Annotated in this window: 209 protein-coding genes, 3 tRNA genes, 1 other RNA gene, 8 pseudogenes and 1 riboswitch (2 of these 222 cut by a window edge); of the genes and pseudogenes, 134 read left to right on the top strand and 87 right to left on the bottom strand. The window is 64.9% G+C overall.

Features of this window, described 5'->3' with window-relative positions:
• The 6 genes and pseudogenes from cyoE to ABKF58_RS02705 all read right to left on the bottom strand — a co-directional run.
• Positions 1-25, bottom strand: partial view of a heme o synthase gene (gene cyoE / locus ABKF58_RS02730; protein ID WP_482583294.1) — the beginning only. It extends 902 nt beyond the left edge of the window; the window shows 25 of its 927 coding nt (coding positions 1-25); the start codon lies at positions 23-25; the stop codon falls past the left edge of the window.
• Between the two features lie 11 nt (positions 26-36).
• Positions 37-360 carry a cytochrome o ubiquinol oxidase subunit IV gene (gene cyoD, locus ABKF58_RS02725; protein ID WP_008955581.1) on the bottom strand — a complete coding sequence of 108 codons (324 nt, stop codon included), beginning with the start codon at positions 358-360 and terminating at the stop codon, positions 37-39.
• Complete coding sequence (gene cyoC / locus ABKF58_RS02720) at positions 360-974, bottom strand: cytochrome o ubiquinol oxidase subunit III (protein WP_482583293.1); 615 nt, start codon at positions 972-974, stop codon at positions 360-362. The genes cyoD and cyoC overlap by 1 nt, the downstream gene beginning before the upstream one ends.
• 6 nt (positions 975-980) lie before the next feature.
• Positions 981-3,026 carry a cytochrome o ubiquinol oxidase subunit I gene (gene cyoB, locus ABKF58_RS02715; RefSeq protein ID WP_482583292.1) on the bottom strand — a complete coding sequence of 682 codons (2,046 nt, stop codon included), beginning with the start codon at positions 3,024-3,026 and terminating at the stop codon, positions 981-983.
• Positions 3,027-3,034: 8 nt separating this feature from the next.
• Positions 3,035-3,967, bottom strand: a complete 933-nt coding sequence (gene cyoA / locus ABKF58_RS02710; protein ID WP_014085856.1) for a ubiquinol oxidase subunit II — start codon at positions 3,965-3,967, stop codon at positions 3,035-3,037.
• A gap of 918 nt (positions 3,968-4,885) precedes the next feature.
• A pseudogene (locus tag ABKF58_RS02705) lies at positions 4,886-5,751 on the bottom strand (YicC/YloC family endoribonuclease).
• A 99-nt stretch (positions 5,752-5,850) separates the two neighbouring features.
• Between ABKF58_RS02705 and ABKF58_RS02700 the strand changes: the two are divergent.
• From ABKF58_RS02700 to rph, 3 genes are all read left to right on the top strand, one after another.
• Positions 5,851-6,819 (top strand): serine/threonine protein kinase, encoded by a 969-nt coding sequence (locus ABKF58_RS02700; protein WP_008953496.1) that lies wholly within the window; start codon positions 5,851-5,853, stop codon positions 6,817-6,819.
• Positions 6,820-6,829: 10 nt separating this feature from the next.
• On the top strand, positions 6,830-7,699 hold the full coding sequence (locus ABKF58_RS02695; RefSeq protein ID WP_482583291.1) for a PP2C family protein-serine/threonine phosphatase: 870 nt from the start codon (positions 6,830-6,832) through the stop codon (positions 7,697-7,699).
• 201 nt (positions 7,700-7,900) lie between these two features.
• A complete protein-coding gene (gene rph, locus ABKF58_RS02690) occupies positions 7,901-8,617 on the top strand; it encodes a ribonuclease PH (RefSeq protein WP_008953494.1) in 717 nt (238 codons plus the stop codon).
• A 48-nt stretch (positions 8,618-8,665) separates the two neighbouring features.
• Here the strand turns inward: rph and ABKF58_RS02685 are convergent, their stop codons facing one another.
• The 6 genes from ABKF58_RS02685 to ABKF58_RS02660 form a co-directional block, all read right to left on the bottom strand.
• Positions 8,666-9,469: a trypsin-like serine peptidase gene (locus ABKF58_RS02685; RefSeq protein WP_482583290.1), complete on the bottom strand. Its 804-nt coding sequence runs from the start codon at positions 9,467-9,469 to the stop codon at positions 8,666-8,668.
• 74 nt (positions 9,470-9,543) lie between these two features.
• Positions 9,544-9,876, bottom strand: coding sequence for an acid-shock protein (locus ABKF58_RS02680; RefSeq protein ID WP_482583289.1), 333 nt, complete (start codon positions 9,874-9,876; stop codon positions 9,544-9,546).
• An 81-nt stretch (positions 9,877-9,957) separates the two neighbouring features.
• Positions 9,958-11,295, bottom strand: a complete 1,338-nt coding sequence (gene rstB, locus ABKF58_RS02675) for a two-component system sensor histidine kinase RstB (RefSeq protein ID WP_482583288.1) — start codon at positions 11,293-11,295, stop codon at positions 9,958-9,960.
• A 3-nt stretch (positions 11,296-11,298) separates the two neighbouring features.
• Positions 11,299-12,006 carry a two-component system response regulator RstA gene (rstA, locus tag ABKF58_RS02670; RefSeq protein WP_008953490.1) on the bottom strand — a complete coding sequence of 236 codons (708 nt, stop codon included), beginning with the start codon at positions 12,004-12,006 and terminating at the stop codon, positions 11,299-11,301.
• 240 nt (positions 12,007-12,246) lie between these two features.
• Positions 12,247-13,737 carry an aldehyde dehydrogenase gene (locus tag ABKF58_RS02665; protein WP_482583287.1) on the bottom strand — a complete coding sequence of 497 codons (1,491 nt, stop codon included), beginning with the start codon at positions 13,735-13,737 and terminating at the stop codon, positions 12,247-12,249.
• 40 nt (positions 13,738-13,777) lie between these two features.
• Complete coding sequence (locus ABKF58_RS02660; protein WP_008953488.1) at positions 13,778-14,326, bottom strand: cupin domain-containing protein; 549 nt, start codon at positions 14,324-14,326, stop codon at positions 13,778-13,780.
• 579 nt (positions 14,327-14,905) lie between these two features.
• Here ABKF58_RS02660 and ABKF58_RS02655 point away from each other — a divergent pair.
• The 16 genes from ABKF58_RS02655 to ABKF58_RS02580 all read left to right on the top strand — a co-directional run bounded on the left by ABKF58_RS02655 (position 14,906) and on the right by ABKF58_RS02580 (position 31,589).
• Positions 14,906-15,652, top strand: a complete 747-nt coding sequence (locus ABKF58_RS02655) for a gamma-glutamyl-gamma-aminobutyrate hydrolase family protein (RefSeq protein WP_482584322.1) — start codon at positions 14,906-14,908, stop codon at positions 15,650-15,652.
• 47 nt (positions 15,653-15,699) lie between these two features.
• On the top strand, positions 15,700-17,028 hold the full coding sequence (locus ABKF58_RS02650; protein WP_014085881.1) for a glutamine synthetase family protein: 1,329 nt from the start codon (positions 15,700-15,702) through the stop codon (positions 17,026-17,028).
• 19 nt (positions 17,029-17,047) lie between these two features.
• Entirely contained in the window at positions 17,048-18,466 is a 1,419-nt protein-coding gene (locus ABKF58_RS02645) for an aspartate aminotransferase family protein (RefSeq protein WP_482583286.1), read from the top strand.
• 81 nt (positions 18,467-18,547) lie between these two features.
• Positions 18,548-19,648: a polyamine ABC transporter substrate-binding protein gene (locus ABKF58_RS02640; protein WP_294864325.1), complete on the top strand. Its 1,101-nt coding sequence runs from the start codon at positions 18,548-18,550 to the stop codon at positions 19,646-19,648.
• A gap of 66 nt (positions 19,649-19,714) precedes the next feature.
• Positions 19,715-20,845 (top strand): ABC transporter ATP-binding protein, encoded by a 1,131-nt coding sequence (locus ABKF58_RS02635; protein WP_014085884.1) that lies wholly within the window; start codon positions 19,715-19,717, stop codon positions 20,843-20,845.
• Positions 20,842-21,813: an ABC transporter permease subunit gene (locus tag ABKF58_RS02630; protein ID WP_008953481.1), complete on the top strand. Its 972-nt coding sequence runs from the start codon at positions 20,842-20,844 to the stop codon at positions 21,811-21,813. Before ABKF58_RS02635 ends, ABKF58_RS02630 begins: the two co-directional genes overlap by 4 nt.
• A gap of 10 nt (positions 21,814-21,823) precedes the next feature.
• Positions 21,824-22,654 carry an ABC transporter permease subunit gene (locus ABKF58_RS02625; RefSeq protein WP_014085886.1) on the top strand — a complete coding sequence of 277 codons (831 nt, stop codon included), beginning with the start codon at positions 21,824-21,826 and terminating at the stop codon, positions 22,652-22,654.
• Between the two features lie 70 nt (positions 22,655-22,724).
• Positions 22,725-24,023 carry an NAD(P)/FAD-dependent oxidoreductase gene (locus ABKF58_RS02620; RefSeq protein ID WP_482583285.1) on the top strand — a complete coding sequence of 433 codons (1,299 nt, stop codon included), beginning with the start codon at positions 22,725-22,727 and terminating at the stop codon, positions 24,021-24,023.
• A 396-nt stretch (positions 24,024-24,419) separates the two neighbouring features.
• Positions 24,420-24,617 (top strand): hypothetical protein, encoded by a 198-nt coding sequence (locus ABKF58_RS02615; RefSeq protein ID WP_008953478.1) that lies wholly within the window; start codon positions 24,420-24,422, stop codon positions 24,615-24,617.
• A gap of 65 nt (positions 24,618-24,682) precedes the next feature.
• Entirely contained in the window at positions 24,683-26,146 is a 1,464-nt protein-coding gene (locus tag ABKF58_RS02610) for a hypothetical protein (protein ID WP_482583284.1), read from the top strand.
• 11 nt (positions 26,147-26,157) lie between these two features.
• Positions 26,158-27,129 (top strand): hypothetical protein, encoded by a 972-nt coding sequence (locus ABKF58_RS02605; protein ID WP_482583283.1) that lies wholly within the window; start codon positions 26,158-26,160, stop codon positions 27,127-27,129.
• Between the two features lie 100 nt (positions 27,130-27,229).
• Positions 27,230-27,697: a peroxiredoxin gene (locus tag ABKF58_RS02600; RefSeq protein ID WP_482583282.1), complete on the top strand. Its 468-nt coding sequence runs from the start codon at positions 27,230-27,232 to the stop codon at positions 27,695-27,697.
• 328 nt (positions 27,698-28,025) lie between these two features.
• Positions 28,026-29,063 carry a tRNA dihydrouridine(20/20a) synthase DusA gene (gene dusA / locus ABKF58_RS02595; protein ID WP_482583281.1) on the top strand — a complete coding sequence of 346 codons (1,038 nt, stop codon included), beginning with the start codon at positions 28,026-28,028 and terminating at the stop codon, positions 29,061-29,063.
• Positions 29,064-29,312: 249 nt separating this feature from the next.
• Positions 29,313-29,906 carry an RdgB/HAM1 family non-canonical purine NTP pyrophosphatase gene (gene rdgB, locus ABKF58_RS02590; protein ID WP_482583280.1) on the top strand — a complete coding sequence of 198 codons (594 nt, stop codon included), beginning with the start codon at positions 29,313-29,315 and terminating at the stop codon, positions 29,904-29,906.
• A 112-nt stretch (positions 29,907-30,018) separates the two neighbouring features.
• Positions 30,019-31,203 (top strand): radical SAM family heme chaperone HemW, encoded by a 1,185-nt coding sequence (gene hemW / locus ABKF58_RS02585; protein ID WP_482583279.1) that lies wholly within the window; start codon positions 30,019-30,021, stop codon positions 31,201-31,203.
• A gap of 2 nt (positions 31,204-31,205) precedes the next feature.
• Complete coding sequence (locus tag ABKF58_RS02580) at positions 31,206-31,589, top strand: RidA family protein (protein WP_008953463.1); 384 nt, start codon at positions 31,206-31,208, stop codon at positions 31,587-31,589.
• 120 nt (positions 31,590-31,709) lie between these two features.
• Here the strand turns inward: ABKF58_RS02580 and sstT are convergent, their stop codons facing one another.
• Complete coding sequence (gene sstT, locus ABKF58_RS02575) at positions 31,710-32,960, bottom strand: serine/threonine transporter SstT (protein ID WP_482583278.1); 1,251 nt, start codon at positions 32,958-32,960, stop codon at positions 31,710-31,712.
• 337 nt (positions 32,961-33,297) lie between these two features.
• Here sstT and ABKF58_RS02570 point away from each other — a divergent pair, with 337 nt between their 5' ends.
• The 3 genes from ABKF58_RS02570 to recG all read left to right on the top strand — a co-directional run bounded on the left by ABKF58_RS02570 (position 33,298) and on the right by recG (position 36,789).
• The gene (locus ABKF58_RS02570; RefSeq protein WP_482583277.1) at positions 33,298-34,143 is read left to right on the top strand and encodes a PhzF family phenazine biosynthesis protein; all 846 of its coding nucleotides are present in this window, start codon (positions 33,298-33,300) and stop codon (positions 34,141-34,143) included.
• Positions 34,144-34,225: 82 nt separating this feature from the next.
• Positions 34,226-34,660, top strand: a complete 435-nt coding sequence (locus tag ABKF58_RS02565) for a DUF2147 domain-containing protein (protein WP_482583276.1) — start codon at positions 34,226-34,228, stop codon at positions 34,658-34,660.
• 80 nt (positions 34,661-34,740) lie between these two features.
• On the top strand, positions 34,741-36,789 hold the full coding sequence (gene recG / locus ABKF58_RS02560) for an ATP-dependent DNA helicase RecG (RefSeq protein ID WP_482583275.1): 2,049 nt from the start codon (positions 34,741-34,743) through the stop codon (positions 36,787-36,789).
• A gap of 46 nt (positions 36,790-36,835) precedes the next feature.
• Here recG and ABKF58_RS02555 read toward each other — a convergent pair whose 3' ends face one another.
• From ABKF58_RS02555 to ABKF58_RS02530, 6 genes are all read right to left on the bottom strand, one after another.
• Positions 36,836-38,296 (bottom strand): inorganic phosphate transporter, encoded by a 1,461-nt coding sequence (locus tag ABKF58_RS02555; protein ID WP_482583274.1) that lies wholly within the window; start codon positions 38,294-38,296, stop codon positions 36,836-36,838.
• Between the two features lie 216 nt (positions 38,297-38,512).
• A complete protein-coding gene (pstB, locus tag ABKF58_RS02550) occupies positions 38,513-39,277 on the bottom strand; it encodes a phosphate ABC transporter ATP-binding protein PstB (protein ID WP_008953457.1) in 765 nt (254 codons plus the stop codon).
• Between the two features lie 12 nt (positions 39,278-39,289).
• The gene (gene pstA, locus ABKF58_RS02545) at positions 39,290-40,138 is read right to left on the bottom strand and encodes a phosphate ABC transporter permease PstA (RefSeq protein ID WP_050773221.1); all 849 of its coding nucleotides are present in this window, start codon (positions 40,136-40,138) and stop codon (positions 39,290-39,292) included.
• Positions 40,139-40,215: 77 nt separating this feature from the next.
• A complete protein-coding gene (gene pstC, locus ABKF58_RS02540) occupies positions 40,216-41,178 on the bottom strand; it encodes a phosphate ABC transporter permease subunit PstC (protein WP_008953455.1) in 963 nt (320 codons plus the stop codon).
• Between the two features lie 120 nt (positions 41,179-41,298).
• Positions 41,299-41,958, bottom strand: coding sequence for a phosphate ABC transporter substrate-binding protein PstS (gene pstS / locus ABKF58_RS02535; protein ID WP_482583273.1), 660 nt, complete (start codon positions 41,956-41,958; stop codon positions 41,299-41,301).
• A 7-nt stretch (positions 41,959-41,965) separates the two neighbouring features.
• A complete protein-coding gene (locus tag ABKF58_RS02530; RefSeq protein ID WP_482583272.1) occupies positions 41,966-42,340 on the bottom strand; it encodes a substrate-binding domain-containing protein in 375 nt (124 codons plus the stop codon).
• A gap of 189 nt (positions 42,341-42,529) precedes the next feature.
• Between ABKF58_RS02530 and tpiA the strand changes: the two genes are divergently transcribed.
• The 18 genes and pseudogenes from tpiA to ABKF58_RS02440 all read left to right on the top strand — a co-directional run bounded on the left by tpiA (position 42,530) and on the right by ABKF58_RS02440 (position 58,553).
• Entirely contained in the window at positions 42,530-43,243 is a 714-nt protein-coding gene (tpiA, locus tag ABKF58_RS02525) for a triose-phosphate isomerase (protein WP_482584321.1), read from the top strand.
• 1 nt (position 43,244) lies between these two features.
• Entirely contained in the window at positions 43,245-43,589 is a 345-nt protein-coding gene (gene secG / locus ABKF58_RS02520) for a preprotein translocase subunit SecG (RefSeq protein ID WP_081455941.1), read from the top strand.
• Between the two features lie 14 nt (positions 43,590-43,603).
• Positions 43,604-43,688 (top strand) — tRNA-Leu (locus tag ABKF58_RS02515).
• A gap of 90 nt (positions 43,689-43,778) precedes the next feature.
• Positions 43,779-44,135, top strand: coding sequence for an NADH-quinone oxidoreductase subunit A (locus ABKF58_RS02510; RefSeq protein ID WP_008953452.1), 357 nt, complete (start codon positions 43,779-43,781; stop codon positions 44,133-44,135).
• The gene (locus tag ABKF58_RS02505) at positions 44,126-44,602 is read left to right on the top strand and encodes a NuoB/complex I 20 kDa subunit family protein (protein ID WP_008953451.1); all 477 of its coding nucleotides are present in this window, start codon (positions 44,126-44,128) and stop codon (positions 44,600-44,602) included. Before ABKF58_RS02510 ends, ABKF58_RS02505 begins: the two co-directional genes overlap by 10 nt.
• Before the next feature lie 11 nt (positions 44,603-44,613).
• Positions 44,614-45,207, top strand: coding sequence for an NADH-quinone oxidoreductase subunit C (locus ABKF58_RS02500; RefSeq protein ID WP_008953450.1), 594 nt, complete (start codon positions 44,614-44,616; stop codon positions 45,205-45,207).
• Positions 45,200-46,453: an NADH-quinone oxidoreductase subunit D gene (locus ABKF58_RS02495; protein WP_008953449.1), complete on the top strand. Its 1,254-nt coding sequence runs from the start codon at positions 45,200-45,202 to the stop codon at positions 46,451-46,453. The genes ABKF58_RS02500 and ABKF58_RS02495 overlap by 8 nt, the downstream gene beginning before the upstream one ends.
• On the top strand, positions 46,453-46,953 hold the full coding sequence (gene nuoE, locus ABKF58_RS02490) for an NADH-quinone oxidoreductase subunit NuoE (RefSeq protein WP_482583271.1): 501 nt from the start codon (positions 46,453-46,455) through the stop codon (positions 46,951-46,953). Before ABKF58_RS02495 ends, nuoE begins: the two co-directional genes overlap by 1 nt.
• Positions 46,953-48,248: an NADH-quinone oxidoreductase subunit NuoF gene (gene nuoF / locus ABKF58_RS02485; protein ID WP_014085964.1), complete on the top strand. Its 1,296-nt coding sequence runs from the start codon at positions 46,953-46,955 to the stop codon at positions 48,246-48,248. The genes nuoE and nuoF overlap by 1 nt, the downstream gene beginning before the upstream one ends.
• Before the next feature lie 3 nt (positions 48,249-48,251).
• Positions 48,252-50,608: pseudogene (nuoG, locus tag ABKF58_RS02480) on the top strand (NADH-quinone oxidoreductase subunit NuoG).
• A complete protein-coding gene (gene nuoH / locus ABKF58_RS02475; RefSeq protein ID WP_482583270.1) occupies positions 50,609-51,658 on the top strand; it encodes an NADH-quinone oxidoreductase subunit NuoH in 1,050 nt (349 codons plus the stop codon). It abuts the pseudogene before it with no gap.
• A gap of 28 nt (positions 51,659-51,686) precedes the next feature.
• The gene (gene nuoI / locus ABKF58_RS02470) at positions 51,687-52,166 is read left to right on the top strand and encodes an NADH-quinone oxidoreductase subunit NuoI (RefSeq protein WP_198019650.1); all 480 of its coding nucleotides are present in this window, start codon (positions 51,687-51,689) and stop codon (positions 52,164-52,166) included.
• A gap of 9 nt (positions 52,167-52,175) precedes the next feature.
• Positions 52,176-52,820 carry an NADH-quinone oxidoreductase subunit J gene (locus ABKF58_RS02465; RefSeq protein WP_008953443.1) on the top strand — a complete coding sequence of 215 codons (645 nt, stop codon included), beginning with the start codon at positions 52,176-52,178 and terminating at the stop codon, positions 52,818-52,820.
• Positions 52,821-52,846: 26 nt separating this feature from the next.
• Positions 52,847-53,152 (top strand): NADH-quinone oxidoreductase subunit NuoK, encoded by a 306-nt coding sequence (gene nuoK / locus ABKF58_RS02460; RefSeq protein WP_008953442.1) that lies wholly within the window; start codon positions 52,847-52,849, stop codon positions 53,150-53,152.
• A 34-nt stretch (positions 53,153-53,186) separates the two neighbouring features.
• Positions 53,187-55,238: an NADH-quinone oxidoreductase subunit L gene (gene nuoL / locus ABKF58_RS02455; RefSeq protein WP_014085966.1), complete on the top strand. Its 2,052-nt coding sequence runs from the start codon at positions 53,187-53,189 to the stop codon at positions 55,236-55,238.
• A gap of 42 nt (positions 55,239-55,280) precedes the next feature.
• Positions 55,281-56,774, top strand: a complete 1,494-nt coding sequence (locus ABKF58_RS02450) for an NADH-quinone oxidoreductase subunit M (RefSeq protein ID WP_014085967.1) — start codon at positions 55,281-55,283, stop codon at positions 56,772-56,774.
• An 18-nt stretch (positions 56,775-56,792) separates the two neighbouring features.
• Positions 56,793-58,247 (top strand): NADH-quinone oxidoreductase subunit NuoN, encoded by a 1,455-nt coding sequence (gene nuoN, locus ABKF58_RS02445; RefSeq protein ID WP_008953439.1) that lies wholly within the window; start codon positions 56,793-56,795, stop codon positions 58,245-58,247.
• Positions 58,248-58,256: 9 nt separating this feature from the next.
• Positions 58,257-58,553, top strand: coding sequence for a DUF2818 family protein (locus tag ABKF58_RS02440; protein ID WP_294864407.1), 297 nt, complete (start codon positions 58,257-58,259; stop codon positions 58,551-58,553).
• Positions 58,554-58,930: 377 nt separating this feature from the next.
• Here ABKF58_RS02440 and ABKF58_RS02435 read toward each other — a convergent pair whose 3' ends face one another.
• Together ABKF58_RS02435 and ABKF58_RS02430 are read right to left on the bottom strand one after the other, a co-directional pair.
• Positions 58,931-59,797: a lipid A biosynthesis lauroyl acyltransferase gene (locus ABKF58_RS02435; RefSeq protein ID WP_014085970.1), complete on the bottom strand. Its 867-nt coding sequence runs from the start codon at positions 59,795-59,797 to the stop codon at positions 58,931-58,933.
• A gap of 9 nt (positions 59,798-59,806) precedes the next feature.
• The gene (locus ABKF58_RS02430; protein ID WP_008953436.1) at positions 59,807-60,694 is read right to left on the bottom strand and encodes a lysophospholipid acyltransferase family protein; all 888 of its coding nucleotides are present in this window, start codon (positions 60,692-60,694) and stop codon (positions 59,807-59,809) included.
• 79 nt (positions 60,695-60,773) lie between these two features.
• Here ABKF58_RS02430 and metK point away from each other — a divergent pair, with 79 nt between their 5' ends.
• The 4 genes from metK to ABKF58_RS02410 all read left to right on the top strand — a co-directional run bounded on the left by metK (position 60,774) and on the right by ABKF58_RS02410 (position 65,313).
• A complete protein-coding gene (gene metK, locus ABKF58_RS02425; protein ID WP_014085971.1) occupies positions 60,774-61,943 on the top strand; it encodes a methionine adenosyltransferase in 1,170 nt (389 codons plus the stop codon).
• Positions 61,944-62,120: 177 nt separating this feature from the next.
• Positions 62,121-62,191, top strand: a riboswitch (S-adenosyl-L-homocysteine riboswitch).
• A 64-nt stretch (positions 62,192-62,255) separates the two neighbouring features.
• Complete coding sequence (gene ahcY, locus ABKF58_RS02420; protein ID WP_014085972.1) at positions 62,256-63,668, top strand: adenosylhomocysteinase; 1,413 nt, start codon at positions 62,256-62,258, stop codon at positions 63,666-63,668.
• Between the two features lie 240 nt (positions 63,669-63,908).
• On the top strand, positions 63,909-64,745 hold the full coding sequence (gene metF / locus ABKF58_RS02415) for a methylenetetrahydrofolate reductase [NAD(P)H] (RefSeq protein WP_008953433.1): 837 nt from the start codon (positions 63,909-63,911) through the stop codon (positions 64,743-64,745).
• Between the two features lie 142 nt (positions 64,746-64,887).
• Positions 64,888-65,313, top strand: a complete 426-nt coding sequence (locus ABKF58_RS02410; protein ID WP_482583269.1) for a TIGR00645 family protein — start codon at positions 64,888-64,890, stop codon at positions 65,311-65,313.
• A gap of 155 nt (positions 65,314-65,468) precedes the next feature.
• Here ABKF58_RS02410 and ABKF58_RS02405 read toward each other — a convergent pair whose 3' ends face one another.
• Positions 65,469-65,948, bottom strand: a complete 480-nt coding sequence (locus ABKF58_RS02405) for an Lrp/AsnC family transcriptional regulator (RefSeq protein ID WP_008953431.1) — start codon at positions 65,946-65,948, stop codon at positions 65,469-65,471.
• Between the two features lie 171 nt (positions 65,949-66,119).
• On the opposite strand from ABKF58_RS02405, the gene ABKF58_RS02400 reads away from it, so the two are divergent.
• The 8 genes from ABKF58_RS02400 (at position 66,120) to ABKF58_RS02365 (ending at position 71,595) form a co-directional block, all read left to right on the top strand.
• Positions 66,120-66,905 carry a phenylalanine 4-monooxygenase gene (locus tag ABKF58_RS02400; protein WP_482583268.1) on the top strand — a complete coding sequence of 262 codons (786 nt, stop codon included), beginning with the start codon at positions 66,120-66,122 and terminating at the stop codon, positions 66,903-66,905.
• Between the two features lie 77 nt (positions 66,906-66,982).
• Positions 66,983-68,065, top strand: a complete 1,083-nt coding sequence (gene hppD / locus ABKF58_RS02395; protein ID WP_008953429.1) for a 4-hydroxyphenylpyruvate dioxygenase — start codon at positions 66,983-66,985, stop codon at positions 68,063-68,065.
• A 237-nt stretch (positions 68,066-68,302) separates the two neighbouring features.
• Positions 68,303-69,433 carry a homogentisate 1,2-dioxygenase gene (locus tag ABKF58_RS02390; protein WP_482583267.1) on the top strand — a complete coding sequence of 377 codons (1,131 nt, stop codon included), beginning with the start codon at positions 68,303-68,305 and terminating at the stop codon, positions 69,431-69,433.
• 62 nt (positions 69,434-69,495) lie between these two features.
• Positions 69,496-69,571: non-coding RNA, sX9 sRNA (locus ABKF58_RS02385), on the top strand.
• Between the two features lie 46 nt (positions 69,572-69,617).
• Positions 69,618-70,601 (top strand): fumarylacetoacetate hydrolase family protein, encoded by a 984-nt coding sequence (locus ABKF58_RS02380; RefSeq protein WP_482583266.1) that lies wholly within the window; start codon positions 69,618-69,620, stop codon positions 70,599-70,601.
• Positions 70,594-71,244 (top strand): maleylacetoacetate isomerase, encoded by a 651-nt coding sequence (gene maiA / locus ABKF58_RS02375; protein ID WP_482583265.1) that lies wholly within the window; start codon positions 70,594-70,596, stop codon positions 71,242-71,244. The genes ABKF58_RS02380 and maiA overlap by 8 nt, the downstream gene beginning before the upstream one ends.
• Positions 71,245-71,397: 153 nt before the next feature.
• A tRNA-Phe gene (locus ABKF58_RS02370) sits at positions 71,398-71,473 on the top strand.
• A 46-nt stretch (positions 71,474-71,519) separates the two neighbouring features.
• Positions 71,520-71,595 (top strand) — tRNA-Phe (locus tag ABKF58_RS02365).
• Positions 71,596-71,651: 56 nt separating this feature from the next.
• Here ABKF58_RS02365 and ABKF58_RS02360 read toward each other — a convergent pair.
• Entirely contained in the window at positions 71,652-72,431 is a 780-nt protein-coding gene (locus tag ABKF58_RS02360; RefSeq protein WP_482583264.1) for an AraC family transcriptional regulator, read from the bottom strand.
• A 132-nt stretch (positions 72,432-72,563) separates the two neighbouring features.
• Here ABKF58_RS02360 and ABKF58_RS02355 point away from each other — a divergent pair, with 132 nt between their 5' ends.
• On the top strand, positions 72,564-73,463 hold the full coding sequence (locus ABKF58_RS02355; RefSeq protein ID WP_482583263.1) for a DMT family transporter: 900 nt from the start codon (positions 72,564-72,566) through the stop codon (positions 73,461-73,463).
• Positions 73,464-73,554: 91 nt separating this feature from the next.
• Here the strand turns inward: ABKF58_RS02355 and ABKF58_RS02350 are convergent, their stop codons facing one another.
• Together ABKF58_RS02350 and ABKF58_RS02345 are read right to left on the bottom strand one after the other, a co-directional pair.
• On the bottom strand, positions 73,555-74,898 hold the full coding sequence (locus tag ABKF58_RS02350) for a dicarboxylate/amino acid:cation symporter (protein ID WP_482583262.1): 1,344 nt from the start codon (positions 74,896-74,898) through the stop codon (positions 73,555-73,557).
• Between the two features lie 361 nt (positions 74,899-75,259).
• Entirely contained in the window at positions 75,260-76,486 is a 1,227-nt protein-coding gene (locus ABKF58_RS02345; RefSeq protein ID WP_482583261.1) for a THUMP domain-containing class I SAM-dependent RNA methyltransferase, read from the bottom strand.
• A gap of 174 nt (positions 76,487-76,660) precedes the next feature.
• On the opposite strand from ABKF58_RS02345, the gene ABKF58_RS02340 reads away from it, so the two are divergent.
• On the top strand, positions 76,661-77,698 hold the full coding sequence (locus tag ABKF58_RS02340) for a hypothetical protein (RefSeq protein WP_482583260.1): 1,038 nt from the start codon (positions 76,661-76,663) through the stop codon (positions 77,696-77,698).
• A gap of 3 nt (positions 77,699-77,701) precedes the next feature.
• On the opposite strand, the gene ABKF58_RS02335 is transcribed toward ABKF58_RS02340, so the two are convergent.
• Positions 77,702-77,833, bottom strand: coding sequence for a hypothetical protein (locus tag ABKF58_RS02335; RefSeq protein ID WP_255345168.1), 132 nt, complete (start codon positions 77,831-77,833; stop codon positions 77,702-77,704).
• On the opposite strand from ABKF58_RS02335, the gene mutY reads away from it, so the two are divergent.
• The 10 genes and pseudogenes from mutY (at position 77,832) to ABKF58_RS02285 (ending at position 87,150) form a co-directional block, all read left to right on the top strand.
• On the top strand, positions 77,832-78,872 hold the full coding sequence (mutY, locus tag ABKF58_RS02330) for an A/G-specific adenine glycosylase (protein ID WP_482583259.1): 1,041 nt from the start codon (positions 77,832-77,834) through the stop codon (positions 78,870-78,872). The genes ABKF58_RS02335 and mutY overlap by 2 nt on opposite strands.
• A gap of 62 nt (positions 78,873-78,934) precedes the next feature.
• Positions 78,935-81,136, top strand: coding sequence for a RelA/SpoT family protein (locus ABKF58_RS02325; protein WP_482583258.1), 2,202 nt, complete (start codon positions 78,935-78,937; stop codon positions 81,134-81,136).
• Positions 81,137-81,486: 350 nt separating this feature from the next.
• On the top strand, positions 81,487-81,915 hold the full coding sequence (rplM, locus tag ABKF58_RS02320; RefSeq protein WP_008953419.1) for a 50S ribosomal protein L13: 429 nt from the start codon (positions 81,487-81,489) through the stop codon (positions 81,913-81,915).
• Positions 81,916-81,929: 14 nt separating this feature from the next.
• Complete coding sequence (rpsI, locus tag ABKF58_RS02315) at positions 81,930-82,322, top strand: 30S ribosomal protein S9 (protein WP_014085984.1); 393 nt, start codon at positions 81,930-81,932, stop codon at positions 82,320-82,322.
• A 124-nt stretch (positions 82,323-82,446) separates the two neighbouring features.
• Positions 82,447-83,490: an N-acetyl-gamma-glutamyl-phosphate reductase gene (gene argC / locus ABKF58_RS02310; protein ID WP_014085985.1), complete on the top strand. Its 1,044-nt coding sequence runs from the start codon at positions 82,447-82,449 to the stop codon at positions 83,488-83,490.
• Positions 83,491-83,669: 179 nt separating this feature from the next.
• On the top strand, positions 83,670-84,020 hold the full coding sequence (gene erpA / locus ABKF58_RS02305) for an iron-sulfur cluster insertion protein ErpA (RefSeq protein ID WP_008953416.1): 351 nt from the start codon (positions 83,670-83,672) through the stop codon (positions 84,018-84,020).
• Positions 84,021-84,077: 57 nt separating this feature from the next.
• A pseudogene (locus tag ABKF58_RS02300) lies at positions 84,078-84,940 on the top strand (CheR family methyltransferase).
• A gap of 82 nt (positions 84,941-85,022) precedes the next feature.
• Positions 85,023-86,282, top strand: a complete 1,260-nt coding sequence (locus tag ABKF58_RS02295; RefSeq protein WP_482583257.1) for a D-amino acid dehydrogenase — start codon at positions 85,023-85,025, stop codon at positions 86,280-86,282.
• Positions 86,283-86,356: 74 nt separating this feature from the next.
• Positions 86,357-86,743, top strand: coding sequence for a group II truncated hemoglobin (locus ABKF58_RS02290; protein ID WP_014085987.1), 387 nt, complete (start codon positions 86,357-86,359; stop codon positions 86,741-86,743).
• A gap of 98 nt (positions 86,744-86,841) precedes the next feature.
• Entirely contained in the window at positions 86,842-87,150 is a 309-nt protein-coding gene (locus ABKF58_RS02285) for a hypothetical protein (RefSeq protein ID WP_014085988.1), read from the top strand.
• Positions 87,151-87,219: 69 nt separating this feature from the next.
• Here ABKF58_RS02285 and folB read toward each other — a convergent pair whose 3' ends face one another.
• The gene (gene folB / locus ABKF58_RS02280; protein ID WP_008953411.1) at positions 87,220-87,579 is read right to left on the bottom strand and encodes a dihydroneopterin aldolase; all 360 of its coding nucleotides are present in this window, start codon (positions 87,577-87,579) and stop codon (positions 87,220-87,222) included.
• A 71-nt stretch (positions 87,580-87,650) separates the two neighbouring features.
• Here folB and plsY point away from each other — a divergent pair, with 71 nt between their 5' ends.
• Positions 87,651-88,295: a glycerol-3-phosphate 1-O-acyltransferase PlsY gene (gene plsY / locus ABKF58_RS02275; RefSeq protein ID WP_014085989.1), complete on the top strand. Its 645-nt coding sequence runs from the start codon at positions 87,651-87,653 to the stop codon at positions 88,293-88,295.
• Between the two features lie 74 nt (positions 88,296-88,369).
• Here the strand turns inward: plsY and ABKF58_RS02270 are convergent, their stop codons facing one another.
• Complete coding sequence (locus ABKF58_RS02270) at positions 88,370-89,329, bottom strand: histone deacetylase family protein (RefSeq protein WP_008953409.1); 960 nt, start codon at positions 89,327-89,329, stop codon at positions 88,370-88,372.
• 74 nt (positions 89,330-89,403) lie between these two features.
• On the opposite strand from ABKF58_RS02270, the pseudogene ABKF58_RS02265 reads away from it, so the two are divergent.
• From ABKF58_RS02265 to ABKF58_RS02250, 4 genes and pseudogenes are all read left to right on the top strand, one after another.
• Positions 89,404-90,317 (top strand): annotated as a pseudogene (locus ABKF58_RS02265) (AAA family ATPase).
• On the top strand, positions 90,277-91,251 hold the full coding sequence (locus tag ABKF58_RS02260) for a DUF58 domain-containing protein (RefSeq protein ID WP_482583256.1): 975 nt from the start codon (positions 90,277-90,279) through the stop codon (positions 91,249-91,251). The pseudogene ABKF58_RS02265 and the gene ABKF58_RS02260 overlap by 41 nt, the downstream one beginning before the upstream one ends.
• On the top strand, positions 91,248-92,054 hold the full coding sequence (locus ABKF58_RS02255; protein WP_482583255.1) for a TgpA N-terminal domain-containing protein: 807 nt from the start codon (positions 91,248-91,250) through the stop codon (positions 92,052-92,054). Before ABKF58_RS02260 ends, ABKF58_RS02255 begins: the two co-directional genes overlap by 4 nt.
• A gap of 5 nt (positions 92,055-92,059) precedes the next feature.
• Positions 92,060-93,196 carry a DUF4129 domain-containing transglutaminase family protein gene (locus ABKF58_RS02250; RefSeq protein WP_482583254.1) on the top strand — a complete coding sequence of 379 codons (1,137 nt, stop codon included), beginning with the start codon at positions 92,060-92,062 and terminating at the stop codon, positions 93,194-93,196.
• 57 nt (positions 93,197-93,253) lie between these two features.
• Here ABKF58_RS02250 and rpoS read toward each other — a convergent pair whose 3' ends face one another.
• From rpoS to nadA, 5 genes are all read right to left on the bottom strand, one after another.
• A complete protein-coding gene (rpoS, locus tag ABKF58_RS02245) occupies positions 93,254-94,204 on the bottom strand; it encodes an RNA polymerase sigma factor RpoS (RefSeq protein WP_008953405.1) in 951 nt (316 codons plus the stop codon).
• 41 nt (positions 94,205-94,245) lie between these two features.
• The gene (locus tag ABKF58_RS02240) at positions 94,246-95,331 is read right to left on the bottom strand and encodes a peptidoglycan DD-metalloendopeptidase family protein (protein WP_482583253.1); all 1,086 of its coding nucleotides are present in this window, start codon (positions 95,329-95,331) and stop codon (positions 94,246-94,248) included.
• A gap of 74 nt (positions 95,332-95,405) precedes the next feature.
• On the bottom strand, positions 95,406-96,074 hold the full coding sequence (locus tag ABKF58_RS02235; protein ID WP_008953403.1) for a protein-L-isoaspartate(D-aspartate) O-methyltransferase: 669 nt from the start codon (positions 96,072-96,074) through the stop codon (positions 95,406-95,408).
• Complete coding sequence (surE, locus tag ABKF58_RS02230; RefSeq protein WP_482583252.1) at positions 96,059-96,802, bottom strand: 5'/3'-nucleotidase SurE; 744 nt, start codon at positions 96,800-96,802, stop codon at positions 96,059-96,061. The genes ABKF58_RS02235 and surE overlap by 16 nt, the downstream gene beginning before the upstream one ends.
• Before the next feature lie 113 nt (positions 96,803-96,915).
• Positions 96,916-97,833 (bottom strand): quinolinate synthase NadA, encoded by a 918-nt coding sequence (nadA, locus tag ABKF58_RS02225; RefSeq protein WP_008953401.1) that lies wholly within the window; start codon positions 97,831-97,833, stop codon positions 96,916-96,918.
• A 607-nt stretch (positions 97,834-98,440) separates the two neighbouring features.
• Between nadA and ABKF58_RS02220 the strand changes: the two genes are divergently transcribed.
• The 7 genes from ABKF58_RS02220 (at position 98,441) to xerD (ending at position 104,566) form a co-directional block, all read left to right on the top strand.
• Positions 98,441-101,122 (top strand): bifunctional acetate--CoA ligase family protein/GNAT family N-acetyltransferase, encoded by a 2,682-nt coding sequence (locus ABKF58_RS02220; RefSeq protein WP_482583251.1) that lies wholly within the window; start codon positions 98,441-98,443, stop codon positions 101,120-101,122.
• A 105-nt stretch (positions 101,123-101,227) separates the two neighbouring features.
• On the top strand, positions 101,228-101,476 hold the full coding sequence (rpsP, locus tag ABKF58_RS02215; protein ID WP_008953399.1) for a 30S ribosomal protein S16: 249 nt from the start codon (positions 101,228-101,230) through the stop codon (positions 101,474-101,476).
• A 35-nt stretch (positions 101,477-101,511) separates the two neighbouring features.
• Complete coding sequence (gene rimM / locus ABKF58_RS02210) at positions 101,512-102,018, top strand: ribosome maturation factor RimM (RefSeq protein WP_008953398.1); 507 nt, start codon at positions 101,512-101,514, stop codon at positions 102,016-102,018.
• Complete coding sequence (gene trmD / locus ABKF58_RS02205) at positions 102,018-102,788, top strand: tRNA (guanosine(37)-N1)-methyltransferase TrmD (RefSeq protein WP_008953397.1); 771 nt, start codon at positions 102,018-102,020, stop codon at positions 102,786-102,788. The genes rimM and trmD overlap by 1 nt, the downstream gene beginning before the upstream one ends.
• Position 102,789: 1 nt before the next feature.
• Positions 102,790-103,158, top strand: a complete 369-nt coding sequence (gene rplS, locus ABKF58_RS02200) for a 50S ribosomal protein L19 (RefSeq protein WP_008953396.1) — start codon at positions 102,790-102,792, stop codon at positions 103,156-103,158.
• 66 nt (positions 103,159-103,224) lie between these two features.
• Positions 103,225-103,692: a methylated-DNA--[protein]-cysteine S-methyltransferase gene (locus tag ABKF58_RS02195; RefSeq protein ID WP_482583250.1), complete on the top strand. Its 468-nt coding sequence runs from the start codon at positions 103,225-103,227 to the stop codon at positions 103,690-103,692.
• Positions 103,676-104,566: a site-specific tyrosine recombinase XerD gene (gene xerD, locus ABKF58_RS02190; protein WP_482583249.1), complete on the top strand. Its 891-nt coding sequence runs from the start codon at positions 103,676-103,678 to the stop codon at positions 104,564-104,566. The genes ABKF58_RS02195 and xerD overlap by 17 nt, the downstream gene beginning before the upstream one ends.
• A 56-nt stretch (positions 104,567-104,622) precedes the next feature.
• Here the strand turns inward: xerD and clpA are convergent.
• Positions 104,623-106,903, bottom strand: a pseudogene (gene clpA, locus ABKF58_RS02185) (ATP-dependent Clp protease ATP-binding subunit ClpA).
• Positions 106,903-107,211, bottom strand: a complete 309-nt coding sequence (gene clpS / locus ABKF58_RS02180; protein WP_008953392.1) for an ATP-dependent Clp protease adapter ClpS — start codon at positions 107,209-107,211, stop codon at positions 106,903-106,905. Before clpS ends, clpA begins: the two are co-directional and overlap by 1 nt.
• Positions 107,212-107,441: 230 nt before the next feature.
• On the opposite strand from clpS, the gene ABKF58_RS02175 reads away from it, so the two are divergent.
• Positions 107,442-107,645: a cold-shock protein gene (locus tag ABKF58_RS02175; RefSeq protein ID WP_008953391.1), complete on the top strand. Its 204-nt coding sequence runs from the start codon at positions 107,442-107,444 to the stop codon at positions 107,643-107,645.
• Between the two features lie 222 nt (positions 107,646-107,867).
• On the opposite strand, the gene icd is transcribed toward ABKF58_RS02175, so the two are convergent.
• Together icd and ABKF58_RS02165 are read right to left on the bottom strand one after the other, a co-directional pair.
• Positions 107,868-109,112 carry an NADP-dependent isocitrate dehydrogenase gene (icd, locus tag ABKF58_RS02170; protein WP_482583248.1) on the bottom strand — a complete coding sequence of 415 codons (1,245 nt, stop codon included), beginning with the start codon at positions 109,110-109,112 and terminating at the stop codon, positions 107,868-107,870.
• Between the two features lie 286 nt (positions 109,113-109,398).
• Positions 109,399-111,636, bottom strand: coding sequence for an NADP-dependent isocitrate dehydrogenase (locus ABKF58_RS02165; RefSeq protein ID WP_482583247.1), 2,238 nt, complete (start codon positions 111,634-111,636; stop codon positions 109,399-109,401).
• 522 nt (positions 111,637-112,158) lie between these two features.
• Between ABKF58_RS02165 and ABKF58_RS02160 the strand changes: the two genes are divergently transcribed.
• Both ABKF58_RS02160 and aceK read left to right on the top strand, forming a co-directional pair.
• Positions 112,159-112,836 (top strand): pseudouridine synthase, encoded by a 678-nt coding sequence (locus ABKF58_RS02160; protein WP_482583246.1) that lies wholly within the window; start codon positions 112,159-112,161, stop codon positions 112,834-112,836.
• A gap of 85 nt (positions 112,837-112,921) precedes the next feature.
• Positions 112,922-114,724 carry a bifunctional isocitrate dehydrogenase kinase/phosphatase gene (gene aceK, locus ABKF58_RS02155; RefSeq protein WP_482583245.1) on the top strand — a complete coding sequence of 601 codons (1,803 nt, stop codon included), beginning with the start codon at positions 112,922-112,924 and terminating at the stop codon, positions 114,722-114,724.
• A gap of 72 nt (positions 114,725-114,796) precedes the next feature.
• Here aceK and ABKF58_RS02150 read toward each other — a convergent pair whose 3' ends face one another.
• Positions 114,797-115,231 carry a hypothetical protein gene (locus ABKF58_RS02150; RefSeq protein WP_008953386.1) on the bottom strand — a complete coding sequence of 145 codons (435 nt, stop codon included), beginning with the start codon at positions 115,229-115,231 and terminating at the stop codon, positions 114,797-114,799.
• A gap of 68 nt (positions 115,232-115,299) precedes the next feature.
• Positions 115,300-117,846, bottom strand: coding sequence for a DNA mismatch repair protein MutS (gene mutS, locus ABKF58_RS02145; protein WP_482583244.1), 2,547 nt, complete (start codon positions 117,844-117,846; stop codon positions 115,300-115,302).
• A gap of 212 nt (positions 117,847-118,058) precedes the next feature.
• On the opposite strand from mutS, the gene ABKF58_RS02140 reads away from it, so the two are divergent.
• The 6 genes from ABKF58_RS02140 (at position 118,059) to ABKF58_RS02115 (ending at position 124,549) form a co-directional block, all read left to right on the top strand.
• On the top strand, positions 118,059-118,628 hold the full coding sequence (locus tag ABKF58_RS02140; RefSeq protein ID WP_482583243.1) for a GbsR/MarR family transcriptional regulator: 570 nt from the start codon (positions 118,059-118,061) through the stop codon (positions 118,626-118,628).
• 3 nt (positions 118,629-118,631) lie between these two features.
• Positions 118,632-119,978 (top strand): cytochrome ubiquinol oxidase subunit I, encoded by a 1,347-nt coding sequence (locus tag ABKF58_RS02135; RefSeq protein WP_482583242.1) that lies wholly within the window; start codon positions 118,632-118,634, stop codon positions 119,976-119,978.
• Positions 119,975-120,985, top strand: a complete 1,011-nt coding sequence (locus ABKF58_RS02130; protein WP_482583241.1) for a cytochrome d ubiquinol oxidase subunit II — start codon at positions 119,975-119,977, stop codon at positions 120,983-120,985. The genes ABKF58_RS02135 and ABKF58_RS02130 overlap by 4 nt, the downstream gene beginning before the upstream one ends.
• A 375-nt stretch (positions 120,986-121,360) precedes the next feature.
• On the top strand, positions 121,361-122,641 hold the full coding sequence (gene aptA, locus ABKF58_RS02125) for an omega-aminotransferase AptA (RefSeq protein WP_482583240.1): 1,281 nt from the start codon (positions 121,361-121,363) through the stop codon (positions 122,639-122,641).
• Position 122,642: 1 nt separating this feature from the next.
• Entirely contained in the window at positions 122,643-122,936 is a 294-nt protein-coding gene (locus ABKF58_RS02120; protein WP_482583239.1) for a cupin domain-containing protein, read from the top strand.
• 119 nt (positions 122,937-123,055) lie between these two features.
• A complete protein-coding gene (locus tag ABKF58_RS02115; RefSeq protein WP_482583238.1) occupies positions 123,056-124,549 on the top strand; it encodes a CoA-acylating methylmalonate-semialdehyde dehydrogenase in 1,494 nt (497 codons plus the stop codon).
• Between the two features lie 77 nt (positions 124,550-124,626).
• Here the strand turns inward: ABKF58_RS02115 and ABKF58_RS02110 are convergent, their stop codons facing one another.
• On the bottom strand, positions 124,627-125,847 hold the full coding sequence (locus ABKF58_RS02110; RefSeq protein ID WP_482583237.1) for an alpha-hydroxy acid oxidase: 1,221 nt from the start codon (positions 125,845-125,847) through the stop codon (positions 124,627-124,629).
• Positions 125,848-126,031: 184 nt separating this feature from the next.
• Between ABKF58_RS02110 and ABKF58_RS02105 the strand changes: the two genes are divergently transcribed.
• Positions 126,032-126,931 (top strand): LysR family transcriptional regulator, encoded by a 900-nt coding sequence (locus ABKF58_RS02105; RefSeq protein WP_482583236.1) that lies wholly within the window; start codon positions 126,032-126,034, stop codon positions 126,929-126,931.
• Between the two features lie 41 nt (positions 126,932-126,972).
• Here ABKF58_RS02105 and ABKF58_RS02100 read toward each other — a convergent pair whose 3' ends face one another.
• The 6 genes from ABKF58_RS02100 to ABKF58_RS02075 form a co-directional block, all read right to left on the bottom strand.
• Positions 126,973-128,316: a sigma-54-dependent transcriptional regulator gene (locus ABKF58_RS02100; protein WP_482583235.1), complete on the bottom strand. Its 1,344-nt coding sequence runs from the start codon at positions 128,314-128,316 to the stop codon at positions 126,973-126,975.
• Complete coding sequence (locus tag ABKF58_RS02095; RefSeq protein WP_482583234.1) at positions 128,313-130,187, bottom strand: sensor histidine kinase; 1,875 nt, start codon at positions 130,185-130,187, stop codon at positions 128,313-128,315. The genes ABKF58_RS02100 and ABKF58_RS02095 overlap by 4 nt, the downstream gene beginning before the upstream one ends.
• A gap of 19 nt (positions 130,188-130,206) precedes the next feature.
• Positions 130,207-131,004, bottom strand: a complete 798-nt coding sequence (locus ABKF58_RS02090; protein ID WP_482583233.1) for an ABC transporter ATP-binding protein — start codon at positions 131,002-131,004, stop codon at positions 130,207-130,209.
• A gap of 11 nt (positions 131,005-131,015) precedes the next feature.
• Positions 131,016-131,783 carry an ABC transporter permease gene (locus ABKF58_RS02085; RefSeq protein WP_482583232.1) on the bottom strand — a complete coding sequence of 256 codons (768 nt, stop codon included), beginning with the start codon at positions 131,781-131,783 and terminating at the stop codon, positions 131,016-131,018.
• Between the two features lie 8 nt (positions 131,784-131,791).
• On the bottom strand, positions 131,792-132,760 hold the full coding sequence (locus tag ABKF58_RS02080) for an ABC transporter substrate-binding protein (RefSeq protein WP_294864449.1): 969 nt from the start codon (positions 132,758-132,760) through the stop codon (positions 131,792-131,794).
• A gap of 977 nt (positions 132,761-133,737) precedes the next feature.
• Entirely contained in the window at positions 133,738-134,526 is a 789-nt protein-coding gene (locus ABKF58_RS02075) for an inositol monophosphatase family protein (protein WP_294864450.1), read from the bottom strand.
• A gap of 141 nt (positions 134,527-134,667) precedes the next feature.
• Here ABKF58_RS02075 and ABKF58_RS02070 point away from each other — a divergent pair, with 141 nt between their 5' ends.
• On the top strand, positions 134,668-135,432 hold the full coding sequence (locus ABKF58_RS02070) for an RNA methyltransferase (RefSeq protein ID WP_482583231.1): 765 nt from the start codon (positions 134,668-134,670) through the stop codon (positions 135,430-135,432).
• Positions 135,410-136,360 carry a DUF1853 family protein gene (locus ABKF58_RS02065; protein WP_482583230.1) on the top strand — a complete coding sequence of 317 codons (951 nt, stop codon included), beginning with the start codon at positions 135,410-135,412 and terminating at the stop codon, positions 136,358-136,360. The genes ABKF58_RS02070 and ABKF58_RS02065 overlap by 23 nt, the downstream gene beginning before the upstream one ends.
• A gap of 211 nt (positions 136,361-136,571) precedes the next feature.
• On the opposite strand, the gene fnr is transcribed toward ABKF58_RS02065, so the two are convergent.
• Positions 136,572-137,327 carry a fumarate/nitrate reduction transcriptional regulator Fnr gene (gene fnr, locus ABKF58_RS02060; protein ID WP_008953367.1) on the bottom strand — a complete coding sequence of 252 codons (756 nt, stop codon included), beginning with the start codon at positions 137,325-137,327 and terminating at the stop codon, positions 136,572-136,574.
• A gap of 133 nt (positions 137,328-137,460) precedes the next feature.
• On the opposite strand from fnr, the gene hemN reads away from it, so the two are divergent.
• Complete coding sequence (hemN, locus tag ABKF58_RS02055; RefSeq protein WP_482583229.1) at positions 137,461-138,870, top strand: oxygen-independent coproporphyrinogen III oxidase; 1,410 nt, start codon at positions 137,461-137,463, stop codon at positions 138,868-138,870.
• Between the two features lie 87 nt (positions 138,871-138,957).
• On the opposite strand, the gene ABKF58_RS02050 is transcribed toward hemN, so the two are convergent.
• The 3 genes from ABKF58_RS02050 to hmpA form a co-directional block, all read right to left on the bottom strand.
• Complete coding sequence (locus ABKF58_RS02050; protein WP_482583228.1) at positions 138,958-139,941, bottom strand: patatin-like phospholipase family protein; 984 nt, start codon at positions 139,939-139,941, stop codon at positions 138,958-138,960.
• A gap of 386 nt (positions 139,942-140,327) precedes the next feature.
• Entirely contained in the window at positions 140,328-140,789 is a 462-nt protein-coding gene (locus tag ABKF58_RS02045; protein ID WP_008953364.1) for an RrF2 family transcriptional regulator, read from the bottom strand.
• Between the two features lie 57 nt (positions 140,790-140,846).
• A complete protein-coding gene (gene hmpA, locus ABKF58_RS02040; protein ID WP_482583227.1) occupies positions 140,847-142,064 on the bottom strand; it encodes an NO-inducible flavohemoprotein in 1,218 nt (405 codons plus the stop codon).
• A 164-nt stretch (positions 142,065-142,228) separates the two neighbouring features.
• Between hmpA and ABKF58_RS02035 the strand changes: the two genes are divergently transcribed.
• Positions 142,229-142,441 carry a hypothetical protein gene (locus tag ABKF58_RS02035; RefSeq protein WP_008953362.1) on the top strand — a complete coding sequence of 71 codons (213 nt, stop codon included), beginning with the start codon at positions 142,229-142,231 and terminating at the stop codon, positions 142,439-142,441.
• Between the two features lie 37 nt (positions 142,442-142,478).
• Here the strand turns inward: ABKF58_RS02035 and queF are convergent, their stop codons facing one another.
• Complete coding sequence (queF, locus tag ABKF58_RS02030) at positions 142,479-143,318, bottom strand: NADPH-dependent 7-cyano-7-deazaguanine reductase QueF (protein ID WP_482583226.1); 840 nt, start codon at positions 143,316-143,318, stop codon at positions 142,479-142,481.
• A gap of 55 nt (positions 143,319-143,373) precedes the next feature.
• Positions 143,374-144,906, bottom strand: coding sequence for a murein biosynthesis integral membrane protein MurJ (murJ, locus tag ABKF58_RS02025; protein ID WP_482583225.1), 1,533 nt, complete (start codon positions 144,904-144,906; stop codon positions 143,374-143,376).
• Between the two features lie 128 nt (positions 144,907-145,034).
• Here murJ and rpsT point away from each other — a divergent pair, with 128 nt between their 5' ends.
• Positions 145,035-145,301: a 30S ribosomal protein S20 gene (gene rpsT, locus ABKF58_RS02020; RefSeq protein WP_008953359.1), complete on the top strand. Its 267-nt coding sequence runs from the start codon at positions 145,035-145,037 to the stop codon at positions 145,299-145,301.
• 113 nt (positions 145,302-145,414) lie between these two features.
• A complete protein-coding gene (locus ABKF58_RS02015) occupies positions 145,415-146,494 on the top strand; it encodes a phospholipase A (RefSeq protein WP_482583224.1) in 1,080 nt (359 codons plus the stop codon).
• Positions 146,495-146,503: 9 nt separating this feature from the next.
• On the opposite strand, the gene ABKF58_RS02010 is transcribed toward ABKF58_RS02015, so the two are convergent.
• Genes ABKF58_RS02010 through fabI form a run of 3 tightly spaced genes read right to left on the bottom strand, consistent with a single transcriptional unit; the run spans position 146,504 to position 149,381 of the window.
• Positions 146,504-147,658 (bottom strand): acetate/propionate family kinase, encoded by a 1,155-nt coding sequence (locus tag ABKF58_RS02010; RefSeq protein ID WP_482583223.1) that lies wholly within the window; start codon positions 147,656-147,658, stop codon positions 146,504-146,506.
• Positions 147,655-148,590: a phosphate acetyltransferase gene (locus tag ABKF58_RS02005; protein ID WP_482583222.1), complete on the bottom strand. Its 936-nt coding sequence runs from the start codon at positions 148,588-148,590 to the stop codon at positions 147,655-147,657. The genes ABKF58_RS02010 and ABKF58_RS02005 overlap by 4 nt, the downstream gene beginning before the upstream one ends.
• Before the next feature lie 14 nt (positions 148,591-148,604).
• Entirely contained in the window at positions 148,605-149,381 is a 777-nt protein-coding gene (fabI, locus tag ABKF58_RS02000; protein WP_482583221.1) for an enoyl-ACP reductase FabI, read from the bottom strand.
• Between the two features lie 242 nt (positions 149,382-149,623).
• Between fabI and ABKF58_RS01995 the strand changes: the two genes are divergently transcribed.
• The 3 genes from ABKF58_RS01995 to aspS all read left to right on the top strand — a co-directional run bounded on the left by ABKF58_RS01995 (position 149,624) and on the right by aspS (position 152,541).
• Positions 149,624-149,869, top strand: coding sequence for an FmdB family zinc ribbon protein (locus tag ABKF58_RS01995; protein WP_008953354.1), 246 nt, complete (start codon positions 149,624-149,626; stop codon positions 149,867-149,869).
• Positions 149,869-150,492, top strand: coding sequence for a DUF502 domain-containing protein (locus ABKF58_RS01990; protein ID WP_008953353.1), 624 nt, complete (start codon positions 149,869-149,871; stop codon positions 150,490-150,492). The genes ABKF58_RS01995 and ABKF58_RS01990 overlap by 1 nt, the downstream gene beginning before the upstream one ends.
• 246 nt (positions 150,493-150,738) lie before the next feature.
• A complete protein-coding gene (gene aspS, locus ABKF58_RS01985) occupies positions 150,739-152,541 on the top strand; it encodes an aspartate--tRNA ligase (protein ID WP_008953352.1) in 1,803 nt (600 codons plus the stop codon).
• 97 nt (positions 152,542-152,638) lie between these two features.
• Here the strand turns inward: aspS and ABKF58_RS01980 are convergent, their stop codons facing one another.
• The gene (locus tag ABKF58_RS01980) at positions 152,639-153,853 is read right to left on the bottom strand and encodes a cytochrome P450 (protein WP_482583220.1); all 1,215 of its coding nucleotides are present in this window, start codon (positions 153,851-153,853) and stop codon (positions 152,639-152,641) included.
• Positions 153,854-154,450: 597 nt separating this feature from the next.
• Here ABKF58_RS01980 and ABKF58_RS01975 point away from each other — a divergent pair.
• Entirely contained in the window at positions 154,451-155,068 is a 618-nt protein-coding gene (locus tag ABKF58_RS01975; RefSeq protein WP_014086044.1) for a peroxiredoxin, read from the top strand.
• 95 nt (positions 155,069-155,163) lie between these two features.
• Here ABKF58_RS01975 and ABKF58_RS01970 read toward each other — a convergent pair whose 3' ends face one another.
• Both ABKF58_RS01970 and ABKF58_RS01965 read right to left on the bottom strand, forming a co-directional pair.
• Positions 155,164-155,823: a DJ-1/PfpI family protein gene (locus ABKF58_RS01970; protein WP_482583219.1), complete on the bottom strand. Its 660-nt coding sequence runs from the start codon at positions 155,821-155,823 to the stop codon at positions 155,164-155,166.
• A gap of 197 nt (positions 155,824-156,020) precedes the next feature.
• Positions 156,021-156,608: an arylesterase gene (locus ABKF58_RS01965; protein ID WP_482583218.1), complete on the bottom strand. Its 588-nt coding sequence runs from the start codon at positions 156,606-156,608 to the stop codon at positions 156,021-156,023.
• Here ABKF58_RS01965 and ABKF58_RS01960 point away from each other — a divergent pair.
• From ABKF58_RS01960 to ABKF58_RS01945, 4 genes are all read left to right on the top strand, one after another.
• Positions 156,607-157,302, top strand: coding sequence for an ABC transporter ATP-binding protein (locus ABKF58_RS01960; RefSeq protein WP_014086047.1), 696 nt, complete (start codon positions 156,607-156,609; stop codon positions 157,300-157,302). The two genes, ABKF58_RS01965 and ABKF58_RS01960, sit on opposite strands and share 2 nt — an antisense overlap.
• Entirely contained in the window at positions 157,299-159,785 is a 2,487-nt protein-coding gene (locus ABKF58_RS01955) for an ABC transporter permease (protein ID WP_482583217.1), read from the top strand. The genes ABKF58_RS01960 and ABKF58_RS01955 overlap by 4 nt, the downstream gene beginning before the upstream one ends.
• Positions 159,786-159,873: 88 nt before the next feature.
• On the top strand, positions 159,874-160,401 hold the full coding sequence (locus tag ABKF58_RS01950) for a DUF2946 family protein (protein WP_482583216.1): 528 nt from the start codon (positions 159,874-159,876) through the stop codon (positions 160,399-160,401).
• 190 nt (positions 160,402-160,591) lie between these two features.
• On the top strand, positions 160,592-161,098 hold the full coding sequence (locus ABKF58_RS01945) for a DUF1993 domain-containing protein (protein WP_482583215.1): 507 nt from the start codon (positions 160,592-160,594) through the stop codon (positions 161,096-161,098).
• 153 nt (positions 161,099-161,251) lie between these two features.
• Here ABKF58_RS01945 and ABKF58_RS01940 read toward each other — a convergent pair whose 3' ends face one another.
• The 5 genes from ABKF58_RS01940 to ABKF58_RS01920 all read right to left on the bottom strand — a co-directional run bounded on the left by ABKF58_RS01940 (position 161,252) and on the right by ABKF58_RS01920 (position 165,992).
• Positions 161,252-161,575: a YdbL family probable chaperone protein gene (locus ABKF58_RS01940; protein WP_008953343.1), complete on the bottom strand. Its 324-nt coding sequence runs from the start codon at positions 161,573-161,575 to the stop codon at positions 161,252-161,254.
• 9 nt (positions 161,576-161,584) lie between these two features.
• A complete protein-coding gene (locus ABKF58_RS01935) occupies positions 161,585-161,764 on the bottom strand; it encodes a YnbE family lipoprotein (protein ID WP_008953342.1) in 180 nt (59 codons plus the stop codon).
• 21 nt (positions 161,765-161,785) lie between these two features.
• Positions 161,786-164,416 (bottom strand): intermembrane phospholipid transport YdbH family protein, encoded by a 2,631-nt coding sequence (locus ABKF58_RS01930; protein WP_482583214.1) that lies wholly within the window; start codon positions 164,414-164,416, stop codon positions 161,786-161,788.
• Between the two features lie 161 nt (positions 164,417-164,577).
• Positions 164,578-165,075 (bottom strand): hypothetical protein, encoded by a 498-nt coding sequence (locus tag ABKF58_RS01925; protein ID WP_482583213.1) that lies wholly within the window; start codon positions 165,073-165,075, stop codon positions 164,578-164,580.
• Positions 165,076-165,239: 164 nt separating this feature from the next.
• Entirely contained in the window at positions 165,240-165,992 is a 753-nt protein-coding gene (locus tag ABKF58_RS01920; protein WP_482583212.1) for a 2-keto-4-pentenoate hydratase, read from the bottom strand.
• 193 nt (positions 165,993-166,185) lie between these two features.
• Between ABKF58_RS01920 and mltG the strand changes: the two genes are divergently transcribed.
• From mltG to ABKF58_RS01890, 6 genes are all read left to right on the top strand, one after another.
• Positions 166,186-167,181, top strand: a complete 996-nt coding sequence (gene mltG / locus ABKF58_RS01915; RefSeq protein ID WP_482583211.1) for an endolytic transglycosylase MltG — start codon at positions 166,186-166,188, stop codon at positions 167,179-167,181.
• Positions 167,181-167,807, top strand: a complete 627-nt coding sequence (tmk, locus tag ABKF58_RS01910; protein WP_482583210.1) for a dTMP kinase — start codon at positions 167,181-167,183, stop codon at positions 167,805-167,807. Before mltG ends, tmk begins: the two co-directional genes overlap by 1 nt.
• Positions 167,807-168,814 (top strand): DNA polymerase III subunit delta', encoded by a 1,008-nt coding sequence (locus tag ABKF58_RS01905; RefSeq protein ID WP_482583209.1) that lies wholly within the window; start codon positions 167,807-167,809, stop codon positions 168,812-168,814. Before tmk ends, ABKF58_RS01905 begins: the two co-directional genes overlap by 1 nt.
• A gap of 25 nt (positions 168,815-168,839) precedes the next feature.
• A complete protein-coding gene (locus tag ABKF58_RS01900; RefSeq protein ID WP_008953335.1) occupies positions 168,840-169,220 on the top strand; it encodes a PilZ domain-containing protein in 381 nt (126 codons plus the stop codon).
• 159 nt (positions 169,221-169,379) lie between these two features.
• Positions 169,380-170,153, top strand: a complete 774-nt coding sequence (locus ABKF58_RS01895) for a TatD family hydrolase (protein ID WP_482583208.1) — start codon at positions 169,380-169,382, stop codon at positions 170,151-170,153.
• Positions 170,154-170,329: 176 nt separating this feature from the next.
• Positions 170,330-171,106, top strand: a complete 777-nt coding sequence (locus ABKF58_RS01890; RefSeq protein WP_008953333.1) for an MBL fold metallo-hydrolase — start codon at positions 170,330-170,332, stop codon at positions 171,104-171,106.
• A gap of 58 nt (positions 171,107-171,164) precedes the next feature.
• On the opposite strand, the gene ABKF58_RS01885 is transcribed toward ABKF58_RS01890, so the two are convergent.
• The 3 genes from ABKF58_RS01885 to ppsR all read right to left on the bottom strand — a co-directional run bounded on the left by ABKF58_RS01885 (position 171,165) and on the right by ppsR (position 173,857).
• A complete protein-coding gene (locus ABKF58_RS01885; protein ID WP_482583207.1) occupies positions 171,165-171,470 on the bottom strand; it encodes a chorismate mutase in 306 nt (101 codons plus the stop codon).
• 119 nt (positions 171,471-171,589) lie between these two features.
• Entirely contained in the window at positions 171,590-172,612 is a 1,023-nt protein-coding gene (trpS, locus tag ABKF58_RS01880) for a tryptophan--tRNA ligase (protein ID WP_482583206.1), read from the bottom strand.
• A gap of 423 nt (positions 172,613-173,035) precedes the next feature.
• A complete protein-coding gene (ppsR, locus tag ABKF58_RS01875) occupies positions 173,036-173,857 on the bottom strand; it encodes a posphoenolpyruvate synthetase regulatory kinase/phosphorylase PpsR (RefSeq protein ID WP_482583205.1) in 822 nt (273 codons plus the stop codon).
• Positions 173,858-174,180: 323 nt separating this feature from the next.
• Here ppsR and ppsA point away from each other — a divergent pair, with 323 nt between their 5' ends.
• Both ppsA and ABKF58_RS01865 read left to right on the top strand, forming a co-directional pair.
• Complete coding sequence (ppsA, locus tag ABKF58_RS01870; protein ID WP_014086061.1) at positions 174,181-176,568, top strand: phosphoenolpyruvate synthase; 2,388 nt, start codon at positions 174,181-174,183, stop codon at positions 176,566-176,568.
• Between the two features lie 197 nt (positions 176,569-176,765).
• Positions 176,766-176,975: a dodecin gene (locus ABKF58_RS01865; RefSeq protein ID WP_008953327.1), complete on the top strand. Its 210-nt coding sequence runs from the start codon at positions 176,766-176,768 to the stop codon at positions 176,973-176,975.
• Between the two features lie 24 nt (positions 176,976-176,999).
• Here the strand turns inward: ABKF58_RS01865 and ABKF58_RS01860 are convergent, their stop codons facing one another.
• The gene (locus ABKF58_RS01860) at positions 177,000-177,917 is read right to left on the bottom strand and encodes a LysR family transcriptional regulator (RefSeq protein WP_482583204.1); all 918 of its coding nucleotides are present in this window, start codon (positions 177,915-177,917) and stop codon (positions 177,000-177,002) included.
• A gap of 351 nt (positions 177,918-178,268) precedes the next feature.
• On the opposite strand from ABKF58_RS01860, the gene ABKF58_RS01855 reads away from it, so the two are divergent.
• Together ABKF58_RS01855 and ABKF58_RS01850 are read left to right on the top strand one after the other, a co-directional pair.
• Positions 178,269-179,159, top strand: coding sequence for a DMT family transporter (locus tag ABKF58_RS01855; protein ID WP_482583203.1), 891 nt, complete (start codon positions 178,269-178,271; stop codon positions 179,157-179,159).
• A gap of 63 nt (positions 179,160-179,222) precedes the next feature.
• Positions 179,223-180,002, top strand: a complete 780-nt coding sequence (locus ABKF58_RS01850; protein ID WP_482583202.1) for a carbonic anhydrase — start codon at positions 179,223-179,225, stop codon at positions 180,000-180,002.
• Positions 180,003-180,050: 48 nt separating this feature from the next.
• Here ABKF58_RS01850 and ABKF58_RS01845 read toward each other — a convergent pair whose 3' ends face one another.
• Entirely contained in the window at positions 180,051-180,974 is a 924-nt protein-coding gene (locus tag ABKF58_RS01845) for a LysR family transcriptional regulator (RefSeq protein ID WP_482583201.1), read from the bottom strand.
• Between the two features lie 172 nt (positions 180,975-181,146).
• On the opposite strand from ABKF58_RS01845, the gene lysA reads away from it, so the two are divergent.
• The gene (gene lysA / locus ABKF58_RS01840; RefSeq protein ID WP_482583200.1) at positions 181,147-182,388 is read left to right on the top strand and encodes a diaminopimelate decarboxylase; all 1,242 of its coding nucleotides are present in this window, start codon (positions 181,147-181,149) and stop codon (positions 182,386-182,388) included.
• A 269-nt stretch (positions 182,389-182,657) separates the two neighbouring features.
• Here the strand turns inward: lysA and mfd are convergent, their stop codons facing one another.
• Complete coding sequence (mfd, locus tag ABKF58_RS01835; RefSeq protein WP_482583199.1) at positions 182,658-186,047, bottom strand: transcription-repair coupling factor; 3,390 nt, start codon at positions 186,045-186,047, stop codon at positions 182,658-182,660.
• An 898-nt stretch (positions 186,048-186,945) separates the two neighbouring features.
• Here mfd and ABKF58_RS01830 point away from each other — a divergent pair.
• From ABKF58_RS01830 to rplI, 12 genes and pseudogenes are all read left to right on the top strand, one after another.
• Positions 186,946-188,478, top strand: a complete 1,533-nt coding sequence (locus tag ABKF58_RS01830; protein WP_482583198.1) for a sensor domain-containing protein — start codon at positions 186,946-186,948, stop codon at positions 188,476-188,478.
• Positions 188,376-188,804, top strand: a pseudogene (locus ABKF58_RS01825) (EAL domain-containing protein); the annotation flags it as partial. The gene ABKF58_RS01830 and the pseudogene ABKF58_RS01825, both read left to right, overlap by 103 nt.
• A gap of 67 nt (positions 188,805-188,871) precedes the next feature.
• Positions 188,872-189,444 (top strand): EAL domain-containing protein, encoded by a 573-nt coding sequence (locus ABKF58_RS01820; protein ID WP_482583197.1) that lies wholly within the window; start codon positions 188,872-188,874, stop codon positions 189,442-189,444.
• 54 nt (positions 189,445-189,498) lie between these two features.
• Positions 189,499-190,254, top strand: coding sequence for a 23S rRNA (guanosine(2251)-2'-O)-methyltransferase RlmB (rlmB, locus tag ABKF58_RS01815; RefSeq protein WP_008953319.1), 756 nt, complete (start codon positions 189,499-189,501; stop codon positions 190,252-190,254).
• 166 nt (positions 190,255-190,420) lie between these two features.
• Positions 190,421-191,920 (top strand): multicopper oxidase family protein, encoded by a 1,500-nt coding sequence (locus tag ABKF58_RS01810; RefSeq protein WP_482583196.1) that lies wholly within the window; start codon positions 190,421-190,423, stop codon positions 191,918-191,920.
• A gap of 96 nt (positions 191,921-192,016) precedes the next feature.
• Positions 192,017-192,325 (top strand): metal-sensitive transcriptional regulator, encoded by a 309-nt coding sequence (locus tag ABKF58_RS01805; protein ID WP_008953317.1) that lies wholly within the window; start codon positions 192,017-192,019, stop codon positions 192,323-192,325.
• Between the two features lie 191 nt (positions 192,326-192,516).
• Entirely contained in the window at positions 192,517-192,828 is a 312-nt protein-coding gene (locus tag ABKF58_RS01800; RefSeq protein WP_482583195.1) for a hypothetical protein, read from the top strand.
• A gap of 13 nt (positions 192,829-192,841) precedes the next feature.
• Positions 192,842-193,051, top strand: a complete 210-nt coding sequence (locus tag ABKF58_RS01795; protein ID WP_008953315.1) for a heavy-metal-associated domain-containing protein — start codon at positions 192,842-192,844, stop codon at positions 193,049-193,051.
• Positions 193,052-193,348: 297 nt separating this feature from the next.
• Positions 193,349-193,726 (top strand): 30S ribosomal protein S6, encoded by a 378-nt coding sequence (gene rpsF / locus ABKF58_RS01790; protein ID WP_008953314.1) that lies wholly within the window; start codon positions 193,349-193,351, stop codon positions 193,724-193,726.
• A 13-nt stretch (positions 193,727-193,739) separates the two neighbouring features.
• Positions 193,740-194,039 (top strand): primosomal replication protein N, encoded by a 300-nt coding sequence (gene priB / locus ABKF58_RS01785; protein WP_008953313.1) that lies wholly within the window; start codon positions 193,740-193,742, stop codon positions 194,037-194,039.
• Positions 194,040-194,044: 5 nt separating this feature from the next.
• Positions 194,045-194,272, top strand: coding sequence for a 30S ribosomal protein S18 (rpsR, locus tag ABKF58_RS01780; protein WP_008953312.1), 228 nt, complete (start codon positions 194,045-194,047; stop codon positions 194,270-194,272).
• Between the two features lie 21 nt (positions 194,273-194,293).
• Positions 194,294-194,743 carry a 50S ribosomal protein L9 gene (gene rplI / locus ABKF58_RS01775; RefSeq protein ID WP_008953311.1) on the top strand — a complete coding sequence of 150 codons (450 nt, stop codon included), beginning with the start codon at positions 194,294-194,296 and terminating at the stop codon, positions 194,741-194,743.
• Positions 194,744-194,821: 78 nt separating this feature from the next.
• Here rplI and ABKF58_RS01770 read toward each other — a convergent pair whose 3' ends face one another.
• Complete coding sequence (locus ABKF58_RS01770) at positions 194,822-195,157, bottom strand: DUF2322 family protein (protein ID WP_294866398.1); 336 nt, start codon at positions 195,155-195,157, stop codon at positions 194,822-194,824.
• 596 nt (positions 195,158-195,753) lie between these two features.
• Positions 195,754-196,305 carry a hydrolase gene (locus ABKF58_RS01765; RefSeq protein WP_008953309.1) on the bottom strand — a complete coding sequence of 184 codons (552 nt, stop codon included), beginning with the start codon at positions 196,303-196,305 and terminating at the stop codon, positions 195,754-195,756.
• A 186-nt stretch (positions 196,306-196,491) separates the two neighbouring features.
• On the opposite strand from ABKF58_RS01765, the gene ABKF58_RS01760 reads away from it, so the two are divergent.
• Both ABKF58_RS01760 and ABKF58_RS01755 read left to right on the top strand, forming a co-directional pair.
• Positions 196,492-199,326: an FAD-binding and (Fe-S)-binding domain-containing protein gene (locus tag ABKF58_RS01760; protein ID WP_482583194.1), complete on the top strand. Its 2,835-nt coding sequence runs from the start codon at positions 196,492-196,494 to the stop codon at positions 199,324-199,326.
• Positions 199,327-199,496: 170 nt separating this feature from the next.
• Positions 199,497-200,009, top strand: a complete 513-nt coding sequence (locus ABKF58_RS01755; protein WP_482583193.1) for a GNAT family N-acetyltransferase — start codon at positions 199,497-199,499, stop codon at positions 200,007-200,009.
• 117 nt (positions 200,010-200,126) lie between these two features.
• On the opposite strand, the gene ABKF58_RS01750 is transcribed toward ABKF58_RS01755, so the two are convergent.
• The 11 genes and pseudogenes from ABKF58_RS01750 to purM all read right to left on the bottom strand — a co-directional run bounded on the left by ABKF58_RS01750 (position 200,127) and on the right by purM (position 210,323).
• The gene (locus ABKF58_RS01750) at positions 200,127-200,309 is read right to left on the bottom strand and encodes a hypothetical protein (RefSeq protein WP_008953306.1); all 183 of its coding nucleotides are present in this window, start codon (positions 200,307-200,309) and stop codon (positions 200,127-200,129) included.
• Positions 200,310-200,488: 179 nt separating this feature from the next.
• Positions 200,489-201,733, bottom strand: coding sequence for a uracil-xanthine permease family protein (locus ABKF58_RS01745; RefSeq protein ID WP_294866389.1), 1,245 nt, complete (start codon positions 201,731-201,733; stop codon positions 200,489-200,491).
• A 48-nt stretch (positions 201,734-201,781) separates the two neighbouring features.
• Complete coding sequence (locus ABKF58_RS01740; protein ID WP_482583192.1) at positions 201,782-202,420, bottom strand: hypothetical protein; 639 nt, start codon at positions 202,418-202,420, stop codon at positions 201,782-201,784.
• Positions 202,421-202,498: 78 nt separating this feature from the next.
• Positions 202,499-203,131, bottom strand: a complete 633-nt coding sequence (upp, locus tag ABKF58_RS01735) for a uracil phosphoribosyltransferase (RefSeq protein WP_008953303.1) — start codon at positions 203,129-203,131, stop codon at positions 202,499-202,501.
• A 136-nt stretch (positions 203,132-203,267) separates the two neighbouring features.
• Complete coding sequence (locus ABKF58_RS01730; protein ID WP_482583191.1) at positions 203,268-204,095, bottom strand: EAL domain-containing protein; 828 nt, start codon at positions 204,093-204,095, stop codon at positions 203,268-203,270.
• A gap of 123 nt (positions 204,096-204,218) precedes the next feature.
• The gene (grxD, locus tag ABKF58_RS01725) at positions 204,219-204,539 is read right to left on the bottom strand and encodes a Grx4 family monothiol glutaredoxin (protein WP_008953301.1); all 321 of its coding nucleotides are present in this window, start codon (positions 204,537-204,539) and stop codon (positions 204,219-204,221) included.
• Positions 204,540-204,632: 93 nt separating this feature from the next.
• Positions 204,633-206,015: a chloride channel protein gene (locus ABKF58_RS01720; RefSeq protein ID WP_482583190.1), complete on the bottom strand. Its 1,383-nt coding sequence runs from the start codon at positions 206,013-206,015 to the stop codon at positions 204,633-204,635.
• 85 nt (positions 206,016-206,100) lie between these two features.
• Positions 206,101-207,354 (bottom strand): RsmB/NOP family class I SAM-dependent RNA methyltransferase, encoded by a 1,254-nt coding sequence (locus ABKF58_RS01715; RefSeq protein WP_369751184.1) that lies wholly within the window; start codon positions 207,352-207,354, stop codon positions 206,101-206,103.
• A 13-nt stretch (positions 207,355-207,367) separates the two neighbouring features.
• Positions 207,368-208,498 carry a DUF3108 domain-containing protein gene (locus tag ABKF58_RS01710; RefSeq protein WP_482583189.1) on the bottom strand — a complete coding sequence of 377 codons (1,131 nt, stop codon included), beginning with the start codon at positions 208,496-208,498 and terminating at the stop codon, positions 207,368-207,370.
• A 50-nt stretch (positions 208,499-208,548) separates the two neighbouring features.
• Positions 208,549-209,184, bottom strand: coding sequence for a phosphoribosylglycinamide formyltransferase (purN, locus tag ABKF58_RS01705; RefSeq protein WP_482583188.1), 636 nt, complete (start codon positions 209,182-209,184; stop codon positions 208,549-208,551).
• A 100-nt stretch (positions 209,185-209,284) separates the two neighbouring features.
• Positions 209,285-210,323: pseudogene (gene purM / locus ABKF58_RS01700) on the bottom strand (phosphoribosylformylglycinamidine cyclo-ligase).
• A 562-nt stretch (positions 210,324-210,885) separates the two neighbouring features.
• On the opposite strand from purM, the gene hda reads away from it, so the two are divergent.
• The 3 genes from hda (at position 210,886) to ABKF58_RS01685 (ending at position 213,316) form a co-directional block, all read left to right on the top strand.
• Positions 210,886-211,560, top strand: coding sequence for a DnaA regulatory inactivator Hda (gene hda, locus ABKF58_RS01695; RefSeq protein WP_041702815.1), 675 nt, complete (start codon positions 210,886-210,888; stop codon positions 211,558-211,560).
• Complete coding sequence (locus ABKF58_RS01690; protein ID WP_482583187.1) at positions 211,557-212,225, top strand: histidinol-phosphatase; 669 nt, start codon at positions 211,557-211,559, stop codon at positions 212,223-212,225. Before hda ends, ABKF58_RS01690 begins: the two co-directional genes overlap by 4 nt.
• A gap of 221 nt (positions 212,226-212,446) precedes the next feature.
• Positions 212,447-213,316, top strand: coding sequence for an ATP-binding protein (locus ABKF58_RS01685; RefSeq protein WP_482583186.1), 870 nt, complete (start codon positions 212,447-212,449; stop codon positions 213,314-213,316).
• A 407-nt stretch (positions 213,317-213,723) separates the two neighbouring features.
• On the opposite strand, the gene ABKF58_RS01680 is transcribed toward ABKF58_RS01685, so the two are convergent.
• Positions 213,724-214,434, bottom strand: coding sequence for a hypothetical protein (locus ABKF58_RS01680; protein ID WP_482583185.1), 711 nt, complete (start codon positions 214,432-214,434; stop codon positions 213,724-213,726).
• 796 nt (positions 214,435-215,230) lie between these two features.
• Positions 215,231-215,866, bottom strand: coding sequence for a dihydrofolate reductase family protein (locus ABKF58_RS01675; RefSeq protein WP_482583184.1), 636 nt, complete (start codon positions 215,864-215,866; stop codon positions 215,231-215,233).
• A gap of 191 nt (positions 215,867-216,057) precedes the next feature.
• Here ABKF58_RS01675 and ABKF58_RS01670 point away from each other — a divergent pair, with 191 nt between their 5' ends.
• Positions 216,058-216,999, top strand: a complete 942-nt coding sequence (locus ABKF58_RS01670) for a Nudix family hydrolase (RefSeq protein WP_482583183.1) — start codon at positions 216,058-216,060, stop codon at positions 216,997-216,999.
• Positions 216,996-217,421, top strand: a complete 426-nt coding sequence (locus tag ABKF58_RS01665) for a hypothetical protein (protein WP_482583182.1) — start codon at positions 216,996-216,998, stop codon at positions 217,419-217,421. Before ABKF58_RS01670 ends, ABKF58_RS01665 begins: the two co-directional genes overlap by 4 nt.
• Positions 217,422-217,688: 267 nt before the next feature.
• Here ABKF58_RS01665 and ubiA read toward each other — a convergent pair whose 3' ends face one another.
• Both ubiA and ABKF58_RS01655 read right to left on the bottom strand, forming a co-directional pair.
• Positions 217,689-218,558 (bottom strand): 4-hydroxybenzoate octaprenyltransferase, encoded by an 870-nt coding sequence (gene ubiA, locus ABKF58_RS01660; protein WP_482583181.1) that lies wholly within the window; start codon positions 218,556-218,558, stop codon positions 217,689-217,691.
• Complete coding sequence (locus tag ABKF58_RS01655; RefSeq protein ID WP_482583180.1) at positions 218,555-219,070, bottom strand: chorismate--pyruvate lyase family protein; 516 nt, start codon at positions 219,068-219,070, stop codon at positions 218,555-218,557. The genes ubiA and ABKF58_RS01655 overlap by 4 nt, the downstream gene beginning before the upstream one ends.
• Positions 219,071-219,433: 363 nt before the next feature.
• On the opposite strand from ABKF58_RS01655, the pseudogene ABKF58_RS01650 reads away from it, so the two are divergent.
• The 3 genes and pseudogenes from ABKF58_RS01650 to ABKF58_RS01640 all read left to right on the top strand — a co-directional run.
• A pseudogene (locus tag ABKF58_RS01650) lies at positions 219,434-219,685 on the top strand (CidA/LrgA family protein); the annotation flags it as partial.
• A gap of 100 nt (positions 219,686-219,785) precedes the next feature.
• On the top strand, positions 219,786-220,502 hold the full coding sequence (locus ABKF58_RS01645) for an LrgB family protein (RefSeq protein ID WP_482583179.1): 717 nt from the start codon (positions 219,786-219,788) through the stop codon (positions 220,500-220,502).
• Positions 220,503-220,606: 104 nt separating this feature from the next.
• A complete protein-coding gene (locus ABKF58_RS01640; RefSeq protein ID WP_008953283.1) occupies positions 220,607-221,071 on the top strand; it encodes a SixA phosphatase family protein in 465 nt (154 codons plus the stop codon).
• A 74-nt stretch (positions 221,072-221,145) separates the two neighbouring features.
• Here ABKF58_RS01640 and metE read toward each other — a convergent pair whose 3' ends face one another.
• On the bottom strand, positions 221,146-223,428 hold the full coding sequence (metE, locus tag ABKF58_RS01635; protein WP_482583178.1) for a 5-methyltetrahydropteroyltriglutamate--homocysteine S-methyltransferase: 2,283 nt from the start codon (positions 223,426-223,428) through the stop codon (positions 221,146-221,148).
• A 269-nt stretch (positions 223,429-223,697) separates the two neighbouring features.
• Between metE and ABKF58_RS01630 the strand changes: the two genes are divergently transcribed.
• Positions 223,698-224,203 carry the 5' portion of a LysR family transcriptional regulator gene (locus tag ABKF58_RS01630; RefSeq protein ID WP_482583177.1) on the top strand. Its footprint extends 418 nt past the window's final position, so only the first 506 of its 924 coding nucleotides appear in the window; it begins with the start codon at positions 223,698-223,700; its stop codon lies off the right edge, out of view.

The following is a 224,203-nucleotide window of genomic DNA, read 5'->3' as shown; positions in this document are numbered from 1 at the left end:
CCTGCAGGTAGCGCTTGAGTTTCACGTCAGGCTCTCTCAGGGCATCATCAGCGCGTCGGCGCTGAAGATGATCCAGACCGACAGCCCCACCAGCAGCACGATCACCAGCGCGGTGAACAGGAAGGCGAGGGTGTTGACGCGGCCTTCGGTGGTGAAATCAAGGTGCAGGAAGTACTTCAGATGCACCAGGATTTGCACCACGGCGAAGCCGGCGATGGTCAGCAGCGTATCGTGCGGGTTCAGGTTGCCGTTCATCACCAGCCAGAACGGGATCACGGTCAGGATGACCGACAGCACGAAGCCCGTCAGGTAGGATTTGACGCTGCCGTGGCTGGCCGCGTGATCGTGAGCTTGGCTCATCAGATGGCCCCTTTCAGATAGACGACGGTAAAGACGCAGATCCACACGATGTCGAGGAAGTGCCAGAACATGCTCAGGCAGTTCAGGCGGGTCATAGCGCGGCCGGTCAGGCCGGTCTTGATCACTTCCAGCATCATCACCGCCATCCAGATCAGGCCGGCGGTGACGTGCAGGCCGTGCATCCCAACCAGGGCGAAGAAGCCGGACAGGAAGGCGCTCTTGTCCGGGCCGTGGCCCTCGGCGATCAGCGCGCCGAATTCGTGCAGTTCCATGCCGATGAACACGGCGCCGAACAGGAAGGTGACGGCCAGCCAGCCCAAGAGGCCGGCCTTGCTGCCCTTGTGGCCGCTGATCATGGCAAAGCCGTAGGTGATACTGGAGAACAGCAGGGCGAAGGTTTCCACGAGCACGTACTTGAGCTCGAAGATATCCTTGCCGGCGACGCCGCCGTTGACGTTGCCGAACAGCACCGCGTAGGCAGCGAAGGCGCTGGCAAACAGGATGCAGTCGGTCATCAGGTAGAGCCAGAAGCCCAGCTGGGTGCTGACGCCGCTGTCGTGATGCTCATGGTCGTGAGCGTGCGTATCGTGTAGTGCGGTTGCGTGCGAAGTCATGGCTGTTTACACCTGCTCCAGAGTTTTTGCCGGGTGCGGACGGGCCGTGCCTTGGTCGCGTTCGTCGTAGCGGTCGAAGTCGATACCCATCTTCTCGAAGCGTTCGCGTTCGATCGCTTCGATCTCGTCCGGCTGGACGTAGTAGTCGATATCGTTGTCGTAGGCACGTGCCAGCATGCTGCCGATGATGCCGATCAGACCCACGATGGCGAGCCACCAGATGTGCCAGATCAGGGCGAAACCGCACACCAGGGTGAAGCCCCCGATGTAGACGCCGGCCGCGGTGTTCTTCGGCATGTGGATCGGTGCGTACTGCTGCGGTACCTGGTAGGCCACGCCTTTTTCCTTCATGTCGGTGAAGGCGTCGATGTCATGCACCTGCGGCAGCTTGGCGAAGTTGTAGAACGGCGGCGGCGAGGAGGTGGACCACTCCAGGGTGTGGGCATTCCACGGGTCGCCGGTCACGTCAGCCAGCTGCTTGCGGTTGCGCAGGCTGACGACGATCTGCAGCAGCTGGCAGCCGATGCCCAGCGCGATCAGGACCGCGCCGATGCAGGCGGCGTACAGCCACGGGGTCCACAGCGGGTTGTCGGTGTGGTTGAGGCGACGGGTCATGCCCATGAAGCCCAGGATGTAGAGCGGCACGAAGGCGAAGTAGAAGCCGGTCTGCCAGAACCAGAACGCCGCTTTGCCCAGGCGCTCGTCCAGCTTGAAGCCGAAGGCTTTCGGGAACCAGAACACGAAGCCGGCCAGGTAGCCGAATACCGCGCCACCGATGATGGTGTTGTGGAAGTGGGCGATCAGGAACAGGCTGTTGTGCAGCACGAAGTCGGCGCCCGGCACCGCCATCAGTACGCCGGTCATGCCGCCGATGGAGAAGGTGACCATGAAGCCCAGGGTCCACAGTACCGGCGAGGTGAAGCGCAGGCGGCCGCGGTAGATGGTGAACAGCCAGTTGAACAGCTTCACGCCGGTCGGCACCGAAATCACCATGGTGGCGATGCCGAAGAAGGCGTTGACGTTGGCGCCGGAGCCCATGGTGAAGAAGTGGTGCAGCCAGACCATGAAGCCCAGCACCGAGATCACGCCGGAGGCGATGATCATCGAGGTGTGGCCGAACAGGCGCTTGCCGGCAAAGGTGGAGACCACTTCCGAGAAGATGCCGAAGGCCGGCAGAACCAGGATGTATACCTCCGGATGACCCCAGGCCCAGAACAGGTTGAGGTACATCATCGGGTTGCCGCCGGCTTCACTGGTGAAGAAGTGGAAGTCTAGGTAGCGGTCCAGCGTCAGCATGGCGAGCGCGCCGGTCAGGATCGGGAACGAGGTCACGATCAGCACGTTGGCCCAGGTGCAGGTCCAGGTGAAGATCGGCATCTGCATCAGCTTCATGCCCGGGGTGCGCATCTTGAGGATGGTCACCAGGAAGTTGATCGCTGTCAGTGTCGTTCCGATCCCGGATATCTGCAGGGCCCAGATGTAGTAATCCACCCCCACGCCCGGGCTGTAGGCCAGCTCGGACAGCGGCGGGTAGGCCACCCAGCCGGTACGGGCGAATTCACCCACCCCGAGCGAGAGGTTCACCAGTGCCGCAGCCGCCACCAGCAGCCAGAAGCTCAGCGAGTTCAGGAACGGGAAGGCGACGTCGCGGGCGCCGATCTGCAGCGGTACCACGATGTTCATCAGGCCGGTCATGAACGGCATGGCCATGAAGATGATCATGATCACGCCGTGGGCGGTGAAGATCTGGTCGTAGTGTTCGGGCGGAAAGATGCCGAGGTGGCCGTTGGTGGCCATGGCGAGCTGGGTCCGCATCATGGCGGCGTCGGCAAAGCCGCGCAGCAACATCACCAGCGCGACGATGATGTACATCACGCCGATTTTCTTGTGGTCGACCGAAGTCAGCCATTCTTTCCAGAGGTAGCCCCACTTGCCGAACTTGGTGATGGCGGCAATGACCGCGAGCCCCATCAGGCCGGCGCCCGAGAGCGCTCCCATAATGATGGGCTCGTGGAACGGTATGGCGTCCAGCGTCAGTTTACCTAACAACATTTCTGTATTTACTCCTTAACGACCGGCGTCTTGCACAGGCTCTTGGTGAGCGCGGCAAGCTGGATGGGGCTGAGTCCGGCTTCCATGGCGGTCTGATGGCCGGCCATGTACTTGTTCAGTACGCCGTAGAACAGGCCCGGGGTGACGGACGAGAAATGCTGCACCGGGTTGTTTTCACTCGGGTTCAGCAGTTGTGCGTAGCTGGTGGGGTCCAGCGGCTTGCCGCTGCGGACCTGCTTCACCCAGGCGTCGAATTCGGCCGGGGAGGCGGTGGCGATGGCCTTGAACTTCATGCCCGAGAAACCGGCGCCACTGTAGTTGGCGGACATGCCGTCGTAGCTGCCCGGTTCGTTGGCGATCAGGTGCAGCTTGGTCTGCATGCCGGCCATGGAGTAGATCTGGCCGCCCAGCTGGGGGATGAAGAAGGAGTTCATCGCGGCATCGGAGGTGATCTTGAAGTTCACCGGGGTGTTGGCCGGGAAGGCCAACTGGTTGACGCTGGCAATGTTCAGTTCGGGGTAGATGAACAGCCATTTCCAGTCGAGCGACACGACCTGGATGGTGATCGGCTTCTTGTCCGAGTCGAGCGGGCGGTACGGGTCGAGCTTGTGGGTGCTGTTCCAGGTGATGACGGCGAGGAAGGAGACGATGATGATCGGGATGATCCAGACCACGGCCTCGATCTTGCCGGAGTGAGACCATTTCGGGTCGTAGGTGGCGCTCTTGTTGCTGGCGCGATACTTCCAGGCGAAACCGAGCGTCATCAAAATCACCGGGACGACCACCAGTAGCATCAGCACGGTGGCTGTGATGATCAGCGATTTCTCGTCTGCGGCGATCTGGCCTTTCGGGTCAAGAATACCTCCCTGACAGCCGGAGAGCAGGGCGGCGGCGGCCAGCGGAAGCCCTCGTAAAATGCGTGGGTGTTTACTGTTTATCATCCTACGACCTTAGTGAATTGAAAGTGGCTTGTAGTCATTCCCTTCCAGGCCCACGTGACAGCATGCGCTGTCTTGTCGATCTGGCCGGGTAGAAAACGCGCACTCCGCCCAAGGCGGAATGACTTGGCCAAACGCCGCAGTCCCGGTCAAAACAGCACGCCGCGACGTAGCCGGCAACGGCTATTCCAACTTCGCGATGGCCCCGGTGATCACTTGATAAGAACGATTTGGCGATCGTTCAGATAGATGGCGTGACAGCAGAAATTCACTGTTCGACTTGCACGGGCTCGAGCCTGGAAGCGGGTGGAAAGACCTCTTGCGAGGTGGGTAGCCGCGCTCCTGGCGAGCCGTTGGCGACACGGCGATGCTTGTCGATTACTTCGCTTTAGATAAGGAAAAGCGAATGGAATGGGGTGGTCATTCCATCCTTAGGATCTGAACTGGACGGGTCGTATTGAAAGCCATTTTTGATGCTTGTTCAATAGCGCAGGCGCGGCGCTGGAGGCCGGAATAGCCCGGTTCGGATGGTGATGATGCGCGTCCCGTTTTGATGCGTTGCCGCAAGCGCCAGATATATTAGGGTTCTATGAATTTCGCATGTGTCCGAAACGAGGTGTGGCCTTGTTACAAACTGTTACAAAATTCTGATGAAATAATCGCCAACGGGGCTAGACAGGGAGAGACCCTGGGAATGACTCGCCGTCGCAATAACTGCTGTCCAGTGCAGATGGGCGGGAGAGGAGGCGGGCTCTGTCGTCTTCAGAGCCGTTCACAGGCAGGATGTTCCACTCTATCGGGCCGGGCGCCCTTGATTTGGATCAATAGTTGCTGGAAATGGCAGTGGCGTGGCCACGCCAGCATGAAAAAAGCCCCGACGGGCGGGGCTTTCCGAGACGTTGGCCGAAGCGGCGCGATGGCTTATTCGATGTTTTGAATTTGTTCGCGCATCTGCTCGATCAGCACCTTGAGTTCGACCGAGGCCTGGGTGGTTTCGGTCGATACCGATTTGGAGCCGAGGGTGTTGGCTTCGCGGTTGAGTTCCTGCATCAGGAAGTCGAGCCGCTTGCCGGCTTGGCCCCCGGCCTTGAGAATGCGGCGGACTTCGCTCAGGTGGGTGCTCAGGCGCGACAGTTCCTCGTCGACATCGATCTTCTGGGCGAACAGGGCGAATTCCTGCTTGAGGCGGTCTTCATCAACGCTCTCCAGTGCATCGCGCAGGCGGTTGGACAGCTTCTCCATGTAAGCGGCCAGAATCTGCGGCAGCTTGGGCTTGAGGCTGGCGACGATGGTCTCGATCGAGGCGACACGCTCCAGCAGTACCGCCTTGAGCTTCTCACCCTCGCGTTCGCGCGAGGCGTTGAAGTCGGCCAGTGCCTTGGTCAGGCTTTCCAGGCACAGCTGTTGCAGCACTTCGGGCTTGAGTTCGTTCGATTTCATCACGCCGGGCCAGCGCATCAGTTCACCCAGCGACAGGGTGTCGGCTTCCGGTGCGTTCTCTTTGATGGTGCGGGAGACCGCCAGCAATTGCTGCAGCAGCTCGTGGTTGACTTCCAGCGTGGGGGTGGCGTTTTCCAACTGGTTGAAGCCGACGCGGCATTCGAGTTTGCCGCGGGTGACCTTGGCGCCGATCATTTCACGCAGGGGGCTTCGATGACGCGCAGCTCTTCCGGCAGGCGCATCTGGACGTCCAGGTAGCGGTGGTTGACGGCGCGCAGTTCCAGATTGAGCATGCCACCGGGAAATTCCCTGCTAATGGCGGCGAAGCCTGTCATACTTAAAATCATGCTGAACTCCCGGTTAAACTGGACAAATATCAAGACCGGGCCCGAATTGCTTTGCTAAGCTCAATCCATGGCCCCGGACACTATAGCAACAGCCATCCTATGACTCAATCCAGGCAAGAAACCGCATTGCCGGCCGGCTACCGGCTGGCCGATTACACCATCGTCCGCCTGCTTTCCGTGGGCGGATTCAGCGTGGTCTATCTGGCTCTGGATGACGACGACCAGAAATTCGCCATCAAGGAATACCTGCCCGGCCACTTGGCGTGCCGCGGTGACAATGGCCAGGTGACGGTGCAGCACGAGCTTGACCAGGAGGCGTTCAACCTGGGGTTGAAGTGCTTCTTCGAGGAAGGGCGCATCCTGGCCGGGATCAACCACCCGAACGTGGTGCGGGTCGCCAATTTCTTCCGCGCCAACCAGACGGTCTACCTGGTGATGGAGTACGCCGATGGCCGTCCCTTGACCCGCGAGCTGGAGATTGCCGGCGGGCGGCTCGACGAGCGCCGTATCCGACGCTGGTTCGCCGCGCTCTTGTCCGGCCTGCGCGAGGTCCATCTGCACCGTCTGCTGCATCTGGACATCAAGCCAGCCAACATCTATCTGCGGCGCGGCGGCGGTCCGCTATTGCTGGACTTCGGCGCCGCGCGCCAGACGCTGAACCAGCGCAGCAGGGAGTTCGCCTCGATGTACACGCCGGGCTACGCCGCGCCGGAACAGTACAAGAGCGATATGGCGCAGGGACCATGGACCGATATCTATGCCCTGGGTGCCTGCCTCTACTCCTGCATGGGGGGCGGCACGCCGCAAGGGGCGAAGGAGCGGGCGGTGAAGGACTTGCTAGAACCGGCGTCCCGGCGCTTTGTGCGTCTTTATTCGCGCGAGTTGTGCGAGCTGGTCGATCGCTGTCTGGACATGGAGCCCGAGCGGCGGCCGGCGACCCTGATGGAGGTGCAAAAGCGACTGATGGACCCCCATTACAGTGAGCCTGTCGCCCTCCCCGAGTCGCAGGCGGTGACGCACAAGCTGGCCGGCTGGCTTCGCAGCCTGACGGGCAGTCGTTCTTCCTGAAAGTGTGTGCATGAAATTGTCGATCTTCCAGGACAGCCGCGTCGGCGGCCGTTCCTACAATCAAGACCGTGTGGTGATCGCCCACTCGCTGGAGTCGGTGTTGCTGGTGGTGGCCGACGGTATGGGCGGACACTTGCAGGGCGAGGTGGCGGCCCAGATCGCCATCGATCTGATGAGCGAGTTGTTCTACCAGCAGGCCACTCCGTCGCTGAGCCATCCCAACCGCTTTCTGGTCAACGCCATCAGTTCGGCCCATCAGGCGATTCTCGATTACGCCACCGAGCATCACCTGCCGGAGGTGCCCAGCACCACGGTGGTGGCGGCGGTGATCCAGCAGGACATGCTGTACTGGTGCCACGTCGGCGACTCCCGGCTGTACCTGCTGGACAACAGCGGCCTGCGCTTGCGCTCACGCGATCATTCGCAGGTGCAGCGGCTGATCGACCAGGGGCTGTTGACCGAGGAGGGCGCGCGCACCCACCCCGACCGCAACAAGATCTACAACTGTCTGGGGGCCTCTTCCGACCCGGACATCGACATCGGCGAGCGCCAACTGCTGTTCCCGGGGGCCTCGGTGCTGCTCTGTTCCGACGGTCTGTGGTCGCAGATCCAGGACGCCGAGTTGACCAAGGTGTTTGTCGGCCGTGCGGTGAGCCGAGGTGCTGCCGGCGCTGATGAACGTGGCCGAGCGGCGCGGCGGCCGGCACGGCGACAATCTGTCGGCGGTGGCGGTGACGCTGCTGGACGAGGCACTCGATGTCAGCCAGCGCAGCGATGTACTGGATACCCACCTGGCGCTGAGCCGGCGCCGCTCGTCGACGCCGGCACGGGTACAGGAAGAGGAGATGCATCGCGAAATCCTGGCCAGCCGGCCGGATAAACCCGTGTGAGAACCAGTTCCCGATCTTGCTGCGCATCCCTGATCGGGGCTCATGTGCTGCTCGAAATCCTCATGGACTCCAGTCCATTCCTGTTTCTGTGCTGCTCTTCACCCCGCTGAGGGCTGCTCGCGACAGATCGTGAACAGGTTCTGAGGGGGAGCGGGGTATAATCGCGTTTTTGATTTCGACGGACTGCGACCATGCGACCTTCTTCCCGCCCCAACGATGCCCTGCGCCGGGTGACTTTGACCCGCGGCTACACCAAGCATGCCGAAGGCTCGGTGCTGGTCGAGTTCGGCGATACCAAGGTGATCTGCACCGCCAGCGTCGACGAGAGCGTGCCGGGCTTCCTCAAGGGCAAGGGCCAGGGCTGGGTGACCGCGGAGTACGGCATGCTGCCGCGCTCCACCGGCAGCCGCATGCGGCGCGAGGCGGCCAGCGGCAAGCAGTCCGGGCGTACCCAGGAGATTCAGCGCCTGATCGGCCGCAGCCTGCGTGCGGTGGTCGACCTGGGCAAGCTGGGCGAGCGCCAGATCCAGATCGACTGCGACGTGATCCAGGCCGACGGCGGCACGCGTACCGCCAGCATCACCGGCGCCTTCGTCGCGCTGCACGACGCCATCAGCGGCCTGATCGCGCAGGGCAAGCTGCAGGAAAGCCCGATCCGCGATTTCGTGGCGGCGGTGTCGGTCGGCGTGTTCGAGGGGCGTCCGGTGCTGGACCTCGACTACCTCGAGGATTCCGCCTGCGAGACCGACATGAACGTGGTGATGACCGGCAGCGGTCATTTTGTCGAGGTGCAGGGCACCGCCGAGGGGGTGCCGTTCAGCCGCGCCGAACTGGACGCCATGCTGCGCCTGGCCGAGCAGGGCGTGGGCGAGCTGATCGCGATACAGAAGGCGGCCCTGGCCGGCTAGAGCCGAGACAGCGATGGACAGCAAAAACCGCCCGCGAGGCGGTTTTTGCTATTTGGGCTTAGCGAGGAAGCGGCGCAGGGCCGGCTGGAAGCTGGGGGCCGACAGCGCCATGTTGTCGGCACGGTAGCGCCAGCGCGCGTCCGGCGCCGAGCTCTGGATGGCGACAAGCCGTGGCTGGCCGGCAACCTCGAGCAGTAGCGGCGAGCCGCTGTCACCGGGCAACGTATCGCAACGGTGGGCGAGGCGGCCGTCGGCCTCGAGCCGGGTGGCGCGGCAGTGGCGGTGCAGCATCAGCTGGTCGGGGGCATCTTCCGGGTAACCGGCCTGGCTGACGCGCCAGCTGGCCTGGGTCAGCGCCTGGCGCAGGGCGGCGCGGTCACCGTCGAACGGCGTGACGGTGTGTTCTGCCGCGAGCAGGGGCGCGGCGAGCCGGACGAAGGCGAAGTCGTAGCGTGCCACGGCGGGCGGGACGATCAGGTCGCCTCCTTGGCGGATCAGCCCGCGCAACAGGCGCCGGTCGAGCCAGACGCGGCGGGCGGCGGTGTGGCGGGCGCTGTTCCGGCCGTCCAGCGCCAGGGTGAAGCGTCGCGCCGGATCGAGCCGGCCGTGGGGACCGACGAAGCAGTGCCCGGCGGTGAGCGCCACGTCGGGGGCGACCAGCGTGGCGGTGCACAGGTTGCCCGAGGCGGTTTCGATCTGGCCGATGGCTTGCCAGGGGCCGTGGTCCGGGTGCACGCGTACCCGGTCGTCGTGGCCGAAGAACAGGGTGCGCCGTTCCGCGCTCAGGGGGCCGGCGCCGGCGGCGGGAATCAGGCTGGCGAGCAGCAGGGCGGTCAGCAGTCGGGTAGACATGGCGATCCAATGCGAAACGGGGCGCCGTGGCGCCCCGTTGTGCTGGGTTGGAACAGGCCGCGGCCTGTTCCGGCTTAGTTAGCCGCAGCCGGCTTTTTCACCATCACTTTGTGATGCTTGTGGTGCTTGACGATCTTGTGATGCTTTTTCAGCGCCTGGGCTTTTTGTGCCGGGGCGGAAGCGGCCTTTTTCTCAACCATCGGCTTTTTCACGGCCTTCTTGGCGCGCGACTTGTGAATCTTCTTCACGGCCGGTTTGGCGGCCGGTTTCATCGCGGCCTTGGCGGCCGGAGCGGAGGCTTCGGCTTTCACCGCCGGCGAGGCCGGGGTGACCGGGGTGGCGGCGAAGCTGCCGATCGAGGTCAGGCCGAAGGCGGCGGAGAGGGCGAGCAGGGTCAGCTTTTTCATGGTGATACTCCTTGTGGAACCGTGAGGGTTCGAGTCTGTCGTGGTCTCGGTTGGCTGTGGGGGCCTTCCATGAGTTGTATCCTAGGCGCGCCCGTTTCCGGCGTCTGTGAGTGGAATGTTTCCCTGTGTAACGCTATGTACGCCCGCCGCGCCGGGCCAGCGTAGCACGAAGCGGGCGCCGCCCAGCGGGCTGTCTTCGATGCCGAGCGTGCCTTGATGCGCGCGCGCGATGCCCTGCACGATGGAGAGCCCGAGGCCGTGCCCGCCGCTGTCGCGGCCGCGGCTCTGGTCGAGGCGCACGAACGGCTCCAGCACGCGCTCGCGCTCCTCCGCCGGGATGCCAGGGCCGTCGTCGTCGACGCGCAGGCAGTAGCCGTTGCCGTCCTGTTCCAGCAGCACGCGCACCGTGTGCTGGGCGTAGCGGCGTGCGTTGCTGAGCAGGTTGTCGAGGGCGCGCGACAGCAGGTAGCGGTCACCCTCCAGCTCGATCTCGCCGCGGCTGTCGTCGCGCCAGTCGATGCCGCTGGCCAAGGGCGCCTGTTCGGCCAACCTTTCAGCCACCCATTCCCGGGCGTCGAAGCGGCTCAGCGTCAGCGGTACTTGCGGACGGTCGAGACGGGCGTGCAGCAGCAGTTCCTGCAGCAGCGAGTCGATGGCGGCGAGGTCGCGTTCGATGGCCTGGCGCGGCGGACTGTCCGGGTCGCCCTCCAGCAGCGCCAGGCGGTAGCGTAGCCGCGCCAGCGGCGTGCGCAGTTCGTGCGCGACGGCGTCGATCAGCGCCTTGCGCCCGGCCAGCAGCGCGCCGATGCTGTCGGCCATGCGGTTGAACGCCTCGCCCACGCGGCGTACCCCGGAGCCCGGCGGCAACTGCACCCGCGCGCTGAGGTCGCCTTCGGCCAGGCGCACGGCGGTCTGCTCCAGCTGCATCAGCTGGTTCCAGTGCGGGCGCAGCCACAGCAGCACCGGGATGCCGAGCGACAGGCCGACCAGCAGCAGCAGCACGTAATCCACCCACTTGAGCTGGTGCAGGAAGAACAGGTAGCGCAGCGGGCCCGCCACCAGCAGGAAGTTGCTGTTGGGGATGCGCTGCAGGAACAGGAAGTTGTCTTCCAGCATCACGATCTCGCCGCGTGCCAGCGCGGCGCGGGCGTCGTCGTCCAGGGTGTAGGCGGCGTCGCCCTCGATGCGCAGCGGGAAGGTCAGGCCGTGGTCGAACTCTTCCAGCGTTTCGCTCCACATCTCCGGCGGCACGCCCTTGAGTTCGCTCTGGATCATCGACAGCGAGGCGCCCAGGAGGTCGGACAGGTAGCGCTCGCCGACCTTGTCCACCGCCTGCTTGTAGACCACGCCCACCAGCAGCACGCCGCCGAGAAAGCACGCCATCAGCATCAGATAGAACTGCACGAACAGGCGGCGCATGGTTCAGTTCCAGCCGGCCGGGGCGAACAGATAGCCCTTGTTGCGCACGGTCTTGATGCGGAAGGGCTCGGCGGGGTTGTCGCCGAGCTTCTTGCGCAGCCGCGAGATGGCGACGTCGATGCTGCGGTCCAGCCCGTCATATTCCATGCCGCGCATCTCCTTGAACAGGACCTCGCGGTCCAGGATTTCGCCGGCGTGGCTGGCCAGCAGCCACAACAGGTCGAAGTCGGCGGTGGAGAGGGGGACGTGCTCGCTGGCCAGCGTCACTTCGCGGCTGATCGGGTCGATGCTGAGCTGGCCGAACTGCTTGCGCGTCATGGCGGCCGGCGTTTCGGCGGCGGCGGCCGGGCGGTGCTGGCGCAACTGGGCGCGCAGGCGCGCCGCCAGCACCGCCGGCGGCGTGGTTTTCAGGATGTAGTCGTTGGCGCCCAGCTCCAGGCCGAGGATTTGCTGCATGTCGCTGTCGAGCGAGGTCAGCATCACGATCGGGCCGGCGAAGGTGGGGCGCAGTTCGCGGCACAGCGTCAGGCCGTCCTTGCCGGGCAGCATGATGTCGAGCAAGACCAGGTCGGGTTGGGCGGCGGCGATGGCGGCGAGCGCGGTGTCGCCGCGTGGCTCGATCTGCACTTCCATGTCGTGGCGCGACAGGAAGTCGCGGATCAGCTCGGCCAGTTCGGCGTCGTCTTCGACAAAAACCAGGCGGTAGTTCATGGGCATTCAGCGAGGGGATGGGGATGGCTGGCAGTATCGTCCTTGTTCCGGCGCTTCTCAAGCCAGCGCCGGTGGCACCGTGGTGCGGCGGCGGACTCGGGGAGCGGTGGGATTGGTGCGGGGGGCGGCGGAGGGCGCCGTTCCCGGCTTCGGCCAACCTTGGCGGAGGCAGAGGTAAAAAAGCGGGCCACCGGTAAAGTGGCCCGCAACACCGTGGCGGGTGGTTCGGAGCGCGCCGCTTCAGGAGTACAGCTTCAGCAGCGTCGACTTCAATTCGGTGTACTTCTCCAGCGCGTGAAGCGACTTGTCGCGGCCGTTGCCGGACTGCTTGTAGCCGCCGAACGGCAGGTTCTGGTCGCCGCCCTCGTCGTAGCAGTTGATCCACACCGTGCCGGCGCGCAAGGCGCGGGCGAGGCGGTGGGCGCGGCTGACGTCGCGTGTCCACACCGCGGCGGCGAGGCCGTAGTCGCTGTCGTTGGCGATGGCGATCGCCTCGTCTGCCGTGTCGAACGGGATCACGGCGCACACCGGGCCGAAGATCTCCTCGCGCGCGATGCGCGCGTCGGGCGAGGTCTCGAACGCGGTCGGGGCGATGTAGTAGCCGGTGTCGGTGTGCACCGCGTGGCCGCCGAAGGCGAGTTTGGCTTCCTGCTTGCCGATGGCGATGTAGTCCAGCACGCGGCGGTACTGCGCCTCGTCGACGATCGCCCCCATGCCGGTGGCGGGATTGAGCGGGTCGCCCGGGCGATAGCCCTCGGCGGCCTGCTTCAGTTCCGCCATGAACTCGGGGTAGACGCCGCGCTGCACCAGCACGCGCGAACCGGCCGAGCACATCTCGCCCTGGTTGAAGAAGATGCCGCCGGCGGCGGCGCGCGCCGCCTGGGCGACGTCCGGGCAGTCGTCGAGCACGATGTTCGGCGATTTTCCGCCCAACTCCAGCCACACCCGCTTCAGGTTCGATTCCGCCGCGCACGCCATGATGCGCTTGCCGACCGCGGTGGAGCCGGTGAAGGCGAGGCAGTCGACGTCCCTGTGCAGCGCCAGCAGGCGGCCGGTCTCGCCGGCGCCGGGCAGCACGTTGAACACGCCGTCGGGGATGCCGGCCTGTTGTGCCAGCGCGGCGATGCGGATCGCGGTGAGCGGGGATTTTTCCGACGGCTTGAGCAGCAGCGAGTTGCCGGCGGCGAGCGCCGGCGCGAACTTCCAGCTCGCCATCAACAGCGGGAAGTTCCACGGCACCACCGCCGCCACCACGCCGATCGGCTCGCGCGTGACGGTGCCGTGCAGGTTCGGCGCCAGCGGGGGCACTTCGCCGCCGACCTTGTCGATCGCTTCGGCGAACCACTGCACGCAGTAGGCGGTGCCGGCGACGTCGACGCCCAGCGCATCGGCGATCGGCTTGCCGGTGTCCAGGGTCTCCAGCAGCGCCAGCTCGTCGGCGTGCTCGCGGATCAGTGCGGCGAACGTCAGCAGCACGGTCTTGCGTTGCAACGGCGCGAGGCCCGACCAGCGGCCGTCCTCGAAGGCGGCGCGCGCCGCGGCCACGGCCTTGTTCACGTCGGCTTCGCCGCACTCGGCGATGTCGGTCAACGTTTGCTTGTTGGCCGGGTTGACGGTGGCGAAGGTCTTGCCGTCGGCGGCGGCGACGTACGCGCCGTCGATGAAGGCGCGGCCCTCGAAGACCTGGCGCGCGGCCAGCGCTTGCCATTGCTCGTGGGTGAGGCGGGGCATAACACGTTCTCCTAAGTAGCGCGCCAGCCGCCGCCCCGGATCAGAAGTTGGCCGGCGTGTTGGCGCTGATGATTTCGGCCTCGTCCTGGCCGATGTTGCGGAAGCGGTGCGGCAGCGTGCTCGGGAAGTAGTAACCGTCGCCGGCGTGCAGCACGTTGACCTGGCCGTCGATGGTCAATTCGACGGTGCCGCGCACCACGATTCCACATTCCTCGCCTTCGCTGTGCGTGATCGCCTCCGGGCCGGTGTCGGCGCCCGGCGCGTACAGCTCGCGCAGCATGCGCATCTGGCGGTCCTGCACGGTGGCGCCGACCAGCAACAGGCGCAGACCGTTGTTGCCGAGGTCGGGCTGTTCGCCCGGCCGGAACACGTAGCGGTTTTCACGCGGCGGCTCGTCGAAGGTGAAGAAATCCGCCAGCGACATCGGGATGCCCTCGAGCAGCTTTACCAGCGAGCTGACCGACGGGCTGACCCGGTTCTGTTCGATCAGGGAGATCGTGGCGTTGGTGACGCCAGCCCGTTTTGCCAGCTCCCGTTGCGACAGCTTGTAGCGTTCGCGCACCAGCTTGAGTCGTGGTCCGATGTCCATGTTGTTTCCGAATGTTGATAATAATTGACGGCTTGTGTCAAATTATTTTTGACGATGTCGCCGAGGCGTAATGGGCCGGCAAAGTATATCACAACCCGCTTATCGCTTGTTGTGGTGCACAAATTTGACGCTATGCAGCACTGAAACGGGGCGTGAAAGGTGTGGCAACGATGGCGGTTAGGGAGGTGTGTAAAAATTTAATTGACGGTGCTTGTCAATTATATTTAACGAGCTTAGACTGAATTTAGCCCGATACGGCGTTCCGCCTGTCGGAACATGCCGCACCCACCCAAGGAGCACCCGATGCAGAACCGTTCGATCCGCCGCTTCGCCCCGCTCGCCGCCCGTGCCGCCGCCGCCGGCATGCGCCGCGCCGCTGCGTGGTGTCTGGCGCATGGTGCGAGTGGCGCGCGGCTGGCGCCGGGCGTTCTGGCGGAGTACCTGATTCACGCTCGCCGTGTGTTTGCGGCGGCGTTCACTGATCTCCTCTGTGCGGTGCCCTCTTTGGGCGCCGCTTTTTTATTCCCGCAACGCTGCAAAGGAGGCGCGCCGCCGTGTGACGGCGAGCGTGCGATCGCGATGAAACACCCTGTCATCGGAATTCCCTGCTGTCGCTGGTGGCTCAAGGAGTCCCAGTTCTTCCACCTGGTCGGCGAGAAGTACGTCCGCGCCGCGGTCGGTGCCGGCGGTCTGCCGCTGCTGCTGCCGGCATTGGGCGAGGCGACGCCGCTCGAACAAATGCTCGAGCTGGTCGACGGCCTGTTGTTCACCGGCAGCCCGTCCAACATCGAGCCGCACCACTATGGCGCGGCCAGCGTCGACGGCGACTTCAACGACCCCGAGCGCGACGCCACCACGCTGCCCTTGATCCGCGCCGCGATCGACGCCGGGGTGCCGGTGTTGGGCATCTGCCGCGGCTTCCAGGAAATCAACGTCGCGCTCGGCGGCACCCTGCACCGCAAGGTGCACGAGGAGCCGGGCATGCACGACCACCGCGACCCGGGCGGCACGCTCGACGAGATGTACGCGCTGGCGCACCCGGTGCGCTTCGTCGACGGCGGCGTGCTGCAGGCCCTCAGCGGCCTGTGTGAAGCCCAGGTCAATTCGCTGCACGGGCAGGGTATCGCCCGCCTGGCGCCGGCGCTTCAAGCCGAGGCGCATGCCCCGGACGGGCTGGTCGAAGCGTTCAGCGTCAAGGGCGCGCGCGGCTTCGCGCTCGCCGTGCAGTGGCACCCGGAATGGCAGTACCAGGACAACCCCCTGTCGCTGGCCATTCTCGAAGCGTTTGGCAAGGCTTGCGCCGCTCGTCGGGATCGACGCGGCTGAGACTTGCCCCAACACCCAAAAACTGAATCGCTACAAAGGAGGCAACCATGAGCGTTCTGAGCGAATGGCTGCGAGAACACCGAATTACCGAAGTCGAATGCGTGATCCCTGATTTCACCGGCATCGCGCGCGGCAAGATCGTGCCGAAAGAGAAATTCAGCGAAGAAGAGGGCATGCGCCTGCCCGAGATAGTGCTGGTGCAGACCGTGACCGGCGAGTACGCCGAGGGCATTTCCGCCGACACCGATCCGGACATGGTGCTGGTGCCGGACCCCAACACCATCCGCCTGGTGCCATGGGCCAAGGACCCGGTGGCGCAGGTGATCCACGACTGCTTCCACTTCGACGGCTCACCGGTCGAGCAGTCGCCGCGCCACATCCTGCGCCGCGTGCTCAAGCTGTACGAGGACAGGGGTTGGGAGCCGGTGGTGGCGCCGGAGATGGAGTTCTACATCGTCGACGTCAACCGCGACCCGGACCTGCCGCTGCAGCCGCCGATCGGCCGTACCGGTCGCCCGGAAACCGGGCGCAAGGCGTACTCGATCGACGCCGTCAACGAGTACGACGACCTGTTCGAGGAGATCTACGACTTCTGCGACGCGCAGAACCTGGCGATCGACACCCTGATCCACGAGGTCGGCGCCTGCCAGATGGAGATCAACTTTCTGCACGGCAACCCGCTCGACCTGGCCGACCAGGTGTTCCTGTTCAAGCGCACCGTGCGCGAGGCGGCGATCCGCCACAACATGTACGCCACCTTCATGGCCAAGCCGATGGAGAGCGAGCCCGGCTCGGCGATGCACATCCACATGAGTGTGGTCGACAAGCACACCGGCAAGAACGTGTTCTCCAACGCCGACGGCAGCCCGAGCGAGGCGTTCTTCCACAGCATCGGCGGCATGCAGAAGTACTTCCCGCAGGTGATCGCGCTGTTCGCGCCGTTCGTCAACAGCTACCGCCGCCTGGTGCGCCACACCGCCGCGCCGATCAACGTGCAGTGGGGCTACGACAACCGCACCTGCGGCATCCGCGTGCCGCACTCCGGCCCGGCCGGGCGCCGCATCGAGAACCGCCTGCCCGGCGTCGACTGCAACCCGTACATCGCGCTCGCCGCGACGCTGGCCTGCGCCTGGCTCGGCATCGTCGAGCGGCAGCAGCCGAGCGAGCCGCTGACCGGCGACGCCTACGGCCTGCCGTTCGCCTTCCCGCGCGGCCTCGACGAGGCGATCACCCAGTTGCAGCACTGCAAGCCGGTCACCGAGGTGCTGGGCGAGAACTTCGTCAAGGCGTTCTGCGCCGTGAAGGAAGCCGAATACATCGAATACGCGCGCGTGATCAGCCCGTGGGAGCGCAAGTTCCTGCTGCTGCACGTGTGAGAACGAGAAGGAGCGAATCATGAATCTGAATATGAACTTTGCCGAAGTACGCCAGGTCACGGAGCGCAAGGCCGGCCAGCGCAGCACGCGCGAGTGGCAGGTGCTGGACGCCGCGCACCATTTCCACCCGTTCTCCGACGCCGCCGCGCTCAACGCCCAGGGCAGCCGCGTCATCACCCACGCCGACGGCGTCTACCTGTGGGATTCGGACGGCAACAAGATCTTCGACGCCATGTCCGGCCTGTGGTGCGTCAACATCGGCTACGGCCGCGAGGAGTTGGCCGAAGCCGCCTACCGGCAGATGCGCGAGCTGCCGTTCTACAACACCTTCTTCAAGACTACCCACCCGCCGGTGGTGGAGCTGTCGGCGCTGCTGGCCGAGATCGCGCCGGACGGCTTCAACCACGTGTTCTATACCAACTCGGGCTCCGAGGGGAATGACACCGTGATCCGCATGGTGCGCCACTACTGGGCGAGCCTGGGCCAGCCGCAGAAGAAGACCATCATCTCGCGCGTCAACGGCTACCACGGCTCCACCATCGGCGGCGCCTCGCTCGGCGGCATGACGTACATGCACGAGCAGGGCGACCTGCCGATCCCCGGCATCGCGCACATCGAGCAGCCGTACTGGTACGCCAACGGCGGCGACCTGACTCCGGAGGAGTACGGCCTCAAGGCGGCGCGCGAGCTGGAGAAGAAGATCCTGGAACTGGGGGTGGAGAACGTCGCCGCCTTCATCGGCGAGCCGGTGCAGGGCGCCGGCGGCATCATCATCCCGCCGTCGACCTACTGGCCCGAGATCCAGCGCATCTGCGACCAGTACGGCATCCTGCTGATCGCCGACGAGGTGATCTGTGGCTTCGGCCGCACCGGCCACTGGTTCGGCAGCCAGTACTACGGCATCCGCCCGCACCTGATGACCATCGCCAAGGGCTTGTCCTCGGGCTACCAGCCGATCGGCGGCGTGCTGGTGCACGACACGGTCGCCAAGGTGATCGCCGAGTCGGGCGACTTCAACCACGGCTTTACCTACTCGGGCCACCCGGTGGCCTGCGCCGTCGCCGCCGAGAACCTGAGGATCCTCAAGAACGAACGCATCATCGAGAAGATGCGCGAGGACGTCATGCCGTACGCCCACCAGCTGTGGCACAACGCCTTCGACGACCACCCGCTGGTCGACGACGTGCGCACCCTGGGCTTCTTCTTCGCCGTGACCCTGGTCGAGGACAAGGCCCGCCGCCAGCGCTTCGCCAACGGCGGCGAGCTGGCGCTGCGCTGCCGCGATATCTGCTTCCAGAACAACCTGGTGATGCGCGCCACCGGCGACAGCATGATCTCGGCGCCGCCGCTCACCATGAGCCGTGCCGAGGCCAGGGAGTTCGTCGGCCTCGCCAAGAAGTGCCTCGACCAGCTCGCGCGCGAACTCGGTCGTCTGTAACCGCGGTCGGAGCGGGCCGCCCATACCATCGATTACAGACGGCCCCTCCGATTCGTCCGCATGTCTACACAGGAGAAAACCATGCGCCAACGCATGTTCAACGTCATCGCTGCCGGGGTGCTGGCAGCCGCCGCCGTGCCGGCCTTCGCCAACGGCAAGGTGCTCAACATCTACAACTGGTCGGACTACATCGCGCCGGACACGGTGAAGAACTTCGAGAAGGAAACCGGCATCAAGGTGCGTTACGACGTCTACGACTCGAACGAGGTGCTGCAGGCCAAGATCCTCACCGGTCGTTCCGGCTACGACATCGTGGTGCCGACCAACGCCTTCCTCGCCAAGCAGATCAAGGCCGGCGTCTACCAGCCGCTCAACAAGGCCAAGCTCGCCAACTACAAGAACCTCGACCCGGACGTGCTGGCGCAGGCCACCAAGTTCGACCCCAACAACGCCTACGCCGTGCCGTACTTCTACGGCATCAACACCCTGGCGATCAACGCCGGCAAGGTCAAGGCCGCCTTGGGCTCGACCCCGCTGCCGGCCAACGAGTGGGACCTGCTGTTCAAGCCCGAGTACGTCTCCAAGCTCAAGTCCTGCGGCGTGTCGGTGCTCGACAGCCCGGCCGAGGTGCTGCCGATCGCCGCGCACTACCTGGGCAAGAACCCCAACAGCAACGCCGACGCCGACTGGCAGGCTTCGGCCAACCTGTTCAAGCAGATTCGCCCCTACATCACGCGCTTCTCCTCGTCGGGCTACATCAACGAGCTGGCCAACGGCTCGCTGTGCCTGGTGCTGGGTTACGGCGGCGACCTCAACATCGCCAAGCGCCGCGCCGAGGAGGCCAAGAACGGCCAAGTGCTGCGCGTGCTGGCGCCCAAGTCCGGCGTGATGCTGTGGATGGACAGCATGGCGATCCCGAAGGACGCCGAGAACGTCGACAACGCGCTCGCCTTCATCAACTACGTGATGCGCCCCGAGGTGGCCGCCGCCAACGCCAAGGCGGTGAGCTACGCCACCCCGAACAAGGCCGCCAAGGGGCAGATCGAGGCCAAGTTCCTGCACGACGCCTCGATCTACCCGACTGCGGAAATCCAGCAGAAGAGCTTCATCCAGCTGCCGCTCGAGGCCAAGACCCAGCGCCTGCAGACCCGTCTCTGGACCGAAGTGAAAACCCGCAAGTGAGCTGAAGGTGCGGCCGCCCGCGCACCCGTGCGCGGGCGGCCGACCCGGAGGGGAAGAATCGTGAACATGGCTGAATCGTCCTTGCACCAGGCCGCCAAGACGGCCGGTGCCAAGTCCTACCTGCAAATCGTCGACGTCGTGAAGAAATTCGGCGACAACACCGTCGTCGACCACATCAACCTGTCGATCGCGAAGAACGACATCTTCGCGCTGTTGGGCAGCTCCGGCTGCGGCAAGTCGACGCTGCTGCGCATGCTCGCCGGCATGGAAACGCCGACCTCGGGCAAGATCATCCTCGACGGCGAGGATATCACCGCCCTGGCGCCGTACGAGCGCCCGATCAACATGATGTTCCAGAGCTACGCACTGTTCCCGCACATGACCGTGGCGCAGAACATCGCCTTCGGCCTGAAGCAGGACCGCCTGTCGCGCAGCGACATCGCCGAGCGCGTCGAGCGTATGCTGGAACTGGTGCAGATGAAGAAGTACGCCCACCGCAAGCCCTACCAGCTCTCCGGCGGCCAGCAGCAGCGCGTCGCCTTGGCGCGTTCGCTCGCCAAGCGCCCGAAACTGCTGCTGCTCGACGAACCGCTGGGCGCGCTCGACAAGAAGCTGCGCCAGCAGACCCAGCTCGAGCTGGTGAACATGATCGAGCAGGTCGGCGTCACCTGCATCATGGTCACGCACGACCAGGAAGAGGCCATGACCATGGCCGGGCGCATCGGCATCATGTCCGAAGGCCAGCTGCTGCAGGTCGCCACCCCGGGCGAAATCTACGAACACCCCAACTGCCGCTTCACCGCGGAATTCATCGGCGAGACCAACCTGTTCGGTGGCCACGTGGTCGAGGACGAGCCGGACCACGTCTGCATCCACTCCACCGAACTGCCGCGCCCGGTGCGCGTCGGCCACGGCATCACCGGCACCATGGGCATGCCGGTGTGGCTGTCGCTGCGCCCGGAGCGCGTCGGCGTGTCGCGGCGCCAGCCGGTGGCCGCCGGCAACTGGGCGGCCGGCACGGTGGGCGACATCGCCTACCTCGGCGGCTTCTCGATCTTCCACGTGCGCCTCGACTCCGGCAAGGTGGTCAAGGCCAGCGTGCCCGCCACGCACTGGCGGGAAGAGGCGGCTCCGACCTGGAACGAGCCGGTATTCGTCAGCTGGACTGACAACGACGCCGTGGTGCTGACGCAATGATGAGCCGACTCCTTTCGCTGCGGGATTCCCGCGCAGCGGCGGCGCGCCCTGCGCGCCGGTCCGCCTGGTGGCAGCGCGCCCTGCCGCGTGGTCAATCGCTGGTGACGGCGATTCCCTACGGCTGGCTGCTGTTGTTCTTCCTGGTGCCGTTCCTGTTCGTGCTGCAGATCAGCTTCTCCGACGTCGAGATCGCCTCGCCGCCGTACCGGGCGCTGCTCTCTCGTGCCGAAGACGTGGTCAGCCTGGCGCTCAACTTCGGCAACTACCGGTACATCTTCGGTGATCCGCTGTACTTCGACGCCTACCTCAGCTCGCTCTACATGGCCGGGGTGACCACGCTGATCTGCCTGGTGGTGGGCTACCCCATCGCCTACACCATCGCGCGCGCGCCGGAGGCCAAGCGCAACACGCTCCTGATGCTGGTGATGCTGCCGTTCTGGACCTCGTTCCTGGTGCGCGTCTACGCCTGGATGGGGATTCTCGACAACGAGGGCCTGCTCAACCAGGCGCTGCTGGCGCTGGGGCTGATCGACGAGCCGCTGCAGCTGATGCACACCCAGCTCTCGGTGCAGATCGTGATGGTGTACGCCTACCTGCCGTTCATGATCCTGCCCTTGTTCTCCAACCTGGTGAAGCTCGACGGGCGTCTCTTGGAGGCTTCGGCCGACCTCGGCTGCCGGCCGTGGCAGACCTTCCTGCGCGTCACCCTGCCGCTCTCCAAGAACGGCGTGATCGCCGGCTCGATGCTGGTGTTCATCCCGGCGGTGGGGGAGTTCGTGATCCCGGAACTGGTCGGCACGCCCGAATCGCTGATGATCGGCAAGGTGCTGTGGATGGAGTTCTTCGACAACAACAACTGGCCGATGGCGGCGTCGGTGACCATCGTCATGGTGGCGCTGTTGATCGCGCCGATCATTTACCTGCACAAGCGCGAAGAGAAAGCGCTGGCACGGGCGGCCGCGCGCTAGGAGAGATGACATGCAAAGCAAAGACATCAGCGGTTTCGGCAAGCTCACGCTCGGCGCCGGGCTGGCCTTCCTCTATGTGCCGATCCTGATCCTCATTGTCTACTCGTTCAACGCCTCCAAGCTGGTGACGGTGTGGGCCAGCTTCTCGACGCACTGGTACGGGGTGCTGTTCAACGACGACGCGGTGATCTCGGCGTTCGGCCTGAGTCTCAAGATCGCCTTTCTCTCGAGCGCGATGAGCGTGGTGCTGGGCACCATCGCCGGCCTGGTGCTGGCGCGTTTCGGTCCGTTCAAGGGCAAGAGCCTGTTCGCCGGCATGCTCACCGCGCCGATGGTGATGCCCGAGGTGATCACCGGTCTGTCGATGCTGCTCTTGTTCGTCGAACTGCAGCAGTGGTTCGGCTTCCCGGCCGAGCGCGGCATGCTGACCATCTGGGTAGGCCACGTCACGCTGTGCATGGCCTACGTCACGGTGGTGATCCGCTCGCGCCTGGTGGAGATGGACCGCTCGGTGGAAGAGGCGGCGATGGACCTGGGCGCGCGCCCGTTCAAGATCTTCTTCCAGATCACACTGCCGATCATTGCGCCAGCGATCGCGTCGAGCTTCCTGCTGGCGTTCACGCTGTCGATCGACGACCTGGTGATCACCGCCTTCCTGTCCGGTCCGGGCTCGACCACGCTGCCGCAGCTGATCTTCTCGCGCGTGCGGCTGGGGCTGAATCCGGAGATCAACGCGCTGGCGACGATGACGGTGCTGGTGGTGACGCTGCTGGTGGTCGGCGCCAACCGCATGATGGTGAAGGCGGAACGGCGCCGCGCCCGGCTCGCCGCCGCGGCCTGACGTCGCCTGCCTGCCCGCGGCACGCTCCCGGCGCCGCGGGTTTTTTTATCGCCTTTGACAAGGAGGAATCATGTTCGGGTCTTTGCAGTTTGCCGGTCAGGAACACGTCGATTCCTGGTACACCGCCAGTGCCGGTCAGCTCACGCCGAGGCCGCGCCTGAGCGAATCGCTTTCGGCCGACGTGTGCGTGCTCGGCGCCGGCTACACCGGCTTGTCGGCCGCGCTGGAGCTGGCCGAACGCGGCTACCGCGTGGTGGTGCTGGAGGGCGCGCGGGTGGGGTGGGGCGCCTCCGGCCGCAACGGCGGCCAGGTGCTGTCCGACCTCGCCTGCGGCATGAATCCGGTGCGCGACGCCCTCGGCCAGGAGGCCGCGCGCGAAATATGGAACATGACATGCGAGGCGGTCGCCCTGGTGGGCGAGCGCTGTGCCAAGCACGCCATCGACGCCGAACTGGTGTGGGGCTATTTTCACGCCGCACTCAAGGCACGCCAGCTGCGCGAGCAGGCGGCCTGGCAGGAGGAGGCGGCGCGCCGCTACGGCTACGACCGCTTCCAGCTGATCGGCAAGGAGCGCCTGCCGGAGATGGTGAACTCGGCGCGTTATGTCGGCGGCCTGTTCGAGCCCGACGCCGGCCACCTCCACCCGCTCAAGTACGCGCTGGGGCTGGCGCGCGCCGCCGAGGCCGCCGGGGTGCGCATCTTCGAGCACAGTGCGGTCGGCGAGATCGTGCCGGGCGCCACGGTGCGGGTGAAGGCGGGGCGGCACGAGGTGCGCGCCGAATCGCTGGTGCTGGCCGGCAACACCTACCTCGGCAAGATGGTGCCCGAGCTCGACCAGAAGATCATGCCGGTCGGCACCTACATCATCGCCACCGAGCCCTTGGGTGAAGCGCGCGCCCGGAGCCTGATCCCGACCGACCTCGCGGTGTGCGACGCCAACTTCGTGCTCGATTACTTCCGCTGCACGCGCGACACCCGTCTGCTGTTCGGCGGCCGCGTCAGCTACACCGGCATGACGCCGATAGGGCTTCGGGACGCCATGCGCCGCAGCATGCTCAAGGTGTTTCCGGGGCTGGCCGACGTCAAGGTCGAGTACGACTGGGGCGGCTTCGTCGACATCACCATGAACCGTGCGCCGCACTTCGGCCGGCTGCGCCCGAACATCTTCTTCGCCCAAGGCTTCTCCGGCCACGGCGTGGCGCTCACCGGGCTCGCCGGCAAGCTCATGGCCGAGGCGATCCACGGCGAGCCCGAGCGCTTCGACCTGTTCGCGCGCCTGTCGCACCGCCGCTTCCCGGGCGGCACGCTGCTGCGCACGCCGGCGTTGCTGCTGGCCACCAGCTACTACCGCCTGCGCGACTGTCTGTAAGCAGTTTCCAGGCCACACTGGTCAAGCGTTCTGCGTCGGCCTTCGACGACAGGAGATCGGTTAGCGAGGCTAATGTCACGTGTCAGGACGCTTATCCGGACTTCCCGTGAGCCATATCGTCACTGATTCTGGTGACGCCGAGTGGTATGGCATCGTCGGGTTTGGTTAGCGTCGCTAACGGTTTTGCAGCAAGGACGCGGCGGCTACAAATCCCGCAAATTCAAGCGCTTGGTTTAAAAATTCCCTTACTGATTATGAGCTTGTATTGCGAGTGTCGAGAGCTACTATTCCATTGGCGACGACAAAATCATATTTGATGCCAATGTGCGTATGGCTCTACCGGCCCATTTAAGAGGCGCTCGCCAGATGTGATCATCAATCATGAGGAGTTGCATCATGCAAGAAAAATCAAACGCGGAAACTGAAATCCACATCCTGTCGAAACAGGGTGGCAAGCCAATTACCATGACAGGCGATCTGACTTCGCTTCATGACAACCCGGGAAAAATCCACCAACTGCTGGATCTCCTCGAACTGCCGAAAGGTACCGAGGTAAGAGTCATCACCAGGGCGGCTTCGGTCATTGTGCGCTGATGCCGTGGCCCCTGCACAAGGGCGCTTGTGTAGGGGCCACTCTCCCAGGTAGGAATGCTTCTTCCATGTACAACGGTGTATCCGGCAGTCTCATCGGCGGACAACTGAAAAAAGATGTTTCGGTGGTCTTTTCTGAGGACAAGGCGACAATCTCCTACGCTTTGTGGGAAGTGGCGCTGCCCATGGCTTGGGTGAAGTCACACCCGGTGATCGATGATCTGCTCCACCGGAAAATCGCCCGCGCCGAGGCGCTTGCCCACCCGGTGGCCGAACCTCTCGTGTCCTTGCTCAATGCCCAGGGCTGTTTTACTTCACCGCCCAAGCCACGCTATTCGCTAAGGGAAGTGAAAGCCCTGTTCGATCCGCTTCGTTCCGAATGGTACGCCGCCTATTACGCGCATCCGGCCTGGCAACGTCTGCGCCATGGCCAAGCCAGTCGCAACGGCTTGCTCGCCTGGCTGATCCACAACTACCACATCTCGCGTGCGGCCGGCATTGTTGCGGCACGCATGGCCTCGCTCGGCAAGCATCCGGGCTGGTCCACATTCTTCCGGCAGGACGCGTTGGAGGAGTATTGGCATTGCGATGCCTATTACTCGCTCGATACCCCCTTGCTACATGATGTGGGGCCGGGGGAGATCAAAGCGTATCTGCCGCTGCCGTCATCATTGGCCTTTGAAGAACACACGCTGCAAGTCGCCGAATCCGATCCCTTGGGTCATGTGCTGATTGCCTATTTTCAGGAGTCCAGCATCGCCTTCGAGAGCGATAGCGACGATTTTTATCAGACGGTGGAACAGCAGTACCAGGTACAAGGCTTATTCACCCCGTGGAAGCAGCACATCCAAATCGATGTGGAGCAAGAGCATGCCGATGGACTTGGCCAATTATTGGCGTCCGATGCCGAAGTGGACGCCGCGCAACTGGAGCGGGCATTGAGCCATGCCTGGTTGGCCTTCTACTTCTTGCGCAGCGGCCTTGATGACATCCTGCAGCAGGATGACTCTGGGCGGTTACAACTGAGACAGCCACCTGTGCCGGATGCCGACCAAGATACCATGCTCGGATGCCTAGGTAGGCAGGTTCAGGCGATGGACATCTCTCCTCGGCTATCCGCCACGGACATGGCCCATCTCCACCATGGGCTTCATGCAAGTGCCTTTCGCGCGCTTGGCTTTGCGCGTGGCCACGACCAGCTCATCGCCTGCGGGCGATATGCGCAGAAACTCTCGCGCCGTTTGCCCGCAATGGATAAAACGCCTGCACCCGGGCCATGGTGTGTAGCCCTTGTCAATCATATGCAGGAGGCGGCGCATTGCCCGTCTACCTGGCTGATGCTGGCGAGCCTGCTGGCCGAACGCGTTCAGGATTTCAAGCTGGGGGGAGAGTGGGGTGCCGCGCTGGAGCGTGAGCTTGGCCGTACACTTGCGGTTCGCCGAGCGCCGGCCGCCCTGCTGCAACTGGATGAACTGATAGCTCGCTGCGCCGCGAACCACGATCGGGTACCGGCCAGTTTGCTCAATGTCTGAGCCTGTACACCATGAACCACTTTTCACTACGAGGCGACTACCGCGTGCAGAGCCGGCGCGACTACGCCCCCTCGGTGCTGGAGGGCGAATGGTATTGCGACCATGGCCTTGTCAGTAACGAACAAATCAATGGTGCCTTACGCCGCCATCCGCAATGGGCCGGCCATACCCGGGTTTCCCTGCTGCCCGTGCTGGTCAGCCGGCGCAGTGGAAAGTTTGCCAGCGAGCCTGACATCCTCTACAAGCGCGATCTGTTCATTCCCGAGCCCGGCGCCGACGGCATGCCGGCGGATATCGTCGACGTGCTCAAATCCCAGCAAAATTGGCTGAGCAGGGCCCGCTACATCAAAGCGTTGTTTCCCGACGATTTTCCTCGCATCTTCCGGTATCTGTGCCATCTTGAGCTGATCATCGCCAATGAATACATGCTGCATGAGGCTGGACATTTTCTCTCCTACGACGTGTTCACCAAACAACGTGACGGTTATTTTTTCATCGCCGGTAAAACGGCCTGGCCACTGGTTTATCTGGAAGAACTGCGCGCCGATCTCAATGCCTTCGGCTTTGCCGTCCAACTGCTGCCACAGGAGCAGGCGGCTCAAATCTTTCTCTACAATCTGATGCTGCGTTTCGGCGTGCACCGCGAAGGCCTGTTGAGTGCGCGACAAGCGCCATACGGACTCGTGCCTTATCTGTTGTTCTACTTGCTGTATCAACTGGACTTTATCGCTGTGCGGGAGTTGCGGGGGCGATATTGCTTGACCCTCGGCAGCCTCGATAGCCAAAACCTGATCGAGGTCATGCAGGCCTGCGCACTCCATGCTGAGCAGCAATTGAACACCCCGGAAATGGCGGTGAGGTCACCATTGGATCGTGCCATCGCAGCCGCCCGTTATGTGCGGCTGCGCCTGGATCACCATACCTTGACCCAGCGTTTCGCCTCAGTGATGAATCAGCAAGCGGCCAGCAAGGAGCAATCATGAGTAAATCCGACCCGAACCCTTATTCCCTCCCCCTGATTTACCGGTTCCACAAGACGATGGCGCATGTGCGCATCTGCCTGATAGGGTAGTGCCGGATATCATGCTGACGGCAACGGAGGGCGAGCAGTGGAATCTGGCGCACATTGCTCAAGCGCGGGCTGTCGTCTATGTCTATCCGGCAACCGGGGTGCCGGGCAAAGATCCCATCCCTGATTGGGACGCTATTCCGGGGGCACCAGGCTGCACCTTGCAGTCGCTCGGCTTTCGAGACCACTACCCTGAATTTCAGGAACTGGGTTACCCGCTCTTTGGCATCAGCGGCCAACGCTCGGAGGAGCAGGCCGAATTCAAACACCGTACCCTTTTGCCGCTGGTATTACTGAGCGATCCACAGTTTCAGTTGCGTGATCGGCTCGGTTTGCCCACTTTTCAGGCTCACGGCAAAGAGTTCTATAAACGCCTGGTACTGGTGCTGCGAGCCGGTAAAATCCACCGGGTGTTTTACCCGGTGTTCCCTCCTGACCAATGCGCAGCCATGGTGCTGGCGCGGCTAAAAGAAACGGGCTGACCATCCCGAGCGCAATGGCGATGCAGTGCCGATTCCGGAGCCCTATTGTACTTTTCGTGGGTATCCTGTTCGTTACTGGTCGAATTCCCATTGCGTGTCCGAAGCGCGCACCCGCTTTTCCGCTGCGAAGCGGCTGGACTTGCCAAGATGACCTTTCCGCCATGCTTGACCATGCCTTAGGTGGGATGGAATAATCTTCCGTTTTTTCAATTGCTTAGCAGTATTTGCCGCGAGTAGGGCATGGGGCACTTCAGGGCGGTGCGCTGACACCCCGAAGCGGCCGTCGCCGTCGTGCCAACGCGTCGAAACCGGGCAACAATCGGCCTACATGAACAGTAAAGAACACCTCGGCAGCGGTATCGAAAACCGCGCCCAGCAAGGAAATCCGGTCAAATTGCCGCCCCGGCGCCTGAGCGTGGCGCCGATGCTGGACTGGACCGACCGCCACTATCGCTTCTTCGCCCGCCAGATCACCCGGCACACCTGGCTCTACACCGAGATGGTCACCACCGGGGCGCTGCTGTACGGCGACGTGGCGCGCCATTTGCGCTATCACGAGTGCGAGCACCCCGTCGCGCTGCAACTGGGTGGATCGGAGCCGGACGAGTTGGCGCGCTGCGCCGAGTTGGCCGAAGAATGGGGCTACGACGAGGTCAACCTCAACGTCGGCTGTCCCTCGGAACGGGTGCAGAAGGGCGCGTTCGGCGCTTGCCTGATGGCCGAGCCGCAACTGGTGGCCGACTGCGTCAAGGCGATGCGTGACGCGGTCGGCATCGACGTCACCGTCAAGCACCGTATCGGCATCGACGCGGTGGAAGACTACGGCTACGTGCGCGACTTCGTCGGCCACATCGTCGAGGCCGGTTGCGCCACCTTCATCGTGCATGCCCGCAATGCCATCCTCAAGGGCCTGTCGCCCAAGGAAAACCGCGAAATCCCGCCGCTGAAATACGACTACGTCTACCGTCTCAAGCGTGATTTTCCCGACGTTGAAATCCTGCTCAACGGCGGGGTGAAGAGCAACGACGAGATCGCCCGCCACCTGCAGCATGTGGATGGCGTGATGGTGGGGCGCGAGGCCTACCACAACCCGTGGCTGATGGCGGACTGGGACGCGCGTTTCTACGATGACGCCCACACCGAGGCCACCCGCGACGCCGTGGTCGAGGCGATGCTGCCGTATATCGAGCAGCGTCTGGCCGAGCCCGGCACCCAGCTGCGCCACGTCGCGCGCCATATCCTCGGTCTCTACCAGGGCCTGCCGGGTGCCCGCGCCTGGCGTCGCATGCTGTCCGACGCCGCCTTGCTCAAGGGGGCCGCCGCCGGCCTGCTGCTGGCGGCGCGCGACGCGACCCGCCGCGACTGAAGCATGGCGAGCGGCAAGCGGCCGGCGGGACTCCCGCGTCCCTCCGGCCGTTATTTTTGCATCAGGGCTATGTCGCTTCTATCTTGTTTTTCTTGGTGTAAATAACCATTTATTAACAAATACTCAGCAAAAATTTCTAATTATAAGAAATTTTTCTGCTGAATTGACTGTTCCTGATTTTTCGCTTCCGATGCGCGCGTATCTATGGCTAAATCGCAGCCGGTAGCAGGTTTCACTCCAGGAGAACGCATGTTCGACCGTATCGTGCTGGCGAGCAACAACGCCGGTAAATTGAAAGAATTTTCCGCCTTGTTTGCCGAACTCGGCGTTGCCGTGCATCCGCAAGGCGAGTTCGACGTGCCGGAGAGCCCGGAACCGCACCACACCTTTCTGGAAAATGCGCTGGAAAAGGCCCGCCACGCCAGCCGCATCACCGGCCTGCCGGCGCTGGCCGACGATTCCGGCATCTGCGTCGAGGCGCTGGCCGGCGCCCCCGGCGTGCAGTCGGCACGCTTCGCCGGCGAACCGAAATCGGACGCGCGCAACAACGCGCTGCTGCTGGAAAAGCTGGCCGGCGAGCCCAACCGCCGCGCCTGGTATTACTGCGTGCTGGTGCTGGTGCGCCACGCCGACGACCCGCAGCCCATCGTCGCCGACGGCGTCTGGTACGGCGAGGTGATCGACAGCGCGCGCGGCGAGGGCGGTTTCGGCTACGATCCGTACTTCCTGCTGCCCGGCTACGGTCGCACCGCAGCCGAACTCGACGCCGCCGAGAAGAACCGCGTCAGCCACCGCGGCCAGGCGGTGCAGGCACTGATGGCCAAGCTCAAGGCGCTGGCATGAGCCAGGTGAATGACAAAATGGTAAGCCGCAACGCACTGGAAGCGAGATCGCGAAACCGAACGAGCCGCGACGAGACAGTACGAGAAGTACGGCGAGGGGCCGCGCAGTGACGGTGACAAAGATATCGCTTTCGGGGCTGAGCGGATTACGGGAACTGCCGCCGCTGTCGCTCTACCTCCACTTCCCCTGGTGTGTGCGGAAGTGCCCGTACTGCGACTTCAACTCGCACGAGGCCAAGAACGGCTTCGACGAGGACGCCTACGTCGCGGCGCTGCTCGCCGACCTCGAAAGCGCCTTGCCGGCGGTGTGGGGGCGGCCGGTGCACACCATCTTCATGGGCGGCGGCACGCCGAGCCTGTTCTCGGCCCGGGCGATGGACACGCTCCTGGCCGGCATCCGCGCCCGCGTGCGGCTCTATCCGGATGCCGAGATCACCATGGAGGCCAACCCCGGCACCTTTGAATCCGACAAGTTCAAGGGCTTCCGCGAGGCTGGCATCAACCGCCTCTCGATCGGCATCCAGAGCTTCGACCCGGCGCACCTCAAGGCGCTCGGACGCATCCACGACGGTGACGAGGCGCGACGCGCGGTCGATATCGCGCTGACGCACTTCGACAACGTCAACCTCGACCTGATGTACGCGCTGCCCGGCCAGACCCTGGAGCAGGCTCTGACGGATATGGGCACTGCATTGTCGTTTGGCGTCACGCATATTTCCGCGTATCACCTCACCATCGAACCCAACACGCTGTTCGCGCGCTACCTGCCGCCCAAGCTGCCGGACGACGAACTGTCGGCCGACATGCAGGAGGCGCTGGAAGCGCGCTTGGCCGAGGCCGGCTTTGGCCATTATGAAACCTCGGCCTTCGCCCGGCCCGGCCGCGAGTGCCGCCACAACCTGAACTACTGGCAGTTCGGCGACTACCTCGGCATCGGCGCCGGGGCGCACGCCAAGATCAGCGCCCACGACGGTATCGTGCGCGAGATGCGCTACAAGCAGCCGGCGGCCTACCTCAAGGCGGTGGCCGAGGGCCGGCCGGCGCAGAGCCGCGAGCGCATCGCCCGCGCCGACCTGCCGTTCGAATTCATGATGAACCTGCTGCGCCTGACCGACGGCTTCGAGCTGCGCCTGTTCGCCGAGCGCACCGGCCTGCCGCTGACGCACATCCAGCGCGAACTGGCCGAGGCCGAGGCGCAGGGGCTGATCGAACGCGGTCTGAACGAACTCAAGCCGACGCTGAAAGGCCAGCGTTTCCTCAACGACTTGTTAACCCTGTTTCTGAAAGAAGGAGAATGAGCATGGCAAAAGAAATCATCCACACCGATAACGCCCCGGCCGCCATCGGCGCCTACTCGCAGGCCGTCAAGGCCGGCAACACCGTGTACCTGTCGGGGCAGATCCCGCTCGACCCGGCCACCATGACCGTGGTGGAAGGCGGTTTCGCCGCCGAGGCCCACCAGGTGTTCAAGAACCTCAAGGCCGTGTGCGAAGCCGCCGGCGGCTCGCTCGACCAGATCGTCAAGCTCAACGCCTACCTGACCGATCTGTCCAACTTCGCCGTGTTCAACGAAGTGATGGGGCAGTACATGAGCCAGCCGTTCCCGGCGCGCGCCGCCATCGGCGTGGCCAGCCTGCCCAAGGGCGTGCAGGTGGAAGCCGACGCGGTGCTGGTGCTGGAATAAGCGCCCGCCCGAATCGGCAGTCAAAGCGGCCCTGGTGGCCGCTTTTTCTTTGCCTTCGGCCAACCTTGGCACGCAAAAAAGGCACCGCGCGGGTGCCTTAGGAGGGGGAGATCGCGACGCTCAGGCCTCGTTGCTGGCCAGCTCCGGTTCGCAGTCGGCGACGTCGCCGGCCGCCGGGCAGGCCGCCGCGGTGAACAGCACGTCGGTGGAGCTGTTGAGTGCGGTCTCGGCGGAGTCCTGCACCACGCCGATGATAAAGCCGACGGCCACCACTTGCATCGCCACGTCGTTGCTGATGCCGAACAGGCTGCACGCCATCGGAATCAGCAGCAGCGAGCCGCCGGCCACGCCGGAAGCGCCGCAGGCGGCGACGGTCGACACCACCGACAGCAGCAGCGCGGTGGGAAGGTCGACATGGATGCCCAGGGTGTGCACCGCCGCTAGGCTCAGCACCGAGATGGTGATCGCTGCGCCGGCCATGTTGATGGTGGCGCCCAGCGGAATCGATACCGAGTAGGTGTCTTCGTTCAGACCCAGCTTCTTGCACAGGTTCATGTTGACCGGGATGTTGGCTGCCGAGCTGCGCGTGAAGAACGCGGTCACGCCGCTTTCGCGCAGGCAGGTGAACACGAGCGGGAACGGGTTGCGACGCAGGGTCAGCGCCACGATCACCGGGTTCACCACCAGCGCGATGAACAGCATCGAACCCACCAGCACCAGCAGCAGCTGGCTGTAGCCCAACAGCGCGCCAAAACCGGTGGTGGCGATGGTGTCGGACACCAGGCCGAATACGCCGACCGGGGCGAAGCGGATGATGATCTGCACGATGCGCGACACCGCGTCGGCGACTTCGTTCAGCATCTGCTTGGTACTGTCGCTGGCATGGTTCAGCGTCATGCCCAGCGCTACCGCCCAGGCCAGGATGCCGATGTAGTTGGCGCTGGCGATGGCGTTGATCGGGTTGTCGACGATCTGGAACACCAGGTTGTTGATCACCTGGGCGATCCCGCCCGGCGGCGTGGTGCCGGTGGCCGCCGCCGCCAGGGTCAGCTGGGTCGGAAACAGGAAGCTGGCCATCACGCCGGTCAGCGCGGCCAGGAAGGTGCCGACCAGATACAGCGTCAGCACCGGGCGCATATTGGTCTGCACCCCCTGCTTCTTGCTGGCGATGGCGCTGGCTACCAGCACGAAGACCAGCAGCGGGGCGATGGCCTTCAGCGCCTTGACGAACAGGCTGCCGAGGAAGGTAACGGATTTGGCCGCTTCCGGCGCAGTCATGGCGAGTGCCATGCCGGCCAGCATGCCGAGCAGAATCTGCAGCACGATGCTGCCGCTCGTGATCCGGCTGAAGATGGAAGATTTCTGCTGCATAAGGTCCCTGTCGCAGATCGTGGGTTGGCAAGGGCGGACAGGATGCCGGCAGCGCTTTTGGAGCTGATGCATGACAGTCCGCTGATCGATGGCTTTCGGCTTTTCCGCAGTGAAAGGTGTGTGTTTTACGACGATAAAGCAATGGAAAACAAGCGCATCAGCGGATGATCATAACAAATTTCACTGATGAGAAAAAATGCAGCATCCGCTGCGCGCGGGTCCGCGCGGTAGCGTGTCATGACGCCGGCGCAGAACAGACTGTTTGGCGGCGTCATCTGTCGTGAGGCGAGGGGCTATGGCCTAATCAAGCATTTTCATTGCCTGCCGAGGAGTCGCGATGCGCCTGTTCCCCTTCCAGCTTGTCAACGTGTTTGCCGAAAGCCACTTCGGCGGCAACCCGCTGGCAGTCTTCACCGATGCCGAAGGGCTCGACGATGCGGCCATGCAGGCCATCGCGCGCCAGTTCAACCTGTCGGAAACGGTGTTTTTGTTCCCCTCCAGTAAGGCGGCGGCACGCCTGCGCATCTTCACCCCAAGTTACGAAATGCCGTTCGCCGGCCACCCCACGCTCGGCAGCGCCGCGGTGCTGTATCGGCTGGGGCGGGCCGGCGACGACTTCGTGCTGCAAACCGAGGCCGGGCCGATTCCGCTGACGCAGCGCGATGGCGTGTTCACGCTGCAGGCCAACGCCGCCACGGCACGCCCGTCCGGACTCGGCTTGGCGGATACCGCCGAGATGCTCGGGTTGGCCGAAGCCGACATCGTCGCCGCACCGGAATGGCTCGACACCGGCGCCGAGCAGCTGTTGGTGCGTATCGCCAGCCGTGAGGCGGTATTGGCGGCGCGCCCCGACCCCCAGTTGTTCATGCAGCGTGCCACGCTTCAGCCCGGGCGCAGCGTTGCCTACCTGTGGCACGAGAGCGACAACGTCGCCACGGTGCGGCTGTTCTTCGAGCAGCACGGCGCGGTGATCGAGGATCCGGGCACCGGTTCGGCCTGTGCCAACCTGGGCGGCTGGTGCGCGCTGAACGGGCGCCATCCTCTGGCCTGGCGCATCGAGCAGGGGCACGCCATCGACCGCCTCAACGTGCTGCAACTGTCGGTCGATGCGGCGGGCCGCGTGAGGGTGGGCGGGCGTGTCATTTTTGTCGCGTCCGGGGTGTTCGAGCTCCCCGATTCTTGACGCTGGCCCGGTGCACGGGCATCCTCGAGTCACGGCTCCAAACCAACGTTTAAATAGTGGGCTGACACGAGGAGAAAACACCATGAAAAACGCGACAAGAGCAACCCTGCTGGTCCTGGCCTGCGCGCTGCTGACACCGGCGGCCTGGGCGCAAAGCGCCGCCGGCACCTGGAAGACCATCGACGACGAAACCAAGCAGGCCAAGGCGCTGGTGCAGATCAGCGAGGGCGCCGACGGCCAGCTCTCGGGCCGGATCGTCAAACTGTTCAACAAGCCGGACGCCGTGTGCGAGAAGTGCGACGGCGCCAACAAGGGCAAGCCGATCAACGGTCTGACCATCGTCTGGGGCCTGAAGAAGGACGGTGAAGTCTGGAACGGCGGCGAGATACTCGATCCCAAGTCGGGCAAGGTCTACAGCGCTAAGATGAAGCTGGTGGACGGCGGCAACAAGCTGGAGGTGCGCGGTTTCCTCGGCGTGTCGCTGCTGGGGCGGACCCAGGTGTGGGAACGCCAGTAAGACTGCATGCCGACGCCCGACGAGGCGGATGACACCGCAGTGTCTTCCGCCTTTTTGTTTTTCGGTACAATCGGTCGGTGATGAGCACCTTTCCCGATATCGCCAGCCAGCCGCCCGCCGTGGCGCCCGCTACCGCCAAACGGCTGGAGAAGCTGGGCATTCGCCGCCGTTTCGATCTCGTCCTGCATCTGCCGCTGCGCTACGAGGACGAGACGCACCTCTACCCGATCGCCCAGGCGCCGTATGGCCAGGCGGTGCTGGTGGAGGGCGAGGTGGTGGCGCACGAAGTGCAGTACCGCCCGCGCAAGCAGCTCCTGGTGCAGCTCGAGGACAAGAGCGGCACGCTGATGCTGCGCTTCATCCATTTCTATCCCAATCATCTCAAGCAGCTGGCGCAAGGCAAGCGTGTGCGCGCGCTGGGCGAGGTGCGGCGCGGTTTTCGCGGCGACGAAATGGTGCATCCGAAAATTCGCGAGGTGCTCGAGGGCGATCCGCTGGCCGACAGCCTCACGCCGGTCTACCCCATCGTCAACGGCCTGACCCAGCCGGTGCTGCGCCGGCTGATCCATGCAGAACTGAAGACGCAGAGCCTGAGCGACACCCTGCCGGAGGCGGTGCGCGAGCAACACCGGCTGCTGCCGTTCGCCGACTGCATCCGCCTGCTGCACGCGCCGACGCCGGAATACTCCGCCAGCCAGCTTGCCGACCCGGCCTTGCCGGCCTGGCAGCGCCTCAAGTTCGACGAACTGCTGGCGCAGCAGCTGTCGATGCGGCTGGCGTACCGGGCGCGGCGGCGCGGCAAGGCGCCGGTGATCGCCGGCGACGGCCGGCTGCGCGTCGCGCTGTCCGCCGGCCTGCCATTCGCGCTGACCGCGGCGCAGCAGAAGGTGTTGGGGGAAATCACCGCCGATCTGGCGCAGTCCCACCCCATGCACCGTCTGCTACAGGGCGACGTCGGCAGCGGCAAGACCGTGGTCGCGGCGTTGAGCGCGCTGGCGGCGATCGAGGCCGGCTTCCAGGTGGCGCTGATGGCGCCGACCGAGATCCTGGCCGAGCAGCACTATCTCAAGCTCGCCGCCTGGCTGGCGCCGCTCGGCATCGAGGTGGCCTGGCTCAGTGGCTCGCTGCGCAAGAAGCAGAAGAGCGCGGCGCTGGAGCAGGTCGCCAGCGGCCAGGCGCGGCTGGTGATCGGCACCCATGCGCTGTTCCAGGACGAGGTGGTGTTCGACAACCTGGGCCTGTCCATAGTCGACGAGCAGCACCGCTTCGGCGTCGGCCAGCGCCTGGCGCTGCAGGGCAAGGGCGGCGAACCGCACCAGTTGATGATGTCGGCCACGCCGATCCCGCGCACCCTGGCGATGAGCTTCTACGCCGACCTCGACGTCTCGGTGATCGACGAATTGCCGCCGGGACGCACCCCGATCGTCACCAAGCTGATCAACAGCGCGCGCCGCGACGAGGTAGTGGCCTACGTCGACCGCACCTGCAGCGGCGGCCAGCAGGCCTACTGGGTGTGCCCGCTGATCGAGGAATCGGAAACGCTGCAGCTGCAGACCGCGGTCGACACCCACGCCCAGTTGGCCGAAGACCTGCCGCAATGGGGCGTCGGCCTGGTGCACGGCCGCATGAAACCGGCAGAAAAGGCGGCGGTGATGGCGGCGTTTGCCGCCAACGAGCTGCAGGTGCTGGTGGCCACCACGGTGATCGAGGTCGGCGTCGACGTGCCCAACGCCAGCCTGATGGTGATCGAGCACGCCGAGCGCATGGGCTTGGCGCAACTGCACCAGTTGCGCGGCCGCGTCGGGCGCGGCGCCGCCAAGAGCGCCTGCGTGCTGATGTTCGATACCCCGCTGTCGGAACTGGCCAAGGCACGGCTCAAGGTGATCTACGAAAACACCGACGGCTTCGAGATCGCTCGCCAGGACCTCAACATCCGCGGGCCCGGCGAATTCCTCGGCGCGCGCCAGAGCGGCCTGCCGATGCTGCGCTTCGCCGACCTGGAGCAGGATATCGAACTGCTGGAAGCGGCCAAGGAACTGGCCCCCGAACTGCTCAAACGTTGGCCGAACGAAGCCGCGGCCCATCTCACGCGCTGGCTGGCCGGGCGCGAACACTTCCTCAAGGCATGAAAAAAGGGCCGCTTGTAGCGGCCCTGGTCTTGTCCTGCGGCAACGCTCAGACGAACAGATGCACGCCCAGGTAGTAGAAGCCGATCGACAGCCCGATGCATACCGGCAGCGTCAGAATCCACGCCATCAGGATGCTTTTCAGCGTCGACAGCTGCAGGCCGGAACGGCCTACTACCATGGTGCCCGCCACCGCGCTCGACAGCACGTGGGTGGTCGAGGCCGGGGCCCCCACCAGGCTGGCCAGGCCGATCGCCAAGCCGGTGACGATCTGCGCCGACATCCCCTGCGAATAGGTCATGTCCTTCTTGCCGATCTTCTCGCCCACGGTCAGCGCGACGCGCTTCCAGCCCACCATAGTACCGATGCCCATGGCCAGCGCCACTGCAGCGATCACCCACATCGGGGCGTACTCGGTGGTGACCGTCAGGTCGCGCTGGATGCCCTTGAGCTGTTTCTTCTCGACGTCGCCGATGCTGGCGATCTTGGCGATCTTCTTGGCGCTGTCGGCCGGGCAGATCAGCTGGGTACGGATGGTCCAGCGCTGGCTTTCCGGCAACTGCTGGAAGCTGCGGGCCTCGCCGATCGCCGACAGCAGCGTGCCGGCGTACTGTTGCGTGGCCGCCGGGCTGCAGCTGAACGCCTGCGTCGGCTTGGCGGAGGCCGGGTACTGCGCCACGATCGCCGCTTCGTTGCGCTGGTACAGCTCCTTGAGTTGCAGCGCGGCGATCTTGGTGTGTTCTATCTGGATCGGGTCGCTGTCCAGGTTCACCACGAACTGCGCCGGCACGATGCCGATCAGCACCAGCATCACCAGGCCGACGCCCTTCTGACCATCGTTCGAGCCGTGCGAGAAGCTCAGCCCCATCGACGACACGATCAGCATGAAGCGCGCCCAGAACGGCGGATGCTTGCGGCCTTCGATCTGCTGGCGCTGGAACGGGCTCTTGTGGATGTTGCTGCGCGGCCACCAGTTCATCAGCAGGTAGAGCAGCAGGCCGGCCAGTCCGGCGCCGAACAGCGGCGAAAACAGCAGCGACATGCCGACGTCGATCGCCTTGCCCCAGTTGATGCCGGTGCTGACGTCGGTGCCGTTGATCAGCGAGTTGCCGATGCCGATGCCGAGGATCGAGCCGATCAGGGTGTGCGAACTGGAGGAGGGGATGCCGAAATACCAGGTGCCGAGGTTCCAGATGATGGCCGAGGCCAGCAGCGAGAACACCATCACCATGCCGCGGTTCGAGTTGACCGCCACCAGCAGGTCCACCGGCAACAGGTTGACGATGGCGTAGGCCACGGCCAGACCGCCGGTCAGCACCCCGAGGAAGTTGAAGATGCCCGACAGCATGACTGCCGCCTGCGGTTTCATCGACTGGGTATAGATCACCGTCGCCACGGCGTTGGCGGTGTCATGGAAGCCATTGATGAATTCGAAGGCCAGAACGAAGCCCAGTGACAGGATCAGGGTCAGGGCCACATGGGTTTCCAGCCCTGAAAAGATGTCCAGCATGATAAGTTTCAATAAGATGAAAGAAGGGCGGAATTGTTGGCTTTGGCCGTGGGAACGTCAAGTTTTTCACGCCGGGTGTGGCAATGGAGGCCGGGTGCGCCACGCCAACTTGACGGCGTCAAATCCAGCATTCTGTCATAGTCTCGCCACGGAGCATCCCCAAAGCAAAACGCCCCTGCAGGCAGGGGCGTGGCAAATGGCGTGAGGTAGCGGCAATCAGCCGAACTTGCCGGTGATGTAATCCTCGGTCGCCTTCTTCTTCGGTGTGGTGAAGATCGCATCGGTATCGCCGAACTCGACCATTTCGCCCAGGTACATGTAGGCGGTGTAGTCGGACACCCGTGCCGCCTGCTGCATGTTGTGGGTCACGATGGCGATGGTGTAGTCCTCTTTCAACTCGTGGATCAGCTCTTCGATGTGGGCGGTCGAGATCGGGTCCAGCGCCGAGGTCGGCTCGTCGAGCAGCAGCACTTCCGGACGCGAAGCCACGGCACGGGCGATGCACAGGCGCTGCTGCTGGCCGCCGGACAGCGAGTTGCCCGACTGCTTCAGCTTGTCCTTCACCTCGTTCCACAGCGCCGCCTTGCGCAGCGCCCATTCTACGCGATCGTCCATCTCCGCCTTCGACAGCTTCTCGTACAGCTTCACGCCGAAGGTGATGTTGTCGTAGATCGACATCGGGAACGGCGTCGGCTTCTGGAACACCATGCCGACCTTGGCGCGCAGCAGGTTGATGTCGACGTCGCGGCCGAGGATGTTGTGGCCGTCGAGCAGAATCTCGCCTTCCGCGTTCAGCCCGGGGTAGAGCTGGAACATGCGGTTGAAGGTGCGCAGCAGGGTCGATTTGCCGCAGCCCGAGGGGCCGATGAAGGCGGTCACCTTGCGTGAGGCGATGTCGAGGTTGATGCCCTTCAGGGCGTGAAACTTGCCGTAGTAAAAGTTCAGATTCTTGACCTGAAGCTTGATGTTGTTTTCAGCCATGTCCGTCAAGCCTTAATGCGATTGGGTTTTCTGACTGCCCATCCAGCGGGCAACGATGTTCAGCGCCAGCACGCTGAAGGTGATCAACAGCGACCCGGCCCAGGCCAGGGTGTGCCAGTCTGCGTAGGGGCTCATGGCAAACTGGAAGATCACGATCGGCAGGTTGGCCATCGGCTGGTTCATATTGCTGTTCCAGAACTGGTTGTTCAGCGCGGTGAACAACAGCGGCGCGGTCTCGCCGGAAATGCGCGCCACCGCCAGCAGGATGCCGGTCAGCACCCCGGCCTTGGCCGAGCGCAGCGTCACGTACAGCGTCACCTTCCACTGCGGTGCCCCCAGGGCCGCCGCGGCTTCGCGCAGGCTGCCCGGCACCAGCCGCAACATGTTCTCGGTGGTGCGCACCACCACCGGGATCACCAGGATCGACAAGGCCAGCGCCCCGGCCCAGCCGGAGAAATGGCCGACGCTGACCACGTACATCTCGTAGATGAACAGGCCGATCACGATCGACGGTGCCGACAGCAGGATGTCGTTGATGAAACGGGTCGCCGGCGCCAGCCAGCCACGTTGGCCGAACTCCGCCAGGTAGATGCCGGCCAGGATGCCGATCGGGGTGCCGATCAGGGTGCCGAACAGCGTCATCAGCAGGCTGCCGTAGATGGCGTTGGCCAGGCCGCCGACGCTGCCCGGAGGCGGCGTGCTACGGCTGAACACGTCGAGCGACAGTCCGCCCAGGCCCTGGTCGATTAGGGTCCACAGGATCCAGAACAGCCAGAACAGGCCAAACATCATCGCCATCATCGACGCCCCCATGTTGATGGCGTTGATGAGGCGGCGGCGGCGGTAAATCGATGGATCCATGGCAAAGCGCCCAGTCTGTCCCGGGTTCTCGGTCGCGGGGGACGGGATGGCCGCAGGGATATGTGTACGATCATTCATTATGATGCCTTCCCTTCCTGCTTTTTCAGGCGCAGCAACAGCATCTTGGAGCAGGCCAGCACGACGAAGGTGATGAAGAACAGAATCAGGCCGAGTTGAATCAGCGAGGACATGTACAGTTCGCCGCTCGCCTCGGCAAATTCGTTGGCCAGCGACGAGGCAATCGAGTTGCCCGGCTCGAACAGACCGGTGGCGAAATTCGACGAGTTGCCGATCACGAAGGTCACCGCCATGGTTTCCCCCAGGGCACGGCCGAGTCCCAGCATGATGCCGCCGACCACGCCGGTCTTGGTGTAGGGCAGCACCACGTAACGCACCACCTCCCAGGTGGTGGAGCCCAGGCCGTATGCCGATTCCTTGAGCAGGGTTGGCACGACTTCGAAGACGTCGCGCATCACCGAGGCGATGAACGGAATGATCATGATCGCCAGGATCAGCCCGGCGGTGAAGATGCCGATGCCCATCGGCGCGCCCTGGAACAGGAAACCGATCAGCGGCAGCTCGCCCAGGTTGTCGATCAGCATCGGCTGCACATGGTCGGCGAACAGCGGGGCGAACACGAACAATCCCCACATGCCGTAGATGATGGACGGAATGCCTGCCAACAGCTCCACGGCGATCCCCAGCGGGCGCTTGAGCCAGGTCGGGCACAGTTCGGTGAGGAACAGGGCAATGCCGAAGCTGACGGGCACGCCGATCAACAGGGCGATCAGCGAGGTGGCCAGGGTGCCGTAAATCGGCACCAGCGCGCCGAACTTCTGGGACACCGGGTCCCAGTCGCTGGTCATGAAGAACTGCCAGCCGAAGGCCTTGATGCTGGGCAGGGCGCCAATGACGAGAGAAATCAGGATGCCGACCAGCAGCGCCAGAACCAGGAACGCGAACATTCGCGTGACGTTCCGGAACAGCTTGTCGAGCATCATCTGACGGTTCATCCGCTGCTCGTTATTGTACTTTTCCATGTATGGCTCTATGTATTTCGATCCAGACAAAAAGCCGGGGAGAGTCGTCTCCCCGGCCTGATCGCCCGGCGTTGGCAGGGCGTAACCCCCATTGTGCCAGCCGCCGTCTGATATGGCGATTTACTTCCAGATGGCCTTGCCGCTGTTGTCGGTGATCTGCTTCCAGCTGTCGCGGATGGTGGCCTTGACGTTGGCCGGCATCGGAATGTAATCCAAATCCAGCGCGGTCTTATCGCCGTTCTTGTACGCCCAGTCGAAGAACTTCAGTGCTTCGCTGCCCTGTACCGGCTTGTCCTGTTTCTTGTGCATCAGGATGAAGGTGGCACCGGAGATCGGCCAGCTGGTCTTGCCCGGCTGGTTGGTCAGGATCAGGTAGAAGCCCGGGGCGTTCTTCCAGTCGGCGTTGCCGGCAGAGGCCTTGAAGCTCTCCTCGCTCGGGGCAACATAGGCGCCAGCCTGGTTCTGCAGCTGGCCGTAGGACAGCTTGTTCTGCTTGGCGTAGGCGTACTCGACGTAGCCGATGGCACCCTTGATGCGGGTCACGTAGTTGGCCACGCCCTCGTTACCCTTGCCGCCCACACCGGTCGGCCAGTTCACGGCGGTGTTGGAGCCCACTTTGCCGGCCCAGTCGCTGGACACCTTGGACAGGTAGTTGGTGAAGATGAAGGTGGTGCCGGAGCCGTCCGAACGGCGCACCACGGTGATCTTCTGATCCGGCAGCTTCACGCCCGGGTTCAGGCTGGCGATGGCCGGGTCGTTCCACTTGCTGACCTTGCCCATGAATATCTCAGCCAGCAGCGCGCCGGTGAACTTGACCTCGGCCTGCAGCCACGCCCGGCAGGTTGTACACCGGCACCACGCCACCGATCACGGTCGGGAATTGGGTCAGGTCCGACTTGGCCAGTTCTTCCGGCTTCAACGGCATGTCGGAAGCACCGAAATCAACGGTCTTCGACTGGATCTGCTTGATGCCGCCGCCCGAACCGATCGACTGGTAGTTCATGCTGTTGTTGCTGGCCGCCTTGTAGGCTTCGGCCCATTTTGCATACAGCGGGTAAGGGAAGGTAGCGCCGGCACCGGTAATGTCTGCGGCGAAAGCCGTTCCGGACACAACGGCCCCCGTCAGAACCAACGAGGCGGCCAGGCGAATGGACTGTTTCATGCTTACTCCGTGTGAGCGACACAGTTGACGATGGACGCATCCTAGTCCCCGTACTTTGCAGAAATATTACAAGTTGTCTTTTGGGTGCTGCCAGTGGGCGGTTTGACGCTCCTTTGATCGGGGATATAATGCGCGTCGAAATAATATGGGGGTGTTATGGCTGATAAGTTGGTGATTGGAAACTGGAAAATGCATGGGCGCCATGCGTTCAACGCGCAATTGGTGGCGCAATTGTTGGCGTCGGAGTCGGTCAACCGTTCCGGCGTCGCCATCGCGGTTCCCACTCCCTACCTGGTGTCGGTCGGATCCTTGCTCGGCGGGCAGGGCCTGGTGCTGGCGGCCCAGGACGTCAGTCGCTTCGCCGAAGACGGTGCCTTTACCGGAGAAAGCTCGGCCAACATGCTGGCTGACGTTGGCTGCCGCTACGTGCTGGTAGGCCATTCCGAGCGCCGTCAGTATCTTGATGAAGGCAGTGAGGCGCTGAGTCTGAAGTTGCGCAACGCCATCGCGGCCGGCCTCACGCCGGTATATTGCGTTGGCGAGACCCTGGCTGAGCGCGAAGCGGATCGTCATATCGCCGTAATCCGCGAGCAGTTGTCGGTGCTCGACGGCATCGACGGCGGGCAGGTGGTGGTGGCCTATGAGCCGGTATGGGCGATCGGTACGGGCAAGGTGGCCAGTCTCGAGCAGATCGATGAAATCCACCGTGAAATAAAAGCCGAATGCTTGCGTCGGCTCAAGGGCTCTGCTAATATTCGCGTCCTCTACGGCGGCAGCGTCAAAGCAGACAATGCGATGGCAATCCTGTCTCTCGATAATGTTGACGGGGCGCTGGTAGGGGGTGCATCCCTGGTTCCAGAGTCGTTTTCGATGATTTGCCAAACCGCTAGAAAATTGATATAGTATGGAAATTCTAAAAACGCTCGTTTGGGTAATTAATATCATATCCGCAGTAACAATTATTGTTCTTGTCCTGATGCAGCACGGCAAGGGTGCGGATATGGGGGCGGCGTTCGGCGCAGGTTCGTCCGGTAGTTTGTTTGGAGCCTCTGGTTCGGCAAACTTTCTGAGTCGCACCACTGCTGTTGCAGCTATTGTGTTTTTCTCGACCTGTCTTGCCTTGGTTAAGCTCTCTGCTGGTCCCTCTAGCGAGCTGGGTGTGATGGGTGGGCAAATTGAAAAAGTAGTGCCGCAACTCCCGGGCGGTGCCGCGAATCAGAAGCCTGCCGGTTCGAAGATACCGGAATAAAAGTTTAGTTATGTGCCGACATGGTGAAATTGGTAGACACGCTATCTTGAGGGGGTAGTGGCGAAAGCTGTGTGAGTTCGAGTCTCACTGTCGGCACCACCGTAAAAAACAGGCCACCGGGATTCCGGTGGCCTGTTTTATTTCGAGCCAAGGAGGGTCATACCTCCTTTTTTTGGGGGTATACGGGAAATGCTGCAAAATTACTTTCCCATTCTGTTGTTCGTCATAGTAGGGCTCTTGGTTGGTGTCGGCCCCATCCTGCTGGGGTGGCTGGTTGCTCCTAATCGTCCTGATCCTGAAAAACTCTCTCCTTACGAGTGCGGCTTCGAGGCCTTTGAAGACGCGCGCATGAAGTTCGACGTGCGTTATTACCTCGTAGCCATCCTCTTCATTTTGTTCGATCTCGAAATCACCTTCCTGTTCCCTTGGGCCGTCGTGCTGAAGGAACTCGGTGCGTTCGGTTTTGGTGTCATGGTGGAGTTCATTGCGGTTCTGACGCTCGGCTTCGTCTACATGTGGAAAAAGGGAGCCCTGGAATGGGAGTAGAAGGCATTCTCGAAAAAGGTTTCATCACCACTACCGCCGATAAGCTCATCAACTATACGCGTACCGGTTCGCTGTGGCCGATGACCTTTGGTCTTGCCTGTTGTGCGGTGGAAATGATGCATGCGGGTGCGGCCCGTTATGACCTTGACCGCTTCGGCGTGGTGTTCCGCCCGAGTCCGCGCCAGTCTGACCTGATGATCGTGGCCGGTACGCTGTGCAACAAGATGGCCCCCGCCCTGCGCAAGGTGTACGACCAGATGGCCGAGCCGCGCTGGGTCATTTCGATGGGCTCCTGTGCCAACGGCGGTGGCTACTACCACTACTCGTACTCCGTGGTGCGGGGCTGCGACCGAATCGTTCCTGTTGATGTCTACGTGCCGGGCTGTCCGCCGACTGCCGAAGCGCTGCTGTACGGCATCATCCAGCTGCAGAACAAGATCAAACGTACTAACACCATTGCCCGCTAAGGTAGAAACCCATGGCCTCCAAAATGGAAGCGCTCAAGTCGGTTGTCGAGCAGGTGCTGGGCGACAGGCTTGTCCAGAGCACGCTGGCGCTCGATGAGCTGACCATCGTCTGCAAGGCAGAAAACATCGTCGAAGTAGCCTCCCTGCTGCGTGATCACGCCGAGTTGTCGTTCGAGCAACTGATCGATCTGTGCGGCGTTGATTACAGCAGTTACAAGGACCAGCCCTGGGATGGTCCGCGCTTTGCCGTCGTTTCTCATCTCCTGTCCCTCAAGCACAACTGGCGCATCCGCCTTAAGACTTTCGCACCGGAAGACGATTTCCCCGTGGTGAATTCCGTCGTCGGCGTGTGGAATTCCGCCAACTGGTTCGAGCGCGAAGCGTTCGACCTCTTTGGCATCGTGTTCGACGGCCATCCGGACCTGCGCCGCCTGCTGACCGACTACGGCTTTGTCGGCCACCCGTTCCGCAAGGACTTCCCGCTGTCCGGCTATGTCGAAATGCGCTATGACCCGACGCAACAACGGGTGATCTACCAGCCGGTCACCATCGAACCGCGGGAAATCACCCCGCGCATCATTCGCGAGGAGACCTACGGTGGCTGAGATTCGCAACTACACGCTCAACTTCGGTCCGCAACACCCGGCGGCACACGGTGTACTGCGCCTGGTGCTGGAGCTGGATGGTGAAGTGATCCAGCGCGCCGACCCGCACGTCGGTCTGCTGCATCGCGGCACCGAGAAGTTGGCCGAAAGCAAGACCTTCATCCAGTCGCTGCCGTACATGGACCGTCTCGACTACGTCTCCATGATGAGCAACGAGCATGCCTACTGTCTGGCAATCGAGAAGCTGCTGGGGGTAGAAGTTCCCGAGCGGGCGCAGTACATCCGCGTCATGTTCGCCGAGATCACCCGTATCTTGAACCACCTGCTGTGGATCGGGGCCCACGCCATCGACATCGGTGCGATGACCGTGTTCCTCTACGCGTTCCGTGAGCGCGAGGACCTGATGGACTGCTACGAGGCCGTTTCCGGTGCGCGTATGCACGCGGCGTACTTCCGTCCGGGTGGCGTCTACCGCGACCTGCCGGATTCGATGCCGCAGTACACCGTTTCCAAGATCAAGAACGCGCGTGAACTGGCCAAACTCAACGAAGGCCGCCAGGGCAGCATGCTCGACTTTATCGACGCCTTCACCCAGCGTTTCCCGACCTACGTGGACGAGTACGAGACCCTGCTGACCGATAACCGCATCTGGAAGCAGCGTACCGTCGGCATCGGCGTCGTATCGCCGGAGCGCGCACGGAACCTGGGCTTCTCCGGGCCGATGCTGCGCGGTTCGGGTATCGAGTGGGATCTGCGCAAGAAGCAGCCCTACGACGTCTACGACCGCATGGATTTCGACATCCCGGTTGGCGTCAATGGCGACTGCTACGATCGCTATCTGGTGCGCATCGAGGAAATGCGCCAGTCCAACCGCATCGTCAAGCAATGCGTGGATTGGCTCAAGAAAAATCCGGGGCCGGTCATCACCGACAACTTCAAGGTTGCTCCGCCTTCGCGCGAAGGCATGAAGAGCAACATGGAAGAGCTGATCCACCACTTCAAGCTGTTTACCGAAGGCATGCACGTGCCGGAAGGCGAAGCCTACGCCGCGGTGGAACACCCCAAGGGTGAATTCGGCATCTACCTGGTGTCGGATGGCGCCAACAAACCGTACCGTCTCAAAATCCGCGCGCCGGGTTACGCCCATCTGGCGGCCCTGGACGAAATGTCGCGCGGCCACATGATCGCCGACGTGGTGGCGATCATCGGTACACAGGATATCGTGTTTGGGGAGATTGACCGCTGATGCTGTCCGCACAATCGCTTGCCTTGATCGACCGCGAGGTCGCCAAATATCCGGCCGACCAGAAGCGCTCCGCCGTCATGGGCGCTCTGCGCATCGCGCTGGAAGAGCGGCGTTCCACCGGTGAAACCCCGGAAGCCCGCTGCCTGAATCAAGAGGTGATCGAGTTCGTCGCCAACTACCTGGAAATTCCCCCGGTAGCTGCCTACGAAGTCGCCACCTTCTACAACATGTATGACATGAAGCCGGTGGGCAAATACAAGATCACCGTCTGTACCAACCTGCCCTGTGCCCTGTCCGGCGGCGTCAACGCGGCCGAGTACATCTCGGGCAAGCTGGGCATCGCCATCGGCGAAACCAGTACCGACGGCATGTACACCCTGGTGGAAGGGGAGTGCATGGGTGCCTGTGGCGACGCGCCGGTGCTGCTGGTGAACAACCACAGCATGTGCAGCTTCATGACGCCCGAAGCTATCGATAAAAAACTGGCGGAGTTGAAATAATGGCAGTCTTCGTCAATGGTGTGATTTTCGACGGGGTGGACACGGCCGCCGCCGATGCCTGGCGCCTCGATGCCTACGTGGCACGTGGCGGCTACCAGGCGCTGCGCAAGATTCTCGACAGCAAGCTGCCGCAGGAAGACGTGATTGCCGAGGTGAAGAACTCCGGCCTGCGCGGTCGTGGCGGTGCCGGCTTCCCGACCGGCCTGAAGTGGAGCTTCATGCCGCGTTCGTTCCCGGGCGACAAGTACGTCGTGTGCAATACCGACGAGGGCGAGCCGGGCACCTTCAAGGACCGCGACATCCTGCGCTTCAACCCGCACGCGCTGATCGAAGGCATGATCATCGCCGGTTACGCGATGGGCACCAAGGCCGGCTACAACTACATCCACGGTGAGGTTTTCGCCGAGTACCAGCGTTTCGAAGAAGCGCTGGAAGAGGCCCGCAAGGCCGGCTTTCTCGGCCAGAACATCCTCGGCACCGACTTCAGCTTCGAGCTGTACGCCCACCACGGCTACGGTGCCTACATCTGCGGCGAGGAAACCGCGTTGCTGGAGTCGCTGGAAGGCAAAAAAGGCCAGCCGCGCTTCAAGCCGCCGTTCCCGGCCAGCTTCGGCCTCTACGGCAAGCCGACCACCATCAACAACACCGAGTCGTTCGCCTCGGTGCCGTTCATCATCCGCGACGGCGCGCAGAAGTTCCTCGAAGCGGGCAAGCCGAACAACGGCGGCACCAAGCTGTTCTCGGTCTCCGGTCACGTCAATCGTCCGGGCAACTACGAGATTCCGCTCGGCACCCCGTTCTCGACGCTGCTGGAAATGGCAGGCGGCATGAGGGACGGCAAGAAGCTCAAGGCGGTGATCCCGGGCGGTTCGTCCGCGCCGATTCTGCCGGCCGAGATCATGATGAGCTGCACCATGGATTACGACAGCATCAGCAAGGCCGGCTCCATGCTGGGCTCCGGTGCCGTGATCGTGATGAACGAAGACGTGTGCATGATCAAGGCGCTGGAGCGTCTGGCCTACTTCTATCACGAAGAGTCCTGCGGTCAGTGCACGCCGTGCCGTGAAGGCACTGGCTGGCTCTATCGCGTGATCCATCGCATCGCCAACGGCGAAGGCCGTCCGGGCGATCTGGAGCTTCTGGATTCCGTTGGCAACAACATGGCGGGCCGCACCATCTGCGCCCTGGCCGATGCCGCGGTGTTCCCGGTTCGTAGTTTCACCAAGCATTTCCGTCACGAGTTCGAATACGCGATCGAACACGGAAAGACCTTGGTGGACCACAAATGGTGTTGAGCGATGCTAGAAATTGAAATCGACGGTAAGAAACTGACGGTCCCGCAGGGTAGCACCGTCATGGATGCGGCCCACTCGATGGGCACGTACATCCCTCACTTTTGTTACCACAAGAAACTCTCCATCGCGGCCAACTGCCGCATGTGCCTGGTTGAGGTAGAGAAGGCTCCCAAGCCGCTGCCGGCCTGTGCCACCCCGGTGACGGACGGTATGAAGGTGCACACCCACTCCGACATGGCCAAGAAGGCCCAGGCCGGGGTGATGGAGTTCCTGTTGATCAACCACCCGCTGGATTGCCCGATCTGCGACCAGGGCGGCGAATGCCAGCTGCAGGATCTCGCCGTGGGCTATGGCAATTCCGCTTCGCGCTACCAGGAAGAGAAGCGCGTGGTGGTGGGCAAGGACATGGGGCCGCTGGTTTCCGCCGAGGAAATGAGCCGCTGCATCCATTGCACCCGCTGCGTGCGCTTCACCGAAGAAATCGGCGGCTTCCAGGAAATCGGCATGGCCAACCGTGGCGAGTTCTCGGAAATCATGCCGTACCTGGGCAAGACCGTGGATTCGGAAATCTCCGGCAACGTCATCGACCTGTGCCCGGTTGGCGCGCTGACCTCGAAACCGTTCCGTTACAGCACCCGCGCCTGGGAACTGTCGCGCCGCAAGTCGGTGAGCCCGCATGATGGCCTCGGCGCCAACCTGATCGTCCAGGTCAAGGGCAACCAGGTGATGCGCGTGCTGCCGCTCGAGAACGAAGACGTCAACGAGTGCTGGATCGCCGACCGTGACCGCTTCTCCTACGAAGGCCTGAACAGCGCCGAGCGTCTGCAAAAGCCGATGATCAAGCACGACGGCAAGTGGCACGAAGCCGACTGGCAGACCGCGCTGGAATACGTGGTCAAGGGTCTGAACGGCGTGTCGCGCGATCATGGCAAGGACGCCATCGGCGTGCTGGCCAGCCCGCACAGCACCACCGAAGAACTGTTCATGGTGCAAAAACTGGCGCGCAGCTTCGGCGTGAACAACGTCGACTACCGTCTGCGCCGCTCCGATTTCCGCGCCGACGCCGCCCAGCAGGGGGCGCTGTGGCTGGGCTCCAGCATCGTCCAGCTGGCTTCGGCCAAGTCCGTGCTGGTGGTGGGCAGTACCCAGCGTCAGGAGCAGCCGCTCCTGGCCTCGCGTTTGCGTCAGGCGGTTAAGAAGGGCAGCGAGCTCAACGTCATCCACGTTGCCGACGACGCACTGCTGACCAAGCTCAACGCCAAGCTGATCGTGTCGCCGCAGGCGCTGGTGAACGCGCTGGCCCAGGTGCTGAAAGCCGTGGTGGCGATCAAGTCGGGTGAGAGCGCGATCGATCTGGCCGCCGTGACCGTGTCGGCCGACGCGCAGCGTATCGCCGATAGCCTGTGTGGCGCCGAGACCGCTTCGGTGGTGCTTGGCAACGTGGCTCAACATCATCCGGCGTTCTCCGAACTGTTGTCGCTGGCGCAGGAAATCGCCCGTCTGAGCGGCGCCCGCTTCGGCGTGCCGGCGGAGGCCGCCAACAGCGTTGGCGCCGAACTGGTTGGTGCCGTGCCGACCCGTGGCGTCTTCGGCGCGGCCGTATCGGCTGGCCTGAACGCCGGGCAGATGATCGCCGAGCCGCGCAAGGCCTACGTGCTGCTGAACACCGAAGTCGAATTCGACAGTTACAACCCGCAAGCCGCCGTCACCGCAATGAAGTCGGCCGAGACCGTGATCGCGCTGACCGCGTTCAAGGCCGAGGGCCTGCTCGACTACGCCGACGTGCTGCTGCCGATCGCGCCGTTCTCCGAGACCGCCGGTTCCTTCGTCAACATGGAAGGCCGCCTGCAGACCTTCAACGGCGTGGTGCGCCCGCAGGGTGAAGCGCGCCCGGCATGGAAGGTGCTGCGCGTGCTGGGCAACATGCTCGGCCTGTCCGGCTTCGAGTACACCAGTGTCGAAGAAGTCCGTGCCGAATGGCAGGGCAAGGGCGAGATCGCACCGAGTCTGAACAATGTGCTGGCCTCCGTTTCGGCCAACGTGCAGCCCGCCGCCTCCGCGCTGGTGCGCGTCGGCGAAGTGCCGCTGTACCAGGCCGATGCTATCTGCCGCCGCGCCTCGTCGCTGCAGGCGACGCGTGCCGCCGCCGTGCCGGTGGCGCATGCAGCGCAGAGCGTGCTGGACGCCGCCGGCGTGCAGTCCGGCGCCGTCGTGGTGCTGAAGCAGGGCGAGGGCCGGTGCGCGTGGCGATTGAAGTCGACGCCACGCTGCCGGCCGGCGTCGTACGCCTGGCCACCGCGCATCCGACCACCATCGCACTGGGCGGCATGTTTGACCCGATCGAGATCAAGCAGGGGTAAATGATGGAGTTCTTGCAAGGCATTCTTGGCAATGAGGCGGGGCTCACCGTGTGGACCCTGCTCAAGATCGTCGCCATCGTGGCGCCGATGATGGGTGCGGTGGCCTACCTCACGTTGGCCGAACGCAAGGTGATCGGTTACATGCAGGTGCGTATCGGCCCGAACCGGGTCGGCTACTTCGGCCTGCTGCAACCGCTGGCCGACGGCATCAAGCTGCTGCTGAAGGAGATCATTCTCCCGACCCAGTCCAGCAAGGGCCTGTTCCTGCTGGCGCCGGTGCTGTCGATCGGTCCGGCGCTGGCCGCCTGGGCGGTGGTGCCGTTCACCGACAAGCTGGTGCTGGCGAATACCAACGCCTCGCTGCTGTACATCATGGCCATCACCTCGATGGGCGTGTACGGCGTGATCATCGCCGGCTGGGCCGCCAACTCGAAGTATTCGTTCCTGGGCGCGCTGCGTTCGGCGGCACAGATCGTGTCGTACGAAATCGCCATGGGCTTCGCCCTGGTGGGCGTGCTGATGGTGAGCGGCAGCCTGAACCTGGTCGACATCGTCAACCAGCAGGGTCACGGCGTGGCTGGTGGCTCGGCGCTGTCGTGGAACTGGCTGCCGCTGTTCCCACTGTTCATCGTCTACCTGATCTCCGGTGTCGCCGAGACCAACCGTGCCCCGTTCGACGTGGCCGAGGGTGAGTCCGAGATTGTGGCTGGTTTCCACGTGGAATATTCCGGTATGGCCTTTGCCGTGTTCTTCCTCGCCGAATACGCCAACATGATTCTGGTCGCCGCAATGACCTCGCTGATGTTCCTGGGGGGCTGGCTGTCGCCGTTCCCGGTATCGTGGGGTGTGCTCGGTGCCTCCGGCTTCATCTGGATGGCGCTGAAGATCTCGCTGGTTCTGTTCTGCTTCCTGTGGTTCCGCGCGACCTTCCCGCGTTACCGCTACGACCAGATCATGCGTCTGGGCTGGAAGGTGTTCATTCCGGTCACGCTGGTTTGGGTATTTGTCGTCGGCGTGTGGATGATGAGCCCGTTGACGCTCTGGAACTGATACGGGTTAGGTGAAGAGCATGGATACGATTCGCAATTTTTTCAAAACGTTCTTGCTGGTGGAGTTGGTGCAGGGCCTGATGTTGACGGGTCGTCACTTCTTCGCACGCAAGATTACCGTGCAGTTCCCGGAAGAGAAGACGCCGCTGTCGCCTCGCTTCCGTGGTCTGCACGCCCAGCGCCGCTATGCCAACGGGGAAGAGCGCTGCATTGCCTGCAAACTGTGCGAGGCGGTTTGCCCGGCGATGGCGATCACCATCGAGTCGGAGCAGCGTGACGACGGCACCCGCCGTACCTCGCGCTACGACATCGATCTGACCAAGTGCATCTTCTGCGGCTTCTGCGAAGAGGCCTGTCCGGTGGATGCCATCGTGGAAACCCACATTTTCGAGTATCACGGCGAAAAGCGTGGCGACCTCTACTACACCAAGCCCATGCTGCTGGCCATCGGTGACAAGTACGAGTCCGAGATTGCCGCCCGCAAGGCGGCTGATGCCAAGTATCGCTAAGGGGGTGTGATGAGTTTTCCTACCGTCGTTTTTTATGTGCTGTCGGCGATCCTGATCTTCGCCGGGCTCCGCGTCATTACGGCCAAGAACCCGGTGCACGCTGCGCTGTATCTGGTGCTGGCGTTCTTTACCAGCGCCGGCCACTGGCTGCTGCTGGAGTCGGAGTTCCTCGCCATTTCGCTGGTGCTGGTCTATGTCGGCGCGGTGATGGTGCTGTTCCTGTTCGTGGTGATGATGCTCGACATCAACTTCGAGAAGCTGCGTGAAGGCTTCTGGAAGAATGCGCCTCTGGCCGGCACGGTCGGTCTGATCATGGTCGGCGAGATGGTGCTGATCCTGATGAGTCCGGAAGCCAGCCTCGGCAGCTACAAGGGTGCTGCGCCGCTGGCGGCTGACGCCAGCAACATCCGCGAACTGGGCCGCCTGATCTATACCACCTACCTGTGGCCGTTCGAACTGGCCGCCGTGGTGCTGCTGGTCGGCATGGTGGCTGCGATCGCGCTGACCATGCGCAAGCGCAAGGACACCAAGTTCGTGAATCCGGGCGATCAAGTCGTGGTTCGTCGCGACGACCGTGTGCGCCTGGTGAAGATGGCTGCCGTAAAACGTTCGGAACCGGTTGCTGAAGCCGAGTCCGCTGATCAACAGGCCTGACGGCCGAACAACATAAGGGAGGAAACGTGCTGACGCTGACTCACTTCCTGGTGCTGGCCGCAATCCTGTTTGCTATCAGTGTGCTGGGCATCTTTCTGAACAGGAAGAACGTGATCGTTCTCCTGATGGCTATCGAGCTGATGCTGCTCGCGGTGAACTTCAACTTCATCGCGTTCTCGCATTACCTGTCGGATACGGCAGGGCAGATTTTCGTCTTCTTCATCCTGACCGTGGCGGCCGCTGAGTCTGCCATCGGTCTGGCGATCCTGGTGGTGCTGTTCCGCAATCTGCAGACCATCAACGTCGAAGACTTGGGCAGCCTCAAGGGCTAAGACAAACCGGATACCAAACTACAAAGCACAAAGCATGGATATGAAAAGCTTATACCTGCTGATTGCACTCGCGCCGCTGGCCGGGTCTCTCATAGCGGGCTTGTTTGGATGGGCCATTGGACGTCGTGCCTCACACGTCGTGACCATTCTGGGGGTGGCCGTTTCGGCGGTCCTGTCGCTCAAGGTGCTGTCCGGCTTCATCTCCGGTCAGACGGAAGTCTTCAACGGCTCGGTGTACACCTGGCTGACCGTCGGTGGCCACGAGTATGCGGTCGGTTTCCTGGTGGATAAGCTGACCGCCATGATGATGGTGGTGGTGAGCTGTGTATCGCTGATGGTGCATGTCTACACCATCGGCTACATGCAGGAAGACCCGGGCTACCAGCGCTTCTTCAGCTATATCTCGCTGTTCACCTTCTCGATGCTGATGCTGGTGATGAGCAACAACTTCATCCAGTTGTTCTTCGGCTGGGAAGCGGTGGGCCTGGTGTCCTACCTGCTGATCGGCTTCTGGTTCAAGCGACCGACGGCGACCTTCGCCAACCTGAAGGCCTTCCTGGTCAACCGCGTGGGTGACTTCGGCTTCCTGCTGGGCATCGGCCTGGTGCTGGCACACTTTGGCGGCTCGCTGAATTACAGCGATGTGTTCGCTGCCGCACCGGCGCTGGCCAACAAGACCATCCAGATCTTCCCGGGCGTCGAGTGGTCGCTGATGACCGTGACCTGCATCCTGCTGTTCGTCGGCGCGATGGGTAAATCGGCCCAGTTCCCGCTGCACGTGTGGCTGCCCGATTCGATGGAAGGCCCGACCCCGATCTCGGCGCTGATTCACGCCGCCACCATGGTGACCGCTGGTCTGTTCATGGTGTCGCGCATGAGCCCGCTGTTCGAGATGTCGGATACCGCGCTGAACTTCGTGATGATCTCCGGCACCATTACCGCGCTGTTCATGGGCTTTCTGGGCATCGTGCAGAACGACATCAAGAAAGTGGTGGCGTACTCCACGCTGTCGCAGCTGGGCTACATGACCGTGGCGCTGGGGGCTTCCGCCTACTCGGCCGCGATGTTCCACGTCATGACCCACGCCTTCTTCAAGGCCCTGCTGTTCCTCGGCGCCGGTTCGGTGATCATGGGCATGCACCATGACCAGGACATGCGCAATATGGGCGGCCTGCGCAAGTACATGCCGATCACCTGGATCACCTCGCTGATCGGCTCGCTGGCGCTGATCGGCACGCCGTTCTTCTCGGGCTTCTACTCGAAGGACTCGATCATCGAAGCCGTGGCCGCCTCGCATCTGCCGTTCGCCGGCGTGGCCTACTGGGCGCTGATCATCGGTGTGTTCGTGACCGCGTTCTACTCCTTCCGCATGTATTTCCTGGTGTTCCACGGCAAGGAGCGCTGGATGGAGAACCACGGCGCGCACCACGGCCACGACGACGATCATGACGACGAGGAGCCGTCGACCGATCACCACCACGGCCTGGGCCCGAACGACAAGCCGCACGAGAGCCCGTGGGTGGTGACGCTGCCGCTGCTGGCGCTGGCGATCCCGTCGGTGCTGATCGGCTTCTTCGCCATCGAACCACTGCTGTTCGGCGACTTCTTCAAGGGCGCGATCACCATCGATGCGCTGAAGCACCCGGGCATGCACGAGTTGGCCGAAGAATTCCACGGTCCGGTGGCGATGGCGGTCCACGCGCTGAGCACGCTGCCGTTCTGGCTGGCGCTGTCCGGCGTGGTGGTGGCCTGGTTCTTCTACCTGAAGGCGCCGCAGATTCCGGCGGCCATCAAGCAGCAGTTCAGCGCCGTGCACAAGGTGCTGGAAAACAAATACTACCTGGACGATCTGTACTTCAACCTGTTTGCCAAAGGTTCGCGCGCGCTGGGCACCCTGTTCTGGAAAGTGGGTGACATGCTGCTGATCGACGGCCTGATGGTGAACGGGACGGCCAAGCTGGTCGGCGTCTTCTCCCGCCTGACCCGCAAGCTGCAGACCGGCTTCATCTACAGCTACGCCACCACGATGATCATCGGCGTGCTGGGGCTGATGACCCTGTGGTTCGCCGGGATCATCCTGCGCTGATGGTCGATACACTGGAATTGAATAACAACTTAGGTTTTGACTATGTTCACTAATCTGTTAAGTCTGGTGATCTGGACACCGATCGTGGCCGGGTTGCTGGTGCTGGCAACGGGAGGGGACCAGCGTGCACCGCTGGCCCGTTGGCTGGCCCTGGCCGGGTCGCTGGCCGGCTTCCTGGTGTCGCTGCCGCTGTATACCGGCTTCAACGACCTCAACGGCGGCATGCAGTTTGAAGAAATGCGGCCGTGGATCCAGGCGCTCAACATCAACTACCACCTGGGCGTGGATGGCATCTCGATGCTGTTCATCGTGCTCAACAGCTTCACCACGCTGATGGTGGTGCTGGCGGGCTGGGAAGTGATCGAGAAGCGCGTGGCGCAGTACATGGCCGCGTTCCTGATCATGTCCGGTCTGATCAACGGCTCGTTCGCCTCCCTCGATGCGATGCTGTTCTATGTGTTCTTCGAGGCGATGCTGATCCCGATGTACCTGATCATCGGTGTCTGGGGTGGTCCGCGCCGTGTGTACGCGTCGGTGAAGTTCTTCCTGTACACCCTGTTGGGTTCGCTACTGATGCTGGTAGCGTTCATCTACATGTACTTTCACGCCGGCAAGACCTTCGAGATCCTGGCCTTCCACGACATGAAGATCGCCCTGAGCGTGCAGATGCTGCTGTTCGTCGCCTTCTTCCTGTCGTTCGCGGTGAAGGTGCCGATGTGGCCGGTGCACACCTGGTTGCCGGACGCCCACGTTGAAGCGCCGACCGGCGGTTCGATGGTGCTGGCGGCGATCACGCTGAAGCTCGGTGCCTACGGCTTCCTGCGGTTTGCCCTGCCGATCTTGCCGGACGCTTCGCGCGAACTGGCCTGGGTGATGGTGGCGCTGTCGCTGGTGGCGGTGGTGTACATCGGCCTGGTGGCGCTGGTGCAGTCCGACATGAAGAAGCTGGTGGCGTACTCGTCGATTTCGCACATGGGCTTCGTGACCCTGGGCATGTTCATGTTCCTCGGCACCAACATGAACCAGTGGGCCGTCGAAGGCGCACTGGTGCAGATGGTGTCGCACGGCTTCGTGTCGGCCGCGATGTTCTTCTGCATCGGCGTGATGTACGACCGTCTGCACAGCCGCAACATCGCCGACTACGGCGGCGTGGCCAACAAGATGCCGATCTTCGCTGCCTTCATGATGCTGTTCGGCATGGCCAACTCCGGTCTGCCGGCCACCTCCGGCTTCGTCGGCGAGTTCATGGTGATCCTGGGTGCGGTGCAGGTGAACTTCTGGTACGCGGCGCTGGCCGCCACCACTCTGATCTTCGGCGCGGCCTACACGCTGTGGATGTACAAGCGGGTGATCTTCGGTGACATCGGCAACAGCCACGTCGCTGAGATGAAGGATGTGAACAAGCGCGAGTTCCTGGTGCTGGCCATCCTGGCTATCACGGTACTGGGCATGGGTCTCTACCCGCAGGCTTTCGTCTCCAAGATGCACCTGTCGGTGAATGACCTGATCGCGCATGTAGCGCAAAGCAAGCTGTAAGGCCACAAGGAAACCACAATGAATTGGGCTGATTTGAATCTGGTACCGGTGATGCCCGAGATCTTCCTGATCTCGGCACTGTCGGTCATCCTGTTGCTCGATCTGTTTATTTCGGATGCCAAGCGCGGCATTACCTACGGCCTCAGTCTGCTGACCCTGGCCGGTACGGCCGCGCTGCAGGTGTATACGTTCGAGCCGTACGCGCAGTACACCTTGTCCAACATGTTCGTGGCCGATCCGCTGGCCTCGCTGGTGAAACTGGCAATGTACGGCGCGACCGCGATGATCCTGGTGTATTCGCGCCAGTACGCCGCCGACCGCGACATGTTCAAGGGTGAGTTCTTCACCCTGGCGCTGTTCGCGCTGTTCGGCATGAACGTGATGGTGTCCGCCAGCCACTTCCTGTCGCTGTACATGGGCTTGGAACTGCTGTCGCTGTCGCTGTACGCGCTGATCGCGCTGCAGCGTGACTCGGTGCCGGCGACCGAAGCGGCCATGAAGTACTTCGTGCTGGGCGCGCTGGCTTCCGGTCTGCTGCTGTATGGCATGTCGATGGTGTACGGCGCGACCGGCACGCTGGAAATCGCCGCCATCGCCAAGTCCATCCACGGCGGTTCGGCCAACCAGCTGCTGCTGGTGTTCGGCCTGGTGTTCCTGGTGGCTGGTCTGGCGTTCAAGCTGGGTGCGGTACCGTTCCATATGTGGATTCCGGACGTCTATCAGGGCTCGCCGACCGCGATCACGCTGATGATCGGCGCGGCGCCGAAGCTGGCGGCCTTCGTGTTCATCTTCCGCATCCTGGTGCAGGGTCTGGATGGGTTGACCGGTGACTGGCAGAGCATGCTGGCGATCATGGCCGTGCTGTCGATGGCGATCGGCAACATCACCGCCATCGCGCAGACCAACCTCAAGCGCATGCTGGCCTATTCGACCATCTCGCACATGGGTTTCCTGCTGCTGGGTCTCCTGGCCGGCAACGAACAGGGCTATTCTTCGGCGCTGTTCTACGCTGTCACCTACGTGCTGACCACGCTGGCTTCCTTCGGCGTCATCATGGCGCTGTCGCGCGCCGGCTTCGAGTGCGACAAGCTGGAAGACCTGAAGGGGCTGAACAGCCGCAACAGCTGGTACGCCGCCCTGATGCTGCTGACGATGTTCTCGCTGGCCGGTATTCCGCCGCTGGTGGGCTTCTACGCCAAGTTCGCGGTGATCAAGGCCATCGTCGATATCGGTCTGGTCAAGCTCGCGGTGTTCGCCGTGGCGATGTCGCTGATCGGCGCCTTCTATTACCTGCGCGTGGTCAAGCACATGTACTTCGACGAGGTACAGGACACGAGCCCGATCGTGGTGCGTGGCGACATGCAGCTGGTGCTGTCGCTCAACGCCCTGGCCCTGCTGGTGCTGGGCGTGCTCCCGGAGCGCTTGATCGAAATCTGCGTCGAGGCGATGAAGCAGTCGCTGACCGTCCTGTAAGGAGTCATCGTGGAGAGCAGCGTCGCCACCGTATTGCTGGTTGCCGTGCTGGCAGCCAATCTGCCCTTTTTCATGCCGCGCATTGCCGGCGTGATCAAGGTCGAGTCCAAGCATGCCGGCTGGCGGCTACTTGAGCTGGTGGTGCTGTTCTTCCTGGTCGGCCTGCTGGCCCGTTTCCTGGAAGGCCGCCAGATGCCGGTGCACAGCCAGAACTGGCAGTTCTACGCCACCACGGCGGCCTTGTTCCTGGTGTTTGCCTTCCCGGGCTTTGTCTACCGTTACTTCTGGAAGAAGCGCCGCAGCTGAGCCGTTCCGCCTCCGAGAAAAACCCGACTGTACGCAGTCGGGTTTTTTCTTTTCCGGGCCCAACTGGGGCGAGGGGGGCGATTGGCTGCTGCTCTCTGGCCACCTCTCGGCTGACCGTCCTGTCGGGCAGGAAGGGCCGGGTGGCGATGGAGCAACGGCTGTTTCGGCGTTGGGGGTGTCATGCGGGGCCGGGGTGACTGCGGCGCGCGGTCTAGGCGGGTTCGCCGGGGGCGGTGGCAATCAGCGTGGCCATGGACCGGCAATCGGCCGTCGCGGTCGGGATGGAATGTCGCTCGGGCACCATCGCGTGCGTCGGAGCGACGGGGACGTAAAAAGCCGACCCATTGGGTCGGCCTGGTGCGTGACGGACGCGCGGCTCAATAGAAGCGTGACTGCCCGGCCGGGCGGGTCTTGAAGCGCTTGTGCAGCCAGAAATACTGGTCGGGTGTTTCGCGAATGCGTTCCTCGAGGAAGGCGTTCATGCGCCGGGTGTCGGCTTCGACGTCGTCGGTCGGGTAGTTTTCCCACGGCGGGTAGTATTCGAGCTCGAAGCGGTTGCCGACGCGGCGCGCGATGACCGGGACCACGTGTGCCTTGGCGAGCTTGGCGATGCGCGACAGGCCGGGGATGGTGGCGGCGTCGGTGTCGAAGAATTTCACAAAGAGCGAGTCGCGCGGGCCGAAATCCTGGTCGGGCAGGTAGAGGAAGGGCGCGTGGTCCTGGCGCATCGCCTTGATGATCGAACGCAGGCTTTCCTGGCGCGACACGATGTAGCAGTTGTCGTAGCGCTGGCGGCCCTTGTAGATCTGGGCGTCGAGTTCGCGGTTTTTCTGGTGCGAGTAGACGCTGACCAGCGGGATGTCCTGGTTCATGCGGTAGGCACCCATCTCGAAGGCGACGAAGTGCGGGTAGAACAGGATGACGTCCTCGCCTTTGGCGCGCAGGTCGGTGACGTAGTGCAGGTTCTTCACGGTGACCAGCTTGCGGATGCGTTCGGCCGAACTCCACCAGCACACGCCGTACTCCAGTGCCAGCCGAATCATGTGCTGGAAGTTGCGGCGGATCAGGCGCTTGCGCTCGGCCAGCGACATGTCGGGAAAGCACAGGCGCAGGTTGATCAGGCCGACGCGGCGCCGTTCGCGCGCCAAGGCGTAGGCGAGACTGCCGAGCAGCCAGGCGAGCGCGCCGATGAGCCACATCGGCAGCAGACGGAGCAGCCACAGCAGGGCAAAAACGATCTTCATTGTTGCTTGTTATCCTTGTTGCGGGGCGGGCGGGGTGACGCCGGCGGGGCATTTGTAACGGTTGTAACTCCACAGGTACTGGGCGGGGTAGCGGCGGATCAGGTTTTCGACGGCGCGGTTGAGCGTGGCGGCATCCTGCTCCTTGTCGCCGCTGAAGGCTTCCGGCAGCGGCTCGATGTGCACCGCGAAACCGGCTCCCTTGGGCAGGCGCTCGCCGGTGAACAGCAGCACTTCGACGCCGGAGACCTGCGCCAGGCGCGGCACCAGCGTCATGGTGTAGGCAGGTTGGCCGAAGAACGGCGCCCAGACTCCCTCACCGTTGCCCGGCACCTGGTCGGGCAGGATGATGGTGGCTTCACCGGCTTTCAGTGCCTTCATCAGCACGCGCACGCCGGCACCGGTGGCGGGTGCCGTCTTGCCCTTGCCGCGCGAGCGCCCGGCCTGCATCACCGGCTCCAGCCAGGCGAGCTTGGGCGGGCGGTACATGGCGGTGAGCGGGAACGGCAGGCGCGAGCTGATGTAGCGCCCGGCGATGTCGTAGCTGCCCAGGTGCGGAGTGACGAACACAATCCCGTGGCCGGCGGCAAGCGCGGCCTCGACGTGTTCCCAACCGTTGCAGTGGCGTACCATGGCGGCGATGTCATCGGGCTCGCGGCACCAGGCGATGGCCAGTTCCAGCGTGCCCTTGCCGGTTTCGGCTGCGGATTGTTTGACTAAGTCTTGGAAAACCTGATAACTTTTGCCGATTTGACTTGACCTAAGATTTTCCTCCAGTCTCGCCGCGAAGCGGGGGGACAGATGATAGGTAAGCCGTCCCAGGCAGGCCCCCAGCCCTTGCAGCCACGACAGTGGCAGCCGCGCGAGGAGGGATAGCAGAAAATGGACCAACGTTGCCATGACGGGTTCAGAATGAAAAGTGGAATCGGCCTATTTTATCATCCTTCAGTTTTAGGCTTTCTCCGGGAATGAAAAATCAATGAGCGAATACCTGTTTACTTCTGAATCGGTGTCCGAAGGGCATCCGGACAAAGTAGCCGACCAGATCTCCGACGCCATCCTCGACGCCATCCTGCGCGAAGACAAGCATGCACGCGTTGCGGCCGAAACGCTGGTGAACACCGGCCTGGTGGTGCTGGCGGGCGAGATCACCACGGCCGCCAACGTCGACTACATCAAGATCGCGCGCGAGACCGTCAAGCGCATCGGCTACGACAACGCCGATATGGGCTTCGACTACCGCGGCTGCGCCGTGCTGGTCGGCTACGACAAGCAGTCGCCCGATATCGCACAGGGCGTCAACGAAGGCCAGGGCCTCGACCTCGACCAGGGTGCCGGCGACCAGGGTCTGATGTTCGGCTACGCCTGCGACGAAACCCCGACGCTGATGCCGTTCCCGATCTACTACGCGCACCGCCTGGTGCAGCGCCAGGCCGAACTGCGCAAGGACGGCCGCCTGCCGTGGCTGCGTCCGGACGCCAAGAGCCAGATCACCTGCGTCTACGATGCCGAGACCGGCCTGCCCAAGCGCATCGATACCGTGGTGCTGTCGACCCAGCACGCGCCGGACATCGACCACAAGGCACTGACCGAGGCGGTGATCGAGGATATCGTCAAGCCGGTGCTGCCGCCGGAGATGCTGACCGCCGAGACCCGCTTCCTGATCAACCCGACCGGCCGTTTCGTCATCGGCGGTCCGCAGGGCGACTGCGGCCTGACCGGCCGCAAGATCATCGTCGACACCTACGGTGGTGCCGCGCCGCACGGTGGTGGCGCCTTCTCCGGCAAGGACCCGTCCAAGGTCGACCGTTCGGCCGCCTACGCCGGCCGCTACGTGGCGAAGAACATCGTCGCCGCCGGGCTGGCGCGCCAGTGCCAGATCCAGGTGAGCTACGCCATCGGCGTGGCGCAACCGACCTCGATCTCGGTCGACACCTTCGGCACCAACAAGGTGCCGAACGAGCTGATCGTCGAGTTGGTCAAGCGCCACTTCGACCTGCGCCCGAAGGGTATCATCCAGCAGCTCGACCTGCTGCGCCCGATCTACGGCAAGACCGCCGCCTACGGCCACTTCGGCCGCGAGGAGCCGGAATTCACCTGGGAGCGCACCGACAAGGCCGCGGCGCTGCGCGCCGACGCCGGGCTGTAATCCGCGTCGGATTTTCTGATGCCAAGAGCGGGCCGTGTGCCCGCTTTTTTCATGCGCGGAGGAGGGGGAACTGGCGGCCTGCCTGCTCGGCTAGCCCCGTTGCCGGGTGTGGTGTTGCCGCTGCAGTGCCGGCGCCTCCCTGTTCGGCCGGAGTGTTTTACGGGTACAATGCCGGGCTAAACCGAGGAGCGCTGCGAGAGGCTGTTCCCTCCCAGGCTCGGTTTCCGCATCAACGGCGCTCACCCTCATAACCCCGTGCCGGACGGGTTTGCGGGTGAGCCGCATCCCACCGGCCACATCGTGGAGTTCTTGATGAACGCTGTGGCTGATACCTTTACCGATTTCTACGTTGCCGATATGGCCCAGGCCGCCTGGGGCCGCAAGGAACTGGCGATTGCCGAGACCGAAATGCCGGGCCTGATGGCGCTGCGCGCCGAATATGGCGACAGCAAGCCGCTCAAGGGCGCGCGCATCGCCGGCAGCCTGCACATGACGATCCAGACCGGCGTGCTGATCGAGACCCTGGTGGCCCTGGGTGCCGACGTGCGCTGGGCTTCCTGCAACATCTTCTCGACCCAGGACCACGCCGCCGCTGCCATCGCTGCCGCTAATATCCCGGTGTTCGCCTTCAAGGGCGAGTCGCTCGACGAGTACTGGGAGTTCTCGCACAAGATCTTCGAATGGCCGGAAAACGAACCGGCCAACATGATCCTCGACGACGGCGGTGACGCCACGCTGCTGTTGATGCTGGGCGCGCGCGCCGAAAGCGACCGCTCGCTGATCGCCAAGCCGACCAACGAGGAAGAAGTGGCGCTGTACGCCGCCATCGCCCGTTACCTGGAGCAGGACGCCAACTGGTACTCCAAGCGCCTCAAGCACATCAAGGGCGTGACCGAGGAAACCACCACCGGCGTGCATCGTCTGTACCAGCTGCAGAAGGAAGGCCGCCTGCCGTTCCCTGCGTTCAACGTCAACGACTCGGTGACCAAGTCCAAGTTCGACAACCTGTACGGCTGCCGCGAATCGTTGGTGGACGGCATCAAGCGCGCCACCGACGTGATGATCGCCGGCAAGATCGCCGTGGTGCTGGGCTATGGCGACGTGGGCAAGGGCTGCGCGCAATCGTTGCGCGGCCTCGGCGCCACCGTGTGGGTGACCGAGATCGATCCGATCTGCGCGCTGCAGGCGGCGATGGAAGGCTACCGCGTGGTGACCATGGACGACGTGTGCAACCAGGGTGACATCTTCGTCACCACCACCGGTAACGTCGGCGTGATCACCCACGATCATCTGGTGAAGATGCGCAACAACGCCATCGTCTGCAACATCGGCCACTTCGACAGCGAGATCGAAGTCGCCAGCTTGCGCCAGTACCAGTGGGAAAACATCAAGCCGCAGGTCGATCACATCATCTTCCCGGACGGCCGCCGCATCATCCTGCTGGCCGAAGGCCGCCTGGTGAACCTGGGCTGCGCCACCGGCCACCCGAGCTTCGTGATGTCGAACAGCTTCACCAACCAGGTGTTGGCGCAGATGGAAATCTTCCAGCACGGCGAGAAGTACGGCAAAGAGGTCTACGTGTTGCCGAAGCACCTGGACGAGAAGGTGGCGCGCCTGCATCTGGAGCGCATCGGCGTCAAGCTGACCGAGCTGACCCAGCAGCAGGCCGACTACATCAGCGTGCCGAAGGAAGGCCCGTACAAGCCGGCGCACTATCGCTATTGATGTCGGGACGATGAAGGGCGGGCAGGGCAGCCCGCCTTTCTCGTCTAGTGCCGTGGGTCTATTGCTGCTGCCCGAGACCGGGCTGGTGACGTCCGCCACCCGCCGTGGCCGGCACGGAGCGAGCCTTGCTTGGGTTGGGCCGCCGGGTGAAATAGACTTGCCATGGCAGCAAACGAAACCATTCGGGAATAACGACCGCTTCGGCCAACCTTGGCACGGGGCGGCGACAGAGATCAGATCATGAGCACCAAGCCGCGTACCTTCAGTTTCGAGTTTTTCCCGCCCAAGACGGCGGAAAGCATCGCCAAGCTGCGTACCACGCGTCAGCAGCTGGCGCAGTTCAAGCCCGAGTTCTTCTCCGTCACCTTCGGCGCCGGCGGCACCACGCGCGAGGGCACGCTGGGGACGGTGCTGGAGATCCGCAACGAGGGCTACGCCGCCGCACCGCATCTGTCGTGCATCGGCTCCACCCGCGACAACATCCGCGCCATTCTCAACGAGTACCGCAGCCACGGCATTCGTCACATCGTGGCGCTGCGCGGCGACCTGCCGTCGGGCATGGGCGAGGCCGGCGAGTTCCGCTACGCCAACGAGCTGGTGGCGTTCATCCGCGCCGAACATGGCGATCATTTCCATATCGAAGTCGCCGCCTACCCGGAGTTTCACCCGCAGGCGCGCTCCGCCGAGGATGACCTCAACAACTTCGTGCGCAAGGTGCAGGCCGGCGCCAATTCGGCGATGACGCAGTATTTCTTCAACGCCGACGCCTACTTCCGCTTCGTCGACGAGGTGCAGGCGCGCGGCGTGGACATCCCGATCGTGCCGGGCATCATGCCGATCGCCAACTTCGGCCAGCTGTGCCGCTTCTCCGACATGTGCGGCGCCGAAGTGCCGCGCTGGTTGCGCCTGCGCATGCAGGCCTACTACGACGACACCGCCTCGATCCGAGCCCTCGGCCTCGACGTGGTGACCGAGCTGTGCGACCGCCTGCTGACGGGCGGCGCCCCTGGCCTGCACTTCTACACCCTGAACCAGGCCGGCATCGTTTCGACCATCTGGCAACGCCTGGGGTTGTGAGGGGGCGACGATCAACGAGACCTCGCCCCTGGTGGACGCCCGGCACGCGAGCGAGGCGCGCAAATCGCGCCTCGGGCAGGTGATCTTCTGGAGCCGCTGGCTGTAGCTGCCGATCTACCTCGGCCTGATCGTGGTGCAGGGGGTGTACGCCTGGAAGTTCCTGTCCTCGCTGTGGGAGCTGCTGCACAATCTGCCGGTGCTGACCGAAACCGAGATCATGCTGTCGGTGCTGGCGCTGATCGACGTGGTGATGATCGCGAACCTGCCGCTGATGGTGACGGTGGGGGGCTACGAGACGTTCGTGTCGCGGCTGCGCATCGACAACCATCCGGATCAGCCGGAGTGGCTGGATCACGTCAACGCCTCGGTGCTGAAGGTGAAGCTGTCGATGGCCATCATCAGCATTTCGTCGATCCATCTGCTGCAGACCTTCATCAACGCCAGCCAGCTGCCGGAACACACCATCAAGTGGCAGTTGCTGTTGCACCTGGCCTTCCTGGTGTCGGCGGCGGCGATCGCCTACACCGACAAGCTGCTGTACTCCACCGTGCACAGCAACAAGCACTGAACGCCTCACAAGCAAACGGCCCCGCGGGGCCGTTTTTTCATCCCGGAGCAGGGGCGGGGAATCGCTCTCCACGCGCTTGCGTCCGGCTGCCGACGTCAGACGCCACCGCCGGCCTGCCTGCGGCAGCCGGACGGCGAGCCCGCGACGCGCCCTGCTCAGCCGCCTTTCAGGTGGTCGAGCGGCAGGGCGGCGGTGCGCTTGAATTCCTTCAGCACGAAGCTCGACTTGACGTCCTGGATGCCCGGCTGCTGCAGCAGCTGGTCCATCACGAAGCGCGAGAAGTGCTCCATGTCCTCGAAGTAGACCTGCAGCAGGTAGTCCATCTCGCCGGTCATGGCGTAACAGTTGATGACCTCCGGCCAGCGCTGCACGGCGTCGATGAACAAGTCCAGGTTGCCGCGCTTCTCCAGCATCACGCGCACGAAGGCCTGCAGCCCCAACCCGATGCGTGCCGGATCGAGCAGGGCCACGTACTGGCGGATGACGCCGGATTCTTCCAGTTGCTTGAGCCGGCGCAGGCACGGCGAGGGGGAGAGCGCGATGCGTTCGGCCAACTCGACGTTGCTCAGGCGGCCGTTGAGCTGGAGTTCCGCCAGGATGCGCAAATCTGTCTTGTCTAGAGTCATGTCTGGCATTTTGTTCTCGTATCTTCGCTTAATAGTAAAATTTTATTTTAGTTATTAGTATTTTTTGGGTTTCTTTGCAAGGAAATTGCGAAGCAAATTGCCTAAAATGAGCTTGGAAGCATGTTGCATTTTAACAGTGGCGTCAGACCGCTGCAGTGCGTTTACCGAGGAGAGCATGCCATGTACACCGCCGATGCGGCGCTTGAGCGCGCGGACATGAAGTTGTCCGCCTTGCCGTCCGAGCTGGACATTCACCGGGCCGTGGTGCCGGATTACACCGACATCGAGAACCATACCTGGGCCACGCTGCTGGCCAACCAGTGGGCGGTGCTGCCGGGGCGGGCCTGCAACGAGTTCCTGGCCGGGCTCGCGCTGATCGATTTCCCCAAAGAGCATATCCCGCGCCTGGCCGATATCAGCGACCGTATCGAGGCGGCCACCGGCTGGCGCCTGACCCGGGTCGACGGCATCGTCCCCGACAAGGAATTCTTCGAGCTCCTGGCGCAGCGCATCTTCCCTTCCACCGACTTCATCCGCAAGCCCGAGGAGATCGGCTATACCCCGGCGCCGGACATGTTCCACGACCTGCTGGGTCACGCGCCGCTGCTCTCCAATCCACGCTTCGCCTCGTTCTTCGAGCGCTTCGGCCGCGCCGGCGTCAAGGCCTTCGAGAGTGAGCACCCAGGCCGCGTCTGGCTGCCGCGCATCTACTGGTACACGGTGGAGTTCGGCCTGATCCGTAATCCGGAAGGCCTGCGCCTCTACGGTGCCGGCATCCTGTCCTCGCCCAACGAGGTGCTCTACAGCCTGTCGGGGCAGACGCGCAAGGTCGATTTCGACATCGGCCTGGTCGCCGACACGCCGTACGACATTTGGCACATGCAGGACCAGCTGTTCGTGATCGACAGTTTCGATCAGCTGGAACACGAATTCGCGCGCTGGACCGAACAAAACGGTCTGGCCTGAGCGCGACTGATTGCCCCACACCCACCCGGATGGCCCCAGTAGAGGGCCCCTGAAGTAAAACAGAGGAGAAACCCGCAATGAAGATGGAAAGCCTGACCGGCAACCCGCTTGCCACCGACGGCTTCGAGTTCGTCGAGTTCACCGCGCCGCAGGAAGAAGAACTGGAGCATCTGCGCCAGCTGTTCCTGTCGCTGGGCTTCACCGAGATCGCCCGCCACCGCAGCAAGAACGTGCGGCTGTTCCGCCAGGGCGACATCAACTTCATTCTGAACGGCGAGCGCACCCAGCCCGCCAGCGAGTTCGGCAAGGTGCACGGGCCGTCGGCCTGCGCCATGGCCTGGCGCGTGAAGGATGCCGCCCGCGCCTACGACTACGCGCTGGCGCATGGCGGCGACCCGTACGAGCGCCCGATCGGCTGCATGGAACTGAACATCCCGGCGATCGAGGGCATCGGCGGTTCGGCCCTGTACTTCGTCGACCGCTACGGCGCCGAGCACAACATCTACGACGTCGATTTCGTGCCGCTGCCGGGCGTCGACCAGCACCCGGTCGGCGTGGGGCTGAAGGAGATCGACCACCTCACCCACAACGTGATGCGCGGCAACATGGACAAGTGGGCCGGCTTTTACGAAGGCATCGGCAACTTCAAGGAAATCCGCTACTTCGACATCGAGGGCAAGCTGACCGGGCTGGTGTCGCGGGCGATGACCAGCCCGTGCGGCAAGATCCGCATCCCGATCAACGAGTCGTCCGACGACAAGAGCCAGATCGAGGAATTCCTGCGCGCCTACCACGGCGAGGGCATCCAGCACATCGCGCTGTCCACCGACGACATCTACCACACGGTGGAAACGCTGAAGGCCGCCGGCACGCGCTTCCTCGATACTCCGGACAGCTACTACGACCGGACCGACGCGCGCGTGCCGGGCCACGGCGAAGACCTGGAGCGGCTGCGCAAGAACCGCATCCTGATCGACGGTGCGCCGGTGGACGGCGCCGGCATCCTGCTGCAGATCTTCACCGAGACGGTGATCGGCCCGATCTTCTTCGAGATCATCCAGCGCAAGGGCAATGAAGGCTTCGGCGAGGGCAACTTCAAGGCCTTGTTCGAGTCGATCGAGGAAGACCAGATCAAGCGCGGCGTGCTGAAGGCCGACTGAGAACGAGGGGCTGAATCGGCTGTGCCCTGCGAGGCCGGCCCGATGAGGCTCGCCGTACCACTGCTACGGCCCAGCCTTGCCACCCTTTTGGGGCGAACCGGCCGCGAGGCGCGGCATTGAGCGCAGGGAATCCCTGTGGGGCGATGGCTTGCCCCCGTTCCGCGCCGCCAAGCGTTGCCTTTCGGCCAACCTTCGAGGTTGGCCGAAGCCCGTGCCAGACCACACAGGAATTGCATCATGCGCAAATGGATCAGCTTTCCGCACCGCGAGGGCACCGTCTCGCGCCAGGCCCACGCCGACCTGCCGGCCGAGGGCATCTACGAACGCGAAGTCGGCCGCAGCGGCTTCTTCGGCCCGGCCACCCACCTGCACCACAAGCACCCGCCCACCGCCTGGAGCGCCTGGGAAGGGCCGTTGCGTCCGCGCGCCTTCGACCTGAACGAGCTGCCGCAGCAGGGCGGCATGCCGTTCGAGGCGGCGTCGGTGCTCAAGAACGCCCACTGCGACTTCCGCCTCTGGAGCGTCGACCAGGCCATGCCAGCGCTGTTCCGTAACGGCGACGGCGACGACGTGCTGTTCATCCACCAGGGCTCGGGCGAGCTGTTCTGCGACTACGGTCACCTCAGCTACCGCGACGGCGACTACCTCCTGATTCCGCGCTCCACCAGCTGGCGCATCGAACCGGCCGCGCACACCACGATGCTGCTGATCGAGGCCACCAACGGCGCCTACCAGTTGCCGGACAAGGGCCTGGTCGGGCCGCACGCCATCTTCGACGAAGCCATGCTCGACATGGCGCAGATCGACGACGCTTTCCGCGCCCAGCAGAGCGAGGACGAATGGCAGGTGGTGATCAAGCGCCGCGGCGCGCTCTCCACCGTGACCTACCCGTTCAACCCGCTCGACGCCATCGGCTGGCACGGCAACCTGGCGGTATGCCGCATCAACTGGCGCGACATCCGCCCGCTGATGTCGCACCGCTACCACCTGCCGCCGTCGGCGCACAGCACCTTCGTCGCCGAGCGCTTCGTAATCTGCACCTTTGTGCCGCGCCCGATCGAATCCGATCCCGGCGCTCTGAAAGTGCCGTTCTATCACAACAACGACGACTACGACGAAGTGATCTTCTACCACGCAGGGGACTTCTTCAGCCGCGACAACATCAAGCCCGGCATGCTGACCTTCCACCCCGCCGGCTTCACCCACGGCCCACACCCCAAGGCGTTCGCCAAGGCGATGAGCGAGCCGAAGACATTCACCGACGAAGTGGCGGTGATGATCGACGCACGCGACGCGCTGGAGCAGGGCGAGGGGATGGCCGGCGTGGAATGGAGCGGCTATGTAGACAGCTGGAAACCCAAGGCCTGAGAAGCCGCCCCCAAAGTTACTGCGCGGCCGTGATCTCGGGTTGGTAGGTGCTCGGAATCCTCATGGACTACGTGTCCATTCCGGTTCCTGAGCTCCAGCCGCCCCTCGCTGACGACCGCTCGTTACACTTTGAGAGCCGCTTCCGAGTCTATGTCCGGACAACGAGCAAGACGAGAACCCACCGATGAAACTCGCCACCTATCAGAACCACACCCGCGACGGCCAGTTGATGGTCGTCAGCCACGACCTGTCCCGCGCCGTCACCGTGCCGCACATCGCCGACACCTTGCAAGCGGCGCTCGACGACTGGAACGTCGTCGAACCGCAACTGCAACAGGTCTACCAGGCGCTCAACCGCGGCGAGGCCGCCGGCATCGAAGCCTTCGACCCCACGCGCTGCCACAGCCCGCTGCCGCGCGCCTACCAGTGGGCCGACGGCAGCGCCTACCTCAACCACGTCGAGCTGGTGCGCAAGGCGCGCGGCGCCACCGTGCCGGACAGCTTCTACCTCGACCCGCTGATGTACCAGGGCGGCTCGGACAACTTCCTGCCGCCGTGCGCACCGATCCCGCTGCGCGACGAGGCGTGGGGGCTGGACTTCGAAGGCGAGGTGGCGGTGATCACCGGCGACGTGGCCCTTGGTGCCGGCGTCGAGGCCTGCGGCCGCGCCATCCGCCTGCTGATGCTGGTCAACGACGTCACGCTGCGCAACCTGATCCCGAGCGAGCTGGCCAAGGGCTTCGGCTTCTTCCAGAGCAAGCCGGCCACCGCCTTCTCGCCGGTGGCGGTGACCCCGGACGAGCTGGGCGACGCCTGGCACGGCGGCAAAGTGCACCTGCCGCTGCTGGTCGACTACAACGGGCGGCGTTACGGCGAGCCCGATGCCGGCGTCGAGATGCAGTTCGGCTTTCCCGAGCTGGTGGCCCACGTCGCCAAGACCCGCGCCCTCTGCGCCGGGTCCATCGTCGGCTCCGGCACCGTCTCCAACCACGACCGTCGCGTCGGCAGCTGCTGCCTCGCCGAGCAGCGCATGATCGAGATCATCGACAGTGGCGAGGCGCGCACCCCGTTCATGAAGGTGGGCGACACGGTGCGCATCGAGATGCACGACGCCAGCGGCGCCAGCGTGTTCGGCGCCATCGAACAGACGGTGGTGGCGCATGACTGAGCGCATCCTGTACGACTATTTCCGTTCCAGCGCCGCCTACCGGGTACGCATCGCGCTCAACCTGAAGGAGCTGGACTACATCCAGGCGCCGGTCAGCCTGGTCAAGGGGGAGCAGCAGGGCGCCGCCTACCTGGCGCTCAACCCGCAGGGACTGGTCCCGGCGCTGTCCGACAACGGCGTGCTGCTGACGCAGTCCTTGGCGATCTGCGAATACCTCGACGAAGCCTACCTCGACACGCCGCGGCTACTGCCGCTGGAGCCGGTGGCGCGCGCCCGCGCCCGCGCCATCGCCCAGTCCATCGCCTGCGATATCCATCCGCTCAACAACCTGCGGGTGCTGAATTACCTCAAGGGCGAACTCGGCGTCGGAGACGAGTCGCGCAATGAATGGTATCGGCACTGGATCACGCAAGGCTTTGCCGCGCTGGAGCGTCTGCTGGCAGACACGGCCGGCAGCTATTCCGTCGGCGACAATGTCACGCTGGCCGACGTGTGCCTGGTGCCGCAGCTGTTCAACGCACGGCGCTTCGCCGTCGATCTGGCGCCGTATCCACGGCTGGTCGCCGTGGGCGAGGCGCTGGAGCGGCTGCCGGCCTTCGCCGCCGCTCACCCGTCGCGTCAGCCCGACACGCCGCCGGCCTGAGCGTGGCAAAGCGCATTGGAATGGCCGGTGCGGCCATGTCTGACCGTTTTTCATGCGATCGCCATTTGCATGACTTTCTCGCATTAGGGCTTGACGGCCATGTCATGCATCTGCTTTAATGCTGCTCTCTGACGGCGCAGTTAGCCGGATCGGGGCCAATTAGCTCAGTTGGTAGAGCAGCGGATTGAAAATCCGCGTGTCCTTGGTTCGATTCCGAGATTGGCCACCACTCGATTCTTCCTGTGGTAACAACGATCGGCAAACTGTGTTTTCATGGCCAATTAGCTCAGTTGGTAGAGCAGCGGATTGAAAATCCGCGTGTCCTTGGTTCGATTCCGAGATTGGCCACCAAATTCAAGAAAAAGCCCGAACGTCATCGTTCGGGCTTATTCGTTTCCGATCTACATTCAGCGCCACTGTCGGCGGTATTCCTCGGGTGTCAGTCCCATCAGGCGCTGGAACATGGCGATGAAGGCCGACGCGCTGCTATAACCCAGTTCCAGCGCGGTGTCCTGCACCGGGCGCCCGTCTTCCAGCAGGGCAATCGCCTGCAATACCTTGAGCCGTTGCCGCCAGGCGCTGAAGGACATCCCCAGGTCGCGATGGCAGCGCCGCGACAGCGTACGCTCGGTGCTGTGCACCTCGCCGGCCCACGCTGCCAGCGAGCGCGTGTCCCCCGGCTGCTGCTGCAGGGCATGCAGTACCTTGCCCAGCTGCGGGTCGTCTGACATCGGCAGGTAGCTGTCGTGGCATGGGCTCTCCGCCAGCTGGTCGAGCAGTACCTGGAACAGACGCCCCTCACGCTCGGTGCGGGGGTATTCCAGCTGCCCCCGCCGCAGAGTGTCGAGAATGGCCTGTATCAAGGGGTTGATCGCCAGGGTACATGCTTCCCGTGGCAAGTCGGCACACTGCGCCGGCTCCAGATAGAGCGAGCAGTAGCTCGCCTCGTAGCGGTTGCTCGCCACGTGTTCCAGCTGTGGCGGAATCCAGATGCCGTACTGCGGGGGCGCCAGGTAGTGACGCCCTGCCATCCCCACCTCCAGCACCCCGCTGAACGAATAGACGAACTGCCCCGCCGCATGGCGGTGCGGGGGGTACTCGCTGGCGCCCTCCAGGTGCACCACGCGGAAGGATACCGGCTGAGTCAGCTGTTCGAGCAGGGGCGGCAGTTGTTGGCGATGCGCCATATTGTCCAAAACTCCCTATGGGTTGTCGGAAATTCGTTATTTGATTGTAAACCGCCATCGCTACAATCGGGATATCTTCATCGGGGCCGGTGCTTTTGCGCCCCGACCATGACTTTGAGAATCGGAACTATCATGTCGACCGCTCGCAAACCGCTGGATGGCCTCGCCGCCGGATTGATGTTGCTGCTCTGCCTGTGTTGGGGAATGCAGCAGGTGGCCGTCAAACTGGCGGCCAGTGCCGTCAGTCCCATCATGCAGATCGGGTTGCGCTCCCTGCTCGCCGCCTTGTTGGTGGGCGCCCTGATGTGCTGGCGCCGGGAGCGCTTCTCCCTGCGCGACGGCCGGTTTCGTGCCGGGCTGGTGGCTGGCGCGTTGTTTGCCGGCGAATTCCTGTGCGTCTCGGTCGGGCTGATCTATACCAGTGCCTCGCACATGGTGGTGTTTCTTTATTCGGCGCCGATCTTTACCGCGCTGGGCCTGCACTGGCGCGTCAAGGGCGAACATCTGGAGCGGGCGCAGTGGGGCGGGGTGGGGCTGGCGTTCGCAGGCATTGCGCTGGCCTTTTCCAACGGCCTGAGCGGGCAGGGGGAGTGGGGGCGCATGCTGCTGGGCGATGCGTTGGGTCTGCTGGGGGGATTGCTTTGGGCCGCTACCACCATCGTGGTGCGCGCTTCCAGCCTGTCCGAAGCGTCTCCGTCCCAGACCTTGCTGTACCAGCTCACCGTGGCCTCGGTGCTGCTGCTGGCGCTGGGTGGTGGCACGGGGCAGTGGGCGACGCTGCAGATGAGTCCGATCGCTTGGGCCAGCCTGCTGTTTCAGGGCGTGATCGTGGCGTTTGCCAGCTTCCTTGCCTGGTTCTGGCTGTTGCGCCGTTACCTGGCGTCGCGCCTGTCGGCCTTCTCCTTCCTGACACCGCTGTTCGGTGTGGCATTCGGCGTGCTGCTGCTGGGCGAACCGCTCGACCCGCGTTTTCTCGTCGGCGCATTGCTGGTGTTTGCCGGCATCGTGCTGGTCAACCTGCGTCGCGCCTGAGCCGGCGCGATCTCGCTCGACGGGCCTGCCCGCCGGCAATAAAAAAACCCCGTCACGTGTGACGGGGTTTTGAGCGGACAAGGAATCTGCTTCAGGCGTTGACGCCCGGCTTGGTGGTCAGCACCACGGTGTCCAGCCCTTGCTCCGCAACGGCTTCCGGGGTGTCGGCTTCTTCTACTGTCTCGCCGTTCAGCACGCGGTTCATGCGTTCCACGTCGAGCGCGTTTTCCCACTTGGCGACCACCACGGTGGCCACGCCGTTACCGATCAGGTTGGTGATGGCGCGGGCTTCGGACATGAAGCGGTCTACCCCCAGGAGCAGCGCCAGGCCTTCCACCGGCAGCTTACCGTGCAGGGTGGCCAGGGTCGCGGCCAGCGTGATGAAGCCGCCGCCGGTCACGGCTGCAGCCCCCTTGGAGGTCAGCAGCAGCACGCCCAGCAGGCCCAGCTCTTCGCCCAGCGTCAGGTCCACGTTCACCGCCTGGGCGATGAAGATGGCAGCCATGGTCAGGTAGATCGAGGTGCCGTCCAGGTTGAACGAGTAGCCGGTCGGGATCACCATGCCCACCACCGGCTTGGCGCAGCCGAGGTTTTCCATCTTGGTCATCATGCGCGGCAGCGCCGATTCGGACGACGAGGTGCCCAGCACTAGGATCAGCTCTTCCTTGATGTAGGCGAGGAATTTCCACAGGCTGAAGCCGGTCAGCTTGGCGATGGTGCCCAGCACGATGAAGACGAAGGCGGCGCAGGTCAGGTACACGCACAGCATCAGGTAGCTCAGTTGCTTGAGCGAACCCACGCCGTACTTGCCGATGGTGAACGCCATGGCGCCGAAGGCTCCGATCGGGGCCAGCTTCATGATCATGCCGATGATGTGGAACATGGAGTGGGAGAATTCATCGAGAATGCTCACCAGCGGTTTGCCCTTTTCACCCATGGCCGACAGCGCGGCGCCCATCAGCACCGAGAACAGCAGCACCTGCAGGATATCGCCTTCGGCAAAGGCCGATACCACGCTATGCGGGATGATGTTCATGAAGAAGTCGATGGTGTTCATCGACTTGGCGCCGGCGGCGTACTTGGCCACGGCGGCCGAGTCCAGCGTGGACGGGTCGATGTTGAGACCGGCACCCGGCTTGAGCACGTTGACCACCACCAGGCCGATCACCAGCGCCAGCGTGGTCACCACTTCGAAGTACAGCAAGGCCTTGCCGCCGACGCGGCCGACTTCCTTCATGTCGCCCATCTTGGCGATGCCGACCACCACGGTGGTGAAGATGATCGGGGCGATCATCATCTTGATCAGCTTGACGAAGGCGTCGCCCAGCGGCTTCATCTTGGCGGCGAAATCCGGTGCCACGGCACCCAGCGTGACGCCGATGGCGATCGCCAGCAGCACCTGGAAGTACAGACGGGTGTAGAACGGTTTCTTCATGTCATTCCCTGTCGCAATCAACGATATCGTGTGTGAAGGTCGTGACCGGGGCTCGGTGAGGTGTGGCACGACCATACGATGATCGTAGCAGGCACATTAGCGTCGGCTAATTGGCGAAATCCCTAACGAAACAGAATGGCTGCCATTCCCAATCGGCATCGATACGTTGTCGTGCGTCATCCAGCGTGAACGAAACACCGGAAGGAAGGTGCTGGCGTGAAAGCATGGTGCGGCCGGGACAAGCGGCACCCTGCTAGAAGTAAAGACCATCCCGCCGCCGCCGGCAACGCGCGGGTGCCGCCCAAAACAAAACCGCCATGTCGGCATGACGATGGCGGTTGCGAGGGCGGGCGGGGCTGGCTTAGCCGGCGTGTTCGTCGCCCTTGTCGCGGCGCGCGCTGCCGGCCACCAGCGGGATGGCGAACAGGCGGCATTCCAGGGCGCCGTTATAGAGCGGCACGCGGCGTTTCACCTCGAGTCGGATCAGCTTGGCCAGGCGCAGGTCACCGGTGAAGAAGTACGCGGTCCAGCCGGCGAAGTGCTGCTTGAGCCAGTCTCCCAGCTGCGGGTAGAGCGCGGCCAGCGCGTCCTGTTCGTCGAGACGCACGCCGTAGGGCGGGTTGCTGACGATCAGGCCGTTCTCGCCCTGCGGGCGGGCGTCGAGCACCTCGCCGGTGTTGAGCGTGACGACCTCGGCCAGGCCTGCCGCCTGCAGATTGTGGCGGGCGATCGCGGTCATCGCGGCGTCGCGGTCCGAGCCGTGGATGGCAAGCGGGGCGAGCGGCTTTTCGGCCAACCCGGCGTCGAGCTGCAGCGCTTCCCACGCGACCGAATCGAAGTCGCGCAGACGCTGGAAGGCGAAGCGGCGGTTGCGGCCCGGCGCGCGCTGGAGCGCGATGTCGGCGGCTTCCACGAGGAAGGTGCCGCTACCGCACATCGGGTCGATAAGGGGCTGGCTGCCGTCGTAGCCGGCCAGCAGCAGGATGCCGGCGGCGAGGTTCTCGCGCAGTGGCGCCTCGCCGGTTTCCTCGCGCCAGCCGCGCTTGAACAGCGGCTCGCCGCTGGTGTCGAGGTAGATCTTGGCGGTGTCCGGGGTCAGGAACACCTGCACGCGCACGTCGGGGGTGCGGGTGTCGACCGAGGGGCGGCCGAGGCCGGACTGGCGGAAGCGGTCGCAGATGGCGTCCTTCACCGTCAGCGAGACGAAATCGAGGCTACGCACCTGCGAGCCGACGCCGTCGGTCTTGAGCTTGATGGTGCGGCTGACGTCGAAGAAGCGCGGCCAGTCCACCTGCATCGCCAGCTGGTTGACGTCGTGCTCGGAGGCGTAGCAGCCTTCGGCCACCAGCATCAGCACACGGCTGGCGGTGCGGCTGTGCAGGTTGGCGCGCATCATCATGCTGGCGTCGCCGCTGAAGCCGACCCCACCATCGGTTGGCTGGATATGCTGCGCCCCCAGAGCCGTCAGTTCGCCAGCGAGCACCTCTTCGAGGCCGCGCGGGCAGGGGGCGAACAGCGACAGCTGGACCTTGCGGCCGACCGTCAGCGGGGCGCTGGGCGCCGGCTGGCGCGGGCCTTCCGGACGCACTCCGCCGGCAAACGGCGTCGCGCGGCTTTCGCGTGCCGCCGGGCGCGCTTCGGCGTCGCCGGCGCGCTTGATGAAGCCGGGCTTTTTGGCGCCGGTCGGGCTCGGGGTGAACAGCGGGGCGTCGTCACCGGCTTCGGTTTCGCTGCGACCGGCATCGTAACGGGGGCGCGACTCGTGGCGCGCCTGCGGCGCCGGCCGATCATCTTCGCGGCGCGGAGCCGGGCTGGCGGTCTGGTCGTCCTGCTCCTTGGGCCGGCTGATGAAGGTCGGCTTTCTGGCTCCGGTCGGGCTTGGCGTGAACGGCAGCGCCTCGTCTTCCTGGCGGCTGTCCGCTTCGTGGCGGCGTGGCTGATCGGAGCGGTCGCGACCGAAACGCGGCGGCTCGTCGCCTTGGCGTTTGCCGTGCTTGGCGAAGCTTTTACCTTCACGGCGCGGCGCGGGGCGACGCTCCTGCCATTCCCCCTGGGAGCGGGATGGACCGGAACGCGGCTGTTCGGCGGTATCGCGCGGTTCATTCTTGCCGAACGCGGCGCTGTCCTTGCGCGACTGGCCGTAATGGCGCTTGTTCCGGTCGAAGCCCTGTTCCTGCCCCTCGCCCTGCTGGCGCGCTTGGCCGAAGCGCGGCTTGTCGCCGAATTGGCGGCGCTCCTGCTGGCCGAAGCCTTCGCCCTCGCGGCGCGGTCCCGGACGACGTTCCTGCCCCTCGCCCTGCTGACGCGGTTGGCCGAAGCGCGGCTTGTCGCCGAATTGGCGGCGCTCCTGTTGGCCGAAGCCTTCGCCCTCGCGGCGCGGTCCCGGACGACGTTCTTGCCCCTCGCCCTGCTGACGCGGTTGGCCGAAGCGCGGCTTGTCGCCGAATTGGCGGCGCTCCTGCTGGCCGAAGCCTTCGCCCTCGCGGCGCGGACCCGGACGGCGTTCCTGCCCTTCGCCCTGCTGACGCGGTTGGCCGAAGCGCGGCTTGTCGCCGAATTGGCGGCGATCCTGTTGGCCGAAGCCTTCGCCTTCGCGACGCGGCGGCTTGCCCTGGCCATGCGGCCGGCTGTCCGGCTTCCGGTCGAAATGCCGGCGCTCTTCCTGGCGCGGCGGCTTGCCGGCCGGGGCATCATTGCCGGTCGTGGGAGCGGCTTGAGCACTGGCGGTCGCGGTGGGTCTGGTCGCGGCGTACGTTGGCGCGTTGGCGGGAGCGGAAGCTGGACATGGAACATCTCGTGAAAATCAATCCCCTATTTTAAGCCAGATCGCCCGGCGGCGCTTGGAATTCCCATGCCCAATGCCGCGCTGCGTCTTGGTCGCGTCAGGGCTTTGCAGTACCATGTCCGGTTCGTTTCTCAGCAGGAAAAGCAGCATGGAAAGCGCCTTCGCCGAGCGCCTGATCGCCTGGCAGCAAACTCACGGACGGCACGGACTGCCGTGGCAGGTGAGCGATCCCTACCGGTTATGGCTGTCGGAAATCATGCTGCAGCAGACCCAGGTGAGCACGGTACTGGGGTATTACGCACGCTTTCTCGCGCGTTTTCCCGACGTCGCCAGTTTGGCTGCAGCGCCGCTCGACGACGTGCTGGCCCTGTGGAGCGGCCTCGGCTACTACACCCGGGCACGGAATCTGCATAAGGCCGCGGGCATGGTGATGAGCGAGTTCGGCGGGCAATTCCCGCAGCAGCGCAGCCAGATCGAGCGTCTGCCCGGCATCGGCCGCTCCACCGCGGCGGCGGTCGCCGCCTTCGCTTTCGGCCAGCGCGAGGCCATCCTCGACGGCAACGTCAAGCGCGTGCTGACGCGCTGCTTCGGCGTCGAGGGCTTTCCCGGGGAGAAGAAGGTCGAGCAGCAGTTGTGGGCGCTGGCCGAATCGCTGCTGCCAAATCAAGGCATGACCGCCTATACCCAAGGCATGATGGATCTGGGCGCCACCGTCTGTACCCGCAGCAAGCCGGCCTGTACCGTCTGTCCGATGGTCGATCGCTGCGTCGCCGCGCGCGACGGGCGCTGCGCCGAACTGCCGGCGCGCCGGCCGAAGAAAGTGGTGCCGACGCGGCGTACCGTGATGCTGCTGGCCGTGCACCAGAACCGCGTCTGGCTGGAGCGGCGTCCGCCCAGCGGCATCTGGGGCGGCTTGCTGTCGCTGCCGGAGTTCGAGACTTCCGAGGCCGTCGAGGCATGGCGGCGCGAGCGCGGCCCGGGCGACCTGTTGCCGGCCTGGCCCGAGCTGGAACACGTATTTTCGCATTTCCGGCTGATCATCACCCCGCAGCCGTTGCGGCTGGAGGCTCTGGACGGGCGCGTGGCGAAGGAAGAAAACGGCAGCTGGCTGGCGCTGGACGAGGCTCCCGATGCCGGGGTGCCGGCCCCGGTGCGCCGGCTGCTGCACAGGTTGGCCGAAGAGCGCTGAACCTTCAGCGTGCGATGTTGACGAAGAGGACGGCCAAGCGGCCGTCACGAGAATAGAGAATCATGGTTTCCGTAGTCCGTTCCGTAGCCGATACCCTGGCTGGTGCCGCCGATCCGCAGCGCTGGCTCGAGCACCTTTCCGCCTCGCAAAACGAGGCCGACCGCAGTGCGCTGGCCCGCGCCTTCAACAGCGCGCGCGAGCTGTACGCCGGCAAGCGCCTGACCCAGACCGGCGAGGACGTGTTCAGCCACGCCGTATCGGCCGCTGCCATCGTCGCCGACCTCGACCTGCTGACCGACGCCGTGGTCGCCACGCTGCTGTTCGCCGTGCCGGATTTCCGCGAAGACTGGCACGAATGGATGACGATCGAATTCAACCCCACCGTCGTGGTGCTGGTGGATGGCGTCAACCGCGTGCGCCGGCTCACCGAGATCGCCCGCATCGACAAGCTCGACACCCCCGAGGAGCGCGCGCGCCAAGCCGAGACCATGCGCAAGATGCTGCTCGCCATGGTGGCCGATATCCGCGTGGTGCTGATCAAGCTGGCCTGGCGCACCCAGACCATGCACTACCTGACCGAATGCCCCGAACCGGTGCGTCGCGCCATCGCTCAGGAAACCATGGACGTGTTCGCCCCGCTGGCCAACCGTCTCGGCGTGTGGCAGATCAAGTGGGAGCTGGAAGATCTGGCATTCCGCCATATCGAACCTGAAAACTACAAGAAAATCGCCAAACTGCTCGATGAGCGCCGCCTAGGCCGCATCGACTACATTGCGCGCGTGCTGGACACGTTGCGCGGCGAATTGCGCGCCGCCGACATCAACGGCGAGGTGGCCGGTCGACCCAAGCACATCTATTCCATCTGGAAAAAGATGCGCAAGAAAAACCTCGACTTCTCCGAGCTGTACGACATCCGCGCCGTGCGCGTGCTGGTCGAATCGGTGAAGGACTGCTACACCGTGCTGGGCCTGATCCACAGCATGTGGCAACCGGTGCCGGGCGAGTTCGACGACTACATCTCGCATCCCAAGGCCAACGACTACCGCAGCCTGCACACCGCCGTCATCGGCCCGGAAGACCGCGTCATCGAAGTGCAGATCCGCACTTTCGACATGCACGAACACGCCGAATTCGGCGTCGCGGCGCACTGGCGCTACAAGGAGGGAGGCAAGGGCGATGCCGCCTACGAGGAAAAAATCTCCTGGCTGCGGCAACTGCTCGACTGGCGCGAGGAGGTCTCCGACCGCTCCGGCCTGACCGACGCCTTCAAGACCGAGCTGTTCTCCGACACCATCTACGTGCTGACTCCCAACGGCCGGGTGCTGGCGCTGCCCAGCGGCGCCACCGCGATCGACTTCGCCTACGCCATCCATACCGACCTCGGCCATCGCTGCCGCGGCGCCAAGGTGGAAGGGCAGATCGTGCCGCTGTCCACGCCGCTGCAGAACGGCCAGCGCGTCGAAATCCTCGCGGCCAAGGAAGGCGGCCCCAGCGTCAACTGGCTGCACGAAGGCTGGGTCAAGAGCCATCGCGCCATCGCCAAGATCCGCCAGCACATCCGGCTGCAGAACGCCGACGCGGTGCGCGAGAGCGGGCGACAGCTGTTCGAGAAAGAGCTGGCGCGCCACCCCAACCTGCAACCCAACCTGGCCGCGCTCGCCGAAAAACTCGGCTTTGCGCGCATGGACGAACTCTACGGCGCGCTCGGCCACGGCGAGCTGTCGATCCGCTCGGTCGCCCAGGCGATCGAGAGCTTCGCCCCGCCGCCGCCGCCGGACATCGCCCCGGAAGACCTGGTCAAGCGCAGCAAGGGCGGGCACAACGCCGGCGGCATCCTGATCGAAGGCATCGACAACCTGATGACGCAGCTGGCGCGTTGCTGCAAGCCGGCGCCGCCCGACGCCGTGGTCGGCTTCGTCACCAAGGGGCGCGGCATCTCGATCCATCGCGCCAACTGCCTCACGCTCAAACGGCTGTCGGCCGATGCCCCCGAGCGCCTGATCGCCGCCGACTGGGGCGAGCAGAAGACCAGCGTGTTCCCGATCGACATAGAAGTGATCGCGCATGATCGCAACGGCCTGTTGCGCGATATTTCCGACGTCTTGTCGCGGGAAAAGCTCAATGTCATTGCCGTGAACACGCTCTCCAAGGATCTCAAGGCGCGGATGCGTTTCACCGTCGAGGTGCGGCAGGTCAACGACATCAACCGTGTCCTGTCTCATGTGCTTGATTTGCAAGGAATTCTTGAGGCTAGGCGAGTGTGATTCTGGCGTCAGTTGCAAATTTATACTGCACTGCACAAAAAATACTTGCGTAATCGATCACATGTGCCGATAATCGGTACTGCATCAGGACGTTACATGCAACGTGTGCGTTTTGGTGTTGTCTCCTCCATCCTCCTTCTTAGGTGGAACTTGGCGCAATCTAACGGTTGCGCTTTTTTTTGCCTTTTGCACAAGCCCCAGGTGGCATTTCTGGTGCTTTGAGACACCCGTTACAACACTTTTCCGAGCTCGCCTCACCTCGCCTTTTCTGTTGCCGCACAAGGGTTTGACAGTCCCCAGGCACTGTAATAGAATCCGGAACTTTCAAGAATTTACGATGGAAGAGCTCCATGAAGACCTTTTCTGCCAAGCCGCATGAAGTAAAGCGCGAGTGGTACGTGGTCGATGCCTCGGACAAGGTGCTGGGTCGCCTCGCGGCCGAAGTTGCCCGCCGTCTGCGTGGCAAGCACAAGCCGGAATTCACCCCGCACGTTGATACCGGCGACTACATCGTAGTCGTTAACGTCGACAAGCTGCGTGTTACCGGTGCCAAGGCACTCGACAAGAAATACTACCGTCACACCGGCTATCCGGGCGGTATCAAAGAGCGTTCCTTCACCGAACTGCAAAACCAGTTCCCGGAACGTGTTCTGGAAAAAGCCGTCAAGGGTATGCTGCCGAAGGGTCCGCTGGGTTACGCCATGATCAAGAAGCTCAAGGTATACGCCGGTAGCGAACATCCGCACACTGCTCAGCAGCCGAAAGTGCTGGAATTCTGATTTAGAGGCAAAAGATGAACGGTAAATATTACTACGGTACCGGCCGTCGCAAGAGCTCGGTAGCGCGTGTATTCATGCAAAAGGGTTCCGGCCAGATCATCGTCAACGGCAAGCCGGTTGACGAGTACTTCGCCCGCGAAACCGGCCGCATGGTGATCCGCCAGCCGCTGGCTCTGACCGAGCACCTCGAGTCGTTCGACATCAAGGTGAACGTGGTTGGTGGCGGCGAAACCGGCCAGGCCGGCGCCATCCGTCACGGCATCACCCGTGCCCTGATCGACTTCAGCGCCGAGCTGAAGCCCGCTCTGTCCCACGCTGGCTTCGTTACCCGCGATGCCCGTGAAGTCGAGCGTAAGAAAGTCGGTCTGCGTAAAGCACGCCGCGCCAAGCAGTTCTCCAAGCGTTAATCCGCTGCTGGACTGGATCGAAAAAGCCACCGCGAGGTGGCTTTTTTGTTTTGTTGCGTTGGCTGGTTACTCTACTTAGACTGTCGTCTTTGCGACATTGTTTTACAGCTACGAGGAGTTGGGCATGATCAAGGTGGGTATTGTCGGTGGCACTGGGTACACCGGGGTGGAACTGCTGCGTCTGCTGGCCGGGCATCCGGCGGCACACGTCACCGCGGTAACCTCGCGCAAGGAAGCCGGCATGCCGGTGGCCGAGATGTTCCCGAGCCTGCGCGGTCGTGTCGATGTTGCCTTCTCCACACCCGAGGAGGCCAAGCTGACCGAGTGCGACGTGGTGTTTTTCGCCACCCCGCACGGTGTTGCCATGGCGCAGGCGCGCGAGCTGCTGGAGGCGGGTGTCAAGGTGATCGACCTGGCCGCCGACTTCCGTCTGAAGGATCCCGCCGTGTTCCAGCAGTGGTACGCGATGGAGCACAGCTGTACCGACCTGTTGGCCGAAGCCGTGTACGGGCTGCCGGAAGTCAACCGCGAGGCGATCAAGGCCGCACGCCTGGTCGGCATGGCCGGCTGCTACCCGACCTCGGTACAGCTCGGCCTGCTGCCGCTCCTGGAAGGCGGCAAGCAGCTGATCGACGTCGACACCCTCATCGCCGACTGCAAGTCCGGCGTGTCCGGGGCCGGGCGCAAGGCCGAGGTCGGCACGCTGCTGGCCGAGGCCGGCGACAACTTCAAGGCCTACGCCGTCAAGGGGCACCGCCACTCGCCCGAGATCATGCAGGGTCTGTCGGCGATCCACGGCGCACCGGTCAAGCTGACCTTCGTGCCGCATCTGACACCGATGATCCGCGGCATCCATTCCACCATCTACGCGCGCATCCGCCCCGAGGCCAGTGCGACCGACTTCCAGGCCTTGTTCGAGCAGCGTTTCGCCGCTGAACCGTTCGTCGACGTGCTGCCGGCCGGCAGCCATCCCGAGACGCGCTCGGTACGCGGCTCCAACACCGCACGCATCGCGCTGCATCGGCCGGGTAACGGCGACCTGTTGATCGTGTTGGTGGTCGAGGACAACCTGGTCAAGGGTGCTTCCGGCCAGGCGGTGCAGGTGATGAACCTGATGTTTGGCCAGCCGGAAAACGCCGGTCTCGATATCGTCCCCTTGCTGCCGTAAGTACGGCGGACAGGGCAGGGACACGTCAGCAGTCGGAGGCTTTTTCGCCGCCGTGGATATGGGGTGCGGCTTTTGCACCCACCTGCCGTATTGAAAACTGGCCAGCCGGCCTAATATCCGACTAAAATAGTAGGATGAAAGCCGTGCTGACGGCATTTGTTTGTTTTGTGAGGTAAAAAATGACTGCTACGACCGAAATGCCGAGCCCGATCGCGTTCACCGACAGCGCCTGCTCCAAGGTGCGCGACCTGGTGGCGGAAGAAGGTAATCCGGACCTGAAACTGCGCGTCTTCGTGACCGGCGGTGGCTGTTCCGGTTTCCAGTACGGCTTCACCTTCGATGAAATCGTCAACGAAGACGATACCGCCATCGAGCGCGAAGGCGTCACCTTTCTGGTCGACCCGATGAGCTACCAGTACCTGGTCGGCGCCGAGATCGACTACCAGGAAAGCCTGGAAGGCTCGCAGTTCGTGATTCGCAATCCGAACGCCGAGACCACCTGCGGCTGTGGCTCGTCCTTCTCGGTATAAGCAATCCACGCTAAGATAATACCCGGGCTTCCGCCCGGGTTTTTTTATGTGGACTTCATGATCAAGCTGCCATCGATTGCCCTGCCCAAGGTCGAGTACACGCGTGAATTCGCCTTCAATGATGCCGATTTCGAACGCATCCGCAAGCTGATCTATCGCGAAGCCGGCATTGCCCTGAATCCTTCCAAGAAGGACATGGTGTACGGTCGCCTGGTGCGGCGCATCCGTGAACTGAAGCTCTCCAGCTTTGCCGCTTACCTCGACCAACTCGAGTCCGCCTCCGGACGCCGGGAGTTCGAGCAGTTCGTCAATGCGCTGACGACCAACCTGACGTTCTTCTTTCGTGAAGAACACCATTTTCCCATTCTCTCCGAGCACCTGAAAAAGAAGGCGCAGCAGGGGGAGCTCTCCATCTGGTGTGCCGCGGCCTCGACCGGCGAGGAGCCGTACTCGATCGCGATGACGGCGCTGGAGAGCGTGCCGGGGGCGCGCGTGTCGATCACCGCCACCGATCTCGATACCACGGTGCTGGAAACCGGCCGCAAGGGCATCTACCCCGCTGACAAAATTGCACGTCTGCCGGCTGGGCATGCCACGCGTTTTTTGACAAGCAGGGCGACGGCAGCTACCAAGCCAAGGCCGCGTTGCGCAGCATGATCAGCTTCTCGCGCCTCAACCTGATCGACAGCACCTGGCCCCTGCGCAAGCAGTACGACGCCATCTTCTGCCGCAACGTGATGATCTATTTCGATCGCGATACCCAGCTCGCCGTACTGAAAAAGTTCGCGCCGTTGCTGAAGCCGGATGGCCTGTTGTTCGTCGGTCATTCCGAAAACTTCTATTTTGCCGCCGACCTGTTCAAGCTGCGCGGCAAGACCGTGTACGAGCTGGCCGCCAATGGCGCTGGCCGTTCGGCTTGAACATGTGCCAGCGCCGCCCTAGCGCCCGGGCCGTGCCCGGTGGACATGCCCCCCTCTTTGCTTCCGTGAACGGGGTTCTACGATGAAGGTGGTGGTGTTGGGGGCGGGCATCATCGGCGTCTCGACGGCCTGGTTCCTGGCGCGTGACGGACACGAGGTGGTGGTGCTGGAGCGGGCGACCGGTCCGGCGCGCGAGACCAGTTTCGCCAATGGCGGACAGATCTCGGTAAGCCACTCCGAGCCGTGGGCGCAGCCGTCCACCCCATGGAAAGTGTTCAAGTGGTTGCTGCGGGAAGATGCTCCGCTGCTGTACCGGCCGCGCTTCGACAGCGCCCAGTGGGCCTTTGCGCTACGCTTTCTGCGCGAATGCCTGCCGCAACGCGCGCATCGCAACATGCTGTGCATGCTGGCGCTGGGGCGCTTCAGCCGCGACACCTTCGCGCTGATCCGCGAGGAAACCGGCATCGCCTTCGATCACCTGGCGCGCGGTATCGTGACGCTGTTCGAGTTCCGCCGGGATCTGGAGCAAGCCTTGCGCGCGGCCGAAACCATGCGCGAGTTCGGCGTCGACAAACGGGAGATTTCGCGCACCGAGCTGCTGCGGATCGAGCCTGCCCTGGCAGCCAGTGCCGACCGCATTGCGGCGGCCTGCTACTGCGACAGCGATCAGTCCGGCGATATCCACAAATTCACGTCGGGGCTGGCTGCGGCCGCAGCGGCCTTGGGCGTGGAGTTTCGCTTTTCCACCCGCATCAACGCCTTGTTGGCCGAAGGCGGCGACGTCGCCGGGGTGTCGGTGACTCGCCCGGATGGCTACTTCGAGACGGTGCGCGCCGATGCCTACGTGCTGGCGCTGGGCAGTTACAGCACACCGATTGCGCGCAGCGTCGGTCTCGCGCTGCCGGTGTATCCCGCCAAGGGCTATTCGGTCACTCTGCCCATCCGCGAGCCCGCGGCGGCGCCCACGGTGGCGCTCACCGAGGAAAGCTACAAGGTATTCATGTCACGGCTGGGAGACCGCCTGCGCGTGGCCGGCACCGCCGAACTCGCCGGTTACTCCTCGACGCTCAACCCGGTGCGCTGCGGCCTGCTGGTGCAACGCGCGCGGGCGTTGTTTCCTGACGCGTGCGACTGGGAAGGGGAGCTTCAGTACTGGACCGGTCTGCGGCCCGCCTCGCCGGGCAATGTGCCGCTGATCGGGCGTACCCGCTACCCCAGTCTTTATCTGAACACCGGCCATGGCACGCTGGGCTGGACTGAAGGTCCGGGCTCGGGGCGGGCGCTGGCCGACATCATCGGTGGGCGCCGCCCGCCACTGGATTTTCCTTTTACCGGCTGCTGATGAGGCACTGGCCTGGCTTGTGACGCACAGGCGAGGTCGATTGCCATGGCAGCGCAACTTGGCAGGATAGAACGATGCAGGACATGACCCCCTTTCAACTGTTGGGCGGAGCCGGCGTGGTACGCTGGCTGACCGACCGCTTCTACGACATCATGGACAGCGACCCCTCCGTGAAAGCGCTGCGCGATATGCATCCGGCCGACCTGACCGAGTCGCGCGACAAACTCTACATGTTTCTGTCGGGCTGGCTCGGCGGCCCCTCGCTGTACATCGAAAAGTATGGCCATCCGCGTCTGCGTGCCCGGCACATGCCATTTCCGGTCGACAGCGCCGCCCGTGATCAGTGGATGTCCTGCATGAGTCGTGCCATTGCCGACCTGGTGGTGGAGGAAGCGCTGAAAGAGAAGCTGCTGGAGGCCTTTTTCAATACCGCCGACTTCATGCGCAATCAGCAAGAATAAACGAATAATTGAAGATGAAATAACTACTTGAATGAATTTAGGGATGATCCATGCTGATATGAGTAGCGGCTTTCCGTCGACCTTGCAGGACGATCGCCATGAAATACTCGTTGTGCTGGATCTCTGTGCTGTGCGGCTGTTTTGCCATGCCGGCACTGGCGAAATGTCCCGAGGGCGCGTGGATGTGCGCAACGCCGGGAGCGGCCTATGCCGGCAAGAGCGAAAGCCGGATTGCTGCTACCGAGACGGTGGTGTTGCGCTCGGGCGCGTTCGCTCTGGAGCGGATCGATTCGCCTGGCGGGCAAAGTCTCGATCTGCGGCCTAGCTGGCGTCTCGACGAGGATACCCGCCTGTCGCTCAAGGTCACCAAGCACCAGACCGAGTTGCGCTTGAAGTGGCAGTGGTAGCGAACGATCAGCACAACGCCTTGTGCCAATAAAAAACGGCCCGCATGCGGGCCGTTGCCTTTGTCGGGCTCAGTGCGGCCGGTGGCCGCGCTCTATCATGACCCCGACCTGTTTTACTCCCGGCAAAATGCCGAGCTTGGTTACCGAAACCTTGACCCATGGCGCGCCGAAATCCTCGCGGATGACCTTGGCGATGTATTCCGCCAGCGCCTCGATCAGCAGGAAATGCTGCTCGGCCAGCGCCTTGCGCAGGCGTTCGACCACCACGCCGTAATGAATGGTATCGCCGATATCGTCACTATGGCACGGCACTTCGCTGGGGATGCCGATTTCCAGATCGATTTCGATGACTTGCGGGGCTTGCCGCTCCCATTCGTAGACGCCGATGACGGTGTCGGCGCGCACCTCGCGCAAGAAGATGATGTCCATTGGAGCGCGGCAGTTGGGGATTGCCGCCTGATACCGTAAAATTCGAAGTCTTGCATTTTAGTGGATATACGATGACCACGACAGCTTTTGCTTTTCTCGTGGCGGCCTACCTTATCGGTTCGCTGTCTTTCGCCGTGATCGTCAGCCGCCTGATGGGCATGGCCGACCCGCGCTCCTACGGCTCCGGCAACCCGGGGGCCACCAACGTGTTGCGCAGCGGCAAGAAGCTGGCCGCCGTGCTGACCCTGCTGGGCGACGGCATCAAGGGCTGGGTGGCGGTGGCGCTGACGCAGTGGCTCGGCCCGCGTTATGGCCTGGGCGAGCAGGCGGTGGGCATGGCCGCCATCGCGGTACTGGTTGGTCACATGTGGCCGGTATTCTTCGGCTTCAAAGGCGGCAAGGGGGTTGCCACCGCCGTGGGCGTGCTGTTTGGTTTCAACCTGTGGCTGGCGCTGGCCGCCGTGGCCACCTGGCTGTTCATGGCCGTCGTAGTGAAGATTTCCTCGCTGTCGGCGCTGACTGCAGCGGTATTGGCCCCGGTCTACGCTTTCTTCATCGTCGGGCCGCACAGCGTCTACTTCGGCAGTTCCATCATCATCGCCATTCTGGTGGTGCATCGTCACAAGTCCAACCTGATCAAGCTGCTGACCGGGCAGGAGGGCAAGATCGGCGAGAAGGCCGACGGCTCAGCCGGCAACGGATCCGGCGGACAGTAACTGTCAGGATGAAAAAAGCCGACGTAATGTCGGCTTTTTCATGTCTGCAACGCGTAGAGGGTCCGGTCCGGCGCCTATCCCTCCGACAGCACCCGCAGGTGCGCCACCACGCTGCGCGCCAGTGCCGACAGGTCGTAGCCGCCTTCCAGCACCGAGACGATGCGGCCCTCGGCGTGTTGTGCGGCCACCGCCATCAACTGCCGCGTCACCCACTCGTAATCCGCCTCCACCAGTCCCAGCGATCCCATGTCGTCCTCGCGGTGCGCGTCGAAGCCGGCCGAGATGAACAGCATCTGCGGCTGGAACTGGTGCAGTGCCGGCAGCCAGACGTTTTCCACCGCCTCGCGGAATTCGCGCCCGCCACTCCCGGCCTTGAGCGGCACGTTGTGCATGTTGGGGCCGAGCGGCTGGTCGCCGCAGTAGGGGTAGAACGGATGCTGGAACGTCGACACCATCATCACCCGTGGATCGTCACGGAAGATCTGCTCGGTGCCGTTGCCATGGTGCACGTCGAAGTCGATGATGGCGACCCGCTCCAGCTTGTAGTAAGACAAAGCATGGGCCACGCCGACGGCCAGGTTGTTGAAGAAGCAGAAGCCCATGGAGCGGTCGCTCTCGGCATGGTGGCCGGGCGGGCGCACGGCGCAGAAGGCGTTGGGCGCCTTGCCCTCGCACAGCAGGTCCACCGCCTTGACCACGGCGCCGGCAGCACGGAGCGCAGCCGGCAGCGTACCCGCCGACATCGCGGTGTCGGGGTCGATGCGGAAGGTGCCGACCGCGGGCGCGCAGGATTCGATGTATTCGACGTAGCGGGGCGGATGGATGCGCGCCAGCTGCTGGTCGGTGACCAGCGGCGCCTCCACCTCCTGCAGGAAATCGAATAGCTGCGACGCCATCAGTTGGTCGCGAATGGCGGTAAGCCTCTCCGGACATTCCGGATGGCCGACCCCCATATTGTGCAGCAGGCAGTCGGAATGGGTGATGTAGGCGGTCAGTCCGTTGTGCGGCAGGCGGTTTTTCAGCCAGTTGAACACGAGCGTTTCCTTGTTGCGTAGAATGGGACGCAATCTATGACTTTTTGATAAATAGTGCTCGGAACCTCCCGGAAATGCAATCTCTCGCCTTTGCTTATCGTCAACTAAATGCGTTGTTGCTCGGCAAGAGCGATGCCATCAAGCTGGCGCTGGCCTGCCTGGTCGCCCGCGGCCATCTGCTGATCGAGGATGTGCCGGGGGTTGGCAAGACCACGCTGGCGCAGGGGCTGGCGCGTGTGCTCGGGCTCGACTACCGGCGCGTCCAATTCACCAGCGACCTGTTGCCGGCCGATATCGTCGGCGTCAACATCTTCGAGCGCGAAACCGGCACCTTCCGCTTTCACCGCGGCCCGGTCTTCGCCCAGGTGCTGCTCGCCGACGAGATCAACCGGGCCTCGCCCAAGGTGCAGTCGGCCTTGCTGGAGGCGATGGAGGAGCGTCAGGTATCGGTGGACGGCGAGACACATCCTTTACCGCAGCCGTTTTTCGTCATCGCTACCCAGAATCCGCTCGAGCAGGTTGGCACGTTCCCCTTGCCCGAGTCGCAAATGGACCGCTTCCTGATGCGTATCGGATTGGGTTACCCGCCCCCACAGGCGGAGCGGGCCTTGCTACTCGGTGAGGAGCGGCGCCGGGTAATGGAGGAACTGGTTCCGGCCCTGGAGCCGCTGCCGTTGCTGCAATTGCAGGCGCAGGCCAGCCGGCTGACCGTGAGTCTGGCACTGGCCGATTATGTCCTGGCGCTGCTCCAGGCCACCCGGCAGGGGCGCCGTTTCGCCCAGGGGCTGAGCCCGCGCGCCGGGCTGGCCCTGGTAGCTGCCGCGCGGGCCTGGGCCTTGCTGGAGGGGCGCGATTACGTATTGCCGGATGACGTCAAGGCAGTGTTTCCTGCTGTCGCCGGTCATCGCCTGACGACCGCGCCACCGGGGGAGGGCCGGTGTCGGACGATGAGCTGGCCGCGTTGGTGGCGGGCGTTGCGATTCCGTAGCCACCTGCAGGCCTGGCTGGTACGCCGCCTGCCGCCTTCCGCGCAGTGGACGCTGCGCCATCAGCGTATCTACCTGCTGCCGACCTCATTCGGCTGGATGCTGCTGGGGGTGGCATTGGCAATCTGGGTCGGCGCGCTCAATTACGCGGTCAGTCTGGCCTATGCCTTGTCATTCTGGATCATCGGCCTGTTGTTGGTGTCGGTGCTGATGGCGTATCGGCAGCTGGCGGGATTGACGCTACAGGCCGGGACAGCCGACCCGGTGTTTGCCGGGGAGGTGACGCACTTTTCGGTACGGCTCGATAATCCCTCGGGCTGGTCGCGTACCTTGCAGGGCCACCTGGCCGGAAGTACCGGGCGCGCCTCGGCTTGCCAGTTGTCCCCCCACTCCAGTGTGTGGTTATCGCTGCCACTGGCCACCACGCAGCGCGGCCTGCTCGCGATGCCGGCGCTGGCTCTCAGCAGCGATATCCCATTCGGACTGATCCGGGCGTTTGCCTATGTCCGTTTGCGGCAGCAGGCACTGGTCTATCCCGTGCCACTGAGCGATGTGCTCGGCCCCCGGCAAGGTGCGAGCGGGGAGGGCGAGGCGGTGTCGACGGCGGGAGACGACGAGTTTTCCCATTTAGCGGCCTATCGTGACGGCGACACGCCGCGCCAGATCGCCTGGAAAGTTCTCGCCCGACGCGATGTCTTGACGAGCAAGCGCTTTGCCGGCGCGGTGGCGGGTGGCTGTCGCGTGCTGGATTGGCACGACTATCCGCCAGGGGACGATGCCGAGTCGCGGCTGTCGCGGCTGGCCTGGCGTGTGTTGGAGTGCGAGCGTGAACAGCACTGCTACCGGCTGCGTGTGCCGGGCGCGGAGGTTGGTCCCCAGCCCCATCAACGGGAACAGGCCTTGGCGTTGTTGGCTCGCTATGGAGAGACGCCATGACCGGGAGCGATGCGCTGCGCCGGGTGTTGCCGGTGTTGCTCACACTGGCGGTCACCGCCGCACCCCTGGTGCGCTACCTGCCGGGCTGGGTGGTGGGCTTGTCGGCGGCAATGCTGCTGGCACGGGGCATACTGCTGTGGCAGCAGCGCCAGTTACCGCCGCGCTGGCTGGTGGCACTAGCGGTGGCGGTGCCGCTGGTACTGCTGTGGCTGACCCTGCGCACCCTGATCGGGCGCGAAGGCGGCAGCGCTCTGCTGTTGTTGCTGGTTGGCTTCAAGGCCTTCGAGACCTTCAGCCTGCGCGACTGGAGGGTGTTGCTGGCGTTGGGTTTTTTCCTGGCAGCGACGCCCTTGCTGTTCGACCAGTCGCCCTTGGCGGCCGGCTGGCTGGTGCTGAGTCTGTTCAGCCTGACCTGGGCGATGGCGGCGCTGCACGGCAAGCAGCCGATACTCACCAGTTTGCGGGCCACGTTGCAGGCCTTGCTGCTTTCTCTGCCCCTGATGCTGGTGCTGTTCGTGGTGATGCCACGTCTGCCTGGGCCGTTGTGGAGCATTCCGGCTGCGAGCGCTACGGCCAGCAGCGGGTTGGCCGAAGACATGGCTCCGGGCAGCATCAGCCAGCTGATCCCCAGCAATGAACCGGTTTTTACTGCCGTCTTTGCCGGGGCTGCGCCGCCGAGGCGCGATTTCTACTGGCGGGTGATGCTGTTCGACCAGTTCGATGGCCGCCGCTGGTTCAATGCCGGGGCGGTAGACGAACCTGGCGGCCAGGTGCTGGGGGAAATTCTGTCAGTTACACCCTGACGGTGGTGCCGGACAAAGGGCGGGTGCCGGTACTCGACCTGCCGGGTGAGGTGGCGGAAGGGCTGCGCGAGCGTGCCGGCATGGTCTGGCGGCAGCCGCGTCCCAGCGACACCCGCATCCGCTACCGGACGGGCAGCCACACCGGTGCCCTGCTGGCAGAACCCCTGGATGCCAGCCATCTCGCCTACTACCGCCATCTGCCGGCAGGCAATGAACGCACGCGTGCCCTGGCGGCTTCGATACGGGCGCGCAGTCAGGGCGATGAGGGCTATATCCGGAGCCTACTGGAGCATTTCCGCCTGGAGAACTTCCGCTATACCCTGTCCCCGCCTCTGCTGGAGGGGGGCATCGTCGACCAGTTCCTGTTCCAGACGCGGCAGGGGTTTTGCGAGCATTACGCCTCGGCGTTCGCATTCCTGGCTCGTGCGGCAGGCATTCCCAGCCGCGTGGTGGTGGGGTACCAAGGAGGAGAATACAATCCTGCGGGGGGCTACTGGCAGATTCGTTCTTCCGATGCCCATGCCTGGGTCGAGGTCTGGCTGGCCTCGCGCCAGAGCTGGTGGCGTGTCGATCCAACCGCAGCGGTATCGCCGGACCGCATCGAGCAAGGCGTAGAACAGGCGGTACCGGCGGTGCGCGCCGCAGTGCCGATACTGGGTGGGCGGCCTCCCGCCTGGATCATGGCCCTGCGTCAGCACTGGCTGGCTGCCAACTTTGTGTGGCAGCAATGGGTGGTCGGCTATGATGCCGGCCGGCAACGCTCACTGTTCCGCTCGTTGGGCTTGGGGCCCGAGGTCGACACTGCTGCCGTACTCAAGGGGTTGTTGCTCGGCGCCGTGCTGGCGTTGCTGCCGCTCTGGTGGTGGTGGCGTAGCCTGCCGCCACGCGAGCCCTTGCTGGTGGGGTGGCTGCTGCTGGCGCAGCGCCTGCGGCGGGCAGGGGTGGCGGTGACGTCGGCAGATACGCCGGCCGAGCTGCTGCAGCGCGGGACGTCGCTGGGCGAGGCCGATCGCGAGCAATTGGCGGCCCTGCTGGATGCCTACGTCGGCTTGCGCTACCGTACCCGGGAAGAGGCTGCACCGCTGGCTGCACGGCGCTGGCTCAGAGGGGTGAGGCGTTTTCGCCCGTCGGCGAGGCGCTGAATGGCAAAACCCCGGCGCCCCGGGGTTTTTATCTGTTGCTGCTGCTGGGGAACCTGATTACAGCAGCAGGTCTTTGCCAATGCCCTTGCGACGCAGGATGCGACGCAGTTGCTCGAGTCCTTCGATCTGGATCTGGCGCACCCGCTCGCGCGTCAGGCTGAGGGTGCTGGCCAGTTCCTCCAGCGTGCAGATTTCATGGCCGTTCAGGCCGTAGCGACGCTCGATCACCATGCGCTGCTTGTCGTTGAGCTGGGCCATCCACTCGTGGACGAAGTTTTCCAGCTGGGTATTGTGCAACTGGATTTCCGGCTCGTCGTGCTGGTCGTCCGGAATTGACTCCCCGATCGACAGCATGGGGTCGATGTCCAGTGGCGCATCCAGCGAGGCCATCCGCTCGTTGAGGTTCATTACCCGGCGCACGTCTTCCACCGGCTTGTCGACCAGTTGAGCGATTTCCTCGACGCTGGGTTCTCGCCCGATCTGGCTTTCCAGGTGGCGCGAGGCGCGCAGGTAGACGTTGAGTTCCTTGATGACGTGCACCGGCAGCCGGATGGTGCGCGACTGGTTCATGATGGCGCGTTCGATGCTCTGGCGTATCCACCACGTAGCGTAGGTGGAAAAACGGAAGCCGCGCTCGGGGTCGAATTTTTCCAGCGCATGCATCAGCCCGATATTGCCTTCCTCGATCAGGTCGAGCAGGGCCAGGCCGCGGTTGATATAGCGTTTGGCAATGTTCACGACCAAGCGCAGATTGTGCTCGATCATTTTCTGGCGCGCTTCGAAGTCGCCTTGCACCACCAGTCGCGCCAAGGACTGCTCCTCCTGAGGGCTGAGCAGGGCATTGTTGCCGATATCGTTCAGGTAGATCTGGGTGACGTCGGCAATGTCGTCATAGGCGGATGCGGCTTCCTGCACTTCTTCACTGTCGGTTTCCGCGACAGTGTCGTCGCTAGCCTCTTCATCCGCGGCAATGTCGTCGTCGTCGAGAATGTCCAGGTCGTTGCTCATTTCTACCCCCTTCGCTGTGATCCGACGGGGACGCGTCCCTGTCAGGATGTGCTGTCAAGATATTGCAACGGGTCGACCGGTTTGCCGAAGCGGCGGATTTCAAAGTGCAGTTTCACTTGGTCCGCATCCGTATTTCCCATTTCGGCAATGGGCTGACCTTTCTTTACTGCCTGTCCTTCCTTGACCAGTAGCTGGCTGTTGTGTGCGTACGCTGAGAGGAACGTCTTATTGTGTTTGATGATGATCAGCTTGCCATAGCCCCTCAGGCCATTACCACTATATACCACCCTGCCATCCGAGGCGGCGAGAACAGGCTGGCCCATCCGCCCCGAGATATCCACTCCCTTGTTGGTGTCCGAGTAGCCGTGCAACACCTTCCCTTTCACCGGCCAGGCCCAGGCGATATCGCCATCGCCGCCTTTGTCCTGCGGCTCTGCCTTGGCCCCGTTTTCGGGCTTGGCCGTTCCTTGGGGCTCGGCCTTCGGCGTCGCCGGCACGATGGCGGGAGCTGCCGGCTTGGCCGCTGCCGGGGCGCTGCTACCCTCGCTTTGTGTCACCAGAGACTTGGCTGCTGCCTCCGAATAGGGCAACTTCAGCGCCTTGGGGTAGGCCTTGAGCGTTGTTTGCCCGTTCGTCGCCGCTGCCGGTGTAGCCGACGTCACCAGGCCTGCGCCAGCCGCCCTTGCAGGCTGTTTAGCTGGGGCGGTGTTGGTTTTGGTTGCCGGCTCGCTATCTGGCGGCGTCAGCCGCAACACCTGGCCTACCTTGATCTGATTGTCAGGCAGGTTGTTCCAGGCTGCGACGTCCTGATACTTGAGCCCGTTATTCAGCGAGATACGAAACAGGTTCTCGCCGGGTTGCACGATATGCGTCTTGGCCGCTTCCGTCCCGGTTTGCTCGGGTTTAATGCTGCCACCCTGCCGATACGGCGTGGTAACGGCGCCATTACCGCTTGGAGCAGGGGTGGAGACCGCAGGAGGCGGCGCACTTGTCGCGCCGGCCGGTGTTCTCGTCACCCCGCTTTCCACCGGGGCCGCCTCCTGGACCAGAGTACTGCAACCGGTGAGCAGCGCGGCCGTCAGCAAGGTGATCAGGGTCGGGACTTTTCGGTCAAGCTGGATTCGCATGCTGGTGATGTTATATGTCAATAAGTTAAAGTTTGTAAATCGCCGACCGGCAGCCCTGTGGCGTTTTTACCCGGTCAGCCACGACCGGGTAGAAGAGGAACGAATTTTACCGGGTCGAGCTTGGTTTTCTGCAGGCCCTGGGCGGTTTTCTCAATCAGCCAGAGGAATTGTTCGCCATCCCCCATCGGCATCACCAGCTTGCCGCCCTCGGCCAACTGGCTGACCAGGGCATCCGGGATGCTCTTCGCTGCGGCGGTCATGATGATGCCGTCAAAGGGCGCCGCCTCCGGCAGGCCAAGATGGCCGTCGCCATGTACCAGACGTGCGTGCACCAGGCGTGCGTTTCGCAGATGTTGTCTAGCTTTGTCCAATAGCGGCGCCAAGCGTTCCATCGAGAAGACCTGTGCGCCGGTTTTCAGTAGCACGGCAGTCTGATAACCGCAGCCGGTGCCAATTTCGAGAATTTTGCCGGGAGTGCGGCCCACGATCAGCAGTTCGGTCATTCGTGCCACCGTCAGCGGCTGCGAGATGGTCTGGGCATGACCTATTGGCAGCGACACGTCGTCATAGGCGCGGGTTGCCAGGGCCTGGTCGACAAACAGGTGGCGAGGGACCTCGTACATCGCTGCCAGCACCCGTTCATCGCGAATCCCGGCCTGGCGTAGCCGGTCGACCATGCGCATGCGGGTCCGGTCGGACAGCATGCCGTAATTCTGGCGCGTCGGTGTCAGCTGTGAAGCCATGTCTTGATTCCGTCCAGTTGGCCGTAGGCGGTCAGATCGAGCATCAGCGGTGTGACCGAGGCTTGGTTGTTGGCAAGTGCCCAGAAGTCGGTACCTTCCCCCGCGTCCTGCGCCGGACCGACCGGGCCGACCCAGTATACGGTATCGCCGCGCGGATTTTTCGCCTTAATAACCGGTTCGGCATAGTGGCGTCGCCCCAAGCGGGTAACTGTCATGCCCGCAAGCCGGTCAAGCGGAATGTCAGGGACGTTGACATTGAGTAGGACCGGGGCCTGAAACGGCGACGCCTGGAGGCGTTGCACCAGTTGATCGACCACCGCGGCGGCGGTGGCGAAGTGCGCCCCGCTCTTGCCGGCCAGTGATACCGCCACCGAGGGAATGCCGAGCAAAAAGCCCTCCGTCGCGGCCGCGACCGTGCCAGAGTAGATGGTGTCGTCGCCCATGTTGGGGCCGTGGTTGATGCCGGAAAACACCATGTCGGGACGAAAGTCCAACAGCCCCGTCACGGCGACGTGTACGCAGTCGGTCGGGGTGCCGTTGACGTAGAAGAAGCCGTTGGCGGCCTTGCGTACGCTCAGCGGCCGATCAAGGGTGAGGGAGTTGCTGGAGCCGCTGCGGTCGCGCTCGGGGGCCACGACCACCACCTCGCCATGCGGCGAGAGGGCTTCGGCCAAGGTGGCGATGCCGGGGGCAAAGTAACCGTCGTCGTTGCTGATGAGAAACTTCATGCCGTCTTCCTGGGGAACCCTGGTGATTGTATCGCTGCGTGGAGCCTGCTGAAAACCTTCCTGTCATGGCACCGGGTCGAAACAAGAAACCCGCCGAAAGGCGGGTTTCTGGGTCAGGCGTAGTAGCGTCGGCTGAATTCCAGCATGCGCTCGATGGGCACCCGTGCGGCGTCCATCTGTTCTGTGCTGAGGTAGTCGATGTGCGTACCACCGCCTTGCTGGGCGTGCTTGACGGCCTCGATGGTGTTCATCTTCATGTAAGGACAGGAGTTGCACTGGCAGCCGGCATAGATCGGCGCCTGGCGCAGGTCCAGATCCGGCCGGGCCTGGCTCATGTTGTACAGGATGCCGTCCTCGGTGGCGACGAAGATCACGGCGTCCGGACCTCCCTTGAACTGCTTGACCCAGTTCAGCATGCCCGAGGTCGAGCCGACGTAATCGGCGCGTTTGAGCACCGGCAGCGGGCTTTCCGGGTGGGCGATGAGGTGGGCTTCGCCGGTGACGGCATTCAGCGCTTCGTTGAGGGCGGCCTCATTGAACTTGTCGTGCACCTCGCATACCGCCGACCACAGCGGCATGTCGTAGCCGTACTGGTAGTTGAGGTAGGCGCCCATGTTGCGGTCGGGCGAGAAGATGACTTTCTTACCCTGCTCGTAGAGATGCGCGATAATGTCATCGACGTTGCGGCTGGTGACGATCCAGTCCGACAGTGCCTTGTGCTCGGCGCTGGAGTTGATGTACGACACATGGACGTAATCGGCATGCTCTTCGCGCCAGGCTTTCAGCGCGGCGACGTCGGTCTGGGTGACCAGCGAGCAGGTCGACCCTGCATCCGGCAGAATCACTTCGGCCTGGGGGTTGAGGATCTTGGCCGTTTCCGCCATGAAGCGGACGCCGGCGAACACAATGATGTCAGCCTCGGCTTCACGGGCGTAGAGCGACAATTCCAGGCTGTCCCCTACCTTGTCCGCCATCTGCTGAATTTCAGGCTGGGTGTAATAGTGTGCGAGTGTGACGACGCGTTTCGTCATGATGACCTTGGCTCCGGCCGCGCTGGGGAAGCTTCGGCATCTTCCTTTGACGCGGCGCAATGAAGGTTTGTATCTAAAGGGTAAAGATTAACAATATTGAGCCCGCCTTACCAGCCGCTACGTGCGCTTGATGCCAAAGGCAAGCCAGGTTGTGGCACAGGATGGTCCTTGTCAGGCCATGTCCCGCATGGTGGCGGGTTCTGGCGCGCTCGTCGGTCTGAGGGGCCGAGGAGAAGGGGCCGGGGTATGGCGGTTTGTCCACCACCTGGGCTGACAGTCCGGCCCGATGCCTGATTGTGGGGTTGGCGGTGCGCAGGCCCTCAATCGTCTTATGCCGCTTTTGTCGTGGTCGTAGCAGGACAGTGAAGGGTGTAGGCTCTGCGCATGTCGGGCTGGTGTGGTATATGTCGGTAGAGTGGCGCGCCATGCCCTGCGCCTCGGATTGGCATCACCGCGTTGCAGGCAGGGACGGTCCGGCTGGCCGAGTCTCAGCGCCGTTTGACGTATTGCTTTCACATCGATCACGTTACCTTGCAGGCCGAATGGACTCTGACGCCTCCGTGGGAGGCCGGGTTCCGGTTCAGATCAGCACATCGGATGGGTTGCCATGAAACCGCACTATCTCACTTCCCTGTTTTCTCCTCGCGCCGTCGCCGTCGTCGGCGCCAGCGATACCCCGGGCTCGATTGGCCAGGCGGTATTTGCGAGCCTGCTGGCGGGCAATTTCCAGGGCAAGCTGTTCCCCGTCAACCTCAACCACAAGGTGGTCGGGGGGATGCGGGCGGTGCCATCGGTACGGCTGATCGAGGGCGAAGTGGAACTGGCCGTGGTGACCACGGCGCTGAGAACCTTGCCGGCCATCCTGCGCGATTGCGGCAAGAAGGGCGTGAAGGCAGTGCTGCTGGCCAAGGAGTTCGCCGACAGCGAGCAGCTGGAGCGTGAAATTCTCAAGGAGTCGTTGTCGATCGCCCGGCACTTCGGCATCCGCGTGCTGGGTCCCAACGTGCTGGGACTGATGCGCCCGGTGGCGGGCTTCAACGCTTCCAACTACTCCAGCAAGGTACGCCCCGGCAACCTGGCGCTGGTATCGCAATCCAGCGCCCTGTGCACCGCGATGCTGGACTGGGCCGATAGCAAGGGCATCGGGTTTTCCAGCGTGATTTCGGTGGGGGAGGGGCTGGACGTCGATTTCGGCGAGATCCTCGATTACCTGGTGGCCGATACCTTCACCCAGGGCATACTGTTGCACGTCCACCACATCCATGATGCGCGTCGCTTCATCAGCGCGTTGCGTGCCGCCGCCCGTACCAAGCCGGTGGTAGTGATCAAGTCCGGCCGCTACGAGGATGACGTGACCGGCCTGACCCATTCCAGCAATCTGGTCGAGAGCGCCGACGTGTTCGACGCCGCACTGTCGCGTGCCGGTGTGCTGCGGGTGGGCTCGATCTCCCAGCTATTCACGGCCGCCAAGGTGCTGGCCGCCAGTTTCCGGGTGCAGGGGCGGCGTCTGGCCATCGTCACCAACGGCATCGGCCCGGGCGTGTTGGCGGCGGACAGCGCCTATCTCAACGGTGTGGAGCTGGCGAAGTTGTCGGAGCCGACCATGGAGGTGCTCAACGACGCGCTGCCGCGCAACTGGTCGCACGGTAACCCGGTCGACATCATCGGCGATGCCAGCCCGGTGCGTTTTCGCACGGCGGTCAAGGCCTGTCTCGATGACGCCAATGTTGATGGCGTGCTGGTCATCTTCACGCCGCAGGCCGGTACCGATCACCTGACCACCGCGCAGCTGATGGTGGGGCTGCAGCGCGAGTCGACCAAGCCGATCCTGCTGTCCTGGCTGGGCGACGCCAAGGTTTCGGAGAGCCGGGAACTGTTCAGTAAGGCCAAGTGTGCCCATTTCCGCGCCCCGGAGTATGCCGTGGAAGTGTTCCGCAACCTGGCCGCCTACCATCACAACCAGCGCTTGCTGCTGCAGACGCCGGGGCCGCTCGAGGGCAAGCAGGTGTCTCCCGACGTGGCGCGCGCGCGCACGCTGATCAATGCCGCCCTGGCGGAAGGGCGGGTCATCCTGTCGGAGCGCGAGTCGAAGGAGGTGCTGTCGGCCTTCAACATCCCGGTCAACCCGACCCGGCTGGCGCGCGACTCCGACGAGGCCGTGAGGTTGGCCGAAGAAACCGGCTACCCGGTGGTGCTGAAGATCGATTCGCCGGACATCATCTACAAGTCCGATGTCGGCGGCGTCGAACTCAACATCAGTAGTGCGGCGGCACTGCGAGAGGCATTTGCCTCCATCGTCGAACGCTGCCGCCAGGCCCGCCCCGAGGCGGCCATCTCGGGGGTGTCGGTGCAGCCGATGCGCAGCCGACGATTCGCGCGCGAGGTGATGGTCGGCGTGACGCACGACAACGCTTTCGGCCCGGTCATCACCTTCGGCGCCGGCGGCATCGCCGTCGAGGTCATGAACGACCGTGCGCTGGCTCTGCCGCCGCTCAACCACTACCTGGTCGAGAGCCTGATCGGCAAGACACGCATCGGGCAGATTCTCGGCCCCTTCAAGAACCTGCCGGCGATCGATATCGACCAGCTGAAAGAGGTGCTGTTGCGGGTGTCGGAAATGATCTGCGAATTGCCCGAAATTCGCGAGATGGACATCAACCCCTTGCTGGCCGACGAGCAGGGGGTGATGGCGCTGGACGCACGCATCATCGTGCAGAAGGGGTGCGCGGGCGGCAAGCCGTACCGTCACATGGCGATCATGCCGTATCCCTCGCACATGGTGGTGTGCTCCCGCCTCAAGGATCAGACCCAGGTGACCATCCGTCCGGTGCGCCCGGAGGATGCGCAGATGCAGCAGGAGTTCGTGCGCAACCTTTCCGAGGAAAGCCGCTACAACCGCTATATGTCCAGCATCAAGCAACTGTCGCAAAGCATGCTGGTGCGCTTTACCCAGCTCGACTACGACCGCGAGATGGCGCTGGCCATGACCCGCGAGACGGCGCAAGGGGAAGAGCAACTGGCCGTGGCTCGTTACGTTACCGACCCTGATAACGAGAGCTGCGAGTTCGCTCTGGAGGTAGCCGACCAGTGGCAGGGCAAAGGGATCGGCTTCATCCTAATGAGCGCGTTGTTCGACGCCGCCCGTGACCAGGGGCTGAAAGTGATGCGTGGCGAGGTGCTCTCCGGCAACAAGGGCATGCTCAAGCTGATGCACAAACTGGGCTTCTCCAGCGAGTACCATCCGGAAGACCGGGCACTGATGCTGGTCACCAAGGTGTTGCAGGCGTAGCCGGCCCCGACACACGGCCGGAATAAGCGCTTGCAAGATAAGGGAAAACTGCCCTAAAATCGTGGGCTTTTCTACGATACCGTTTTTATTCAAGGACAATCGACAATGGTAGTGATTCGTCTGGCCCGCGGCGGCTCCAAGAACCGTCCGTTCTACAACATCGTGGTGACCGACTCCCGCAACCGTCGCGACGGTCGCTTCATCGAGCGCCTGGGCTTCTACAACCCGGTTGCCAACGACAAAGAAGAACGCGTTCGCCTCGCCGCTGACCGTCTGAACCACTGGATCAACGTTGGTGCTCAACTGAGCGACGCCGTTGCCAAGCTGGTTAAAGAGCAAAAAGTAGCTGCCTGATTGCAGTCTGCTGATACACGCAGGGTTTGAGGCGCATGCGCAACGATGATCTCGTCTTGATGGGGTATGTGCGCGGCGCCTTTGGTGTTCGTGGCTGGGTGAAAATCCATGCCGACACCGGGTCCGCAGACAGCCTGTTCGACTACCCGGTCTGGTGGCTGGGGCGGGATGGCCAATGGTCATCCTATCGTTTCGAAGACGGGCTGGTCCAGCCCAAGGCGCTGGCCGCCAAGCTCGAAGGCGTCGGCAGTCGCGAGGCGGCAGAAGCCATGCGCGGCATGCAGATTGCCATACCGCGCAGCGAATTCCCGGAGACCGCCGACGACGAGTACTACTGGTCCGATTTGATCGGCCTGGATGTCGTCAACAAGGACGGTCAGCGGTTCGGTCAGGTTGCCGAATTGATGGAAACCGGCGCCAACGACGTGCTGGTGGTCCGGGAGGGCAAGCGAGAGTGGCTCATTCCTTTCGTTGGCCAGTTTGTGCTTGATGTCAACCTGACTGACAAGCGCATCACGGTGGACTGGAACCTCGACGACTGATGCAGATCGACGCTATCTCGCTGTTCCCCGAGATGTTCGACGCTGTTTCCCGCTTCGGCGTTAGCCGACGCGCGCTGGAGCAGAACATCTGGGGTTTTCGTGCCTGGAATCCGCGCGATTTCACCACGGACAATTACCGCACCGTCGATGACCGCCCCTACGGAGGCGGTCCCGGCATGGTGATGCTGATCGAGCCCTTGGAGGCCGCCATAGCTGCGGCCGAAGAGCGACAGCGTGAGGCTGGCGTGGCGCAGAGCCATGTGGTCTACCTGTCTCCTCAGGGGCGGCCGTTAAGCCACACCAAGGCGGTCGAGCTGTCGCAGCGACCCGGTCTCATCCTGCTGTGCGGGCGTTACGAAGGGATCGATGAGCGTCTGATCGAGCGCCGTGTCGACGAGGAAATCTCCATCGGCGACTACGTGTTATCCGGTGGCGAACTGCCCGCCATGGTGTTGATGGACGCCGTCGTCAGGCTGTTGCCGGGGGTGCTCAACGATGCCCAGTCGGCTTATGAGGATTCCTTCGTGGACGGCCTGCTGGATTGCCCGCACTATACCCGACCCGAAGAATATCAAGGCATGCGGGTGCCGGACATCCTGATGTCAGGTAATCATGCCTTGATCGCAAAATGGCGGTTGAAACAGTCGCTGGGAAGAACGTGGAAGCGTCGTCCCGACCTGCTGCAAAACCGCCCTTTGACAAAACAGGAGTCTCGGCTGCTGGCAGAGTACCAGCAGGAACAAGATCTCCCGAAAAACCAGGAGCATTGACATGGATCTGATCCAGCAACTCGAGCAAGAAGAAATTGCCCGCATCGGCAAAACCGTTCCGGCTTTCGCCCCGGGCGACACCGTCATCGTTCAGGTGAAGGTAAAGGAAGGTAACCGCGAGCGTCTGCAGGCTTACGAAGGCGTTGTGATCGCCAAGCGTAACCGTGGCCTGAACAGCTCCTTCATCGTGCGCAAGATCTCCGCCGGCGAAGGCGTTGAGCGTACTTTCCAGACCTATTCCCCGCTGGTTGCTTCGATCGAAGTGAAGCGCCGTGGTGACGTGCGTCGCGCCAAGCTGTACTACCTGCGTGGTCGTACCGGCAAGTCGGCACGCATCAAGGAAAAGCTGCCGGCCCGCAAGCAAGGCTAATCGCCTGGCCGTTGGCTATGATGAGAGCGCAAGGCATCCGCCTTGCGCTTTTTTTCGGGCTCTGTCATGTCTTATACCGCTGTGATCGCTGCGCCGTTTGGCCGCCTGGGCATCGTGGCACCGTTCCAGGTCGTCAGCTGCATCGAGTTTCTGGATGCCACGGTCCCGCTTTTGTCACCTGAGCCGGGTTCGCTCGCCGAGGAGGTGGAGCGCCAGTTGCAGGAGTACTTCCGGCATCCCGGCTTCCACTTCGACCTGCCGTGTCGGCCGCAGGGTACTCCGTTCCAGCAACGGGTATGGCAGGCAATTGCCTCGCTTCCTTCTGGCGCTACCGTCAGTTACGGTGCCATCGCCCAACAGCTCGGCAGCTCCGCCCGTGCGGTAGGGCAGGCGTGCGGCAACAACCCGTTGCCGATCGTGATTCCGTGTCACCGCGTGCTGGCACGTTCCGGCTTGGGGGGCTTCAATCATTCGAGCGCGGAGCAGACCTTGTCGATCAAGTTCTGGCTATTGAGACATGAGCAGCAACGCTGAACAGATCGACCTGTTCCTCGACCAGCTGTGGCTGAGCGATGGTCTGTCGCGCAATACCCTGTCAGCGTATCGGCGCGACCTGCTCAAGCTGGGGGCGCGTCTGGACGAAGAGGGTGGAGTGCGTTTGATCGAGGCGGGCGTGGCGGATTTGCAGCGCGCCTTGTTGCAGGGGATCGAACAGGAGAAGGCCACCACCCGAGCGCGACTGGTGAGTGCCATGCGTCGGTTCTACCAGTATCTGCACGCCAGTGGCCAACGCCCTGACGATCCGTCTGCCGCGCTCGAGCGTCCCAAGCACGGGCAGCCCTTACCCAAGAGTCTGTCGGAGAAGCACGTGGTCGCGCTGCTGGAGGCTCCTGATGTGGCTACGCCTCTGGGCTTGCGCGACCGTGCCATGCTGGAGGTTTTGTACGCGACTGGCTTGCGGGTGTCGGAACTGGTTGGCTTGACGCTACAGCAGGTCGATCTCACTAGCGGCGTTGTGATGACGCAGGGCAAGGGCGGCAAGGAGCGGCTGGTGCCGATGGGCGAGGTGGCGCAGGACTGGCTGGGGCGGTATCTGGCTACAGGGCGGCCGGCTTTGCTGACGGGGGTGCCTTGCGAACAGATGTTCGTCACTCGTCTCAAGGCAGGTATGACGCGCCAGATGGCGTGGCACCTGATTTCAGGGTATGCACGCCGGCAGGGGCTGCCGCCGGTCAGCCCGCACACGCTACGCCACGCGTTTGCCACGCATCTGGTCAACCATGGCGCCGACTTGCGCGTGGTGCAACTGCTGTTGGGGCATTCTGATATTTCCACCACCCAGATCTACACCCATGTCGCCAGGGAGCGCTTGCGCCAGCTGCACGAGCAGCACCATCCTCGCGGTTGAGCCAAGAAAAACGCCCGCAAGAGCGGGCGTGATCGAGACGGGTTGGGCTCTTGGAATCAGGCCGGCTCCGCCGCCAAGGGCGTCTTCTCGTCGAATTGCAACTCGACCTTGTCGTTGGCGTCGATGGTGACCGTCACTTCGCCTCCGTCCACCAGACGGCCGAACAGCAACTCGTCGGCGAGAGCCTTGCGGATGGTGTCCTGGATCAGGCGGGCCATCGGACGCGCGCCCATCAGCGGGTCGAAGCCGTTCTTGGCCAGGTACTGACGCAGCATGTCGGTGAAGTGGATATCCACCTTCTTCTCGGCCAGCTGGTGTTCCAGTTGCATCAGGAACTTGTCTACCACCTGCAGGATGATGTTCTCGTCGAGCATGCGGAACGGGATGGTGGCATCCAGCCGGTTGCGGAACTCGGGGCTGAACAGGCGCTTGATGTCGGCCATCTCGTCGCCGGTCTGCTTGGCGTTGGTAAAGCCCATGCTCGGCTTGGACAGCGACTCGGCCCCGGCGTTGGTGGTCATGATGATGATCACGTTGCGGAAGTCGGCCTTGCGTCCGTTGTTGTCGGTCAGGGTGCCATGGTCCATCACCTGCAGCAGGATGTTGTAGATGTCCGGGTGCGCCTTCTCGATCTCGTCCAGCAACAGCACCGCGTAGGGGTGCTTGTTGATGGCTTCGGTCAAGAGACCGCCTTGTTCGAAGCCGACGTATCCCGGTGGGGCACCGATCAGGCGTGACACCGCGTGGCGCTCCATGTATTCCGACATGTCAAAGCGCAGCATCTCGACACCGAGGAAGTAGGCCAACTGCTTGGCGACTTCGGTCTTGCCGACACCGGTGGGGCCGCTGAACAGGAAGGAGCCGATCGGTTTCTGCGGGTTGCCCAGCCCCGAACGCGCCATCTTGATGGCGGTCGCCAGGGCCTCGATGGCCTTGTCCTGGCCAAACACCACGCTGCGCAAATCGCGATCGAGGTTCTTCAACACGTTCTTATCGTTGGACGAGACGGTCTTGGCCGGAATGCGTGCGATCTTGGAGACGATGTCCTCGATCTCGGCCTTGTTGATGACCTTGCGCTGGCGCGACTTGGGCAGGATCTTCTGCGCCGCGCCGGCTTCGTCGATGACGTCGATGGCCTTGTCCGGCAGATGGCGGTCGTTGATGTAGCGTGCCGCCAGCTCGGCCGCCGTCACCAGTGCGCCTTGGGTGTATTTCACGCCATGGTGCGATTCGAAGCGCGACTTGAGTCCCTTGAGGATTTCTACCGTCTGTTCCACGGTCGGCTCGTTGATGTCGATCTTCTGGAAGCGCCGCGACAGGGCGTTATCCTTCTCGAAGATGCCACGGAACTCGTTGTAGGTGGTGGCACCGATGCAGCGCAGCGAACCGTTCGACAGGGCCGGCTTGAGCAGGTTGGAAGCATCCAGCGTGCCGCCCGACGCCGCTCCTGCGCCGATCAGGGTGTGGATCTCGTCGATGAACAGGATCGCGTGCGGGTCTTCGGTGAGCTGCTTGATGACGGCCTTGAGGCGCTGCTCGAAATCGCCACGGTACTTGGTGCCGGCCAGCAGCGCTCCCATGTCCAGCGAGTAGACGGTGGCGCGGTCGAGCACCTCGGGGACCTCGCCGTTGACGATACGGCGTGCCAGTGCCCTCGGCGATGGCTGTCTTGCCGACACCGGCCTCGCCCACCAGCAGCGGGTTGTTCTTGCGGCGCCGGCACAGGATCTGCACCGTGCGCTCCAGCTCGTGCTCACGGCCGATCAGCGGGTCGATCTTGCCTTCGCGTGCCAGTGCGTTGAGGTTCTGGGTGTAGTTCTCCAGCGCCCCGCCGACGTTGGCCGAGGCGTCTTCGGTTTCGCTCTCGCTGTTGTCGCGCTGTTCGTTGGGCGTCGGCTGCGAGCGCTGCTTGGTGATGCCGTGGGAGATGAAGTTGACCACATCCAGCCGGGAAATACCTTGCTGATGCAGGTAATACACGGCGTGGGAGTCTTTCTCGCCGAAAATGGCGACCAGGATGTTGGCCCCCGTTACTTCCTTCTTGCCGGACGACTGCACGTGCAGGATGGCGCGCTGGATCACGCGCTGGAAGCCCAGCGTGGGCTGGGTTTCCACCTCGGTCTCGCCGGGCACGGTCGGGGTATGTTCGTCGATGAAGTCGGTCAGCTGTTTTTTCAGCTGATCGAGATTCGCTCCACACGCACGCAGCACTTCTGCGGCGGACGGGTTGTCCGTCATAGCCAACAGCAGGTGCTCGACACTGATGAATTCGTGCCGTTTGCGTCGAGCGTCCATGAACGCCATGTGCAGGCTTACTTCGAGCTCTTGGGCAATCATCAGTTTTCCTCCATTACGCACTGGAGCGGATGCTGGTGAGCTTTCGCAAACTGCAACACCTGCTCAACTTTGGTCGCGGCGACATCTTTGGTATAAACACCACACACCCCGCGGCCCTGGGTGTGCACTTGCAGCATGATGCTTGTGGCCTGCTCCCGGTTCTTGTGGAAGAAGTGTTGCAGTATCTGTACCACAAAATCCATCGGCGTGTAATCGTCGTTCAATAACAAGACCTTATACATCGACGGTGGGCGTGTCTTCGCCCGCGACGCCTCCAGTTGGGCGTCGTCCTTGTACTGCGTGGACATGGCGGCTTTCAGCAATGAGGCATTTCACTTTTATTTTGGTTCCGCCGGGATTTTTTTCAAGGGGGGAGAATTCTTTTCACCTTGGACTTGACGCTCGGGCCGCGGTTGCGTAGAAATGAGTCTGGTGCTTGGCTTAATTGAAATGAATGAGGTTTGCCCTAGGTAAAACCGAAGCGCTTTTAAGCTTTTGTTGGTCGGCCTCACCAGCCTGTTAAATGCAAGGAAGTAAAATGGCAACTGGTATTGTCAAGTGGTTCAATGATGCTAAAGGCTTCGGTTTCATCACCCCGGACGAGGGCGGTGAAGACCTGTTCGCGCATTTCTCGGCCATCAACACGCAAGGCTTCAAGTCCCTGAAAGAGGGGCAGCGCGTGAGCTTCGACGTGGTGAACGGTCCGAAGGGCAAGCAAGCATCCAATATCCAGCCGCAGTAACCGCCATGGTTATCGCCGGTCTTGGTTAATGAGGCCGGCGCTGGATGAAAAAACCCGCTATAAGCGGGTTTTTTATTTTGGTGGCAGCACATTTAATTTAGACTAATTTACGTGTCTGTGCTTGCACTAATTGGCGGCGAATAGGCTGCTATTTTTTTGTCATTAGTCAATGGAAAAGGGCTTGCGCTTGGCAAGCCCTTTGCTCCCGCTATAGCGGGGGGATTACATGCGTGCAATCATCGCATCGCCGAAGGCGGAGCAGCTTACCTCGGTGGCGCCATCCATCAGGCGGGCGAAGTCGTAGGTCACGATCTTGTCGGCGATGGCGGCTTCCATGGATTGGATGACCAGATCGGCGGCATCTTTCCAGCCCAGGTGGCGCAGCATCATTTCGGCGGACAGGATCAGAGAGCCGGGGTTCACCTTGTCCTGGCCGGCGTATTTGGGTGCGGTGCCGTGGGTGGCTTCGAAGCAGGCATACTGGTCGGAAATATTGGCGCCCGGGGCGATGCCGATACCCCCAACCTGAGCGGCCAGCGCGTCGGAGATGTAATCACCGTTCAGGTTGCAGCAAGCGATGACGTCGTACTCGGCCGGACGCAGCAGAATCTGCTGCAAGAAGGCGTCGGCGATGGCGTCCTTGACGATGATTTCCCGGCCGGTATTCGGGTTCTTGAACTTGCACCACGGGCCGCCATCGATCAGTTCGGCGCCGAATTCTTCCTGGGCCAGCTTGTAGGCGACGTCACGGAACAGCCCTTCCGTGAACTTCATGATGTTGCCCTTGTGCACGATGGTGAGCGATTTGCGGTCGTTCTCGATGGCGTATTTGATCGCGGCGCGAACCAGGCGCTGGGTGCCTTCGATGGAAACGGGCTTGATGCCGATGCCGGAGGTTTCCGGGAAGCGGATCTTCTTGACGCCCATTTCGTCTTGCAGGAACTTGATGACTTTCTTGGCGGCTTCGGACTGGGCGGCCCACTCGATGCCGGCGTAGATGTCCTCGGTGTTTTCACGGAAGATCACCATGTTGACCAGTTCCGGCTGCTTCAGCGGCGACGGCACGCCCTGGAAGTACTGCACCGGCCGCACGCACTGGTACAGATCCAGTTCCTGGCGCAGGGCCACGTTCAGCGAGCGGATGCCGCCGCCGACCGGGGTGGTCATCGGGCCCTTGATCGATACCGAGTATTCTTTCAGTGCGTCGAAGGTTTCTTTGGGCAGCCACTCGTCCGGGCCATACAGCTTGGTCGATTTCTCGCCGGCGTACACTTCCATCCAGTGGATCTTCTTCTGGCCATCGTAGGCCTTGTCCACTGCCGCGTCGATGACCTTGATCATGACCGGGGTGATGTCGATGCCGATGCCGTCGCCTTCGATGAATGGGATGATGGGGTTGTTCGGAATCGGCTGACCCGGAATGATCTTCTGGCCAGCGGCGGGAACCTTGATGTGGGATGCACTCATTGTTTCTCCTTCTCCTTCTGTATTGACCTGTTGTCTGCCATTTCCCGGTGCCTTCGCCGTTCTGCACTGCGGGAGCGGTGCTGGCTACTCTTGCTGGTTAGCTCAACGGAGATGCACGCCGGGACAACTACCCGATTTCCCGATGTATGTAGCGCTTATTGTAGCCGAGCACACGCTTGGCGGGACATGATTGTCCTCAATTGAGCGGCATGAAAAAAACGCCAGGGGAGCCCTGGCGTTTGGTCTTGGCGGAAGGCTCGCGAAGCGAGCTTCCTGGTCATGCTGCTCAGGCGAGCGTGGCGGCCAGGGCGGCGTTGAGGGTGGCGCTCGGGCGCATCACCGCCTTGCACTTCTCGGCGTCGGCCAGGTAGTAGCCGCCGATGTCGGCGGGCTTGCCCTGCACGGCCTTCAGCTCGTCGAGGATGGTCTGCTCGTTGTCGGCCAGTGCCTTGGCGAGCGGTGCGAAGTGAGCCTGCAGTTCCTTGTCGGCGCTCTGCTCGGCCAGCGCCTGCGCCCAGTACATGGCGAGGTAGAACTGGCTGCCACGGTTGTCGAGCTCTCCGGTGCGGCGCGACGGAGACTTGTCGTTGTCGAGCAGCTTGCCGGTGGCCTCGTCCAGCGTCTTGGCGAGAATCTTGGCCTTGTCGTTGCCGGTCTTGATGCCCAGCTCTTCCAGGGATACGGCCAGGGCCAGGAACTCGCCCAGCGAATCCCAACGCAGGTGGTTTTCTTCCAGAAGCTGTTGTACGTGCTTCGGCGCGGAGCCGCCGGCGCCGGTTTCGTACATGCCGCCGCCCGCCATCAGCGGCACGATGGACAGCATCTTGGCCGAGGTGCCCAGTTCCATGATCGGGAACAGGTCGGTCAGGTAGTCGCGCAGGATGTTGCCGGTGACCGAGATGGTGTCGAGGCCGCGAGCGACGCGTTCGAGGGTGAAGCGCATGGCGCGCACTTGCGACATGTGGTGGATTTCGAGGCCGGTGAGGTCGTAATCCTTCAGGTAGGTTTCAACCTTCTTGATCAGCTCGGCTTCGTGCGGACGGTACGGGTCCAGCCAGAACACCGCCGGCATGCCGGAGTTGCGGGCGCGGGTGACGGCGAGCTTGACCCAGTCGCGGATCGGCGCGTCCTTCACCTGGCACATGCGCCAGATGTCGCCAGCTTCCACGTTCTGCGACAGCAGCACTTCGCCGGTGGCGAGGTCGACGATGTTGGCCACGCCGTCTTCGGCGATTTCGAAGGTCTTGTCGTGCGAGCCGTATTCTTCGGCCTTCTGCGCCATCAGGCCGACGTTCGGCACGGTGCCCATGGTCTTCGGATCGAAGTTGCCGTGCCACTTGCAGAAGTTGATCATCTCTTGGTAGATGCGGGCGAAGGTCGATTCCGGCATCACGGCCTTGGCATCGTACGGTTTGCCGTCAGCGCCCCACATCTTGCCGCCATTACGGATCATGGCGGGCATGGAGGCGTCGACGATGATGTCGTTCGGCGAGTGGAAGTTGGTGATGCCCTTGGCGGAGTCCACCATGGCCAAGCGCGGACGGTGTTCCTGGCAGGCGTGCAGGTCGCGGATGATCTCTTCGCGCTTGGAGGCCGGCAGGGTCTCGATCTTCTCGTACAGGGTCGCCATGCCGTTGTTGACGTTGATGCCCAGTTCGTCGAACAGCTTGCCGTGCTTCTCGAAGGCTTCCTTGTAGTAGATCTTCACGCAGTGGCCGAACACGATCGGGTGCGACACCTTCATCATGGTGGCCTTTACGTGCAGCGAGAACAGGATGCCGGACTGACGGCAGTCTTCCAATTCCTTCTCGTAGAACTCGCACAGCGCCTTCTTGCTCATGAACATGGAGTCGATGATTTCGCCGTCCTGCAGCGCAACCTTCGGCTTCAAGACGATGCTCTGGCCGCTCTTGGTGACGAGCTCCATCTTCACGTCACGGGCGCGATCTAGGGTGATGGACTTTTCGCCGTGGTAGAAGTCGCCGTGCTCCATGTGCGATACGTGGGTCTGCGACCACTGCTTCCATTCGCCCATGGAGTGCGGGTGCTTCTTGGCGTAGTTCTTGACCGCGGCCGGGGCGCGGCGGTCGGAGTTGCCTTCGCGCAACACCGGGTTCACGGCGGAGCCCAGGCACTTGGCGTAGCGGGCCTTGAGCGCCTTTTCTTCCTCGCTGCTCGGGTTTTCCGGGTAGTCGGGGAGGGCGTAGCCCTTGGATTGCAGTTCCTTGATGCAGGCCATCAGCTGGGACACGGAGGCGCTGATGTTGGGCAGCTTGATGATGTTGGTGTCGGGATCCTGCGTGAGGCGGCCCAGTTCGGCCAGCGTGTCCGGCACCTTTTGTTCGTCGGTCAGATAATCGGGAAACTCGGCCAGAACGCGCGCGGCCACCGAGATGTCAGCGGTATCGATATTGATGCCGGCCGGGCCGGTAAAGGTTTGGATGATCGGCAGGAAGGCGCTGGTTGCCAGCGCGGGCGCTTCGTCGGTGAGTGTGTAGATGATGGTCGGGCGTTCCGAAGGCATTACTCTATCTCCATGATTATTACGACGTCAGAGCGTAGCGCGGCCGGGCGGGTGAGGGTGCCGGCGCGACGAAAGGCAGCGGAAAGGCGGACGCGGTGCCGGGTTGCGGTGGTCGTCCGTAGGCTCTCGGGGGCTTTTCAAAAGCGAATTATAGCGCTCTGTTCTGTTGCGTATCCGAACTTTGATGTCGCTTTCTGTGTGGATTCGGTGTTCAAACGGTTGTTTGGGTGGAAGCTGTCCCGTATTCGGCACAAAATTGAAAATGTCGTCTTTAGAAAAATGGCAGGAATTTTCATTAATTCGCGGCAATTTTCTGTTAAGAGGCCTCGTTTTGCGCTGTAAACAGGGTGGGGCGTCTGGTGCGCGCCGACTCGCCGGAATGTGAATAAACGAAAACAGGGGTGTGCCGTCAGCTCACCCATTCGGGCGCTGTGCTCCGGTTCGGGTGCGAACAGTCACTGCCCGGCACCTGCCGCGCTTGTTATCATTCGCGCATTCCTGTGTTTTTACCGGTGTGCCGCCATGCCCCAACTGATCCTGTTCAACAAGCCTTACGGCGTGATTTGCCAGTTCTCGCAGCACGAGCTGCACCCCACGCTGAAAGACCATATCGACATTCCCGGGGTGTACCCGGCCGGGCGGCTGGATACCGACAGCGAGGGCTTGTTGCTGCTGACTGGCGATGGCGAGCTGCAGCACCGCATCAGCGACCCGCGCTGGAAGCAGCCCAAGACGTACTGGGTGCAGGTGGAGGGGACGCCGTCCGAGGAGCAGCTCGAGGCGTTGCGCGCCGGGGTGAACCTGGGCGATTTCATCACCCAGCCGGCCGAGGTGCGCCTGCTCTCCGAGCCTCCGCAGCTGTGGGAACGCAAGCCGCCGGTGCGCTTTCGCAAGACGGTGCCCGACACGTGGCTGGAAATCATCATCAGCGAGGGCAAAAACCGGCAGGTGCGGCGCATGACCGCCAAGGTGGGGTTGCCGACGCTGCGGCTGGTGCGGGTGGCGGTCGGGCCGTGGCGGCTCGATGGACTGCAGCCGGGTGAGTTCCGCCAGCTGGAGGTGTCGCTTGCCGATTTGCCGCGTGCGGGGCATGCTAAACCCGTCGGCAAGGCGCCCGTGCAGCAGCCGGGGCGGCAGGCCGCCGAACCGGCGCCTGCCCGCCGTGCGGCGCCGCGCTTCCGGTTTGCCAAGAAGTCCTAGGGCTCCCGTACGTTCGCCATGGCCGGCAGACTGGTGATTGACGTTGGCCGCACGAGGCGCGGCCTGCGCAGCAAAAGGCGAGCGTATGCAGATACCCGAATACTACAACCCCGTCGCGCGTGACATTGCCCTGGCGCTGATCGAGGGTTTCGACAAGCACTACCGGCTGTTCAGCGAGTGCAACCACCAGGCCAAGGTGCTGTTCGAGGAGGGGGACTGGCAGGGGGTGCAGCAGGCCATCCGCGACCGTATCCAGTTCTACGACGAGCGCGTCAGCGAGACGGTGGCGCGGCTGCATACGGTTTTCCACGCCGAGTTGCTGGACGACGAAATCTGGCAGCAGGCCAAGCTGTACTTCATCGGCCTGTTGACCAACCACAAGCAGCCGGAGTGCGCCGAGACCTTCTTCAACTCGGTGTTCACGCGCATTCTGCACCGCGACTACTTCAACAACGATTTCATCTTCGTGCGGCCGGCGATTTCCACCGAGTACATCGAGGCCGACCCGCCGTCCTACCGCAGCTACTATCCGCTGCAGTACGGCCTGCGCCCGGTGCTGCGCCAGATCGTGCGGGATTTCGGCTGGAAGCGGCCGTTCGCCAGCCTGCGCCGCGACCTGGGCTACGTGCTGCGCATGGCGCGCGATGAGCTGCAGGGACGTTGGCCGAAGCCCGAGGCCAATTTCCAGATCCAGGTCCTGTCGTCGGCGTTCTACCGCAACAAGACCGCCTACATCTTCGGCAAGGTGGTGAACGGTAATTCCAACTATCCATTCGCGGTGCCGGTGCTGCACGATGCCGACGGCAAGCTCTACCTCGATACCGTGCTGCTCGAGCCCTGGCGTATCGGCGTGCTGTTCTCGTTCAGCCGGGCCTACTTCCTGGTCGACATGGCGGTGCCGTCGGGCTACGTGCAGTTCCTGCGCTCGATGTTGCCAACCAAGAGCAAGGCCGAGCTCTATACCATGCTGGGCTTGCAGAAGCAGGGCAAGAACATCTTCTATCGCGACTTCATCCAGCACCTGCAGCATTCCAACGACCAGTTCATCGTGGCGCCGGGCATCCGCGGCCTGGTGATGCTGGTGTTCACGCTGCCGTCTTACCCTTACGTGTTCAAGCTGATCAAGGACGTGTTCGGGATTACCAAGGAAGTCGATCACGACACGGTGCGCGCCAAGTACCGTCTGGTGAAGCGCCACGACCGGGTGGGGCGCATGGCGGATACCCTGGAATTTTCCAACGTGGCGTTTCCCAAGGCGCGCTTCACCGAGGAACTGCTGCGCGAGTTGCACCAGCTGGCGCCGTCGCAGATCGAGGAGGACGAGCAGAGCATTGTCATCAAGCACGTCTACATCGAACGCCGCATGAAGCCGCTCAACCTCTACCTGCAGAACGCCTCGCCGGAGGAGAAGGCCGAGGCGGTGCGCGACTACGGCAACGCCATCCGCGAGCTGGCTTCGGCCAACATCTTCCCCGGCGACATGCTGTTCAAGAACTTCGGCGTGACGCGCTACGGCCGGGTGATCTTCTACGATTACGACGAGATCGAGTACATGACCGACTGCCACTTCCGCCGCATCCCGGAGGCGCCCAATCCCGAGATGGAGATGTCGGGCGAGGTGTGGTACCCGGTGGCCAAGGGCGACGTGTTCCCGGAGGAGTTCGCCACCTTCCTGCTGGGCGACGCCGAGGTCAGGAAGGTGTTCCTGCAGTATCACCGGGATCTGCTCGACGCCGGCTTCTGGCAGACCCGCCAGCAGCGCATCCGCGACGGCTACATCGAGGACTTCTACCCGTATCCGCTGGAGATGCGCTTCGTCAACCGCTTTGCTGCCGGCTTGGCGCCGCGCCGCATGCGTGTCGAGCCGGTCCAGGCTGCCGCGGTGTGAGCGCCGGGTGAGCGGAAAGAGCGAAGGGGGCGGCGTGCCGTCCCCTTCGCTGGCTGTGGGTGGTCGAATGGCTTAGTGATTCAAGAGGGGAGCGCTGCTGTCTTCGAAGTAGGCAACCGGCCCGGCGCTGGTGAGGCCGACATGGAAGCGCGACGTTTCCGGGAAAACAACCCCCGGGTGTTCTGCCGCCCGCACGATTTCAAACAGTACTTCCACTTCTTTGAACTTCTTGACGATCTCGCTATTGCCCTTGAGCCATTCCCGGATCGCCTCGGCTTGCGGGTGCTGACTTTCCAGCACCAGTTCGCCGTCCTGCCCTACCAGACTGAGCGCAGGCGGGATGGTAATGGTTCGTTGGGCCAGCTGCTGCTGTGCCAGGGCGACAAATCGGGATAATTGTTTGTTGGCCCGTTCACGGATACCGGCCAGCGAAACCGCCGAGCCTGAGTCCGCCTCGCCGAACAGTCTGGCCAACCCCGGGTTTGCCACAGCACTTTCCGACTGCATTATGTCGCTCTCCTTTACAAGTGGTGTATCCGGTTTTCATTGTAGGCAACGGCGCCTGATTTGCAGACCTAATTCAGCATCGTTTTCAAGGCGTAGAGCAGGTCGAGCGCCTGGCGCGGGGTCAGTTCATCGGGTTGCAGTTCGGCCAGCCGTTCCAGCGCCGGGTGCGGTTCCGGCTCGACGGCGGCGGTGGGCAGCGGTGCCGCAAACAGGTCCGGCTGCTGCGTCGCGGCGGACTGGTTTTCCAGCTCGGCGAGACGCCGCCGCGCCTCGCGGATCACCTTGCCCGGCACGCCGGCCAGCTGCGCCACGGCGAGGCCGTAGCTCTGGCTCGCCGGGCCGTCCTCGACGTGGTGCAGGAACACGATCTTGTCCTTGTGCTCGATGGCGGAGAGGTGCACGTTGGCGACGCCGGGGTAGTCGCTGGCGAGCCGCGTTAGCTCGAAGTAGTGGGTGGCGAACAGGGTGTAGGCGCGGTTCTTCTCGATCAGCGCCTTGGCGATGGCCCAGGCCAGCGCCAGGCCGTCGAAGGTGGAGGTGCCGCGCCCGACCTCGTCCATCAGCACCAGCGACTTGTCGCTGGCGTTGTTGAGGATGTTGGCGGTCTCGGTCATTTCCACCATGAAGGTGGAGCGGCCGCCGGCCAGGTCGTCGGAGGCGCCGATGCGGGTGAAAATGCGGTCGATCGGGCCGAGCACGGCGGAGTCGGCCGGCACGAACGAGCCGACGTGGGCCAAGAGCGTGATCAGCGCGGTCTGGCGCATGTAGGTCGATTTACCGCCCATGTTCGGGCCGGTGATCAGCAGCAGCTTGCGGCTGTCGGACAGGCAGGAGTCGTTGGCGATGAAGCGCTCGACCTCGGCTTCGACCACCGGGTGGCGACCCTCGATGATCTCGAGGCGCACCTCGTCGACGAATTCCGGTTCGACGTAGTTGCGGCTCTCGGCATGGCGGGCGAAGGCGGCCAGCACGTCGAGCGTGGCCACCGCCTGGGCGATCAGCTGCAGTTCGGCGATGTGCGGTGCCAGCTCGTCGAGCAGCGTCTCGTAGAGCTGTTTTTCCAGCGCCAGTGCGCGGTCGTTGGCCGACAGCGCCTTGTCCTCGAATTCCTTCAGTTCCGGCGTGATGTAGCGCTCGGCGTTCTTCAGCGTCTGGCGCCGGCGGTAGTCGTCCGGCACCTTGTCGCCCTGCGCCTTGCTGACCTCGATGTAGAAGCCGTGCACGCGGTTGAATTCGACTTTCAGCGAGGGGATGCCGGTGCGCTCCTTCTCGCGCGCTTCCAGTTGCAGCAGGAATTCGCCGCAGTTGGTCTGGATCGCCCGCAGTTCGTCCAGGTTGGCCGAAAAGCCGTGGTTGATCACGCCGCCGTCGCGCAGGAAGGTGGCGGGTTCGGGCAGGATGGCGCTCGCCAGCAGCGTGGCCACCGGGCTGTCGGCCGGCAGCAGCACGGCCAACTGGCGCAGCAGCGGGCTGTCGAGTTGTTCGGCCAACCCTTTCACCCCGGTCAGCGCCTTGAGCGAGTCGCGCAAGGCGGCGAGGTCGCGTGGGCGTGCCGAGCGCAGCGCCACGCGCGCGGTGATGCGCTCGATGTCGGCCACCTCGGCGAGTTGCTCGGCGACCTCGCCGTGGCGCGCCAGCAGCGCGCGCACCGCGCCGAGGCGCTCGCGGATCTTGCCGTGGCGGCGCAGCGGATGGTGCAGCCAGTGCGCTAGCTGCCGGCTGCCCATGCTGGTAGCACAGCAGTCGAGCAGCGAGCCCAGGGTGGGCGAGGGTTCGCCGCGGATGGTTTCGGTCAGTTCCAGGTTGCGGCGGGTGGCGGCGTCCATGCGGATCAGGTCGCTCTCGTCCTCCACCGCCAGGCTGGCGATGTGCGCCGGGTTCACTCCCTGGGTGGCCTTGACGTAGCCCAGCAGGGCGCCGGCGGCGCCGATCGCCACGGTCAGCTCTTCGGCGCCGAAGCCGGCCAGGTCGCGCGTGCCGAAGTGGCGGATCAGCGTCTCTTGCCCGGACTGCTGATCGAACTGCCAGGCCGGCAGCTTCTTCTTCGGGATCGAGAGCTGCTCCAGCAGCCCGACCTCGCTCTCGTCCGGCAGCAGCAGCTCGGCCGGCTTCAAGCGTTCCAGTTCGCTTGCCAGCTCGTCGACGCTGGTTTCCATCACCTTGAATTCGCCGCTCGCCAGCGACAGCCAGGCGAGCCCCAGCTTGCCGCGCACGCTGTTGAGCGCCAGCACCAGGTTGTCGCGCTTGTCGTCGAGCAGCGCCGAGTCGGTCAGCGTGCCCGGGGTGACGATGCGCACCACCTTGCGCTCCACCGGGCCCTTGGCGAGCGCCGGGTCGCCGATCTGCTCGGCGATGGCCACCGATTCGCCGAGCTTCACCAGCCGCGCCAGGTAGCCCTCGGCGGCATGGTAGGGCACGCCCGCCATCTTGATCGGGATACCGGCCGTGGCGCCGCGCGTGGTCAGGGTGATGTCCAGCAGTCGCGCCGCCTTTTCGGCGTCCTCGAAGAACAGTTCGTAGAAGTCGCCCATGCGGTAGAACACCAGTTTGTCCTGGTGCTCGCGTTTGATGGCGAGGTACTGCTGCATCATCGGGGTGTGCTGGGGTGTGGTCATGCCGAGTCCGTGGAAATCAGGAGCAGACGACCTGCGGGGCCGTCCGACGGGTAAAAGCGGGCATTCTACCGCAGTTGCCGCGGTGCTCCGAAGGGAGATGGCCCGGGTGGTCGGGTGCGACATCTAGCCGCAGACGGGGCGGCTTGCAAGAAAAATAACGTGGGTCTATGATTCATATCAAACTTTCAGAAATTACTGAAAATTGGAGAAAGATGAACCTGCCACCCCTGACCCAATCCTTCGTGCTGCATTTCGGCGAGATGGGCAGCCACTGGGGCATCAACCGCACCGTCGGCCAGATCTATGCCCTGCTGTACGTCTCGCCCAAGCCACTCAACGCCGACGACATCGTCGAGGCCATCGGTTGCTCCCGCTCCAATACCAGCATGGCGCTGAAGGAGCTGCAGGCCTGGCGCCTGGTCAAACTGCAACACCTGCCCAGTGACCGGCGCGAGTACTTTTCCACGCCGGACGACGTTTGGGCGATCTTCAAGACCTTGGCCGAAGAGCGCCAGAAGCGCGAGGTGGAGCCGACCCTGACCATGCTGCGCGGGGCGATCCTGGAGCGGCCGGGCAGCGAGGAAGAGCGCCACGCCCAGGCGCGCATGAAGGAGATGTACCAGCTCATCGAGCTGGTGACGAAATGGTTCGCCGACATCCGCGACATGGACGTCGAGACCCTGCAACGGCTGATGAAGCTGGGGGCGCAGGTGCAGAAGGTGCTGCAGTTCACCCAGAGCCTAGGCCGGCTGGCCGGCCGCGACGGCGGCAAGGAGGAGTGAGTCATGGAGTTCGATCCCGTTACCCTGGCCCGGATCCAGTTCGGCGCCAACATCAGTTTCCACATCCTGTTTCCGACCATCAGCATCGCCATGGGCTGGGTGCTGCTGTTCTTCAAATGGCGCTTCAACGCCACGCGCGACGAGGCCTGGATGGAGGCCTACGGCTTCTGGGTCAAGGTGTTCGCGCTGACCTTCGCGGTCGGGGTGGTGTCCGGCATCACCATGAGTTTCCAGTTCGGCACCAACTGGCCGGGCTACATGCGCACCGTCGGCAATATCGCCGGGCCGCTCTTGGCCTACGAGGTGCTGACCGCGTTCTTTCTGGAGGCGACCTTCCTCGGCATCATGCTGTTCGGCCGCTCGCGTGTGTCCAACCGCATGCACACCCTGGCCACCTTCCTGGTGGCGTTCGGCACCACGGTGTCGGCGTTCTGGATCATCGCGCTCAACTCCTGGATGCAGACCCCGGCCGGCTTCACCATGGTGAACGGCCAGGCCCATGTCACCAGCTGGCTGGCAGTGATCTTCAACCCGTCGATGCCGTACCGCCTGATCCACATGCTGCTGGCCTCGGGCCTCACCGTGGCGTTCCTGGTGGCGGGGCTGTCGGCCTACCGCTGGGGGCGCGGCGATCGGGGGCTGGCGGTGCGCCACAGCCTCACGACCGGCGTCTATCTGGCGGCGCTGCTGATTCCGCTGCAGATCCTCGCCGGCGACGCCCATGGCCTGAACACCTTCCATCACCAGCCGGCCAAGCTCGCGGCGATGGAAGGGGTATGGCACACCGAGCCCGGCGCGCCGCTGTTGCTGTTCGCGCTGCCGGACGAGGCGAGCCAGTCCAACCGCTACCAGATCGGCATCCCCAAGCTGGCGAGCCTGATCATCACGCACCAGCCGGACGGCGAGATCCGCGGTTTGAACGAGTTCGCCGGCCGGCACCCGCCGGTGGGCAAGGTGTTCTGGAGCTTCCGCGCGATGGTGGCGGTCGGCGTGCTGATGCTGGCGACGGCGTGGCTCGCGGCCTGGCAGCTGCGGCGCCGTGGCGAGCCGGCGGGCTGGACCGTCACGCTGCTCACTGCCATGACCTTCTCCGGCTGGCTGGCGACGCTGGCGGGCTGGTACGTCACCGAGATCGGGCGTCAGCCCTGGCTGGTGACCGGGGTGCTCAGCACCGCCGACGCCGCCTCGACGGTACCGGGCGGCATGATCATCTCCACCTTGCTGATGTACCTGGCGCTGTATCTGGTGCTGTTGGCGAGTTACGTCTCGGTGGTGTTCTATCTGGCGCGCAAGGCGGGCAAGCACGATGAGCTCCCGCTTTCGGCCAACCTGGCAGGAGAACAAGCATGAACGCGGAACTGTGGTTGCCGGTGGTATTCGCCGGCCTGATGGCGATCTCGCTGTTGGCCTACGTGATCCTGGACGGCTACGACCTGGGGGTGGGCATCCTGCTGCCGCTGGGTTCCAAGGCCGAGCGCGACACCATGATCGCCAGCATCGGCCCGTTCTGGGATGCCAACGAGACCTGGCTGGTGTTGGGCGTGGGGCTGCTGCTGGTGGCCTTCCCGCTGGCGCACGGCATCATCCTGGGTGAACTCTACCTGCCGGTGGCGCTGATGCTGCTCGGGCTGATCCTGCGCGGCGTGGCCTTCGACTTCCGCGTCAAGGCGCGCGACCCGCATCAGCCGTGGTGGAACGCCGCCTTCGCCGCCGGTTCGCTGCTGGCGGCGCTGAGCCAGGGCGTGATGCTGGGGCGCTACCTCACCGGCTTCGCCCCGGGTGCCATGGCGTGGGGCTTCGCGCTGCTGGCCGGGGTCGGCCTGGCGGCGGCCTACGCTCTGCTGGGCGCCGGCTGGCTGATCATGAAAACCCAGGGGGCGCTGCAGGCGCGTGCCATCGGCTGGGCCCGGCGCGCGCTGTACGGTACCGGGCTGGCGGTGCTGGTGGTGTCCATTGCGACCCCGCTGGCCAGCCAGCACATTGCCGCCAAGTGGTTCGTGCTGCCCGATTTCCTGCTGCTGTTGCCGCTGCCGCTGGGGACGCTGGCGCTGTTTGTGCTGCTCGCCCTGAGCCTGCCGCGGCTGGCACGGCGCCAAGCCGCCGGCAACGACACCCTGTGCTGGCTGCCGTTTGCCGCCACCGTGGGCATCGTGCTGCTGTCGTTCTGGGGCCTGGCCTACAGCGTGTTCCCCGACATCGTTATCGGTCGCCTCACCATCTGGCAGGCGGCCTCGAGTCCCGAGGCGCTGCGCGTGATCCTGTGGGGGGCGGCGGTGGTGTTGCCCACCATCATCGGCTATACCGTGTACGCCTACCGCGTGTTCTGGGGCAAGGCGGAGGGCTTGAGCTACTCGTGAACGGGGCCGCGGGCGGGGGCTTGGGACGTCCCAACCTGCTCCTCGAGCAATCGCTCCAGGAGCAGGTTGGGGCGGCGTCCCTGGCGTGTCACGGCGGCGGAGAGGCTGCCGCATTCCAGCACGGTCTTGAACAGGCGCAACAGGCGGAGGTCGACATCGCTGACCCGGGCGAGGGAGTGTGTCTTGCTGATGGGTGAGTAAAATCGAAACTTAACATAAGAAGAATGTGATTTAACTCGCCTTGCAGCTTGGTGCAAGCTAGGCACCGCTTCTTCCACTTCCTGTGCCACTTTACCGTTTCGGGAGCCGTGCCATGAATTCCCCCAGCCTGCCGTTCCGCCTGTCGCCGCCGGTCTCGATCTGCGTGCGCACTGGATGCCGTTCACCGCCAACCGCAATTTCCAACGCGACCCGCGCCTGATCGTCGCCGCCAGCGGCAACTACCTGACCGATGCCGATGGCCGCCAGATCTTCGACAGCCTGTCGAGCCTGTGGTGCTGCGGCGCCGGCCATGCCCGCAAGGAGATCGCCGAGGCGGTGTACCAGCAGCTCGGCACGCTGGACTACTCCCCGGCGTTCCAGTTCGGCCACCCGCTGTCGTTCAGGTTGGCCGAAAAGATCGCCAGCATGACTCCAGCGGGCCTCGACCACGTGTTCTTCACCAACTCCGGCTCGGAGTGCGCCGACACCGCGGTGAAGATGGCGCGCGCCTACTGGCGCCTGAAAGGGCAGGCCAGCAAGACCAAGCTGATCGGCCGCGCGCGCGGCTACCACGGCGTCAACATCGCCGGCACCAGCTTGGGCGGCATCAACGGCAACCGCAAGGCCTACGGCCAGCTGCTCGACGTCGACCACCTGCCGCACACGCTGCTGCCGCAGAACGCCTTCAGCCGCGGCCTGCCCGAGCACGGCATCGAACTGGCCGACGACCTGCTGCGCCTGATCGAGCTGCACGACGCTTCCAACATCGCCGCCGTCATCGTCGAGCCGATGGCGGGCTCGGCCGGCGTGATCGTGCCGCCGGCGGGCTACCTGCAGCGCCTGCGCCAGATCTGCGACCAGCACAACATCCTGCTGATCTTCGACGAGGTGATCACCGGTTTCGGCCGCACCGGTTCGCTGTTCGGGGCGGACTATTTCGGCGTGGTGCCGGACATCATGAACCTCGCCAAGCAGCTCACCAACGGCGCCGTGCCGATGGGCGCGGTGGTGGCGAGCAACGAGATCTACAACACCTTCATGAACCAGAACATCCCCGAGTACGCGGTGGAGTTCACCCAGGGCTACACCTACTCGGCGCACCCGGTGGCCTGCGCCGCCGGGCTGGCCGCGCTCGACATCCTGGAGCGCGAAAACCTGGTGGCGCGCGTCGCCGAACTGGCGCCGCACTTCGAGAACGCCATCCACGGCGTCAAGGGCAGCCAGCACGTGGTGGACATCCGCAACTGCGGCCTGGCGGGCGCGATCCAGCTCGCCCCACGCGACGGCGACGCCATCGTGCGCCCGTTCGAGGCGGCGATGAAGTTGTGGAAAAAAGGCTTCTACGTGCGCTACGGCGGCGACTGCCTGCAGTTCGGCCCTCCGTTCACCAGCACCCCGGCCGAGCTCGACCGCCTGTTCGACGCCGTGGGCGAAGCCCTCAACGAGGTGGCCTGAGATGACGGCGCGTCCCCAGGCTGTGCCCACGGTGCAGATCGACAACGACAAGGTGGTGGTGACCGAGTGGCGCTTTGCCCCCGGTGCCGAAACCGGCTACCACCGCCACGGCATGGAATACGTCGTGGTGCCGATCACCCACGGCGAGTTGCTGCTGCAAACGCCCGATGGCGAGCGGCGTGCGGCGCTGGTTCCGGGCCAGAGCTACACCCGCCAGATCGGCACCGAGCACAACGTGATCAACCCCTGCGCGCACGAAGTCGCGTTCATCGAGATCGAACTCAAGCCACGGTGAGCGCGTCGGCTGGCAGCAGGGCCAGCATGGAACAACGTCCTCTCCGGCAGCGAGAGGCCAAAGGGAGAGGGGCTGCGCACGCCCCGTCCCGACCCTATTTAGCGAGATAGAAACCGACCATGAGCATCCTCAATCATCTGATCAACGGCGAACTGAGCGCGGGCGGCAGCCGCACCACAGCGGTATTCAACCCCTCCACCGGGGAGGCCATCCGCCAATTGCCGCTGGCCGACGTCGCCACCGTGCAGCAGGCCATCGCCGCCGCCCAGGCCGCCTACCCGGCCTGGCGCAATACCCCGCCGGCCAAGCGCGCGCAGGTGATGTTCCGCTTCAAGCAACTGTTGGAAGCCAACGAAGCGCGCATCGCCCAGCTCATCAGTGAAGAACACGGCAAGACCCTGGAAGACGCCGCCGGCGAACTGAAGCGTGGCATCGAGAACGTCGAGTACGCCTGCGGCGTGCCGGAACTGCTCAAGGGCGAGTACAACCGCAACGTCGGTCCCAACATCGACGCCTGGAGCGACTTCCAGCCGCTCGGCGTGGTGGCCGGCATCACCCCGTTCAACTTCCCGGCCATGGTGCCGCTGTGGATGTACCCGCTCGCCATCGCCTGCGGCAACACCTTCATCCTCAAGCCGTCCGAGCGCGACCCCAGCTCCACCCTGCTGATCGCCCAACTGCTGCACGAAGCCGGCCTGCCCAAGGGCGTGCTCAACGTGGTGCACGGCGACAAGGAAGCGGTGGACGCGCTGATCGAGGCGCCGGAGGTGAAGGCACTCAGCTTTGTCGGCTCCACCCCGATCGCCGAATACATCTACGCCGAAGGGACCAAGCGCGGCAAGCGCGTGCAGGCCCTGGGCGGCGCCAAGAACCACGCCGTGCTGATGCCGGATGCCGACTTGGACAACGCCGTGAACGCGCTGATGGGCGCCGCCTACGGCTCCTGCGGCGAACGCTGCATGGCGATCTCGGTGGCGGTGTGCGTCGGCGACCAGGTGGCCGACGCGCTGATCGCCAAGCTCACCCCGCAGATCCAGGCGCTGAAGATCGGCGCCGGCACCACCTGCGGCTTGGACATGGGCCCGCTGGTCACCGCCGCGGCCCGCGACAAGGTGGTGGGTTACATCGACGACGGCGTGGCGGCCGGTGCGCAACTGGTGGTGGACGGTCGCGGCTATCGCGTCGCCGGCCATGAAAATGGCTACTTCCTCGGTGGCACGCTGTTCGACCGCGTCACCCCGGAGATGCGCATCTACCAGGAAGAAATCTTCGGCCCGGTGCTGTGCGTGGTGCGCGTCAACAGCCTGGAAGAGGCCATCGCCCTGATCAACGCCCACGAATACGGCAACGGCACCTGCATCTTCACCCGCGACGGCGAGGCGGCGCGGCTGTTCGCCGACCTGATCGAAGTCGGCATGGTCGGCATCAACGTGCCGCTGCCGGTGCCGGTGGCCTACCACAGCTTCGGCGGCTGGAAGCGCTCGCTGTTCGGCGACCTGCACGCCTACGGCCCGGACGGGGTGCGCTTTTACACCCGGCGCAAGGCGATCACCCAGCGCTGGCCGCAACGCGCCAGCCACGAGGCGTCGCAGTTCGCCTTCCCCAGTTTGTAAGACCCACACGGTGTGAACTTGATAAGCCCAACCTCGGTTGGGCTTCTTTTTTGCCGGCTTGAGGGGTGAAGGCGGGGCTAAGCCTTCCTGTGCAGCAGGCCGGCGTGCAGGTCCGCGCAGCTGTTGACACCCAGCATCGCCATATTGCGATCGACCTCGTCGTAGAGCAGGCGGAAGGCATGCGCCACCCCGGCCTCGCCGGCCACGGCCGCCGCGTAGTTGAACGGACGGCCGACGAACACGCAGCGTGCACCCAGCGCCAGGGCTTTCAAGACATCGCTGCCGCGGCGCACGCCGCTGTCCATCATCACGCTCATGTCCTGCGCCACGTCGACGATGGCCGGCAGCACGCGCAGCGGGGAGACGGCGCCGTCCAGCTGCCGGCCGCCGTGGTTGGAGACGATGATGCCGTCAGCCCCGTGCAGCCGTGCTTGCCGCGCATCCTCCGCGCTCAAGATGCCCTTGATGATCAGCGCCCCCTTCCACTGGCGGCGGATGCGCTCGAAGTGGGGCCAGCTCAGGTGGTCGCGCGCCGAGAAGTCGCGCAGCACGCTGGCGGAGATGATCGGCGCGCCGCGCGTGGCAAACGAGTTTTCGAAGTGCGGCATGCCGTGCTTCAGCAGGGTGCGCAGCAGCACCCCCAGCAGCCAGCGCGGATGCGTCAGCCCCTGGTACGCCAGCGCCAGACTGGGGCGCAAGGGGGTGGAGAAGCCGTTGCGTACGTTGTTTTCACGGTTGGCCGAAACCGGTATGTCCACGGTCAGCACCAGCGTTTCTACCCCGGCCCGCGCCACGCGCTGCACCAGGGCATCGATGCGTGCCGGATCGCCCGGCAGATAAGCCTGGAACCAGGTGCCCGGCGCCTGCTCGATGACCTCCTCCAGGGGGATCAGCGAGGTGCCGCTGAGGATGGCGGGGATATTGGCCGCCTGAGCGGCGCGGGCCAGCACGATGTCGCCGCGATAGGCCGACAGCGCGCTGATCCCCATCGGGGCGACGCCGAACGGCGCGGCATAGTGGCGGCCGAACAGTTCCACGCTCTGATTGCGTTGCGACACGTCGACCAGCGCCCGGGTCTGGAAACCGTAATCGCCAAAGGCGGCGCGGTTATCCTGCAGCGAGGCATTGTCTTCTGCCGCGCCGGCGACGTAGCCGAAGATGGGACGTGGCAGACGCTGTCTGGCCAGCGCCTCGAAGTCATCCAGGGCCAGCACGCCGCGCAAGGAGCGCGGCAGCCGGGCGGGCGCGCTGGCCGTCGCGCGGCATTCGGGCAGGGAGAGGGTAGGGGTGTGTGTCATGGTGGTCGGGGACTCCGGTTGCACTCGGTGGCGCCGCGTTCCGGCGCGACGCCGGCCTGACGCGGCAAGGTTGTCAGGAGCCAGACTAGACAATCCCGTTGATTCAATAAAGCGAATAAATTTCAGATTGTTTGTTCGCTTTTTTGATATATTTTTCCATCTCCAACCCTCGCCTTTCCCCTCCATGACCCTGAAGCAACTCGACGCCTTCTTCTGTGCCGCGACCTGCGCCAGCTTCGCCGTCGCGGCGGAACGGCTGCATCTGTCGCTCTCTTCGCTGTCGAAACGTATCGCGGAGCTGGAGCAATCGCTTGGCGAGAGCCTGTTCGATCGTAGCGGCCATCGCGCCGTGCTGACCCCGGCCGGGGCCCGCCTGCTGCCTCATGCCGCCGAGGTGCTGCAGTCCGCCGAACGGCTGGTGCTTGCGCTGGGCAAGGACAGCGGGTTGACCGGGCGCTGCCGTTTTGGTGTGGGCGAGCTGGCAGCGCTGACGTGGTTGCCCAGCCTGCTGGCGCAGGCCCGCGAGGCGTTTCCCCGCCTGGTGCTGGAGCCCTACGTCGACATCGGCACCGTGCTGGAACAACGCGTCAGCGACGGGGAGCTGGACTTCGCGGTGGTGGCGGGACGCTCGTCGCGCAGCACCGTGCTGTCGCAGCCGGTGGGCCAGGCCCATTTCCTGTGGGTGGTGTCTCCCGCCCTGGTGGGGGCGAGCCGGGTGCTGAGTGCCGAGCTGCTCTGCGCCCAGCCGCTGATCACCCTGCACCTCGGCGCCGGCACGACACGCCTGCTGGACGATTGGCTCGGCACCCAGCCGGTCGAGATTGAGCGACGGCTGACCTGCAATGGCTGGGGGGCGGTGGCGGGGATGCTGGTCGACGGTGTTGGGATCGGCTTTCTGCCGGAGGGGTGGGCGCATGCCCTGTCGCGGCGTGGCCAGCTGTGCATCCTGGAGAGTCAGCCGGCGCTGGCCCCACTCCACTACACCTTCCAGTCGCGGCGGGACGACACCCGCCTGGTGGTGCTGAAGCTGCGCGACATGGTAAGCCGCGTCGCCGATTTCTCGGCGACCAGCGGGCTGTTCTGAGCGGCGGTGGGTGCGGTGCCTGTTTCGAGGATGGCGCCGGATCAGCGGCGATATCGCTCCGGGTCGAGACCGTGGCGGTGCAGCTTGTCGTACAGCGTTTTGCGCGGCAGCTGTAACAGCTCGGCGGCCTTGATCACCTGGCCGCCGCTGCGGCTGAGCGCGGTCTCGATGCAGGCTTTCTCCGCCGCCTCCACCACGGCGGCGAGCGAGACCTCGCCGCCTGCCGCAGCGGGTGCCATCTCCGCCTCCAGGCCGTCGCCCAGGCCCAGGCAGTAGCGTTCGGCGATGTTGCGCAGCTCGCGTACGTTGCCCGGCCAATCGTGGCGCTGCCAGCGCGCCAGATCGGCCGCGCTCCACTCCGGCAGCGGGCGGTTGAAGCGGGTCGCGGCCTGCTGCAGGAAATACGCCATCAGGAGCGGGATGTCGGCATTGCGCTCGCGCAACGGTGGCAGGTCGAGGCGCGCCACGTTGAGGCGGTAGTACATGTCGCTACGGAACCGTCCGGCGTCGGATTCGGCCTTGAGGTCGGCCTTGCTGGCGGCAATCACCCGGCATTCCACTGGGATCGCTTCGTTGCCGCCCAGGCGCTCGATGGTGCGTTCCTGCAGCGCCCGCAGCAGCTTGACCTGCAGCGTGAGCGGCATGCTCTCGATCTCGTCGAGAAACAGCGTACCGCCGTGCGCCAGCTCGAACTTGCCGATGCGGCGCTTGGCGGCACCGGTGAAGGCGCCGCTCTCATGGCCGAAGATCTCGCTCTCGAACACGCTCTCCGGCAGCGCGCCGCAGTTGAGCGCGACGAAGCGGCCGCGCCGGCCGCTGGCGGCATGGATGGCGCGTGCCACCACCTCCTTGCCGCAGCCGGTCTCGCCGTTGAGCAGGATGTCGACCCCGGTGGGGGCCAGCGCGCTCACCAGCCGGCGCAGATTCTGCATCGCCGGGGTCTGGCCGATCAGCGGGGAGTCGCCGCCCGCCTGCAACTGCTCGCGCAGGCGGCGGTTTTCCTGCTGCAGCGCGCGCTTCTCCAGTGCCCGTCCCGTCACGTCGGCGAGCCGCTCGGATGGGAAGGGCTTTTCGATGAAATCGTAGGCGCCTTCGCGCATCGCCTGCACCGCCAGCGTGACGTCGCCGTGGCCGGTGATCAGGATCACCGGCAATTCCGGATCGAGGCGGCGTGCCTGTTGCAGCAGCGCCAGGCCGTCTTGTCCAGGCAGGCGCACGTCGCTCACCAGCGCACCGGGCGAGGCCTGTTCGAGCGCTGCCAGCGCGCTCTCGGCGTCGCCGAAGTCGGTCACGGCAAAGCCCGCCAGCCGCAGCGCCTGGGCGCAGCCGTGGCGCACCACCGGGTCGTCTTCGACCAGGAACACCGGCAGCGAGAGGTCGGTCATGAGAGGGGTTCTCCTGAAGTGGGGGCCGCCGGCAGGTCGAGCCGGAACACGGCGCCGGCACCGTCGGCGTTGCCGGCGGTGAGCGTGCCGCCGAAGCTCTCGACGATGGCCAGCGAGATGGCCAGGCCGAGGCCCAGCCCCTGGCCCGCCGGCTTGGTGGTGTAGAAGGGTTCGAATAGCCGCTCCAGCGCCTCGGCCGGCAGGCCGGGGCCGTGGTCGCGCACCGTCAGCCGCAACCGCGTGCCGTGACGCACGGCGTGGAGTTCGAGGCGCGGCGCGGCCTGGCCGGCCATGGCGTCGAGCCCGTTGCGCAGCAGGTTCACCAGTACTTGTTCCAGCCGCACCACGTCGGCCCAGGCCTGCAGTTCCGGGGCGATGTCGGTCGCGATCACCGCATCGAGTTCGCGCCGGCGCGGCTCGACGATCAGGCAGGCGTGCTCCACCGCCTGCGCCACGTGCACCGCGGCGGTATCGGCCGGCGCCTGGCGCGCGAACGACTTGAGCTGGCCGAGGATGCGGCCGAGGCGGCCGGTGAGCTGGCCGATCAGGGTGAGGTTGTCGCGCGCCTCGTCGTAGCGCGCCAGTTCGATCAGCTTCACGGCGTTGTCGGACAGGGTGTTGAGCGCGGCGAGCGGCTGGTTCAGTTCATGGGTGACCCCGGCGGCCATCTGCCCCAACACCGCCAGCTTGCCGGCCTGTACCGCGCTGTCGCGCGTCTCGCGCAGGATGCTTTCGGTGCGCTTGAGTTCGTCCACGCGCTGTCCCAGCATGGTGTTGGCGGCCTGCAGTGCGGCGGTGCGCTCGACGATACGCGCCTCGAGCCCGGCCTCGACGCGGCGCAGCTCGGCCTGGGCCGCGCGCCGTTCCGCCAGGCGGCGCCGGCGCTGCTGCCAATACACCGTCAGCGCCAGCACGAAGGCGGTGGCGAAACCCAGCGCGGCAGCGCCGCCGGCGGCGCTCTGGCGCGCTTCGGCCAACTCGCTGAACAGCAGCACGCGCCAGCCCAGCAGGCCGGCAGGATGGGACTGCACCAGCAGCTCGCGCCGGCCGTTCCCCAGCGGCAGGCGCCGCTGCTCGCCGTGGCCGCGCAGGGCGGTGTCGGCGGCGAGCGGTGGCAGGGGGTAGTCGCCGTACTGGCGCTCGGCATGTAGCCGGTGGCGTACCGCGGGCGGCAAGGGGGCGAGGGTGTGATATTGCCAGGCGGACTCGGTGGCGAGAAACAGCACACCGTCGCGGTCGGCCAGGGCGAGGTGGTCGCCGCTGGCCTGCCAGGCGCGTTCGATGCTGTCGAGCTTGACCTTGACCACCACCACGCCGATCGGCCCGGTCGGGCTGGGCAGCGGGGCGGCCAGAAACACCCCGGGCTCGCGGGTGGTGCTGCCGATGCCGTAAAAGCGGCTCGGCCGCCCGTTGATGGCGTCCTGGAAGTAGGGGCGGTAGGCGTAGGAGTTGCCGACCAGGCTCAGCGGCGAGTGCCAGTTGGACGAGGCCAGGGTGCGGCCGCTGCGGTCGAGCAGGAAGGCCTGCGCCACCCCGGCGCGCTGCTGCACCCCTTCGAGGTAGTGGTTCACCTGGGCCGTCAGCGCCGCATCGCCCGGCTGCGCCAGCAGCTCGGCCAGCCGCCCGTCCAGGCTCAGCACGTAGGGCAGGGCCTCGTGGCGGGCGAGCAGGTTGTCCAGGCTGAGGGCGTAGGCGCCCAGACGCTGGGCGTTGGCCTGGCGCTGCGCCGCCAGCTGGCCGCGCAGCAGCAGGGTGTAGGCCGTCAGCGCCACCAGCGCGCACAGCGCCAGCCCCGCCAGCGCCGTGAGCACGGTGCGATGGCGGGGCCGGTTCAGGATGGGCGGGGCGGAGGGAAGCGACAGGGCTGGCATGCCGTGGATTGTGCGGCAATCAATCCACGGCGGCCAGCTTCATCTCCGCCGCGGCGTGGCGCTGCTGCTCCTCCATCACCAGGCTCCCCAGCTCGCGCTTGAGCTCGTTGAACTCGGCGGAAGACGGATCGCGCGGGCGCGGCATGGTGACGCGCTGATCGCGCTTGATCGTGCCCGGACGGTAGGTCATCACCACGATGCGGTCGGCCAGGTAGATCGACTCCTCGATGCTGTGGGTGACGAAGATGATGGTCTTGCCGAACTCGGCCCAGATGCGCAAGAGCTCGTCCTGCAGGTTGCGCCGGGTGAGCGCGTCGAGCGCGCCGAACGGCTCGTCCATCAGCATGATCGGCGAATCCATCGCCAGCACCCGGGCGATCGCCACGCGCTGGCGCATGCCGCCGGACAGATCCTTGGGGAAGCGGTTGCGAAAGTCCTTCAGGTGCAGCTTGTCGAGCAAGGTGTCGACACGCTCCGCCATGGCGCCCTTGCTCATGCCCTTGACCTCCAGCCCGAAGGCGACGTTTTGCGCCACGGTCATCCACGGGAACAGCGCGTACTCCTGGAACACCATGCCGCGCTCCGGCCCCGGCGCGGTGACTGCCTGGCCGTCTACCCGGATCGAGCCGGAGGAGGGCAGCGAGAAGCCGGCGATGGCGTTGAGCAGGGTGGACTTGCCACAGCCGGACGGCCCCAGCAGGCAGACGAACTCGCCCTGCTTGATGGTGAGGTTGATGTCCTTCAGCGCCACCACGTCGCGTTCCTGGGTGCGAAAGACTTTCTGGACGTCGCTGACGACGATTTGCGGGTTTTGCATGGTGGTGTTCCTCAGTGTTCCAGGCCGCGGTGCCAGCGCAGCAGGTGGTTATTGAGCGCGTTCATCGCGCTGTCGAGCGCTAGCCCCAGCAGGCCGATGGTGATCATGCCGGCGATGATCTTGTCCGACCACATGAACTCGCGCGCTTCCAGGATGCGGTAGCCCAGGCCGTCGTTGACCGCGATCATCTCGGACACGATCACCACGATGAAGGCGGTACCGATGCCGATGCGCACGCCGGTCAGGATGTAGGGCGTCGCCGCCGGCAGCATCACGCGAGTGAACAGCGCCAGCCGCCCCACGCCCAGGTTGCGCGCCGCGCGCAGGTAGATGCCGTCGACGTGGCGCACCCCGGAGATGGTGTTCATCAATACCGGGAAGAAGGCGCCGATGGCGATCAGGAACACCGACGGCGGGTTGCCGAGGCCGAACCAGAGGATGGCGAGCGGGATGTAGGCGATCGGCGGGATCGGCCGCAACAGCTGCAGCATGGGGTTGAACAGGCCGTAGAGACGCGGGCTCGAGCCCATGGTCAGGCCCAGCGGCAGCGCTAGCGCGGCACCGACCACAAAGCCCACCACCACGCGGTACAGGCTGGCGATGGAGTCGTGCACCAGCTCGCCGGACAGCAGTGCTTCCCACCACTTGGCGGCCACCGCCGAGGGCGCCGGCAGCACGATGGGTGAAACCAGGCCGGCGCGGGCGCAGGCCTCCCAGACCAGCAGCACGACCACGGGGACGATGGCGCCGCGCACGAAGGATTTCAGGTGTTGTTGCATGATGATCCTCACTTCACTTTCAGTTCGTTCTTGGCCTGCTGCAGCAGGTCGAGCTTGACCCACTCCACCGCCTTGGGCGTCTTGGCCCAGTGGCCGATGCCGAACTTCTGCATGAAGTGGGTAGTGACGTCGAGGTGAAGCGGGGTGACGTCGTAGGTGTAATCGGCGTTGTCCATCGCGTCGCGGAAGTCCTCGGCGCTCAGCTGGCCCTTGAACAGGTTCTCGCGCACGTATTTCTCGGCCAGTGGCGGATTCTTGTTGAAGGTGCTGGTGGATTCGACGAAGCACTTCATCAGCCGGGTGGCGACGTCGCGCTTGTTGTACAGCTTTTCGCTCATCACTAGCGTGCGCACCGGCTCGCCCATCGGGGTGTCGTAGGGTTTCATCAGTTCACGCCCGAACTGCTTCCGGATCGCCTGCGACGACTGCGGTTCGGACTGGCTCATGGCATCGATCTGCTTGCCTGCCAGCGCCTGGTTGAGGTCGGGGTAGGAGAGGTAGACCAGCTGCACGTCCTTGCCGGGCTTGTCCGACCAGCTCAGGCCGTTCTTCTCCAGTTCGGCCAGGAGCAGCAGTTCCTGCGGGCTGCCACGCGTGACGCCCACCTTCTTGCCCTTCAGGTCGCGCAGGGTCTTGATGCCGGATTCGGCCTGGGCCACGATGCGCGTCCCGCCCTTGGCGAAGCCGGCCACGACGTAGATCGGCACGCCGTTGGCGCGGCCGGAAATCGAGGCGTCGGCGCCGGAGGCGGCGACGTCGACCTCGTCGGCGATGATGGCCGGCATGATGTCGGTGCCCTTGGCGAATAGGCGCTCTTCCAGCTTGATGTTGTACTTGCCACAGATTTCCTTCATGTACGACACGGCGCCGTAGTGGGCGAACTTGAGGTTGCCGAGGCGCACGGTGTCCTGGGCGCTGGCGGCCTGGCTCGCGGCCAAGGCGCAGAAAACTGCGATGGCGGTGGTATGACGCAGCATGGTTTGTCTCCTTCGGTGTTGTACTGAACAGGACACTCGGCGGTGTCCTTGTGGTACTGGTTTGCAGGAAGCGTGCCATGCGGCGATTTTTTGTAAGTTGTTGAATTGTTGTTATTTTATTTTTGACAGGCGTGGGGCGTGGGCGAAAGATCAGACAAGGGGAGGGGAGGTGTGCGGTTTTTCGCACAGGGTAGGGGGCCGTCTGGCTGGGTTATAGGCAATTCCTATAGGGGGCTGAGGTGTGGGGTTTGCCGGTTCCGCCCGGCGGACGGGAAGGGGAAATTTGCGTCGCCAAATTCCCCCTTCACCCCCAAAGGCGACCCCCACCTGCCGTGTGATCCCGCCGGGGCCCGGCTTTGTCGAGGCACCGCCGGAACTCGCGATTCGCTAGCGTCGAATCGCTCAGACAGCCGGCGGTTTAAAACCTCGACAAAGCCACCCGTCGGCACGGCAGAAGGGGGATCCGCTACTGGCGCATTGAGCGGGTTGATTTGATGCGGTGAAAAGACAAATCTGGAGGGATTCCGGCACGGTTGGCCGAAGAGCACGGCCAATGTCTTTGGCCAATGCAGTAGAGAATATCCTCATCTCTTCCTTCGCCTGTTATTCCCAAAGCTAAGACATGACCGATGCGCCCCATCGGCCCTTCTGCCGCGCCGGCTGGATGGCGGATGGCGAGGTTTTAAGCCGTGCGCTGTCTGAGCCGTTCGTCGTTAGCGAACGGCGAGTTTGCACGGCGCCTCGCCAGCCTCCAGCCAGACGGAAACAAGCGGCGGTGGGCTCGCCTTTGGGGGTGAAGGGGGAATTTGGCGACGCAAATTCCCCCTTCCCGTCCGCCGGGCGGAACCGGCCCCCCCTCACCAGCCATATAGCAATAGCCCATAACTTCGCCGAAAACGCTATTCCAGACCGTACCTCCAAACAACAACGCCCCGCCAGCTGACTGACGGGGCGTTGGAAATACGGAGGGAGAACGATCAGCCGACGTGCGGCGCCAGCGTATGCAGCAACTGCGCCAGCACCTTCGGGCTGCCGGCCACGATGTCGCCGGATTCCAGCCAGCCGTCCTCGCCCTTGAGGTCGGTGACGATGCCGCCGGCTTCCTGCACGATCAGGCTGCCCGCCGCGATGTCCCACGGCTTCAGGTTCAACTCCCAGAAACCATCGACACGGCCGCAAGCCACGTTGCACAGATCGAGCGCGGCCGAGCCCTCGCGGCGCACGCCGGCGGTTTTGCCCAGCACGTCCTTCAACATGCCCAGGTACTGGTCGATGTAGCTCTGGTCGGTCACCGGGAAGCCGGTGGCGATCACGCATTCGTTCATGGCAATGCGCTTGGAAACGCGGATGCGGCGGTCGTTGAGGAAGGCGCCGACGCCGCGCGAGGCGGTGAACAGGTCGTTGCGGTTGGGGTCATACACTACGGCCTGCTGGATTTGACCCTTGTGCATCAGGGCGATCGACACCGAGTATTGCGGGTGGCCGTGCAGGAAGTTGGTGGTGCCGTCGAGCGGGTCGATGATCCACTCGAACTCGGCGTTGCCCAAGCCTTGGGCGCCGGACTCTTCTGCTAGAATCCCATGCTTGGGGTAGGCGTCGAGAATGGTCGAGATGATGGCCTCTTCGGCGGCGCGGTCGATTTCGGAAACGAAATCGTTGTGCTGCTTCTTCTCGACGCGGATGGTGTCGACGTTGTGCGACGCGCGCTGGATGACGCTGGCGGCGCGACGGGCGGCTTTCACCGCGACGTTGAGCATGGGATGCATTGACGGCCTCTAGTAAAGACAACTACCCCGCCTTTCCCGGTAGGGAAAGTCGTAGTAGGAAACAATCTGGGTTAAGGAACGAAAAAACCCGGCTCATGGACGGGCTTTTGATAAGCCGTCTATTTTAATGCGAAATGGCGAATGAAGAAACCCGAAGTCCCTGATTTTTTGAAGAACATTCGTGTGGTGCTGGCGCGCCCCAGCCATCCGGGCAATATCGGATCGGCGGCGCGGGCGATGAAGACCATGGGGCTGTCGCGGCTCTACCTGGTCGAGCCCAAGACCTTCCCCAGCCCCGAGGCCGACACGCTGGCCTCCGGCGCGGTCGACCTGTTGCAGCAGGCGGTGGTGGTCGACACGTTGGCCGAAGCCTTGTCCGGCGTCACCGTGGCCTGCGCCCTGACCAGCCGCCGCCGCGAGCTGACCACGCCGCTCTCCACTCCGCGCGAAACCACGCCGGAGCTGGTGGCGCGCGCGCGCGACGGCGAACAAGTGGCGCTGGTGTTCGGCAACGAGACCTTCGGCCTGTCGATCGACGAGGTCGAGCTGTGCAACCGGCTGGTGACCATTCCCGGCAACCCCGAGTATTTCTCGCTCAACCTGGCGATGGCGGTACAGGTGATGACCTACGAGCTGTTCAGCCACACCGGCGTCGACGTCGACTACCTGCGCGCCGAAGCGGAGAGCGCGACGCGCGACGAGGTGGAGGGCTTCTGCGGCCACCTCGACCAGACCCTGGCCGATATCGGCTACTACGAGCGTCGCAACGGCGAGCGCCTGATGCGCCGCCTGCGTACCCTGTTCAACCGCGCCAACCTGCTGCGCGAGGAAATCGACATCCTGCGTGGCTTCCTGAAGCAGGTGCAGCGCGTGGCCCAGCGCGATGACGGCCAGCGCCAGCAGTAGCACTTTCTACCTGCCCTACGCGTACCCGGCGGTGCGCGACCTGGCCTTTCTCCTGACGGCGCCGGCGCCGTGGCTGACCGGCGCCGACATTCTGCCCGAGCGCCTGCTGGGCGACGCCGGACCGGCACTGTTGGCCGAACTCGACCGCGCCCCGGCGGCGCTGGTGGCCTGGCTCGCCGCCCGTCCCACCACCCGCCTTGGTCGCTACGCCGAAAATCTGCTGGCGTTCTGGTTCGAGCTCGCGCCGCACATCGAGTGCGTGGCGGCCAATCTGCAGGTGCAGAATGGCGAGCTGCGCACCGTTGGCGAATTCGACTTCCTGCTGCGCATCGACGGCGAGCCGTGGCACCTCGAAACCGCCAGCAAGTTCTACCTGATGCTGGGCGAAGGGCGCCATACCCTGGTCGGCCCCAGCCTGCGCGATGCCTGGGCGCTGAAGGCGGCCAAGCTGCAGGATCAGCTCGCGCTGTCGCGCCACGCGGCGGCGCAACCCTTGTTGCCGCCCGGCTTCGTCGGCTGCCGCACCGCGGCCGGGCTGGCGGGCTGGCTGTTCTATCCCCATGCCGTGCTGCTCGAGCCGCCGCTGGCCCCCGACCTCCTCACCGGCTGGGCGCGCCCGCTGCTGGCGCCGTGGCCGCGGCGCTCGCTGGCGTCGCGCTGGGTGTGGCTGCCGCGCTTGCGCTGGCTGGCGCCGGCGCGGGTGGACGAGGCCGAGACGCTGGACGAGGACGCGCTGCGCCGCCACCTGGCGGCGGCAGAGGCGCCACAGCTGGTGGCCGAGGTCTTGCCGTTGGGGGGCGGGGACTGGGAGGAAGTGGCGCGCGGTTTTGTCTGCCCGCCGAACTGGCCGCCGCCAGCGCGACTGGCCGAGTTGCTCGACACGGTGCAGGAACTGACCAATGGCAAGGCGGGAAGCGGGGGGCGCTGAACGCCATTCATGCCGCGGTGGCCGGTGGGCCGCCCGCTGACGCTAGGACCGCGGGGGCGCGGAAGGGCTCAGAACCTGTTTACGATCTGCTGCGCTTCGGCGATACGGCGTTAAAAACGACTTTGGAATGCTCATTTACTACTTGTAAACTCCGCATCCTCAGCTGTTTTTGCCTTGTCTCGCTCTAGCTCGCGAGATCGTAAACAGGTTCTCAGTGGTTCGGCGTCGGGTGGGCGTTGGCGCAGCCGGCGACCAACTGCTTGAGCTGCTCGGGCTGCTCCAGCTGGATGTGCTTGTGGTCCACCGCGATCCAGCCCTGCTGCTGGAACTTGGACAGGGTGCGGCTCACCGTCTCCAGCTTGAGCCCCAGGAAGCTGCCGATCTCCTCGCGGCTCATGCGCAGGATGAAGTCGTTGGCGGCGAAACCGCGTACCGTCAGGCGCTGCGACAGGTTGATGAGGAAGGCGGCCAGCCGTTCCTCCGCCTTCATATTGCCCAGCAGCATCATCACGTTGTGATCGCGCACGATCTCGCGGCTCATCAGCCGGTAGAAGTGGTGTTGCAGCGAGGGAATCTCCAGCGCCAGGTTCTGCATGCGGCTGAACGGCAGCTCGCACACTTCGCTGTCTTCCAGCGCGACGGCGTTGCAGCCGTGCACGTTGGCCGAAATCCCGTCCAGTCCCATCAGTTCGCCCGACATGTGAAAGCCGGTGACCTGCTCGCGCCCGTCCTGGCTGGAGATGCAGGTCTTGAAGAAACCGGTACGTACCGCGTACAGTGACTTGAAGCCCTCGCCGTTGCGAAACAGCGCTTCGCCACGTTTCAGGCGCCGGCTCTGGCGGATCACCGCATCCAGTCGCGTCATTTCCTCACGGTTCAGACCCAGGGGCAGACACAATTCGCGCAGCGTGCAGTTGGAGCAGGAGACCTTGAGGGCTTGCAGGGGAACAACAGTCGAGTCAGTCATGCGGCATGTCCGCTTCTGTTAAGTAAGCCTTGATGTTGGTCAAAGCGTTGGGCCTTGATGTCGGTCAAAGCGTTTCTGGGAGGTTTGCCGCAAATTTACCAGTCCACCACTGGTTTTTCCATCGCGAGACATCATGAACACCACCCACCCACCGTTTTCGCCCACACGTTGCGAGTTCGACCGCGCCCTGATCGCCCGTCTCGACGGCGCCGGCCCGCGTTATACCTCGTACCCGACCGCAGACCGCTTCACCGACGACTTCAGCGCCAAGGACTACCGTCACTGGCTGCAGCAGCGCAAGATCGGCGCCAACAGCCGTCCGATCTCGCTCTACGTGCATCTGCCGTTCTGCAACACCGTGTGCTATTACTGCGGCTGCAACAAGATCATCACCAAGGATAAGAGCCGCGCCGACCGCTACCTCAATTACCTGGAGAAGGAAGTCGGCCTGGTGGCCGACGTGCTGGGGCAGCGCGAAAAAGTCATCCAGCTGCACTTCGGCGGCGGCACCCCGACCTTCCTGTCGGATGAACAGCTGGAACGGCTGATGGGGATACTCCGGACCCGCTTCGAATTCTTGGCGGAGGGAGAATATTCCATTGAGATAGATCCGCGCAAGGTGACGCGCGACACCGTGCTGCATCTGGCGCGCCTGGGCTTCAACCGGATGAGTGTCGGGGTGCAGGATTTCGAGCCGCGCGTGCAGCAGGCGGTCAACCGCATCCAGAGCGAAGAAGAGACGCGCGTGGTGATCGACGCCGCGCGCGAGGCCGGCTTCCGCTCGGTCAGCGTCGATCTGATCTACGGCCTGCCGCTGCAGACCCAGGAGTCGGTGGCGGCCACGGTCGACAAGGTCATCGCCATGGGGCCGGACCGCATCGCGCTCTACAACTACGCCCATCTGCCGACGGTGTTCATGCCGCAGCGGCGCATCAACGAGGCCGACCTGCCGCTGCCGCCGGTCAAGCTCGACATCCTGCAGCACTCGGTGGAACAGCTGGCCGCCGCCGGCTACGTGTTCATCGGCATGGACCACTTCGCCAAGCCGGAGGACGACCTCACCGTGGCGCTGCGCCAGGGCCGGCTGCAGCGCAATTTCCAGGGCTACTCCACGCACGCCGACTGCGACATGATCGGCTTCGGCGTGTCCTCCATCGGCAAGGTCGGCCCCTGTTACAGCCAGAACGAGAAGGATCTCGAGAGCTACTACGCCGCACTCGACGAAAACCGCCTGCCGGTGCTGCGCGGCATGGTGCTGGACGGCGACGACATCCTGCGCCGCTCCATCATCCAGGCGCTGATGTGCCGCTTCGCGCTGTCGGTGGAAGCCATCGAGCAGGTGCACGGCATCAACTTCGCCGAGTACTTTGCCGCCGAGATGCCGGCCATCCGCGAGTTCCAGCAGCAGGGCCTGCTCACTTTCGACGGCGACTTCCTGATGGTTGAGCCCAAAGGCCGCTTCCTGATCCGCAACATCGCCATGGCTTTCGACCGCCACCTGCGCGAGCGCCAGACCAAGGCGCGCTACTCGCGCACCATCTGATCCTTTCCCTTCCCGCCACGGCCGCCTTGCGGTCGTGGCGCGCTCTTGCCGCGGCTCTTCGTTGCGCCGCGACGACGTCGCCCCGTGTCAGCCGATGCGCCGCCACAGCCGCATCGTGCTTTTTCTCCCGACTTCCGCACCGTGCTCTTGCAGCCAGGCCTGCGCCCGCTCGCGCCCGGCGGCAAACAACTGCTGCACCAGGCCGTGATGCGGCGTGAGCTTGCTCAGGCTGTCGAGCGCGCCGGTGGTAGCGTCCGCATCGATATGGTGCAGGCGCAGCTGGCGCAGGTGTCGCTCCAGGCGGCCCAGGCCGAACAGACTTCTGCCGGCTTCGCGCTTGGCGATGGCCAGCCCTTGCAACTCGGTATGCAGCGACGAGCCGAAGCTGATGTCGTTGAGGCGGCGCTCGACCGCGCCGGCACGCCCAGGCGTCTCCTCCCACTGTTGCGGCACCAGCGTCACCAGCACGATATCGCGGGCGCGCCCCTGGTAGGCCAGCGGAAACAGCGGCGGGTTGGCGGTGAGGCCGCCGTCCCAGTAGGCTTCGCCGTCGATGTGTACGGTGTGGTGCAGCTGCGGCAGGCAGGCGGAAGCCAGCAGGTGCTCCACGCTCAGCTCGTGGGCATGGAACAGCTTGAGGCGTCCGCTGTTGACGTGGGTCGCGGCGATGAACAGCTGGATCGGGGTGGTGCGCAGCCGGGCGAAGTCGATGCTGCTGGCGATCAGCTCGCGCAGCGGGTTGTAGTCGAACGGGTTGAGCTGGTCCGAGGTCAGGAAGTGCGACAGCTGCAGCAGCCCTTGCAGCGCCACGGGCGGGGCGTGCGCCGCCGGCCAGGGGTAGAGCGCCGACAGCCGTTGCCAGAACTGTCCCAGCGCCTCGCGCGCGCCGTCGTAACCACCCTCCATCCAGCCGTAGGCCAGCAGCGCCGCGTTCATGGCGCCGGCACTGGCGCCGCTCAGCGCGGCGGGGTGATAGCGGCGTGTTTCCAGCAGCCTGTCCAGTACGCCCCAGGTAAAGGCGCCGTGCGCGCCGCCGCCTTGCAAGGCCAAGGCGATCTCAGTGGTCTTCATGGGTGTTCCCTTTCTCGAAGAAGCCAGCCTGCTACAGGCTAGAGCCGTTCTGTTGCGGGGATGTGTTGCCGGGGAATCTGCAACGCTGGGTGAGAGGTGGCGGGGCCACTCAGGCGGGACTGGGTGGTCATAGCATGGCGCCGACCCGGTTTAGGCAAGCAAACTTCCGGCCATGTTCCGCAGAGGGGGCGATGTGTGGGGGATGCCGGCAGGGCAAAGTACGGCGGCAGACGTGGCCAGTCCGTCCCGGGCGATCGCCGCGGCCCGGTGGCGGGGAGCGCACAGGGCCGGAGCGGCCGATGCAGGGCGGGGAGAGCGGTGTCCGGTGCGGTGTCGCGCGGAGCGGCGCCGTGCCGGCGTCGAACCGGGTAGGGCGGCGGAGGGTGTTAGGAGACGGTGCCCGGCTCCAGCGGACGGGGCCGGCGGTGCAGGCGGACGATGGCCTCGCCGGTCGGCGCGGCGACGGCGGAGGCCAGCGTGAAGCGGTTGAGCGCCTCGAAGAAGGCGGTGAGGCCGACGTCCAGCGCCGACTTGAGCTGGCAGCCGCTGCGCAGCGCGCAGGGCGGCTCGGCGCAGTCGATCAGGTCACTCATGCCTTCCAGGGTGCGGATGACGTCGCCCAGCCGGTAGTGATCGGCCGGGCGCGCCAGCGCCAGCCCGCCGCCCTTGCCTCGGGTGGTGACCAGCCAGCCCTGCTGTGCCATGAAGTGCACCACCTTGACCAGGTGGTTGCGCGACACGGCGAAGCGCTCGGCGATTTCCGGGATGGTGACCGGGGTGTCGCGTTCGCGGTGGGTCAGGTACATCAATACCCTGAGGCCGAGGTCGGTGAAGCGGGTCAACTGCATGATTCGTTCTGTCTCGAGTGATGCGGGCAGGATACCCCTCCCACCCGCGCGGCACAATCAGCCGGCTATGGTATGCGAGCCGAACACTTCGTAGTGGATGCGCCCGCCGTCCACCCCGGCCGCCAGCAGCCAGTCGCGCTGCGCCAGCATGAACGCCAAGGGGCCGCACAGGTAGTAGTCGGCATCCGGCAGCAGCACCTGCTCGCGCACGGCGCCCAGGTCGACGCGGCCTTGCTGGTCATAGTCTTCGCCCAGGCGGTCTTCGGCACCCACTTCTTCGTAGAACACCACCTTGCTGACATTGTCGCATTCCGCCGCCAGCTGGTTGACGTGGCGCTTCATGGCGTGCACCGCACCGTTGCGACAGCCGTGGACGAAGGCGACGCGGCGCGGGCTTCGCGTCAGCACCAGATGGTTGAGCATGGCGAGCATCGGCGTCACGCCAACCCCGCCGCTGATCAGCACGACCGGGGTGCTGCGTTCTTCGTGCAGGAAGAAGTCGCCACCCGGCGGGGCCAGTTCGAGCTGGTCGCCTTCGTGCACGGTGTCGTGCAGCAGGTTGGAGATGCGTCCGGCCGGGGTGCTACCGTTGCCGGGTTCGCGCTTGACCGAGATGCGCAGGTAATCCTGGCCCGGTGCGTCCGACAGGCTGTACTGGCGCGGCTGCAGCAACCCCAGTTCCGGCACGAAACGCTTCAGCGTGATGTACTGGCCGGGACGGAAGCCGGGCACCGCGCCCTTGTCGGACGGGGAGAGGTAGAACGAGGTGATCTCGCTGCTTTCCGCCACCTTGCGGGTGACGGTGAAGCTGCGCACGCCGGACCAGCCGCCGCGGCTCAGCGCGCCGTCGGTGTAGAGCTGTTGTTCCGCCCCGATCAGCAGGTCGGCAAGCTGGCCGTAGGCCAGGCGCCAGGCTTCCAGCAACTCGTCGCTGGCGGCCTCGCCCAGCACCTCGCTGATCGAGGACAGCAGGTGATGGCCGACGATCGGGTAGTGCTCGGCACGGATGCCCAGGCCGACGTGCTTGTGGGCGATGCGCATTACCACCGGCGCCAGGACCGAAGGATCGTCGATGTGTTCGGCGTAGCCCAGTACCGCCAGCGCCAGCGCCTGCTGCTGCTGGCCGGCCTCCTGTTTGGCCTGGTTGAACACGTGCTTGAGTTCCGGGTTGTGGCTGAACATGCGGCGGTAGAAATGGCTGGTCAGGGCGACGCCGTGTTCGCGCAGAACCGGTACGGTGGCTTTGACGAGTTCGCGGTGCTGGCTGCTGAGCATGTGAAGTCCTTATAAGTTGTCAAAAAAATACATCTTATCGGCGATGCCTATATCAGAATGTTCTGATGCTGGACGCGCCGCCACTAAAGATGTATCAATAGTACATGTTTAAAAAGGGTGCTGTCACCTGGCACGTGCAGCGCCGTCGGCAAAAGGTGCGAATCATGCAACAAGGAATGGAACGTATTGCCCTGGTCACCATGCTGGTGTCGTTGTCGGTGTTCAGCGTCGGAGTCTACACCGCCTATTTCCGCGAAGCGGAGGTGGCGATGCCGCTGCTGATCGCCGCGCACCTGTCGCTGACGGTGGCGGCCGGCCTGTTCAAGGTGGGGGCGGTGGTGCTGATGGCCTGCCGCAAGGCGCGGCGGACGGCGTGACGAGGTTGGCCGAAGGGCTTCGGCCAACCTTGGGGATTTACTGGCGCGCGGTGCGCACGTTGGCCGGCGCCGGCTCTCCGCCATTGCTGCGGAAGGGATTGATGTCGAGGCCGCCGCGCCGGGTATAGCGCGCGTACACGGTGAGTTGCTGCGGCTGGCAGGCGCGCAGCACGTCGGTGAAGATGCGCTCCACGCACTGCTCGTGGAACTCGTTGTGCTGGCGGAAGCCGATCAGGTAGCGCAACAGGCTCTCGCGTTCGATGCGCGGTCCGATGTAATGGATCTGCACGCTGCCCCAGTCTGGCTGGCCGGTCACCAGGCAGTTCGACTTCAGCAGGTTGGAGCACAGCGTCTCGCTGACGATGTGCGACAGATCGGCCGAAAGCCGTGCTGGATCGGGGTGATAGTCGCTGACCTCGATGTCGAGGTCGTCGATGTACTCGCCGGCCAGCTCGTCGATCCGTTCTCGTGCAAAATCCTGCGGACTCGTCAGGCTGACGGCGACCGGGCCACCGGCCGCGCGCGACAAGTCCAGCGCGAGTTGGGCCTGCAATTGCGCCATGCTGTCGAGCCGGGTCTGGTTGTAGCTGTTCAGGTAGAGCTTGAACGACTTCGACTCGATCAGGTTCGGGGTGTCGGCCGGGATGCGGAAGGTGGCGATCGCCACCTGCGGCTTGCCGCGGGCGTTGAGCCACGACAGCTCGTAGCCGGTCCAGATGTCGACGCCGGCAAACGGCAGCGCCGAGCCGTCCACGCCGATCTCGTCGCGCTTTTGCTGGCGCGGAATCGGGAACAGCAGCTCCGGTGCGTACTGGTCCTGGTACTGCACGGTCTTGCCGAGCGGCGACTGTTCGGGGGTCTTGGTGTTGCTCGCCATCGTCTCGTTACTTTCCTTATTCCGGACAGGGCCAAGGCCGGCCCGGTCCCGTTGCTCAGTGTTCGCGGCGCATGAAGTCGCTGGGTCGGAAACCCTGCGCAAACAGCAGGCCGAAATACATCGCCACCCCGGCCATGATGATGGCCGACAGCCAGCCCACACGCTGCCACGAGTGGCCGTGCCAGTTGATCGGCAGCCACAGCGCCGCCACCAGCAGCGCCGCCATGCCACCCACCGCCACGCCCAGGCGCAGAAGGAAGGAGCGCCAGCCTGGCTGCGGTTCATACACCCCCTGCTTGATCAGCAGGTAGAGCAGCAGCCCGGCGTTGAGGCAGGCGCCCAGCCCGATCGACAGCGCCAGCCCCGCGTGTTTGAGCGGAAACACAAAGGCCAGGTTCATCAGCTGGGTCAGCAACAGGGTGACGATGGCGATCTTCACCGGCGTCTTGATGTTCTGGCGCGCGTAGAAGCCCGGCGCCAGTACCTTCACCAGGATCAGTCCCAACAGGCCGATGGCGTAGGCGATCAGGGCGCGTTGCGTCATCAGCGCGTCGTGCGCCGAGAACTTGCCGTACATGAACAGCGTCGCAATCAGGGGCTGGGACAGCACCGCCAGGCCGACCGTGGCCGGCACCGCCAAGAGCAGCGACAGGCGCATGCCCCAGTCCAGCAGCTTGGAGTAGTCGTCGGCGGAATTGTTGGCGGCGTGCTTGGACAGCGACGGCAGCAGGATGGTGCCGAGCGCCACGCCCAGCACCCCGGTGGGGAATTCCATCAGACGGTCGGCGTAGTACATCCACGACACGCTGCCGGAGGCCAGAAACGAGGCGAAAATGGTGTTGATCACCAGCGAGATCTGGGCGATCGACACGCCGAAAATCGCCGGCCCCATCTGGCGGATGATGCGCCACACCGCGGCGTCCTTCAGCGCCAGGCGCGGCCACGGCAGCATGCCCACCTGCCTCAGGTAGGGCAGCTGGTAGGCCAGCTGCAGGATGCCGCCGATGAACACCGCCCACGCCAGCACCAGCACCGGCGGGTGGAAGTAGGGCGCCAGCAGCAGGGCGCACAGGATGAACGAAATGTTCAGGAAGGTCGGCGTGAACGCCGGCACCGAGAAGCGGTTCCAGGTGTTGAGCACGCTGCCCGCCAGCGACGACAGCGAAATGAACAGGATATAAGGGAAGGTGATGCGCAACAGCTCGACGGTCAGGTCGAACTTGCCGGTGTCGTTGGCGAAGCCGGGCGCCGAGATCCAGATGATCCACGGTGCGGCCAGCATGCCGAGCGCCGTCACCACCAGCAGCACCAGCGCCAGCATGCCGGACACCGCGGCGAGAAAGTGCCGCGTCTCGTCCTCGCCGCGCTGCTGCTTGTATTCCGCCAGCACCGGCACGAAAGCCTGGGAGAACGCCCCCTCGGCAAACACCCGGCGCAGCAGGTTGGGGAGCTTGAACGCCACGAAGAAGGCGTCGGTGGCAAGCCCGGCGCCGAAGACGCGGGCGATGATGGCGTCGCGGACGAAACCCAGTACGCGCGACACCATGGTCATGCTGCTGACGGTGGCAAGAGCCTTGAGAAGGTTCATTGGGCGGAAAAACCGGTTGGGAGGATTTGCAAGCCGGCTAGTTTACGCGGGACGGATTGCTGTTGCAAAACCAGAGTATAGGGCTTAGAATCGCGGGTTTCAGATTCCGCTCATCAGGAGAAAGTTTCATGGCTAATAGCGCACAAGCTCGCAAGCGTGCACGCCAGGCTCTCAAGCAGCGCGCGCATAACGCCAGCCTGCGTACTGCGTTCCGTACCGCAGTGAAGAAAGTGATCAAGGCTGTTGAAGCCGGTGACAAGGCTGCTGCCAAAGACGTGTTCCAGGCTTCCGTTAAAGTGATCGACCGCATTGCCGACAAGGGCGTGTTCCACAAGAACAAGGCTGCTCGTCACAAGAGCCGTCTGTCCGCCCAGATCAAGGCCATGGCTGCCTGATCCGTCCGCAAGGACAGCGAATATGCAAAGGCCCCGCATCGCGGGGCCTTTTGTTTTTTGGAACCGTCGGCGCCGGCAGGGGGTCATACCTTCTTTTTTTGCCGATGACGCCCATGTCCATTCTGCGCTGGCTGCCGGGTTTGCCGCTCCTGCTGCCGCTGATGAGCCATGCCGAGAGCGCCGGGGAGGCGCTGGGCCGATGCGCCGCCTTGCCCGCGGCCGAGGCGCGGCTCGCCTGCTTCGACGCTGCCGCCACGGCGGCCCGGCCGCCTGCCGCCGTCCTCGCCACCGCTCCGGCCTTGGCGGAGCCTGCCATAAACACCACCGAAGCAATGCCCGCGCCTGCTGCCATTCCTGCTGCAGCGGAAGAGCGTGCCGAGTCGGTGCCGGAGAGTACGGCGCTGGCCAAGCTGTGGGACCTGGATCAGGACGCTCCGCACCGTACCTTCCTGCTGCGCGGCCACCGGCCCTCGTATTTCCTGCCAGGCTGGTACCAGGTCGCTCCCAACACGGCCCCGTTCACGCCGACGCACGGCGCCACCGCGCAGGATCTCGACCACACCGAAGTCAAGTTCCAGCTCTCGTTCAAGAGCAAGATCTGGCAGAACGTGCTGGGCACGCCGGCCGACCTGTGGTTCGGCTATACCCAGCAGTCGCACTGGCAGCTCTACAACAAGCCGCAGTCGTCGCCGTTTCGCGAAACCGACTACGAGCCCGAAGTCATGGCCAGCCTGCCGGTCGATTGGTCCGTGCTGGGCTGGCGGGTGCGGCTGCTGGGCGCCGGCTTCGTGCATCAGTCCAACGGCCAGAGCGACCCGTTGTCGCGCAGCTGGAACCGGGTGTACGGCATGCTCGGCATGGAGCGCGGTCCGCTGACGCTGACGGCGCGCGTGTGGCAGCGGCTGCCGGAGCCGGTAGAGAGCGACGACAACCCCGACATCCTGCGCTACTACGGCTATGGCGACCTGCAGGCCCAGTATCGCTGGAACGACCATACCCTGGCGGCGCTGGCGCGCTACAACCCGTCGTCCGGCAAGGGGGCGCTGCAACTGGGCTGGACCTTCCCGCTCGCCGGCCGGCTGCGCGGCTACCTGCAGTACTTCAATGGCTACGGCGAGAGCCTGATCGACTACAACCACCGTAACCAGGGCATCGGCTTCGGCCTGATGCTCAACGACTGGGCGCAGGGCTGACGGCGGCGCTCAACCCAGCAGCAGGGCGGCGCTGCGCAGCATTTCGCCTTCCTCGTCGGTGGGAATCATCCAGGCGCTGCGCGGGCTGGCCGACGTCGTCAGGCGGCGCGCTTGCGCCAGGTTGGCCGAAAGATCCAGCTCGAAGCCGAGCCAGGCCAGCTGCTTGACGACGCGGGCGCGGATTTCCGGCGAGCGCTCGCCGATGCCGGCGGTGAAAATCACCGCGTCCAGCCCCTTCATCGCCGCCGCCAGCGCGCCGATTTCCCGGACCACGCGGTAGCAGAACAGCTCGACCGCCTCGCGCGCCGCCGGCACGTGGCTGGCGAGCAGTTCGCGCATGTCCGCCGACAGGCCCGACACCCCCAGCAGGCCCGAGTTCTTGTAAAGCTCGCGCCGCACCTCGGCCACGCCCATGCCCTCGTGCTCCATCCAGTACAGCAGCACTTCGGGATCGAGCGCGCCGGGGCGGGTGCCCATCAGCAGGCCGTCCACCGCGGAAAAGCCCATGCTGCTGGCGACGCTGCGCCCCTGCACCATGGCGCAGGCACTGGCGCCGCTGCCCAGGTGACACACCACCACCTTGGCTTCGGCCAACCCCAGTTCGGGCAGGCGGCGCGCGATGGCAGCGTAGGAGAGGCCGTGAAAACCGTAGCGCCGCACCCCTTCGGCATGCCAGTGGCGGGCGATGCCGAAACGCGTCGCCACCTCCGGCTGGCTGGTGTGGAAGGCGGTGTCGAAGCAGGCGATCTGCAGCAGCCGCTCGTCCAGCGCGGTGAAGGCGTCGATCACCGCCAGGCTCACCGGCTGGTGCAGTGGGGCGAGCGCGACGAATTCCTCCAGTCCGGCGCGCACCTGCGGCGTGAGCCGGACCGGTTCGCTGAAGCGGTTGCCGCCGTGCACCACGCGGTGCACTACCGCCGCGACCGTCATCTGGCGGTCGGCCAGGGCGTTGATCACCGCCGCCACCGCCAGGTCGCGGCCGTTGCCGGCCAGCTCCTGGTGCAGCAGCGGCAGCCCCTTGCCATCGGTCAGCGTCAAGCGCCCGCCGTCCTGGCCGAAGTGCTCCACCAGCCCCTTGACCAACAGGCCGTGGCCGTCGGCGCCGTAGGCGCGGAACTTCAGCGTGGCCGAGCCGGCGTTGATCGCCAGGTGCACTTTCTTCATGCCAGCGGCTCCCGCCTTTGCTTGCCGTGCGCCAGCAGGTTTGCCACCGCAGTGGAGGCGAGCCGGCCGTTGGAGTCGTCGGCGCGGCTGGTCAGCACGATCGGCACGCGCGCGCCCATCACGATCCCGGCGGAGGCGGCGGCGGCGAGGTAGGACAGCTGCTTGGCCAGCATGTTGCCGGATTCCAGGTCGGGCACCAGCAGGATGTCCGGGTCGCCCGCCACCGGCGAGACGATGCCCTTGGTCGCCGCCGCCTCGCGCGAGATGGCATTGTCGAAGGCGAGCGGGCCGTCCAGGATGGCGCCGGTGATCTGGCCGCGGTCGGCCATCTTGCACAGCGCGGCGGCGTCGATGGTGGAGCGCATCTCCGGGTTGATGGTCTCCACCGCCGCCAGGATCGCCACCTTGGGGCAGGCGATGCCCAGGGCATGGCACAGGTCGATGGCGTTCTGGCAGATGTCGCGCTTGGCGGTGAGGTCGGGCTCGATGTTGATCGCCGCGTCGGTGATGAACAGGTAGCGCGGGTAGCTCTCCACCTTCATGATGAACACGTGGCTGATGCGGCGCTCGGTGCGGATGCCGCTGCTGCGCGCCGTGACCTCGGTCATGAATTCGTCGGTGTGCAGGCTGCCCTTCATCAGGATGTCGGCGTAGCCGTCGCGCACCAGCGCCACCGCCTGCTCCGCGGCGGCGTGGCTGTGCGGCACGTCGATGGTCTCGAAGCGCGTCAGGTCGACGCGGAGTTCCTCGGCCAGTTTCTTCAGCTTGGCCTGCGGCGCGATCAGGATCGGCCGGGCGATGCCGTGGTCGGCGCTCTCCACCGCGCCCAAGAGCGCCTCGCGGCTGCACGGATGCGCCACTGCCATCGGCAGCGGCCCGAGCTGCTCGGCTTGTTGCAGGATATCGTCGAAGGCTTGATCGTCATGCGTCATGCTCGGTGTCTCTCTCAGGCCATGATGTGGTAGCCGCCGTCGACATAGAAGGTGTCGCCGGTCAGCGAACGCGCCGCGTCGGAAATCAGGAAGGCGCAGGTCTGGCCGACGTCCTCGATGTCCACCAGGCGGTTCTGCGGCGCGCGCGTGATGGCGTCGTCGATCAGCTGGTCGAAATGGGCGATGCCGGAGGCGGCGCGGGTCTTCAGCGGCCCCGGCGACACCGCGTGCACGCGGATGCCCTGGCTGCCCAGTTCGTGCGCCAGATAGCGCGTGACGCTCTCCAGCGCCGCCTTGACCGGTCCCATGATATTGTAGTTCTGCACCACTTTGTCGGCGCCGTAATAGCTCATGGTGATCAGCGTGCCGCCGTGTTTCATCAGAGGTTCGGCCAGGCGCGCGGTTTCGATGAAGGAATAGCACGATACCTGCATCGCCTGCTGGAAACCGGCCAGCGACACATCGGTGACGCGCCCGTGCAGATCCTGCATCGGGCAGAAGGCGATGGAGTGGATGACGAAGTCCAGTTCGCCCCACTGCTGGCCGATGGCGTCGAACACCGCGGCGAGCTGGCCCGGCTGTTCCACGTCGAGCGGCAGCACCAGGGGGGATGCCAGCGTGTCCGCCAGCGGGCGCACGTACTTTTCGGCCTTTTCGTTGAGGTAGGTGACGGCGCACTCCGCTCCCTGCGCCTTGAGCACTTTGGCGCAGCCGTAGGCGATGCTGTGCTCGTTGGCGATGCCGATGATCAGGCCTTTCTTGCCGGCGAGCGGTGACTGGATGTTGTTCATGAGCTTCCCTTTTTCCTCTGACGCGTTCAGACCACAGCTTCGCCGTGTGGGATTGCGGTGGTGTGACGAAACAGTATTTTTGTGTTGCACTGGCAGTCAGATATAATCACCCGTTTGTGAACAGCTGCTTGCGTTGCGGAGGGAATGTCCCCATCTGAGCGGAAGCCAGTACTGGCAAGCGTTCACTGTAGCAAGAAACATGCCGTCTATGCCATTGTCAATGGCAGGTGAAGGAGAGAAACATGCCGATTTATGCATACCGTTGCGATGCCTGTGGGGTTGCCAAGGAACACCTGCAGAAAATGAGCGATGCGCCGATTGCCGCCTGCCCCGAGTGCGGCAGCCCAGACTACCGCAAGCAACTGACGGCGGCCGGGTTCCAGCTCAAGGGTTCGGGCTGGTACGCCACCGATTTCAAGAACGGCAGTTCCTCGGCGCCGGCCGGCGGCCACAGCTGCGGCACCGGCGGCTGCGGTAGCTGCAGTTGATGCCGCGTCTGCAGCTTAATTTCAAGGGGCACCTGGTCACGGGCCTGCTGATCTGGCTCCCGGTGGCGGTGACGCTGTGGGTGCTGAACCTGATCGTCGGCACGCTGGACCAGACCCTGACCCTATTGCCGGAGCACTGGCGTCCGGAAGCCCTGATCGGGTTTCACATACCGGGCCTGGGCGTGCTGCTGTCGGTGTTGATCCTGCTTGGCACGGGCATGCTCGCCGCCAACGTGCTGGGTCAGCGCCTGTTCAGCTTCTGGGATGCACTGATTTCGCGCACCCCGGTGGTGAAGTCGATCTACAGCAGCGTCAAGCAGGTCAGCGACACGCTGCTGTCGGATTCCGGTCAGGCTTTCCGCCAGGCCCTGCTGGTGCAGTTTCCGCACCAGGGCTCCTGGACCGTGGCGTTCCAGACCGGCACCCCGGCCGCCGACGTGGCTTCGCACCTGGACGGTGAGGAATACGTCAGCGTGTACGTGCCGACCACGCCCAACCCGACTTCGGGCTATTTCATCATGGTGCCGAAGAAGGACACGCGCGAGCTCGAGATGAGTGTGGACGCCGCGCTGAAGTACGTGATTTCCATGGGGGTGGTTGCGCCCCCAGGCAAGGACGAATAAGAGCCCATCTCATTAGGCGGCTGCGCCTGTGCATCTTGAGCGCCAGCAGTACTGCGTGCGAATCCATCGCTGAGCAAGGCAAAGATTTGCACACAGTGATTCGCTCAGCGATCAGGAATCCTCATGTACTGCGTGTACATTCCGGTTCCTGAGCGCTGGTGGCACTCAAGCTGCTTTGGCTCGCTCGCCTACTGAAATAGACTCTGGGCCTTGATACCGAATTTTTACGATTCAATTCAGGATATTATGCGAACCAATTACTGCGGGCTGATTGACAAGGCCTATCTCGGCCAGACCGTGACGGTGAAGGGCTGGGTGCATCGTCGTCGCGACCACGGCGGCGTGATTTTCATCGACCTGCGCGACCGTGAGGGTCTGGTGCAGGTGGTGATCGATCCGGATACCCCGGAAGCGTTCAAGACCGCCGACAGCGCGCGCAACGAATTCGTGCTGTCGATCTCCGGCATCGTGCGCGAGCGTCCGGCCGGCACCGCCAACGCCCACCTGGTTTCCGGCGAGATCGAGATCCTGGCCAAGGACATCGAGATACTGAACACGGCCGCCACCCCGCCGTTCCAGATCGACGACGAGAACCTGTCGGAAAACGTGCGTCTGACCCACCGCGTGATCGACCTGCGTCGCCCGGCGATGCAGAAGAACCTGCGCCTGCGCTACCGCGTGGCGATGGGCGTGCGCCAGTACCTCGACCAGCAGGGGTTCATCGACATCGAAACCCCGATGCTGACCCGCTCCACGCCGGAAGGCGCGCGCGACTACCTGGTGCCGTCCCGCGTGCACCCGGGCGAATTCTTCGCGCTGCCGCAGTCGCCGCAGCTGTTCAAGCAGCTGTTGATGGTGGCCGGCTTCGACCGCTACTACCAGATCACCAAGTGCTTCCGCGACGAAGACCTGCGGGCCGACCGTCAGCCCGAATTCACCCAGATCGACCTGGAGACCTCGTTCCTGGACGAGGACCAGATCATGGACATCACCGAAGACATGGCGCGCCAGATCTTCCGCGACGTGATGGACGTGGAACTGGGCGACTTCCCGCGCATGAGCTACGCCGACGCCATGCACTACTACGGCTCCGACAAGCCGGACCTGCGCGTCAGCCTGCAGTTCACCGAACTGACCGACCTGATGAAGACCGAGGAATTCAAGGTGTTCCGCGGTGCCGCCGACCTGCCTAACGGCCGTGTCGTGGCCCTGCGCGTGCCGGGTGGCGCGGCGCTCTCCCGCAAGGAGATTGACGACTACACCCAGTTCGTTGGCATCTACGGCGCCAAGGGGCTGGCCTACATCAAGGTCAACGACAAGAGCAAGATCAGCAACGACGAGAACAGCGGCCTGCAGTCGCCGATCGTGAAGTTCCTGTCGGTGAATGCGCTGAACGAGATCATGGCGCGTACCGCTGCCGACAATGGCGACATCATCTTCTTCGGCGCCGACAAGGCCAAGGTGGTGAACGAGGCGATCGGCGCGCTGCGCATCAAGATCGGCCACGAGCGCGGCCTGGCGGGCGGCTACTTCGTCAAGGAATGGCGTCCGCTGTGGGTGGTCGACTTCCCGATGTTCGAGTACGACGAGGACGACGACCGCTGGACCGCCTGCCACCATCCGTTCACCAGCCCGAAACCAGGCCACGAGGACCTGATGGACAGCAACCCGGGCGCGTGCCTGGCGCGTGCCTACGACATGGTGCTCAACGGCTGGGAAATCGGCGGCGGTTCGGTGCGTATCCACCGCGCCGAGATCCAGGAAAAGGTGTTCGCCGCCCTGAAGATCACGCCGGAAGAACAGCAGAACAAGTTCGGCTTCCTGCTCGACAACCTGAAGTTCGGTGCTCCGCCGCACGGCGGCCTGGCGTTCGGTCTGGACCGTCTGGTCACGCTGATGGCCGGCGCCGAGTCGATCCGCGACGTGATCGCCTTCCCGAAGACCCAGCGCGCGCAGTGTCTGCTGACCAACGCGCCGGGCGCGGTGGACGAGAAGCAGCTGCGTGAACTGAACCTGCGTCTGCGTCAGAAGGCCGAGAGCAAGGCCTGAGCCTGTATCTCACCATGACAAACGGGAGCCTTGGCTCCCGTTTTTTTTGGTGCTTGCAGCTTGTGCCTGGACGTCGTGCCGGCGTGCCGTGGTCGTCTCAGGCCTGGTGGGCAGGGCGGGCGGCTCGCTCGATCCACAACGGCAGCGAGGCGTAGCCGCTGGCCGGATAGCTCGCCCGCACCGGAGTCTTGCCTGCCACTGTTCCGATTCGCTCCGTTTGACTGAGCAGGGCTTCCATCACGATCCTCAATTCTAGCCGGGCCAGCGGAGCGCCGGGGCAGACATGAATTCCGGCGCCGTAGAGGAGGTTGTCGGCCGGATCGCGGTCAAGTCGGAATTCGTCGGCGTCGCCGAAGACGGTTTCGTCGCGATTGGCCGACGCCCATATCAGAGTGACGCGGTCGCCGGCTTTCAACTGGCAGCCGCCGATTTCCACATCCCGGGTGGCGATCCTGCGGTTGGCGATCAGGGGCGCATGGATGCGCAGGATCTCGTCGATGGCGGCCGGCAACAGCTCCGGCTGCCGTCGTAGCCGCTGCTGCAACTCGGCCCGTTCGGCCAGGTACTGGGTGAGAATCCCGACGCAGGAGGAAATGGTGGACAGCTCGCCGACCGTCCAGTTGCGCACGATGCTGACGATCTCGGCGTCGCTCAGTGTCCGGCCCTGCAGCGTTTCCCCGAGGAGGCGGCGGGTCACGTCATCGGGAGCCCGGTCACCCGCAGCCCGGCGGGCGTCGAGTTGCGCCCGGATGTAGCCGTCGAATTCGAGCGCGACGGCCGCCATGGCCGCGCGATCGGCCGCCAGGGTGGCTGCGCGATTGCGGTGGGTCCAGCGGCGCAGGGGGTCGTGCAGTGCCACCGGCCACCCCATGAAGGCGCACTGGATTTGCAGGGCGAAATCCTCGGCGAATTGGCCCATCAGTTCCACTTCACCCGCCGGCGGCAGCTCGCGCACCAGATCGGCGGCGATACGCCGGCACACCGGCTCGAATCGGGCCATGGCCTCGGGGGCAAAATAAGGTTCGATCAGCATGCGGTAGGCCGAGTGCTCGGGTGGGTCCATGCCATTGGGGATTGAGGGATAGCTGGAAACCGCGTTGCTGAAGGTCTTGGGGTCGGTCAGGGCCTGCATCACATCGTCGTGGCGGAACAGCGACCAGTTCAGGTACTCGCTGTAGGCTACCGGGCAACGATGTCGCATATCGTCGTAAGCCCGGATTTGGTCCTGGAGGACGGCAGGGGCGCGGGCATCCCAGTCGGGGCTTGGCCGTTGCGCCCCGGCGTCCCGAGGCGGTGTCTGCTTTGTGTTCATGTGTTCACCTTTCATTGCTGCGCTGAGTGGTGCCCGCCCGCCCCGATGAGGGAGCGGCATCGTCCATCGTGGAAGACTGGGGCTGCCGTGGCAAAGGGCTGGGTAAGGCGCCGGTCGGGGCCTGGTTGGCTTCCCGAAACGTGCCCGTCGACGCTGCGTAATGTTGAGTAATTTACTCGGATATTCGGCCGCAGCATTGACGCCGGTCAACGCTGTCCGGATCACTCACGAATTGACCGGCGGTGTTACCAGTGTGACCAGCGCTTGCCGTCACTCCGCCATGATCAGTGCCTCCGGGCAAGCCGTCCTTGCTACCCGTGCCCGGCGTCCTTTCCTGTCTTCAGGTGTGGACGTCGCGGTGGCCTGTTGCTCATGAGCGGAGGACCCGCCTTGGCGCCACTTGAAAAACCGCCGAGCGGGTACCACAACGATAAGACACCACTACGGTGACCATTATGATTGGCATTCGCTATCGGTATGATATGGAATTCCAATTGGCGGCGACCGTTCACCCTGATTTATAAAACCCCGCATTGACGATGGCCGCCCGCCGCTGGTGGACGGTCCATCCTGTGATGACCTGAAAGGAGCAATTCCATGGCTGTACTGGTAGGCAAACAAGCCCCGTTCTTCGATTGTGCCGAGAAGACCTTCGCCGCGGTTCAAGGCGATGGCCAGATCGTTGAAAACTTCAACTTCAAGAACGCTACCGCCGGCAAATACGCTGTGGTGTTCTTCTACCCGCTGGACTTCACCTTCGTCTGCCCGTCCGAGCTGATCGCCTTCGATCACCGCCTGGAAGAGTTCAAGAAGCGCAACGTGGAAGTGATCGGCGTGTCGATCGACAGCCACTTCACCCACGCCGCCTGGCGCAACACCCCGGTGGACAAGGGCGGCATCGGCGCCGTTGGCTACACCCTGGTGGCCGACATCCAGCACGAACTGTGCAAGGCCTTCGACGTGGAAGCCGACGGTGGCGTGGCGTTCCGCGGTTCCTTCCTGATCGACAAGTCGGGCGTGGTGCAGCACCAGGTGGTGAACAACCTGCCGCTGGGCCGCAACATCGACGAAATGCTGCGCATGGTCGACGCGCTGCAGTTCTTCGAAGAGAACGGCGAAGTGTGCCCGGCCGGCTGGAGCAAGGGCAAGAAGGGCATGCAGGCGAGCCCGGAAGGCGTGGCCGCTTACCTGGCGGAAAACGCCAAGGACCTGTAATCCGCGACGCGGAACACGGACCACGAAAAACCCCGCAGCGTGCTGCGGGGTTTTTTTACGTCCGGGTGCGGTGCCGTGCGCGTGGACGCCCCGCCTCAGGGCGCGCCCAGCACGGCGGCGAATTGCGCCAGCCAGGCGGGATGGGCCGGCCAGGCCGGCGCGGTGACCAGGCGGCCGTCGGTGACGGCGGCGGTCATGGCGATCTCCATGTACTCCGCCCCAGCCAGCCGCACTTCCGGGGCGCAGGCCGGGTAGGCCGACACCTTGCGGCCGCGGATGACGTCGGCGGCGGCGAGCAGCTGCGCGCCGTGGCAGATGGCGGCGATCGGTTTGCCGGTGTCGGCGAAGTGGCGTACCAGGCGCAGCACCTGGGCGTCCAGGCGCAGGTATTCCGGGGCGCGGCCGCCGGGCACCAGCAGGGCCTGGTAGTTTGTGGCGTCGATCTGCTCGAAGCTGGCGTTGAGGGTGAAGTTGTGCCCCGGTTTCTCCGAGTAGGTCTGCGCGCCTTCGAAGTCGTGGATCGCGGTCTTGACCTGCTCGCCGGCCTGTTTGCCGGGGCAGACCGCATCGACGGTGTAGCCCATCGCCTGCAGGGCCTGGAACGGGACCATCAGTTCGTAGTCTTCGACGTAGTCGCCGCAGATGATCAGGATGCGCTGTGCCATGTAGTTCTCCTTGGTGAGTGCCGCTCGGGCTTCTTCACTGTAGAAGGTAAAGTGCTGCGCCGGATAGTCGGCGTGGCGGGGCGTCTTCACGGGACAGGTTGGCCGAAGACAGGCTCAGAACCTGTTCACGATCTTGCTGCGCATCCCTGATCGGGGCTCATGTGCACTGCGTGCCAATCTTCGATTGGCTCAGCGATCGGGAATCCTCATGTACTCCAGTACATTCTGGTTCCTGCGCTGCTCTTCACCCCACTGAGGGCTGCTCGCGACAGATCGTGAACAGGTTCTCAGGACAGCGGCAGCTTGGCTCGCACCGTTTCCATCATGCGCGGCTGCACCTCGGCACGCGGGTGGATGCCGTCGGGCTGGAACTTGCTGGGATCGGCCTCGAAGTCGGTCATCAGGCGCGGGACGTAGTGCAGCCGGTATTTCCTGGCGAGCGTCTCGTAGACGGCGTGGAACTCGGCTCCGTATTTCGGGCCATAGTTGGGGGGCAGGGTCAGGCCGACCAGCAGCACCTGCGCCTTGCCCTGCCCGGCGAGACGGATCATCTGTTCCAGGTTGTGCTGCATCGCGTCCAGCGGCAGGCCCCTGAGGCCATCGTTGCCGCCCAGTTCCAGCACCACCACGTCGGGGCGGTGGCGCTTGAGCGCGGCGGGCAGACGCGACAGGCCGCCGGCGGTGGTTTCGCCCGACATACTGGCATTGATCACGCGATGGCGCGGTGCCAGACTGTGTTCCAGCAGTGTCACCCAGCCCTGACCGGGGGAGAGGCCGTAGCCGGCCGACAGGCTGTCGCCGAATACCAGTACCGTCGCCGCCTGCACCGGCAGGGCCATCAACAACAATGCGATCAGACGCAGATAACTGAACATGCTCACATCCATCGATGACAAGGCGGTTTTGTCCGCCGTGGGGATCGCCAAGCAGGTGGAGTTTCACGGCGAATCGCTGTCCATCCTGCGCTCTGCCAGTCTGACCCTGTACGAGGGCGAAAGTGTCGCCATCGTCGGGGCGTCCGGCTCCGGCAAGTCGACCCTGCTGTCGCTCCTGGCCGGGCTCGATCACCCGTCGGCTGGCGAGGTGGCGCTGTTCGGGCAATCGCTGACCCAGTTGTCCGAGGACGATCGCGCGCGTCTGCGCCGCGACAAGGTCGGCTTCGTGTTCCAGAACTTCCAGCTTATGCCACAACTCACCGCGCTGGAAAACGTCATGCTGCCGCTCGAACTGGCCGGCCGGCGCGATGCGCGCGAGGCGGCCCGCGCCATGCTGGAGCGGGTCGGCCTGGGGCAGCGCCTGCAGCATTATCCGCGCCATCTTTCCGGCGGCGAGCAGCAACGCGTGGCGCTGGCACGCGCCTTCGTCATCGAGCCCCTGCTGCTGTTCGCCGACGAGCCGACCGGCAACCTCGACCCGGCCACCGGGCGCCAGATCATCGACCTGTTGTTCCAGCTCAACGCCGAGCAGGGCACGGCGCTGGTGCTGGTGACGCACGACAGCGAACTGGCCGGGCGCTGCGACGCCATCTACCGGCTGGTGGACGGCAAACTCAACGGAGCCGGGCGATGACGTTCTGGGGGCGCTGCCTGCTGGCCTGGCGCTTCACCCGTCGCGAACTGGTGGCGGGCGAGCTGACCGTCCTCGGTCTGGCGCTACTGGTGGCGGTGGCGGCGATGAGCAGCGTGGCCTTCTTCTCTGACCGCGTCGAGCGCGCGCTCACCGACCACGCCAGCCAGTTGCTGGCGGCGGATCTGGTGCTCAACAGCCCGGAGCCGGCGCCGGCGGCGATCCGTGCCGAGGCACAGCGGCGCGGGCTGACGCAGGCCGAAAACATCAGCTTCCCCTCGATGGTGTTCGCCAACGGCCGGGCGGCGCTCGCCACCTACAAGGCGGTCACCGATCGCTACCCGCTGCGCGGCGAGGTCAGCGTCAGGTTGGCCGAAGGCGGGGTGAGAAGCGGGGCATTGCACCCGCTGCCGGGTACCGCCTGGGCCGATGCGCGCCTGATCAGCCGGCTCAAGCTCAAGCTGGGCGATGCGCTCGAGGTGGGCAACACGCGGCTGACGCTGGCGGGCGAGATCCTGCGCGAGCCGGACGGCACGCTCGACCTCTACAACTTCGTGCCGCGGCTGATGTTCAACCGCGCCGATCTCGCCGCCACCGGGCTGGTACAGCCGGGCAGCCGCCTGCGCTGGCGGCTGATGCTGGCCGGCGACAGCGCGGCCGTGGCCGGCTTCCGGGTCTGGCTCGAACCACAGCTGAAAAGCGGCATGCGCCTGGAGAGCGTCGAGGAGGCACGCCCCGAGATTCGCACCGCCCTGGAGCGAGCGCGCCGCTTCCTCGGCCTGACTGCCATGCTGACGGTGGCCCTGGCCGCCGCCGCGGTGGGCATGGCGGTGCGCCGTTACCTGGCGCGGCACTGGCAGCCGGTGGCGGTACTGCGCTGCCTGGGGCTCAGCGCCAACGAAGTATGGGGCTTGTTTGCCGGGCTGTTCCTGTTGCTGGGGCTGCTGGCCGGTGGGCTCGGCACGCTGGCCGGCTACGCCTTGCAAAGCGGGCTGATGCAGTTGGCCCAGCAGTGGGTCGGCGGCTTGCTGCCGGCCCCCGGACGGCTGCCGTGGCTGAGCGGGCCGCTGTCGGCGCTGGTGTTGCTGCTCGGGCTCGCCTTGCCGCCGCTCTTGAGCTTGCGCCGGGTGCCGCCGCTGGCGGTGCTGCGCGACGAGCTGCGTCCCTCGCCGTCGGGACGGCTCGCGCCGCTGGCGGCGGTGGCGGCGCTGCTGGCCCTGACGGCGTGGCAGGTGGGGGATCTGACGCTGGCCGGCTGGTTGTTCGGCGGCCTCGCCGGCTTTCTCGCCGCGGTGGCGCTGGTGGCGTTCGTCGCGGTATGGCTGATGCGCCGCCTGCCCACCGGCGTGGGCGTCGGCTGGCGTTTCGGCATCGCCAACATGGCGCGCCGGCCGTGGCTGGCGGTGATCCAGATCGTGGCGTTGTCGGTCGGGTTGATGGCGCTGCTGACGCTGACGGTGGTGCGTGGCGACCTGATCGCCGCCTGGCAACGGAGCGTGCCGGCGGATGCCCCCAACAAGTTCGCCATCAACGTCCAGCCGGCGCAGATCGAACCGTTCAGGAGCGCCTTCGTCGGCCACGCCTTGCCGGCGCCGGAACTAGCGCCGATGGTGCGGGCACGGCTCAGCGCCATCAACGACCGGCCGGTACGGCCGTCGTCCTACGCCTCGGAGCGGGCACAGCGCCTGGCCGAGCGCGAGTTCAACCTGTCCTGGCGCGCCACCTTGCCCAGCGGCAACCGTGTCAGTGCCGGGGAATGGTGGGGCGCGCGTGCGGCACCGCAGTTTTCGGTCGAGCAGGGTCTGGCCGAGACCCTGGGCATCCGCCTGGGCGACACGCTCACCTTCACCCTGGGCGGCAGCCCGTACTCGGCCCGCGTCACCAGCCTGCGCAAGGTGTCGTGGGACAGCTTCCGCGTAAATTTCTTCGTGGTGGCGCCGCCCGCCTGGTTTGCCGACCAGCCGGCCAGCTACATCACCAGCTTCCGCCTGGCCCCCGCCGACGAGGACTTCGTCAACCAGCTGGTGGCGCAGTTTCCCAACGTCACCGTGATCGACGTCAGTGCCATCCTCGCCGAGGTGCGCGCCATGGTCGACCAGCTGTCGCGCGCGATCGAGGCCCTGTTCGTGCTGGCGCTGGCCGCCGGCGTGCTGGTGCTGTGGGCGGCGCTGGCCTCGACCCGCGACGAGCGGCTGTTCGACGTCGGCCTGATGCGGGCGCTGGGGGCCTCGCGGCGCCAGGTCCGCAGCGTGGTGCTGGCCGAGCTGATGTGGCTGGGGGCCCTGACCGGGCTGATGGCGGCGCTGGGCGCGACGGCGATCGGCGCCATCGCCGCGGTGAAGCTGTTCAACCTGCCGCTGTTCGTCAACCCCTGGCTGTTGCCGCTCGGGGTGATCAGCGGCATGCTGGTGGTCGGCCTGGCCGGCTGGCCGCTGGTGCGGCGGGTGACGCGCAGCGCGCCGGCGGCGGTGTTGCGTGCGCTGTGAGCAAGAAGGTTGGCCGAAGCCGGTTCGCAAGCCATAAATCAGAAGAGGCCCGTTTTCCGCAAAGGGGGCAGGGCGAGGAGGAGCAGGAATGGATGCTGCGGTAGTGGCGGGAATGGCCAAGTGGCCCAACGTCCCGGCCGTCTATGGCTGGCTCAGGCTCGATGCGCGCGGCCAGTGGTGGCTGCGCGAGGAAAGGCTCGAGCACGCCGTGATGGCCGAATTCTTCAACCGTAACTACAGCCGGGACGCGCACGGCCGCTATTACGTGCAGAACGGTCCGCAGAAGGTGTACGTCGCGCTCGACAAGGCCCCGTTCGTGGCGCGGCTCGAGGGCGAAGGCTGGCGCACCGTGCCTTATACCGAAGACGACCGCTCGCGCACCGTCTACCTGACCCCGGGCGGCGAACTCTACCTGGAAATCGGCGGCGAGCTGGCGCTGGTGGACGACCGCGACCTGCCGGCCATCTGCAGCGCCTTTCCGGCGGATTGGGATGGCTCCACCACGCGCCTGCCCGCCTCACTCAAGGTGGCGGGGCAGGTGCTGCCGCTGGTGGTGATCGAGCCCGCCGCGCTGCTGGCGCGCTATGGTGTCGACTGCCACCCCGCCGCGCGCTAGCGACGGGGTTTCCTCGTCTCCTGTTCCCGGACCCCGGCGAGCCGGGGTGCGTTGCGGTAGGCGAACGTTGCCCGGAGCGGGTTATCGGCTATCGTGAAGTGACTGCCGCCGCGGTCTGTCCCTGACGGTCACCCCGGCGCTTGCCCGCGCCGACTTCTCCCTCGGTCCCCTCATCATCAGGAGCCTGTCCATGTCGCTTTCCATGTATCAAGCCTCGATCCCGGTCCTCATCCGTGGCATCACCAACCTCGCCGCCATCCTCGACAAGGCCGCCGCGCACGCAGCGGCGAAGAACATCGCGCCGGAGGTCTTGCTCAACGCCGGGCTCGCCCCCGATATGTTCCCGCTGGTGCGCCAGGTGCAAAGTGTGTCCGACACCGCCAAGGGGTGCGGTGCGCGCCTCGCCGGGGTCGAGGTGCCGAGTTTCGCCGACACCGAAACCAGCTTCGCCGAACTGGGAGAGCGCCTCGCCAAGACGGTGGCGTTCTTGCAAACCCTGAAGCCGGAACAGGTCGACGGCAGCGAGGAACGGCCGATCACCCTCAAGGTGCGCAGCCAGGAAATCCATTTCACGGGCCAGAACTATCTGCTGGGGTTCGCCCTGCCCAACTTCTATTTTCACTTCACCATCGCTTACGGCATTTTGCGGCACAACGGTGTCGACATCGGCAAGGCGGATTATCTGGGCAGCGTCTGAGGCTGTTTTAAGGCAGAGTACGGGCGCTGCCGGAGGCGTGCCAGTGAGCAGCCTGCAGCCGCGCGGCTCTCTGCCCTGAAGCATCGAGGGGCATTGGTACGGCCCGCCGGGCGTCATCCGTCCGGCGGGCCGTGTGCTTGATCGCGGTTACCGCTACTTCTTGACCCACTGGCCGTCCGCGGAGCGGACGTAGGCCCCCGGCGCGGCCTTCTCGATGGCTTTCTGGCCGGCCAGGGCCGCCACCTGGTCCAGGGTGGCGCCGTTCTTCTTGGCGATGGCGTCGTAGGCGGCGCGCCGCTTGGCGTTGATGTCCGCGGCCAGTTCCACCGCCTGCGGCGTGGCCTTGACCACGCCCAGGTAGCCGTTGGGCTGCTCCCCGACCAGCCCCTGCGACTTGGCGCCATCCAGATCCAGTGCCATGGCCAGTGTGCTGCAGACGAGCAGCAGCAGCGCCATCCCTCGTATCGTCGTCTTCATGGCGTGCTCCTAGAACAATGCGCTGTCTTCGCTGATGAGTTTATCGACATCCTTTTCCACCTTGAGGCGAATTTCGTGATCAATCTTCACGTTCAGATTGATCGTGATCGGTTCCTTGGGGGCCTCCAGTGCGACCCGGGGGGTACACGCGGCCAGGGGCAGCAGGGCCAGCAGCCAAACGGGGTTCATGATGAGTCCTCCAACGTCATGTCAGTGAGAACTCTCCGCCGGCTTTCGGTTCAATACCCGGCGGGAGAGTTCATCGCCGATACGCAGGCTGCGTAACAGCTCGAACAGATTTTCCCGATGCGTATAGTTTAGTACGACTGGTTGGCCATTTTGTTGCGGGTTCTGTCCCTTGATGGTCACCGCCGCGTCGAGCCAGCCGTCCGGCGGCATGTCCAGGCAGGCCTGGAAATCGTTGATCGCCAGATGGCCCAGCGTGTCCAGCGCCAGTTGCACCGCGCGGTTGGACTGGCCCATGGCGCCGACGCCGGCGGAGGGCTGGACCTTGAGCTCCAGTGGGCCTTCATTGCGGATCAGGCCCCCCTGCAGCGCCAGGGAATCTTTCATCAGCTGCAGCGGCAGCACCCCGCCCACGCGGCCGGCGAGTTGCACGGTCGGCTCCGGATCGTTTTGCAGGGCGGCCACCTCGGCCAGGTCGATGTGGCTCACCGTCACCGGCTGATACTGCGGCGAGGGCCATTGCAGGCTGGCGGCGTTCATCTGCCCGCCCAGTACCTCGGCGTGGACATCGGCGAGCTGCCAGGTGTTGAGGTCGGATTGCGCCGTGAGGCGGACGTTGCGCACGCGCGTGCCGAGGTCGAGTTCGGCCAGCGTGATCGGGCCGGCGCTGGCCAGCTTCAGGCCCGCCTGACCGAATGCGACATGCGCGCTGCCGCTGCCCCCCGTCGCCTGGATGCCGCCCCAGTCGAGCGCGACCCCGGAGGCCGCGAGCGTGCCTTGCAGCTGTCCGCTCCCCAGCCACTGCCAGCGTCCCTGGCCGGTGACACGACCTTGTTGCAGGGTGACCCCAAGGCCGCGACTCATGGCGGGCGACAACGGCGTGCTCAGTTCCAGCGTGCCTTGCACGCCGGTTTTCTTGCCTTGGGCAAGGCGCGTAGCGCTCACGGTAAGGGTGGATTGCCATGCCGGGATGCGCAGGCTGGCGCGGCCCTGCAGCCCGGCCGCGCTGAGTTGCCCGTCGAGCGGCGGCAGGGTTCCGCGCGTTGCCACGACGCCGTCGGCCTGCAGCCGCAACTCGCCGAAGACGCCTTGTGGGGATAAGCGCAGCGGCGTGCTGGCGCTGACGGCGATCGGTTTGACCAGGGTGCTGCCGATCAGCCCCTTGGCAAGCGTGACGCGGCTGCCACTATCCAGAAACCACTGGCCCTGTTGGCCGTGCCAGGGCAGGACCAACTTCAGCTCGCCGCCCTGGGTGTAGAACGGCAGCCGCGAGAGGCCATCCAGCGTACCTTGCCAGCGCTCTCGTTCGTAGCCGACCTGGAGAGTGCCCTGGAGCGGGAACTGGCCATAGTGGCCATCGAACTCGACCGGCGCCGCCCAGCGCGGCGGGCGCAGGCTGGCCACAGGCACGCGCAGCGCCAGCTTGAGGTCGGGCCGGCTCAGCGTGAGGCGGGCGGGAGCGCCGCTCAAGCCGCCGGCATCGATACGGCCCTGCCATGTCCCCGCGAGGTCGACGCCGGCGCTGTTGCCGATGAGGTCGAGCCGTCCTTGCCAGTCCCACTGGGCTTGCTGCCAGGACAGGCGGCTGTCGACAGTGTTGACGCGCAGATTCTGGTACTGCACTTCGGCGGTGATGGCGCTGTCGCCGCGCGCGGCCAGCGGCACGGTGAGGGGGCGGGGCCAGCTCAGGCGCAGCGCCCCAGGCAGCCGCAAGCTTGCCGGCAGCAGCTCCAACTGTTGCCGGCTCCAGCGCAGGGGCACCTCGCCGGCCAGGGCGGGGCCGGTGAGCGTCAGTCGGCCCGGGCCGTGTGCCGCCCCGGCTCCGGCGGTATCGAGTTCGAGGCGTACCTTGCCTTGCGGACCGCTCGCCAGCAGGTCCAGATGCAGCGACTGCACCCCTTGCAGATCGCCACTGGCGTGCAGTCCTTGCCGGGCTTGCAGGCTCCAGTCCGCACCGAGTGCCAGCGGTGCGCCCAGTTCGGCGTCGAGTTGCCAGCGCCGGGCGGCGAGGCGGGCCGATAGCGCCGCGTCGGCGCGTCGGGCCTGACCGGCATAACCCAGCTGCCGACCCTGAGCCTGCAATGATCCTTCCAGACGCTGTTCCTGCCACACGCCCTGGCCGGATACGGCCAGCGTGCCCAGTACCGGCGAGGAGAGGTCGGCTGGCTGTATCTGTCCTTGCAGCGTCCAGCGCCCGGAGCCGCGCTCGTAGAGCGCACGGGCCTGGCTGTGACGGAACTGCACCTGCGCCTGCCAGCGTTGCGCGCGCTGGCTCACCTTCACCGCTAGTGGCGGCAGGCCGGGCAGGACGAGGGCGTCGATGGCGAGGTCGAGCGGCGGCGTCCAGGGAGGCGGCGCCGGCTCCTGGAATGGTCCGGTGGCGCAGCGCGGCAGGCTCATACGGCTGACATGGAGCGTGAGCGGATACCAGCGCGTGACCCGCAGGCGTTCGCCCTGGGCCTGGACGCAGCCATTTTGCAGCCGCTGCCAGCCGGTCAGTTCCAGCCCGTCCTGCCAGCCCACTTGCTGGGCGCGCACGCCGAGGGCATAGACGGCCGCCGCCACCGCCAGCAGGAGGCCGAGCGGGAGCAGCGCCAGCACGATCAGCCAGCGATAGCGGTGCAAAGAAGATGTCAGTCCAGAACCAATGCCCATGTACCGCCCATCCGTTGCGGGGTTGGCGAGGGTGAAGAAATTTGAGGCGAGCCGATGCTCACCCTGCTTTTGATGATATACGCGTGGCGACGGTCTGTTGCGTGATTGAGGCCCCATGACTCCGCCACGCCGTTGGGGGGCAGGAGCGGGCGGCGGCCGGCTCAGGCGGCGGTGCCGGAATGCCGCGCGCGCCAACGGCAAACCCCCACCAGCACGCTGCCGAAGACCAGGTGGGTGAGCAGCGTCACGCCGCCGCGCGAGGCCGAGAACCAGGGAAAGAGCGTGGTGAAACCGTACAGGTTGACGCCATAGATGAGCGCTCCGTAGCCGGCGCCGGCAAGGAGCTCGACACCCGCCCGCCGGCGTCCGGCCAGCAGGCTTACCGGTGCCGCGTAGGCGATGGACAGGGCGAAGTGGATCAGCGTCGCCAGCAGCCACACGTCCCCGTGCCACGCAGGCACCGGGGTGAGCACGCTCACTCCCATGACGATGGCAGCCGTCAGGCGCGCGTCGCGCAGCAAGGTCGCCAGCAGGGGGACCGACGTCAGCCACCACAGTGCCAGCTGCGCCGCGGTGGCGACGCTGCCGGCCACGAGGCCGGCGAGCACCGCCGTGGCGGGCCACGTCCGATGACGACGGGGTGGATGGTGGTGCTGCATGTCCCTCTTTTCCTCGTCTTGGTCGTTCCTGGCGGCCGTCGCAGGAGGCAAACCGGGATGACGGCTCCGTCCCGGGAGGCGAGGGAGGAGACGGTTTCGACGTCGGACGGGCGTCGACCGTCGGCCGAAATCCGTATCCAGCCCCTTCCTTGCCTACGATGGGCTTAGCCGATGCGCGCCTCGGCGCTGCCGACGCCGACGAAGTCGACGAAGTCGACACGGACCGTGACCGGCAGCCCCACCGGGTGCATGCCGTTCCAGGCGCCAGTCGCCACGATGTCTCCCGCCTGCGCCCCGCCGACGTGGTCGATCCACCACGGCAGGCAGAAGAACAGGTCGTCGAGCGGCGGGCGGCCTTGTGTTTCGGCGCGCACTCCGCCGTTGGCCGAAACACGCACGGTGAGCGCGGCAAAATCCAGTTCGCGCCACTGCGGTATGGCGTCGCCGACGATCAGGCCGCCATTCACCAGGTTGTCGGCCAGGCTCCACAGCGGACCGGCCACCTTGGGGGCGGCCAGCCGGGTGTCGATCAGTTCGATGGCAACGTGGACGCTGGCGATCGCGTCGAGAATCTCGTCGCGGGTGTAGCGCGTGGCACGTGGCGGCAGGTCGCGGCCGAAGCGCACCGCGATTTCGGCCTCGATCCCCAGGCCAAGAAACGAGGCGGCGGGCAAGTGGGTGCCAGAGGCGGCGATGCGGTGCGGAAAGATCGGCGCGGCGGTGGGTTCGGCCTCGCGCGTCGGGGCGCCTACTTTCCATGCCGTGGGGCGGGCTTGGCCGACCAGGGTCTGCCAGATCGCCCGTTGCGTGGCGTAAGCCTGTTCGCGGCTGGCGGGGCCGGCGTCGGCGGCCACCGTCACGGCGCGATGCTCGCGGTAGGCCTGGAGCAGGGGAGCGGCGAATGTCGTGGTATCCATGCCCGGTATCATAGCGCGGCGGCGGCTGGCGCGGGTCGCCGCGAGGCGTTGCCGAGGGGACGAACTTGCCGCCCCCGGCCCGGTCCCATTCGGGTTCGCGGCGAAACGTGCGCAAGAGGCGGCATGGTATGATTGATGCTTTGCCAAACCTGCCGGACCCGCCGCCGGCCAGTCCATCCAACTTGATCTGAACATGATGCACAAGTTTTTCTTCCGCATGACTGCCACCCTGGCGGCACTGCTCGCGCTGTGGCTCGCCTGGGTGGTGGCCGTGCCGGTTCCGCTGCCCAAGGCGCCCTATAGTATCGCCGTCGGCGCCAACCGCACGCTGGGCCAGGTGGCGCGCGCGCTGGACCAGGACGGCATGATCCGCAACCGCTGGGTGATGGTGGCGCTGATGCGCATCAGCGGCACCGATCGCAAGGTGAAGGCCGGCCTGTACGAATTTTCCCGCCCGGTGGCGATGTGGGAAGTGCTGCGCCGCTTCGCCCAGGGCAATCCGGACCAGGCCAGCGTGACGGCGATCGAGGGCTGGACCTTCCGCCAGTTCCGCCTGGCCCTGGCCAGCGAGCCCGACCTGCAGCACGTCACCGCCAGCTGGAGCGACGAGCAGATCCTGCGCGAAATCGGCGCCAGCGAGGCTCATCCGGAAGGCCTGTTCTTCCCCAGCACCTATTTCTACGTCCCGGGCTCGAGCGATCTCGAGGTCTACCGCCGCGCCTACCGCACCATGCAGCAGCAGCTGGAGAGTATCTGGCTGGCGCGCCGTCCCGACCTGCCGTACGCCTCGCCCTACGAGCTGCTGATCATGGCGAGCCTGGTGGAGAAGGAAACCTCGCGCGAGAGCGACCGGGCGCAGGTGGCGGCGGTGTTCCTCAACCGCCTCAGGATCGGCATGCGCCTGCAGACCGACCCGGCGGTGATCTACGGCATGGGGGCCAGCTACCAGGGCAACATCGGCAAGGCCGGTCTGCGCCGCGACACCCCGTACAACACTTACACCCGCTCCGGCCTGACGCCGACGCCGATCGCGCTGCCGGGGCGCGCCGCGCTCGACGCCGCGGCGCATCCGGCGGACACGCGCGCGCTGTACTTCGTCGCGCGCGGCGACGGCACCACGCATTTCTCCGAAACCCTGGACGAACACAACGGCGCGGTGCGCCAATTCATCCTGAAGAAAGGCTCCTGATGCGGCGCGGAACATTCATCACGCTGGAAGGCGTGGACGGGGCCGGCAAGAGCACCCAGCTCGCGGCGGTGCGCGACTGGTTGGCCGAACAGGGCATCGACGCCGTGTTCACGCGCGAGCCCGGCGGCACGGTGCTGGGCGAGAAGCTGCGCGAACTCTTGCTGGCGGTGGACACCGAGGTGACGCTGGAGACCGAGACGCTGCTGATGTTCGCCGCGCGCCAGGAACACATCGCGCGCGTGATCGAACCGGCGCTGGCCGCCGGCCGCTGGGTGGTGTCCGACCGCTTCACCGACGCCACCTTCGCCTACCAGGGCGGCGGGCGCGGGCTGCCGTTCGCACGCATCGAGGCGCTGGAAGACTGGGTGCAGCAGGGGCTGCAGCCGGACCTGACGCTGCTGTTCGACGTGCCGCTCGACATCGCCGCCCGGCGCATGGCCGGTGGCGAGCGCGTGCTCGACCGTTTCGAGCAGGAGGCGGCCGATTTCCACGCCCGCGTGCGCGCGGCCTACCTGCAGCGTGCTTCGGCCAACCCGCGTATCGCGGTGGTCGACGCCAACCGTTCCCCCGAACAGGTGCGCGCCGAGGTCATGCGCCGCCTCGACGCCGTGCGGGAGCGCCGCTGATGCTCTATCCCTGGCAAGCCGCCGACTGGCAGCGCCTCAACCGCGAACGCGAGCGCCTGCCCAACGCCTGGCTGTTCACTGGCCCCAGCGGCATCGGCAAGCGGGCTTTCGCCGAACATTTGGCGGCCTCGTTGCTGTGCGAGGCGCCGCGCCCCGACCACGCTGCCTGCGGCCAGTGCGAGGCCTGCCGCTGGTTCGCCCACGGCAGCCACCCGGACTTCCGTCGTCTCACCCCGCTGGGCGACGACGAGGACGAGGCGAAGGAGGGCAGCAAGCCGACACGCAAGCTGCCGGTGATCAAGATCGAGGCGGTGCGCGAGGTGATCGATTTCGCCCACCTCACGGCACACCGTGCCGGACGGCGCATCGTGCTGGTGGAGCCGGCCGAGGCGCTCAATCCGGCGGCGGCCAACGCGCTCCTGAAGATCCTCGAGGAGCCGCCCGCCGAGGTGCTGTTCCTGTTGGTGGCGCACGCCCCGCAGCGGCTGCTACCGACCATCAAGAGCCGCTGCCGCGCTTTTCCGCTGACGGCGCCGACGCAAGGGGAGGCACTGGCCTGGCTGGACGCCGCCGGGGTGGACAACGCCCGCACCGAGCTGGCGCACCACGGCGGCACGCCGCTGTTCGAGCACGACGCGGCGCTGGCCAAGCTGCGCCAGCAGTTTCTCGACGGCCTGGCGCGGCCGACGCTGGCCGACGCCATTTCGCTCGCCGAGCAGATCGACCGCCACAAGCTGCCGCTGGCGCTGCCGCTGGAGTGGCTGCAGAAGTGGCTGCACGATCTGGCCGGTTTGAGGCTGGCGGGCCAACTCCGCTATTATCCCGATCATCAGGCGGCACTGCAGGCCCTGGCCGAGCGTGCCGATCTCGCCTTGCTGATGGGCTGCTACCAGAGCCTGATTCAGCTGGCCCCGTTCGGTCAGCACACGCTGAACGTACGCTTGCAGCTCGAAGCGCTGTTGATGGACTATCTGAACGTGTTCGCGGCCCGCACGGCCGCGCGCTGAAACCACTGCAAGGAAAGCCCGGCGCATGGAACTGGAGAAAGAGAACGTCGTTACCCGCCCGGACGGCAACCGCCCCGGCGTCATGTCGCTGCACATCAAGGAGCGCGGCGCGCTCTACGCCGCCTACATGCCCTTCCTGCGCAACGGCGGCATCTTCATCCCCACCGGCAAGGCGCTGGCGTTGGGCGAGGAGGTGTTCCTGCTGCTGACGCTGATGGACGACCCGCAGAAGGTGGCGGTGCAAGGCAAGGTGGTGTGGATCACCCCGGCCGGCGCCAACAACAGCCTGGCCCAGGGCGTCGGCGTCGAGTTCGCCGGCAGCGACGAGGGGCGCCAGGCGCGTAGCAAGATCGAGGCCTTGCTGGGCGGTGTGCTCAACTCCACCCGTCCCACCCATACCATGTAAGAACCTGTTCCCGATCTTGCTGCGCGTCCCTGATCGGGGCTCATGCGCTGCTCTTCACCCCGCTGAAGGCCGCTCGCGACAGATCGTGAACAGGTTCGAAGCGGCCCATGCCGCCGAGAGAACATAAGCGCCCGCCGTGCGGGCGCGCAGGATGCAACCATGCTTGTCGATTCGCACTGCCACATCAATTTTCCCGACCTCGCCGCGCGCCTGCCCGAGGTGCTGGCCAACATGCGCCACAACGGCGTCAGCCACGCCCTGGTGATCGGCGTCAGTCGTCCCAAGTACCCCGAGGTGCTGGCGCTGGCCGAGGCGCACGACAACCTGTACGCCACCGTCGGCGTGCACCCGGACGACCCGGACGCCGAGGAGTACAGCGAGGACGAACTGGTCGCGCACGCCGCCCACCCCAAGGTGGTCGGCATCGGCGAGACCGGGCTCGATTACCACTGGTGCCAGGGCGACCTTACCTGGCAGCACGAGCGCTTCCGCACCCACATCCGCGCCGCGCGCCGCGTCGGCCTGCCGCTGGTGATCCACACCCGCGAATCGGCCGCCGACACCGTGAAGCTGATGCGCGAGGAGAACGCCGGCGAGGCGGGCGGGGTGATGCACTGCTTCACCGAGAGCTGGGAGGTGGCGCAGCAGGCGCTCGACCTGGGCTTCTACATCTCGCTGTCCGGCATCGTCACCTTCAAGAACGCGCTGCAGGTGAAGGAGGTGGCGCAGAAGGTGCCGCTCGACCGCTTGCTGGTGGAAACCGATTCGCCCTACCTCGCGCCGGTGCCGTTTCGCGGCAAGACCAATGAACCGGCGTACGTGAAGCATGTCGCAGAACATATCGCCGAACTGCGCGGGCTGAGCTTCGAGGCGGTGGCCCAAGCCACCACCGACAATTTCTTCCGCCTGTTCGCCAAGATTCCGCGGCCGTGACCCGGTGCCTGACCGGCCCCGGCCTTCGGCCAACCCTTTGACCAGTGATTCCAGGAAACCGTCGAAACGAGACAACGCCGCCCGGCAGGACGGGGTTCTACAAAGCTGAGGCGCTGGCAAAAGAACGCCGCCGCTGTTGTCGTTTCTAGGTGGTACTGGAATGAAAGCGAGTAGTCGTGTCGAGTGTCGAACTGACCGTCCTCGGCTGCGGGTCCAGCTCCGGAACCCCGGCCATCGGCTGTGATTGCCCCACCTGCACCTCGCCGGACCCGAGGAACCGGCGCAGCCGCGCCAGCGCCTACCTGCGTGTCGGCGACACCGCTTTCCTGATCGACACCGGGCCGGACTTGCGTCACCAGGCGCTGCGCGAGGGCATCACCCGGGTCGACGCGGTGCTGTACACCCATCCGCATGCCGATCATCTGAACGGCATCGACGACCTGCGCGCCTTCTGCTACGTGAAAAAAGGGGCAATCACGCTGTTCGGCAACAGCTTCACGCTGGCCAACGTTCGTTCCCGCTTCGACTACGCGCTGCACGCGCCATCCAAGGCCTGGGACAAGCCGGTGCTGCTGACCGAGGAGGTGGGCGGCCCGTTCGGGTTCGGCGGCGTGACGGTGACGCCGATCCCGCTGATGCATGGCAGCTGGCCCTGCCTGGGCTGGCGCATCGGCGACGTGGCCTGGCTCACCGACCTGTCGGACATCCCCGAGCACAGCCTGGAGAAGCTGCAGGGGCTCGAGGTGCTGTTCCTCGACTGCCTGCGACGCGAGCCGTACCCCTCGCACTTGTGCGTGGCCGACTCGCTGCGCTGGGCCGAGCGCATCGGCGCCCGCCGCACCATCCTGATCCACATGACGCACGGCCTCGAATACCACGCGCTGTCGGCGGAGTGCCCGCCGGGGGTGGAAGTGGGCTACGACGGACTGAAGGTCAGCGTGCCGCTGGCTTGATCCTCTGCCCTGAAACGCTTCGGCCAACCTTCCCGCTTGGCCGAAGCGTTTGGGGGCCTCACTGCGGCGTCTGTCGCGCCTGGTACAGCTTCATCTCGCTCGTGACGAAGTGCCCGATCAGGGTGCGGTACACCGCCGCGGTGAGCTCCGGGTCGGAGCCCAACTCGCCCGCCAGCCGCGTCACGCGGCGTATCACCTGATCGACACGCTTGCCGCCCTCGACCTCGGCCGTGCTGTGCTTGAAGCCTGCCGCTTGCTGCACGTACAGTCCGCGCTCGGCGATCAACGCCACCAGCGCCTGGTCGATGCGGTCGATCTGCTCGCGCACCTCGTCCAGGTTCTGGCATTGGTAGATGAAATCCATGGCTACTCTCCTTCGATGTGAGTGTTTCGGCGCCGCCGCGACACCTTCCTTGAGAGGGGCTGTGGCCCGGCCCGGTATCGCTGCCGGTGCGACCGCCGCCAGTCGTGCGGCGCTCGGGGTCAGTAGTAATTCAACCCCATCGCCCCCTTGACCTCGGCGAGCGTCACGGCCGCCACCTCGCGCGCCTTGCCGGTGCCTTCCTTCAGCAGGGCGAGCACCGCCGCCGGATCGCGGGCGTATTCCTCGCGGCGGCGGCGGATCGGTTTCAGCAGCGCCTGCAGCTTGTCTTCCAGCCGCGCCTTGAGCACCGAGTCGCCCAGCCCGCCGCGGCGGTAGTGCGCCTTCAGCTCGGCCACGGCCGCGGCGTCGTCGTCGAAGGCGTCGAGATAGCTGAACACCACGTTGCCCTCGACCTCGCCCGGATCGTCGACACGCAGGTGGTTGGGGTCGGTGTACATCATCTTCACCGCCTGGCGGATCTCGTCCGGGCTCGCCGACAGCGCCAGCGCGTTGCCGAGCGACTTCGACATCTTCGCCTTGCCGTCGATGCCCGGCAGCCGTGCGCCGTGCTCCGGCACCACGGCGCGCGTCTCCACCAGCAGCTCCTGGCCGACGCTGGCGTTGAAGCGGCGCACGATCTCGTTGGTCTGTTCGATCATCGGCACCTGGTCGGCGCCCACCGGCACCACGGTGGCCTTGAACGCAGTGATATCGGCCGCCTGGGCAGCGGGGTAGGTCAGGAAGCCGGCCGGGATGTCGCGCTCGAAGCCGCGCTGCTTGATCTCGTCCTTGATGGTCGGGTTGCGCTCCAGCCGTGCCACCGTCACCAGGTTGAGGTAGTAGGACGCCAGTTCGGACAGTTCCGGCACCAGGCTCTGGATGAAGATGGTGCTCTTGGCGGGGTCGATGCCGACGGCGAGGTAGTCGAGCGCCACCTGCAGCACGTTGTCGCGCACCTTGAGGTAGTTGCCCATGTTGTCGGTCAGCGCCTGGGCGTCGGCCAGCAGCAGGAACTGGGTGCAATGCTCCTGCAGCAGGACGCGGTTACGCAGCGAGCCGACGTAATGACCCAGGTGCAACGGGCCGGTAGTACGGTCGCCGGTGAGGATGACGTCGTTCGGGCTGATGCTGTCGAGATTCATGCTGTGCTCCACTAGGGTTCAGGGAGACTGCCAGCAAGGAGGGGTGGAAAACGAAAACCCCGGAGCGCCTGCTGGCAGCTCCGGGGTTTTCGGGTGTACGCAACCGCGGTGCCGCCTAGGACAGGCGCCACCAACCAAACGAGAAAGCGATTGCGAACGAGGTATTCATGTTTTTCATCAAACCATGCACTCGGCGGCGGAGTCAAGTCGGATGTATCACGGGCCTTTTCAGTCGGTGGGCGGGCCAAAGCAGGTTGAATGTCGACGGGGTGCTGGAACCGGAGTCTACCTGAAGTACATGAGGATTCCGCAGCGTTTTGAGCAAATCGCTGCGTGCCAATCTTCGATTGGTTCAGCGATAGATTGGCACTCAGTCCTGCCGGCATTCGAGATGCGAAGGCGCAGCCGCCTAGTGGGTAGGCTCTAGAACCGTCGCGCCAGGGTGGCCTTGTGCATGATGGTCGAGGCGATCTCCTCGATCGACTTGTGCGTGGTGCTGATGAACGGGATGGCGTGGTGACGGAACATCGATTCCGCCTCGTTCACCTCGGAGCGGCAGTTCTCGATGCTAGCGTACTTGGAGTCGGGGCGGCGCTCGGAGCGGATGTGGTGCAGGCGCGCCGGGTCGATGGTCAGGCCGAAAATCTTCTGGCGGAACGGCAGCAGCATCTTGGGCAGCGTCGGGCTGCCCAGGTCTTCCGGGGTCAACGGGTAGTTGGCCGCCTTGATGCCGTACTGCAGCGCGAGATACAGGCAGGTCGGGGTCTTGCCCGAGCGCGACACGCCGACCAGGATCACGTCGGCCTCGTGCAGGTCCTTCAGCTTCACCCCGTCGTCGTGGTTGAGCGAGTAGTTCACCGCCTCGATGCGGTGATCGTACTGCGACTCGTTCATCATGCCGTGCGCCTTGCCCACCGACAGCGTGGCCTTCTGGTGCAGTTCCGCCTCCAGTTCGCCGATGAAGGCCTCGAAAAAGTCGATCACCAGCGCATGGTCGACGCGCAGCGCCTGGCGCACCTCGGCGTTGACGATGCTGGTGAACACCACCGGCTTCTGGTGATCGTCGGCGGTGCGCTGGCGGATCATCTCGGCCACTTCCTGTGCCTTTTCCACCGTGTCGACGAAGGGGATGGTCTCGCGCTTGAATTCGATGGTGTCAAACTGCGTCAGCAAGGTGTTGCCCAGGGCCTCGGCGGTGATGCCGGTGCGGTCGGAAACGAAAATGGCGGAGCGGAGGTGTGGCATGAATGCACCTGTCGAAAAAAATGGCGGAGAGTCGTGGGGCGATTATACCCGTCCGGCCGCCGCCGTCAGCGTTCTCACCGCGCAGCCCGGCGGCAAGGGGGCTAATCTCCCGCCCCGTTTGGCTTTACAGTAGTGTTAACACTACATGACAAAAGGCTTTTTCCCGCCGGGCGGGGGCGATGGTGCCAGAACGGCGGGATGGAAGTCCTTGATTAAGGGCAAATCCTTACCTTGTGCAATGCAAAAGACGCTACGCAAGCCGGGCGTTAATCGGCTAGAATGCGGCTTTCTATCGTCTCCAATCCAATACAGGAAGTGAAGTGATGGCAGAGAACTACGTCATCTGGTTCGAGAAGCTGCGCATGACCGACGTTGAACAGGTAGGTGGCAAGAATGCCTCCCTGGGCGAAATGATCAGTCAGCTGGCTAACTCGGGTGTCCGTGTACCCGGCGGTTTCGCCACGACGGCGGATGCCTATCGTGATTTCCTGCAGCACAATGGCCTGGCCGAGCGCATCAGCGCCGCGCTGGCCAAGCTGGATATCGACGACGTGACCGAACTGGCCCGCGTCGGCAAGGAAATCCGCCAGTGGATTATCGATACCCCGTTCCCCGCCAAGCTTGATGCCGACATCAAGGAAGCCTGGGACAAGATGGTGGCCGATTCCGGCGGCGCCGACATCTCGGTAGCCGTGCGCTCCTCCGCCACCGCGGAAGACCTGCCGGACGCCTCGTTCGCCGGTCAACAGGAAACCTTCCTGAACATCCGTGGCCTGGACAACGTCAAGGAAGCCATGAAGCACGTCTTCGCTTCCCTGTACAACGACCGCGCCATCTCCTACCGCGTGCACAAGGGCTTCGCCCATGACGTAGTGGCTCTGTCGGCCGGCGTGCAGCGTATGGTGCGTTCCGACTCCGGCGCCGCCGGCGTGATGTTCACCATCGATACCGAATCCGGTTTCGAAGACGTGGTCTTCATCACCGCTTCCTACGGCCTCGGCGAGACCGTGGTGCAAGGCGCCGTGAACCCGGACGAATTCTACGTTCACAAGCCGACCCTGAAGGCTGGCCGTCCGGCCATCCTGCGCAAGACCCTGGGCTCCAAGCTGATCAAGATGGAGTTCACCGACGCCTCGCAAGCCGGCCGTTCGGTCAAGACCGTCAACGTCGAACCGGCGCTGTGCAAGCAGTTCTCCATCAGCGACGCCGAAGTGGAAGAGCTGGCCCAGTACGCGCTGATCATCGAGAAGCACTACGGCCGCCCGATGGATATCGAGTGGGGCCGTGACGGCACCGACGGCAAGCTGTACATCCTGCAGGCCCGTCCGGAAACCGTGAAGTCGCAGGAAGACCGCAAGGACACCCTGCGCCGCTTCCGCCTGAAGACCAAGTCCACCGTGCTGTGCGAAGGCCGCGCCATCGGCCAGAAGATCGGCCAGGGCACCGTGCGCCTGATCAAAGACGCGTCCGAAATGGACACCGTCAAGGCCGGCGACGTGCTGGTGACCGACATGACCGACCCGGATTGGGAACCGGTGATGAAGCGTGCCGCCGCCATCGTGACCAACCGTGGCGGCCGTACCTGCCACGCCGCGATCATCGCGCGCGAACTGGGCATTCCGGCCGTGGTCGGCTGTGGCGATGCCACCGACGTGCTGCGTGACGGCATGCAGGTGACTGTGTCCTGCGCCGAAGGCGACACCGGCAACATCTATGATGGCCTGCTCGAAGTCGAGATCATCGACCTGGAACTGGACAAGATGCCGGAATCCCCGGTCAAGATCATGATGAACGTCGGCAACCCGGAACTGGCCTTCGACTTCGCGCAGCTGCCGAACGAAGGTGTGGGCCTGGCGCGCATGGAGTTCGTGATCAACCGTCAGATCGGCATCCACCCGAAAGCGCTGCTTGAGTTCGACACGCTGCCGGCCGAGCTGAAAGCCACCATCACCGACCGCATCGCCGGTTACAAGAGCCCGGTCGACTTCTACGTCGACAAGATCGCCGAAGGCGTGTCGACGCTGGCGGCCGCGTTCTACCCGAAAAAGGTCATCGTGCGCATGTCCGACTTCAAGTCGAACGAGTACGCCAACCTGATCGGCGGCCAGATGTACGAGCCGCACGAAGAGAACCCGATGCTGGGCTTCCGTGGTGCTGCGCGCTATGTGGCCGAATCGTTCCGCGACTGCTTCGAGCTGGAATGCCGCGCCATCAAGAAAGTGCGCGACGTGATGGGCCTCACCAACGTGGAAGTGATGATCCCGTTCGTGCGCACCCTGGCCGAAGCTGAAAAAGTGATCGAGATCCTGGCCGCCAACGGCCTGAAGCGTGGCGACAACGGCCTGCGCCTGATCATGATGTGCGAACTGCCGACCAACGCGGTACTGGCCGAGCGCTTCCTGGAGCACTTCGACGGTTTCTCCATCGGCTCCAACGACATGACTCAGCTCACCCTGGGCGTGGACCGCGACTCCGGCGGCCCGATCGCCTCGACCTTCGACGAGCGCAACGACGCTGTGAAGGCCATGCTGCACATGGCGATCCAGGCTTGCCGTAAGCTGAACAAGTACGTCGGCATCTGCGGCCAGGGCCCGTCCGATCATCCGGACTTCGCCAAGTGGCTGGTGGAAGAGGGCATCGAGACCATCTCGCTGAACCCGGACACCGTGGTCGAGACCTGGATTTACCTGGCCAAGGAACTGAACGCTTGATCGCTCACAAGCGCTGAGCGTCGATCATCACGCTAGCTTCAAAGCCGCCCCCTGACCGGGGCGGCTTTTTTATTGCCGTGCGGTGCCGTCGACGGTTTGGAGGAGGGGGCGATTCGTCGGGCAGTTGCCGTGCCGGGCACTATGCTGAAGTTGTACCCGCCAGGACGGGATCTTTCGTATCACCTAGGGAGAACAACATGAGCAAGCATGTCTACAAGATGGTGGAACTGGTCGGTTCCTCCTCCGAGGGCTGCGATGATGCCATTCGCACCGCTATCGCCAAGGCCGGCGCCACGCTCAAGCATATCGACTGGTTCGAGGTGCTGGAAACGCGCGGCCATGTCGTCGACGGAGCCATCGCCCACTGGCAGGTCACGATCAAGGTCGGGTTCCGCGTCGAGGATTGAGGCCCGGGTGAGGCGGCCGGCAGCTCAGCTGTCGCCGAGAATGGTGCGCAGGCGCGGCACCACCAGCTGCAGGAAGGCTTCGTATTTCTTCGGCATCGGGTGGCGGTAGGGGTAGACCAGAAACACCGGCCAGCCGGAAGAGCGCCAGCCGGGCAGCACCGGGACCAGCTCGCCGCGCGCGAGCTGCGGGCTGACCACGTACTGCGGCAACAGGCCGATGCCCACGCCGGCACAGGCGGCGTTGGCGATCACGGCGTACTGGTCGCACAGCAACGTCGGCCGGATGGCGAGCGAAACGAACTGGCCGTCCTTTTCCAGCCGCCAGTCGAGGCCGGTTTCGTTGTAGCTGTTGTGCAGCAGCTGGTGTTTGAGCAAGTCATCCGGCGTCTGCGGGATGCCGGCCCGCTCCAGGTAGGCCGGCGCGGCGTACAGCTCTTCCCAGACCAAACCGATCGATTTGGCCACCAGCCGGTCGTCGTGCACCGCCCGGGTGCGCAGGCAGAAGTCGAGGCCGGCCTCCACCGGGTCCTGCAGTCGGTTCTCGGCCACCAGCTCCATTTCCAGCGCGGGGTGGAGCTCGGCCAGCTCGCCCAAGAGCGGCGCCAGCAGGTACTGCGCGAACGACATGGTCGAGCTGACGCGCAGTGGGCCGCCGATGGCGCCCTGGGCTTCCTCGATGTCCGGCCGCACCTTGTCGAGCATGCTGCGCAGCTGCGCGGCGTGGCAGGCCGTGCGGCGCCCGGCCTCGGTCAGCGCCACGCGGCGGGTGTTGCGCAGCACCAGCACCGTCCCCAGATCGTGCTCCAGATCCTTTACCAGTTGGCTGATCCGGCTCTTGGCGCAGCCGATGGCCTCGGCCGCCGCGGTGAAGCTGCCGAGGCGCGCCAGGGCATCGAAGGCGAGCAGGGCGTCCGGGGAGGGGATGTGCGAGGTTGTTTTCATGTCAGAACAATGTGTTGCTGTTACCGCTATTTTTACTAGTTTAACGGCTGTCTATGCTTTGTGCATGGCTACTTTCTGAACAGTGAGGGCATCCTGTTCCGGGCTGTTCCCTGTGCGATCAGGGCCGGCCAGCGACCGATTTCTTCTGTGGCACCGGTTTCGCTGCGGCCTTCCGGCTGGCATCGCCGGTGTGCCCTGCTCGAGCTGCGCCTGCCGCCGTCGTCCGCGACAGAGCAGCGGGTATGCCGTCTACGTTCGACAATCGCCAGCCGTCTTTGCGACAATACACTTGTCTATTCAACTCGGCCACCTCAGCCTGGTGGCCGCTTTTGTCATTCTTCAAGGACCGTCATGCTGCCGTACCTGGCCCTGTCGCTCGCCATGCTGTTGTGGGCAAGCTCGTTCATCGCGCTGAAATACGTGTTTTCGGTATTCGACCCGATGGTGGTGCTGTTTGCCCGCATGGTGATCGCCACGCTTTGCCTGCTGCCGCTGATGCTGCGTCCCGGCGTACGACGGCGTTATCAGCAAGGCGACTGGAAGTGGCTTGCCGCGCTGGCGCTGGCCGAACCCTGCCTGTACTTCCTGCTCGAGGCGCGCGCGCTGGTGTATACCAGTGCCTCGCAGGCCGGGGTGATCACCGCCACGCTGCCGCTGTTGACCTCGCTTGGCGCTTTGCTGTTTCTCAAGGAACGGCTGGGGCGTACGGTCTGGTTGGGCATTTCGGTATCGTTCGCAGGTGTGTTGTGGCTGACGCTGACCGGTGAGCAGAGCGCCGACGCACCGAACCCCTTGCTCGGCAACGCGCTGGAGTTCCTGGCGATGGTGTGCGCCACCGGTTATATCCTGATCGCCAAGAAGCTGTCGGTACGCTACTCGGCGCTGGTGATCACTGCGGCGCAGACCGTGCTCGGCATGCTGTGGTTCGGCGCGCTGCTGTTCACGCCGTGGGTGACGCTGCCGCAGACCTTGCCACTGTGGCCGAGCCTGTGGGTGCTGTACCTGGGGGCGGGGATCACGCTCGGCGCCTACGGGCTCTATACCTGGTCGGTGAGCCGGGTGCCGGTGGCGATGGCGGGGGCCTTCGTCAACCTGATCCCGGTGTTCACGGTGCTGCTGGCCTGGATCATCCTGGGGGAGACGCTGTCGGCTCAGCAGCAGCTCGCCTGCCTGCTGGTGTTCGGCGGGGTGCTGATCAGCCAGCGCAAGCCGGGGGCGAGCGTCCAAACCACGCAGGCTTGATTCGCCACGCGGCGGGTCGCTACAGTTCGGCATGACAAAACGCTGAACAAGGAAACCCGCTTCATGACTCGAACCGTTTCGCTGACGGCCCGCCTGCTGGCTGGCGGCTTGGCGCTGCTGATTGGCACGGCCCAGGCCGCCGAATCGCCCTCCATCGCTCCCCAGGCCGCGCCGGTATCCGTCTACGCCGACGAACATGGCCACGGTTCCGAGCTGGCCCAGGTGAAGGGAGCGGTCGACGCCATTATCAACGCCAACCTGCGCTACATGCGGACGCACGCGCCGGGCTACTTCGAGCGCTTTGCCGACCAGCAGACGCCGCGCGCCACGGTGATTACCTGCTCCGATTCGCGGGTGCAGGCGGACGCCTTCTCCGCCGACGCCGTCAACGACCTGTTCATGGTGCGCGACATCGGCAACCAGCTCGCCACCGCCGAGGGATCGGTGGAGTACGGCGTGCGCCATCTGCACACGCCGCTGCTGCTGATCGTCGGCCATGCCGTGTGCGGTGCGGTGAAGGCGGCCTCCGGCGACTATTCCGGCATCGAGCCGGCCATCGCCAAGGAACTCGCCACCATCAACATTCCCAAAGGGATCGATGTCACCGACGGCGTGCTGCTCAACGTCAACAACCAGGTGGACGCCGCGCTGCTGAAGTTCGCGGGCGAGGTGGAGTCGGGCAAGCTATCGGTGATCGGCGCCTTCTACGACTTCCGCAACGATCTGCGCCAGGGCTACGGCAAGCTGGTGATCACCAACGTCAACGGCGAGACCGATCCGGCGCGCATCCGCGATCTCGTCAATAGCGGCCGCTTCTTCCAACTCGGCGCGGCGCAGCCGTAATGGCCCCTTGCTCTCCCGACGACACGCCCGGCTGCAGGCCGGGTTTTTTCATGCCAGCGCTAGCGCCGCCTCCAGCCGGATGGCGAGTTCCGCCGCCTGCTGTTGCAGCGCTTCGACGAAGTGTTCGGCCAACTGCGAGGAGGGGCGGTGCTCCGGGCGCACCACGCTGACGGTGAACGGAATCGAGACCGTGAAGCGGCGCATGGCGAGGCCATGCCCGGCGTAGTCGAGCGCGGTGAGCGGGTTGACCACGGCCACGCCGAGCCCGGCGCGCACCATGGCGCACACCGAGGCGGCGCTGTGCGTCTCCACCACCAGGCGGCGCTCGATGCCGGCCTGGCCGAACAGGCTGTCGAGCTGCTGGCGGTAGGGGTCGGTGGCGGAGAGACTGATGAAGTTCTGGCCCGCCAGGTCGGCCGGAGCGAGCGCCGTCCTGGCCTGCAGGGGATGGCCGTCCGGCAGTACGCACACCTCGTCGGCGCGCATCAGCGGGGCGATGCGGGTGCCGGCCGGGGCGGTGCCGTGCTCGGTCAGGCCCAGGTCGTGGCGCTGCGCCGACAGCCATTCTTCCAGCAGTGGCGACTCCTGCGGCACGATGGAGAGGCTGACCTCGGGGTAGACCGCGAGGAAGCGCCGGCACACCTCGGGCAACAGCGATTGCGAGAACGCCGGCAGGCAGGCAATGGAGAGCTGGCCCTGCTGGAACTGGCGGATCGAGGCGGCGGTGTTGCGGATGCGTTCCAAGCCGAAGTAGGAGCGCTGCACCTCCTCGAACAGCATCAGCGCCTGCGCCGTCGGCTGCAGCCGGCCACGCACGCGGTCGAACAGGGTCAGGCCGGTCAGCGTTTCCAGCCGCGCCAGCTCGCGGCTGACGGTGGGTTGCGAGGTGTGCAACAGGTCGGCGGCGCCGGTGACGCTGCCGGAGGTCATCACGGCCCAGAAGATTTCGATGTGGCGCAGGCTGAGGGACATGTGGTGGCATGGCGGTAGTGGATCAATCCATATCGTACATGAATGGATATGGTGAAAAACGATATTTTATGAAATGGCATCGCTCGGGCATGATGGCGGGTATGTTCCGGCACCCCATGCCGCTTCTTGACTGACCGCGCCGCGCTGCACCGTGGCCCAGGAGCTTTTTCGAATGACTATCCGCAATCCCGAGCTGCTCAATGCCGTCGCCCGCCAGTACGGCACCCCGGTATGGCTCTACGACGCCGCGGTGATCCGCGAGCGCATCGCCCAGTTGCGCGCCTTCGACGTGATCCGCTTCGCGCAGAAGGCCTGCTCCAACACCCATATCCTGCGTCTGATGCGCGAGCAGGGCGTGGTGGTGGACGCGGTGTCGCTGGGCGAGATCGAACGCGCCCTGGCCGCCGGCTTCTCTGGCCGCGGCGGCGAGCCGTCCGGCATCGTGCTGACCGCCGACCTGCTGGACCAGGCCACGCTGGCGCGCGTGGTGGCGGAGCAGATTCCGGTCAACGCCGGTTCCATCGACATGCTGCGTCAGCTCGGCGCGGCATCGCCGGGCCATCGCGTCTGGCTGCGCATCAATCCGGGCTTCGGCCATGGCCACAGCAACAAGACCAATACCGGCGGCGAGAACAGCAAGCATGGCATCTGGCACGAACAGCTGCCGGACGCGCTGCAGGTGATCCGCGAACACGGCCTCAGCCTGGTCGGCCTGCACATGCACATCGGTTCCGGTGTGGACTACGGCCACCTGCAGCAGGTGTGCGGCGCCATGGTCGAGCTGGTGGCCGGCATGGGGCATGACCTCGAGGCGATCTCGGCCGGCGGCGGGCTGTCGATCCCGTATCGCGACGGCGATGCGCGCATCGATACCGCGCACTACTTCGGGCTGTGGGACGCGGCGCGCAAGGAGATCGAAGTGAAGCTGGGTCATCCGGTGCGCCTTGAGATCGAGCCGGGCCGCTTCCTGGTGGCCGAGTCCGGCGCGCTGCTGGCCGAGGTGCGCGCGGTCAAGGACATGGGCAACCGCCACTTCGTGCTGGTGGACGCCGGCTTCAACGACCTGATGCGGCCGTCGATGTACGGCAGCTACCATGGCATCTCGCTGGTCGCGCAGGGCCGGCCGCAGCCGGCGGACGACGCGCTGGTGCCGACCGTGGTGGCCGGGCCGCTGTGCGAATCGGGTGACGTGTTCACCCAGGAAGACGGCGGCGTGGTGGTGACGCGCGATCTGCCGCCGTGCCAGGTGGGCGACTACCTGCTGTTCCACGACACCGGCGCTTACGGCGCGTCGATGTCCTCCAACTACAACAGCCGACCGCTGCTGCCGGAGGTGCTGATCGACGGCGATGCGGTACGCCTGATCCGCCGCCGCCAGACCATGGCCGAACTACTGGCGCTGGAAGCGGTGTAAGAACCTGCTCATGGTCTTGCTGCGCGTCCCTGATCGGGGCTCATGTGCACTGCGTGCGAATCTATTGATTCGCTCAGCGATCAGAAATCCTCATGGACTCATGTCCATTCCGGTTTCTGCGCTGCTCTTCACCCCGCTGAGGGCCGCTCGCGACAGACCCTGAACAGGTTCCCAAGCCCTGCGCGTTTTCCATGAAAAAGCCGTGCCACCCAGAGGAGGCACGGCTTTTTTGATTCTGAGCTCGGCTTTCGGCCAACCTTTTGCGCGGGCTACTGCAGTTCCTTCAGCAGCTCCTTCACCCGCACCACGCGCAGGCCGACGTCGTCGACTTTGACCTCGACGCGCAGCTTGTCCTGGCCGGCCAGCTTGTAGTTCTTCTTGCTCTGGATCAGCGTGATGATCTTCATCGGGTCGATCGGCGGGTTCTTGACGAAGCTGAGCTGGATGCCCGCCTCGCTGGCGTCGAGCTTCTGCACCCCGAGCCGGCGCGCCGCCAGGCGCAGGCGGTGGCTGTCGACCAGGGTCTTGACGGTCTGCGGCGGTAGGCCGAAGCGGTCGATCAGTTCCTCGTGGATGGCGTCGATGTCGGCTTCGCTCTCGCAGCTGGCGAGCCGCTTGTACAGCACCAGCCGCTCGTGCACGTCCGGGCAGTAGGCGTCGGGCAGCAGCGCCGGGCTGTGCAGGTTGATCTCGGTGGTGACGCCCAGGGGCGCGTCGAGGTCCGGCGTCTTGCCTTTTTTCAGGTCGCGCACCGCCTGCTTCAGCATCTCGGTGAACAGCGCGAAGCCGACTTCCTGCATCTCGCCCGACTGGCCCTCGCCCAGCACCTCGCCGGCGCCGCGGATTTCCAGGTCGTGCATCGCCAGGTAGAAGCCGGCGCCCAGTTCCTCGGACAGCTGGATCGCCTCCAGCCGCTTCTGTGCGTCGCGCGTCATGCCGTCCGGCGTCAGCAGGTAGGCGTAGGCCTGGTGGTGCGAGCGGCCGACGCGGCCCCTGAGCTGGTGCAGCTGCGCCAGGCCGAACTTGTCGGCGCGGTTGATCAGGATGGTGTTGGCATTGGGGATGTCGATGCCGGTTTCGATGATGGTCGAGCACAGCAGCAGGTTGAAGCGCTGTTGCAGGAAGTCGCGCATCACCTGCTCCAGCTCGCGCTCGCGCAGCTGGCCGTGCGCCACGCCGATGCGCGCCTCGGGCAGCAGTTCGGCCAGTTTCTCCTGCATGTTCTGGATGGTGTCGACCTCGTTGTGCAGGAAGAACACCTGGCCGCCGCGCTTCAGCTCGCGCAGCACCGCCTCGCGGATCACGCCGTTGGCGAGCGGCGAGATGAAGGTCTTCACCGCCAGGCGGCGGCTCGGCGCGGTGGTGATGGCGGAGAAGTCGCGCAGCCCTTCCAGCGCCATCGACAGCGTGCGCGGGATCGGCGTCGCGGTCAGCGTCAGCACGTCGACGTTGGCGCGCAGGCGCTTGAGCTGTTCCTTCTGGCGCACGCCGAAGCGGTGCTCCTCGTCGATGATGACGAGGCCCAGGTTCTTGAACTGCACGTCCGGCTGCACCAGCTTGTGGGTGCCGATGACGATGTCCACCGTGCCTTCGGCCAACCCTGCGAGCGCCGCCTTGCTTTCCTTGGCGCTCCTGAAGCGGGACAGCTCGGCGATCTTCACCGGCCAGTCGGCGAAGCGGTCGGAGAAATTCTGGAAGTGCTGTTCGGCCAACAGCGTGGTCGGCACCAGCACCGCCACCTGCTTGCCGCCCAGCACCGCGACGAAGGCGGCGCGCAACGCCACCTCGGTCTTGCCGAAGCCGACGTCGCCGCACACCAGGCGGTCCATCGGCTTGCCCGAGCACATGTCGGCGATCACCGCCTCGATGGCGCTGGCCTGGTCCGGGGTCTCCTCGAAGCCGAAGCCGGCGGCGAAGGCGTCGTAGTCGTGGTGGTTGAGCGAAAAGGCATGCCCCTCGCGCGCGGCGCGCTGGGCGTACAGGTTCAGGAGTTCCGCCGCGGTGTCGCGCGCCTTCTCGGCGGCCTTCTTCTTGGCCTTGTCCCAGGCCGGGCTGCCGAGGCGGTGCAGCGTCAGCTGCTCGGTGGCGCCGCCGGCGTAGCGGCTGATCAGCTGCAGCTGGCTCACCGGCACGTAGAGCTTGGCGCCGTCGGCGTACTCCAGCTGCATCAGCTCGGTCTCGCCCTCACCCAGGTCCATCGACACCAGGCCGAGGTAGCGTCCGATGCCGTGCTGCTCGTGCACCACCGGGTCGCCGACCTTGACCTCGGCCAGATCGCGCAGCATGGCGTCGGAGCCGGCACGGGCGCGCGCCCGGCGCGTGTGGCTGCGGGCCACGTGCTGATAGAGCTCGCTCTCGGTGACGATGGCGAGCTGCGATTCGGCCACGGCGAAGCCGCTGAACAGTGGCGCCACGGTGAGCGCCAGCTTCATCGTGCCGCCGGCAAATTCCGCCCAGTTGTCGACCGGCACCGGCTTGATGCCGTTCTCGCTGAGGAACTGGTACATGGTCTCGCGCCGCCCCAGGCTCTCGGCGGAGAGCAGCACGCGGCCGGGGTGGCCCGACAGGAAGTCGGCCAGCTTCTGCAAGGGGTTGTCGGTGCGGCGCTCCACCGCCAGCGGCGGCAGGCCGGACGGGGCGGGCTCGGCCGGGCACTCGAAGCGCGGATAGGGCTTGAGCGCGGCCATCAGTTCGTCCGGGCGCAGCACGATCTCGGCCGGCGCCAGCACCGGGCGCTCGGTGTCGCCGCGCGCCATCTGGTGGCGCTCCTGGACCTCGCGCCAGAAGGTGTCGGCCGCCCCCGCCACGTCGCGGTGGGTCACCACCAGCGCGTCCTGGCCGAGGTAGTCGAACAGCGTCGAGGTGGTATCGAAGAACAGCGGCAGGAAGTACTCGATGCCGGCCGGCGACATCCCGGCGCTGACGTCACGGTAGATGCGGCTCTTGGACGGGTCCCCCTCCATGCGCTCGCGGTAGTGCTGGCGGAAGGCGGTGATGCCGGCTTCGTCGCTGGGGTACTCGCGCGCCGGCAGCAGGCGGATCTCCGGCACCGGGTACAGCGTGCGCTGGCTGTCCGGGTCGAAGGTGCGCAGGGAGTCGATCTCGTCGTCGAACAGATCGATGCGGTAGGGCAGCGCCGAGCCCATCGGGAACAGGTCGATCAGCCCGCCGCGGATCGAGAACTCGCCCGGCGCCATCACCTGGGTGACGTGGGCGTAGCCGGCGGTGACCAGGTCGGCGCGCAGCTGGTCGGCATCGAGCCGGGTCTTGGCCTTGAGGAAGAAGGTGCGCCCCAGCAGGTAGCCCACCGGGGCCAGCCGCGTCATCGCGGTGGAGACCGGCGCGATCACCACGTCGCATTCGCGCTGGCGGATCTGCCACAGCGTGGCCAGGCGCTCGCTGACCAGATCGGCGTGCGGCGAGAAGTGATCGTAGGGCAGGGTTTCCCAGTCCGGCAGTAGCGCCACGCGGCAGTCCGGGGCGAAGAACGGGATTTCCGCCTTCAGCCGTTGTGCGCTCTGGGCGTCGGCCGCCAGTACCAGGACCAGCCGGCCCTGGCCGGCGAGACGGGCGAACAGGGCGGCGTCCAGGCCCTCGGGCAGGGGGGCGAGTCGGGTCTTCTGGCCGGCCGGCGGCAGCGGGGGAGGTGTGGTCAACATACGACTTCACAAGAAGGGGACTCGCGGTATTATACCAGCCTGTCATCCCGTACAGCCGGGCGCCATGCGCGGACGACACGACGATAACAACAGAACCCAGGGCCCGCCGGGACGGCGGCTCGCGACAAAGGATTTATGGTGAACAGAAAGGAGTGGCTGGCTTCCTGCCTGGCGCTGCTGGTATTTCTTCCCTCGCTGCTGCTGTGGCCGCACGCCGCCACCTCCGCGCCGGGGCCGGCCAGTTTCATTCCGCACGGCCTGTTCCTGCTGTGGGCGGTGCGGCATCCCGCCCGTTCCGTCTGGTTGTGGCCGCTGCTGGCCTGGGGGCTGGCGAGCCAGTGGGCCGGGCCGCTGTGGGCCGGCGGGCTGGCGCTGTCGCTCTATCTGGTGGCCGGGGCCGCCCGGCTCGCCGGCATCCACCACGCCAGGCTGACCCTGAACTCGCTCTCGTCGCTGCTGCGGCTGCTGTCGTCGCTGCTGCTGGCGCCGGCCGCGGCGGCGGCGCTGTTGCTGTGGGGTGTGCCGGCATTTTCCGGTGTCGGGTTGCCGCTGGCTCAGGCCCTGCTGCAATACGGGGCGCTCGCCCTGGCGCTGGTGCTGTGCGTGCCGGCCGCGTTCGCCGGGGTCGAATACAGCCGGCGCCGCTACCTCGAGTTGCTGCTCATCGCGCTGGTGACGGTGTCGCTGTTGGCCGCCGTGTTCGTTGCCGGCCACGTGTCCCTGGTGCCCATCCATCTCTTGCTCTACCCCTGCCTGTTGTGGGCGGCCTGCCGCGCCGGCATCGGCGGCGCGACGCTGCTGGGGCTGCTGATCCTGGTGCTGGCGGCGTTTCTCGACGGGCCGTCGTTCCAGCCCGTCCCCCTGCCGGCCAACGGCATCGTGCTGAACCTCGGCGCTGGTGCTGTCGGCGCAGCTGGTGGCGACGCAGTCGGAAGCGGCGGTACGCCGCATCCGGCAGCTGCAGGACTCGCTGGCGCGTTTCGAAGCCTGGCTGCGCAACAGCCCCAACGTGATGTCGCTGAAGGACCTGGAGGGGCGTTACCTGCTGGTCAACCGCGCCTACTCGCGGGCGCTGGGCAAGGCCCCGGCCGAGCTGATCGGCAAGAAGAGCGCCGATTTCCTGCCGCCGGAGGAGGCGCGGGCGACGGCCGAGCAGGACCGTCAGGTGTTGAGCGCGCTGGAGTCGCGCCAGTACGAGCAGACGCTGACGCTGGACGGCTTGCCCGGCGATTTCCTGGTGACCAAGTTTCCGCTGTTCGACGCCGACGGCCTGCCGGCCGGCATCGGCTGCATCGCCACCGACATTACCCAGAGCAAGCGCGAGCGGCAGGCCAAGCAGGAGGCGGAAAACCGTTATCACGCCCTGATCGAGCAGTCGCTGGTTGGTATCTACATCCTGCAGGACGAGTGCCTGGCCTACGTCAACGACAAGCTGGCGGAGATGCTCGGCTACCCGGGCGAGGAATTGCAGGGGGAGCGGATCGAGACGGTGCTGGCGCACGAGGAGCGCCAGCGGCTGCGCCAGCAGATCACCCAGCGCCTGAGCGAGAACATCTCCATCATGCACTTCTCGGCGCGGCTGGTGCGAAAGGACGGCCAGTTGCTGGACGTGGAAATCCACAGCCGGCTGTTCGAGTATCGCGGCCGCGCGGCCATCATCGGCGTGGTGGTAGACATCTCCGACCGGGTGCAGGCCGACGCCAACCAGAAGCTCGCCAGCAAGGTGTTCGAGAACGCCGCCGAGGGCATCCTGATCACCGGGGCCGACTACCGCATCATCGCGGTGAACCAGGCCTTCACCCGCATCACCGGCTATCAGTCGGAGCAGGTCATCGGGCGCGTGTCGCGCATCTTCCGCGACAATACCAGCTGGAGCGTGGCGATGCTGGACGGGCTGGCGCGGCACGGCCACTGGCAGGGCGAGATGCTGGACCGGCGCCGCTCGCACGAGTGGTACCCGGCCGAGCTGTCGATCTCGGCGGTGCGCGACGACGCCGGCGCGATCACCAACTACGTCGGCGTGTTCGCCGACATCACGGTGCGCAAGCAGGCCGAGGAGCGGCTGCAATTCCTTGCCAACCACGACCCGCTGACGCGCCTGCCCAACCGCAGCTGGCTGATCGCGTGCCTGGAAGACCGCATCCAGCAGATCGCCAGTTCCGGGCAGCAAGTGGCGGTGATGTTCCTCGACCTCGACCGTTTCAAACTGATCAACGACTCCTTCGGCCACCAGACCGGCGACGAGCTGCTGCGCGAGACCGCCAGCCGCCTGGAGCAGGTGGTGGGGGGCGCGGCCAGATCGCCCGCCTCGGCGGTGACGAGTTCACGCTGCTGGTCAGCCATTTCGCCTCGCAGGCCACCTTGTCGACGTTGGCCGAAGACATCCTGGCGGTGCTGGCGCAACCCTTGTGGCTGGAGGGGCAGGAGCTGATCGTCACCGGCAGCCTCGGCATCAGCGTCTACCCCCACGACGGCAGCGACGCCCGCACCCTGCTCAAGAACGCCGACGTGGCGATGTACCGTGCCAAGGAGGCCGGCAAGAACACCTACCAGTTCTTCGCTGCCGAGATGAACGCCCAGGCGATCGAACGGCTGCAGTTGGAGCGCGGCCTGCGCCAGGCGCTCGAGCGCGGCGAATTCGAGCTCCACTTCCAGCCCATCGTGGCGGCGGCGACGTATCGCCTGGAGGCGCTCGAGGTGCTGCTGCGCTGGCGCCATCCCGAGCTGGGGCTGGTGTCGCCGGTACGCTTCATCCCGTTGGCCGAGGAGACCGGCCTGATCCGCCCGATCGGCGACTGGGTCATCCGCCAGTGCCTGCCGCCAGTTGGCCGAGTGGGATTGCCTGGGCCTGCACGTGCCGCGCCTGGCGATCAACCTGTCGGCGCGCCAGTTCGAGCAGCAGGGGCTGATCATGCAGGTGGCCGGCGCGCTGGCCGAGGCCGGCATCGCCGCCGGCCGGCTGGAACTGGAAATGACCGAGAGCATGGTGATGCAGAACCCGAGCGAGGCGGTATCGCTGCTGGGCGAGCTCAAGGCGCTCGGGGTGCGGCTGTCGATCGACGATTTCGGCACCGGCTACTCGTCGCTGTCCTACCTCAAGCGCTTCCCGCTCGACACGCTCAAGATCGACCGCTCCTTCATCGAGGGGTTGCCGGGCGACGGCGACAACGCGGCGATCGCCGAGGCGATCCTGGCGATGGCGCGCAAGCTGTCGTTCAGCGTGGTGGCCGAGGGGGTGGAAACCGAGGCGCAGGCGGCCTTTCTCTGTGCCAAGGGCTGCCAGCTGCTGCAGGGCTATCTGTTCAGCCGGCCGCTGCCGGCGGCGGAACTGCCGGCCTTCCTGCAGCAGCGAAGCCCGCAGCCGCTGACGCGCGAGCGTGGCGCGATAGTGCGCTGAGGCGCGGCGATGGCGGTACAATAGCCGCCATTTCCGTTTTCAGGCTTTTCCCTCATGAGCAACAAGCGCCTCATCCACGGCTTCCACGCCGTCAACGCCCGGCTGTGGCAGAACCCCAAGAGCCTGCTCGAGATCTGGCTCGCCGGCGGCCGCCAGGACGCCCGCGCCCAGGCGGTGCTCGACAAGGCCGCGGCGGAAAACATCAAGCTGCACATCGTCGACAAGGCGCGCCTGGACAGCATGAGCGGCAACGCGCGCCACCAGGGCGTGGTGGCGATGATCGACGCCAGCCGCAGCTACGTCAGTCTGGACGACGTGCTGGAAAACCTGTCCGAACCGCCGCTGCTGTTGATCCTCGACGGCGTCACCGACCCGCACAACCTCGGCGCCTGCCTGCGCGTCGCCGACGCCATGGGGGCGCACGCGGTGATCGCGCCCAAGGACCGCTCCGCCACCCTGAACGCTACCGTGTCCAAGGTGGCCTGCGGCGCCGCCGAAGTGGTGCCCTACATCACTGTCACCAACCTGGCGCGCACCCTGCGCGACCTCAAGGACGCCGGGGTGTGGATCGCCGGCACCACCATGGAGGCCGACACCGACCTCTACCACTTCGACGCCGCCGGCCCGCTGGCCTGGGTGATGGGCTCGGAAGGCGAGGGCATGCGCCGTCTGACGCGCGAGCATTGCGACGTGCTGGTGTCGATTCCGATGTTCGGCAGCGTCGAGAGCCTCAACGTCTCGGTGTCGTCCGGCATGGTGCTGTCCGAGAGCCGGCGCCAGCGCGTGCTGAAGGGCGAGGCCAAAGCCTGAGCCTGCTCCCGCCCGGCCTTCGACACCCCCGCCTTGCGCGGGGGTGTTTCGTTTCGGCCAACGTTGAGCGGCGTGCCGCTCTCCCGGAACTTTTTGCGTTGGCGCGGTATCTTTCAAAATACCCTGTAGGGGTATATGATTCGAGAGAACCGAGAAGGAGAACCGCATGCACCGTCGTCGTTTCCTGGAGTTGTCGCTGGGGATGGCCGCCCTGCCGCTGATCGTGCGCCGGGCCTGGGCCGCCACCCCGCCCGCCATGCCGGGCATGGACCATGGCGCGCATGCCGGCCATGACATGGCCGCGATGGCAGGCGATGCCGGCGGCGTCACGCTGCCCGAAGGGCGGCCGCTGCCGCCGCTGCAGCGGCTCGTCAATCGTGGCGGCGCCGGACGCGTGAGCGGCGAATTGGTCGCCGCGCCGATCAAGCTGCCGCTGCTGCCGGGGCGCCAGCCGACCACGTTCTGGGCCTACAACGGCAGCGTGCCGGGGCCGTTGATCGAGGCCTACGAGGGGGACACGGTCGAGATCGCCTTCACCAACCGGCTCGCCCAGCCCACCACCATCCACTGGCACGGCATGCCGGTGCCGGCCGAGCAGGACGGCAACCCGCACGACCCGGTGCCGCCGGGAGCTTCGCGCCACTACCGTTTCACCCTGCCCAAGGGCTCGGCCGGCACCTACTGGTACCACCCGCACCCGCACGGCTACACCGGGCAGCAGGCCTACATGGGGCTGGCCGGGACCTTCATCGTGCGTCGTCGCGACGACCCGCTGGCGCACTTGCCGGAGCAGTTGCTGGTGCTGTCCGACCTCAAGCTGGATGGCGACGGCAGCATCGCCGCCAACTCGATGGCCGACCATCACGACGGCCGCGAAGGCCAGTTCGTGCTGGTCAACGGCGCGCTTCGGCCAACCCTGGCGCTGGCCGAGGGCGAACGCCAGCGCTGGCGCCTGTGGAACGCCACCAGCGCGCGCATCCTGAAGATCGCGCTGCCGGCGCACGAGGTGCACCTGGTCGGCACCGACGGCGGGGCCATCGCTTCGCCGCGCCGCATCGAGCACCTGCTGCTGTCGCCGGGCGAGCGCGCCGAGCTGGTGGTGACCGGGCGTTTCGGCGTCGGCCAGACGCCCGGCCTGGTGGCGCTGCCGTACGCGCGCGGCAAGGCGATGCACCCGGAGCAGGACGCGGTGCTGCCGCTCATGACGCTGAACCGTCACGGCCGCCGCGCCAGTGCGCCGTTGCCGGCCCGCCTCGCCGAGGTGCCGGCGCTGCCGGCGCCGGCCGTGAAGCGGCGCGTGGAGTTCTCCGAGAACATGGCCGATCCGAAGGCGATGTTCCTGATCAACGGCAAGACCTACGACATGGCGCGCATCGATTTCGAAGGCAAGGTCGGCCAGGTGGAAGAGTGGGAGATCGTCGGCAACGCCCACATGGACCACCCCTTCCACCTGCACGGCACGCAGTTCCAGGTGCTGGCGCGCACCGAAGACGGCCAGTGGCGTGACGAGCCGTTCCTGGCCCGGCACGACGTGGTCAACGTCGCGGCCGGCGAGAGCGTGCGGCTGCGCTTCCGCCAGGATCTGCCCGGCCTGCGCATGTTCCACTGCCACATTCTCGAGCACGAGGACCAGGGCATGATGGGGCAGCTGCTGGTGCGCACCTGAGTGGCCGCCGGCCTAAACTGATAACAGGGGGCGCCCTTTGACCGGGGCGCCGGATACGTCACAATGCCGGATTGCCTTTCCCTCCGAGGAGTCGTCATGCAGCAGTGCTGTGACCATGAACCCCCGGGCAGCGACAAGTTGGTCGTGCAGCCCAACAAGAGCGCCTTGCTCAAGCGCCTGGCGCGGATCGAAGGGCAGGTGCGCGGCATCAGCGGCATGATCGACGGCGACCGCTACTGCGTCGACGTGCTCACCCAGATCGCCGCGGTCAAATCGGCGCTCGACGCGGTGTCGCTGCAACTGTTGGAAAACCACATGAAGGGCTGCGTGGCGCAGGCGCTGCGCGCCGGCGACGCCACCGGCGTGGTGACCGAGCTGATCGACGTGGTGAAGAAGGTGCGCTGATTCCAAAAAGCATTAAGAACGCGAACGCGAAGGCAAGTGAGCGGGGCCGCAGATAGTACAAGTAGTACGGTAAGTGCTCGCTGAGCGAATCTCTGCGATAGATTCGCACGCGGTCCGCGCAACGCCGCCGCCAAAGTTATCGTGTCTAAGGCGCATTGGAATGACGCCGCCCAGGGCGGCGGGAGGTAAACATGGACAGGCTGGTGCGCGCGCTCATGCTCGCGCTGTGGTGCGGGCCGCTCGTCACGGTGGCGGCGCCGATTCCGTTCAGCGTTTTCATCCGGCTCGATACCGGCATGAGCGAGGCCGAGGTGCTCGAGCTCACCGGGCCGCCCGACTACGTCAGCGACGGCGGCTCGGTCCGTTACCGCACGCGGCACGGCTTTGCCTGGGGCGACCGCAAGTCCATGACCTGGTACGCGGATGGCGTCGAGCCTCATACCACCACCATCACCTTCCGCAACGGGCGGGTGAGCGATATCGAACGCTACAAGAAATTCTGAGAAAGGAAGCTTCATGGAAAAAATCATCCTGCACGTCGAGGGCATGACCTGCAACGGTTGCGCCAACAGCATCAAGAACGCCCTAGGTCAGCTGGAAGGGGTGCGCCAGGTGGAAGTGGACCTGGCGAGCGGCAAGGTCGAAGTGTTGTGCGACGCCGGCATGCCGACGCGCGGCATGCTGGCCGAGGCGGTGAGCGATGCCGGCTACGACGTGGTCGGCTGAGCGCTTGTGAATAAATCTGCTGCGCGCTCCAATCCCGGCCCTGCGATACTCGCCGTACCATTTGTACGGCTGCGCTTCTCAAGCCGGCCTTGGGTCGCTCGCGACGATTTCTTTCACAAGCGCCGCCCATGATTTGATCGTTTCGGCAACGACGCCACAGCCGCTGGCCCAAATCCATGGGGCGGCGGCTGTTTTTCGTTGCCCTGTCCGGTAAAGGTGCGTAGAATTCTGCGGTTCTCAACCCTTGCCTTTCTGCTACCGCATGGCGGAAAGGCTTTATAGCCACAAGGAGTTCACATGCGTCATTACGAAATCGTGTTCATCGTCCATCCGGACCAGAGCGAACAGGTTCCGGCCATGATCGAGCGCTACAAGGGCATGGTTCTGGCCGCCGAAGGCAAGATCCATCGTCTGGAAGACTGGGGCCGCCGTCAACTGGCTTACCCGATCCAGAAGCTGCACAAGGCTCACTACGTTCTGATGAACGTCGAGTGCCAAGCAGAGACCCTGGCCGAGATCGAACACGCGTTCAAATTCAACGACGCCGTTCTGCGCCACCTGACCATCAAGCTGGACCGCGCCGTGACCGAAGCGTCCCCGATGATGAAGGACGAGAAGGCCAAGAATCTGCTGGAACCGCAACAGCCGGCCGCCGAGGCTGAAGTCGCTGCCTGATCGCGACTCCACCTTGCAGAACCAGCTGGTACTGACCGCCGCTGTCGAACGCGAAGACGCCCTGAGATACACCCCCGCCGGCCTGCCGGTGCTGGAAATGTGGCTCAGGCATCAGTCCCGGCAGCGTGAAGCGGGGTTCGAAAGGGATGTGAGCTGCGAAGTGCAGGCACTCCTGATCGGCGAAGCGGCCCGGAAGTTTTCCGGCAGTCTGGCAGGCAAGATGGTCACCGTCAGCGGTTTCCTCAGCCAGCGCAGCCTGCGCAACCCGCGGTTAGTACTGCATATCGAACACGTTGAATTTGTAAAAGGTTAGTCAAAATGGCTCGTCAACTCTTCAAGCGCAAGAAGTTCTGCCGTTTCACGGCAGAAGGCATCAAGGAAATCGACTACAAATCCGTTGATCTCCTGAAGGATTTCATCGCCGAAAACGGCAAGATCATCCCGTCCCGCATCACCGGTACCAAGGCCCGTTATCAGCGTCAGCTGACCACCGCGATCAAGCGCGCGCGTTTCCTGGCCTTCCTGCCGTACACCGACCAACACTAAGCCGGGAAAGGATACGACAAGATGCAAATCATTCTGCTCGAAAAAGTGGCCAACCTGGGTCAACTGGGTGACGTGGTTAAGGTCAAGGACGGTTACGCTCGTAACTTCCTGATCCCGCAGGGCAAGGCCAAGCGTGCCAACGCCGCCAACCTGGAAGCTTTCGAAGCTCGCCGCGCCGAACTGGAAGCCAAGCAAGCCGAAATCCTGGCCGACGCTCAGGCTCGTGCCGAGAAGCTGACCGACGCTACCATCACCATCGCCCAGAAGGCCGGTGTGGATGGCCGTCTGTTCGGCTCCGTAACCAACGTCGACATCGCTGAAGCCGTGACCGCCTTCGGCGTGCCGGTGAAGCGTTTCGAAGTTCGCCTGCCGAACGGCCAGCTGAAGGCCATCGGTGAATACGACCTGGAAGTTGCCCTGCACCACGACGTGGTTGTGGCGATCAAGGTTGTCGTGGTACCGGAAGCCTGATTCCCAGTTATACCGGAATCGTTAAAAAGCCCGCACATGTGCGGGCTTTTTTCATGCTTGCGCGAGGGGCGCCGTAGCTCATTCGCCCTGCAGTACGAGGCGCGCCTTGAGGCCGGGGGCGCCTGCTTCGGCGATGGCCAGCAGGCGGTCGATATTGGGGTGCTTGCCGGGATTGAGCCGGGCGTCGGCGGTGTGCTCGGCGTAGAGCGCCAGCCCTTCTGCGGCCGCGGTGCGGTCGATGTGGCCGAAGCGCTGCACCAGCGCGTAGTAGACCTTGACCGAGCCGGCGGTACCGGGCTGGTTTTCCAGGCGAGCCTGCGGTTCGTCGTGTTCGTCGAGCAGCACCAGTGCGGCGATGCCGGCGGTGTCGGGCAGAGTGGCCAGAATGTCCTTGAAGCTGGCGGATGTGGTCATTGCTTTTTTCCTTGATGTCATCGGGGTGTCGGGGCGCTCGCTGCTGGCGCCAGCCCTGTCGGCGCTCAGCATGCCTCGAGTGGGATCTCGGCGGTAGTTTACCATCGTGTTGGCAGCAACCGTTTCGCTGCGGACTCTGCTCCGGAGGCGGTGCAGGGCGGTCAGTGAAGTCGTGGGCGTGGGCTCGTGGCAGCGTGTCGGTCGCCGTCAGCACATAGCCGCAGGGCGTTGAAGAAAGGACTGACGCGCTGGGGATGTGGGGATGTCTTGGCCGGCCGTTTACGGATTCCATGGCACGATTTTTGCTTAATAGGCTGTGGTTATCCAGCGTGCCGTCGCTTCGATGCGGGGTAAAGGGGAGGGTTGCACCTGTTTGGCGCCTTTTCCTGCGTCGTTATGGTGATGAATGCACCATGATAGTGCACGCAGCAGAGCCAAGTCTGCACTTCTGCTCGACAGGGCCGGAAGTGGAAGTAATAGAGGAGAACTAGAACGGCTCAGCCGTCATCTCGAGAAAGACAAGGTTGGCCGAAGCCGCTTCGGCCAACCTTTCGTTTTTTCCGGCCCGCCGTCTCGTCCCGAATGACCTTTCCGCCTCAGGGTTGTACGCCCTGCAGATAGCGCTTGCTCATACTGCGGAACAGCTCGGAGCCGGCTTCGCGCAGCATTTCGAACAGCACCATCTCGCGGCTCACCAGCACCGCGCCGGCGTCGCGCATGCGTTGCAGGCCGAGTTCGAGATCGCGCGCCGAGCGGCTCGTCACCGCGTCCGCCACCACGAACACCTGTTTTCCCGCCGCCAGCAATTCCAGCACCGTCTGCAGCACGCAGACGTGGGTTTCCATGCCGCACACGATAACCTGGTCGCGCGTCAGCAGCGTCTCCGGCAGGCAGTCGCCGGCGACGCAGGAGAAATGCCGTTTCGCCACCACGGGGGCGGCGGGGGCGGCCGCCAGCAGTTCCGGCACGGTGTGGCCGAGGCCCTGCGGATACTGTTCGGAAAACACCACCGGCAGGCCGGTGTCGTGGGCCACGCCGAGCAGCCAGCGCACCCGTGCCACCACCCCGTCGGGATCGATCACCGCCGGCACCAGTTTCTGCTGGATGTCCACCACCAGCAGCGTGGCTTTGTCGCGTTGCATCAGCATGTCGTCTCCTTTTCCCGAAGTGTCAGCCGTGAGCCTAGCAGCCGTGCCGCGCTGGCGGCAAGACCGCACCGGACCAAGGGCTATCCCTTGATGGGCCGAAGGATGAAATGTGGCACCATCGCGTTCATCGACACGATAGAACGCGTGCGGGCGCTGGCGGTCCGCTACGCAGGAGGAGACAGGGCCATGTTGCAGGGAGCGTATCGCGAGTTTCACCACCGCTTGCAGGAGCAGATCGAGCCGCGGCGGATCTACACCGATCCGCTCTCCACGCTGGCCTACGGTACCGACGCCTCCTGCTACCGGCTGACGCCCAAGATCGTGGTCAAGACCCAGTCCGAGGCCGAGGTGCAGGCCATCCTGGCGCTGGCGGCGGAACTCGCGCTGCCCGTCACCTTCCGCGCCGCCGGCACCTCGCTCTCTGGCCAGGCGGTCAGCGACTCGATCCTGGTGGTGGCGAGCTACGGCTGGAAGGGGCTGGAGGTGCTGGAGAACGGCGCGGCGATCCGCCTACAGCCGGGCGTGGTCGGCGCCGCCGCCAACGCCGCGCTGGCGCCGTTCGGGCGCAAGATCGGCCCGGACCCGGCCACCATCAACTCGGCGATGATCGGCGGCATCGTCAACAACAACTCCAGCGGCATGTGCTGCGGCACGGCGCAGAACAGCTACCAGACGCTGCGCGCGATCCGCGTGGTGCTGGCCGACGGCAGCGTGCTCGACACCGCCGACGCCGCCAGCGTGGCGGCGTTCCGCGCCAGCCACGCCGGCCTGCTCGGGCAACTGGCGGCGCTCGCGGCGCGGGTGCGGGACGACGCCGAACTGGCTGCCCGCATCCGCCGCAAGTACAAGATGAAGAACACCACCGGCTACAGCCTGAACGCCCTGGTGGACTTCACCGACCCGCTCGACATCCTCACCCACCTCATCGTCGGCAGCGAAGGCACGCTGGCCTTCGTCTCCGAGGTGACCTACCACACCGTGGTGGAACACCCGCACAAGGCCTCCGCCCTGGTGTTCTACCCCACCATCAAGGCCGCCTGTGACGCGGTGCAGGTGCTGGCGCAGCACAAGGACGTGGTGGCGGCGGCGGAGCTGCTGGACCGCGCCAGCCTGCGCTCGGTGGAGAACAAGGCCGGCGTGCCGGCGCTGATCAAGACGCTGTCGGAGGACGCCGCGGCGATCCTGATCGAGACCCGCGCCGCCGACCCGGCCGCGCTGGCCGCCAACACCGCGGCGATCGCCGGCTTCATCGGCCACATCGACACCCTGACCGGGGTGGCCTTCACCGACGTCGTCAGCGAGTACACCCAGCTGTGGAACATCCGCAAGGGCATGTTCCCCAGCGTCGGGGCGATGCGCGCCGCCGAGACCACGGTGATCATCGAGGACGTGGCGTTCCCGATCGAGCACCTGGCCGAGGGCACGCTGGCCCTGCAGGCGCTGTTCAAACAGTTCCACTACGACGAGGCGATCATCTTCGGCCACGCCCTGGAGGGGAACCTGCACTTCGTGTTCACCCCCAACTTCTCCGGTGCCGAAGAAGTCGCGCGCTACGAGGCCTTCATCGAGGCGGTATGCCGGCTGGTGGCGGTGGACTACGAGGGTGCGGTCAAGGCCGAGCACGGCACCGGCCGCAACATGGCGCCGTTCGTCGAGATGGAATGGGGGCCGGTGGCGTACCGCGTGATGCAGGAGATCAAGGCGATCTTCGACCCGCAGGGCATTCTCAACCCGGACGTGATCCTGACCAGCGACGCGCTGCTGCACGTCAAGGACCTCAAGCCGATCCCGGTGGTCGACGCCTTGGTCGACAAGTGCATCGAGTGCGGCTTCTGCGAAGTGATGTGCCCGAGCCGCGCCATCACCCTGACGCCGCGCCAGCGCATCGTCGCCAACCGCGAGATGGCGGCGCTGCGCAGCGCCGGGGACGCGCCGGACCGCCTGGCCGAGCTGGAAGCGCTGTACCAGTACGCCGGCGACGACACCTGTACCACCTGCGGCCTGTGCGAAACCGCCTGCCCGGTCGGCATCAACACCGGCAAGCTGACCACGCAGATCCGCCAGGGCCACCAGAGCGACACCGGCTGGGCGGCGGCGAACTGGCTGGCCGGGCACTACGACAGCGCCACGCGCGGGGCGCGGCTCGGCCTCAAACTGCTCGATGCGACCCACGCCGTGGCCGGCGACGCCGCCACCGGCGCCGTGATGCGCGGCCTGCGCCGCGTGTTCGGCCGGCGTGTGCCGCACTGGACACCCTTCTTCCCGCGCGCGGCGGCCAAGCCGCGCCTAGGCACCGGCGCCGCCGGCAGCGCGCGCAAGGTGGTGTACCTGCCGTCCTGCCTCACCCGAACTTTCTCCCCGTCCACCGCCATGCCCGACCCGCGCCCGCTCAACGAGGTGGTGGCCTCGGTGCTGGGCAAGGCGGGCTACCAGCTGCTCTACCCGGCCGGCTTGGACAATCTGTGCTGCGGCACGCCGTTCAAATCCAAGGGGGCGCTGGACGCCGCCGCCGCCAAGCTGGCCGAGCTCAAGGCAGCGCTGTTGGCGGCGAGCGACAACGGCCGCTGGCCGGTGATCGTCGACAACGGCGTGTGTACCGCGGCGATGCTGGAGGGCATCCAGGACGCGCGCCTGCGCATCGTCGACGTCACCACCTTCATCGAGACCGAGGCCGCCGCCCACCTGCACTTCACCCCGCTCGACGAGCACGTGGCGCTGCACGTGGTGTGCTCGATGAAGAAGCTGGGCCAGGGCGCGACGCTCAACGCGCTGGCGCGGCGCTGCTCGAGCCGGGTCACCGAGCCTGCAGGCATCACCTGCTGTGGTTTCGCCGGCGACAAGGGCTTCACCTATCCGGAACTGAACGCCTCGGCGCTGACCGGGCTGAAGGAGCAGGTGGGCGGCTGCTGCGGCGGCTTCTCCACCAGCACCACCTGCGAGATCGGGCTGTCGGAACACGCCGGCATTCCCTACCAGCACCTGATGTACCTGGTGGACCGCGCCACGCGTCGCCCCGGCTGAACGCGCCGAGAACCTGGTACCAGCCGCCTGCGGGCGGCTTTTTCGTGCCCTCCGCGCGCGCGGGACCCGTCCTGGCTGGGCGGGATGCGGTTTTTATGTCATGGTCGGACGCCGGGCTGGCGCGGCGCGATCCGCGGCGTTGCCCGCTGTTCCCTTATCGAGGAGATGCCATGAGCTACCCCATCCGCCGTGCCGACGTCGCCGACGCCCCCGCCTTGCAGGTCCTGTTCAGCTGCCCCTCGGTGGTGCGCAATTCGCTGCAGCTGCCGTATCCCTCGCTGTCGCACTGGCAGACGCGCCTGGCCGAGCTGCCGGACAGTACGCACGCGCTGGTGGCGTGCGACGCGGAGGACCGTGCCATCGCCTATGGCGCCGTGATGCGCCCGCCGCAGCTGCGCCGCGCCCACACCGCCTCGCTGGCGCTGGCGGTGCACGAAGACTGGCAAGGCAAAGGGGTGGGGCGCCGGTTGCTGGGGGCGCTGCTGGAGTACGCCGACAACTGGCTGGGACTGACCCGGCTCGAACTGCACGTCTACGCCGACAACGAGCGCGCCATCGCGCTGTACCGGCTGCTGGGTTTCGAGGAGGAGGGACGCTTGCGTGGTGATTCGTTCCGCGACGGCGAGTTCGTCGATGGCCTGCTGATGGCTCGCCTGCGCGGACCGCTGGGTGGGCGCGGCTGAGGCGCCGAAGGCCAGCGCCGGGCCCGTCGGGGGAAGCCGTCTGCCCAGGGCCCGGGGCACAAAAAAAGCGCCATCGAACCGTGGCGCCAATACTGACGGAGGAGAAAGACTGCGGTTTCAGCGCTTGCCGAAATGGTAGGGTGACAAGCGGTAGAACGGGTTCATCGGATGGTAGCCGGCGTAGGCCTTGCGCTGTTCGGCAAAGCGTGCCCGCAGCGTGCCGCCGAGGAAGGCCAGCGCGCCGCCCAGCATCGGCAGCAGCAGGAAATAGAGCAGGCAGAAAGCGATCAAGGTACGCATGGCGGGGTTCCTTCGATTGACTAAATACATTGTTCCAGCCTCGCGCGCCAGAGTCGTTCACGATCAGGACATTGTTATTGTGCATTGCGACATTTTTTCCGGGCGGCCCGGCGTGACCATGAAAAAACCCGCCTCGTTGCCGGGGCGGGTTGGCGTTGTCAGGTTGGCCGAAGCCGCTGTTACAGGTCCTGTCCCTCGACGATGCCGTCGTGGGTGGCGGCGTGGCGCGGCAGGATCAGGTTCAGCACGATCGCCAGCAGTGAGCACAAGCCGACACCGGCGAGCCCGAACGAGCCCAGCTTGATCTCCAGGCCGCCGATACCGGCGGTCAGCACCACCGAGATGATCACCAGGTTGCGCGGCTCCATCAGGTCCACCTTGGCTTCGATCAGCGTCTTCAGGCCGATCGAGGCGATGGTGCCGAACAGCAGCACCATGATGCCGCCCATCACCGGCATCGGGATCGACTGCAGCAGTGCGTTGAACTTGCCGAAGAATGCCATGGCGATGGCGAACAGCGCCGCCCAGGTCATCACCACCGGGTTGAAGTTGCGCGTGATCATCACCGCGCCGGTCACCTCGGCGTAAGTCGTCACCGGAGGCCCGCCGATCAGGCCGGCCAGGCACACGCCCAGGCCGTCGCCGGACAGCGTGCGGTGCAGGCCCGGGCTCTTGGTGTAGTCACGGCCGGTGACGCCGCCGATCGCCATCACGCCGCCGATGTGCTCGATGGCCGGGGCGATCGCCACCGGCAGCATGAACAGCGCCGCCGCCCAGTTCACCTCCGGGCTGTGGAATTGCGGCACGGCGAACCACGGCGCGTTGGCCAGCTTGGCGAAGTCGACCACGCCCAGCAGCGCGGCGACGATGTAGCCGACGGTGACGCCGGCCAGGATCGGCACCAGCTTGAACATGCCGCGCGCGAAGATCGACACCACGATGGTGGTGGCGAGCGATACCGCGGCCAGCAGCAGCGAGGTCTCGTACGGCATCACCTGCTGGCCGCCGGCACGGCCCATCGCCATGTTCGACGCGGCGTTCGCCACCGAGAGGCCGATGATCATGATCACCGGGCCGATCACCACCGGCGGCAGCAGGCGGTTGACCAGCGCCATGCCGCGCCATTTGACGATGGCGGCGAACACGAAATACATGAAGCCGGCACAGAACAGGCCGAACATGGTGGCGCCCATGCCCCAGGTCTGCATCGAATAGATGATCGGGCCGATGAAGGCGAACGAGGAGCCGAGGAAGATCGGCACCTGGCGGCCGGTGCACAGCTGGAACAGCAGGGTGCCGACGCCGGCGCCCAGCAAGGCCATGGCCGGATTGAGGCCGGTCAGTAGCGGGACCAGAACCAGTGCGCCGAAGGCGACGAACAGGATCTGGGCACCCGAGACGGCCAGTTTTACATGCTGGAACATGATGGATTTTTCCTTGTTATGCAAATAGCGCGGCAGTCGCGCCGGGTGTCAGACGGTGCAGTACATGACAGCCTGGGCGATGATGTTGTTCTGGTCCGCGGCGAGCCGGCTGTGCCGGCGGAATTCGCGCACCATCTCCTGCACCCGCTGGTAGGTCTCGTAGTTGGGACGAGCCTGGTAGGCGATGTCGATGCCGAGTTTGGCGGCCAGCTTCTTGATGGTGGTCGGCTTGATGCACACCTGCCGCTCGGGATCGCTGTAGGCCAGAAAGCAGGTCACCACCGGCCATTTCGCCGCATTGGCCCTCGGGTCGTGCCGGCACAGCGTCAGGACATCGACGAAAGCCTCGAAGTGCTCGGGCGAAAAATGGTGCAGCACGTCGTTGAGCGCCGCCACGAAAGGCAGGTGAACCTCGCCATACCCCAGGTAATGGCGGAACGCCATCTTCTCGAAGGTGCTGACGGTACTACAGCGGCCGATGATCTGGCGGCAGCACTCGATGACGGCGGCCGTGCTACCGGTGGAGATGGCCCGCTGTAGCACGGTTTCGGTCAGCCCTTCCCGGCACAGGCGGATCACAGCGTCGATACTGCGGTGCTTCTTGCCCAGTGCGAGCCAGTCAGGGTCGCTCAGGGCACCGGGAAAACGCAGCAGGAAGTCGTGATCAATCTGTTTGAACGCGTCCATGCGTCGCCTTTCGTCGTGGGGCCGGAGAGAGCAGACCGCACCTGGCCTGCCACGCGGCGCTGGCGGGCCATCGGTGCGTCAGCCGTGCTTGGTGCCGAAGATCTTGTCGCCGGCGTCGCCCAGGCCGGGGATGATGTAGCCGTGCTCGTTGAGGTGGCTGTCGAGCGAGGCGGCGACGATCTGCACGTCGGGATGGGCCTCGTTCACCACCTTCACGCCTTCCGGTGCCGCCACCATCACCACCGCCTTGATCTGCTTGCAGCCCTTGCGCTTCAACAGGTCGATGGTGGCGACCATCGAGCCGCCGGTGGCCAGCATCGGGTCGATGATGATGGCGATGCGCTCGTCGAGACTGTCGACGAACTTGTCGAAGTAGGGCACCGGTTCCAGCGTTTCCTCGTTGCGGTACAGCCCGACCACGCTGATCTTGGCCGACGGCACCAGGTCGAGCACGCCGTCGAGCATACCGAGGCCGGCGCGCAGGATCGGTACCACGGTGACCTTCTTGCCCTTGATCTGCTGCACCTCGATCGGACCGCACCAGCCCTCGATGGTGACGGTTTCCAGCTCGAAATCGCGGGTGGCCTCGTAGGCCAGCAGACGCGCCAGTTCCTGGGTCAGCTGGCGGAATTTCATGGTGCTGATGGCGCCTTCGCGCAGCAGCCCGAGCTTGTGCTGTACCAGCGGGTGGTGCACTACGGTGATGTTCATGCGGCTTCCTTCGCTCGTGAAAAAACAGCCGGGTCGTCCCGTTTCGGGATACCGGCTGTTTGGCATTGTGTCCGTGAACGGCAGGGTCGCTGTCGTTCACGCGGGATTAAACGGGTGTTTACACCATGACGCGATTTTAGCCCTTTTCCCACTGGTAAATCCACGGCAACAAGCCTTCCGCGGGCAGCGGGGCCGAGCACAGGTAGCCTTGCACCGCATCGCAGCCCAGTTCGCTCAGGAGCGCCAGGTCGGCGCTCTCCTCGATCCCCATGGCCACCGTGAACAGGCCGTGCCGCTGCGCCAGGAGCAGGTTCTCCTGCAGGATGGCGCGCAGGTGAGGATTGCTGCCGGCGCCGTGCACGAAGGCGCGGTCGATCTTCATCGTCGAGAAGTGCTCGCCGTTGAGGCGCGTCGCCAGGCCGCTGCCGATGCCGTATTCGTCGACGGCCACGCCGAAACCGCGCTCACGCAGCTGGCCGAGCTGCGGTTCGGCCAACTCCCAGTGCTGGCGCAGGGTGTTTTCCGACAGCTCAAGGATCAGGCTGGAGGACGGCAGGCCGGCGATGCGGCACTTGCTTTCCAGCAGCCCCGGCAGGTTGTGGTCGGTGAGCGACAGGGCGGACAGGTTGATCGACACCGTGAGCTTCCGGCCGTGATCGAGCCAGTCGCGGCAGGCGTACAGCGACTTTTCCAGGATCAGTTCGGTCAGTTCGCGGATCATGCCGCGCTCTTCCATGATCGGTACGAAGGCCACCGGCGACAGCACCCCCAGTGCGGGATGGCGCCAGCGCGCCAGGGCCTCGACCCCGAGCACCTTGCGCGAACGCAGCTCGACCACCGGCTGGAAGTAGGGCACCAGCTGGTCGTTGACCAGCGCCCGCCAGATTTCGTCGATGGACATGGCGCTGGCAGACATCAGGCGCTCGGTGGCGTCGTCTTGATAGGGCAGAAATTCGTCAGTCATGGCGTCGGGCGATGCGGGAGGCACATACAAGCTTTTCATTATATGACGAATGAAAAACCCTGTCTGGTGCGGGCAACAAAAAACCCGGTGCGGCGACCGGGTTGTGGCGTCTCAGGCGCATGGTCACGCCTGGGCGATATCCTTCAGCAGTTCCTGCAGTTCGCCGGACTGGAACATCTCGTACATGATATCCGAGCCGCCGATGAATTCACCCTTGACGTAGAGCTGCGGAATGGTCGGCCAGTTGGAGAAGTCCTTGATGCCCTGGCGGATTTCCGGATTCTGCAGCACGTCGACGGTCATAAAGTCGTCCACGCCGCAGGCCTTGACGATCTGCACGGCGCGCGCGGAGAAGCCGCACTGCGGGAACTGGGCCGAGCCCTTCATGAACAGTACGACCGGGCTGCTGGTGACGGTTTGCTTGATGGTTTCCTGGATATCCATGGATGGCAGAATCCTTGCGTTGGTTGAGGCTGGCGCTCCGGAACAGGCAACCCTGTCTGGCGACGCAATACCCGAGCGTTTCAATAGGTTATTTTACGGTCCAGCTGGCGGCGGGTCAATTTGCGCGCGGACACGGCGCTTATCTTGTCGCGCCGGCGGGGACATGAACCCTTCCGACAACTGATGGTACAGCGCGGGACTGATGCGGGCGCTGATGAAGCGTGCCAGCACGCAGGCCGCCATCAGGCTGATCACCATGCCATGGTTGTCGATCATTTCCATCATGATGATGGCCGAGGTGAGCGGCGCCTGCGTCACCGCGGCGAGGAAACTCGCCATGCACAGGGCGATGATGACGTGCTGGCCGGCGAGCGGAAAGAACCAGCTCGCCAGGTCGTTGCCGATGCCGGCGCCGACCGCCAGCGAGGGGGCGAAGATGCCGCCCGGCACGCCCATGAAGTAGGTGACCAGGGTGGCGCCGAAGCGCAGCAGCGGGGCGTGCCAGGGCAGGGTGGCGCTGCCGTCGATCAGGTGCGAGGTGGCGGCGTAGCCGCTGCCGAACGAGCTGCCGCCGCTCAGCCAGCCCATCAGCGCCAGCAGCAGCCCACACAGTCCGGCGAAGCGCACCGGGTGGGCGGCGCGCCAGCGCCACAGGCGGCACCCGGCGTAGCGTTGCGGCCACAGCATGGCACGGCTGAACAGCGCGCCCAGCAGGCCGCAGCCAATGCCGCAGACGATGATCGGCGTGACGATGGCGCTGCTCAGCGCCGGGATGTGCAGCGAGCCGAAGTAGCTGTAATTGCCCAGCAGCGAGATCGCCATCAGGCCGGAGAGGATGATGGTGGACAGCAGCACGCCGCTGGTGCGCGACTCGAGGCGCCGCCCCATTTCCTCCACCGCGAACACGATCCCCGCCAGCGGGGTATTGAAGGCGGCGGCGATGCCGGCGGAACTGCCCGCCAGGATCAGATCCTGCGGCCGGATGGCGCGGCCGTGAGGCAGCCAGCGGTGCGCGGCGTGCATGATGCTGGCCGCCACTTGCACCGACGGCCCTTCGCGCCCGGCCGAGATGCCGCCCAGCAAGCCGAAACAGCCGACCAGGATCTTGCCCAGGGCGATGCGCAGCGAAACCAGCTGGTGTACCGGCTGGCGCTCGCTGCTCAGGCGGATCGCGGCGATGGCCTGCGGAATGCCGCTGCCCTGGCTGCCGGGGAAGTAGCGCCGGGTCAGCCACACCGCCAGCATCGGCACCACCACCGGCAGCAGCCAGGCACACAGCGGGTTGAACGCCACCAGGCGCAGGAAGGCGTGCTGGGCTTGCTCGGACAGCACCGCGAAGCCCGCCACCACCAGCCCGGCCAGCGCGGCGGTAAGCCAGAGGGTGAGGCGGGTACGCCAGCGGAAGTGGTTGATCAGGTCGTGCAGCAGCACCAGGCGGCGGTCGCGGCGGCGCCATTGGGGGGCGATGTATGACATGGTGGTCGAATAACGCAGGCCGCCTCGCGGGCGGCCTGTTGTCGGGCGGGTGGATGAAAACCTATATCAGGGTTTCATCATAGACTCACGGCTTTTGTTTGGCCAGCACGGCGGCGAAGAAGCCGTCGGTGTTGTGACGGTCCGGACGCAGCGCCAGGTAGTCGCCCATCTCCAGCGGAATCTTCTGCTCCGCCAGCACGTCCGACACCGGCACCAGCGTGAAGTCGGGGTGCTCGGCCAGGAAGGCTTCGACGATGGCCTGGTTTTCCTGCGGCAACAGGCTGCAGGTGGCGTAGACCAGGCGTCCGCCGGCCTTCACCAGGCGGCTCGCCGAGGCGAGGATGGAGGCCTGCTTGGCGTTGAGTTCGGCCACGCTCTCCGGGCTCTGGCGGAATTTCAGGTCGGGGTTGCGGCGCAAGGTGCCGAGGCCGGAGCAGGGGGCGTCCACCAGCACCCGGTCGGCCTTGCCGGCCAAGCGCTTGACGCGGGTGTCGTTCTCGTGCGCGATCAGCTGCGGATGCACGTTGGACAGGCCGGAGCGGGCCTGGCGCGGCTTGAAGTTGGCGAGGCGCTTTTCCGACACGTCGAAGGCGTAGAGCCGGCCGGTGGAGGCCATCTGCGCGCCCAAGAGCAGCGTCTTGCCGCCGGCGCCGGCGCAGAAGTCCACCACCATCTCGCCGCGGCGCGCGCCGGTGATCAGGCCCAGGAGCTGGCTGCCTTCGTCCTGCACCTCGATGCTGCCGTCCTTGAACAGCGGGTGGCGGTTGAGTGCCGGCTTGCCCTTGAGGCGGATGCCGATGGGCGAAAACGGCGTCGGTTCGGCCTCGAAACCGTCGCGGCGCAAGGCCAGCAGGGCGTCGTCGCGCTTCATCTTCAGGGTGTTGACGCGCAGGTCGAGCGGCGCGCCCTCGATCATGCCGCGCCCCAGCGCGATGATCTGTTCCGGGGTGTCTTCGGCCAACCTTTCGATCACCCAGGCCGGCAGTTCGGCCTGCACCGGCAGTTCGTCCGGCAGCGTCTTGCCCTTGAGCTCGGCCACCCAGTTGCGTTCCTCTTCCTTCAGGCTGCCGCCGAATTCCTTCAGGTTGAGCCCGCGCACGCGCGCCAGCGTGGCCAGCGCCAGACGGCGCGGGGTGGGCTTTTGCGGTGCGATCACCGCCTTGAGCTGGCTGAAGCGGCGCAGGCAGGCGAAGGCGGTTTCGGCGATGACGTGGCGGTCGTTGGCGCCGAGATTGGCGTGCTCGCGGAAGTAGGCGCTCAGCACGGCGTCGGCGGGACGGTCGAAGCGGACCATCTTGCCGAGCACGGTTTCGATGTGGAAGAGCTGGGTCTGGTTGATCATCGTGGTTCCGTTAGGGGTTTTCCGACAGAGACCAGACGGTCTTGCCGTTGATGTCGATGCGGCGGGCGCGCTGGTCCAGTGTCTTGTCCTTGTCGATGCGCAGGATGCGCACCGGCAGGTTGGCAAAGTCCGGCGCCAGCCAGAATTCGGTCACGTCGTCGCCGTTCTTGGCGCGGAACACGACCACGCGCAGCGTGCCGTGGTCGGGCGGGTAGCGGGTTTCGCCAGCCGGCGCCAGCGGGTAGTCGTACACCTTCTTGCCGGTGGTGATGCGTTGTTGCGGCGGCAACAGGCTGCCGCCGGTCAGCGCCAGCTGGTAGCCCAGGCTCAGGATGTCCTGCGTGCCCGGGGCGAGTTCGGCCTGCTTGTCGCCGTGGTCGCCGTAGGCGAGGGTGTTGGCGCTCCAGTCGAAGCGCGCCGATTCGCGTTCGCTGTCGCCGCGCCAGGCCTGGTAGGCGAGCGGAGTCAGCCCGCGCTTGCCGACGCTGCCGCGCGACTGGTAGCGCAGGTGGGGGCCGATGATCGGCGTCAGGCGCGCGTCCAGGGTGTAGTTGGCGCCGCTGCGTTGCCAGCTGATCTCGCCGTGGCCGGCCATCAGGCTGCCGTAGTAGATCTGGTAGTCGACGTGCGAGTTGTCGGGAAAGCGGCGCGTCTTGGCGGCGCCCTTGGCTTCCAGAGCGGTGCTGTCGTCGGCTTGCGGCGGCGGCGCGACGGGTTCGCTGTTGCCGTTGGCCTGCTGTTCTGCCGGCGGCGCGGCCGGGCTGGGCTCGGCGGTGGCCGGCGCGTCTTTGGTGGCGGGGGCTTCCGTGGCGGCGGCCAGCATGTCTTTGGCCGCCGGAGGCGCTTCGGCGACGGGGGCGGATGCGGCATCGGCGCGGTGCGCGACGCGGGCGCGGTGGTGGCGCTTGACGCCCGGGGCGTGCGCGGCCGGGACGGCCACCAGCCCGTTGGATGGGGCCGCGGCCGGCGCGGGGCCGGCTTCCGGGGCCAGCGTCATCGCCTGCATCGCCACCGACAAGGGCTGCAGCTTGGCCGGTTCCGGCAGGCTCGCGGCGTGCGGCAGATGACCGGACAGCAGCACGCCCAGGTGCAGCAGCAGCGAGAGCGCCAGTGCCAGCAGCAGGGGACGGTAGAGTCGCATGGCTATTCGAGCGGCGCGCGAGGCAGGACGTTCCCGCCAAGCGCCCGGGCTCAGTTCAGGGAGGGCGAAATCAGGCATTGTCCGGCGTCCTGGGCGCGGCCTTTGACGCGGCCGTCGACGATGGCCAGCTCGCCGGCGACGAAGCGGCGCACCGCCTCCGGGTACAGCTGGTGCTCGATCTTCAGCACGCGCGCCGCCAGGGTGTCCTCGCTGTCGTCGTCCAGCACCGTCACCACCCCCTGCGCCACGATCGGACCGTGGTCTAGATCGGCAGTGACGAAGTGCACGGTGCAGCCGGCCACCTTGCAGCCCATGTCGATGGCGCGCTGGTGCGTGTGCAGGCCGGTGAACGAGGGCAGCAGCGAGGGGTGGATGTTCAGCATGCGGCCTTCGTAACGGCGCGTGAAGTCCGGGGTCAAAATGCGCATGAAGCCGGCCAGCACCACCAGGTCCGGGGCGTAGCCGTCGATCAGCTCGGCCAGCGCGGCATCGAACGCTTCGCGGCTGGCGAAGGCCTTGTGGTCGAGCGCGGCGGTGGGCACTCCGCGTTCGGCGGCCCAGGCGAGACCCGCGGCGTCGGGGCGGTTGCTGATCACCGCGGCGATGTTGGCACCGGGAATCTGCGCCTCGACGATGGCCTGCATGTTGGAGCCGCGCCCGGAAATCAGGATGACGATGTTTTTCATGGTGCTTGAACGTGGGCAAGCGTCCTTGCCGCAGTCAGTCTACCAAAGACAAACGCCGCCAGCCCGTCAGCCAGCGGCGTTGTGTTTCAAACGGGGACGCTCAGTTTACCTGGGTCTGGTGCTCGTCACCGTTGCGCGCGCGGATCACGCCGATGCGCGATACGGTTTCGCCCTGCTCGGTCAGGAAGGCAGCCGCGGCGTCGGCATCGGCCGCGTCCACGATCACCACCATGCCGATACCGCAGTTGAAGGTGCGATACATTTCCTGTGCATCGACATTGCCTTCCGCCTGCAGCCACTGGAACAGCTTCGGCAGCTCCCAGCTCTTGGCGTCGATCTGGGCCACGGTGTTGGCCGGCAGCACGCGCGGGGTGTTTTCGGTAATGCCACCGCCGGTGATGTGCGCCATGCCCTTCACGTTCAGCTGCTGCATCAGTGCCAGCAGCGGCTTCACGTAGATGCGGGTCGGGGCGATGATGGCTTCACGCAGGGTCTTGCCACCGTCGAACTCGGCGTCCAGCTGCGGCTGGGCGCGCTCGATGATCTTGCGCACCAGGCTGTAGCCGTTGGAGTGCACGCCGTTGGACTTCAGGCCCAGTACTACGTCGCCCGGCTTGATGTCGCGGCCGGTGATGACCTTGCTCTTTTCCACCACGCCGACGGCGAAACCGGCCAGGTCGTATTCGCCCACCGGGTACATGCCCGGCATCTCGGCGGTTTCACCGCCGATCAGTGCGCAACCGGCCTGCTCGCAACCTTCGGCGATGCCCTTGATCACGTCGGTGGCCTGGGGAACGTCGAGCTTGCCGCAGGCGAAGTAGTCGAGGAAGAACAGCGGCTCGGCACCCTGTACCAGGATGTCGTTGACGCTCATCGCCACCAGGTCGATGCCGACGGTGTCGTGCTTGTTCCAGTCGAAGGCGAGCTTGAGCTTGGTGCCGACGCCGTCGGTGCCGGAAACCAGTACCGGTTCCTGGTATTTCTTGGAGATTTCCACCAGTGCGCCGAAACCGCCGAGGCCGCCGAGGACTTCCGGGCGCATGGTGCGCTTGGCGAACGGCTTGATGTTTTCGACGAAGCGCGTCGCCGGCGTCGATGTCGACGCCGGCATCACGGTAACTGAGGGACGTGGTGTTCAAGGTCAGCTCACTTTCTGTTCATAATCTTGCTGCGCGGCCCGGGTCTGGGCTGCTGCGCCGTGCGACAGCCTCATTGACCGGTTCAGTCAATTCCGGCGTCTGTGCTCTTCCCCCCGCGAGGCCCGCGCACAGAGGAGTCCGAGTCGGCGCCAGGCGCCGGTTTCAGCTCCTGGGAGGCGCTCGCCGGGTGAAACAAACCGATTGGGGTATCCGCCGGCAACGGGTTTTCCGGTCGCGGGCGAAAAAAAGCGCCTGTATTTTAACCGAATTTTGCCGGGAACGCTGCTGTGCCGCCGCTTTTTTGCCGTCGCGGACGCGCTGTGGCGTTGCGAGTGTGGCCTGCGGGTTTCGCGACCCCGTCGGATCAGCGTAAAATCAGGCTTTTGACGACTTGCAGCCTATTTCAGCAAGCGAGCGAGCCAAAGCAGGTTGAGTGCTGCCAGCGCACAGGAACCGGAATGTACATGAAGTACATGAGGATTCCGAGCACTGCCGGCGCTCGAGATGCGAAGGCGCAGCCGCCTGATGAAATGGGCTACTTAATTCCGGCCCTGCGCTTATTTTGGACCAGCTGATTCTCGATCTCACGCCCACACCGCTTCCCGCCTTCGACAATTTCGTCGCCGAACGCAACCGGGAAGTGATCACGGCGCTCACCCATCCGGGCGACGAGCGGTTCATCTACCTCTGGGGCGAACCGGGTAGTGGCAAGACCCACCTGCTGCAGGCCTGGATCGCCCACGCCGAGACGCTGGGGCGCGCCTCGATCTACCTCGACGGCCAGCGCGAGCACCTGCCGGACTTCGCGCGCGAAGCCAGCTTCATCGCCGTCGACCACGTCGACGACCTGGCGCCGGACGACCAGATCACGCTGTTCTCGTTCTACAACTCGCTGAAAGAGGGCGGCGAGAGCCGCCTCTTGATGGCCGGGCGCCTGCCGCCGATGGCGCTGGCGGTGCGCGACGACCTGCGTACCCGCCTGGGCTGGGGATTGGTGTTCGAGGTCAAGCCGCTGTCCGACGCCGACAAGCTGGCGGCCTTGCACGCCCACGCCGCCGAGCGCCAGCTGGCGATTCCCGACGACGTGTTCCGCTACCTGCTCACGCACTGGCGGCGCGACCTCTCCAGCCTGATCGGCATGCTCGATCTGCTCGACCGTTACTCGCTGGCGCTGCGCCGTCCGATCACTGTGCCGCTGGTCAAGAATATCCTTCACACCGCCCCGACGGAACCATGAACCTCGCCCTTTTCGATCTCGACAACACCCTCATCGCCGGCGACTCCGATACCGAGTGGCCGAAATTCCTGATCAAGCGCGGCCTGCTCGACCCCGAGCACCACGCGCGTCAGAACGACTACTTCTACGAACAGTACAAGGCCGGCACGCTCGACATCTACGAATTCCTCGACTTCCAGCTGCAGCCTCTGACGCGCTTCAGCCGCGAGGAATTGGCCGCGCTGCACGCCGACTATCTGGAAGAGCACATCAAGCCGATCATCCCGCTGAAGGCGCGCGAACTCCTGGCCGCGCACGAGGCGCAGGGCGACGTGGTGCTGATCATCACCGCCACCAACCGCTTCATTACCGGGCCGATCGCCGCCGAACTGGGCGTCGAGCACCTCATCGCGGTGGAACTGGAAGTGGACGAGAACGGCCACTACACCGGCAAGCCCACCGGCGTGCCGAGCTACCAGGACGGCAAGATCACCCGCCTCAACGACTGGCTCGCCCAGCGCGGCGAAACGCTGGCGAGCTACGACCAGAGCTTCTTCTACAGCGACTCGCGCAACGACATCCCGCTGTTGTCCATCGTCAGCCACCCGGTGGCGGTCGACCCGGACGCCACGCTGCGCGCGCATGCCGAAGAAAAGGGCTGGCCGGTGATCACGCTGCGCGATTGAACAGTAGGCGGCTGCGCCTGCGCATCTTGAGCGCCGGCAATGCTCGGAATCCTCATGTACTCTATGTACATTCCGGTTCCTGTGCGTTGGCGGTGCTCAACCTGCTTTGGCTCGCTCGCCTACTGAGACAGTTTGTAAGATTAAGGCCGGGTAACCGGCCTTTTCTTCGCCCGCCGTTTCCGCACAGTCAGGCCAACCTTTTAAGAGAAGGAACGAGAGACATGGACAAGCTGGAATCCTTCCTCACCCGCGCCGAAGCCCTGCTGGCGCGCCTCGAGCCGCTGCTGCCGCCGGCCCGCCCTGAACCGGACTGGAGCGCACAGGCGTTCCGCTGGCGCCGCCAGGGTTTGGCCGGCTGGCTCGAGTCGGTGTCCGCGCCGCACAGCGTGCGCCTTTCCGACCTTACCCACATTGACCGCCAGCTCGCCCAGCTGGTGCGCAACACGCGCCAGTTCATCGAGCGCCGCTCTGCCAACAACGTGCTGTTGTCCGGCGCGCGCGGAACCGGCAAGTCGTCGCTGATCAAGGCGCTGCTGCCGGAGTTCGCCGAGCAGGGGCTGCGCCTGATCGAGGTCGACAAGGATCACCTCGCCGACCTCGCCCAGATCGTCGACCTGGTGGCCACCCGTTCCGAGCGTTTCATCCTTTTCTGCGACGACCTGTCGTTCGAGGAAGGCGACGACGGCTACAAGGCGCTCAAGACCGCGCTCGACGGCGGCCTGGCGCGCCGTGCCGACAACCTCTTGGTGTACGCCACCTCCAACCGCCGCCACCTGCTGCCGGAGCGCATGAGCGAAAACCGCCAGACCCAGCAGCACGACGGCGAAATCCACCCGGGCGAAGCGGTGGAGGAGAAGGTGTCACTGTCCGACCGCTTCGGTCTGTGGCTGTCGTTCTACCCCTTCGACCAGCGCGCCTACCTCGCGGCGGTGGGGCAGTGGCTGCAGCACTTCGGGCTGGCGATGGACGCCGAGGCCGAGCGTGCGGCGCTGCAGTGGAGCCTGACGCGGGGCAGCCGTTCGGGCCGGGTGGCGTGGCAGTTTGCCTGCGACTGGGCGGGGCGGGGGGAGGAAGAGCGACAGGCGGAGTGAGGGGTAACAATTAAACTAACTGCAGTCAAGAACCAGTGAGGGAGCCCAAAGCGTAGCTTTGGGCGTCTGGTTGACGGATTTGTTAGGGCATCAGGTAATCAGCCATTTGATCAGATCGTAAGCGGCGCTCGAAATAAGACTAATTACAATTGTCCCCGCCAATCCGATCAGCGCCCACGTAATGTTCTTCTTATTTCGATTGTGGGTAACGTTTGAGTTCAGCGGGCGGCAAAAACTTAATATTTAATGGTGCGCTGGGATGATTTTCAGAAACGATTTTGTCAACAACTTGCTGTTTGCCTACGCTCTACCTCAGTTGCTTTTACGCTGTAGTTAAGATGTGGGAAGAAAGCGTAGTTTTTTTCGTTCCAGTCGCGAAGTAGTGAATTGAACGCAATGTTAGATGCCTAGTTGGTAAGCAATGCTATTGTTTGACTTAGTTGTGGAATGCCAACTGCAACAGTTACTAAGTTTGACATTGCTCCTAGTGTATCCAAAATTCTTCTTCCCAACTCTGTATCAACTAGGAAATTTTTGTAAGGCTCATCAATATGAGCATGCCCGATGGTTGACTCGATGGAGTCAAGAAGAGGTAGGGCGCCAGTTATTTTATATTCTTCAATGCTAACAATTATCTTTCTAATATTTCTAGCCAAATACTTTTTGATATCATCAGAGAGGTTGCCACTTAATACCTCCTCAAGTAAGCCCAGTAGTCTCTCTCGAATAGGGCTAATCTCCCCGTCAATTAGTATTTTTGTATTCGATTTTACCTGCAAAAGATCGGACGCTAATCGCAAGTATGTAACCGAGTGCTGATCTATTTCATTTATGAATGTCTGCCAATTGGCGTTAAGATTTTGAACCATGAAAGCATGATTCACTTGGGTGGACCAATGAGACCACGTGTCCTGCTGGTTAGGGAAATTTTCTTTTATGGCCTGAATGATTGAGTCAGGTAGCTCCATTACCTTGCCAAGGCGTGATATTAATAGTGGATTGTTGTTTTCAACATCTAATAACTGCTCCCAAGCCACACGACAATTCACATGGGCAGAAATACTCTTGCCATTTTCAATGATGGCGAGTAAACGAGCGGCTGGATTGTCATAGTTCATTTTGCTTGATTTTCCGAAGGAGATTACTAGTCTAGCTATAGCTAGACGTCCTGAAATATATATTCATCTGAGTCATTATGGGCATGTTACACGTGATAAGCCCTGTAGATAAAGCATCTATGACTTTGGATATCCAAAAATCATACATTCATTGCATTGTGCCACAAGTTGTGAAGAACTGAGCTTGCCGGTCCCGCCCGGCTGGCGGGCAAGGAGGCTTTGCGTGGCCAAAGCCCCCTTGCATCCCCAAAGGCCACCCCGTTTGTGCGGCCTGCGGCTTCCCGTTCGGGGCCCGGCACTGGCGAGGCGAGCCCGTAACTAGCCGGGCGCTAGCGTCGCCCGGCGTCGAACAGACGGGCTCTTAAAACCCCGCCAGCGCCACCCAACCGGCGCACAAAAAGGGGCCGGGGCTCATTGGTGCGGTTGTGGTATCCCAACTAATGCGGAACTGCCGTCAACCTGTGATCGTTTAGAACACGTCTGTCGGCGGCTAGGGCTGGCCCCTTTGATCCCGCCGGGCGCAAGTTGGCTGGCAAGGTTTTAAGCTGGCGGCTGTTTGAGCGATTTGACGTTGGCAAATCGCGAGTTTCGCCAGCGCCTTGCCAGACGGCTTGTGACCGGGAACCCGGAGGGCGGGGATCGTGGGGGTGGCCTTGGGATTGTCAAGGGAATTGGCCACGCAATTCCCTTGACCCGCCAGCCGGGCGGGACCGGCAACCTTTCCCGATTGCCTATCCTCACCAAGCTCAACACGTTGGCCGAAGTCCCGTCTGAATGCGTGCTCAGTGTGCGGTTCTCAGATGCTGGTGGGTGCGTCCGTGACGACCCGGTAGCTGAGGTGCGTGGCGAGCGGCGAGTGGCTCACCGCCGTCTGCTCGACCCGGAGCTGCTCAGGCGTGAGCGGCTCGAACAGCCGCGCTCCACCGCCGAGAAGCACCGGCGCGAGGTGCAGGGTGAACTCGTCGACGAGGCCGGCGGCGAGGTACTGGCGGATGGTGTCCGCACCGCCGGAGATGCGCACGTCCTTGCCGGCGGCGGCGGTGCGCGCCTGGGCGAGGACGCTGTCGATGCCGTCGGTGACGAAGTAGAAGGTGGTGCCACCGGGCCGCACCCACGGTTCGCGCGCGGTGTGCGTCAGCACGAACACCGGGGCGCGGAACGGCGCGTTCTCGGGCCAGCCGACTTCGCCTTCGTCGAACATGCGCCGGCCCAGCACGTAGGCGCCGGCGCGCTCGAACACGTGATGCACCAGCGCGTCGTCGGGCGAGCGCTCGCCGCCGCCGCTGCCGAGGCGTTCGTGGAAGGTGGCAGTCTGGAACATCCACTGGTGCAGCCCGAGACCGCCGTCGCCCAGCGGGTTGTGCGGGTGGGCATGGGGCCCGGCGATGTAGCCGTCGAGCGAGACGGCAACGTCGAAGAATACTTTGCTCATGGGGCGGTCTCCTGCGGCGCGGTTCGGCCATCGTTCAGCCTATGCCACGGCGGCGGCTTCGGCCAACCTTTCCGTGTGCGGCCTCGACCGAGCGGAGAATCCTGCTAGAACCGGTACTTATCCGCCCCGTCCGACACAAAGCCGCCCCGACGCGCTATCATTCCGGCCATCCATCGCTTTCCGGTTCCCCCATGCAGTCCGATCACAAAATTATTCCCGTCGTCGCCGGCGCGCTGATGCGCCCGGACGGCTCGTTCATGCTCGGCAGCCGTCCCGAAGGCAAGCCCTACGCCGGTTACTGGGAGTTTCCCGGCGGCAAGGTCGAGCCGGGCGAGGCGCCGTTCGCGGCGCTGGTGCGTGAGTTCCACGAGGAGATGGGCATCACCGTCACCCACGCCACGCCGTGGCTGACCAAGGTGCATCACTACGAGCACGCCTCGGTGCACCTGACCTTCTACCGCATCTGGGCCTGGGACGGCACGCCGCAGCCGCACGAGGAGCAGGACTTCGCCTGGCAGCAGCCGGGGCACTACACGGTGGGGCCGATGCTGCCGGCCAACGGGCCGATCCTGAAGTCGCTGGAGCTGCCGGACGTGTACGCCATCAGCTGCGCGCACGAGATCGGCGTCGAGGCCTTTCTCGAGGCGCTGGAAGCGCGGCCCGAGCTGACGCTGATCCAGCTGCGCGAGCCGCAGTTGGGGCGCGACGAACTGGCGGCGCTGGCCGAGCGTGTAGCGGCCATCGTGCACCCGCGCGGCGGCAAGGTCGTGGTCAACGCCGACCCGGCCTGGCTGGCTGGCTGGCCGGTGGACGGGGTGCACCTGAACGGCAAGAGGTTGGCCGAAGCCACGGCGCGGCCGGCGTTCGCCTGGGTGGGGGCGTCGGTGCACTCGACTGCGGAATTGAACCAAGCCGCCGGGCTGGGGCTGGACTACGCCCTGCTGGGCCACGTCAAGGCCACCGCCAGCCATCCGGGCGCGGCGCCGCTGGGCTGGGACGGCTTCGAGTGCCGGCTGGCCGGCGGCACGCCGCTGCCGGTGTACGCGCTGGGCGGCCTGAGCGCTGCCGATCTGATCGATGCCCGCGCCCACGGCGCGCACGGCGTGGCGCTGATGCGAGGGGCGTGGCGATGACCCGCACTCAGCTGAAGTGGGCCACCATCGGCGTGGCGCTGGTGTTGCTGGGCGCGGTGAAGTTCGCGCTGATCAGCTGGTACCTGAGCCGTCCGGCGGAGGCAGCGGTGCAGGAGGTGGCGTGCGACCCGGCCCAGAGCAGCTGCCGTCTGCCCAACGGCATGCAGCTGCAGTTCGCCAGCCCGGCCAAATCGGGACAGCCGTTCCAGATCCGCCTCACCGGGGCGGCCAAGGAGGCGCCGGGAGCCGAGTTCAGCATGCGCGACATGGACATGGGCTTCAACCGCTATCGCTTCGTGGCCGCGCCGGGCGGCTGGCAGGCGCGCGTGACGCTGCCGATGTGCGTGAGCCAGCGCCAGGACTGGATCATGACGCTGGAGGTGGAAGGGCAGCGTTATCGCCTGCCGTTCCGTACCTCGTGACAACCTATTCATAATCCTGCGGCGCAGCCCTGATCGGGGCTCATGCGCTCTGCGTGCGAATCTTTCGCTGGGCACATCTTAAAGATGTGCCCGCAGAGATTCGCTCAGCGATCGGAAATCCTCATGGACTCCGTGTGCATTCCGCTTTCTGTGCGGCTTTTCACCCCGCCCAGGGCTACCCGCGACAGATTCTGAACGGGCTTCGAGGGTGCTGTACCCAACAAAAACGGGCCGTCTGGCCCGTTTCGTGTTTTTGCCGGATGGCTATCAGCGCAGCAGGAAGTCCAGCACCAGCCCGGCAAAGATGGCCGCGCCGACGCGGTTGTTGTCGAGGAAGGACTTGAAGCAGCGCTGGCGGTCGCGCCCGCGGATGGCGAAGTACTGCTGCACCATCAGCAGCGCGGAAACCGCCAGCCCGGCGTAGTAGGCGGCGCCCAGGTGCGCCTCCTGACCCACCAGCACCATCAGCGCCAGGAACACGGCGTGGCACAGCATCACCGCCGCCACGTCATAGTCGCCGAAGGTGATGGCCGAGGTCTTGATGCCGATCTTGAGGTCGTCCGGCTTGTCGGTGATGGCGTATTCGGTGTCGTAGGCCAGGGTCCAGAAGGTATTGGCCAGCAGCAGCAGCCAGGCGATCATCGGTACGTGACCGGTGAGCGCGGCGAAGGCCATCGGGATGCCGAAGGAGAAGGCGATGCCCAGATACGCCTGCGGAATCGGCAGAAAGCGCTTGGTGAACGGGTAGCTGCCGGCGAGGAACACCGCCGGCACGCTCAAGAGCAGCGTCAGCGGGTTGAGCGGCAGCACCAGCAGCAGGGAGATCAGCGACAGCCCGGCGGCCAGCAGCAGCGCTTCCTTCTTGCTCACGGCGCCGCGCGCGAACGGGCGCGCCTTGGTGCGTTCCACCTTGCCGTCGAAGTCGCGGTCGGCGTAGTCGTTGATGACGCAGCCGGCCGAGCGCATCAGGAAGGTGCCGGCGATGAAGATCGTCACCACCAGGGCGTCGGGGCGGCCGTTGCCGGCCAGCCACAGCCCCCACAGCGTCGGCCACAGCAACAGCAGGGTGCCGATCGGCTTGTCGATGCGCATCAGCTGGCTGTAGACGGTGAAGCGGTCGGCGAGGCGGGCGTTCATGGCAGGAATCTCTCCAGTGCCGGCAGGAACAGCTCGCACACGATCAGCGGGGTGTTCGCCAGCAGGAAGCGCGAGCGGCGCGCGGGGTAAAGGTTGGCCGAAGCCGGGTCGTGCGCCTGCGCCAGCGCGAACAGCGGGTGGGAGGCGTCGATCTCGCGGTAGGCCAGCGGCTCGCGCACGATGCCGGCGTGACCGCCGAACAGGGTGAAGCCGAGCGAGCGGCTGCCGCGTTGCAGGATCGGGTGCCAGGCCGGGCAGGCGAGGCGGGTGACGCTGCGCGCCACCACCACCGGGGTGTCGTCCAGCGTCAGTGCCACGTGACGGGCGTAGAGCGCGGCGCCGGCGGGCAGCCCGAGCAGTTCCGCCTCGTCGGCGTGGACGCGGTCGTCGCCCTGCGCCAGCACGCGGACGGCGAAAGCGTGGCCGCAGTGCATCAGCCGCTCGGTGAGCGAGCCGGGCTCGGTCAGGCAGCTCGACAGGGCCGGCGGCAGGGAGGGGGCGTGGCAGCCCAAGCGGTATCCGGAAGCATGGCGCGCATTATGCCAAAGCCGCCGAACGCTGTCCTGTTTCAGCCTGCGGCACGGCACGTGGTGTCGCGTGCGAGGGTTAACCCGCGGTCGTGCAGACGCGGTGATTTTGTTATGGTGGAAGGCCCGTCGCGGGAGCCGGCGGCGCCTGGCGTCTTGGGGGCTTCGGGATGGGCGGAAGCGCGTTCCCGGCTGACGCGGTGCAGATTTGCTCGGTGGGCGCCGGCCCCCGTTAGCCCGGGCGGGGGGCTTTACGCCACCCCCGCCGTGTCTCTACGTCCCGGCGGCTTCGGCCCGCTCGCCTGCTGGAGTGGGCGTTATCTCTGTTGACCTTGATTGGATCGAATCGTGATCGAAACCCTGATCTGGCTGATCGGCTACCAGCTCGCCGGCGAGCTGATCTGTCGCAGCCTGGCCTTGCCGCTGCCCGGTGCCGTACTCGGCATGCTGCTGCTGTTTCTGACGCTGTGCGCGAAGAAGGGCATCCCCGTCAGCCTGAACACGCACGTGCCGCAGCTGCTCGGCCATTTCTCGCTGCTGTTCATCCCGGCCTGCGCCGGCGTGATCGTCTACTGGTCGTTGCTGACGGCGCACGGCTGGTCGCTGCTGGCGACGCTCGCCGGCGCCACGCTGATCACGCTGCTGGTGCCGGCGGTGCTGCTCAAGCTGCTGCTGGCGCGCCGGCGGCGGGGGGCGCGGCATGAACGTCACCCCGGCATTGGAATGGCTGCGCGGCTCGCCGCTGCTGGGCCTCGGCCTGACGTTGGCCGCCTACCGCCTGGCGCTGTGGCTCAACCGCCGCGCCCACGGCCATCCGCTCACCAACAGCGTGCTGATCGGCAGCTTGCTGGTGATCGCAGTGCTGCTGGGCTGCGGTATCTCGCCGGCCGAGTACATGAAGGGGGCTCAGTTCATCCAGCTGTTGCTGGGCCCGGCCACGGTGGGGCTGGCGATTCCGCTCTACCACAATCTGTCGCGGCTCAAGCGCGCCGCACTGCCGTTGTCGCTGACCCTGCTCGCCGGCAGCCTTACCGGCATCCTCAGTGCGGTGGGACTCGGCGCGGCGTTCGGCTTGCCGCACGAAATCCTGCTGTCGCTGATGCCGCGCGCGGTGACCACGCCGATCGCCATCGGCATCGCCGAGCACATCGGCGGCATCCCGGCGCTGGCGGTGACCTTCGTCATCGTTTCCGGCATCTTCGGCGCGGTCATCGTCAAGCCGCTGTTCTCCCGGCTGCGCCTCGACGACGACCTGGTGATGGGGGTGGCCACCGGCATTGCGGCGCACGGCATCGGAACCGCGCGCGTGTTCCTGCTGTCGGAAACGGCGGGCGCCTTCGCCGGCCTGGCGATGGGACTGAACGGGCTGGTGACGGCGGTGCTGGTGCCGATCGTACTCGGCTTCATGCACCTTTAAGCGCGTTGACACCAAGCTGACATCCGGTCTGGTTACACTGCCCGTCTGCCTGCCCCGGCGCTATGCTGGAACGGGGCGATAACGACAAGGAGCGAGGAGGACGAATGGACCTGATTTTGTGGCGCCACGCCGAGGCCGAAGACGGCGCGGACGATCTGGCGCGGCGCCTGACGCGCAAGGGGCAGCAGCAGGCGCACCTGATGGCGGCCTGGCTGCGCGTGCGCCTGCCGCGCGAATTCACCCTGCTGGCGTCGGAGGCGCGCCGCTCGCAGCAGACCGCCGCCTTCCTGATGAAGAGCTACGAAGTGCTGCCCGAGATCAATCCCGACGCTTCGCCGGAGAGCGTGCTCGAGGCGGCCGGCTGGCCCGAGCCGGGCAAGACCGTGGTCGTGGTCGGGCACCAGCCCTACCTCGGCCGGCTGGCGGCACAGCTGATGTCGGGCCAGCCCGACCTGTGGAGCGTGAAGAAGGGGGCGATCTGGTGGCTCAACCACCGCGAGCGCCACGGTTTCGAGTCGGTGCGGCTCAAGGTCATGATGACGCCGGGCATGCTGACCAGCAGCGAGTAGGTTCCGCTCCGGTTCGGGCATGAACACAGGGCAGCGTCGGGCGACGCTGCCCTGTGTTCATATTGCGGCGCGGCTCAGCCCACGGTTTCGGCGAGGCGGGCGCGCAGGCGGCGCGCCACCGCCACCATGTGCGCCAGCGCCGCTTCCACTTCCGGCCAGCCGCGCGTCTTCAGGCCGCAGTCGGGGTTGACCCACAGCCGCTCGGCCGGGATCACCGCCAGCGCCTTCTCCAGTAGGGTCTCGATCTCCTGCTCGCCCGGCACGCGCGGGCTGTGGATGTCGTACACCCCCGGCCCGATCTCGTTGGGGTAGGCGAAGTCGCCGAAGGCGCTCAAGAGCTCCACGTCCGAGCGCGAGGTCTCGATGGTGATGACGTCGGCGTCCATCGCGGCGATCGCGGGCAGGATGTCGTTGAACTCCGAATAGCACATGTGGGTGTGGATCTGCGTGGCGTCGTCGAGACCGGCGCAGCAGAGCCGGAACGCCGCGCTGGCCCAGGCCAGGTACGCCGGCCACTCGGCGCGCTTCAGCGGCAGGCCCTCGCGGTAGGCCGGCTCGTCGATCTGGAGCACGCGGATGCCAGCGTTTTCCAGCTCGAGCACCTCGTCGTTCAGGGCCAGCGCGATCTGTCGGCACACCTCGCTACGCGGCAGGTCGTCGCGCACGAACGACCACTGCAGCATCGTCACCGGGCCGGTCAGCATGCCCTTGACCGGACGCGAGGTCAGGCTCTGCGCGTACACCGCCCAGCGCACTGTCATCGCGGCGGGGCGTTCGACGTCGCCGTAGATGATCGGCGGCTTGACGCAGCGGCTGCCGTAGCTCTGCACCCAGCCGTAGCGGGTGAAGGCGTAGCCGGACAGCTGTTCGCCGAAATATTCCACCATGTCGTTGCGCTCCGCTTCGCCGTGCACCAGCACGTCGAGGCCGAGCGCTTCCTGGCGGCGGATGGCGAGTTCGATCTCGCGGCGCATCGCCGCGTCGTAGCCGGCGGCCTCCAGCTCGCCTTGCTTGAAGGCGGCGCGCGCGGCGCGGATCGCGGCGGTCTGCGGGAACGAGCCGATGGTGGTGGTGGGCAGCAGGGGCAGGTTCAGCCAGGCGCGCTGCGCGACGGCGCGTTGCGGGTAAGGGCGGTGGCGCTGGCTGCTGCCGCCGGCGAGCGCCGCCAGCCGTGCCTGCACCGTCGGGCGGTGGATGCGCGGGCTGGCGCGGCGCGAGGACTGGGCGTGGTCGCTGCCGGCCAGTTCCGGCGCGATGGCGTCACGGCCGTCGCGCAGCCCGCGCTTCAGCAGCTTCAGCTCGTTGAGTTTCTGCACCGCGAAGGCGAGCCAGGTCTTCACCTCGACGTCGAGCGCGAGTTCCTGCGCCAGGTCCACCGGGCAATGCAGCAGCGAGCAGCTCGGCGCCAGCCACAGCCGCTCGCCCAGTCGTGCCCGTGCCGCTTCGAGCGGCGTCAGCAGGGCGTTGAGGTCGGCGCGCCACACGTTGCGCCCGTCGATCACCCCGGCGGACAACACCTTGTCGGCGGGCCAGTCGGCGAGGAAGGTGTCGAGCTGCTGCGGGGCGCGAGCCAGGTCGAGGTGCAGCCCGGCCACCGGCAGGGCTTTCAGCAGCTCGGCGTGCTCGGCCACGCTGCCGAAGTAGCTCGCCAGCAGCAGTTTCACCGGGGCTTCGGCCAACGTGTGATAGGCCGGAGCGAACGCCACCAGCCAGTCGGCCGGCAGGTCGAGTGCCAGGATCGGCTCGTCGAGTTGCACCCACTCGGCGCCGGCGCCTGCCAGCGCGGCCAGCAGCTCGCGGTAGCATTCGAGCAGCGCCGGCAGCAGGCGCAGGCGGTCGAACGCGGCGCGCTTGACCTTGCCCAGCCACAGCAGGGTCAGCGGCCCCAGCAGCACCGGCTTCGCCTTGAGGCCGAGCGCCTGCGCCTCGCCCAGCTGCGCCAGCAGCGCCGCCGGGTTGGCCGAAAACGCCGTGCCTGCATGCCATTCCGGTACCAGGTAGTGGTAGTTGGTGTCGAACCACTTGGTCATCTCCAGCGCCGGCTGGTGGGCGTTGCCGCGTCCCAGCTCGAAGTACTGCGCGGTGGTGAGGGCGGCGGCGTCGAAGCCGAAGCGCGCGGGCAGGGCGCCCACCAGGATCTGCGCGTCGAGCACGTGGTCGTACAGCGCAAAGTCGCCGACTGGCGCCAGCTCGACGCCGGCGCCCTTCTGCAGCAGCCAGTGGCGCTGGCGCAGCTCGCGTGCGCCCTTGAGCAGCGCGGCCTCGTCGATGGCCTGCTGCCAGTAGCTTTCCTGCAGTTGCTTCAGTTCGCGTCGGGCGCCGATACGCGGGAAGCCGAGCAGATGGATCGTAGTCATGGCAATGCTCCTGTGGAGCCTGCTCCATTAGGCGGCTGCGCCTTCACATCTTGAGCGCCGGCAGTGCTCGGGTCCTCATGGACTACGTGTCCATTCCGGTTCCTGTGCGCTGGCGGCGCTCAAGCTGTTTTGGCTCGCTCGCCTACTGAAGCAGGCTTGTCATCGATAGGGAAGTCAAAGGCAGAATCGAAAATCGTTGGAGCCAAGCATGAGCGGTTTTGCTGTATGATACAAACTCATTATTTTGACGTTTTGCATCGATTTCATTCATGAACAACAGTGCCCTGGAAATCCGCCATCTCAAGACCCTGCTGGCGTTGGCCGAAACCGGCAGCGTGTCGCAGGCGGCGCGGCGCGTGTTCCTGACGCAGTCGGCGCTATCGCACCAGCTCAAGCAGCTGGAGGAGCACTACGGCCTGGCCTTGTTCGAGCGCAAGAGCCAGCCGCTGCGCTTCACCCTGGCCGGCGAGCGGCTGCTTGCGCTGGCGCGCGAGCTGGTGGGCAAGGTGGCGGCGGCGGAGCGCGACCTGGTGCGGCTGCGCCAGGGGGAGGCGGGGGAGTTGCGCGTGGCGGTGGAGTGCCACACCTGTTTCGACTGGCTGATGCCGGCGATGGATACCTTCCGCCAGCACTGGCCGGCGGTCGAGCTCGATATCGTGTCGGGCTTTCATGCCGACCCGGTCGGCCTGCTGCTGACGCAGCGCGCCGACCTCGCCATCGTCTCCGAAGCCGAGGCGCAGCCCGGCATCGTGCACCAGCCGCTGTTCGCCTACGA

The organism is Pseudogulbenkiania sp. AW2-16 (assembly GCF_056824575.1).
Note: the sequence above shows the minus strand (reverse complement) of the source record. Positions and strands in the feature narration are given on the sequence as shown.

Excerpts from the sequence above, each read along its gene's own strand:
- ABKF58_RS02085 (WP_482583232.1), bottom strand. The coding sequence starts at position 131,783 with ATGCAACAACACCTGAAATCCTTCGTGCGCGGCGCCATCGTCCCCGTG.
- erpA (WP_008953416.1), top strand. The coding sequence starts at position 83,670 with ATGACTGCTACGACCGAAATGCCGAGCCCGATCGCGTTCACCGACAGC.
- ABKF58_RS01755 (WP_482583193.1), top strand. The coding sequence starts at position 199,497 with ATGAGCTACCCCATCCGCCGTGCCGACGTCGCCGACGCCCCCGCCTTG.
- ABKF58_RS02335 (WP_255345168.1), bottom strand. The coding sequence starts at position 77,833 with ATGCTGCTTTTCCTGCTGAGAAACGAACCGGACATGGTACTGCAAAGC.
- ABKF58_RS02235 (WP_008953403.1), bottom strand. The coding sequence starts at position 96,074 with ATGGCTTCACAGCTGACACCGACGCGCCAGAATTACGGCATGCTGTCC.
- ABKF58_RS02285 (WP_014085988.1), top strand. The coding sequence starts at position 86,842 with ATGAAATACTCGTTGTGCTGGATCTCTGTGCTGTGCGGCTGTTTTGCC.
- argC (WP_014085985.1), top strand. The coding sequence starts at position 82,447 with ATGATCAAGGTGGGTATTGTCGGTGGCACTGGGTACACCGGGGTGGAA.
- ABKF58_RS02140 (WP_482583243.1), top strand. The coding sequence starts at position 118,059 with ATGAACCTGCCACCCCTGACCCAATCCTTCGTGCTGCATTTCGGCGAG.
- ABKF58_RS02665 (WP_482583287.1), bottom strand. The coding sequence starts at position 13,737 with ATGCCCCGCCTCACCCACGAGCAATGGCAAGCGCTGGCCGCGCGCCAG.
- ABKF58_RS02355 (WP_482583263.1), top strand. The coding sequence starts at position 72,564 with ATGTCGACCGCTCGCAAACCGCTGGATGGCCTCGCCGCCGGATTGATG.
- plsY (WP_014085989.1), top strand. The coding sequence starts at position 87,651 with ATGACCACGACAGCTTTTGCTTTTCTCGTGGCGGCCTACCTTATCGGT.
- ABKF58_RS01680 (WP_482583185.1), bottom strand. The coding sequence starts at position 214,434 with ATGAACTATGACAATCCAGCCGCTCGTTTACTCGCCATCATTGAAAAT.
- aceK (WP_482583245.1), top strand. The coding sequence starts at position 112,922 with ATGCAGATACCCGAATACTACAACCCCGTCGCGCGTGACATTGCCCTG.
- ABKF58_RS02505 (WP_008953451.1), top strand. The coding sequence starts at position 44,126 with ATGGGAGTAGAAGGCATTCTCGAAAAAGGTTTCATCACCACTACCGCC.
- ppsA (WP_014086061.1), top strand. The coding sequence starts at position 174,181 with ATGGCAGAGAACTACGTCATCTGGTTCGAGAAGCTGCGCATGACCGAC.
- rpsF (WP_008953314.1), top strand. The coding sequence starts at position 193,349 with ATGCGTCATTACGAAATCGTGTTCATCGTCCATCCGGACCAGAGCGAA.
- ABKF58_RS02090 (WP_482583233.1), bottom strand. The coding sequence starts at position 131,004 with ATGCAAAACCCGCAAATCGTCGTCAGCGACGTCCAGAAAGTCTTTCGC.
- ABKF58_RS02360 (WP_482583264.1), bottom strand. The coding sequence starts at position 72,431 with ATGGCGCATCGCCAACAACTGCCGCCCCTGCTCGAACAGCTGACTCAG.
- ABKF58_RS01740 (WP_482583192.1), bottom strand. The coding sequence starts at position 202,420 with ATGGACGCGTTCAAACAGATTGATCACGACTTCCTGCTGCGTTTTCCC.
- ABKF58_RS02325 (WP_482583258.1), top strand. The coding sequence starts at position 78,935 with ATGGTTTCCGTAGTCCGTTCCGTAGCCGATACCCTGGCTGGTGCCGCC.
- metE (WP_482583178.1), bottom strand. The coding sequence starts at position 223,428 with ATGACTACGATCCATCTGCTCGGCTTCCCGCGTATCGGCGCCCGACGC.
- ABKF58_RS01730 (WP_482583191.1), bottom strand. The coding sequence starts at position 204,095 with ATGACTGACGAATTTCTGCCCTATCAAGACGACGCCACCGAGCGCCTG.
- clpS (WP_008953392.1), bottom strand. The coding sequence starts at position 107,211 with ATGTCCACGCAGTACAAGGACGACGCCCAACTGGAGGCGTCGCGGGCG.
- ABKF58_RS02650 (WP_014085881.1), top strand. The coding sequence starts at position 15,700 with ATGAGCGTTCTGAGCGAATGGCTGCGAGAACACCGAATTACCGAAGTC.
- ABKF58_RS02405 (WP_008953431.1), bottom strand. The coding sequence starts at position 65,948 with ATGCCAGACATGACTCTAGACAAGACAGATTTGCGCATCCTGGCGGAA.
- rpsP (WP_008953399.1), top strand. The coding sequence starts at position 101,228 with ATGGTAGTGATTCGTCTGGCCCGCGGCGGCTCCAAGAACCGTCCGTTC.
- mltG (WP_482583211.1), top strand. The coding sequence starts at position 166,186 with ATGATGCACAAGTTTTTCTTCCGCATGACTGCCACCCTGGCGGCACTG.
- ABKF58_RS02605 (WP_482583283.1), top strand. The coding sequence starts at position 26,158 with ATGAACCACTTTTCACTACGAGGCGACTACCGCGTGCAGAGCCGGCGC.
- ABKF58_RS02105 (WP_482583236.1), top strand. The coding sequence starts at position 126,032 with ATGACCCTGAAGCAACTCGACGCCTTCTTCTGTGCCGCGACCTGCGCC.
- ABKF58_RS01750 (WP_008953306.1), bottom strand. The coding sequence starts at position 200,309 with ATGCGTACCTTGATCGCTTTCTGCCTGCTCTATTTCCTGCTGCTGCCG.
- ABKF58_RS01920 (WP_482583212.1), bottom strand. The coding sequence starts at position 165,992 with ATGGATACCACGACATTCGCCGCTCCCCTGCTCCAGGCCTACCGCGAG.
- trmD (WP_008953397.1), top strand. The coding sequence starts at position 102,018 with ATGCAGATCGACGCTATCTCGCTGTTCCCCGAGATGTTCGACGCTGTT.
- metK (WP_014085971.1), top strand. The coding sequence starts at position 60,774 with ATGAGCGAATACCTGTTTACTTCTGAATCGGTGTCCGAAGGGCATCCG.
- ABKF58_RS02130 (WP_482583241.1), top strand. The coding sequence starts at position 119,975 with ATGAACGCGGAACTGTGGTTGCCGGTGGTATTCGCCGGCCTGATGGCG.
- ABKF58_RS02070 (WP_482583231.1), top strand. The coding sequence starts at position 134,668 with ATGAAGAAACCCGAAGTCCCTGATTTTTTGAAGAACATTCGTGTGGTG.
- ABKF58_RS02510 (WP_008953452.1), top strand. The coding sequence starts at position 43,779 with ATGCTGCAAAATTACTTTCCCATTCTGTTGTTCGTCATAGTAGGGCTC.
- xerD (WP_482583249.1), top strand. The coding sequence starts at position 103,676 with ATGAGCAGCAACGCTGAACAGATCGACCTGTTCCTCGACCAGCTGTGG.
- grxD (WP_008953301.1), bottom strand. The coding sequence starts at position 204,539 with ATGGATATCCAGGAAACCATCAAGCAAACCGTCACCAGCAGCCCGGTC.
- ABKF58_RS01665 (WP_482583182.1), top strand. The coding sequence starts at position 216,996 with ATGACCCGCACTCAGCTGAAGTGGGCCACCATCGGCGTGGCGCTGGTG.
- cyoC (WP_482583293.1), bottom strand. The coding sequence starts at position 974 with ATGACTTCGCACGCAACCGCACTACACGATACGCACGCTCACGACCAT.
- ABKF58_RS02380 (WP_482583266.1), top strand. The coding sequence starts at position 69,618 with ATGAAACTCGCCACCTATCAGAACCACACCCGCGACGGCCAGTTGATG.
- ABKF58_RS02570 (WP_482583277.1), top strand. The coding sequence starts at position 33,298 with ATGCGCCTGTTCCCCTTCCAGCTTGTCAACGTGTTTGCCGAAAGCCAC.
- ABKF58_RS01745 (WP_294866389.1), bottom strand. The coding sequence starts at position 201,733 with ATGTTCCAGCATGTAAAACTGGCCGTCTCGGGTGCCCAGATCCTGTTC.
- hppD (WP_008953429.1), top strand. The coding sequence starts at position 66,983 with ATGAAGATGGAAAGCCTGACCGGCAACCCGCTTGCCACCGACGGCTTC.
- ABKF58_RS02115 (WP_482583238.1), top strand. The coding sequence starts at position 123,056 with ATGAGCATCCTCAATCATCTGATCAACGGCGAACTGAGCGCGGGCGGC.
- pstC (WP_008953455.1), bottom strand. The coding sequence starts at position 41,178 with ATGGAAAAGTACAATAACGAGCAGCGGATGAACCGTCAGATGATGCTC.
- rph (WP_008953494.1), top strand. The coding sequence starts at position 7,901 with ATGCGACCTTCTTCCCGCCCCAACGATGCCCTGCGCCGGGTGACTTTG.
- secG (WP_081455941.1), top strand. The coding sequence starts at position 43,245 with ATGGAAATTCTAAAAACGCTCGTTTGGGTAATTAATATCATATCCGCA.
- ABKF58_RS01940 (WP_008953343.1), bottom strand. The coding sequence starts at position 161,575 with ATGAAGACGACGATACGAGGGATGGCGCTGCTGCTGCTCGTCTGCAGC.
- rpsI (WP_014085984.1), top strand. The coding sequence starts at position 81,930 with ATGAACGGTAAATATTACTACGGTACCGGCCGTCGCAAGAGCTCGGTA.
- ABKF58_RS02295 (WP_482583257.1), top strand. The coding sequence starts at position 85,023 with ATGAAGGTGGTGGTGTTGGGGGCGGGCATCATCGGCGTCTCGACGGCC.
- ABKF58_RS01685 (WP_482583186.1), top strand. The coding sequence starts at position 212,447 with ATGGACAAGCTGGAATCCTTCCTCACCCGCGCCGAAGCCCTGCTGGCG.
- ABKF58_RS01765 (WP_008953309.1), bottom strand. The coding sequence starts at position 196,305 with ATGCTGATGCAACGCGACAAAGCCACGCTGCTGGTGGTGGACATCCAG.
- rstA (WP_008953490.1), bottom strand. The coding sequence starts at position 12,006 with ATGAACTACCGCCTGGTTTTTGTCGAAGACGACGCCGAACTGGCCGAG.
- ABKF58_RS02635 (WP_014085884.1), top strand. The coding sequence starts at position 19,715 with ATGGCTGAATCGTCCTTGCACCAGGCCGCCAAGACGGCCGGTGCCAAG.
- ABKF58_RS01800 (WP_482583195.1), top strand. The coding sequence starts at position 192,517 with ATGGACAGGCTGGTGCGCGCGCTCATGCTCGCGCTGTGGTGCGGGCCG.
- ABKF58_RS01975 (WP_014086044.1), top strand. The coding sequence starts at position 154,451 with ATGGCTGTACTGGTAGGCAAACAAGCCCCGTTCTTCGATTGTGCCGAG.
- mfd (WP_482583199.1), bottom strand. The coding sequence starts at position 186,047 with ATGTTGACCACACCTCCCCCGCTGCCGCCGGCCGGCCAGAAGACCCGA.
- fnr (WP_008953367.1), bottom strand. The coding sequence starts at position 137,327 with ATGACTGACTCGACTGTTGTTCCCCTGCAAGCCCTCAAGGTCTCCTGC.
- ABKF58_RS01690 (WP_482583187.1), top strand. The coding sequence starts at position 211,557 with ATGAACCTCGCCCTTTTCGATCTCGACAACACCCTCATCGCCGGCGAC.
- ABKF58_RS02430 (WP_008953436.1), bottom strand. The coding sequence starts at position 60,694 with ATGGCAACGTTGGTCCATTTTCTGCTATCCCTCCTCGCGCGGCTGCCA.
- ABKF58_RS01795 (WP_008953315.1), top strand. The coding sequence starts at position 192,842 with ATGGAAAAAATCATCCTGCACGTCGAGGGCATGACCTGCAACGGTTGC.
- ABKF58_RS02615 (WP_008953478.1), top strand. The coding sequence starts at position 24,420 with ATGCAAGAAAAATCAAACGCGGAAACTGAAATCCACATCCTGTCGAAA.
- ubiA (WP_482583181.1), bottom strand. The coding sequence starts at position 218,558 with ATGAACGCCCGCCTCGCCGACCGCTTCACCGTCTACAGCCAGCTGATG.
- ABKF58_RS02010 (WP_482583223.1), bottom strand. The coding sequence starts at position 147,658 with ATGAAGAAAGTGCACCTGGCGATCAACGCCGGCTCGGCCACGCTGAAG.
- ABKF58_RS02555 (WP_482583274.1), bottom strand. The coding sequence starts at position 38,296 with ATGCTGGACATCTTTTCAGGGCTGGAAACCCATGTGGCCCTGACCCTG.
- ahcY (WP_014085972.1), top strand. The coding sequence starts at position 62,256 with ATGAACGCTGTGGCTGATACCTTTACCGATTTCTACGTTGCCGATATG.
- ABKF58_RS01905 (WP_482583209.1), top strand. The coding sequence starts at position 167,807 with ATGCTCTATCCCTGGCAAGCCGCCGACTGGCAGCGCCTCAACCGCGAA.
- murJ (WP_482583225.1), bottom strand. The coding sequence starts at position 144,906 with ATGAACCTTCTCAAGGCTCTTGCCACCGTCAGCAGCATGACCATGGTG.
- dusA (WP_482583281.1), top strand. The coding sequence starts at position 28,026 with ATGAACAGTAAAGAACACCTCGGCAGCGGTATCGAAAACCGCGCCCAG.
- ABKF58_RS01865 (WP_008953327.1), top strand. The coding sequence starts at position 176,766 with ATGAGCAAGCATGTCTACAAGATGGTGGAACTGGTCGGTTCCTCCTCC.
- folB (WP_008953411.1), bottom strand. The coding sequence starts at position 87,579 with ATGGACATCATCTTCTTGCGCGAGGTGCGCGCCGACACCGTCATCGGC.
- rplI (WP_008953311.1), top strand. The coding sequence starts at position 194,294 with ATGCAAATCATTCTGCTCGAAAAAGTGGCCAACCTGGGTCAACTGGGT.
- ABKF58_RS01980 (WP_482583220.1), bottom strand. The coding sequence starts at position 153,853 with ATGAACACAAAGCAGACACCGCCTCGGGACGCCGGGGCGCAACGGCCA.
- ABKF58_RS01645 (WP_482583179.1), top strand. The coding sequence starts at position 219,786 with ATGAACGTCACCCCGGCATTGGAATGGCTGCGCGGCTCGCCGCTGCTG.
- ABKF58_RS02700 (WP_008953496.1), top strand. The coding sequence starts at position 5,851 with ATGACTCAATCCAGGCAAGAAACCGCATTGCCGGCCGGCTACCGGCTG.
- ABKF58_RS02035 (WP_008953362.1), top strand. The coding sequence starts at position 142,229 with ATGCAACAAGGAATGGAACGTATTGCCCTGGTCACCATGCTGGTGTCG.
- nuoH (WP_482583270.1), top strand. The coding sequence starts at position 50,609 with ATGATGGAGTTCTTGCAAGGCATTCTTGGCAATGAGGCGGGGCTCACC.
- icd (WP_482583248.1), bottom strand. The coding sequence starts at position 109,112 with ATGAGTGCATCCCACATCAAGGTTCCCGCCGCTGGCCAGAAGATCATT.
- ABKF58_RS02150 (WP_008953386.1), bottom strand. The coding sequence starts at position 115,231 with ATGCAGTCGGAAAGTGCTGTGGCAAACCCGGGGTTGGCCAGACTGTTC.
- aspS (WP_008953352.1), top strand. The coding sequence starts at position 150,739 with ATGCGAACCAATTACTGCGGGCTGATTGACAAGGCCTATCTCGGCCAG.
- sstT (WP_482583278.1), bottom strand. The coding sequence starts at position 32,960 with ATGCAGCAGAAATCTTCCATCTTCAGCCGGATCACGAGCGGCAGCATC.
- ABKF58_RS02065 (WP_482583230.1), top strand. The coding sequence starts at position 135,410 with ATGACGGCCAGCGCCAGCAGTAGCACTTTCTACCTGCCCTACGCGTAC.
- ABKF58_RS02640 (WP_294864325.1), top strand. The coding sequence starts at position 18,548 with ATGCGCCAACGCATGTTCAACGTCATCGCTGCCGGGGTGCTGGCAGCC.
- hmpA (WP_482583227.1), bottom strand. The coding sequence starts at position 142,064 with ATGCTCAGCAGCCAGCACCGCGAACTCGTCAAAGCCACCGTACCGGTT.
- ABKF58_RS02500 (WP_008953450.1), top strand. The coding sequence starts at position 44,614 with ATGGCCTCCAAAATGGAAGCGCTCAAGTCGGTTGTCGAGCAGGTGCTG.
- ABKF58_RS01675 (WP_482583184.1), bottom strand. The coding sequence starts at position 215,866 with ATGAGCAAAGTATTCTTCGACGTTGCCGTCTCGCTCGACGGCTACATC.
- ABKF58_RS02530 (WP_482583272.1), bottom strand. The coding sequence starts at position 42,340 with ATGAAACAGTCCATTCGCCTGGCCGCCTCGTTGGTTCTGACGGGGGCC.
- ABKF58_RS01670 (WP_482583183.1), top strand. The coding sequence starts at position 216,058 with ATGCAGTCCGATCACAAAATTATTCCCGTCGTCGCCGGCGCGCTGATG.
- ABKF58_RS02255 (WP_482583255.1), top strand. The coding sequence starts at position 91,248 with ATGACCGGGAGCGATGCGCTGCGCCGGGTGTTGCCGGTGTTGCTCACA.
- ABKF58_RS01965 (WP_482583218.1), bottom strand. The coding sequence starts at position 156,608 with ATGTTCAGTTATCTGCGTCTGATCGCATTGTTGTTGATGGCCCTGCCG.
- ABKF58_RS02045 (WP_008953364.1), bottom strand. The coding sequence starts at position 140,789 with ATGCAGTTGACCCGCTTCACCGACCTCGGCCTCAGGGTATTGATGTAC.
- ABKF58_RS01935 (WP_008953342.1), bottom strand. The coding sequence starts at position 161,764 with ATGAACCCCGTTTGGCTGCTGGCCCTGCTGCCCCTGGCCGCGTGTACC.
- rdgB (WP_482583280.1), top strand. The coding sequence starts at position 29,313 with ATGTTCGACCGTATCGTGCTGGCGAGCAACAACGCCGGTAAATTGAAA.
- ABKF58_RS02175 (WP_008953391.1), top strand. The coding sequence starts at position 107,442 with ATGGCAACTGGTATTGTCAAGTGGTTCAATGATGCTAAAGGCTTCGGT.
- rlmB (WP_008953319.1), top strand. The coding sequence starts at position 189,499 with ATGAGCAACAAGCGCCTCATCCACGGCTTCCACGCCGTCAACGCCCGG.
- ABKF58_RS01760 (WP_482583194.1), top strand. The coding sequence starts at position 196,492 with ATGTTGCAGGGAGCGTATCGCGAGTTTCACCACCGCTTGCAGGAGCAG.
- ABKF58_RS02620 (WP_482583285.1), top strand. The coding sequence starts at position 22,725 with ATGTTCGGGTCTTTGCAGTTTGCCGGTCAGGAACACGTCGATTCCTGG.
- fabI (WP_482583221.1), bottom strand. The coding sequence starts at position 149,381 with ATGAACAACATCCAGTCACCGCTCGCCGGCAAGAAAGGCCTGATCATC.
- ABKF58_RS01955 (WP_482583217.1), top strand. The coding sequence starts at position 157,299 with ATGACGTTCTGGGGGCGCTGCCTGCTGGCCTGGCGCTTCACCCGTCGC.
- hemN (WP_482583229.1), top strand. The coding sequence starts at position 137,461 with ATGAACACCACCCACCCACCGTTTTCGCCCACACGTTGCGAGTTCGAC.
- ABKF58_RS02075 (WP_294864450.1), bottom strand. The coding sequence starts at position 134,526 with ATGCATCCCATGCTCAACGTCGCGGTGAAAGCCGCCCGTCGCGCCGCC.
- pstB (WP_008953457.1), bottom strand. The coding sequence starts at position 39,277 with ATGGCTGAAAACAACATCAAGCTTCAGGTCAAGAATCTGAACTTTTAC.
- ABKF58_RS01960 (WP_014086047.1), top strand. The coding sequence starts at position 156,607 with ATGCTCACATCCATCGATGACAAGGCGGTTTTGTCCGCCGTGGGGATC.
- rimM (WP_008953398.1), top strand. The coding sequence starts at position 101,512 with ATGCGCAACGATGATCTCGTCTTGATGGGGTATGTGCGCGGCGCCTTT.
- ABKF58_RS02465 (WP_008953443.1), top strand. The coding sequence starts at position 52,176 with ATGAGTTTTCCTACCGTCGTTTTTTATGTGCTGTCGGCGATCCTGATC.
- ABKF58_RS02625 (WP_014085886.1), top strand. The coding sequence starts at position 21,824 with ATGCAAAGCAAAGACATCAGCGGTTTCGGCAAGCTCACGCTCGGCGCC.
- recG (WP_482583275.1), top strand. The coding sequence starts at position 34,741 with ATGAGCACCTTTCCCGATATCGCCAGCCAGCCGCCCGCCGTGGCGCCC.
- ABKF58_RS02685 (WP_482583290.1), bottom strand. The coding sequence starts at position 9,469 with ATGTCTACCCGACTGCTGACCGCCCTGCTGCTCGCCAGCCTGATTCCC.
- ABKF58_RS02260 (WP_482583256.1), top strand. The coding sequence starts at position 90,277 with ATGAGCTGGCCGCGTTGGTGGCGGGCGTTGCGATTCCGTAGCCACCTG.
- rpoS (WP_008953405.1), bottom strand. The coding sequence starts at position 94,204 with ATGAGCAACGACCTGGACATTCTCGACGACGACGACATTGCCGCGGAT.
- ABKF58_RS01860 (WP_482583204.1), bottom strand. The coding sequence starts at position 177,917 with ATGAAAACAACCTCGCACATCCCCTCCCCGGACGCCCTGCTCGCCTTC.
- mutY (WP_482583259.1), top strand. The coding sequence starts at position 77,832 with ATGGAAAGCGCCTTCGCCGAGCGCCTGATCGCCTGGCAGCAAACTCAC.
- ABKF58_RS01710 (WP_482583189.1), bottom strand. The coding sequence starts at position 208,498 with ATGCGACTCTACCGTCCCCTGCTGCTGGCACTGGCGCTCTCGCTGCTG.
- lysA (WP_482583200.1), top strand. The coding sequence starts at position 181,147 with ATGACTATCCGCAATCCCGAGCTGCTCAATGCCGTCGCCCGCCAGTAC.
- ABKF58_RS02080 (WP_294864449.1), bottom strand. The coding sequence starts at position 132,760 with ATGCTGCGTCATACCACCGCCATCGCAGTTTTCTGCGCCTTGGCCGCG.
- ABKF58_RS01855 (WP_482583203.1), top strand. The coding sequence starts at position 178,269 with ATGCTGCCGTACCTGGCCCTGTCGCTCGCCATGCTGTTGTGGGCAAGC.
- mutS (WP_482583244.1), bottom strand. The coding sequence starts at position 117,846 with ATGACCACACCCCAGCACACCCCGATGATGCAGCAGTACCTCGCCATC.
- ABKF58_RS02135 (WP_482583242.1), top strand. The coding sequence starts at position 118,632 with ATGGAGTTCGATCCCGTTACCCTGGCCCGGATCCAGTTCGGCGCCAAC.
- rpsR (WP_008953312.1), top strand. The coding sequence starts at position 194,045 with ATGGCTCGTCAACTCTTCAAGCGCAAGAAGTTCTGCCGTTTCACGGCA.
- ABKF58_RS02660 (WP_008953488.1), bottom strand. The coding sequence starts at position 14,326 with ATGGACATCGGACCACGACTCAAGCTGGTGCGCGAACGCTACAAGCTG.
- nadA (WP_008953401.1), bottom strand. The coding sequence starts at position 97,833 with ATGACGAAACGCGTCGTCACACTCGCACACTATTACACCCAGCCTGAA.
- ABKF58_RS02390 (WP_482583267.1), top strand. The coding sequence starts at position 68,303 with ATGCGCAAATGGATCAGCTTTCCGCACCGCGAGGGCACCGTCTCGCGC.
- ABKF58_RS01995 (WP_008953354.1), top strand. The coding sequence starts at position 149,624 with ATGCCGATTTATGCATACCGTTGCGATGCCTGTGGGGTTGCCAAGGAA.
- ABKF58_RS02165 (WP_482583247.1), bottom strand. The coding sequence starts at position 111,636 with ATGCCTTCGGAACGCCCGACCATCATCTACACACTCACCGACGAAGCG.
- ABKF58_RS01990 (WP_008953353.1), top strand. The coding sequence starts at position 149,869 with ATGCCGCGTCTGCAGCTTAATTTCAAGGGGCACCTGGTCACGGGCCTG.
- ABKF58_RS01925 (WP_482583213.1), bottom strand. The coding sequence starts at position 165,075 with ATGCAGCACCACCATCCACCCCGTCGTCATCGGACGTGGCCCGCCACG.
- nuoF (WP_014085964.1), top strand. The coding sequence starts at position 46,953 with ATGGCAGTCTTCGTCAATGGTGTGATTTTCGACGGGGTGGACACGGCC.
- cyoB (WP_482583292.1), bottom strand. The coding sequence starts at position 3,026 with ATGTTGTTAGGTAAACTGACGCTGGACGCCATACCGTTCCACGAGCCC.
- cyoD (WP_008955581.1), bottom strand. The coding sequence starts at position 360 with ATGAGCCAAGCTCACGATCACGCGGCCAGCCACGGCAGCGTCAAATCC.
- pstA (WP_050773221.1), bottom strand. The coding sequence starts at position 40,138 with ATGGATCCATCGATTTACCGCCGCCGCCGCCTCATCAACGCCATCAAC.
- ABKF58_RS02220 (WP_482583251.1), top strand. The coding sequence starts at position 98,441 with ATGAAACCGCACTATCTCACTTCCCTGTTTTCTCCTCGCGCCGTCGCC.
- ABKF58_RS02240 (WP_482583253.1), bottom strand. The coding sequence starts at position 95,331 with ATGCGAATCCAGCTTGACCGAAAAGTCCCGACCCTGATCACCTTGCTG.
- ABKF58_RS01930 (WP_482583214.1), bottom strand. The coding sequence starts at position 164,416 with ATGGGCATTGGTTCTGGACTGACATCTTCTTTGCACCGCTATCGCTGG.
- ABKF58_RS01770 (WP_294866398.1), bottom strand. The coding sequence starts at position 195,157 with ATGACCACATCCGCCAGCTTCAAGGACATTCTGGCCACTCTGCCCGAC.
- trpS (WP_482583206.1), bottom strand. The coding sequence starts at position 172,612 with ATGAATCTCGACAGCATCAGCCCGAACGACGTCATCCTCACCGGCGAC.
- ABKF58_RS02100 (WP_482583235.1), bottom strand. The coding sequence starts at position 128,316 with ATGACCGACCTCTCGCTGCCGGTGTTCCTGGTCGAAGACGACCCGGTG.
- ABKF58_RS02350 (WP_482583262.1), bottom strand. The coding sequence starts at position 74,898 with ATGAAGAAACCGTTCTACACCCGTCTGTACTTCCAGGTGCTGCTGGCG.
- nuoL (WP_014085966.1), top strand. The coding sequence starts at position 53,187 with ATGGATATGAAAAGCTTATACCTGCTGATTGCACTCGCGCCGCTGGCC.
- ABKF58_RS01805 (WP_008953317.1), top strand. The coding sequence starts at position 192,017 with ATGCAGCAGTGCTGTGACCATGAACCCCCGGGCAGCGACAAGTTGGTC.
- ABKF58_RS02450 (WP_014085967.1), top strand. The coding sequence starts at position 55,281 with ATGTTCACTAATCTGTTAAGTCTGGTGATCTGGACACCGATCGTGGCC.
- ABKF58_RS02600 (WP_482583282.1), top strand. The coding sequence starts at position 27,230 with ATGCTGACGGCAACGGAGGGCGAGCAGTGGAATCTGGCGCACATTGCT.
- ABKF58_RS01885 (WP_482583207.1), bottom strand. The coding sequence starts at position 171,470 with ATGGATTTCATCTACCAATGCCAGAACCTGGACGAGGTGCGCGAGCAG.
- ABKF58_RS02005 (WP_482583222.1), bottom strand. The coding sequence starts at position 148,590 with ATGACGCATGACGATCAAGCCTTCGACGATATCCTGCAACAAGCCGAG.
- ABKF58_RS02290 (WP_014085987.1), top strand. The coding sequence starts at position 86,357 with ATGCAGGACATGACCCCCTTTCAACTGTTGGGCGGAGCCGGCGTGGTA.
- ABKF58_RS01640 (WP_008953283.1), top strand. The coding sequence starts at position 220,607 with ATGGACCTGATTTTGTGGCGCCACGCCGAGGCCGAAGACGGCGCGGAC.
- ABKF58_RS02695 (WP_482583291.1), top strand. The coding sequence starts at position 6,830 with ATGAAATTGTCGATCTTCCAGGACAGCCGCGTCGGCGGCCGTTCCTAC.
- surE (WP_482583252.1), bottom strand. The coding sequence starts at position 96,802 with ATGAAGTTTCTCATCAGCAACGACGACGGTTACTTTGCCCCCGGCATC.
- ABKF58_RS02610 (WP_482583284.1), top strand. The coding sequence starts at position 24,683 with ATGTACAACGGTGTATCCGGCAGTCTCATCGGCGGACAACTGAAAAAA.
- nuoE (WP_482583271.1), top strand. The coding sequence starts at position 46,453 with ATGCTGTCCGCACAATCGCTTGCCTTGATCGACCGCGAGGTCGCCAAA.
- metF (WP_008953433.1), top strand. The coding sequence starts at position 63,909 with ATGAGCACCAAGCCGCGTACCTTCAGTTTCGAGTTTTTCCCGCCCAAG.
- ABKF58_RS02630 (WP_008953481.1), top strand. The coding sequence starts at position 20,842 with ATGATGAGCCGACTCCTTTCGCTGCGGGATTCCCGCGCAGCGGCGGCG.
- rplM (WP_008953419.1), top strand. The coding sequence starts at position 81,487 with ATGAAGACCTTTTCTGCCAAGCCGCATGAAGTAAAGCGCGAGTGGTAC.
- purN (WP_482583188.1), bottom strand. The coding sequence starts at position 209,184 with ATGAAAAACATCGTCATCCTGATTTCCGGGCGCGGCTCCAACATGCAG.
- pstS (WP_482583273.1), bottom strand. The coding sequence starts at position 41,958 with ATGGGCAAGGTCAGCAAGTGGAACGACCCGGCCATCGCCAGCCTGAAC.
- ABKF58_RS01900 (WP_008953335.1), top strand. The coding sequence starts at position 168,840 with ATGGAACTGGAGAAAGAGAACGTCGTTACCCGCCCGGACGGCAACCGC.
- ABKF58_RS02095 (WP_482583234.1), bottom strand. The coding sequence starts at position 130,187 with ATGCCAGCCCTGTCGCTTCCCTCCGCCCCGCCCATCCTGAACCGGCCC.
- cyoA (WP_014085856.1), bottom strand. The coding sequence starts at position 3,967 with ATGATAAACAGTAAACACCCACGCATTTTACGAGGGCTTCCGCTGGCC.
- ABKF58_RS01720 (WP_482583190.1), bottom strand. The coding sequence starts at position 206,015 with ATGTCATACATCGCCCCCCAATGGCGCCGCCGCGACCGCCGCCTGGTG.
- ABKF58_RS02195 (WP_482583250.1), top strand. The coding sequence starts at position 103,225 with ATGTCTTATACCGCTGTGATCGCTGCGCCGTTTGGCCGCCTGGGCATC.
- rstB (WP_482583288.1), bottom strand. The coding sequence starts at position 11,295 with ATGCGCCGCCTGTTCGTGCAGTTCTATCTGATGCTGATGGCGTGCTTT.
- aptA (WP_482583240.1), top strand. The coding sequence starts at position 121,361 with ATGCCGTTCACCGCCAACCGCAATTTCCAACGCGACCCGCGCCTGATC.
- ABKF58_RS02435 (WP_014085970.1), bottom strand. The coding sequence starts at position 59,797 with ATGAAGATCGTTTTTGCCCTGCTGTGGCTGCTCCGTCTGCTGCCGATG.
- ABKF58_RS02120 (WP_482583239.1), top strand. The coding sequence starts at position 122,643 with ATGACGGCGCGTCCCCAGGCTGTGCCCACGGTGCAGATCGACAACGAC.
- ABKF58_RS01945 (WP_482583215.1), top strand. The coding sequence starts at position 160,592 with ATGTCGCTTTCCATGTATCAAGCCTCGATCCCGGTCCTCATCCGTGGC.
- nuoN (WP_008953439.1), top strand. The coding sequence starts at position 56,793 with ATGAATTGGGCTGATTTGAATCTGGTACCGGTGATGCCCGAGATCTTC.
- rpsT (WP_008953359.1), top strand. The coding sequence starts at position 145,035 with ATGGCTAATAGCGCACAAGCTCGCAAGCGTGCACGCCAGGCTCTCAAG.
- queF (WP_482583226.1), bottom strand. The coding sequence starts at position 143,318 with ATGGCGAGCAACACCAAGACCCCCGAACAGTCGCCGCTCGGCAAGACC.
- ABKF58_RS02580 (WP_008953463.1), top strand. The coding sequence starts at position 31,206 with ATGGCAAAAGAAATCATCCACACCGATAACGCCCCGGCCGCCATCGGC.
- ABKF58_RS02160 (WP_482583246.1), top strand. The coding sequence starts at position 112,159 with ATGCCCCAACTGATCCTGTTCAACAAGCCTTACGGCGTGATTTGCCAG.
- upp (WP_008953303.1), bottom strand. The coding sequence starts at position 203,131 with ATGAACATCACCGTAGTGCACCACCCGCTGGTACAGCACAAGCTCGGG.
- ABKF58_RS02015 (WP_482583224.1), top strand. The coding sequence starts at position 145,415 with ATGTCCATTCTGCGCTGGCTGCCGGGTTTGCCGCTCCTGCTGCCGCTG.
- ABKF58_RS01895 (WP_482583208.1), top strand. The coding sequence starts at position 169,380 with ATGCTTGTCGATTCGCACTGCCACATCAATTTTCCCGACCTCGCCGCG.
- ABKF58_RS02655 (WP_482584322.1), top strand. The coding sequence starts at position 14,906 with ATGAAACACCCTGTCATCGGAATTCCCTGCTGTCGCTGGTGGCTCAAG.
- maiA (WP_482583265.1), top strand. The coding sequence starts at position 70,594 with ATGACTGAGCGCATCCTGTACGACTATTTCCGTTCCAGCGCCGCCTAC.
- tmk (WP_482583210.1), top strand. The coding sequence starts at position 167,181 with ATGCGGCGCGGAACATTCATCACGCTGGAAGGCGTGGACGGGGCCGGC.
- tpiA (WP_482584321.1), top strand. The coding sequence starts at position 42,530 with ATGCATGGGCGCCATGCGTTCAACGCGCAATTGGTGGCGCAATTGTTG.
- ABKF58_RS01845 (WP_482583201.1), bottom strand. The coding sequence starts at position 180,974 with ATGTCCCTCAGCCTGCGCCACATCGAAATCTTCTGGGCCGTGATGACC.
- ABKF58_RS01950 (WP_482583216.1), top strand. The coding sequence starts at position 159,874 with ATGGATGCTGCGGTAGTGGCGGGAATGGCCAAGTGGCCCAACGTCCCG.
- rplS (WP_008953396.1), top strand. The coding sequence starts at position 102,790 with ATGGATCTGATCCAGCAACTCGAGCAAGAAGAAATTGCCCGCATCGGC.
- ABKF58_RS01810 (WP_482583196.1), top strand. The coding sequence starts at position 190,421 with ATGCACCGTCGTCGTTTCCTGGAGTTGTCGCTGGGGATGGCCGCCCTG.
- ABKF58_RS02050 (WP_482583228.1), bottom strand. The coding sequence starts at position 139,941 with ATGAAGACCACTGAGATCGCCTTGGCCTTGCAAGGCGGCGGCGCGCAC.
- ABKF58_RS01850 (WP_482583202.1), top strand. The coding sequence starts at position 179,223 with ATGACTCGAACCGTTTCGCTGACGGCCCGCCTGCTGGCTGGCGGCTTG.
- ABKF58_RS02110 (WP_482583237.1), bottom strand. The coding sequence starts at position 125,847 with ATGACACACACCCCTACCCTCTCCCTGCCCGAATGCCGCGCGACGGCC.
- ABKF58_RS02565 (WP_482583276.1), top strand. The coding sequence starts at position 34,226 with ATGAAAAACGCGACAAGAGCAACCCTGCTGGTCCTGGCCTGCGCGCTG.
- ABKF58_RS02400 (WP_482583268.1), top strand. The coding sequence starts at position 66,120 with ATGTACACCGCCGATGCGGCGCTTGAGCGCGCGGACATGAAGTTGTCC.
- ppsR (WP_482583205.1), bottom strand. The coding sequence starts at position 173,857 with ATGCCACACCTCCGCTCCGCCATTTTCGTTTCCGACCGCACCGGCATC.
- ABKF58_RS02645 (WP_482583286.1), top strand. The coding sequence starts at position 17,048 with ATGAATCTGAATATGAACTTTGCCGAAGTACGCCAGGTCACGGAGCGC.
- ABKF58_RS02680 (WP_482583289.1), bottom strand. The coding sequence starts at position 9,876 with ATGAAAAAGCTGACCCTGCTCGCCCTCTCCGCCGCCTTCGGCCTGACC.